The following is a 230686-nucleotide window of genomic DNA, read 5'->3' as shown; positions in this document are numbered from 1 at the left end:
TCGCTCGCCGTCGGCGTCACCGAGCACGCCGACATCTCCCGCATCACGATCGTGGTGAGCGTCGAGGCGCTGCCGCTGGAGCAGGTCACCAAGCAGCTCAACAAGCTCGTCGAGGTGCTCAAGATCGTCGAACTGGAGCCGGGTGCGGCCGTTCAGCGGGAACTCGTTCTGGTGAAGGTGCGCGCCGACAACGAGACGCGCTCCCAGATCGTCGAGATCGTCCAGCTCTTCCGCGCCAAGACCGTCGACGTCTCCCCGGAGGCCGTCACCGTGGAGGCGACCGGCAGCAGCGAGAAGCTGACCGCCATGCTCAAGATGCTGGAGCCGTTCGGCATCAAGGAACTGGTGCAGTCCGGCACCATCGCGATCGGGCGCGGGGCCCGTTCGATCACCGACCGGTCGCTGCGCGCCCTCGACCGATCTGCGTAAGGCTTGAGCAAGGCCCGGCACGGGCGGCCGGCGGTCCCTCCCGGCGCGCCGTCCGCCCGTATGCCGAGACCCCGAGACTTCCCTTCCGCCCGCCGTCATACGGTGGGACGCAACACCTGCACACCAAGGAGAGAACCCAAAGTGGCCGAGCTGTTCTACGACGCCGACGCCGACCTGTCCATCATCCAGGGCCGCAAGGTCGCGGTCATCGGCTACGGCAGCCAGGGTCACGCCCACGCGCTGTCGCTGCGCGACTCGGGCGTCGACGTGCGTGTCGGTCTGCACGAGGGCTCCAAGTCCAAGGCGAAGGCCGAGGAGCAGGGCCTGCGCGTGGTGACCCCGGCCGAGGCCGCCGCCGAGGCCGACGTCATCATGATCCTGGTCCCGGACCCCATCCAGGCCCAGGTCTACGAGGAGTCCATCGCCCCGAACCTGAACGACGGCGACGCCCTGTTCTTCGGCCACGGCCTGAACATCCGCTACGGCTTCATCAAGCCCCCGGCCGGCGTCGACGTGTGCATGGTCGCCCCGAAGGGCCCGGGCCACCTGGTGCGCCGCCAGTACGAGGAGGGCCGCGGCGTGCCGTGCATCGTGGCCGTCGAGCAGGACGCCACCGGGGGCGGCTTCGCGCTCGCGCTGTCGTACGCCAAGGGCATCGGCGGCACCCGCGCCGGCGTCATCAAGACGACCTTCACCGAGGAGACCGAGACCGACCTGTTCGGTGAGCAGGCCGTCCTCTGCGGTGGCACCTCCGCCCTGGTCAAGGCCGGTTTCGAGACCCTGGTCGAGGCCGGTTACCAGCCGGAGATCGCCTACTTCGAGTGCCTGCACGAGCTGAAGCTCATCGTCGACCTGATGTACGAGGGCGGCCTGGAGAAGATGCGCTGGTCGGTCTCCGAGACCGCCGAGTGGGGCGACTACGTCACCGGCCCGCGGATCATCACCGACGCCACCAAGGCCGAGATGAAGCAGATCCTCGCCGAGATCCAGGACGGCACCTTCGCCCGTAACTGGATGGACGAGTACCACGGCGGCCTGAAGAAGTACAACGAGTACAAGAAGCAGGACTCCGAGCACCTGCTGGAGACCACCGGCAAGCAGCTGCGCAAGCTGATGTCCTGGGTGAACGAAGACGCGTGAGCCCCAGGTGACAGGGCCGGGGCGGTGCCCCGGCCCTGTTGTCCGTCCCGTCGAATCCCAGACGGGTGATCCTTCCGCCGAGGCGCAGGACGACCTCCGCCACGCCACTACACTGCGGTACTACATACGCGTCAGGCCCACAGCGTCGTGCGTCTCCACGCGGCTAGCCAACCTCCACCGCCTGCGGCCGTCGGGACGGCCGTCCGCATTGGACATGTGAGGACTCACGTGAGCTCGAAACCTGTCGTACTCATCGCTGAAGAGCTGTCGCCCGCCACCGTCGACGCGCTGGGCCCGGACTTCGAGATCCGGCACGCGAACGGAGCAGACCGAGCCGAGCTGCTCCCCGCCATCGCCGACGTGGACGCGATCCTGATCCGCTCCGCCACCAAGGTCGACGCCGAGGCCATCGCGGCCGCCAGGAAGCTGAAGGTCGTCGCCCGAGCCGGCGTCGGCCTGGACAACGTCGACGTCTCCGCCGCCACCAAGGCCGGCGTGATGGTCGTCAACGCCCCGACCTCCAACATCGTGACCGCCGCCGAACTGGCCTGCGGTCTGCTCATCTCCAGCGCCCGCCACATTCCGCAGGCCAACTCCGCGCTGAAGAACGGCGAGTGGAAGCGCAGCAAGTACACCGGCGTCGAGCTCGCCGAGAAGACCCTCGGTGTCGTCGGCCTCGGCCGCATCGGTGCCCTGGTCGCCCAGCGCATGTCCGCCTTCGGCATGAAGGTCGTGGCGTACGACCCCTACATCCAGCCCGCCCGCGCCGCGCAGATGGGCGTCAAGGTGCTGTCGCTGGACGAGCTGCTCGAAGTCGCCGACTTCATCACCGTGCACCTTCCGAAGACCCCCGAGACGGTCGGTCTGATCGGCGACGAGGCGCTGCGCAAGGTCAAGCCGTCGGTGCGGATCGTCAACGCCGCGCGCGGTGGCATCGTCGACGAGGAGGCGCTGTACGCGGCGCTCAAGGAGGGCCGGGTGGCCGGCGCGGGCCTCGACGTCTACGCCAAGGAGCCGTGCACCGACTCCCCGCTCTTCGAGCTCGACCAGGTCGTCTGCACCCCGCACCTCGGCGCCTCCACCGACGAGGCCCAGGAGAAGGCGGGCATCGCGGTCGCCAGGTCCGTCCGCCTCGCCCTCGCCGGCGAGCTGGTCCCGGACGCGGTGAACGTCCAGGGCGGTGTCATCGCCGAGGACGTCAAGCCGGGCCTGCCCCTCGCCGAGCGCCTGGGCCGTATCTTCACCGCGCTCGCCGGTGAGGTCGCGGTCCGCCTCGACGTCGAGGTCTACGGCGAGATCACCCAGCACGACGTGAAGGTGCTGGAGCTGTCCGCGCTCAAGGGTGTCTTCGAGGACGTCGTCGACGAGACGGTGTCGTACGTCAACGCCCCGCTGTTCGCGCAGGAGCGCGGTGTCGAGGTACGGCTGACGACCAGCTCGGAGTCGGCCGACCACCGCAACGTCGTCACCGTGCGCGGCACCCTCGCGGGCGGCGAGGAGGTCGCGGTCTCGGGCACGCTGGCCGGCCCGAAGAACGTGCAGAAGATCGTCGCGGTCGGCGAGTACGACGTCGATCTCGCGGTCGCCGACCACCTGCTGGTGCTGCGCTACGAGGACCGGCCGGGCGTTGTCGGCACCGTGGGCCGCATCCTCGGGGAGGCCGGCATCAACATCGCCGGCATGCAGGTCGCGCGCGCGGCGGCGGGCGGCGAGGCGTTGGCCGTCCTCACCGTCGACGACACGGTGGCGCCCGGCGTACTGGCCGAGGTGGAGGCGGAGATCGGGGCGACGTCGGCTCGTTCGGTGAACCTGGTCTGACGCAACGCATCAAGAACGCCGGTCGGGTGAGAGCTCCTCAGCCGACCGGCGTTCTGCTGTCCACCTACCTGTCCTTGCGCAGGCTCACGCCCCCCCCGCTGCCGTCCGGAACCGGTTCGGCCCGGCCAAGTCGCCGCCCAGCGTCTCCCAGGCCCCGCCGCAGGCATCTCGTGCCCATCGTGGTGAAGCGCCTGCGACGGACCAACCTCGCCTACGATTCCTCGTCTCCATCCGTGGACCTGCGGGCGACCTCGTACGGTCAGTGGTGGCGGTGAGTCGAAGGCCGTGCGGTCGGGGGGCCTGGACGGCGGGGCGTGGGGGTCACTCTCCCGGGTGATGTTGATCGAAGGCGTGCACGGGTGGGGAACGTGGTGGCTAGTTTCGTGGCATGTCGCGTTTCCGGATGTACCCGACGCCCGTGCAGGTGGAGCAGATGCTGCTGCACTGCGCGCACGCCCGGTACGTGTGGAACTTGGCGGTGGAGCAGCATGCGTATTGGAGGCCGGGCCGCGGGTCCGCGCCCGGTTTTGCGGAGCAGTGCCGCCAGCTGACCGAAGCCCGGTGTGAGAACGAGTGGCTGGCAGCCGGGAACGCGGACGTGCAACAGCAGGCCCTGAAGGACTTCGCAAAGGCCAGGAACGCCCGCTTCACCTCCGGATTTGGCGAGCCGACCTGGCGCAGCAAGCACGTGCACGAGGGCTTCCGCGTCATCGGTACTGACCGCGTGCCCGAGTTCGAGCCGGACGGCAGGGCGAGGCTGAACCCGAAGACTGGTAAGCAGGTGATGGCCCGCTCCGTGGTCGTGCAGAGGCTGAACCGGCGGTGGGCGCAGGTGAAGGTACCCGGCTGCAGCTGGGTGCGTTTCCGTCTCACTCGTGCCGAACTGCCCGCCGCGAAGACGTTCCGGGTCACCTTCCGTAACGGACAGTGGCATATCGCGTTCGCCGTCGTCCCTGAACCCATCGACGTGCTGGCCACGGGTGAGGTCATCGGCATCGACCGGGGCGTGACCATCACCGCCGCTCTGTCCGACGGCCGCAAACTCAACTGCCCCCAGCTCACGGTCAGAGAGCGGGCACAGATCCGCAAACACCAGCGGCGTGCCGCCCACGCCCCCAAGGGCAGTGAGGCCAAGGCCGCCGGGCACGCGAAGGTCGCCCGGTTGAAGGCGCGCGAGGCGAATCGGCGCAAGGACTGGTGCGAGAAGACCAGCACCATGCTTGCCAGGTCGTACGGCCTGGTGCGTTTCGAGAAGTTGAACATCAAGAACATGACCCGCTCGGCGAAGGGAACCGTCGAGCAGCCCGGCAGGAATGTCCGGCAGAAGGCCGGGCTGAACCGGGGCATCCTCGCTCAGGGCTGGGGTCTGCTGCGTCGGCGCACGGAGCAGAAGGCTCCGGGCCGGGTCGAGGATGTTCCCGCGCCTTACACGAGTCTGCGGTGCAGTGCCTGCGGATGGATCGAGAAGAAGTCGCGCAAGAGCCAAGCCGACTTCGTCTGCGTGTCCTGCGGCTTCACCTGCAACGCGGATGAGAACGCAAGCATCAATGTCGCGGCAGGACAGGGCGGGATCCCCCGCCCCCGGCGAACAGCCGGTGCCGGAGGGGTGACAACGGCCACCGGCCGTTCGAGCGCCCGTGAACCTCAACCCGCCTGGGTTGGAATCCCCGTCTTTTAATAAGGGGGAGGATGTCAATGCGGCTCCAAGGACGCGGCGGGCGGCGATTTGTCCCATGCGAAGCGCGAGGGCAGCCGTGGGCTGGTCTCGCTGCTGATGGACGCACCGGAGGAGGCCGTCTCCGACGAGGCCGCCAGCACTCTCGGCCGCTGCTGCATGGCCCTGATGTCGGACCTGATCTCCCAGTGGACCTTCGACCCGACGACCGCACCCGACGGCAAGGCGCTCACTGAGGGCCTGCGCCAGACCGTCGAGGCCGCCACTCGCAAGTGACCCGTCCCGCCCGCAGCAGGGCCTCGGACGGAGGGGGTGGGTTACAGCCGCGCCCTCTTCAGTGCCATGTGCAGCAGCAGCCGGTCCTCGCCGTCGTCCAGGTCGAGGCCGGTGAGCTGTTCGACGCGCGAGAGGCGGTAGTACAGGGTCTGCCGGTGGACGCCGAGCGCGGTGGCCGTGCGGCCCGCCTGGCCCGCGTGGTCGAGGTAGACCTCGGCGGTACGGGCCAGTTCGTGGTGGGCCGGGGTGAGCAGCGGGGCCACGGCCCGGTCGTGGGACGCCTGTGGCGGCAGCGCGGTCAGCAGGCGGTACGGGCCGATGTCCGCCCACCGCGCGACCGGCCCGAACCGCGGCTCCGCCAGCGCGGCCCGGGCGGCCGCCGACGCCTCCTGCCAGACCGCGCCCAGCTCCGCCAGGCCGGTCCGGGCCTCGCCCACGCCCACGGCGCAGTCCTGCACCGCAGGCACCGGTCCCGCGGATCCCGCGGCCCCCGCCGCCGGCCGCCCCCCGGCCCCCCGGGCGGCCGCCGACCGGGCCTCCTCCGCCTCCTTGAGCAGCCGGGCGGCGGCCGTCAGGGCGGGGGTGGCCGTGTCCGTGCTGCGCAGCCGGACCAGCACGGCGAGGCTGTGGCCGGCGGCTCCCCAGGGCAGGACGCACAGCGCGGTGGCGTGCGGGACCGTGCGCGGGGAGGGGGCGTCGTCCGGGGCGGCGGCCGGCCAGGGGGCGGCACAGAGCAGGGTGTGCGGTCCGTCCGCGCGGGCCCCGAGGGCGGTACGGAGTTCGGCCACCGCCATCTCCCGCTGCCAGCCGCCCTCCGCGACCAGCACCGCCCGCAGCTCCCGGCCCAGCCCCGCCCCCGCCTGCGCCTCGTCCGCGAGCAGCGCCCCGATCCGCCCGGCCACCCCCATGGCGGCGGCCAGCTGGGCGTCCGTCGGGCCCGGCTCGGAGTCGAGCAGCCAGACGTAGCCGAGGACGACGCCCCGATGGCGTACCGGCAGACAGATCCGCCCCCGGTACACCCCGGCCTCCGGGGTCGGCGGGATCCGGACCGGTGCGGCCGCCCGGGTGATGCCGAAGCCCTCGAACCAGGTGCGGACCGCCGCCGTGGAGCGCCGGGTCAGGATCGAGCGGGTGCGGACCGGGTCCAGCGCCGACGGATCGAGGTCGCCCTCACTGTCGTACGCGCCGAAGGCGATCAGCTCGAAGTCGCGGTTCTCCAGGGTCGCCGGGACGCCCAGCAGCTCCGAGATCTCGTCGACCAGCTCCTGGTAGTCACCCTTGAATTCCGACGTCACCCGGGCATTCTCCCGCAATTCACGGCCGCCTTCATACATCTGTCTGAGATCCGCGGCACGGATGCGTGACAGCTGTCGATGGCCCACGATCGGGAGGGATCCTTAACTTTCACGGTGGTTCCCCGTGCCGTGTCCACAACCGTCGGATCGCGGCCTGTCTGGCATGTGCTGTGGAGGTGCCCCGTGCTGGGTCCCGTGATTCTCGCCGCTTCGCGCAGCGACCGGATGCGACGTCTGATCTCGGCGGCCCCGGTGACGAAGCAGGTCGTCGACCGCTTCATCCCCGGGGAGTCGGTCGCCGACATCGTCCCGATCATCGAGGAGCTCACGGGCCGCGGCCTGGAGCTGACGATGGACGTCGTGGGTGAGGACATCACGACCCCCGAGCAGGCCGCCGCCGCCCGGGACGCCTATCTCGCGCTGATCGACCGGCTGCGCGAGCTGGACCTCGGCGAGCGGGTCGAGATGTCGGTCAAGCTGTCCATGTTCGGGCAGGCCCTCCCGTCGCCCACCACCGCCCTGTTCGAAGGGCCCTCCGGGCCCGCCCCTACATTCGACGAAGGCCACGAACTGGCCCTCGCCAACGTCCGCCCGGTCGTCGAGGCCGCCGCCGCCATCGGTACGACCGTCACCCTCGACGCCGAGGACCACACCACCCTCGACTCGATGTTCGCCATCCACGAGGAACTGCGGAAGGACTTCCCGCAGACCGGCTGCGTCATCCAGGCCTACCTCTTCCGCACCGAGGCCGACGCCCGGCGTCTCGCCGCCGCGGGCAGCCGGGTCCGGCTGGTCAAGGGCGCCTACAAGGAGCCCGCCGAGGTCGCCTACCAGCAGAAGCACGAGATCGACAAGGCGTACGTGCGGATCCTGAAGACCCTGATGGAGGGCGCGGGGTACCCGATGGTCGGCTCCCACGACCCGCGCCTCATCTCCGTCGCCCAGGAACTCGCCCGGCGCGCCGGCCGCAAGCCCGACGAGTACGAGTTCCAGATGCTGTACGGCATCCGCGGCGACGAGCACCTGCGCCTGGCCGCCGAGGGCCACCGGATGCGCGTCTACACCGCCTACGGCACCGACTGGTACGGCTACTTCATGCGCAGGCTCGCGGAGAAGCCTGCCAACCTGCGCTTCTTCCTGCGGAGCATGATCACTCATGGCTGATGCGACCGACCTGTGCCGTGGCCCCGGCCAGGGGTCCGGGGGTTGCCCCCCGGGAGGGCACAGCATGCGCAGGCTCGCGGAGAAGCCTGCCAACCTGCGCTTCTTCGTCCGCTCGATGATCAGCAAGGGGTGATCGCGCTGGATGAGCCACGGCTGTCGGTCTCCGAGGAGTTTCGGAGGCCAACAGCCGCAGCCCTGCGGCCGGCTGAGCCGGACCCAGATCCGTGGAAAGGAGTTACGGATCCCGTGACTCCGCCCCCGAAGGGGCTTCTCATGGCTCGCCACAGCGAGTCCGTGACGGTCAAGCCCTGACCGCTGCTCACCATACGCAACTGCTTCAGCTCCCTCGGGCTGAAGCCAGGGAATCACTCGGAAGAGGTAACCCATGGACGCTGTGACCCAGGTCCCCACCCCCGTCAACGAGCCGGTGCACGGCTACGCCCCCGGCTCCGCCGAGCGCACCCGCCTGGAGGCGAAGCTCAAGGAGCTCGCCGAGAACCCGATCGAGCTGCCGATGACCATCGGCGGTGAGAAGCGCCTCGGCGGCGGCGAGCCCTTCCAGGTCGTCCAGCCGCACAACCACAAGGCCGTCATCGGCACTGGCCGGCACGCCACCCGGCAGGACGCCCAGGACGCGATCGACGCGGCCCTCGCCGCCGCGCCCGCCTGGCGCGCGATGTCCTTCGACGACCGCGCCGCGATCATCCTGCGCGCCGCCGAACTGCTCGCCGGCCCCTGGCGCGAGACCATCGCGGCCGCCACCATGCTCGGCCAGTCCAAGACCGCCCAGCAGGCCGAGATCGACGCGCCCTGCGAGCTGATCGACTTCTGGCGGTTCAACGTCCACTACGCCCGTCAGATCCTCGCCGAGCAGCCCCCGGCCAACTCCCCGGGCGTCTGGAACCGCCTCGACCACCGCCCGCTGGAGGGCTTCGTCTACGCGATCACGCCGTTCAACTTCACCGCGATCGCAGGCAACCTGCCGACGGCTCCCGCCCTCATGGGCAACGTCGTGGTCTGGAAGCCGTCCCCGACCCAGACCCACGCGGCCGTCCTGCTCATGCGGCTGCTGGAGGAGGCGGGACTGCCCAAGGGCGTCATCAACCTCGTCACCGGCGACGGCATCGAGGTGTCGAAGGTCGCGCTGGTCCACCGGGACCTGGCCGGTATCCACTTCACCGGCTCCACCAAGACCTTCCAGTACCTGTGGAAGACGGTCGGCGAGAACATCGAGAAGTACCGCTCGTACCCGCGTCTGGTCGGCGAGACCGGCGGCAAGGACTTCCTCGTCGCCCACCCGAGCGCCGACCGGGCCGTCCTCAAGACGGCCCTCACCCGCGGTGCCTTCGAGTACCAGGGCCAGAAGTGCTCGGCGACCTCCCGCGCGTACCTCCCCGCGTCCATCTGGAACAACGGCTTCCGCGAGGAGTTCACCGCCGAGGTCGACTACCTGACCATGGGTGACGTCACCGACCTGTCGAACTTCATCGGCGCCGTGATCGACGAGCGTGCCTTCGCCAAGAACAAGGCCGCGATCGACCGCGCGAAGACCGACCCGTCCTGCGAGATCGTCGCGGGCGGCTCCTACGACGACTCGGTGGGCTACTTCGTCCGCCCGACGGTCGTCGTCTGCAGCGACCCGGAGAACGAGGTCTTCCGCACCGAGTACTTCGGCCCGTTCCTCGCCGTACACGTCTACGAGGACGACAAGTACGACGAGATGCTGACGCAGATGGAGTCGGTGTCCGACTATGCGCTGACCGGTTCGGTCATCTCCAACGACCGCGCGGCGGCGGCGTACACGATGGAGAAGCTGCGCTACGCGGCCGGCAACTTCTACATCAACGACAAGTCGACCGGCGCCGTCGTCGGCCAGCAGCCCTTCGGCGGCGGCCGCGCCTCCGGCACCAACGACAAGGCCGGCGCCCCGCAGAACCTGCTGCGCTGGACCCTGACCCGCGCGATCAAGGAGACCCTGGTCCCGCCGACCGACTACGCGTACCCGCACATGGGCTGACCCCCGGCCGGCCCCGCCACGGCCCGGGAAGCCCGGCCCGCGAGCGGGGCCGCACGCCCGTCCGCAGGCCCGGGCGCCGGCCGACGGCACGGCGCGCCGGTTTCCACCAGGGCCCAAAGTCCCTGCCACAGGGGGCCTGTCGGCACTGCCGGTGCGCCGCCTCCCGGTGATGAGATGCGGAGGCGGTCTCCGGCCTCCTCCCGAGGGTGCCGACGACGGGACCGCGGACATGCCGTCGCGCGTGGCCGTTCGGCATCCGTGACGGTCAGGGCGCACGCACCACGAGAGCCGGCAGGAGGGCACCGATGTTCCGCCGAGCCGTCGCCGTCGCGGGCATCCGCCTCCTGGCCGCGGGTGTCGCCGTGCTGTCCTTCGCCCGGGGATCCCGGGCGGGGGCGGCCCGGCTGCTGACGGCCGGTACCGCCTGGTACCGCGCCCGCGGGGCGAAGTCCCGGGAGCACGCGACCGCGGCCGGCGGCTGCGCGAACAGCGGGGCATGCGGCACCCGCGTGAGAAAGGTCCACGCATGACCGACGACTACCACGCGCTGCTCGCCCGCCGGGAAGCCATGCGCCTGCGCGATCGCCTGCTCGCCCCCGCCCCGCGCGCGGGAAGCGCCGCCGCGCCGCTCGCACCCGCGCCCGGCCACGACACCCGCCCGGCCGGCGCCTACGACGGGGCCGCCGACCAGCAGGTCATCACCCTGAACCTGGCTCAGGCCGCGCCGTTCGACCGGCTCATCGCCCACCTCTACGAGGCCATGTTCGGCCGGCATCCGTATCTGCGGAAGCTGTTCCCGCAGTCCATGGAGTTCCAGCAGACCCACCTGGAACGGGCGCTCTGGTACCTGATCGAGAACCTGCACCGCCCCGACGACGTGACCGCCTTCTGCACGCGGCTCGGCCGTGACCACCGCAAACTCGGCGTGCTGCCCGTGCACTACCGGGTGTTCGAGGAGGCCCTTGTCGAGGCGCTGCACCGCAGTGCGGGTGGCCGGCTGGGCGTGGACGTGGAGCGGGCGTGGGTGCGCATGGTGCGGTTCGCCGCCGCCGCCATGGTGGACGGCGCCGCGGGGGCGCTGGCCGAACCGGCGTCCTGGAGCGGCACGGTCGTCGACCACCAGCGGCGCCGCCCGGATCTCGCGGTGCTGCGCGTCCGCCCCGGCGAACCGTACCCGTACCGCCCGGGTCAGTACGCGACCCTGCAGACCCCCCTGCTGCCGCATACCTGGCGCCCGTACTCGCTGGCCGGCGCCCCGGGCCCGGACGGCGAACTGGAATTCCACATCCGGCGTACCGGCCCCGGCGGGGTGAGTGACGCCCTCGTGACACGGACCGGCGTCGGTGAAACGTTGCGCCTGGGACCCGCGCAGGGGACGACCACGCTGGACGCCGACATCACTTCCGACGTCCTCGTCGTGGCCGGCGGCACCGGCTGGGCCACCGCCAGGGCCCTGTTGGAGGACCTGGCCGCCCGGCGCCCGTCGGGCCGCCGCGCTCACCTGTTCCTCGGCGCCCGCACAGCCGACGACCTGTACGACGCGCCGGCCCTGGCCCGGCTGCAGAGCCGCTGCACCTGGCTGCGGGTGGTATCCGTGATCGACGACGGCCCTGGGGGGTCCGCGCACCCGCCGATCGCCGAGGCGCTGGCCGGGCATGGCGACCTCAGGGGGCACACGGCCTACGTCAGCGGCCCGTCCGGGCTGGTCACCACCGCCGTGCGGCTGCTGACCGGTCTGGGGCTCCGCGCGGACCGTATCCGCCACGACCCGGTGGCCGCCGGGACCCCCGCGGCGCCGCCTCGTTCGTGGCCCACGGGCGCCTGACCGCGCGGGACGGCCGTCGTACCAACGCCCCGCGCGCCTCTGGCGAGTGGCTCCCGAAAAGTCCCGGTTCGTGGCCCCGTGGCGCGTCCAGCGTCTCAGATAGTAGGAAGTCCGAGTAATTGTGCAGACAGAACCGGGCCGCTCCCTTATTTTTGTAGGAGCCGAACGTCTCGCTAGATCAAGCGAATGGCGGTCGTGAGCCGGGCCCCGTGCAGGCAACCCCTGCGGCACCGCTCCCCGCCCCTTCCGGCGTCTCGTATCCCCCCTGCCGTACTCCAGGTATGCCGAAGGAGTCGATTTCCATGGCCGAGACGACCGTCCGCCGCCGCGTCCGCCACGTGTCCCGCACGAGCGAGTCCGACCGCAAGAACGCCGCCGCCGCCCTCCAGCGCGCCCTCGACCGCCGGGACAACGGCGGCGAGACCGGCCACTGAGCCGCTGACGAGCCGTTGGCGCACCGTTGGCGACACGTCTGACAACCCCTGACGGGAGCCGCGCCCGCAAGGGGTGCGGCGCGGCCGGGACAGTCGCGCCGTACCCTGCGGAGCACTGCCCGCGCCGACGCCTCCGGGCGGCCGGTGACCAGCCCGCCGCCCCCCTGCGGCCCCCGCCGTCACACGGCTGACGGGACGACGCGCGGTGTCCGTATGCCGGACGCCGCATGTCATCCCATGGGACGAGGGGTAGGGTGCCGACATGTCTCGCAGCATCGATCTCGCAGTGATCCCCGGTGACGGCATCGGGCAGGAAGTCGTGGCCGAAGGCCTCAAGGTCCTCTCCGCCGTCCTCCCGGAGGACGTGAAGCTGGAGACCAAGGAGTACGACTTCGGTGCCAGGCGCTACCACGTCACCGGTGAGACCCTCACCGACGCCGACCTCGACGCGCTGAAGCAGCACGACGCCATCCTGCTGGGCGCCATCGGCGACCCGAGCGTCCCTTCCGGCGTCCTGGAGCGCGGCTTCCTGCTGAAGCTCCGCTTCGCCTTCGACCACCACGTCAACCTGCGCCCGTCGAAGCTGCTCCCCGGTGTCGCCACCCCGCTGGCCGGTGAGCCGCAGATCGACTTCGTCGTGGTCCGCGAGGGCACCGAGGGTCCGTACACCGGCAACGGCGGCACCATCCGCAAGGGCACCGAGCACGAGGTCGCCACCGAGGTCTCCGTCAACACGGCCTTCGGTGTCGAGCGGGTCGTCCGGGACGCGTTCGCCCGCGCCCAGGCCCGCCCGCGCAAGAAGCTCACGCTGGTCCACAAGAACAACGTGCTGACCTTCGCCGGGCACCTGTGGACGAACATCTTCAACCAGGTGGCCGCGGAGTTCCCCGAGGTCACCACGGACTACATCCACGTCGACGCGGCGACGATCTACCTCGTCACCGACCCCGGCCGCTTCGACGTCATCGTCACCGACAACCTCTTCGGCGACATCATCACCGACCTCGCCGCGGCCGTCTCCGGCGGCATCGGCGTCGCGGCGAGCGGGAACATCAACCCCTCCCGCGAGTTCCCCTCGATGTTCGAGCCGGTCCACGGCTCCGCGCCCGACATCGCCGGCCAGGGCAAGGCCGACCCCACCGCCACGGTCCTGTCCGTCGCCCTGCTGCTGCGCCACCTCGGCTACGAGGCCGAGGCCGCCCGGATCGACGAGGCCGTCACCGCCGACCTCACCGACCGTCAGGGCAAGCCCGCCCGCTCCACCTCGGAGATCGGCGACGCGCTGGCGGTACGAGTAGCCGGCTGACCCTCAAAGCCCGAAAGGCCTGGGGGGACCCCCGGGTCTCCCGCAGGACTTCGAAGCCGCCGGGTCGCACACGCGCCCGGCGGCTTCCCCATGCCTCCCGCCGGGTGCCACCATCTACCCTGGTCCGCATTCACCCCGATTCCTTCCACCCCGGGCGCCCGCGCGATAATCGAACGCGGAGCCGCGCCGTGAGGGAATGCTCGGACGTCCTATGACAGGGCATTCGCCCTGCTACGGGGCACCGGCCGTACGGGTGTGAGCGCGGCCCATCACTACAACTGGTGAAGGACACCTACTCATGACGACGCCCACGATCGAGCTCAAGCCGTCCGCGCACCCGCTGCCTGCCGCGGAGCGCGAGGCGATCCTGGCCAACCCCGGATTCGGCCGCCACTTCACCGACCACATGGTGACGATCAAGTGGACCGAGGGCCGCGGCTGGCACGACGGCCAGCTCGTTCCGTACGCGCCGATCCCCCTCGACCCGGCCACCAACGTCCTGCACTACGCCCAGGAGATCTTCGAGGGCCTGAAGGCCTACCGCCGTCCCGACGGCTCGGTGGCCACCTTCCGCCCCGACCAGAACGCCAAGCGCTTCCAGCGTTCCGCCCGCCGCCTCGCCATGCCCGAGCTACCGGTGGAGACCTTCGTCGAGGCCTGTGACCTGCTGGTCCAGCAGGACAAGGAGTGGGTCCCGGCACACGGCGGCGAGGAGTCGCTCTACCTGCGCCCCTTCATGATCGCCACCGAGGTCGGCCTGGGCGTCAAGCCGGCCAACGAGTACCTCTTCCTGGTCATCGCCTCCCCGGCCGGCGCGTACTTCCCCGGCGGGGTCAGGCCCGTCTCCATCTGGGCCTCCGAGGACCGCGTCCGCGCCGTTCCCGGCGGCATGGGCGACGCCAAGACCGGCGGCAACTACGCGGCCTCCCTGCTCGCCCAGGCCGAGGCCGCCGCCGAGGGCTGCGACCAGGTCTGCTACCTCGACGCGGTCGAGCACAAGTGGGTCGAGGAACTCGGCGGCATGAACCTGTACTTCGTGTACGGAAACAAGATCGTCACCCCGACCCTCACCGGCTCCATCCTAGAAGGCGTCACCCGCGACTCGCTCCTCACCGTCGCCCGTGACCTCGGCTACGAGTCCGAGGAGGCCCGGATCTCCATCGACCAGTGGCAGCGCGACTCCGAGAACGGCACCCTCACCGAGGTCTTCGCCTGCGGCACCGCGGCCGTGATCACCCCGGTCGGCACGGTCAAGCGCACCGGCGCCCAGTGGCAGCAGTCGGGCGGCGAACTCGGCGAGGTCACCCTCAGGCTCCGCGAGGCCCTCCTCGACATCCAGCGCGGCACGGCCGAGGACAAGCACGGCTGGATGCACCAGCTCGGCTGACGCCGCCGCTGGACCCGCCGGCCCCTCACACGTCCCCCGGTCCCCGCCTCCCAGCCGGAGCGCGGGGACCGGCGCGCATCGGACGGATCGTCAAAGACACGTCGCTGACGGTAGTTTGGTGCACACGGCCGTATGGGGGGTGAGGGCGTGAGCGCGCCTGGCGGGGAGCGGATCGAGATCGTGCGCGCGACCCAGGAGCATGTCCCGAAGATCCTCGAACTGGCGCGGTCCAGGAGCCTGCAGGGCACTGATCCGGCCGCCGCGAGCCAGGAGGGGTTCCTGGTCTCGGAGTACACAGAGGAGGTGTACCGCGCGCAGGTGGTGCGCGCGGAACACTTCTACGTGGCGGTCAAAGGGGCCGACGTCCTGGCGTTTCTGCTGGCGTACAGCGACGAGCGGATCGAACAGGACGAGTGGCTGAACCGCCGGATCAAGACCACCCTCGGCAGTTTCCTGGTGATCAAGCAGGTGTGTGTGGCCCGCGCCGCGGCACGTCAGGGGGTCGCGTCGCTGCTCTACCACCATGTGCTGGAGCAGTGGACGTCCAGCCCGGTGATCGCGGCGGTGGTGAGCGAGCCGCCGAACCAGGCGTCGACACGGTTTCACGGGAAGCTGGGGTTCGAGGAGCTGACGCGGCTGAGGCCGCCGGACGGCCGGCTGCGGACGGTGTGGGTGTGGCGGAAGCCTCGCGAGTCCATGCTGCAGGCGCAGTACGCGATCGCCGTGGACCTGTACAAGCACGAGGACAACACCAACTGGAACAAGCTCACCAACTTCCTCTACATCACGGCGGGTCTCGCGGCCACGCTGGCGTTCGTCCTCGGCAAGGACGGCGCGCAGTCCGAGGGGGTGGCCCGGGGCATCGGGGTGATCATCACGGTGGTCGGATTCGCGTCGGCGCTGGCGTTCGCCGTCATGTTGCGCTTCGGGCGGCGGTATCTGCAGGCCCGTAAGAGCGCGGTGGTGGACCTGGAGGAGCACATGGCCTGGCACGGCGGGCAGCGGATCGTGGGGCGGCAGGCGGCCGATCCGGCGGCGGCCTGGCTGCATTCGTCTCCCACGGGGCTGGTGATGATGCTGCTTCCGGCCTTCGTCTCACTGTGCTGGGTGGCGATGCTGGCCGTGCTGATCGCCGCCTAGCGGCCCGGTCGTCCAGGGCGGTCCGCGATGTTCGGGCGCATGTTTTGAGTGGCATTCCATGTGAATGATCTCATGGTCGGCGTCAACCGGTCTTCTCCTTGCTTCCGCGTTTAGAGTGATGTTCTAATTCGAGGAGGAAACGAGGAATCGAAGGAGGTGCCGGGCTGTGCGACTGACTCCCACGGAGCGTGACCGGCTGCTGCTCTTCGGGGCCGCCGAGCTGGCCCGGGCCCGGCGCGCGCGGGGCCTCAGGCTCAACGTGCCGGAGGCCACCGCGCTGATCGCGGACACCGTCTGCGAGGCGGCCCGGGACGGCAGGCGGCTCGCCGAGGCGGTCGAGGCGGCCCGCTCCGTCCTCGGCCCGGCCGACGTGCTGCCCGGCGTCGCCGACATCGTCACCGAGGTGCACGTCGAGGCCGTCTTCGACGACGGCTCACGGCTCGCGGTCGTCACCGACCCCATCGGGGGCGGGGGGCTGGGAGAGGAGGGGCCCGGTGCCCTGCTTCCGGCGCCCGCGCACGCCGATCCGGAGGCGGTCGTGGTGCTGACCGTCACCAACACCGCGGCCGTCCCGGTCTCGGTCACCTCGCACTTCCACTTCTTCGAGGCCAATCCGCGCCTCGACTTCGACCGCGCCGCGGCCTACGGTCTGCGGCTCGCCGTGCCCGCCGGGTCGTCCGTGCGGTTCGGGCCGGGGGAGTCGCTGGAGGTCGGTCTCGTACCGATCGGCGGCGACCGGGCCGCCATCGGCTTCGCCGGGCTCGTCGACGGCCCGCTGGACGCGCCCGGCGCCCGCGAGGAGGCGCTGCGCCGCGCCGCCGCCTGCGGGTACCTGGGCGTACGGCAGACAGCGCAGGACGAGCGATGAGCCGCCCCGGAGGGCATCCCGCCGAGGCCCGCCGCCTCACCCCGCACGAGTACGCGGCCACCCACGGCCCCCGCGCCGGCGACCGCGTCCGCCTCGGGGACTCGGGGCTGGTGATCCGGGTCGAGGACGACTCCCAGCGCCCCGGCGACGAGTTCCTGGCCGGTTTCGGCAAGACCGCCCGGGACGGACTGCACCTGAAGGCCGCCGCGGTCCGGGAGACCTGTGACGTCGTCGTCAGCAACGTCGTCGTGATCGACGCCGTGCTGGGGATCCGCAAGGTCTCCATCGGCATCCGCGAGGGGCGGATCTGCGCCATCGGGCGGGCCGGGAACCCCGACACCCTCGACGGGGTGGACGTCGTGGTCGGCACCGGCACCTCGATCGTGTCCGGCGAGGGGCTGATCGCCACCGCCGGGGCCGTCGACACGCACGTCCACCTGCTGTCGCCGCGCGTCCTGGAGGCCTCGCTGGCCTCCGGCGTGACCACCGTCATCGGCCAGGAGTTCGGTCCGGTGTGGGGCGTCGGCGTCAACTCGCCCTGGGCGCTGCGGCACGCGTTCGGCGCCTTCGACGCCTGGCCGGTCAACATCGGTTTCCTGGGGCGGGGTTCGTCCTCGCACCCGGCCCCGCTGATCGAGGCCCTCGCCGAGGGAGGCGCCTCGGGCTTCAAGGTGCACGAGGACATGGGCGCCCATACGCGGGCGCTGGACACGGCGTTGCGGGTCGCCGAGGAGCACGACGTCCAGGTCGCCCTGCACAGCGACGGGCTGAACGAGTGCCTGTCGGTCGAGGACACCCTGCGGGTGCTGGAGGGCCGGACCGTCCACGCCTTCCACATCGAGGGCTGTGGCGGCGGGCACGTGCCCAACGTCCTGAAGATGGCCGGTGTCCCCAACGTCATCGGGTCCTCCACCAACCCCACCCTGCCCTTCGGCCGGGACGCGGTCGCCGAGCACTACGGGATGATCGTCTCCGTCCACGACCTGAAGACCGACCTGCCCGGTGACGCCGCCATGGCCCGCGACCGCATCCGCGCCGGAACCATGGGCGCCGAGGACGTGCTGCACGACCTGGGCGCGATCGGCATCACCTCCTCCGACGCGCAGGGCATGGGCCGGGCCGGGGAGACCGTCCGCCGGACCTTCGCCATGGCCGGGAAGATGAAGGCCGAACTCGGCGCCCCGGGCGACGGCCACGACAACGAGCGCGTGCTGCGCTACCTGGCCAAGCTGACCATCAACCCCGCGATCGCCCACGGCCTCGCCCACGAGATCGGCTCGATCGAGGTCGGCAAGCTCGCCGACATCGTGCTGTGGGCACCGGAGTACTTCGGGGCCAAGCCACAGCTGGTGCTGAAGGCCGGATTCCCGGCGTTCGGCGTCACCGGCGACCCGGGCGCGGCCACCGACACCTGCGAACCCCTGGTACTGGGGCCGCAGTTCGGGGCGCACGGCGCCACCCCCGCCGACATCTCCGTCGCGTTCGTGGCCCAGGCCACCCTCGACCAGGGCCACGACACCATGCCCACCCGGCGCCGCCGGGTGGCCGTCCGCGGCACCCGCGGCATCGGCCCCGCCGACCTGCGGCGCAACTCCCGTACCGGAGCGGTCGACGTCGACCAGCGCACCGGCCTGGTCACCCTCGACGGCGAGCCGATCCAGTCCGAGCCCGCCGACTCCGTCTCTCTCAACCGCCTTTATTTCCTCTGATATCTCCCATGAAATGCCACAGCCTGTGAGGATCACCATGTCCGCTGCCGCCGACGGCTTCCGGATGCCCGCCGAATGGACCCCGCACGAGCGCACCTGGATGGCGTGGCCGGGCCCCAACCCCACCTTCGACGACCCCGGCGACCTCCTCGCCGCACGGACGGCCTGGGCGTCGGTGGCCCGTGCGGTCCGCCGCTTCGAACCGGTGACGGTGGTGTGCGGCCCCGGTCAGTCGGCGGACGCGCGGACGCTGCTCGGTCCGGGCGTCGACACCGTCGAGCGCGAACTGGACGACGCCTGGATGCGGGACATCGGCCCCACGTTCCTCACGAACGGCCGTGAACTGGCCGCCGTGGACTGGACGTTCAACGGCTGGGGCGCCCAGCACTGGGCCCGCTGGGAGCACGACGCGAAGATCGCCGCGGAGGTCGCGGACCTCGCGGGCGCGCGGACGTACGCCTCGCGTCTGGTCAACGAGGGCGGTGCCGTCCACGTCGACGGCGAGGGAACCGTGCTGCTGACCGAGACCGTGCAGCTCGGCCCCGAGCGCAACCCGGGCTGGACGAAGGAGGAGGCCGAGGCCGAGATCCACGGGATGCTCGGCACCCGCAAGGCGATATGGCTGCCGCGCGGCCTCACCGGGGACTACCCTCCCCCGCTGCCCGAAAGGCGTGGGGGGACCTCCAACGGCTTCGGCACCCTCGGGCACGTCGACATCGTCGCCGCCTTCGCCCGCCCGGGAGTCGTGGTCGCGCACTCCCAGCCCGACCCGGCACACCCCGACCACGAGGTGACCAAGGAGGTCATCGGCCTGCTGCGGTCCCAGAGCGACGCGCGCGGCCGCGCGCTGGAGGTCGTCGAGGTCCCGGCGCCGACCGTCCTGGAGGCCGACGGCCACTGGGCGGACTACTCCTACATCAACCACTACCTCTGCAACGGCGCCGTGGTGCTGTGCGGCTTCGACGACCCGCGCGACGAGACGGCCGCCGGGATCTTCCGCCGGCTGTTCCCGGAGCGGACGGTGACCCTGGTGGACGCCCGTACGATCTTCTCCGGCGGTGGCGGCATCCACTGCATCACGCAACAGCAGCCGAGGATCTAGGAGCGGAAGATGGCCGGTGGGCGCAGACAGGCCCCGCCCCGCGAGGACGTGCTCGCCGCCGCCATGTCGATGATCGCCGAACGGGGCCTGGAGAAGCTGACCATGGCCGCGCTCGGCCGCGAGGTCGGCATGAGCAGCGGCCATCTCCTCTACTACTTCCACTCCAAGGACGAACTGCTGCTGGAGACCCTGGAGTGGAGCGAGGGCCGGCTGGGCGCCGAGCGCGGCCGGCTGCTCACCCGGCGCGGCACCGCCCGCGCCCGCCTCGACGCCTACGTCGACCTGTACGTGCCCGACGGGCACCGGGACCCGCACTGGACCCTCTGGCTTGAGGTCTGGAACCGCTCGCAGAACGCCGACGACACGGCCCGCGACCGGCAGGCCGCCATCGAGGGCGCCTGGCACCGTGACCTGGTGGCGCTGCTCGCGGAGGGCGTCTCGCGCGGCGAGTTCCGGCCCGTCGACCCCGACCGGTTCGCCGCCCGCCTGCGCGCCCTGCTCGACGGCTTCTCCATCCATGTGGCGATCGGGCTGCGCGGCACGGACCGCGCGCAGGTCCTCGGCCATGTGCGCGAGTTCCTCCGGGCGGATCTGTTCGCGGACGCCTGACCTTCCGGCCGGGCCGTACGCGATGAGGTTCCCGCCGCCGTAGCGGGGCCGGCTCACCGACGTGCGGTCCGGCGCCGGCGGCCGCGCGGCCGGGTTGCTCTCCGGCGCCCGTGACCTGGTACCGGGCGACGCGACGCCGGCGGCGTGCGCGACGTCTTCGTCCAACACCCCGCGTCCGTGAGCCGTGAGCCGTGAGCCGTGAGCCGCGTCCGTGAGTCGTGAGTCGTGAGTCGTGAGTCGTGAGCCTTCAGCCGCGGCTGGCGTCTCATGCGGTGCCTCGGCGGCGACCGCATCCTGAGACGGTGCGTGAGCCGGGGGCGGGGCTGTGCCAGACTGCCTCCGTGCTCTCGTTCGCCACGATTATTGGCAGCAGGCGCGCCGGTCCGCAGTGACCACCACGTACGACCAGGTACGGGTGGCCATCGTCGTCCTCGACCCGCGCGCAGACCTCTCGCACCCGCGAGGGGTTTTTTCGTTTTCCGGCCCACCTACAGCCGGACGGCGAGCGCGAGGGACCATGGAGGGACGGTGGAGCCGGTCATTCCGGTACGACCGAGACAAGACATCAGGAGCCTTGAGACCATGACCGAGACGGAAACCCACGAGCTGGACGACTCGTTCCACGTCTTCGACACCACGCTGCGCGACGGCGCCCAGCGCGAGGGCATCAACCTCACCGTCGCGGACAAGCTGGCCATCGCACGGCACCTGGACGACTTCGGGGTGGGCTTCATCGAGGGCGGCTGGCCGGGCGCCAACCCCCGGGACACCGAGTTCTTCGCCCGTGCCCAGCAGGAGATCGACTTCAGGAACGCCCAGCTGGTCGCCTTCGGCGCCACCCGCCGGGCGAACGCCAAGGCGGCGGAGGACCCCCAGGTCAGAGCACTGCTGGAGTCCGGCGCCCCGGTGATCACCCTGGTGGCCAAGTCCCACGACCGGCATGTCGAGCTGGCCCTGCGCACCACCCTGGACGAGAACCTGGAGATGGTCCGCGACACGGTCTCCTTCCTGAAGGACCAGGGCCGCCGGGTCTTCGTCGACTGCGAGCACTTCTTCGACGGCTACCGCGCCAACCCCGAGTACGCGAAGGCCGTCGTCCGGGCCGCCGCCGAGGCCGGCGCCGACGTGGTCGTCCTCTGCGACACCAACGGCGGCATGCTTCCCGCCCAGGTCAACGCTGTCGTCTCCACCGTCCTCGCGGACACCGGGGCCCGGCTCGGCATCCACGCCCAGGACGACACCGGCTGCGCGGTCGCCAACACCCTGGCCGCGGTCGACGCCGGCGCCACCCACGTCCAGTGCACGGCGAACGGCTACGGCGAGCGGGTCGGCAACGCCAACCTGTTCCCGGTGGTCGCGGCCCTGGAGCTGAAGTACGGCAAGAAGGTGCTGCCCGAGGGCCGGCTCCGCGAGATGACCCGTATCTCGCACGCCATCGCCGAGGTCGTCAACCTGACGCCCTCGACGCATCAGCCGTACGTGGGAGTCTCGGCCTTCGCGCACAAGGCCGGCCTGCACGCCTCCGCGATCAAGGTCGACCCCGACCTCTACCAGCACACCGATCCGGCCCTGGTCGGCAACACCATGCGCATGCTGGTCTCCGACATGGCCGGCCGTGCCTCGGTGGAGCTCAAGGGCAAGGAGCTCGGCGTCGACCTCGGCGGCGACCGTGAACTGGTCGGCCGGGTGGTGGAGCGAGTCAAGGAACGCGAGCTCCAGGGGTACACCTACGAGGCCGCCGACGCCTCCTTCGAGCTCCTGCTGCGCGCCGAGGTCGAGGGCAGGCCGCGCTCGTACTTCCGGGTCGAGTCCTGGCGGGCCATCGTCGAGGACCGCCCCGACGGCACCCACGCCAACGAGGCCACGGTCAAGCTCTGGGCCAAGAGCGAGCGCATCGTCGCCACGGCCGAGGGCAACGGCCCGGTCAACGCCCTCGACCGCGCCCTGCGGGTGGCCCTCGAAAAGATCTACCCGCAGCTCGCCAAGCTGGACCTGGTCGACTACAAGGTCCGCATCCTGGAGGGCAAGCACGGCACCGAGTCCACCACCCGCGTGCTGATCTCCACCTCCGACGGCAGCGGCGAGTGGTCGACGGTGGGCGTCGCGGAGAACGTCATCGCCGCCTCCTGGCAGGCCCTGGAGGACGCGTACACCTATGGCCTGCTGCGCGCGGGCGTGGAGCCCGCCGAGTAGCCCCGGTTCAGCAGGAGTCCTCGGCGAGCTTCTCGAACTCGCCGAGGCCCATCACCCGGCCGTCGGCCCAGACCTGGCCGGGGCGCAGCGCGGTGATCTGTTCGGTGGTGAAGTCGGCGATGCCGTTGTACGAGTCACCGGTCACGTAGTGCCCGAAGCTCAGCGTGTAGTGGTGCCGGGGGAGCAGCTTCTGTGCCCCACGATGCCGTGCCCGCCACGTGCCGGGCGGCGAGAACAGCGGGAACCGGGCATCCCCGGACCGTTCGCCCTTGGCGTCCCAGCCGGTGGTGACCGGCCTCTCCTGTGTGCCCCTGGCCCAGCCGTCGAGCGCGAGCCCCTGGTAGTGGTCGTCGCCGCACGGCCGGATCAGCGCGTACGGGGACCCGTCCGCCCCAGCCTGCACTCCGGCCAGCGGCAGATCGACGGCCCCGCACCCGCTCAGCAGCAACGCACCGGCGGCCGTGCCCAGCACGGCCGCCGCCCCCGTCGTACGTCTCACGGCGCTCCTACTGCAGATGCCACTTCTGGTTGGCGGCACCCGTGCAGGACCAGATCTGTGCCCTGGCCCCGTTCGCCGACGAGTTGTCGGTGACGTCCAGGCACTTGTTCGCCGCCGTGTTCACGACATCACCGGTGGACGAGTTGTACGACCACTGTTGCGCACCGGTTCCGTTGCAGTCGTACAACTGCACCTTCGCCCCGTCCGCCGTCGAACCGGACGTCACGTCCAGACACTTGCCGAGCGCCTGGACGGTCCCGTCGGTTCCCACCGTCCACTGCTGGGCGGTGGTGCCGTTGCAGTCGTAGAGCTGGACGGCCGTGCCGTTCGCGCTCGAACCGCCCGCCACGTCCAGGCACTTGCTCGCGAGCCCCACGAACGCGCCGGTCCGCGCGGCGCCGCCCGACTGGGTGCCGGACCAGGTGAAGGTCGCCGAGGTCTTCCCGGGGAGCGAGTAAGTGGCGTGCTGCGCACCCCAGTTGATGGTCACCGTCTGCGCGCTGGACGAGTCGTTGTAGGCGATCAGCGCCTTCGAGCCGTCCGGGTTGCGCCAGGCCACGTTCGGCACGGCGCTGGACGCGGTGGAGGCGATCCGCTGGGCGCCGGGCCGCACGAACTTGGTCAGGTGGCCCATGTCGTAGTACTCGACGGTGTAGTCGACGGTCCCGCTCGCGCCGTCCCCGTTGTGCACGGTGATCAGACCGGTGCAGGTGCCGCAGCCGCCGTTGTGCGGGCCCATGTTCTGGTCCACGGCCAGCGACCACTTGGTCACCGACTTTGCCCAGTTGCGGGTGTAGTCGATGATGTTGGACATGTCCTCCTTCTGCTGGTCGGCGACCCAGGTGCCGCCGGAGTGCTCGGTGCCGAAGGCGTCCAGCGTGGGGTACTTGTCGTGCACGGTGGTCTGCTCGGAGACGTCGCCGCCGTAGCCGTGCCAGGCGATCCCGCCGAAGTTCGGGTGGTCGCGGATCGCCGGGTCGTCGACGAGGGCGGCCGCGTAGGAGTCGTACACGTCCCAGTTCCAGTCGTGGGCCAGGACCTTGGTGGACAGGCCGGCCGACTGGAGCTGCGGCAGCAGGTCGTTCTTGAGGAAGTACTGCAGGCCGGAGGCGTTCCAGCTCATCGACGGGTAGCCGGAACAGCAGGTGGGTTCGTTCTGCGGGGTGACGTAGGAGACGTTGACGCCCTGGGCCTGGTAGGCCTGGAGGTACTTCACGAAGTACGCGGCGTAGGCGGCGTAGTCCTCCGACTTGAGCCAGCCCCCGTTGAGCGAGCCGCTGTCCTTCATCCAGGCCGGCGCCGTCCATGGCGAGGCCATGACAGTCAGAGAGGGGTTCAGTTGGAGCGCCTGCCTGGTGAGCGGCACGACGTCCGCCAGGTCGTGCGCGATGGAGAAGCCGTTCAGGCTGGGGTCGGTCTGCCCGGCGGGTACGTCGTCGTAGGTGTACCCGTACCGCGCCAGGTCCGAGGCGCCCATCGGATTGCGCAGGAACGACAGCCCGATCCCGTTCGTCGGCGAGAACAGCTTCTGCATGGTGGCGTCCCGGGTGGCCTGGGACAGCGCCCCGCTGCTGTTCATCAGCCAGGCCGCGGTGTCCGTGAAGGACGCGCCGCCGCCGGTGAAGGTCTGGTAGCGGGTGTTCTCGTCGACCGTGATGTTCGTGCCGCCGCCCCCGGTCCCGGACTGGAAGGCGAACGGCGTCTGCGCCTGCAGCCCGCGGGTGACATGGCGTCCCGCGGAGTCGTCGGTGGTGGTGAGGTACGCGGTGACCTGCTCACCGGCCGCGTGCGCCGGGGGCACGACGGCGCTGAAGCCGGCCGCGGTGAGCAGGCCGGCCAGCAGCAGGCGCAGTGCGTGGGGGGTGCTTCTCATGGACACATCGCCCTTCCTGACGGGACGTCTTGACGGGGGTGCGAGCCGTTAGTTAACTCACGACGTGATCTAAGCCATGAGTGAACTGTGAGAGCCCCGAGTGAACCAGAGAGTCGAGGGAAGGTCCATGGCAAGAACCGCCCTGCTCGTCTCCACCGCCCTGCTCGCAGCCCTGATCCCGCTGTCGGCCGCCGATGCCGCCGCCGGCGCCGCCGACCCGGCCCCCACCCCCGTCGACCGCTTCGAGGGCGAGGTCCCCTTCGCCTCCCAGCCCGCCGAGGGCATCTTCACCTGGGGAAGCGACAGCGACGACCCGCCCGCGCTCCGGTTCGCCGACCGCGCCGACGCCCCCGAGGGAGCCAAGGTCCTCTCCGGGACCTACGACATCAGCGGCTACGGCGGCTTCACCCACGACTTCGCCGCCACCGAACCCGCCCACGACTGGTCCGCCCACCAGGGCATCCGCTTCTGGTGGGACGGCCAGGACAACGGCGGGAAGGTCGCCTTCGAGATCAAGGACGGCGGTGCGAACGGCGAGGCCTCGGAGCTGTGGACGACGTCGTTCACCGACGACTTCTCCGGCTGGAAGCAGATCGAGATCCCGTTCACCGACTTCGTGTACCGGACCGACTACCAGCCCGTCGGCGGCATCGACCACGTCCTCGGCCTCACCCAGATGTGGGGCTACGCGGTCACCCTCCCCGTCGGGGTCCAGGGCCGGTTCGCCATGGACGACGTCGAGCTGTACGGCAAGGCGGACCAGGCGCTGCGGGCCTCCGTCAGCACGGACGCGGCCGTCTACCCGGTCAGGGAGGGCGGCACGGCGACCGTGAAGGTCACCGTCGCGACCACCGGATCCGCCCCGCTCGACGACCCGGTCACCGTCGCGTACGAGACGACGGGCGGGACCGCCGGCGCGGGCAAGGACTACGCCCCCGTCTCCGGCACCCTCACCTTCCCCGCGGGCACGGCCTCCGGGGCCACGCGGACCGTCGAGGTGCCGACGCTGCGGGACCGGTCCGCCGAACCGGCCGAGACCGTCCCGCTGAAGCTCACGGTCACCGGCGCCAAGGCCCCCGCCGAGACCCCGCAGGTCGTCATCGACGCCCACGGACTGCCCTATCTGGACACCAGACTGCCGGTGCGGAAGCGGGTCGCCGACCTCCTCGCCCGGATGTCCCTTCAGGAGAAGGCCGGCCAGATGACCCAGGCCGAACGCGGGGCCGTGGGCAGCGGCGGTGACGTCACCGCGTACGACCTGGGCTCGCTGCTCTCCGGCGGCGGCTCGACGCCCACGCCCAACACGCCCGCGGCCTGGGCGCGGATGATCGACGACTTCCAGCTCCGGGCGCAGGCCACCCGGTTCCAGATCCCGCTGATCTACGGCGCCGACGCCGTGCACGGCCACAACAACCTGGCCGGCGCCACGATCATGCCGCACAACATCGGCATCGGCGCCACCCGCGATCCCCGGCTCGCCGAGCGGACCGGCGCGGTGACCGCGTCCGAGGTCCGCGCGACCGGCGTCTCCTGGGACTTCGCACCCTGCCTCTGCGTCACCCGTGACGAACGCTGGGGCCGCTCCTACGAGTCCTTCGGCGAGGACCCGGCGCTGGTGAAGACCATGGAGACCGTCATCCAGGGCCTCCAGGGGCGCGCGGACGGACGCGACCTGAAGGACGCCGACAAGGTCCTGGCCACCGCCAAGCACTTCGTCGGCGACGGCGGCACCGCGTACGGCTCGTCCACGACCGGGACCTACACCATCGACCAGGGCGTCACCACGGTCACCCGGCAGCAGCTGGAGGCGATCCACCTGGCGCCGTACCGGACCGCCGTCGACCGGGGCATCGGCAGCGTCATGCCCTCGTACTCGTCCCTGGAGATCGTCGGGGACGGCCAGGGCCCGGTGAAGATGCACGCCCGGGCCGACATGATCACCGGGGTGCTCAAGGGCCGGATGGGCTTCAAGGGCTTCGTGATCAGCGACTGGAACGCCATCGACCAGCTCCCCGGCGACTACGCCGCCCACGTCCGCACGGCCGTCGACGCGGGCGTCGACATGATGATGGTCCCCTACGGCTACAAGGACTTCAGCTCGACCCTGATCGACGAGGTGAAGGCCGGCCGCGTCACCGAACAGCGCGTCGACGACGCGGTGTCCCGCATCCTCACCCAGAAGTTCAAGCTGGGCCTCTTCGAGCACCCGTACACCGACACGTCCGGCGCCGCGAGGATCGGCTCCACCGCGCACCGGGCCGTCGCCCGGCAGGCGGCCGCCGAGTCGCAGGTGCTGCTGAAGAACTCCGGTGGCGTCCTGCCCCTGAAGAAGTCCCAGAAGGTGTACGTGGCCGGGTCCGACGCCGACGACCTCGGCAACCAGACCGGCGGCTGGACCATCACCTGGCAGGGCGCCTCCGGCACCCACACCACCGGCACCACCATCCTCCAGGGCATGAGGAACGCCGGGGGAGACGTCACCTACTCCCAGGACGCCTCGGCGCCGACGAGCGGCTACGACGTGGGTGTGGTCGTGGTCGGCGAGACCCCGTACGCCGAGGGCGTCGGAGACGTCGGCAACGGCAACGACCTGGTGCTGTCCGCCGCCGACCGGGCGGCCGTGGACAAGGTGTGCGCGGCCATGAAGTGCGCGGTGCTGGTCGTCTCCGGACGGCCGCAGCTGATCGGCGGCCAACTCGGCGAGATCGACGCCCTGGTGGCGTCCTGGCTGCCGGGCACGGAGGGCGACGGGGTGGCCGACGTGCTCTACGGCAGGAAGGCCTTCACCGGTCAGCTCCCGGTCACCTGGCCGAAGTCCGAGGCGCAGCTGCCGATCAACGTGGGCGACGCGTCGTACGACCCGCAGTACCCGTACGGCTGGGGGCTGACCACCCTGACGAAGGCGCCCAAGGGCGGCGAGGCCACCCTGAAGGCGCTCGGCGCGGCGGCGAGGGCGGCTGAACGGGCGGGTTCCGGCCCGGCCGGCCGGAAGCTGGTCACCGAGGCGCGGCTGCTGGTCCAGGCGAAGGCCGGGCAGTCGCTCACGGCGGCCGTCTCGAAGCCCTTCGCCGACGCGGACCACCTGCTGCTGACCGGCAGGTACGCGGCGGCGGTGGAGAAGCTGACGGAGGCGTACCGGGCAGCGTAGGGGGACATCCCGCTCCGGGAGGCTTCGGGGTACTTTCGAACCATGAAGGCGGTGCGACGGACCACCCGAAGCCTCCCGGCCCTGCTGTTCCTGGCGTGCGCGCTGGCGCTGGTCGCCCTGACCGCGTCCGCCCGGCCGGCCGGCGCGGCGACCGGCGTCTCGGCGATCGCCGACGCCCTGCGCCGCAGCCCGGTGTACGTCGACCCGGCGGCCGCCGGCCAGCTCTCCGCGGCCGACGCCGACAGCCTGGCCCGGCAGATCAAGGACGCGGACAAGCCGCTGTTCATCGCCGTCCTGCCGGCCGGCTACCCCACCGGGAACCTCTTCACGAACCTGCGCACCGCCACCGGCGTCACCGGCCTCTACGCGATCCGCCTCGGCGACCGCTTCGACGCCCGCGCCGACTCCTCCGTCGTCCCGCGGACGGCCGTGCAGAACCTGGTCACCAGCGTCCAGGGCGAGACCGCCAAGACCCAGCTGACCGATTTCACCGACCGCGCCCTGACCAACATGGGCGGCAAGGCGCCCGCGTCCTGGGGCAGCCGCGGCACGGGCGGCTCAGGGGCGTCCGGTACGGCGCTGATCGCGATCGGAGCCGTGGTCGTGGCCGCCGGGGCGGGCACGTACGCGCTGGTCCGCCGGAGCCGCCGGCGTCACGAGGAGGAGCGGCGGGCCGCCCTGGACCGGCTCCGGGTGGTCGTGGACGAGGACATCACCGCGTTCGGCGAGGAACTGGACCGCCTAGAATTCCACCCGGCCGAGCCGGGCGCCGACGACGCGATGCGAGCGGACTACGAGCGGGCACTGAACGCCTACGACCAGGCGAAGTCCGCCATGGCCGCCGCCCGCGGACCGGAGGACGTCAGGTCCGTCACCGAGGCGCTGGGAGGCGGCCGCTTCTCGCTCGCCCAGCTGGCCGCCCGCCGGGAGGGCCGCCCGCTCCCGGAGCGCCGCCCGCCCTGCTTCTTCGACCCCCGGCACGGCCCCTCGGTCACGGACGCCACCTGGACGCCGCCCGGCGGCGCGCCCCGCGAGGTCCCGGTCTGCGCGGCCGACGCCACCCGCCTGGCCGACGGCCGCGACCCGGCGGTCCGCGAGGTCGACACCGAATACGGCCGCCGCCCCTACTGGGACGCGGGCCCGGCCTACGGCCCCTGGGCGGGCGGCTACTTCGGCGGCGGCATCCTCCCCGGCCTCCTGATCGGCACGGCTCTGGGCGGCTGGATGTCCGCGCCCGCCTACGCGGCCGACTACGGCACCGGGTACGGCGACTTCGGCACCGGCGGCTACCAGGGCGGCGACGTCTCGGGCGCGGACTTCGACCCCGGGGACTTCGGCGACTTCGGGGGCGGGGGCGACTTCGGCGGCGGGGGCGGGGACAGCGGGGACTTCGGCGGCGGCTTCTGACCTACCCGGCGTCGCCCAGCCGCTCCATCACGGCGGCCGCGAGCAGCAGGACCCCGCGCTCGGTCTCGCCCAGTGACTCAAGGGCCCCCGCCAGCCAGGCGTCCCGCTGCGCCATGTCGTCCTCCAGCGCCCGCCGCCCCGCCCCGGTCAGGCTCAGCACGGACTGCCGCCGGTCCGACGGGTCCGGCGCCCGCCCGACCAGCCCCTCCGCCTCCAGCTCCGCGAAGACCCGGGTCAGCGACTGCGGCCGCTGCCGCTCGGCGGCCGCGACCTCGCCGGGCGTGGACGGCCCGTGCCGGTACAGATGGCCGAGCACCGACAGCTGATTGGGACTGAGGCTCCCGTCCCCGCGCTCCTGCCGCAGCCGACGGTTGAACCGGAGGACGGCACGACGGATACGGGCGGCTTCGGTGAGGTGCTCCATGGCAGCAGATCGTACGCGCAAACTTACTACTGGCCGCCGCGAAATACCCGTACTCTCGCCTCTGTGACCGTCAAACTCATACGCAATGCGTACGAAGCAGCTCTCACGATGGCGGCCGTGCTGCTCTCCTGGGGAGCCGCGCTGGCACTGGAGAGGACGGCCGGGCTGCACACCGACGTGCTGGTCCTCGCGGTCGCCCTCACCCTGACCCTCGCCTCGACCCAGCGCACCGCAGACACCCGCCGACGGCTGATCTCACTGGTGCTGCTCCCGGCGACGGCCGCCGCCTCGATCCTCGTCGGCCGCCTGCTCGCCTCCCACTACACGGCGGGCGCGGCCGTCTACACGGCCGGGATGGCACTGGCCATCTGGATCCGCCGCTACGGCCCGGCTGCCACCAAGGCCGGCACGCTGATCGCCCTCCCCCTGGTGGCCCTGCTCGTGGTCCCCGGCCCCGCACTCCCGGCGCGGGCCCAGAGCGGGCTGGTGACCTGGGGCTGGTCCGCGCTGATCGGGCTCATGGCGTGCTGCTCGGTGTGGCTGGTCCAGGGCCTGGCCGACCGCTACGGCCCCTGGCGCGCGTCCCCGGCTCCCGACCCGCCCCCGCGCCGCTCCCGTCTCCACCCACGCCCCAGCACCCGCATGGCCCTGCAAATGGCGGCGGCCGTCGCAACCGCCTTCGTGCTGGGCCGTTTCCTCTTCGACAACCACTGGCCGTGGGCCGTCCTGACCGCGTATGTCGCCGCGAGCGGCAACCGCGGCCGGACCGACGTCCTGCGCAAGGGGATCGAGCGCCTGGCCGGGGCGTGCGTGGGGACGCTCCTGGCGACGGCGGTGGCGGAGGCGGGCGTCACGGGCCACACCTCCGTGGCCCTGATGTTCGCCGTCCTGGCCGTCGCCCTGTGGCTGCGCCCCCTCAACTACGCGTACTGGGCAGCCGGCATGACCACGGCCCTGTCCCTGCTCCTCGGCTACTTCGGCCAAGACGCGGCGTCCCTGCTGCCGACCCGCCTGGCGGCCATCGCGGTGGGCGCGGCCCTGTCGGTGGCCTCGGCGTGGTGGCTGCTGCCGGTCCCGAAACGCCGGGCCGCAGCACGCCACCATCAGGACGAAGCCGGACACGCGGTGGCGTAACGCAGCCCGGCGGCATGTCACCAGGCGGGCGGGGAAGGCCCGTTGACGGCGGCGGAGGGCTGGTCCGGGTGCAGCCCGAGCCGCCACGACTGCATCCCGACGCACTCGGAAAACGGCCGGGGGCTGCTGCTGGCCAGCCTGCTCGCGGACAAGTGGGGGGTGATCTCGGGCATGGCCACAGGTACGGGCCGTGACTGATGCGAGCCGAGCCTCGTTAGGGGAAACGTACTTCCGGGAAACGTACTTCCCGTAACTTCGCTCTGGAGGCGTCCATGCCCCGGTCTCGCTCCCACCTTCCGAAACCCCCGGACATGTTCGCCCGCGACTGGGAGTGGAGCGAGCTCACCGCCTTCGCGGGCGACGAAGGGCCGGAGGCCACCATGGCCGTCGTCTCCGGTCGGCGGCGGCAGGGCAAGTCCTTCCTGCTCGACTCGCTCGCCCGAGCGGCCGGGGGCTTCTACTTCTGTGCCTACGAGGCCACGGAGGCCGAGTCGCTGCGCCGCTTCGGTGAGGAACTCGGCCAGTACGGCGGCAGCATCGCGCCGATGCGGTTCGACCGCTGGGAACAGGCGATCGACGCGCTCCTCGTCCTCGGGAAGGAGCGGCCCCTCCCCGTGGTCATCGACGAGTTCCCCTACCTGGCCAGAGCGACCCCCTCACTGCCCTCGATCGTGCAGGTGGCGTACGGCCCCCGGCGGCCGGAGCGGCTGGAGTCCCGAACCCGCCTCCTGCTCTGCGGAAGCTCTCTGTCCTTCATGGGCAAGCTGCTCAGCGGCACGTCGCCGCTCCGCGGCCGCGCCGGTCTCGAACTCGTCGTGCATCCGCTCGACTTCCGCCAGGCCGCGGCCTTCTGGGGCATCGACGACCACCGGCTCGCGCTCCTCGTCCACAGCGTCGTCGGCGGAACTCCCGCCTATCGCAGGGAGTTCGTACGCGACGACACGCCTGCCGGCCCGGCCGACTTCGACGCCTGGGTCTGCCGTACCGCGCTCTCGCCCCGCTCGCCGCTCTACCGTGAGGCCCGCTACCTCCTGGCGGACGAGTCCGACCTGCGGGATCGGGCCCTGTATCACTCGGTACTCGCGGCGCTCGCGTCCGGCAACGCCACGGCGGGCCGGATCGCCGGCAGTCTGGAGCGGCCCACCAGCGACATCACCCATCCCCTCACCGTGCTCCAGGACTGCGGACTGGTGCGCCGGGAGAAGGACGCGTTCCGCAGGAACCGCAGCGTCTACCGTGTCGGCGAGCCGCTCATCGCCTTCGACCATGCCATCTCCCGGCCCAGACTCCCTCTGCTGGACCGGGGCATGGCGGAGCAGGTCTGGGAGAGCTCCCGGGCACGGTTCCTCTCCGCCGTGGTGGGGCCGCACTTCGAACAGATCTGCCGGGAATGGGTCACCCACTTCGCGGCTCCAGAGACCTTCGGGGGCATGCCGATCGATGTCTCGTACGGGACCGTCCCGGATCAGGCGGAGCGCACCGGACATGAGATCGACGTGGTCGTACGGGGAGCTGTGGGCCAGGACAGCGGAGTGCTGCTGTCCCTGGGCGAGGCCAAGTGGGACCAGGTGATGGGGCTGGGGCATCTGGAGCGGCTGCGTCACGTCGCCACGCTGCTGGCCGGCCGCGGAGCCGACATGTCCGCCGTCCGGCTCGCCTGCTACAGCGGAGCCGGGTTCACCGACGACCTCCGGGCGGCGGGCGACCGGGGAGAGGTGGTGCTGGTCGACCTGGCGCGTCTGTACGAAGGTGAGTGAGCCAGGTGACCTCGAAGGGCCCGGCGACCTGGACGCCGGTGGCACCCGGCTCGCGACGTCGCGTCGAGCGGGCCGGTCTCCGGGGGCCGGACACGGCCGAGCGCCCGGCCTCAGGGGAGTGGGAGGCGGGCGCTCGGTGGGCAGTGAGGGGGTCGGCGGGGCGGCGCCGCGGGCTCACGCGTTCTTGATCGCCGAGATGTCGAAGTGCAGCTTGATCTTGTCGGAGACGAGGACGCCGCCGGTCTCCAGCGCCGCGTTCCAGGTGACGCCCCAGTCGGAGCGCTTGATCTCGGCCTTGCCCTCGAAGCCGACGCGCTCGTTGCCGAACGGGTCCTTGGCGGCGCCGTTGAACTCCAGGTCGATGGTGACCGGCCTGGTGACACCGAGGATCTCGAGGTCGCCGGTGATGCGGTAGTCGTCGCCGCCGAGGGACTCCGCCTTGGTGGAACGGAAGGTCATCGTCGGGAACTCGTCGGTCTTGAAGAAGTCGGCCGACTTCAGGTGACCGTCACGGTCGGGGCTGCCGGTGGTGATGCTGTCCATCTTGATGTCCAGCGACGCCGTGGACTTCGACGGGTCCACGCCGTCCAGGTGCAGGGAGCCCTCGAACTCCTGGAAGCTGCCCTTGACGTTGGTGACCATCGCGTGGCGGGCCACGAAACCGAGCGTGGTGTGCGAGGGGTCGATCGTGTAGTCACCGGTCAGCGCGGCGGTGTCCGCGGTCGTGCCGGCGGCGGTCGTCTCGTCGTTCTTGCGGCTGAAGATACCCATGACGTGCTCCTTGGGGGACGGGGGTCGCGACTTCGGTGCGGCCTTGATGTTTAAAGTTCAATGAACTCAACGGGAGACACCGTAGACCTATTCCGTTCAATATTCAACATCATTGGGGTGTGTCGGAGTGTCGGGGTGTCGGAGTCGTCGCTTGTCGTGCTGTCGCGCCGCCTGCCGGGGTGGCAGGGATCTGCTGGGGGGCTAGGCTCTGTGTGGGTGAACCGCCGTCCGGAGTCCTTCGTCACTCCGTGGGTGGTATGGACCGGCCGTGAATGTGAGGCGGGTCTCAGTATCCGCTTTGTGGCACCCCTACAACAGCCAAGCCCCCTGAGCAGTCGGAACGGCTGCATGCGGTCCTGGTTCTGTTCGGTGGTTCCAGGAAAACACGCCGGAGACTGTACGGAGTCGACGTCTCGCATTCCTTGGTGTCCTTCGTAAGGTCACTACATGACCGTTTTGGAAGAGACGACGGGCGACCCCACCGGTGAACCGACGGACGCGCGCGGGCGGGTCGCCGAGCTGCACGACATCCGTGCGGTGGCCGTGGCGGGCCCCAGCGAGAAGGCGACCGAGGCGCAGCACGCCAAGGGCAAGCTGACGGCCCGGGAGCGCATCGAGCTGCTCCTGGACCCGGGTTCCTTCCAGGAGGTCGAGCAGCTGCGCCGGCACCGCGCGGTGGGCTTCGGCCTGGAGGCCAAGAAGCCGTACACCGACGGTGTCGTCACCGGCTGGGGCACGGTCGACGGTCGTACGGTCTTCGTCTACGCGCACGACTTCCGGATCTTCGGCGGCGCCCTGGGCGAGGCCCACGCCACCAAGATCCACAAGATCATGGACATGGCCATCGCGGCCGGCGCCCCGCTGGTCTCGCTGAACGACGGCGCCGGCGCCCGTATCCAGGAGGGCGTCAGCGCCCTCGCCGGCTACGGCGGCATCTTCCAGCGCAACACCAAGGCGTCCGGTGTCATCCCGCAGATCAGCGTGATGCTCGGCCCGTGCGCGGGCGGCGCGGCCTACAGCCCCGCCCTCACCGACTTCGTCTTCATGGTCCGCGAGACCTCGCAGATGTTCATCACCGGCCCGGACGTCGTCAAGGCGGTCACCGGCGAGGAGATCACCCAGAACGGCCTCGGCGGCGCCGACGTGCACGCGGAGACCTCCGGCGTCTGCCACTTCGCGTACGACGACGAGGAGACCTGCATCGCGGAGGTCCGCTACCTCCTCTCCCTCCTCCCGCAGAACAACCGCGAGAACCCGCCCCGGGCGGAGTCGGCGGACCCGATCGAACGCCGCGGCGACGCCCTCCTCGACCTCGTCCCGGTCGACGGCAACCGGCCGTACGACATGACCAAGGTCATCGAGGAGATCGTCGACGACGGCGAGTACCTGGAGGTCCACGAGCGCTGGGCGCGGAACATCATCTGCGCGCTGGCCCGGATCGACGGCCAGGTGGTGGGCATCATCGCCAACCAGCCGCAGGTGCTGGCGGGCGTCCTGGACATCGAGGCGAGTGAAAAAGCTGCGCGCTTTGTTCAGATGTGTGACGCTTTCAATGTTCCGATCGTCACATTCCTGGACGTACCGGGCTTCCTCCCGGGTGTCGACCAGGAGCACGGCGGGATCATCCGCCACGGTGCGAAGCTCCTCTACGCCTACTGCAACGCGACCGTGCCCCGGATCTCCCTGATCCTGCGCAAGGCGTACGGAGGTGCCTACATCGTGATGGACTCCCAGTCGATCGGTGCCGACCTGACGTACGCCTGGCCGACGAACGAGATCGCGGTCATGGGTGCCGAGGGAGCGGCCAACGTGATCTTCCGCCGTCAGATCGGCGCGGCCGAGGACCCCGAGGCCATGCGGCAGAAGATGGTCAAGGAGTACAAGGCCGAGCTCATGCACCCCTACTACGCGGCCGAGCGCGGTCTGGTCGACGACGTCATCGACCCGGCCGAGACGCGCGAGGTGCTTGCCAGGTCCCTGGCGATGCTGCAGACCAAGCACGCCGACCTGCCGTCCCGTAAGCACGGCAACCCCCCGCAGTAATCCTGCGGAAACCTCTCTCACGGAGACTGACACCCATGAACGTGCCTGACATCCGCGTCGAGAAGGGCAATGCCGACCCGGAGGAAGTCGCCGCTATCACGGCGGTCCTCCTGGCCCGCGCGGCCGCCCGGCCGACCGCCGACGACACCGAGCAGACCCACCGAGGCCGCGCCAAGGCCGGCTGGCGCCGCCTGGAGCGCGAGAACGGCTTCCGCGCCCCGCACAGCTGGCACGGCTAGGCTGCGCCGCTCAGCCGACAGCACGTAGGACAAGGGCCCCTCTTGCTTGAGAGGGGCCCTTCTCCGTGTGCGCCAAGGGCTCTCAGGCCGTCCGGCACCGCCGTCGGGACTCAGCGCCGTTGCCGCGGGAAAAAGTTCGGGCCCCTTCACCGGAAGGGGCCCTGCACGCGCCCCTTCAGGGGCGCTGGGGGTGCCCCCAGCCTTCGGCTGGGGGAGGAACTGCGCGACAGGCCACGGACTACCCGCAGTCGGCGAGCGACCAGTCGCGGCAGCCCGGTCGCCGAACTCAGCGCAGCCGAGCCATAAGAGCATGCTCCACCAGCGTGATCAGCGCCGACTTCGCATCGGCCCGGTGCCGCGCGTCGGTCGTGATGATCGGCGTGTCAGGCCCGATCTGCAGCGCCTCGCGGACCTCTTCGGGGTTGTAGGGCTGGTTGCCGTCGAAGCCGTTGAGGGCGATGACGAACGGCAGGCCCGAGTTCTCGAAGTAGTCGACCGCGGGGAAGCAGTCGGCGAGGCGGCGGGTGTCGACCAGGACGATCGCGCCGATGGCGCCGCGTACCAGGTCGTCCCACATGAACCAGAAGCGGTCCTGACCGGGGGTGCCGAACAGGTACAGGATCAGGTCCTGGTCCAGGGTGATGCGGCCGAAGTCCATGGCGACCGTGGTGGTCGTCTTGTCCCCGGTGTGGGTGAGGTCGTCGATGCCGGCAGACGCGGACGTCATCACGGCCTCTGTGCGCAGCGGGTTGATCTCCGAGACAGCGCCGACGAACGTGGTCTTGCCCACGCCGAAGCCGCCCGCCACCACGATCTTCGCGGAGGTGGTGGAGCGGGAAGGACCGCCGCTAGAGCTTGCGAAGTCCACTGAGCACCCTTTCGAGCAGTGTCACGTCTGGCTGGCCGCCGGCGTTCTCGTCGCCGCCGGGCTGATGGATGGCGACCAGGCCCGCCTCCGCCAAGTCGGCGACGAGGATCCTGGCCACGCCGAGAGGGATTGTCAGGAGGGCCGAGATCTCGGCCACCGACTTGATCTCCCGGCAGAGGTTGCAGATCCGCTGATGCTCGGGCAACTGGCCCTGCATCTGGTGCGGCTGCGCGGTGGTGTGCACCAGCGCCTCGATGGCGAGCTGGTACCGCGGGCGGGTCCGGCCGCCGGTCATGGCGTACGGACGCACCAGGGGGTTGTGCGCCCCGGAGGCCGGTGCCGACTCGGGGCGGCGCTGCGGCTGCACCGGCTGGATGCGCGGCGCCGGCGGCTGGTCGTACGGCGACGGGCCAGGGCCCTGTGGCGCGTACGGCTGCCGGTGGCGTGGAGCGGAGGGGAAGTTGTACCGGTTCCCGGAACCGTCGGTCGGGCCCTGCGCAGGCCCGTACGACCAGTCGCCGTGATTAGAACCGCCTGGGGGTGTTGCCACTCTCTCTCCTCCTCCGACCGTGCCGGGCACCCATCCTTGTGGAGCCGCGTCCCGAAACCTTACGGCCCCGGGACGCCAAAACGCACCGTCTGACTATTAGTTGAGAAGGCTTCCCTGGAGTTCCGCACGCAGATCCGGGGTAAGAACTGTGCCCGCACGGTCCACCAAAAGGGCCATCTCGTACCCAACCAGGCCGATGTCGGCCTCCGGGTGGGCCAGGACCGCAAGCGAGGAACCATCGGAAATGGACATGATGAACAGGAACCCCCGCTCCATCTCCACAACCGTCTGATTCACACTGCCGCCCTCGAAAATCCGGGAGGCGCCTGCCGTCAGAGACGTCAGACCGGAGGCGACGGCCGCGAGCTGGTCGGCGCGGTCGCGGGGGAAGCCTTCGGACATCGCCAGAAGGAGTCCGTCGGCGGAGACCACCACCGTGTGGGACACCCCCGGGGTGTTGTCCACGAAGTTGGTGATCAACCAGTTCAGGTTCTGTGCCGCCTGGCTCATCGGGCTCACACTAACGCTCCTGGTTGTAGGTGCTGTCAGGACCGAAGCCCTGGCCGTTCGTTTCACTGCCTGCGTTACGCCCGCGTTGGACGCCTCGGCGCAGGTTGCTCAGCCTGCCCCGGACATCCTCCGGAGCGCGGGAGACCTGTGGGCCTCCCTGGGGGGTGCTCGCGGCGGCTCCCTCGACCAGGTTGGCCTTGGGCACCCGCCTCGGCAGGCCGGAGGAGGTGACCCCGCCCGCCTTGGGCTTGCGCAGCGCCGAGGCCTGCTGCCAGCGCTCGTCGTTCTGCGAACGCCAGGAGCTGTCGCCGCCCGGCTCCGGAGCCGAGGCCGCCGGTGCCGAGGCCGGAGCCTGCTGCTCGGGACCCGCGCCGTTCGGGCTGCCGGCGGCGGAGCCCCGGCGGGGCAGCCCGGCGTCGGTCAGCTGGTGGCCGGCGGCGGGAGCCGCGCCCGGACGGTCGAAGCCTACGCGGTTCCGCTCGTCCACGTCACCGGCCTGCGCGGACTCGGCCTCCGGAGCGTACTGGGCCGGGTAGCCGTTCTGGTAGCCGTCCTGCTGCGGCCAGTCGTCCTGGTAGGGCTGCTCGCCGAAGGCCGGGAACGCCTCGGCGGCGGCCTGCGTGGCCGAGGGCTCCTCCTGGACCGGCTCCTGGTAGGCGGTCTCGGGATAGCCGCCGTTCGCGGAGAACGCCTCGGGCGAGAAAGCCTCGGGTGTGAACGCCTCGGCTGAGAACGCGTCGTTCTGCGGCAGGCCGCCGTTCGGCGCGTAGTACTGCCCGTCGTACGTGCTCTGCGGCTGTTCCTGGTACGCCGGCTGCCCGTCGTAGCCCGTGGGCTGCTCCTGGAAGCCTGTGCCGTTCGTGCCGTAGCCCTGTTGGCCGCTGTCGAACTCGTCGGCGTACGCCGGGATCTCCGCGGTCTCCTGCGGGTTCTGGGCGGTCTGGGGGAGCTCCGCGCCCTGCGGGGGCTGCGCCTGGGACTCCAGGGCCGCGCGGCGCTCCTCGCGCAGCAGGGAGCGGCCCACGGGGTCGAGGTCGCGGATGTCGTCGGGGACCTCGATGTAGCGGCTGTCGTCGAAGCCGAGTTCGGCCGCCGTACGCATCGGCTGGAGCTGCGGCTGCTGGAAGCTCTCACCCTGGAACTGCTGCTCCGGGATGATCTGCGAGACGGTGAACTCGTCGCGGTCCAGCGGCTGTTCGCCGCCACCGCCGTGCGTGATCGCGTCCGGCAGCATGACCAGCGAGGTGGTGCCGGCCTGCTCGCCGGAGGGGCGCAGCTGGACCCGGATGCCGTGCCGGTCGGACAGCCGGCCCACCACGAAGAGGCCCATGCGCTGGGAGATCGCGGCGTCCACGGTCGGCGGGTTGGCCAGCTTGTGGTTGATGTCCGCGAAGTCCTCGACGGTCAGGCCGATGCCCTTGTCGTGGATCTCGATCATGACGCGGCCGTCGGGGAGACGGGTCGCGGTGACGCGGACCTTGGTCTGCGGGGAGGAGAACGTGGTGGCGTTCTCCAGGAGCTCGGCGAGCAGGTGCACGAGGTCGGTGACCGCGCGGCCGTGGATCTCCGCCTCCGGGACGCCGGAGAGCTCGATGCGCTCGTACTGCTCCACCTCGGAGGAGGCGGCGCGCAGCACGTCCACCAGCGGGACCGGCTGGTCCCAGCGGCGGCCGGGCTCCTCGCCGGCGAGGACCAGGAGGTTCTCGCCGTTGCGGCGCATACGGGTCGCGAGGTGGTCCAGCTTGAAGAGGTTCTCCAGCTGGTCCGGGTCGGCCTCGTTGTTCTCCAGGTCGGTGATCAGGGTCAGCTGGCCCTCGATCAGCGACTGGTTGCGGCGCGACAGGTTGGTGAAGATCGCGTTGATGTTGCCCCGCAGCAGGGCCTGCTCGGCGGCGAGCCGGACGGCCTCGCGGTGGACCTGGTCGAACGCGCGGGCGACTTCGCCGATCTCGTCGGTGGTGGTGATCGGGATCGGCGCCACCCGGGTGTCGACCCGGCCGGGGTCGGTGCGGGAGAGCTGGTCGACCAGCATCGGCAGGCGCTGCTCGGCGATGCCGAAGGCGGCGTTGCGCAGCTGGCGCATCGAGCGGGACATCTGCCGGGCCACCATGCCGGCCAGGATGAACGCGGCGAGCAGCGCGACCATGACCGCCGCACCGGTGATGAAGGCGTCCGTCTTGGCGTTGTCGGCGATGGTGGAGGCCTCACTCACCGCCTTGTCGGCCAGGTCCGACTCGATGGTGCGGTAGGCCTGGTACTTGAGGGTGTTGACCGTCCACCAGTTCTCGGCGGTGATGCCCTGGGCGGCCAGCGCCTGGCGGGTGACGGGGTCGGTGTTCTGCAGCGTCGCCAGCGCCGAGACCATCGTGGTGGTCTTGGACGGCGGAGCCACGTACTTCGGGTCCTTGGCCTTGGCCTGCTGGACCAGTGCCGCGCCGTCGGCCTTGATCTTCTTTTCGAGGTCGGTCAGCTTCTGCGCGTCGGCCTCGGTACCACCGCCGAGGTACTCCTCGACGGCGATGCCTTCGAGATAGGCGTACGACGAGAGGGCGACCCGCTGGGTGGCCAGGTTGCCGTCGTCCGGGCCGGGCTTGACCAGCAGGTGCATGCCGATCGACCGCTCCAGCGACAGGGCCGCCTTGGTGAGCGAGATGGCGTAGACGGTACGGCCGTAGGAGGTGATGTTTCCGGTGCCCAGACCGAGCTCGTTGGCGAACTCCATCAGGGGGTGGGCGACCTCGACGTACCCCTCTTCGGTCTTCACACCGGTGAGCTTGTTGGTGTACGCGAGGGTACGCAGGGCCGCGAGTTTGGGCTCGGCCTCGCGGAACAGCTTCAGGCGGCGCTCCAGGCCCGGCTTCTTCGGCATGTTCTTCGCGGCGGCGTCGAACGCGTCGGCGGCCTTGTCGGTCTCGGCACGCGCCTGGGTGACCGTCGCCTTGTCCTTGTTCAGGAGCAGCGGTGCCGCGCTGACGTCACGCTCGTTGTAGAGGGCGTCGCCGTAGGTGAGGGCGGCACGGACCAGGCGCGCGGTGTTCTCCGCGTCCCGGGCGTCCTGCCAGGTGTCGATGGAGCTCTTCACCTGGAAGCCGCCCATGACCAGACCGACGGCCACGGGTATGAGCAGAATCGCGTTCAGCCTGGTCGGCACACGCCAGTTCCGCGGCGAGAAACGGCCGCCGCTCTTCGCGGGCGCGGCCGGTGGTTCCGCGGCTGGCACAGGGGTGGGCGCCGCAGCGCGCGGCGGCGGGGTGAAGTTGCCCCGTGCCGACGGCTCGGGACCGTTCTTGCTTCGCCTCACTCGACCAACAACCTCTCGGCGGCGGGCACCTGTCGTCGTGCCGCAGTCTCTCAGAGCCCGGTGTGTCACAGACCACTACTCAGTACGTCTCGGACCATTGGGCAGTTCAGGCATTCCAGCATGGGGGCCGGTGCACTTCCAAACAGTCCATCGGGGCAGAGTACGGCGATGTAAGCCACAGATAAAACGGTCATAAAGAGCGAGCCCCGCCAAAAGGCGGGGCTGTTGTGAGCACAGCGGCATCGCATGACCGCGACGCGTTGCGACACCACCGGATTCCTCTGCCGAAACGTTATGAACACCGGAGCCGACCGTGTCAAAGGCCACAGTCGGCTCCGGTTTCCGTACGACAACCGCCGTACATGACGACTGATTCGGGTACGGCGCCGCCGCTACCGCAGGCGCGCCATGAGGGCGTGCTCGACCAGCGTGATCAGCGCGCTCTTCGCGTCGGCCCGGTGCCGCGCGTCGGTCGTGATGATCGGCGCGTCCGGTCCGATCTGCAGCGCCTCCCGCACCTCTTCGGGTGTGTAGGGCTGGTGTCCGTCGAAGCCGTTGAGGGCGATGACGAACGGCAGGCCGCTGTTCTCGAAGTAGTCCACCGCCGGGAAGCAGTCGGCCAGGCGCCGGGTGTCCACGAGCACCACCGCGCCGATGGCACCCCTGACCAGGTCGTCCCACATGAACCAGAAACGGTCCTGGCCCGGCGTGCCGAAGAGGTACAGGATCAGGTCCTGGTCGAGCGTGATACGGCCGAAGTCCATGGCCACCGTGGTGGTGGTCTTGTCCCCGGTGTGGGTCAGGTCGTCGATGCCCGCCGAGGCGGACGTCATCACGGCCTCCGTGCGCAGCGGATTGATCTCGGAGACCGCTCCCACGAACGTGGTCTTGCCGACGCCGAAGCCGCCCGCCACCACGATCTTCGCGGAGGTGGTGGCCCGGCCTCCGTCAGAGCTTGCGAAGTCCACTGAGCACCCTTTCGAGCAGCGTCACGTCAGGAGCGCCGCCGTTGTTCTCGTCGCCGCCCGGCTGGTGGATGGCGACCAGGCCGGCCTCGGCGAGGTCGGCCACCAGGATCCGGGCCACACCGAGCGGCATGGCGAGCAGCGCCGAGACCTCGGCCACCGACTTCACCTCGCGGCACAGGTGGCAGATGCGCTGGTGCTCCGGGAGCAGCCCCATGAGCGCTGCCGGGTCGGCCGTCGTGCTGATCAGCGCCTCGATGGCGAGCTGGTAGCGCGGCCGGGTCCGGCCGCCGGTCATCGCGTAAGGACGTACCAGCGGCTGGTCGCCCTCATCCCCGTACGGCTCCGCGTACGGGTCATGAGAGGCGGTGGGCGGGGTCATCGTTCCTCCGGGCGGGACAGCAAGTCGGTCGGGCTAGCCGTCTGACGGGGCCGGTGGGGGGATTGTGGCGGCCGGACGGTGATTTGGTGAGGCGGGTTGGATCCGGGCGGTCAGTGGAGCAGACTGCCTTGCAGTTCGGCGCGCAGGTCGGGCGTGAGGACCGCGCCCGCGCGGTCGACCAGCAGCGCCATCTCGTAGCCGACGAGGCCGATGTCGCACTCGGGGTGGGCCAGTACGGCGAGGGACGAGCCGTCGGAGACGGACATCAGGAAGAGAAAGCCGCGTTCCATCTCGACGACCGTCTGCGCCACGTTGCCGCCCTCGAAGATCCGGGAGGCCCCGGCCGTCAGCGAGGTGAGCCCGGACGCGACGGCCGCCAGCTGGTCGGCGCGGTCGCGTGGGAAGCCTTCGGACATCGCCAGGAGGAGACCGTCGGCGGACACGACGACGGTGTGGGACACCCCCGGGGTGTTGTCCACGAAGTTGGTGATCAACCAGTTGAGGTTCTGTGCCGCCTGGCTCATCTGACTCAACTAACGCTCCTGCTGGTGAGTGGGGCTCGGGAAGTTGCCGGTCTGCGGGGGGGTGCCGGCCTGTCGACCCTGTGCGATACCCCGACGGAGGTTGGTCAGCCGGCCGCGGACGTCATCAGGCGCACGCGAGACCTGCGGACCGGTGTGGTGCTGTTGCTGCTGAGCCGTGCCCGGCACGAGGTTCGCCCGGGGCACCCGGCGCGGCAGGCCGGAGGTGGTGACGCCGCCCGCCGCCGGCTGCCGTACACGCTCCGCCTGCCGGACGAGGTCGTCGTTCGGGGAGGTGCGCCAGGCAGTCTGGGCGGGACGCTGGGGGGCCGCGGCGGACGCCGGCGGCTGGGAGGGCACCGGCGGAATCGAGGCCGCGCCGTTGCCGTTGCTCTGCGGCTGCTGTACCTGCTCCTGCTGGCCGCCGTGGAACCAGTTGGTCTCCAGCGTGTCGTACAGCGGGGTACGACCGTCACCGGGACCGGTGGCCGGCGGCAACGCCTCCGGCTCCTGGCGGACCGGCGGCCGCTGCGGCGCGCCGTAGTCGATGCCGCGGCCGTTGGTCCCCGGACGCTCGAACTGGCCCGTGCCGTGCCGGCCGTTGCCGTTCTGGCCGTTGCCCGGGTAGCCGTTCTGGCGGCCGGGCAGGGAGTGCTGTCCGGTGGAGCCGCCGTCGAAGGACGGCGCGGCGTACTGGCCGGTGGAGCCGTTGTCGTAGGCCTGCGGAGCGGCGAACTGCCCGGTGTTCTGCGAGCCGTTCTGCGGGGCGGGCGGCGTGCCGAAGACATCGGAGCGCACGAACTGGCCGGAGTCCTGCTGGCCGTTGACGTTCGGGCGCGGGAACGAGCCGGTGTCCTGGGGGCCGCTGGTGCCCGGCCGCGGGAACGAGCCCGTGTCGTACTGCCCGTTGCCGTTCGGGCGCGGGAAGGAGCCGGTGTCCTGCTGGCCGTTGCCGTTCGGGCGCGGGAACGAGCCCGTGTCGTACTGGCCGTTGCCGTTCGGGCGCGGGAAGGAGCCGGTGTCCTGGGGGCCGGTGGTGCCCGGCCGCGGGAACGAGCCCGTGTTCTGCGTGCCGTTCGGCGTGTTGAAGTCGGGGCGCGGGAACTCACCGGTCGGCGGGGACTGCGGGATCGCCGGCATCTGGGAGGTGGCGCCGAGGTCCTGCCGGTCGTCGATGCGGGGCATCGGCGCGGTGTGGGTCGGGTCCTGCTCGTCGTGGCCGCGCGGGGTGTCCAGCGAGGCACGGGAGAGCGGCGGCTGGGCGTTGTCGTCGCTCCAGCTGGGCCGGCCCGCCGACGGGTTGCCGCCGGGCAGCTCGGCCCGCGGGCCACCACGCGGCGGCAGCTGGGGCTGACGGCCCTGGTCGGAGGAGTTCGCGGAGCGCTGGGGCGGCACCTGGCCGCGGTTGCCGAAGGCGTCCTGACCGCCGAAGGCGTCCTGACCCCCGAAGGAGTCCTGCGGGTTGCCGAACGCGTCCTGGTTGCCGAAGGCACCGGCACCGGTGTTCGGCCGGCCCTGCGAGCCGCGGCCGCCGCCCGGTCCACCGGGACGGCCGCCGTTCGGGCCCGCGCCGGGCAGCGCGGCCCGGGGGCCGAGACCGGCGCCGACCTGGCCGCGTGAACCCGCACCGCCGCCGAGCGCCGGGGCCGGGGCACCCGCGCCGAGCGGACCGGGAGCGCCCCCCTGGCCGTTGCCGCGACGGGCGGCGGCCGCACCGGCCGCGGCCTGCGCGGCGGCCGGACCACCGGACGGCGCCGGGGCGCCGGGCTTGCCGGGAGCGGGCTTCTTGCCGCCCTGGGCCACGTCGACGGGGAGCATGACCAGCGCGGTCGTACCACCGGAGTCGGACGGGCGCAGCTGGATGCGGATGCCGTGCCGCTGGGACAGCCGGCCGACCACGAACAGACCCATGCGGCGGGAGACGGAGACGTCCACGGTGGGCGGCGAGGCGAGCCGCTCGTTGATCGCCGCGAGGTCCTCGGGGGAGAGGCCGATACCGGTGTCGTGGATCTCGATCAGCACGCGGCCGTCGGGCAGCGCGTGACCGGTCACCTTGACCTTGGTCTGCGGCGAGGAGAACGAGGTGGCGTTCTCGAGGAGCTCGGCGAGCAGGTGCACGAGGTCGTTGACCACGCGGCCGGCCACTTCCGTGGTCGGCACCGCGGCCAGTTCGATCCGCTCGTACTGCTCCACCTCGGAGGCGGCGGCGCGGAGCACGTCGACCAGCGGGACCGGGCGGGTCCAGCGGCGGCCGGGCTCCTCACCGGCGAGGACGAGGAGGTTCTCACCGTTACGGCGCATACGCGTCGCGAGGTGGTCGAGCTTGAAGAGGGAGGACAGCTGGTCCGGGTCGGCCTCGCGGGACTCCAGTTCGGAGATGAGCGAGAGCTGACGCTGGATGAGGCCCTGGGAGCGGCGCGAGAGGTTGGTGAACATCGCGTTGACGTTGCCCCGCAGCAGGGCCTGCTCGGCGGCGAGGCGGACCGCCTCGCGGTGCACGTCGTCGAAGGCCGCGGCCACCTGGCCGATCTCGTCCCGGGAGTGCACACCGACCGACTCCACGGACGTGTCGACGTCCTGCGGGTCGGACTCGGACAGCTGCTTGACCAGCTCGGGCAGGCGGTCCTGGGCGACCTTGGTGGCGGTCTCCTGGAGGCGTCGAAGCGAGCGGATCATGGAGCGGGCCACGATGAAGGCGCCGACCAGCGAGACACCGAGGACGAGCAGGATCAGCGCACCGGAGATGATCGCCGACTGCTCGGAGGAGCTGCGCAGCTCGCGCGCCTTCTGCTCCATGTCCTCGAGCAGGGTGTGCTCGATCTTCTGCATCTGGTCGATCTTGGTCGAGCTGTCGTCGACCCAGTCGAGGTAGGACCGCTTGCTGAGCTCGTTCAGGCCGTTCTGGGCGCCGAGGGCACGCTTGGCGTAGGTGTCCGCGGCCTCGATCGTCGGGTTGTTCCCGTCGATCGGGCTGAGCAGGTCGGCCGCGTTGCCGGCGTAGATCTTCCGGAAGATCGTGAGCTCGGAGGTCTCGCTCTCCTCGGCGGACTGGCCGTACAGGCGGTCGTTCTCGGAGAGGTCACCGGTGCTCGTGCCGTTGGCGGGCAGGGCCGCGGCGATGACGGCGCGCTGCACGGACGCGTACTCCTTGGCGGTGGAGAACGCCGCCAGGGCGCGGGTGCGCTGGATCATCTCCGGGTTGCTGGAGGCCTGCGCCATGTCCTGGGAGAGGTCGATCAGCTGGGTGATCAGCCGGTGGTAGGCCTCGACCGTCTGGGTCGAGTTCTCCTTCTGCTGGTAGGCGTCCTTGCGGATCTTCGCCAGGTCGTCCAGCTGGCCGGCCAGACCGACGAGGCTGTCGCGGACGCCCTGGAGCTGACCGGTCTTGCTCGCGGTGTCGATTTCCTCGGAGGCGTTGAGGAAGTTGTCGCGGGCGCGGTCGGTCTTGTCCTCGAAACCCTTGACCGCGACGTTCGTGGGCGACGCGCCGTGCGCCAGCGGACCGGCCGTCTCGTCGCGCTCGTCCTGGAGCGCGGCGGCCAGTTCGGTCGCCTGCTTGGTCATGTCCGTCAGCAGCTTCATGTTGTCGAGCTGCTGGATGTCGTCGAGCGACTGGTTGATGCGCACCGCGCCCAGCGTCGTCGCCGCCACCACGGGGAGCGCGAGCAGCGACACCAGACGCGTGGAGATACGCCAGTTGCGCAGGGCTATGCGCGAGCCCGGGCCGGACGTGCCCTGCGGGTGCTTGATGGGCGGAGTCGGCGCGGCGGCCGGTTGGGGGCCCGAAGACGCCGATACGGCGGGGCGCCCGGAGCGCTCGCCGCCGTCACCGACACCACCGGCCGGAGCCGGGCCCGGATTCTGGGCGTGCTGGGGCGAGGAACCGCGGTCGGTCCCGCCGTGCGCCTCCGGCTCCGCCGGAGCGCTGCCATCCCTCTTGAAACGTCCCTGCACTAGCGTCGCAACCTCTGGACCAGGCGCCCCTCCGGGAACGGAAGGACACGGTGTCGGCGTGGTACGGGGAGCGCCCTGAATGCGCCCCCTGGTGGTGTGAGTGTGACCGGCGCTGGTTCCCCCTGTCTCACCGCCACTCGGCGCTGTTGCGCCCCCTGCGCGCCGGCTCGATCCTGCGGCGGTCCGTGGAATTCCAGCACAGTGGGGGATCTCCAACAAGGGCCGTGGACCGAGCTGTGACCTCCGTGACAGCGTGTGAGTGACGTGTCACGAGATGTGGAAGCCGATCGCGTACATAACGGACGTATGCCTGTCAGTGGGCTAGGGGTGGGCCGTGTCCCAGTCGCCATGATCGGGAGCGGAATGACAGCTTCAGTTCGTCAATGTCCGTTTCGTTGCCCTGAGTTGCCGGCCGGAAATGACCGCCTTGTCCCTGGCCTCGTGAGCAAACTCACACCTGCTTCCAGGCCTCTTGGCGGCTTCGGCCGGGAATTCGATGTTTAGCCTGACGCTTTACAAGAGGGAAGTCTCTGCCAACCCACACACGACGGGGTCCACTGCAACCGTGAAGACGACGATGATGTTCCGCAACATAGCCAACCCCCGCCGCACCACCCTCGCCCACCTCAAGGACGCCGAGGAACTGCAGACCCCCGAGCTGCCAGAGCACTCCCTCGACCTGCCCGCCCAGACCGCCAACCCCCGGCGCACCATCCTCATGGAGATCCCGGCCGGGACCCCGGCCGCGGAGTAGTACGGGACCCGGCCGCCGTTCACTCACCCACCCGGTGACCGGGTTATTCCGCGGCGGCCACCCCTCACCGCGTTAGCCTGGAGCGTCAGACTCCAGCCGGCTCAGTGAGGGGCGCCAGGATCCCGTGCGCATCGCCAGGTTCTCCATCGACGGGAACGTCGCCTTCGGTGCTGTCGAGGGCGACAAGCAGGACGAACTCGTCCTCGACATCATCAAGGGCATTCCGTTCGCGGACTTCGAGCTCTCCGGTACGAAGGTCCCGGTCAGCAAGGTCCGGCTGCTCCCGCCGGTGCTCCCCAACAAGGTCGTCGCCTACGGCCGCAACTACGCGGAGCACGCGAAGGAGCTGGGCAACGAGGTCCCGGACGTCCCCTTCGCCTTCTTCAAGCCGTCCACCTCGGTGATCGGCCCCGGCGACGACATCCAGTACCCGTCCTTCTCCCAGGACCTCCACCACGAGGCCGAACTGGCCGTGGTCATCGGCCGCATGTGCCGCGAGGTCCCGCGCGAGCGCGTCGCGGACGTGATCCTCGGCTACACCTGCGCGAACGACGTCACCGCCCGCGACGTCCAGCGGCGCGAGAAGCAGTGGGCGCGGGCCAAGGGCTTCGACTCCTCCTGCCCGCTCGGTCCCTGGGTGGAGACGGACCTGGACCTCGCCACCGCGTCCGACCTGACCATCCAGCTCACGGTCAACGGCGAACAGCGCCAGCTCGGCCGTACGAGCGAGATGATCCACTCCATCGCGGACCTGATCGTCAACATCACCGAGGCCATGACGCTGCTCCCCGGCGACGTCATCCTCACCGGCACCCCGGCAGGGGTCGGCCCCCTCCACGTCGGCGACGAGGTCGCCGTCACCATCGAAGGCATCGGCACTCTCACCAACAAGGTTGTCAAGCGTGGCTAGCGCACCCTCCCCCAGGCCCTCGACTTCGCTCGCGCCGGGGGTACCCCCGCGCGTACGTTTCTGCCCCTCACCCACCGGCAACCCCCACGTGGGCCTGGTCCGCACCGCCCTGTTCAACTGGGCGTTCGCCCGGCACCACCAGGGCAGCGGAGCCCAATTCGTATTCCGCATCGAGGACACCGACGCGGCCCGCGACTCCGAGGAGTCGTACCAGCAGCTGCTCGACGCGATGCGCTGGCTGGGCTTCGACTGGGACGAGGGCCCCGAGGTCGGCGGCCCGCACGCGCCGTACCGCCAGTCGCAGCGCATGGACATCTACGCCGACGTCGCCGCCAAGCTCCTGGGCGCCGGCCACGCCTACCACTGCTACTGCTCCCAGGAGGAGCTGGACAGCCGCCGCGAGGCCGCCCGCGCCGCCGGCCGGCCGTCCGGCTACGACGGCCACTGCCGCGACCTCACCGAGGAGCAGGTGGCGCAGTTCAAGGCCCAGGGACGTACGCCGATCGTCCGGTTCCGGATGCCCGACGAGACGATCACCTTCACCGACCTGGTCCGCGGCGAGCTGACCTTCACCCCGGAGAACGTCCCGGACTACGGCATCGTCCGCGCGAACGGCGCCCCGCTGTACACGCTGGTCAACCCGGTCGACGACGCCCTGATGGAGATCACCCACGTCCTGCGCGGCGAGGACCTGCTCTCCTCCACCCCGCGCCAGATCGCCCTCTACCAGGCGCTGATCGAGCTCGGCGTCGCGAAGCAGATCCCGGCCTTCGGCCACCTCCCCTACGTCATGGGCGAGGGCAACAAGAAGCTGTCGAAGCGCGACCCGCAGGCCTCCCTCAACCTCTACCGCGAGCGGGGCTTCCTGCCCGAGGGGCTGCTCAACTACCTCTCCCTGCTGGGCTGGTCGCTCTCCGCCGACCAGGACATCTTCACGATCCAGGAGATGGTCGCGGCCTTCGACGTCTCCGACGTGAACCCCAACCCGGCCCGCTTCGACCTGAAGAAGTGCGAGGCGATCAACGCCGACCACATCCGCATGCTGGAGGTGAAGGACTTCACGGAGCGCTGCGCGCCCTGGCTGAAGGCACCCTTCGCGCCCTGGGCCCCGGAGGACTTCGACGAGGCGAAGTGGCAGGCGATCGCCCCGCACGCGCAGACCCGCCTGAAGGTCCTCTCGGAGATCACCGAGAACGTCGACTTCCTCTTCCTGGCGCAGCCGGTCGAGGACGAGGCGTCCTGGACCAAGGCGATGAAGGAGGGCAGCGACGCCCTTCTGGCCACGGCCCGCGAGCGGCTGGCGTCGGCCGACTGGACCTCTCCCGAGTCCCTGAAGGAGGCCGTCCTGGCCGCCGGCGAGGCCCACGGCCTCAAGCTCGGCAAGGCCCAGGCCCCGGTCCGGGTCGCCGTCACCGGCCGCACGGTCGGCCTGCCGCTCTTCGAGTCCCTGGAGATCCTGGGCAGGGAGAAGACCCTGGCGAGGATCGACGCGGCGCTGGCGAAGCTGGCCGCGTAACCCGCGGACGCAGGTGAGGGGCGGCATCCGGAGTCCCCGGACGCCGCCCCTCACGCGTTCACGTCAGACGGCGTCGGCCTCGTCGACCAGGTACGCGAACTCGTCGGAGATCTCCAGGACTACGACGACCATCACGGCGCCCGCCACCACGTACTCCAGCATCGGGCCAGGGCTCACATAGGTCCTTCGCAGGTGTTCGGCGGGCCCGAGCGGTGCGGTCGCGATCTTCCGGAACGGGTCACGGGCCAGTGTCCGCAGGGCCTTGTCCAGCTGTGCCCGCCGCTCCTCGGGCAGGTCGTCGTACCTCGCACGCGCTTCGGCGGTGAACTGGACGCGGTACTTGATCATCGCCCCAGTGCGCCAGCCCGCGCTACCGTCGGAACCATGAGCATTCGCGCCGTGGTGTGGGACGTCGACGACACCCTTTTCGACTACACGACCGCCGACCGTGAGGGCATGCGGGCGCATCTGGCGACGGAGGGGCTGCTGGCGGGCTGGGGGAGCGCGGAGGCGGCGCTGGTGCGGTGGCGGGAGATCACCGACCAGCAGTGGGCGCGCTTCTCGGCGGGCGAGGTCTCCTTCGAGGACCAGCGCCGCGACCGGGTGCGGGTGTTTCTGGAGGCGAGGCTGACCGACGCCGAGGCCGACGACTGGTTCCGCCGGTACCGGGCGCACTACGAGGCCGTCTGGACCCTCTTCCCGGACGTCCTGCCCGCCCTGGACGCCCTCGCGGCCGGCTACCGGCACGCCGTGCTGTCCAACTCCAGCCTGCACGTCCAGGACCACAAACTGCGCACGCTCGGCGTCCACGACCGCTTCGAGGCCGTCCTGTGCGCCGCCGAACTGGGCGTCTCCAAGCCCGCGGCCGCCGCCTTCCTCGCGGCCTGCGAGGCGCTGGAACTCGCCCCGCACCAGGTGGCGTACGTCGGTGACCACCCGGAGATCGACGGGCGGGGAGCCGCCGACGCCGGGCTGCTGTCGGTGTGGCTCGACCGCCACGGACCCGCGGCCGGACCGGCCGCCAGGACCGACGCACCCGCCGGTGCGCACCGGATCGACTCCCTCGCCGAACTGCCCGCGATCCTCCGCGCCGATACCCGTTTTGGAGCCCCGTCCACCTTCAGGTAATGTTCTTCCTGCGCCGCCGGGGAGCGGGCCGTAAGGCCGGAACCGGAGGCGCGAAGCTAGAACAAAATCCCCTCAGGGGCTTGCGTTCCAGTGGCCTATGGTGTAATTGGCAGCACGACTGATTCTGGTTCAGTTAGTCTTGGTTCGAGTCCAGGTAGGCCAGCTCGCAGAGCTCATCTGCAAAGCCCCCGTTGTGTAGCGGCCTAGCACGCTGCCCTCTCAAGGCAGTAGCGCCGGTTCGAATCCGGTCGGGGGTACGGAGACCATCCACGGATGGTCGCTAGGGCCCCCGTTGTGTAGCGGCCTAGCACGCCGCCCTCTCAAGGCGGTAGCGCCGGTTCGAATCCGGTCGGGGGTACGAACTGGTCTAAACCATCATTGGTCTATGGTGTAATTGGCAGCACGACTGATTCTGGTTCAGTTAGTCTTGGTTCGAGTCCAGGTAGACCAGCTCGGATCTGCGGCGTTGTACATTAAACGCTTGTAAGATCCACGCCCCCGTTGTGTAGCGGCCTAGCACGCCGCCCTCTCAAGGCGGTAGCGCCGGTTCGAATCCGGTCGGGGGTACATCCAGAAGGCCCTCCGCCTCGGCGGGGGGCCTTTGCCGTGGCATGCGGCGCGCTACTCGAAGCCGTAGCGCCGGGCCGACTCCTCCTCCTGGGCCAGCCGGTGCAGTGCCTGGAGCATCGGCTCCACCAGCACCGCGCTGGCCACCGCGGCCTCCGCCTTCTCCGCCTCCGACGGACGCGTGTCCATGAAGTCCAGGTCGGCGACGGCCGCCTGGTACATCAACTTCGCGCGTCGTACGAGGAGTTCGGCGTCCCAGTCGTAGCCGAGCCGGCGGAACGCGGCCAGTGCGACCACCAACTGGCGGTAGGCGGGCGAGATCGTCGTCAGCTGCCTGGCGTTCTCCCAGCCGAGCTCGTCCAGCAGGGTGTCGGCCTCCCGGTGCGCGGCCCGCACGTACTCGTCGTCCTCGTCCGGCTCCGGCACCTGAGGCAGCGCCCACAGGGCGGCCCCCACCCGGATCGTGCGGCCCAGCGAGTCGTCGTCGACGTGCCCGAGCACCTCGCGGACCGTCGCCACGGGGATCCGCCCCACCTGGATCATCGCCCGCACCAGCCGCAGCCGCCGCAGGTGCTCCTCGTCGTACTCCGCGGTCGTGGTGTTGACCTGGCGGCCCGGCGGCAGCAGCCCCTCGCGCAGGTAGTACTTGATCGTCGCCGCGGACACCCCGCTGCGCTCGCTCAACTGGGCAAGCCGCATGCCTTGCGCGCCTCCTTGGTAAGTGCCACTATCCAAACACCGACAGAAGGATAGTGACGCTATCCGACAAGGTTCCGGGGGTGGGGTTCCTCATGTTCGCCAAACCGATTCCGGGCCGTACCACCGCTGCCCGCGAGGGCGACGCGGTGGTCCTGCTCATCGGCATGCGCATCAACCACTTCTGGGCGGTCCATCAGTGGCTCCCGGTCATGCTGTCGATGTTCCGCATGCTGGGGGAGCTCGCACGGGACCCGGACCGGGGGCTGCTGGGGCGCGTCCTGCTGACCGCCTCGCCGCGGACGTACTACGTCGTCCAGTACTGGGAGTCCAAGGAGAAGCTGTACGCGTACGCGAGCGCGGTCGGCCTGCTCCACCACAAGGTCTGGGGCATCGTGAACCGCAAGGAGCGGTCGGGGCGGGTGCGGGGCCATGTGGGCCTGTGGCACGAGGCGTACGTGGCGCCCGAGGGCTCGTACGAGTCGATCTACTTCGACATGCCGGAGTTCGGCCTGGGGCGTGCGGCAGGGGTTGTCCCGGTCGAGCAGCGGGGCCGGTACGCGAAGGACCGGTTCGCACACCGCTCCGCGTGAGCGCGGCGCCCCGTCAGGGGTGCGGGGAACCGCGCGACCGGCCGTGAGGGCGTGGCGGTCGGCTGGCTGTCGGTGGCGGCACATGCTCGGCCGTGGGGTTGTGCTCGCTGGGCGGGTGCGGGCAGGCGGCGCTCTGCCAGGGGTGCGGGGAACTGCGCGATCAGCTACGACGGCGTGGCGGTCGGCTGGCTGTCGGTGGCGGCACATGCTCGGCCGTGGGGTTGTGCTCGCTGGGCGGGTGCGGGCAAGGGGCGCTCTGTCAGGGGCGCGGGGAACTGCGCGGCCAGCCACGACGGCGTGGCAGTCGGCTGATCGCGGACGGGGCAGTCGCCGCGCCGCAGCGGCATGGGCTGCGGGGAAAACGCGGGCCGCACGCGGCTGGTCGCGCCCGCGCGGCGGAGCCGCATATCGCGTACCGCCCCGCGCCCCTGGGTGGGGCCAGTCCCCGCGTAAAAGTCTCACCCCGCTGAGGAAGGGCCTGCCGCGGCGTTGAGGCCGGCCCCTTCCGACGGGAGTGTCAGCCGGAACGGCGCAGCGCCTCCGAGAGCCGGGCGGCGGCGTCGATGACCGCCTGCGCGTGCATACGCCCGGGGTGGCGGGTCAGTCGCTCGATCGGGCCGGAGACGGAGACGGCCGCCACCACCCGGTTGGAAGGCCCCCGCACCGGCGCCGACACCGACGCGACGCCCGGCTCGCGCTCGCCGATGGACTGGGCCCAGCCGCGGCGGCGGACGCCCGAGAGGGCCGTCGCCGTGAAGCGGGCGCCCTGCAGGCCGCGGTGCAGCCGCTCCGGCTCCTCCCAGGCCATCAGGATCTGCGCCGAGGAACCGGCCTTCATCGTGAGCGTCGAACCGACCGGGACCGTGTCCCGGAGACCGGACAGGCGTTCCGCCGCGGCGACGCAGATACGCATGTCGCCCTGGCGGCGATACAGCTGCGCGCTCTCCCCGGTGATGTCACGGAGGTGCGTGAGCACCGGCCCTGCCGTCGCGAGCAGGCGGTCCTCGCCGGCCGCCGCGGCCAGTTCCGCGAGTCGCGGGCCGAGAATGAAACGGCCCTGCATGTCCCGTGCCACCATGCGGTGGTGTTCCAGAGCCACGGCCAGCCGATGGGCCGTGGGCCGTGCCAGTCCGGTGGCCCCGACCAGACCCGCGAGGGTGGCCGGACCGGACTCCAGAGCGCTCAGGACAAGGGCCGCCTTGTCCAGAACGCCGACGCCGCTACTGTTGTCCATGCAACGATACTCACGTCTCACTCTGTGAAACGCAAGTTCAATTTTCCGTGGAACGCGCCACCCTGGAACCACACAGCGGCCCGCAGACCAACGGGCCCGGCGGCGGACGCCCGGAACCACGATTTCAGGGGCCCGGTACCCGGGCAGCCGCTTCCTCAAGATCTCTAGTTGGGCCGGTGCACGTCTGCCGGCCGGAGGGAAAGCGATGGGTAGGACACTCGCGGAGAAGGTCTGGGACGACCACGTCGTCCGGCGCGCCGAGGGCGAGCCCGACCTCCTCTTCATCGATCTGCACCTGCTGCACGAGGTGACCAGCCCGCAGGCCTTCGACGGGCTGCGGGCGAACGGCCGCCGGGTGCGCCGCCTCGACCTCACCATCGCGACCGAGGACCACAACACCCCGACCCTCGACATCGACAAGCCCATCGCGGACCCGGTCTCCCGCGTCCAGCTGGAGACGCTGCGCAAGAACTGCGCCGAGTTCGGGGTGCGCCTGCACCCGCTGGGCGACGTCGAGCAGGGTGTCGTGCACGTCGTCGGCCCGCAGCTGGGCCTGACGCAGCCGGGCACGACGGTGGTCTGCGGTGACTCGCACACCTCCACGCACGGCGCCTTCGGCGCGCTGGCGTTCGGCATCGGCACCTCCCAGGTGGAGCACGTGCTGGCCACCCAGACGCTGCCGCTGGCCCGCCCGAAGACCATGGCCATCACGGTCGACGGCGAGCTGCCCGAAGGCGTCACCGCCAAGGACCTGATCCTGGCGATCATCGCCAGGATCGGTACCGGCGGCGGCCAGGGCTACATCCTGGAGTACCGCGGCTCCGCCATCGAGAAGCTCTCGATGGAGGCCCGCATGACCATCTGCAACATGTCGATCGAGGCCGGCGCCCGCGCGGGCATGATCGCCCCCGACGAGACCACCTTCGCGTACCTGAAGGGCCGCGCCCACGCCCCCGAGGGCGAGGACTGGGACGCGGCGGTGGCGTACTGGAAGACCCTGCGCACCGACGACGACGCGGTCTTCGACGCCGAGGTGCACATCGACGCCGCCGCCCTCTCGCCGTTCGTCACCTGGGGCACCAACCCCGGCCAGGGTGCGCCGCTTTCGGCGGACGTCCCCGACCCGGCTTCGTACGAAGACGCTTCGGAGCGCCTCGCCGCCGAAAAGGCCCTGGAGTACATGGGGTTGGAGGCCGGCCAGCCGCTGCGCTCCATCAAGGTGGACACCGTCTTCGTAGGCTCCTGCACCAACGGCCGGATCGAGGACCTGCGCGCCGCCGCGGACATCCTCAAGGACCGCAAAGTCGCCGACGGCGTACGGATGCTGGTCGTCCCCGGCTCCGCGCGGGTCGGTCTGCAGGCCGTCTCCGAGGGCCTGGACGTGGTCTTCAAGGACGCCGGCGCCGAATGGCGGCACGCGGGCTGCTCGATGTGCCTCGGCATGAACCCCGACCAGCTGGCCCCGGGCGAGCGCTCCGCGTCCACGTCCAACCGCAACTTCGAGGGCCGGCAGGGCAAGGGCGGCCGTACCCACCTGGTATCGCCGCAGGTCGCGGCCGCGACCGCGGTCCTGGGCCACCTGGCCTCCCCGGCCGACCTGTCCGACGCTCGCACGCCCGCTGGAGTCTGATCAGCCATGGAAGCATTCACCACGCACACCGGCCGGGCCGTCCCGCTGCGCCGCTCCAACGTCGACACCGACCAGATCATCCCTGCTCACTGGCTCAAGAAGGTGACCCGGGACGGCTTCGAGGACGGTCTGTTCGAGGCCTGGCGCAAGGACGAGAACTTCGTCCTCAACCGCCCCGAGCGGCAGGGCGCCACCGTCCTGGTCGCCGGCCCGGACTTCGGCACCGGCTCCTCCCGTGAGCACGCCGTCTGGGCGCTGCAGAACTACGGCTTCAAGGCCGTGATCTCCTCCCGCTTCGCCGACATCTTCCGGGGCAACTCGCTGAAGAACGGCCTGCTCACGGTGGTCCTGGACCAGAAGATCGTGGAGGCGCTGCAGGAGCTCGCCGAGAACGACCCGCAGGCCGAGATCACCGTCGACCTGGAGAACCGCGAGGTGCGCGCCGAGGGCATCACCGCCTCCTTCGAGCTGGACGAGAACTCGCGCTGGCGGCTGCTGAACGGCCTGGACGACATCTCCATCACCCTCCGGAACGAGGACGACATCGCCGCGTACGAGGCCAAGCGGCCGTCGTACAAGCCGAGGACGCTCCAGGTCTGAGCCGGGGCGCGCTTCGGCGTGAACCACCACATCTGAATACGGCTGGTTTCAGCCACCGCGACACCCCGCCTGTACCCCCGATCGCCACGATTGGGGGTACAGGCATGTCTGCACCCGAACGGGCGCTCGCGTTGTCGCAGGTCTTGCCAACTTCCCACGTTAGGGCGGATGTTGTCGGGGTACGTGAGTGCTGTGTCCGTGGCTTCCGCAAGTGCTCGGAAGGCCATTTGAGGCGGCAGTTGCACCCTGCGCAGGCGACAACTCGCCCCAGATGGCACAATCTGTGCATGGAACACGACGGCCAACTCCAGCTCTATGCGGCGGTCGCGGGCCAACTCAAGGAAGCGCACACAAAAGTGCGCGCACTGCAAGTCCCGGAGGGCGTACGGATGGCGCTGGCCCGGAAGCTGCTGGTCATTACGGCCGCGGCCAAACACGACGTCGCCGACGCGGCACGGCGGCTCGAACGGTTCAACGCGGACCTCGACGCGGGGCGAATCCCCGAAGAGGACCGCTGACCGGACCGTACGAGCAGTCCGAGTCCGTTGCGGCACGAGGGTGATAAGCCCGTTTCGTGTTTGATTTGCGGTATATATCTGCCTAACGTGCGAAAAAGCTTGAACACATTCGTTCTGGCGATGTCTCCGAAGGGGAAGACGTGAACAAGGCGCAGCTCGTAGAAGCGATTGCTGACAAGATGGGCGGCCGCCAACAGGCCGCCGATGCTGTCGACCATGTCCTGGACGCCATCGTCCGCGCGGTCGTCGCGGGTGAGCGGGTCTCAGTCACCGGCTTCGGGTCCTTCGAGAAGGTGGACCGCCCCGCCCGCTACGCCCGCAACCCCCAGACGGGCGAGCGGGTTCGGGTCAAGAAGACCTCCGTGCCGCGCTTCCGTGCCGGCCAGGGCTTCAAGGACCTGGTGAGCGGTTCCAAGAAGCTTCCGCGGGGCGGCGAGGTGGCGGTCAAGAAGGCGCCCAAGGGCAGCCTGACCGGTGCCGCGTCGGCGACGGTCAAGAAGGCGGCGGCGAAGAAGACGGCGGCGAAGAAAACCACGGCCGCCGCGAAGAAGACCACGGCGGCGAAGAAGACGGCCGTGAAGAAGACCACGGCCGCCGCGAAGAAGACCACGGCCAAGCAGGCGGCCGCGAAGAAGACCACGGCGACGGCGAAGAAGACGGCCGCGAAGAAGGCGCCGGCCAAGAAGGTCACCGCCAAGAAGGCGCCGGCCAAGAAGTCGACGGCACGGAAGGCCACCGCCAAGAAGACCGCGGCTCGCTGAGGGTTCGCTCAGCAGGGCGGTCGGGATACTCACGCGACGGGCCGGATTCCCCCGGGGAGTCCGGCCCGCGGTGTGTGCGGGGGCGGAGCCGCGTGGTGTTTCGCATACCGCCCCGCGCCCCGGCGGGGCGCTCGCCGCTCAGAACGTCTGAAGGGTCACCAGGGTGACGCGGAGGCCGGGTCCGCTTCCCTCGGTCTCGATCCGCACTCTCTGCCCCGGCCTGAGCAGGCGCAAGCCGCCCGCCTCGAAGGCCGCGCCGTCGAACGCCACCGGCGTCCCGTCGTCGAGCAGTACCTGACCGCTGCGGGTCTCGGGGTCGTACGTGTATGCGGTCGCCTGCATGAGCGCAGCCTACTGGTCCGGGATCAGCAGGCGGGCCGCCACCGTGGCGGTGCGGGGGCCCACGCCCAGGGCCAGGGCCGCTCGCAGGTCGGCGCCGGTGTCCACGTCCTGGCGAACCGAGTCCACGCCCACCAGGGCGAGTTCCGTGGCGCCCGAGGCGGCGTGACGGGCGCGGGAATCCAGGCCGAACGCGGGCGCCAATTCATGGCCGGGGGCGGCCGCCAGCAGAGTGGTGCCGATTGTCGCCGCGTCCGGGAGAAAAGCGCGCGGGAATTCCGCGGCCGCATCAAGGACCCGGGCCAATTCCAGCGGGCGAACGGCCGGAAGATCGGCGTTCAAGGCCGCCACCGGGCTTTCCGGACGCGATGCCCGGACGGCCGCCGCCCCGTGCCGCAGTGCCGCGTTCAGGCCACTTCCCGGCGTGTCCGGGACAATGCGCGCGCCGAGCGCCGACAACTCGCGCCCGGCCAGTGCGTCGTCCGTGACCACTGCCACATCCTTCACCGACTGGCAGGCCAGGGCCGCCGCCACCGTGTCCTGGGCGAAGGCGAGGGCCAGTGACGGACGCACCCCGTCCGCCGCGGTGTCCGCCAGCCTGCTCTTCGCCCGAGCCAGCGGCTTGAGCGGGATGACCAAGGTCCACTGCACAGTCGTACCGTCCCTCCCTTGTTGCCTCATTGTCACCCTGGCTCACGGGGCGGCCGCGACACCGAGGCGTACGGTGTTCTCGACAGTCCGGCGGGCCGGGGCCACACTTCTTCCCGATCCCAGGCCGGGAAGAAGTCCTAGAGGAAGGTGTCCGCGTGCCCCGCCGGAGAATCGGCTTCTGGTACCGCTTCGCTGCGGTGCTCTGCAAACCTCCGCTGGTGGTTCTGATCAAGCGGGACTGGCGCGGAATGGAGAACATTCCGGCCGAAGGCGGTTTTATCACCGCGGTGAACCACAATTCCCACATCGATCCTTTCGCCTACGCCCACTATCAGTACAACACCGGCCGTGTTCCGCGTTTCCTCGCGAAGAGCGGCCTTTTCAAGAAGGGATTCGTCGGCGCCGCCATGCGGGGCACCGGCCAGATCCCGGTCTACCGCGAGTCCACCGACGCGCTCAGCGCCTTCCGGGCCGCGATCGACGCCGTGGAGCGCGGCGAGTGCGTCGCCTTCTACCCCGAGGGAACGATCACCCGCGACCCCGACCAGTGGCCCATGATCGCCAAGACCGGTGCCGCCCGCGTCGCACTGCAGACCAGGTGCCCGGTGATCCCGGTGGCCCAGTGGGGCGCCAACGAACTGCTCCCGCCGTACGCGAAGAAGCCCAGTCTGCTGCCCCGCAAGACGCACCACGTGCTCGCGGGCCCGCCGGTGGACCTCACGCGCTTCTACGACAAGGAGATGACCCAGGACCTCCTCAAGGAGGCGACCGCGGTCATCATGGCGGCCATCACCCGCCAGCTTGAGGAGATCCGCGGCGAGAAGGCTCCCGAGACCCCCTACGATCCACGCGAGGTGCGGATCGAACAGCGGCGCCGCACGCGTGCGCAGAGTGGTCTGGAAGAGGAGAGCAGCAAGTGAGCATGCCTGCCAAGGCGGCGGTCTTCAGCGCGGGTTCGTGGGGTACGGCCTTCGGGATGGTGCTCGCCGACGCGGGGTGCGAGGTCACCCTGTGGGCGCGGCGCGCGGAGGTGGCGGAGGCGATCAACTCCGGGCGTACCAACCCCGACTACCTGCCCGGCGTGGAACTCCCCGAGAACCTGCGGGCCACCACCGACCCCGCCGAGGCGGCCGCCGGCGCCGACTTCACCGTCCTGTCGGTGCCCTCCCAGACCATGCGGGCCAACCTCGCCGAGTGGGCGCCACTGCTCGCGCCCCACACCGTCCTGGTGTCCCTGATGAAGGGCATCGAACTCGGCACCACCATGCGGATGAGCGAGGTCATCGCCGACGTCGCCAAGGTCGAGCCGACCCGTATCGCGGTGGTCACCGGACCCAACCTCGCCCGGGAGGTCGCGGCCCGGATGCCGGCCGCCGCGGTGGTCGCCTGCACCGACGAGACGATCGCCCAGCGGCTCCAGGCGGCCTGCCACACCCCGTACTTCCGCCCGTACACCGAGACCGACGTGATCGGGTGCGAGCTGGGCGGCGCGGTGAAGAACGTCATCGGCCTCGCCGTGGGCATCGCCGACGGCATGGGGCTCGGCGACAACGCCAAGGGTTCGCTCATCACGCGCGGTCTCGCGGAGACCGCGCGGCTCGGCCTCGCCCTCGGCGCCGACCCGCTGACCTTCTCGGGACTCGCCGGGCTCGGCGACCTGGTGGCGACCTGCTCCTCGCCGCTCTCCCGCAACCACACCTTCGGCACCAACCTCGGCAAGGGCATGACCCTGGAGGAGACCATCGCGGTCACCAAGCAGACCGCCGAGGGCGTCAAGTCCTGCGAGTCGGTGGCCGATCTGGCCCGCCGGCACGGCGTGGAGATGCCGATCACCGAGACGGTCGTCGACATCGTGCACGAGGGAAAGCCCCCGGTGGTCGCCCTCAAGGAGCTGATGTCGCGCAGTGCGAAGCCCGAGCGACGCTGAGCGAACCCGGCCCGCCGACGCTGTCTCGGACCCCTGCCACCGGGTACTCTCATCGCGATATGAGCACCGAGAACCTCCCCCAGAGCCCTGAGCGGTCCGCTCGCAAGCCGCGCGTGGCCGTCGTGTTCGGCGGCCGCAGCTCCGAGCACGGGATCTCCATGGTCACCGCCGGAGCCGTCCTGAGCGCCATCGACCGGACCAAGTACGAGGTCCTGCCGATCGGCATCACCCGGGAAGGCCGCTGGGTGCTCACCGCCGACGACCCGGACCGCATGGCGATCACCGAACGCCGTACCCCTGAGGTCGCCGACCTCGCCGAGTCCGCCGAGGGCGGCGTGGTGCTCCCCGTCGACCCGGCCAACCGCGAGGTCGTCTACAGCGAGCCCGGCTCGGTGCCCAAGGCGCTCGGCGAGGTCGACGTGGTCTTCCCGATGCTGCACGGCCCGTACGGCGAGGACGGCACCCTGCAGGGCCTCCTGGAGCTGTCCGGCGTCCCGTACGTCGGCTCGGGCGTGCTCGCCTCGGCCGTCGGCCAGGACAAGGAGTACATGAAGCGGGTGTTCGCCTCGTTCGGGCTCGCCGTCGGCCCGTACCTGGTGATCCGTCCCCGTGAGTGGCGGCAGAACGAGTCCGCCGCCCGCAAGCGGATCGTCGACTTCGCCGGCGAGCACGGCTGGCCGCTGTTCGTGAAGCCCGCGCGCGCGGGTTCGTCGATCGGCATCACCAAGGTCGACGGCCTCTCCGGCCTGGACGAGGCGATCGCCGAGGCCCAGTCCCACGACCCGAAGATCCTGATCGAGGCGGCCGTGCGCGGCCGGGAGATCGAGGTCGGCGTCCTGGAGTTCGAGGACGGCCCGCGCGCCTCGGTCCCCGCCGAGATCCCGCCGCCCTCGGAGCACGCGTACTACGACTTCGAGGCCAAGTACATCGACTCCACCCCCGGCATCGTCCCGGCCCCCCTCACCCCGGAGGAGACCGCCGAGGTCCAGAAGCTCGCGGTGGACGCCTTCGAGGCCGCGTCCTGCGAGGGCCTGGTCCGCGCCGACTTCTTCCTCACGGAGACCGGCGAATTCGTCATCAACGAGATCAACACGATGCCCGGATTCACCCCGATCTCGATGTACCCCCAGATGTGGCAGGCCACGGGAATCGCCTACCCTGAACTGATCGACCGCCTGATCCAGGCGGCGCTCAACCGGTCGACGGGGCTTCGCTAGAAAACGCCCCGAGCTGAAGCGCCCCCTAGGGGCGCGGGGCTGTATTCGATATGCGGCTCGGCCGCGTGGGCGCGGTCAGCCCCACGCATCGTGGGCCGGCCGACCACCGATCCCCGCGCGGCGACTAGTCGGCAATCCCCTCCGGAATCGCCTTCTTGATGGCAGGCGCCAAGCTGACCAGCGGCGCCATGCCATTCCCGGTCCGCCCCGCCGGAATCGTCACCTCGACATACGCCTTCCGCAGCGTCGTGGTGAACCGGAACGATTTGTCGGCCCGTTGTTCCAGCAGCCAACCCACCCCGTTCACCTCGACCCCGTCGGCCTCCGGATCGGCCATCCTCGCGGGTCGCGGGACCCCGCACCGCAGTATGATCGCCGGGTCGCCGCCCCAGCCGGCGGTCAGCACGGAGGCCGGTTCCGGATCCCGCCGGCCCAGCTTGTCGACCTTCGTCGGCAGCACCCCGTCGAGGCGACGGCACAGCTTCGTTACCGCCCCGCCCGGACTGGGAACCGCCGCCGACGGGGCGTCGTCTGCTGATGAGCAGCCCGCTGCCGCGATCATCAGCGCGGCGAGCGCGGGCAGACCGAATGGCCGGTGACGGAAGATGTTCACCGGCCAAGGGTAGACGGGGGCTACAGATGGACGACCGGGCAGGTCAGGGTGCGCGTGATGCCGTCCACTTGCTGGACCTTCGCGACCACCATGCGACCCAGTTCATCGACCGTTTCGGCTTGCGCGCGCACGATGACGTCGTACGGTCCTGTCACGTCCTCGGCCTGCATGACGCCGGGGATCTCGCTGATCGTCTCGGCGACGGTCGACGCCTTGCCGACCTCCGTCTGGATCAGGATGTACGCCTGTACCACGGAACCTCCAGGGCGGCCACGAGGATCATGTGGGGAAAAGGAACGCCACGGTATCGCGTCGTCGCTCACCGCGGGGAGACCTGCGCGGACAGGGGCTCGCGCGCCGGGGTGCAGGCACGGCAGATGTTGACGGTCACCCCGACCGTATCCAGGACGACGGTGACGCGCGAGCGGGCACGGCAAGGCAGAGAAGGGGCGTAAGGGCAATGAAGGGCACTGTTGGTGAGCTCGGGGAGTTCGGGCTCATCAGGGAGCTCACCTCCCGTCTCACCACCACTCCGGCGGTCCGGGTCGGCCCCGGCGACGACGCCGCGGTGGTCGCCGCGCCCGACCGCCGGGTGGTGGCGAGCACCGACATCCTGCTGGAGGGCCGGCACTTCCGCCGCGACTGGTCCACGGCCTACGACGTGGGCCGCAAGGCGGCCGCGCAGAACCTCGCGGACATCGCCGCCATGGGCGCCGTGCCGACCGCCCTGCTGCTCGGCCTGGTGGTACCCGCCGAACTGCCGGTGACCTGGGCCAGCGAGCTGATGGACGGCATCCGGGACGAGTGCCAGGTGGCCGGCGCCTCGGTGGTGGGCGGCGACGTGGTCCGCGGCGACACGATCATGGTGTCGATCACCGCGCTCGGCGATCTGCGCAACCAGGAGCCGGTCACCCGGGCCGGCGCCCAGCCCGGCGACCTGATCGCCGTCACGGGCTGGCTGGGCTGGTCCGCGGCCGGTTACGCGGTGCTCTCCCGCGGCTTCCGCTCGCCACGGGCGTTCGTGGAGGCGCACCGCCGCCCCGAGCCGCCGTACCACGCGGGCCCGGCCGCCGCCGCCCTCGGCGCGACCGCGATGTGCGACGTGAGCGACGGGCTGATCGCCGACCTCGGGCACATCGCCGAGGCCAGCAAGGTCCGCATCGACATCCGCTCCGGCGCGATCGACATCCCGACCCAGATGAACGACATCGGCCAGGCCGTCGGCGTCGACCCCCTCCAGTGGGTGCTGACCGGCGGCGAGGACCACGCCATCGTGGCCGCCTTCCCGCCGGACGTGAAGCTGCCCGCCCGCTGGAAGGTCATCGGCGAGGTCCTGAACCCCTCCGCGCTGCCCCAGGTGACGGTCGACGGGGCGTCCTGGACCAGCAAGGGCGGCTGGGACCACTTCGGGGACATCGAGACGTGAGCCCGCCGCGCGTGCTGACGGTCGCGGGCTCCGACTCCGGCGGCGGGGCCGGGATCCAGGCCGACCTGAAGACGATGCTCGCGCTCGGCGTGCACGGCATGAGCGTGCTCACGGCGGTGACCGCGCAGAACTCCCTGGGCGTGCAGGGTGCCTGGGAGCTGCCGGTGGCGGCCGTGCGCGCCCAGTACCGGAGCGTCGTGGACGACATCGGCGTCGACGCGGTGAAGACCGGCATGCTCGCCTCGGCCGAACTCGTGGAGACGGTCGCGGAGTTGCTCGCGGGAACCGACGCACCCGTGGTCGTCGACCCGGTCGGTGTCTCCAAGCACGGCGATCCGCTCCTCGCCGCCTCCGCCCTGGACTCGGTCCGCACCAGGCTCCTCCCGCTGGCCACCGTGGCCACCCCGAACCTCGACGAGGTGGCCCAACTCACCGGCGTGCACGTCGAGTCGGAGGCGGATCTGCGCCGGGCCGCGGCGGCCGTGCTGTCGTACGGGCCGAAGTGGGCGCTCATCAAGGGCGGTCATCTGCCCGGCGAAGCCGTCGACCTGCTCACGGACGGCACCGACGAACTCCTGCTGCGCGCCCCGCGCCACGACAACCGGCACACCCACGGCACGGGCTGCACCCTCGCGTCCGCGATCGCGGCGCAGCTCGCCAAGGGACGGCCGGTGCCGGAGGCGGTGACGGCCGCCAAGGAGTACGTCACCGGGGCGATCGCGGCCGGGTTCGCGCTCGGCTCCGGGATCGGGCCCGTGGACCACGGCTGGGCGCTCAGGCCCGGGACAGGGCCGGGTACTCCCGCGGCCTGACGTCCGTGGCCGCTTCCGGGGGTGCGTCGCCGGTGGGTACGGCAAAAAGCCGGCCCACCCTGAGGTGGACCGGCTCAATGCAGCGAACCAGCGGTGGCCGCGCGCTCAGCGACAGTGCGTCAGCGCGAGACCTTGCCGGCCTTGATGCACGAGGTGCAGGCGTTCACGCGCTTCGGCGTCCCGCCGACCACGGTACGCACACGCTGGATGTTCGGGTTCCAGCGACGGGGCGTACGGCGGTGCGAGTGCGAGATGTTGTTGCCGAAGCCCGGCCCCTTGCCGCAGACGTCGCAGTTGGCAGCCACGGGTCACTCCAAAGACTTCAGATGCACTTACGGTTGGATCCCGGCGTGCCGGGATCGAGATCCTTGAGATCGAAGATCCTGAGTGGCGTTGCCAGGGGAATGGCCCGATCAGATCGGGCAACCGGAGCAGCATACAACGGCTGCGTCCGTTAGACGAAACTAGCATGGCAGCTCAGGGGCCCGCCCCCGGCCCTCTTCCGGCGCACACCCTTGCGGGGTCTACGCTGCGTCCACGTCCAGCCAGCTCAAGGAGGCGCAGGTGGCGCAGGTGCCGCAGACATTCTTCGATGCTCTCGCGGTACGCACCTGGTGCGGACTGTCGCTCGGGGCGCTCGGGCGGTCACGCGAGGAGATCGACGCGATCAATGTCTACCCGGTGGCCGACGGTGACACCGGTACGAACCTGTACATGACGGTGGAATCGGCCGCGGGGGCCGTGGAGGCCGTCTTCGCCGGCTACGAGCTGGGCGAGGAGGTGCCGACCCTGGCCGACACCGTCCGCGCGATGGCGCACGGTGCCCTCATAGGCGCGCGCGGCAACTCCGGCACGATCCTGGCGCAGCTGCTGCGCGGTATGGCCCAGGTCCTCACCGAGGGTGAGGCGACTCACATCGACGCCGACGGGCTGCGGCTGGCCCTGCGGCACGCGGCCGACGCCGCCCGCCAGGCCGTCGCCCACCCCGTGGAGGGCACCGTGCTGTCGGTCGCGGCGGCCGCGGCGGACGCCGCCGCCGCGGCCGACGGAGACTGCGGGGCGGTCGCCCGGGCCGCCTACCAGGGCGCGTGCGAGGCACTCGCGGCGACCCCGGGACAACTGGCGGTGCTGGAGCGGGCCGGGGTGGTGGACGCCGGCGGACGGGGCCTGGTCGCGGTGTTCGGGGCGCTGGTGGAGGCGTTCACGGGGGAGGCGCCGACGGCTGACCCGCACGCGTTCGTGGCGGGCCCGGGTGTGCACGCGCGCGTGGACGCCGTTTCCGACGCCCTGGCCGAGGGCTGCGCCGGGCCCGCCGGGGGGCCCGCCTTCGAGGTCGTCTACCTCCTGGAGGCCGAGGACGCCGCCGTGGACCGGCTGCGCGCCCGGCTCGACGCCCTCGGCGACTCCCTGGTGGTGGTGGGCGGCGACGGCCTGTGGAACGTCCATGTGCACGTCGACGACGCCGGCGCCGCCGTGGAGGCCGGGGTGGAGGCCGGGCGGCCGTACCGGATCCGGATCACGCACTTCGGCGCCGGGGACGTGCACACCGGCGGGCAGCGGCCGGCGCGCGAGCGGGTGCAGCGGGCCGTGGTGGCCGTGGTGCCGGGGGAGGGGCTGGCCGGGCTGTACACCGAGGCCGGCGCGACCGCCGTGCTCGCCCGCCCCGGAGAGCCGCCCGCCAGCGGGGAGCTGGTGGACGCCGTACGACGGGCCCACGCGCGCGAGGTGGTGCTGCTGCCCAACGACGCCGACCTGCGGCACACGGCGGCCGCGGCGGCCGAGCAGGTCCGCGCGGAGGGCATCCGGGTCGCCCTCATCCCGACCCGCTCCGCCGTCCAGGGCATCTCAGCGCTCGCGGTGCACCAGCCGGACCGCCGCTTCGACGAGGACGTCGTCCAGATGACCTCGGCGGCCGGCGCCACCCGCTACGCCGAGGTCGTGGTCGCGGAGCGGCAGTCCTGGACCATGGCCGGCATCTGCCAGGCCGGGGACGTGCTGGGCCTGATAGACGGCGACGTGGCGGTGATCGGCTCGGACGTGACGGCCACCGCCGAGACCGTCCTGGACCGCATGCTCCAGGCCGGCGGCGAGCTGGTCACCCTCGTCCTCGGCGACGAGGCGCCCGAGGGCGTCGCCGACCGGCTGGAGGCCCGGGTGCGCGAGGCGTACCTCGCCGTCGACACGGTGGTCTACCGGGGCGGCCGGCAGGGGGCCCCGCTCCTCATCGGCGTCGAGTGAGCCCCCTTTCCAGGCCTCTTCGCCCCCTCTCTCACTCCTCCGTGGGCTCCAGCAGCTGCCGGGCCTCCGCCCGCCGGGACCGGACCGTCTCGTCGGCCGGGTCGGCGCCCTCGTAGGCGTCCAGCACCGCACGCGCGCGTGCCGTCGCCGCGGCCGGACGGCTCAGGTCGGCCTCCAGCCAGCCGGCCGCCAGTTCCGCCGCGGTACGGCTGTGCAGGCCGTCCTCGCCCAGCCCGGCGAACACCGAGATCGCCGCGGTCATCTCCGCGAGCGCCGCCTCGAACGCCTCGTGGATCGCCGGGTCGTCGGCGTCCTCCGGCACGGAACGCGCCAGCAGGTCGCCGAACTGCCGGTGCGTCTGCCCGAGTTCACCGGCGAGCCGCTCCGCCGCGGCCGGATCGTCCGCGGCCGCCAGCGCCGCCTCGCACTCCTCGACCGCCTCCGCCATCAGCGCCCGCGCGCCCTTCGGCCCCGCCTCGGTCCGCAGCGCCAGCCACGCGCGGGCCCGCAGCGCACGCACCAGGAAGTGCACATTGCCCATCGCCCGCCACAACTCGCCCGCCCGCGTGTACGCCTGGTCCGCCTCGGCGGGCAGTCCCGCGTTGCCCAGCGACTCGCCGGCCAGGTGCGCAAGGGTGGCGTGGTCGTGCTGCTCGGGCCAGTGCCGGGCGATCTCGGCCGCCTGCAGCCGCCGTTCGGCCGCCGCGTGGTGCTCGCCCAGCTCGCTCAGACAGTCCCCGAGCCACCACTGGGTCTGCACGACCGCGCCGTCACCGTGCCTCTCGGCGCTCAGGTCGGGCAGCGCCGACTCCAGCACCTCGGCGGCCTCCGCGAACCGCCCCTGCCGCAGCAGGAAGCCGCCCAGCTGGTGCCGGGCCCACGCGCCCAGCGTGCCGCTCTCCCCGGCCTCGTCGGCCCAGTGCGCGGCCTGAAGGGCGTGCTCGGCGGCCTCCTCGGCCGCGCCCCGCCCGCCGACGACCTCGGCGAGCTGGAGATGCAGCTGGGCCCGCCCCACCGGCTCCACGTACGGCCCGCCGTGCTCCAGCGCCGCGCGCAGCGCCCGTTCCGCCTCGGCCAGATCGCCCTGCTCATGGGCGAGCGCGGCCACCCGCACCTCGTACTCGACCGCGAACCACGGCAGCTCCGCGCCGACGAACTGCGCCGACGCCTGCCGGAACAGCTGCCCCGCCCGCTCCCCGTCCCCGGCGTGCTCGGCCAGTTCCGCGAGCATCGCCCGCCCCTCGGCCGCCCGGGACACCAGCCGTACGTCGGACCCGCCGCGCCCGCCGACCAGCGCCAGGAGCTCCCGTACGGCCTGCTCGGCCGCCCCGGCGCCCAAGGACCGCTCGTGCACCTGACGCATCAGGATCCGCGCCCGGCTCATGAGCACGGACGCCGTCTGCCGGACGCCCGTCGCGTCGTCGGCGTACAGGGCGAGAATCCGGTCGTACGGATCGTCGATCCGGGCCAGCGCCTCGTCCAGGTCCCCGGACAGCGCGCGTACGTACGCGGCACGCGCGCGTGCCGCGATCGCCTCGCCCTCGTCGCCCGCCTCCGCGTACAGCTCCGCCGCCCGCTCGAACAGCTCCACACCCGCGGGACCGCGCCCCATCGCCATGTGGTCGGCGATCTCCGCACGGACGTACGTGTCCACCTCGGTCTCCTCGGCGGCCCGCGCGACCGCTTCCCAGGCCTCCAGGGCGTGCGGCCGGAGGGCGTCCGAGAGCCGGCGCGCCTCGGCCAGGAGCGCGGGCAGCGACGGCTGCTCCGCCGGCTCCGGCGCGGGCGCCGGGACGGGCGGCGCGGGCGGTCCGGCGGGCGCCGTCCGTACCGCGCGCACACCCAGCGGCAGCCGGTCCGCCAGCGGCCGCTGCGCCATCCGCTCGCGTACCTGGTCGCCGACGTAGGAGGTGCCGTTGCGGGCGTCGAACCGCGCGGCCAGCTCCAGGGCCCCGGCGCGCGCGTGCCCGGCGAGTTCCCCGGCGGTCCACGCCCGCCCGGCCGGCCCCGGCACCCGCTGGCCGCCGAGCCCCAGCTCGGTCAGCCGGTCCATCAGCAGCGTCACCACCGTCAGGAACTCCATCCGGCTGCGCGGCTGCCCGGTGTCCGTGAAGTAGGCGGGACGTTCCGCCAGCAGCTCCAGACCGCGCGCCTCGTTGCCGGTCAGCGCGCAGAACTCGACGTGGTCCGCGTAGGCGCCCCGCATGCTCTCCATGGGGCGGACGAGCCGGAAACCACGCAGGTGGTGCGCGCGGGCCTCGTCGAGACGGCCGAGCCGCAGCAGCGGGGCCAGGGAGGAGGCCAGCACCGTGTGCGGCTCGTGGGCGCAGCTGTACTCGCCCTCCAGCACCGGCCCCCACACCTCGAGAGCCTCCGCGTCCCGGCCGTTCCTCAGCTGCCAGCCGCCCTGCCCGTGCAGCTCGCACGCGGGACAGTCGGCCATCCGGTCCCGGTCCGCCGCCAGCCACGCCGCGTACGCCCGCTCCGCGCGCGGGAGGTCACCGATGTGCCCGGCGACACTGAACTCGGCGCTGCGCACCGCCCGCTCGGAGTGCCCGGCCAGCCGGTAGCGGTGCTCCATCTCGCCCAGCCACTTCTCGATCGAGGCGAGCGGGACGTGCGGCTGGTCGAGCATGCCGGCCGTCATCCACTTGAAGACCCAGTGCAGCGAATGCGTCTCGTACTCGTCGAAGTCCCCGGGCCGCTCGTCCCACATCCGCAGCAGCCGCGCGAAGGGGACGAACATCTTGTCCTTCTCGGAGCTGTAGTTGTAGACCTTCAGCTGGTGCCCGAGCGCCTCGATCACGGCGAGCGGGATGTTCAGCTTCTCGGCCGCCACCAGCAACTGCTCCGCGCGCGCGTTGCGGGCGGGCCCCTCCGGCTGCTCGGAGTTCTCCGCCATGGCCCGGCGCAGCGCGTCGAAGTCGGCAATCTCCATCAGCGATCGCCCTCCCCGTGAGTGGCCCATTCCAGGAGGCCGATGAACGAGCGGTTGAGCAGCGCCGAGTCGGCCGGCCTGAGCGGGCGCTGGGCCATCAGCAGCGCCTGACCGTAGAGCGACTCGGTCGCGGTGCCGATCAGCTCCGGGTCCTTGAGGGCACTGATCCGCCGGATCAGCGGATTGAGGTGGTTGAGCACCAGACGGGCGCGGGGCGCGCTGCCGCGCAGCGAGCCCAGGATGCCGGCCCACAGGTCGTCGGCCTCTTCCTCGGCCTGCGCGCGGGCCTGTTCGTGACGGGCGGCGCGGTCGTCGAGGTGGAGGGCTGGGACCGAGAGAGGGTGGAAGGCGCGCAGTACGATGTCACATTGCAGAGGGTCGAGCTTCGCCCGCGCCACCCCCAGGAACCCGGCCACCGCCAGCTCCTCCGCCGGATCCACCGTGTCCAGATGCGCGGTGACGGTGTCCGCGTCGAGCTCCGCGACCACCGTTCCGGGCCGCACCGACGGCAGCGCCTCGACCAGCTCACTGTCGTACGTGTAACCGCCGTTGATCACCCCGACGCCCTGCGCGGAGGCGATCGGCGCGACCTGCCGGTACTCCTCGACCGTCCGCGTGAAGTGCACCACCGGGTGCCGCTGCGCGAACTCCTCCAGCGAGAGCTGCCCGTCCGTGGTCTCGAAGGGGAGCCACGGCAGCATGGTCCGCAGCATCTCCTTGTCGTGCCGCGCCAGCGACTTCACCCCGAGGTGATGCACGGACAGGAAGGCGGAGAGGCGCTCGGGATCACCCGCCGCCAGACCGGTCAGCCAGGACCGGATGCGCTCGCCGAGCGCCTCCCGTACGGCGGCCAGCGTCTCGTCCTCGTACAGCGACTCGCGCGAGGCGGTCGGCCGCAGACTGTCCGTGTCCAGGACACAGCGCACGAAGAACGCCCAGTCCGGCAGCAGCTGTTCGGCCCGCTCGGTGAGCAGCATGCCCTTGAGGTGTACACGATGCGTGGCCCGCTGCGCCGGACTCACCGCCGACGGCAGCACGTACGCCACCCCCCGGATCCCGGCCAGCGGCACGTCCAGGGCGATCGAGTCCAACGGCGTGAACCCGAACAGCTCGTGACAGTGCCGGGCCAGCGCCACCCGCCGGTTGCTGGGGGAGGGGTACGGCCGGTCCCAGGGGGCGGGCAGATCGGTGACCGCCTCGTCGCCCACCCGTACGTCGTACGGCAGCAGCGACCCGAAGTCCCGCGCCAGCGCGAGCACCCGCCGCTCGTCCAGCCACTCCGCCGCACCCGCCCGCGCCACCAGATGCACGGTGGTACCGGGCTCGGGCCGGGCCTCGGGCGCCAGCGTCCGTACGGTGTACGACCCGTCGTCCCGGGCCGTCCACTCCACGGGCGGCGCGTCCGGGGTCCGCGCGCTGCGGCTGACCACCCGGATCCGCTCGGCGACCACGAAGCAGGCCAGCAGCCCGATGCCGAACTGGCCCAGGAAGTCGGAGCGCGCCTCCTGCAGCCCGTCTCCCCGCTTGGAGCTGCGCCCGATCGTGGCAAGCAGGTTGTGCACGTCCGACTCGGTGAGCCCGACGCCGCTGTCCTCCACCCGAAGGGCGCTGCCGTCGGCGTACAGCCGCACCCGCGCCGGGGCGTCGGGCTGGTCGGCCCGTCTCGCGGTGATCGCGTCCACGGCGTTCTGCAGCAGCTCGCGCAGGTAGACCTTGGGGCTCGAATACAGGTGATGGGAGAGCAGGTCCACCAGACCGCGCAGGTCGACCTGGAACGTGTGAGGTGGCTGTGATGCCTGGGATGACTGTGAGGTCTGGGAGTCCATCGTCGCTGCGCCGGAGGGGGGAAGACGTGGTCGGCGCGGGGTCGGGCGGTCCCGAGTGGGGTGGTGACCGCGGAAGGATGGCCGGAGCGCGCCATCCTATGACTCGAAACGGCCGTCTGACCAGGAGTTTCCCGAACCGTATCCGGCATTGTCGGTGGCGTGGTGTGCAATGGATCCTGTGCCCGCACTGGAAGAACCACTGAAGAAAGTGCTCGGCCCAGCCACCGCCAAGGTGATGGCCGAGCATCTCGGCCTGCACACCGTCGGCGACCTCCTGCACCACTACCCCCGCAGATACGAGGAGCGCGGCCAGCTCACCCACCTCGCCGACCTGCCCATGGACGAGCACGTGACGGTGGTCGCCATGGTCGCCGACGCCCGCCTGCTCACGTTCGCCTCCGCCAAGGCGCCCCGCGGCAAGGGCCAGCGCCTGGAGGTCACGATCACCGACGGCAGCGGCCGGCTCCAACTGGTCTTCTTCGGCAACGGCGTGCACAAACCCCACAAGGAACTCCTGCCCGGCACGCGCGCGATGTTCGCCGGCAAGGTCTCGGTCTTCAACCGCCGCCTGCAACTGGCCCACCCGGCCTACGAACTGCTGCGCGGGGACGACCCGGCCGAATCCGTGGAGACCTGGGCAGGAGCCCTGATCCCGCTCTACCCGGCCACCGCCAAGCTGGAGTCCTGGAAGATCGGCAAGGCGGTCCAGACGGTCCTGCCCAGCGCTCAGGAGGCCCTGGACCCCCTTCCCCCGTCCCTCCGCGAGGGCCGCGGCCTGGTCTCCCTCCCCGAAGCGCTCCTCAAGATCCACCGCCCGCACACCAAGGCGGACGTCGCGGCCGCCCGTGACCGCCTCAAGTGGGACGAGGCCTTCGTCCTCCAGGTCGCCCTGGCCCGCCGCCGTCACACGGACGGCCTGCTTCCGGCTGCGGCCCGCAAGCCGGCCCCCGACGGCCTCCTGGCGGCCTTCGACGACCGCCTCCCCTTCACCCTCACCGAAGGCCAGCGCAAGGTCTCGAAGGAGATCTTCGACGACCTGGCGACGGAACACCCGATGCACCGCCTCCTCCAGGGCGAGGTCGGCAGCGGCAAGACGCTCGTCGCCCTCCGCGCCATGCTCGCAGTCGTCGACGCGGGTGGTCAGGCGGCCATGCTCGCCCCCACCGAGGTCCTGGCCCAGCAGCACCACCGCTCGATCACCGAGATGATGGGCGAGCTCGCCGAAGGAGGCATGCTCGGCGGCGCGGAGCACGCCACCAAGGTCGTCCTCCTCACCGGCTCGATGGGCACCGCCGCCCGCCGCCAGGCGATGCTGGACCTGGTCATGGGCGAGGCGGGGATCGTGATCGGCACCCACGCGCTGATCGAGGACAAGGTCCAGTTCCACGACCTGGGTCTGGTGGTCGTGGACGAGCAGCACCGCTTCGGCGTCGAGCAGCGGGACGCCCTGCGCGGCAAGGGGAAGCAGCCGCCCCACCTGCTCGTCATGACCGCGACCCCCATCCCCCGTACGGTCGCGATGACGGTCTTCGGCGACCTGGAGACCTCCGTCCTCGACCAGCTCCCGGCCGGCCGCTCCCCGATCGCCACCCATGTCGTCCCCGCCGCCGACAAGCCCCACTTCCTGGCCCGTGCCTGGGAGCGGGTCAGAGAGGAAGTCGAGGGCGGCCATCAGGCCTACGTCGTCTGCCCCCGCATCGGCGACGACGTCGATGAGGCGGCCGACGCCAAGAAGGCGAAGAAGTCCGCGGAGGACGAGGCGGAGAAGCGCCCCCCGCTCGCCGTCCTGGACATCGCCGACCACCTCGCCAAGGGCCCGCTGGGCGGCCTGCGCGTCGAGGTCCTGCACGGCCGTATGCACCCCGACGACAAGGACGCGGTGATGCGCCGCTTCGCCGCGGGCGACACCGACGTCCTGGTCGCCACCACGGTCATCGAGGTCGGCGTGAACGTCCCGAACGCCACCGCCATGGTCATCATGGACGCCGACCGCTTCGGCGTCTCCCAGCTCCACCAGCTGCGCGGCCGGGTGGGCCGGGGCTCCGCCCCCGGCCTGTGCCTCCTGGTCACGGAGATGCCCGAGGCGAGCGCCGCCCGCCAGCGCCTCACGGCGGTCGCCTCGACCCTGGACGGCTTCGAGCTCTCCCGGATCGACCTGGAACAGCGCCGGGAGGGCGACGTCCTGGGCCAGGCCCAGTCCGGCGCCCGCTCCAGCCTCCGCGTCCTCGCGGTGATCGACGACGAGGAGATCATCGCCCAGGCGAGGGAGGAGGCGACGGCCCTGGTGGCGAGGGACCCGGAGCTGACCGACCTCCCTGGACTGAGAACGGCCCTGGACGCCCTCCTGGACGAGGAGAGGGAGCAGTACCTGGAGAAGGGCTGAGGCGAAACGCCCCGTCCAGGGGCCGCCGGGCCGGCTCAGCCGCGCGGGCGCGCGCGACCACGACGCACCTGCTGCCAGACTGAATCCGCAACCACCCCGGAAAAACCCTGACCGAGGATTCAAAAATGACCCGCGTGATCGCCGGCCAGGCAGGCGGACGGCGCCTCTCGGTGCCTCCCGGCACAGGTACCCGGCCCACTTCGGACCGTGCACGCGAAGCCCTCTTCTCCACCTGGCAGTCCCTGCTCGGCGGCCCCCTGGACGGCGAACGTGTACTCGACCTCTACGCGGGCTCAGGCGCCGTAGGCCTGGAAGCCCTCTCCAGGGGCGCGGCCCACGCCCTCCTCGTCGAAGCGGACCCGAGAGCCGCCCGCGTCGTACGGGAGAACGTCAGGAACCTCGGCCTGCCCGGCGCCGAAGTACGGGCGGGCAAAGCGGAACAGATCATCCAGACCCCGGCGCCCGACCAGGCGTACGACCTCGTCTTCCTGGACCCGCCCTACGCCGTCACAGATCACGATCTTCGGGAGATTCTCCTCACACTCCACTCGGGGGGCTGGCTAGCGCCGGAGGCGATCGTCACCGTGGAGCGCAGCACCAGAGGCGGCGATTTCCACTGGCCGGCCGGCTTCGAGGCCCTCCGGTCCCGTCGCTACGGCGAGGGAACGTTTTGGTACGGTCGCGCCGCCTCTACGTGCGAAGACGCACGATGACCGGACCGGAGAGCGAGGGATCACTAGTGCGCCGCGCCGTCTGTCCCGGGTCGTTCGACCCGATCACCAATGGACACCTAGACATCATTGCCCGCGCGTCCCGTCTGTACGACGAGGTCTACGTCGCGGTGATGATCAACAAGTCCAAGAAGGGCCTGTTCGAGATCGACGAGCGGATCGACCTGATCCGCACGGTCGTCGCCGACTACGGCAACGTCCGGGTCGAGGCCTTCCACGGCCTCCTCGTCGACTTCTGCAAGCAGCGCGACATCCCGGCCATCGTCAAGGGCCTGCGGGCCGTCAGCGACTTCGACTACGAGCTGCAGATGGCCCAGATGAACAACGGCCTGTCGGGTGTCGAGACGCTTTTCGTGCCGACCAACCCGACCTACAGTTTCCTCTCCTCCTCACTGGTCAAGGAGGTGGCCCAGTGGGGCGGCGACGTCGCCCACCTGGTTCCGCCGGCCGTTCTGGAGGCCCTCAACAAGCGTCTCAACAAGGGCTGATGGGACTACAGTCGTCCCGTCCGTCTCCAACCCAGCTGTAGAGAGTGGCGAGCACAGGTGGACGTGCAGAAGAAGCTGGACGAGATCGTGAGCACGGTCTCCGGCGCCCGGTCCATGCCCATGTCGGCGTCGTGCGTGGTCAACCGCGCCGAGCTGCTCGCGATGCTCGAAGAGCTGCGCCAGGCGCTGCCCGGCTCGCTCGCGCAGGCCCAGGAGCTGATCGGCGACCGGGACCAGATGGTCGAGCAGGCCCGTATGGAGGCCGAGCGGATCATCGAGAGCGCGCACGCCGAGCGCGGCTCGCTGATCTCCGGCACCGAGGTGGCCCGCCGCTCCCAGGCCGAGGCCGACCGGATCCTCGCCGAGGCCCGCCAGGAGGCCGAGGAGGTCCGCGCCGAGGCCGACGAATACGTCGACTCCAAGCTCGCCAACTTCGAGGTCGTCCTCACCAAGACCCTCGGCTCGGTCGGCCGCGGCCGCGAGAAGCTGCTCGGCACCGGCCCCGGCCTGGACGAGCAGGGCTACGAGGACGAGGACGCCCCCGAGCGCAGCCACGACCCCGAGACCCTGCGCCGGGACGCCGACGCGTACGTCGACGTCAAGCTGGGTGCCTTCGAGGCGGTCCTCGCCAAGACCCTGGAGGCGGTCGGCAAGGGCCGCGCCAAGCTGCACGGCCGGATCGCCTCCGACGCCCTGGGTGCCCTCGCCGACGACCGCACGACCTTCCAGCACTCCAGCGACGCCGACTACCTCGCCGACCTCGCGGCCCTCGCCGACCAGGACGAACGGGCCGCCCAGGCCGAACAGGCCGCCGCCCAGCCCGCCCAGCCCGCGCAGCAGCCGCAGTACGACCAGCAGCCCATGCAGCAGCCCGCGGCGCAGGATCCGTACGGCTACCCCCAGCAGCAGCCCGTCTACGCCCAGCAGGACGCCTACGGCTACCAGCAGGACCCCTACGGCTACCAGCAGGCCGATCCGTACGCCGCCGCCTACCAGGGTTACGACACCGGCCAGCAGCCCGTCTACGACCCCCGGCAGCAGCCGGCCCAGCAGCAGCACCAGTCGTACGACCTCGACGAGACCAGCCTCTTCGACACCGGCATGATCACGCCGGAGCAGTTGCGGGCCTACGAGCAGGGCCGGGGCCTGTAGGGACCGGGTGGAAGGCGGCGGAAGACCGCCGGATTGGGCCGACAGCGAAAGGTCCAGTATCCTGGCTCTTCGGTCGCGTCTACGTCCGCGATCCACGCTGCCCGGAGACATCTCCGGACGGCGCCCTCTGAACTCGAAGATCGAAAGCAGGAATGGCTCCTCACGCGCGCCTCGACCACCGCAACCCGTTCGTGTTCGACACACACGAGCTGGGGAGGCGTCCCGGTGCGCTGCAGCGCCTGACCCGCACGGTCGACGCTCCCGAGGACTTCGGGATCAAGGGGGTCATCGGAGTGCCGCAGGGCGCCCCGGTGGAGCTGGAACTCCGGATCGAGTCGGTCATGGAAGGTGTGCTCGTCACAGGCACCGCCCGTGCACAGGCCGAGGGGGAGTGCGTAAGGTGTCTGGAGCCGGTCGAGCAGGAGCTCGAAGCGGACTTCCAGGAACTGTTCTCGTACCCTGACGCCGACGACCGGGGCCGCGTGATCGCGGAACCGGGCGACGACGCCGAGGACGACGAGGACAGGTTTTTCATCGAGGACGGCCTGTTCGACCTCGAACCCGTGCTGCGTGATGCGGTGGTGCTCGCACTGCCGATGCAGCCGGTGTGCCAGGACGACTGCCTGGGCCTGTGCTCCGAGTGCGGAGCCCGGCTCACGGACGCCCCGGACCACCACCATGACGCCGTCGACATCCGTTGGGCGGCTTTGCAGGGACTCGCCGGTTCCATGAAGGACGGCGAGAAGGACGAGATGAGCGGCGCTGACGCGGAAGCGGGCGTCGACGAGAAGCAGGAGAAGTAGCCGTGGCTGTTCCGAAGCGGAAGATGTCGCGCAGCAACACGCGCCACCGCCGGTCGCAGTGGAAGGCTGCGGTCCCCACCCTGGTTGCGTGCGAGCGCTGCCACGAGCCCAAGCTGCAGCACATCGCGTGCCCGTCTTGCGGCACCTACAACAAGCGCCAGGTCCTCGAAGTCTGAGCGGCCAGGTGAGAGGCACTGTGTCCAGTCCAAAGAAGGGCGATGAGCCCAAGGCGGACCCAACCGCCAAGAAGAAGGCGGACAGCACGGCCTCGTCCCACACGCTTCTGGAAGGGCGGCTCGGCTACAAGCTTGAGTCCGCCCTTCTGGTGCGTGCGCTGACCCACCGTTCCTACGCGTACGAGAACGGCGGTCTGCCGACGAACGAGCGGCTGGAGTTCCTCGGTGACTCCGTCCTCGGTCTCGTCGTCACGGACACGCTGTACAACACCCACCCCGACCTGCCTGAGGGCCAGCTGGCCAAGCTGCGGGCCGCGGTGGTGAACTCGCGTGCGCTCGCGGAAGTGGGCCGCGGTCTCGACCTGGGTTCCTTCATCCGGCTCGGCCGCGGTGAAGAGGGCACGGGCGGCCGGGACAAGGCGTCCATCCTCGCCGACACCCTGGAAGCGGTGATCGGTGCGGTCTATCTCGATCAGGGCCTCGACTCGGCGTCCGAGCTGGTGCACCGGCTCTTCGACCCGCTGATCGAGAAGTCCTCGAACCTCGGAGCCGGCCTGGACTGGAAGACCAGTCTCCAGGAGCTCACCGCGACGGAGGGCCTCGGCGTACCCGAGTACCTGGTCACGGAGACCGGCCCCGACCACGAGAAGACCTTCACTGCTGCCGCCCGCGTCGGAGGCGTCTCGTACGGCACCGGCACCGGCCGCAGCAAGAAGGAGGCGGAGCAGCAGGCCGCCGAGTCCGCCTGGCGCGGCATCCGCGCCGCGGCGGACGAGCGTGCCAAGGCCGCGGCGGCCCAGCAGGCCGCCGAAGCCGAGGCCGAGGAGGACGACGGCCCGTCGTCGTCCGCCGCCTCCGTCTGACGAACAGCGCAGTCCGAGCGCCCGCACCCGGTAGCCCTGGGGCGGGCGCTCGGAGTCTTATGGTCCTTCCCGGGAGTCCCGATGCCTGAATTGCCCGAGGTGGAGGTCGTACGGCGCGGCCTGGAGCGGTGGGTCGCCCATCGTGTCGTGGCCGCGGCCGAGGTCCTGCACCCACGTGCCGTACGTCGGCACCTGGCCGGCGCCGACGACTTCACGCACCGGCTGAAGGGCCACCGCGTCGGCACCCCGAGCCGGCGCGGCAAGTACCTGTGGCTGCCGCTGGAGGACACCGGCCAGTCGATCCTCGCGCACCTCGGTATGAGCGGCCAGCTGCTGGTCCAGCCGCACGAGGCGCCTCAGGAGAAGCACCTGCGCATCCGCGTCCGGTTCGCCGACGGCCTGGGTACGGAACTCCGCTTCGTCGACCAACGCACCTTCGGCGGGCTGTCGTTGCACGACAACACCCTCGACGGAGTGCCGGACGTCATCGCGCACATCGCGCGTGACCCTCTCGACCCGCTGTTCGACGACGAGGCCTTCCATCAGGCGCTGCGCCGGAAGCGATCCACCATCAAGAGGGCGCTGCTCGACCAGTCGTTGATCAGCGGAGTCGGCAACATCTACGCGGACGAGGCCCTTTGGCGCGCCCGTATCCACTACGAGCGGCCGACCGCCGGCTTCACCCGGCCGCGCACCGCCGAACTCCTCGGCCATGTACGGGACGTGATGAACGCGGCCCTGGCCGTCGGCGGCACCAGCTTCGACAGCCTGTACGTCAACGTCAACGGCGAGTCGGGGTACTTCGACCGCTCGCTGGACGCCTACGGCAGGGAGGGGCTGCCCTGCCGTAGGTGTGGTACGCCGATGCGCCGGCGGCCCTGGATGAACCGGTCCAGTTACTTCTGCCCGACGTGTCAGCGGGCGCCACGCGTCTCGTCGTAACGCTCCCGGGCGGCCAGCACCTCGTCCATCCGGCTCTCCACGAAGTGGACGACGGCCAGCAGGCGTTCGGCGACCGCGTGGCCGAGCGGGGTGAGTTCGTAGTCGACGCGCGGCGGGTTGGTCGGCTGCGCCTCGCGGTGCACCAGGCCGTCGCGCTCCAGGGCCTGGAGGGTCTGGGAGAGCATCTTCTCGCTGACGCCGTCCACGCGCCGGCGCAGCTCGTTGAACCGGAACGACCCCTCGTGCAGCGCGCTGAGCGTGAGCCCGCCCCAGCGGCCCATGACGTGCTCAAGGGTGGTGCGGGAGGGACAGGCCCGGGCGAAGACGTCGTACGGAGGCTGCGGCTCCGCGACGCTGTCCTGGGTGATGGTCATGGGCCAAGCGTACGGGAGCACAGTGCTAACCGACAGTATGCGCTAACTATTGGTTAGCGCGGTCTGCCCGGCAGCCCATGGCCCGATGGCTCGACAGCCGATGACGACGCGGTGGCAAGTGCGGCTAGTACCCGAAGTCCTGCGTCCACCACGGGCCGCCCTCGCCGAAGTGCACCCCGACCCCGAGGGTCTTGAAGTCGCAGTTCAGGATGTTGGCGCGGTGGCCCTCGCTGTTCATCCAGGCGTCCATGACGGCCTGGGCGGTGGCCTGGCCGCGGGCTATGTTCTCGCCGCCGAGGTCGGATATGCCGGCCGCCGTGGCCCGGTCCCACGGGGTCCTGCCGTTCGGGTCGGTGTGGTCGAAGAAGTCCCGCGCGGCCATGTCGTCGCTGAACGACTCGGCCAGCCGGGTCAGCGAGGAGCTCGCCGACAGCGCGCTGCAGCCGACCTTGGCCCGCTCCCCGTTCACCAGCTTCAGCACCTCGGCCTGGACGACGGCCTCCGCGGAGGTGGTGATCGGCGCCGCGGTTCGCGCCGGGGCCTGGGTGGCCGTCCGGCTCGGGGTGACCGCCGGCGTCCTGGACGGCGTGGCGGCGGGCGTCGGCTCCTCGGTCGCCGACCCCGTCGGGGTGGGCGACGAGGCGGCGGCGGACTTCGAGGCGGACGCGGACGCGGACTTCGAGGCGGACGCCGTGGGCGAGGTGGAGCGCTGGGTGTCCCGGCTGGTCGACGAGCCGGTGCCGCGGCTCTCGGCGTTGCCGGAGGTGCCGCCCTGCTCGGCGGCCGTGTTGCTGGGCTCGTCGGCGGCCTGCACCCGCTCGCCGCCGGTCGTGCCGCTGCCGCCGCCGAGCTTGTAGTTCTCCAGGCCCGGCACCATACCGGTGGCCACCGCGACCGTGCCGATGGCGACGGCGGCGGAGACCCCGAGCAGTCCGGTGGCGACGGGCCGCCCGGCCTTCTTCCGGCGCCGGTGCGCACTGCCGGAGGGGCCGCCCCCGGACGGGCTGAACTCCGCGGCCGGGAAGACGGCCGTCCCGGTGTCCCTGGCGTAGCCGTCGTCGGTCGCGTACAGATAGGCCGAACTGCGCGCGTTGGTCTCGGTGTAGCCGTCCTGGTGCAGGTAGGCGGCCGTGCCCTTGCCATAGGGGAGGGCCGCGAACGAGTCCTGCGGGTCGTGGTCGCCCGGGTACCAGTCGTCGCTCTCCGTGACCTCCGGGGGGCGGCCCGTGGCGGCGCGGCCGGCGGCGTGGCGTCGGTGGCGTCCCATGTCCTTGCCCTCTTCCCTCGTCCTCGCGGTCGGGGCCGACCAGGGGCCGGCGTGGCCGATGACTCCTTCTGGTCAACCAGACTCACCCGATCGAGTGAGTTTCATCCGAGATTCGTTTGGGTGGGGACGGTACCCCATACCGCCGCGGGAGGAAGTGCCCCGAGTGAGATTGGCCAGTTAGGTTGCACCCATGAGCGAGGATGTGCGACTGGTCGCCTGGGTCCGTGGACGGGTACAGGGTGTGGGGTTTCGCTGGTTCACGCGGGCCAAGGCGCTGGAGATCGGCGGCCTGAGTGGTTTTGCTCTCAATCTGGGCGACGGCCGCGTCCAGGTGGTCGCGGAGGGCTCCCGGGCGGGTTGCGAAGGGCTGCTCGACTGGCTCCAGGGCGGTGACACGCCCGGCCGGGTGGAGGGTGTCACCGAGATATGGGACACACCCCGCGGCGGCTACGACGGCTTCGTCATTCGCTGAGCCCGTCGTGCGAGACCGCGGGATCGAAGCGGCCCGAATTGCCACTGGCATGTGCCCCGAGCAGAAAGGGCCTGGTGGTTGCCAAGAACGGCGGGTCGTGGCAGGCTCCGCAGTTACAGATGATCGCCACGCCCTGAGGGCCCCGCAGGAGTCGCAGTGCCGCCCGGCCAGGGCCGCCCGACCGCGGGTTCGCCCGCCAATACGGGGTGTGATCGTGTTGACCGTCAAACTTTTTGGTGAGACGCTGAAAGCCCCGCGCACCTTAGCTGTTTGGCATGGCGCAACAGCCGAGTACCACTCGGATGTGTCAAGCACCGCGGGTGCGAATCCCTCACGACCCACACCGCTTCGGTCGGTCACTCAGTGTGGAGGACCATCCATCATGGCAAAGGCGCTTCTCGGTTACGTCGGCGGCTCCGACCCGCGACTCCTCGCCGAGATGCGACGGCTCCAGCAGCGTGTCCAGGACCTCGAATCCGAGCTGGTACGGATTCAGGCCGAGAACGACGCGCTGACGGCTGCCGCTTCTCACGACAGGATCATGGAGAGCATCGACGCAAACCAGGCGGAGCCTGCGCTCACCTGATCGCTGCATCGCTCCACGACAGCACATGCGGCGATGGGGAAGCCCATATCAACCGCTCAAGTTGTCAAGATTTGCAAGGGACGCCTCAGGCGTCCCTTCTTTCTTGTCCTTCTGCTCGTCCTTGCTCGTCTTCCCGGCTTTGCTGCCCCCGAGCCCGAGCCGGATCCTTCCAGCCCCGCGCATCCTTTCACCTTCTTTAACGTCTGGTGTGCCCTGCGTGTTCATGCGTGAAACCGCGCGGTTGCGAGGCTTCGTGGAGTGCGCTAGCGCCGCCGGGTAAAGTCCGACGGCGTGCACCTCAAGGCCCTGACCCTCCGCGGGTTCAAGTCGTTCGCCTCGGCGACCACGCTCCGGTTCGAGCCGGGGATCACGTGCGTCGTCGGTCCGAACGGCTCGGGCAAGTCCAACGTGGTGGACGCGCTCACCTGGGTCATGGGCGAACACAGCGCCAAGTCGCTGCGCGGCGGCAAGATGGAGGACGTCATCTTCGCCGGCACCACCGGGCGCCCGCCGCTGGGCCGCGCCGAGGTGTCCCTGACCATCGACAACTCCGACGGCGCGCTGCCCATCGAGTACGCCGAGGTCACCATCACGCGGATCATGTTCCGCAACGGCGGCAGCGAGTACCAGATCAACGGCGACACCTGCCGTCTCCTGGACATCCAGGAACTCCTCTCCGACTCCGGCATCGGCCGCGAGATGCACGTCATCGTCGGCCAGGGCCAGCTCGACTCCGTCCTGCACGCGGACCCGATGGGCCGGCGCGCCTTCATCGAGGAGGCGGCCGGCGTTCTCAAGCACCGCAAACGCAAGGAGAAGGCCCTCCGCAAGCTGGACGCGATGCAGGCCAACCTCGCCCGCGTGCAGGACCTGACCGACGAACTCCGCCGCCAGCTCAAGCCGCTCGGCCGCCAGGCGGCGGTCGCCCGCAGGGCCGCCGTCATCCAGGCGGACCTCCGGGACGCGCGCCTGCGCCTGCTGGCCGACGACCTCGTCCGCCTGCGCCAGGCCCTCCAGAACGAGGTCGCCGACGAAGCCGCCCTCAAGGAACGCAAGGAAGCCGCCGAGCAGGAGCTGAAGAAGGCCCTCCAGCGGGAGGCCCTCCTGGAGGACGAGGTACGGCAGCTCACCCCGCGCCTGCAGCGGGCCCAGCAGACCTGGTACGAGCTCTCCCAGCTGGCCGAACGCGTCCGCGGCACCATCTCGCTGGCCGACGCCCGGGTGAAGAGCGCCACCTCCGCGCCCCCCGAGGAACGGCGCGGCCGCGACCCCGAGGACATGGAGCGCGAGGCCCACCGCATCCGTGAGCAGGAGGCCGAACTGGAGGCGGCCCTGGAGGCGGCCGAACGCGCCCTGGAGGACACCGTCGCGCACCGCGCCGAGCTGGAGCGCGAGCTGGCCGTCGAGGAACGGCGCCTGAAGGACGTGGCCCGTTCCATCGCCGACCGCCGCGAGAGCCTGGCCCGGCTGAACGGCCAGGTGGGCGCCGCCCGCTCACGCGCCGCGTCCGCCCAGGCCGAGATCGACCGGCTGGCCGCCGCCCGCGACGAGGCCCAGGAGCGGGCGCTCTCGGCGCGGGAGGAGTACGAGGAGCTGAAGGCGGAGGTCGACGGCCTCGACGCCGGCGACGAGGAACTGGCCGCCCAGCACGACCAGGCCAAGCACCGGCTCACCGAGGCGGAGACGGCTCTGACCGCGGCCCGCGAGGCGGTCACGACGGCGGAACGCAGGCGCGCCGCGACCCAGGCCCGCCACGAGGCGCTGGCGCTGGGCCTGCGGCGGAAGGACGGCACGGGCATACTGCTCGGTGCGCGGGACCGGCTCACGGGCGTCCTGGGCCCGGCGGCCGAACTGCTCACGGTGTCCCCGGGCCACGAGGTCGCCCTGGCAGCGGCTTTCGGCGTGGCGGCGGACGCGATCGCGGTGACGACCCCCGCATCGGCGGCCGACGCGATCCGGCTGCTGCGCAAGCAGGACGGCGGGCGGGCCGCGCTGCTGCTCGCGGGTGCCCCCGAGCCGTCCCGGCCCGAAACACCCGGGTCCGAAACGCCCCGCTCCGAAGCGCCCTGGTCCGAAGCACGCTTCGCGGCAGATCTCGTCCGGGGTCCCTCCGACCTCATGCCCGCCGTACGGCGCCTCCTGGGCGACATCGTCGTCGTCGACAGCCTTGAGGCCGCCGAAGACCTCGTCCACCGCCACCCCCACCTCACCGCGGTGACCGCCGAAGGCGACCTCCTCGGTGCCCACTTCGCCCACGGCGGTTCCGCCGGCGCACCCAGCCTGCTGGAAGTACAGGCCTCCGTGGACGAGGCCGCCGCCGAACTGGAGGAGCTCGCCGTCCGCTGCGCGGAGCTGGCCGAGGCCCAGATGTCGGCCCAGGCGCACCGCGAGGAGTGCGCCGCCCTCGTCGAGGAACTGGGGGAGCGGCGCCGCGCCGCCGACCGCGAGAAGTCGGCGGTCGCCCAGCAGCTCGGCCGCCTCGCCGGACAGGCGCGGGGCGCGGCAGGCGAGGCGGAACGGTCCACGGCGGCCGCCGCCCGCGCCCAGGACTCCCTCGACAAGGCCCTCGAAGAGGTCGAGATCCTCGCCGAGCGGCTGGCCGTGGCCGAGGAGATGCCCGTCGAGGAGGAACCCGACACCTCGGCACGCGACCGGCTCGCCGCCGACGGCGCCAACGCCCGCCAGACCGAGATGGAGGCCCGTCTGCAGGTCCGTACCCACGAGGAGCGGGTCAAGGGGCTGGCCGGCCGCGCCGACTCCCTCGACCGCGCCGCCCGCGCGGAACGCGAGGCACGCGCGCGTGCCGAGCAGCGCCGGGCCCGGCTGCGCCACGAGGCGGCGGTCGCGGAGGCCGTCGCCGCCGGTGCGCGGCAACTGCTCGCGCACGTCGAGGTCTCCGTCGGCCGGGCCGAGCAGGAACGTGCCGCCGCCGACGCCGCCAAGACCCGGCGCGAGCAGGAACTGGCCGCCGCCCGCACCGCGGGACGCGACCTCAAGGCCGAACTCGACAAGCTGACGGATTCAGTTCACCGGGGCGAGGTACTCGGCGCGGAGAAGCGGCTGCGGATCGAGCAGCTGGAGGCCAAGGCACTGGAGGAGCTCGGTGTCGAACCGGCGGGACTCGTCGAGGAGTACGGTCCGCACCAGCTCGTGCCGCCCTCGCCCCCCGCCGAGGGCGAGGTGCTGCCGGACGATCCCGAGCACCCGCGCAACCAGCCCAAGCCCTTCCACCGGGCCGAGCAGGAGCGCCGGCTCAAGGCGGCCGAGCGGGCCTATCAGCAGCTCGGCAAGGTGAACCCGCTGGCCCTGGAGGAGTTCGCGGCCCTCGAGGAACGGCACAAGTTCCTCAGTGAGCAGCTGGAGGACCTGAAGAAGACCCGCGCCGACCTGCTCCAGGTCGTGAAGGAGGTCGACGAACGGGTCGAGCAGGTCTTCACGGAGGCGTACCGGGACACGGCGAGGGAGTTCGAGGGCGTCTTCAGCCGCCTCTTCCCGGGCGGTGAGGGACGGCTGATCCTGACCGACCCCGACAACATGCTCACCACGGGTGTGGACGTCGAGGCCCGGCCGCCGGGCAAGAAGGTCAAGCGGCTCTCCCTGCTGTCCGGCGGCGAACGCTCGCTGACCGCGGTCGCGATGCTGGTGTCGATCTTCAAGGCCCGCCCCAGCCCGTTCTACGTCATGGACGAGGTCGAGGCGGCCCTGGACGACACCAACCTGCAGCGGCTGATCCGCATCATGCAGGAGCTCCAGGAGTCGTCCCAGCTCATCGTGATCACGCACCAGAAGCGCACGATGGAGGTCGCCGACGCGCTGTACGGCGTCTCCATGCAGGGCGACGGTGTGTCGAAGGTCATCAGCCAGCGGCTGCGCTGACGGCGGGTCCTGGCCGACGGCTTCGGGTGCGCCGCCGTCGTGGCCGGCCCGCCCCGCGACGAAGCCGCAGATCGAGACGGTCCCGTGCCGCTTCTGGGTGCGTCACCTCCCTCTTTTCTTCAAGTAATGAACGCATCTTCGATGTGTGGTCTCTGCAACTTCACACCACGCCAGCTATTGACTTCGAAACTTGAAGGCATAGTCTCTGCAACGTTGCTTTTACCTTCAGGTGTGAGTGCACCCCCCCACCCCGGCAGCGTTGCCGGCGCCCGAGGAGTTCTTCTTGTGACCAGCACTGCGCAGGCATCCCAGTCAGGAGCCAGGACGGCTCACCCCGATCACCTCGGGCATGTCATCTTCATCGCGGCGGCGGCCGCCATGGGCGGTTTCCTCTTCGGCTACGACAGCTCCGTCATCAACGGTGCCGTCGAGGCGATCCGAAGCCGTTACGACATCGGGTCCGCGGCCCTCGCCCAGGTCATCGCCATCGCCCTGATCGGCTGCGCCATCGGCGCCGCGACCGCCGGCCGGATAGCCGACCGGATCGGCCGTATCCGCTGCATGCAGATCGCGGCCGTGCTGTTCACCGTCAGCGCCGTGGGCTCGGCGCTGCCCTTCGCGCTCTGGGACCTCGCGCTCTGGCGGATCATCGGCGGCTTCGCCATCGGCATGGCCTCCGTCATCGGCCCCGCCTACATCGCCGAGGTCGCCCCGCCCGCCTACCGCGGCCGCCTCGGCTCCTTCCAGCAGGCCGCGATCGTCGTGGGTATCGCGATCTCGCAGCTGGTCAACTGGGGTCTGCTCAACGCCGCCGGCGGCGACCAGCGCGGCAAGCTGATGGGTCTGGAGGCCTGGCAGGTCATGCTCGGCGTCATGGTGATCCCGGCCGTCCTGTACGGCCTGCTCTCCTTCGCGATCCCCGAGTCCCCCCGCTTCCTGCTCTCCGTCGGCAAGCGTGACCGGGCCCGCGCGATCCTCGAAGAGGTCGAGGGCAAGAGCGTGGACCTGGACGCCCGGGTCGCCGAGATCGAGCACGCGATGAAGAGCGAGCACAAGTCCACGTTCAAGGACCTGCTCGGCGGCTCCTTCTTCTTCAAGCCGATCGTCTGGGTCGGCATCGGCCTGTCGGTGTTCCAGCAGTTCGTCGGCATCAACGTGGCGTTCTACTACTCCTCCACCCTCTGGCAGTCGGTGGGCGTCGACCCGACGGACTCGTTCCTCTACTCGTTCACGACGTCGATCATCAACATCATCGGCACCGTGATCGCGATGATCTTCGTGGACCGCGTCGGCCGCAAGCCGCTGGCCCTCATCGGTTCGGTCGGCATGGTCGTCGGCCTCGCCCTGGAGGCCTGGGCCTTCTCCTACTCCCTCGTCGACGGGAAGCTGCCCGCCACACAGGGCTGGATCGCCCTGGTCGCCGCCCACGTCTTCGTCCTCTTCTTCGCCCTGTCGTGGGGTGTGGTCGTCTGGGTCTTCCTCGGCGAGATGTTCCCCAACAGGATCCGCGCCGCCGCCCTGGGCGTGGCCGCCTCCGCGCAGTGGCTGGCCAACTGGGCCATCACCGCGAGCTTCCCGTCGCTGGCCGACTGGAACCTCTCCGGCACCTACGTGATCTACACGGTCTTCGCGGCCCTCTCCATCCCGTTCGTCCTCAGGTACGTCAAGGAGACGAAGGGCAAGTCCCTGGAGGAGATGGGCTGAGCCGGCCCCCTCGACTCGGGGAGAAGGGCCAAGTCCTCGCTGCCCCTCTCCTCGTCTCCCCCCGCCGCCCCGCCCGGTCACTGGCCGGGCGGGGCGGCGGCTCGTGCACCCGGCCCAGCCACTCGGTCTCCTGATCCCGTCGCAGCCGTTTCTTCCGCCGCGACGCCGATCGGCCACGATGACGCTGTCCGGCGGTGCCGAACCGTCGCGCAGCCCCCTGTTGCGCGGGCTTCTTGGTCTCGTGGTGGACTTCGGTCGCGGCCGTTTCTTCCGCCGCGACGTTGATCAGTCACGATGGCGCTGTCCGGCGGTGCCGAACCGTCGCGCAGCCCCTGTCGCGCGGGCTTCTTGGTTTCTTGGTCTCGTGGTGGACTTCGGGCGCGGTCGCTTCTTCCGCCGCGACGTCGGTCAGCCCCGACGGCGTTGCCCGGCGGTGCCGCGTCCTCGCGTGGCCGGTCGTCGGGGTGCCTCGTCCCGCTACGCCGGCAGCGCCGGAAGCACGGCCTCCGCGAACAGCCGCAGGCTTCGCCAGCCCTCCTCCACGGGCATCCCGCCAGCCAGCGGATGCAGGACCAGGTTGTCCAGCCCGGCCGTCACGCACTCCTCCGGGGTGAGGATGCGGTAGACGCCCTCCTCGCGCAGTTCCCCGACCGTGGTCGCGGCCGACCGCACCGCCGAGTGGATGTCGCCGGACTGCCAGGACGCGTAGGTGCGCGCCTCGTGCAGGAAGTGCTCGCCGTACCGGGCCCACGTCCGGTCCGGGTCCTCGGCGATGTGCAGCAGGGGCGTCTCGGCCGTGGGCATCATCGTCCAGCCCTCCGTGCCGTACTCGGTGAGCCTCTCCTTGTAGTAGGCCTCCAGCTCCGGCAGATGCGCGCTCGGGAAGAACGGCAGGCCCAGGCGGGCGGCGCGGCGGGCGGCGGCCCTGGAGGAGCCGCCGACGAGGAGAAGGGGGTGCGGGTCGGTGAAGGGGCGGGGCGTGATCCGTACCGTACGGCCCCGGTACTCGAACTCCTCCCCGGTCCACGCCTTCAGCAGCGTCTCCAGCAACTCGTCCTGGAGCCGCCCCCGCCGCTTCCACTCCACGTCGAAGAGGGCGTACTCCTCGGGCCGGTAGCCGATCCCGGCCACCGTCACCAGCCGGCCTCCGCTGAGCAGGTCGAGGACCGCGATGTCCTCGGCAAGCCGCAGCGGGTCGTGCAGCGGGCCGATCACGGCCGACACGGTCACCGCGATGGTCCGGGTCGCCCCGAACACCGCGCCCGCGAAGGCGAACGGCGAGGGCAGCCAGTTGTTCTCGACGCCGTGGTGCTCCTCGGTCTGCACGGTGGTGACCCCGTGCTCGTCGGCGTACGCGGCCATGTCGAGGGCCGCTCGGTACCGGGCGGCCAGGGTCGCCGGGGAGGCACCGGGTTCGACGAGGTTGAAACGGACGACCGAGACGGGCATGGGGGACCCCCTTCACCGGGCGGCTGGTGCGAGGGACGTTAGCTGACGATGCGTCAGACAGCCATAGGCGAGCGTCGTCCGGCGGCGGCTCCCGGCACCACCGCCGGCTTCGGCAGCACCGCGTACAGCAGACCCGAGACGGCGATCGTCGAGAGCCAGCCGAGACCGTACCGGCCGACGGGGTTGTTGGTGGCGAGCGGGCCGGTGAACCAGTCGCACGTGGTGAAGAGCAGACCGGCGGCCAGGCCGAGCGCCCAGGCCGCGACGGCGGCGGGGGAGAAGCCCGCCCGGTACCAGTAGGCGCTGGTGCGCGTGGTGTCGAGGAGGGCCGTGGCGTCGTACTCCCGGCGGCGGAGCATGTCGGCCCCGAAGACGCCCACCCACGCCGAGAGCGCCACCGCCAGCAGCGACAGGAAGGCGATGAAGGAGGCCAGGAAGGAGGTCGCGACCAGCATGAGGGCGGCACCGAGGACCAGCGAGATCACCGCGTTGACCGATACCGCCCAGTGCCGGTGGACGCGGAAGCCCAGCGTCTGCGCGGTGAAGCCCGCCGAGTACATCGACATCGCGTTGATCGTCAGCATCCCGGCCAGGGCGATGAGGAGGTAGGGGACCGCCAGCCAGCGGGGGAGGGCCTCGCCGAGGAAGGAGACCGGGTCGGCGTCCTTGGCGAGGCCCGGCGAGGCAGCTGCCGTCACCGTGCCCATCAGGACCATCGGGAGTACGACGATCCCGGCGCCGCCGACCGTGGTGCGGACGATCGCCGCCGAGGACGCCGTACCCGGCAGATACCGTGCGAAGTCCGGCGCGGACGGTGCCCAGCTGATCCCGCCCGCCGCGATCAGCCCGGCCCCGGTGACCATCGCGGCCGCGGAGCCGGCGGGCCGGCCGAACACCCCGGCCCAGTCCGTCGCCGCGATCAGATGGCCGAGGACCAGCAGCGAGAAGGCGCCGAACAGCCAGGTCACCCACCGGTTGCAGTACCGCACCGCCCTGATGCCCATGCCCGAGATCGCGAACGTGGCGACCACGAAGAGCAGGAGCGCGACCACGACCAGGGCGGTGTTGCTCCTGATCCCGAAGGCGACGTCCACCACGGTCAGCAGCGCGTAGGCGCCGGTCACCGCGTTGATCGTCTCCCAGCCCCAGCGCGCCACCCAGATCAGTGCGCCGGGGAGCAGATTGCCGCGCTGGCCGAAGACCGCGCGGGAGAGGGCCATGCCCGGTGCGCCGCCGCGTCTGCCCGCGATGCCGACGAATCCCACCAGACCGTACGACACGACCGGCGCCGCGAGGCCGACCACCAGGGACTGCCAGAAGTTCAGTCCGAACGACACCGCCAGGCTCGCGCCCATGGTCACCAGCAGGACGGTGATGTTGGCGGCGATCCAGGTGGGGAGCAGACCGCGGGGCGTGCCGGTGCGCTCGGAGTCCGGGACCGGTTCGAGGCCCCGGGTTTCGAGGCCGCGGTGTTCCAGGGACTCCTCGAGATGTTCGAGCGCACCATCGTGGCGGGCGGTGGAGCTCATGGTCAGTCATCGTACGGGAGTCCGACCAATCCCATCAAAAGGTGCCAACAGGGTGTGACTGGATTCCGGGGATCACCCAGAAACTCCCGCGCGAGGGAACAAAGTCGGCCGTGGGGGAGGGATGGATACTGGACCCGTTATGGAAACCGTCATCCTTGCTGTAATCATCGCCGTGGTCGTGCTCGGCGTGCTCGGCGGGCTCGTCGTCGGCAGCCGGCGCAAGAAGTCGCTGCCCCCGCCGCCCCCCGCCGCGCCCGACATCACCGCGCCCCCGGCCGAGCCGCACGTCGGCGACGAGGCCGAGACGCCGCGCGACGAACCGCGCCGGACGATAGAGGAGGTCGACCTCCCCGGCGGCCCGGCTCCCGTCGTCGTGGAAGAGCTCCCCGTCCCCGAGATCGAGATCCCGGAGCCCACCGCCGGCCGGCTGGTCCGGCTGCGTGCCCGGCTCTCCCGTTCTCAGAACGCCCTCGGCAAGGGGCTGCTCACGCTGCTCTCGCGCGAGCACCTCGACGACGAGACCTGGGAGGAGATCGAGGACATCCTGCTCACCGCCGACGTCGGCGTGCAGCCCACCACCGAGCTGGTCGACCGGCTGCGCGAGCGCGTCCGGGTGCTCGGCACCCGCACCCCCGACGAGCTGCGCGGCCTGCTCCGCGAGGAGCTGCTCAACCTCATCGGCACCGACGTCGACCGGGTGGTGAAGACCGAGCCCGCCGACCGCAAGCCGGGCATCGTGATGGTCGTCGGCGTCAACGGCACCGGCAAGACCACCACCACCGGCAAGCTCGCGCGCGTCCTCGTGGCCGACGGCCGTACGGTCGTGCTCGGCGCCGCCGACACCTTCCGGGCCGCCGCCGCGGACCAGCTCCAGACCTGGGGCGAGCGCGTCGGCGCTTACACCGTGCGCGGCCCCGAGGCCGGCGACCCCGCCTCCGTCGCCTTCGACGCGGTGAAGGAGGGCAAGGAGATGGGCGTCGACGTGGTGCTCATCGACACCGCCGGGCGCCTCCACACCAAGACCGGCCTCATGGACGAGCTGGGCAAGGTCAAGCGGGTCGTCGAGAAGCACGCCCCGCTGGACGAGGTGCTGCTCGTCCTCGACGCCACCACCGGCCAGAACGGCCTGGTCCAGGCCCGGGTCTTCGCCGAGGTCGTCGACATCACCGGCATCGTCCTCACCAAGCTGGACGGCACCGCCAAGGGCGGCATCGTGATCGCGGTCCAGCGCGAACTGGGCGTGCCCGTCAAGCTCGTCGGCCTCGGCGAGGGCGCGGACGACCTGGCGCCGTTCGAGCCCGAGGCGTTCGTGGATGCCCTTATCGGTGACTGACCGGGAGGGGGTGGATTTACCCACCCCGAGATCGCCAAGAAGCGCCCGATCCCCGAAGACCCAGTCGGGGACGGGCGCTTCGGCGTATCCGCCCCGGGCCCTGCGGCTACGCCCGCGACCGGTGCGCCACGTAGGCCAGCGTCCCCAGCAGCAGCCTCGCCGCCGGTGGCCTCGTCGCCGAGTCCAGGGCCGGCGGGCGCAGCCAGCGGACCGGGCCCAGGCCGCCCCGGTCGGACGGCGGGGCGGTGATGTGGCTGCCCGAGCCGAGGCCGCGCAGGTCGAGGGAGGCCGGGTCGTCCCAGCCCGTGCGGTAGAGCAGCTCGGGGAGCTCGGCGGTGGCGCCGGGGGCGACGAAGAAGTGGGCGCGGCCGTCCGGGGTGGCGGTGACCGGGCCGAGCGGGAGGCCCATGCGCTCCAGGCGGACCAGGGCGCGGCGCCCGGCGGGCTCGGCGACCTCGATCACGTCGAACGCGCGGCCGACCGGCAGCATCACCGCCGCGCCCGGGAACTCTCCCCAGGCCTTGATGACCTCGTCGAGCGTGGCGCCCGCGGACACCTGGGGCGCGAAGTCCAGCGGATGCGCTCCCGGCGCGGGGCAGTCGGCGTGCCCGCAGGAGCAGGAGCAGGCGCCGGCCGCGGCCCGGGCGCCCGGGACCACGTCCCAGCCCCACAGTCCGGTGAACTCGGCGACGGCGGTGCAGTCCGATGAGCGACCGCGCCGACGGGTGCCGGAGCGGATCTCGCGAATGCCGCCGATCGTGAAGCCCATGCCCCCTCCAACGGGTCCGGCGCGCCGGTGGTTACGACACGGAACGGGACGGAAACGGAACGTGACGCTACGGCTCCGCCTTCCCTCGCGCCCGCAAGGTCACGGCAGCGCCCTGAAGCGCCCGGGGTGGTGTACCTGGAGGCGCGCGCCCCCGAGTGCATCGCTCCGCCTACTCCCGGCCGTCCTATGTCAAGTGAATCGCGCCAAAGGCATCGTGGGTTCATTCAAAGGGGTGGCGAATGGTGGCGTTTCCGGGATCGCCATGGCTGGAGCAGTGATCGTAGGATTACTTTGAGTGCACGAGGCCTGGGGGCACTTGCACTCGTGGGTATGCCGGAGGCAACTCGGCTTCCCGTTCGAAGGGTGAGAACCACCGGACGGGCGGCCGTATTTACCGGCATTCTGATAGGGCTTGGCGCATCCGGCATCAAGTGGTCTCAGGGATGGGGGCGTTCCAGTGGGCGGCAACAGCGGTAGCGGGACGACCGCGGCCAGCGTGGACAAGCGCCCCAATGAGCTGCTCAACTCGTGGTTCGTGCGCAGCGGCTGGTCGAAGGGCGAACTGGCTCGGCAAGTGAACCGCAGGGCACGCCAATTGGGCGCCAACCACATCTCCACGGACACCTCCAGAGTGCGCCGCTGGCTCGACGGGGAGAACCCGCGCGAGCCGATCCCCCGGATCCTCTCCGAGCTGTTCTCCGAACGGTTCGGCTGCGTCGTCTCGGTCGAGGACCTGGGGCTGCGGGCCGCCCGTCAGTCACCCTCGGCGACCGGCGTCGACCTGCCCTGGACGGGCCCGCAGACGGTGGCCCTGCTCAGCGAGTTCTCGCGCAGCGACCTGATGCTGGCGCGGCGCGGCTTCCTCGGAACGTCGCTGGTGCTGACGGCGGGCCCGTCCCTCATCGAGCCCCTGCAGCGCTGGCTGGTTCCCTCGCCGGGCGGCCCCCAGCCGCCCCCCGAGTCCGCCGCCGACTCCCGCCGCCCCGGCCGCCTCTCCCGGCCCGAGCTGGAGCTGCTGGAGTCCACCACGGTGATGTTCCGTCAGTGGGACGCCCAGTGCGGCGGCGGCCTGCGCCGCAAGGCGGTCGTCGGCCAGCTGCACGAGGTGACCGACCTCCTCCAGGAACCCCAGCCCGAGGCCACCGCCCGCAGGCTCTTCAAGGTCGCCGCCGAACTGGCCGAGCTGGCCGGCTGGATGTCGTACGACGTCGGGCTCCAGCCCACCGCCCAGAAGTACTTCGTGCTCGCCCTGCACGCGGCCAAGGAGGCCGGTGACAAGCCGCTGGGCTCGTACATCCTCTCCAGCATGAGCCGCCAGATGATCCACCTCGGCCGGCCCGACGACGCCCTGGAGCTGATCCACCTCGCCCAGTACGGCAGCCGGGACTGCGCCAGCCCGCGCACCCAGTCGATGCTGTATGCGATGGAGGCCCGCGCCTACGCCAACATGGGGCAGCCCGGCAAGTGCAAGCGGGCGGTCCGGATGGCCGAGGACACCTTCGCCGAGGCCGACGAATGGGACGCCCCGGACCCCGACTGGATCCGGTTCTTCTCCGAGGCCGAGCTCTACGGCGAGAACAGCCACTCCTTCCGTGACCTCGCCTATGTCGCCGGCCGCAGCCCCACCTACGCCTCGCTGGCCGAGCCGCTGATGCGCAAGGCCGTCGAGCTGTTCGCCAAGGACGCCGAGCACCAGCGGTCGTACGCACTCAATCTGATCGGCATGGCCACCGTGCACCTGCTGCGGGGCGAGCCCGAGCAGAGCACGGTACTGGCCTCCGAGGCCATGGGCATCGCCAAGAAGGTGCGCTCCGAGCGCGTCAACACTCGTATTCGAAAGACGGTCGACTCGGCCGTCCGCGAACACGGCGATCTCGCGGCCGTCGTCGACCTCACCGAACAGCTCGCCGTCGACCTCCCGGAGACCGCCGAGGCGGTCTGAGCCCCGGCGAACCCGAGACCCCGGCCGCGGCCGGTCCTCCCGAATGCCCGACTCGGCTCCCCCACGCCAGGTCGTCGGAAGGCCGCCGCGGCCGGTTTCGTTCCTCTGGGTGAAGGTTGCGTCACGATAACGATCCGGTCGGCGAACATCAGGCAGTTCATCGAGGCGTAACACCCACGACTCCTTCGTCACTGCGGCGAAACAACGAGGGGCGGTGTCCGAAACCGCGCTGCGTCAATCTCATGGCGCATAACCGGCCCACCCCCCGCTTGACCGGACCGCATTCAGGCCAACGCCCGCACCCGGGGCCGTATCAATCGACGAGGAGACGCCGATGGCACCAGCCGCCATCACGCTTGCCGCGGAGGCACCCAAACTGTCCTCCGCGAACACAGGCTTCATGCTCATCTGTTCCGCCCTGGTGCTGCTCATGACACCGGGCCTCGCCTTCTTCTACGGAGGCATGGTCCGCGTCAAGAGCACCCTGAACATGCTGATGATGAGTTTCGTCAGCATCGGGATCGTCACCATCCTGTGGGTGCTCTACGGCTTCTCCCTGGCCTTCGGCTCCAGCAACGGCTTCATCGGCTTCAACTCCGACTGGCTGGGCATGAGCAACGTCGGACTGACGGAGCTCTGGGACGGCTACACGATCCCGATCTTCGTGTTCATGGTCTTCCAGATGATGTTCGCGGTCATCACCCCGGCCCTGATAAGCGGCGCCATCGCCGACCGCGTCAAGTTCTCGGCCTGGGCGCTCTTCGTCGCCCTGTGGCTCACGATCGTCTACGTCCCGGTCGCCCACTGGGTCTGGGGCGCCGACGGCTGGGCCTACAAGCTCGGCGTGATCGACTTCGCCGGTGGTACCGCGGTCCACATCAACGCCGGTGCCGGCGCCCTCGGCGTCATCCTGGTCATCGGCAAGCGCGTCGGCTTCAAGAAGGACCCGATGCGCCCGCACAGCCTCCCGCTGGTCATGCTCGGCGCCGGTCTGCTGTGGTTCGGCTGGTTCGGCTTCAACGCCGGCTCGTGGCTCGGCAACGACGACGGCGTCGGCGCGCTGATGTTCGTCAACACGCAGGTCGCCACCGCCGCCGCCATGCTCGCCTGGCTCGCCTACGAGAAGATCCGCCACGGCGCGTTCACCACCCTGGGCGCCGCCTCCGGCGCGGTCGCCGGTCTGGTCGCGATCACCCCGTCCGGTGGCGCGGTCTCCCCGCTCGGCGCGATCGCCGTCGGCGCCATCGCCGGTGTCGCCTGCGCCGCGGCCGTCGGACTGAAGTTCAAGTTCGGCTACGACGACTCCCTCGACGTCGTCGGCGTCCACATGGTCGGCGGCATCATCGGCTCCCTGCTCATCGGCTTCTTCGCCACCGGCAAGGGCCAGTCCACCGCGACCGGCGTCTTCTACGGCGACCACAGCTGGACCCAGCTGTGGAAGCAGTTCGCCGGTGTCGGCGCGGTCCTCGGCTACTCCCTGGTCGCCTCCGCTGTCCTCGCCTTCCTCCTCGACAAGACTCTCGGCATGCGGGTCACCGAGGACGAGGAGATCTCCGGTATCGACCAGGCCGAGCACGCCGAGACTGCATACGACTTCAGTGGTGCGGGCGGCGGTGTCGTCGGCTCCGTCTCCGCCGCGGCCCTGGCCGGTTCGAGCAAGAAGGTGGACGCATGAAGCTCATCACCGCCGTCGTGAAGCCCCACCGGCTCGACGAGATCAAGGAGGCCCTGCAGGCCTTCGGCGTGCACGGCCTCACGGTCACCGAGGCCAGCGGCTACGGTCGGCAGCGCGGCCACACCGAGGTCTACCGTGGTGCCGAGTACACGGTCGACCTGGTGCCCAAGATCCGCATCGAGGTGCTGACCGAGGACGAGGACGCCGAACAGGTGATCGACGTCGTCGTCAAGGCCGCCCGCACCGGCAAGATCGGTGACGGCAAGGTCTGGTCGGTCCCGGTCGAGACCGCCGTACGGGTCCGCACCGGCGAGCGCGGCCCGGACGCGCTGTAGAACAGAACCACCTGAACACAGGCAGGAGTCGCTGGGTGACGGGTACGGAAGTGCGGAACGACGCGGAGAACACGGGACCCAGCGGCTACGCGGCGGCCCGGCTGCGCCTCCTCAGCGAGGGGGCGCGGTCCGGGCCGCCGCGCCGTGCCGCCCTCGCCGAGCTGACCGACGCATGGCTGACCGGGCTGTTCGCCGCCGCCACCGAGGGCGTCAAGGGCGGCGTCTCGCTCGTCGCCGTCGGCGGCTACGGCCGCGGCGAGCTCTCCCCACGCAGCGACCTGGACCTCCTGCTGCTGCACGACGACGGCGACTCCGGCGCGCTGGCCGCCGTCGCCGACCGGCTCTGGTACCCCGTCTGGGACCTGGGCCTGGCCCTCGACCACTCCGTGCGCACCCCCGCCGAGGCCCGCAGGACCGCCGGCGAGGACCTCAAGGTCCAGCTCGGCCTCCTCGACGCCCGACACGTCGCCGGAGACCTCGGCCTGACCTCCTCGCTGCGCACCGCGATCCTCGCCGACTGGCGCAACCAGGCGCCCAAGCGCCTTCCCGAACTCCAGGAGCTCTGCGCCGAGCGCGCCGAACGCCAGGGCGAGCTCCAGTACCTGCTGGAACCCGACCTGAAGGAGGCCCGCGGCGGCCTGCGGGACGCCACCGCGCTGCGCGCCGTCGCCGCCTCCTGGCTGGCCGACGCCCCGCGCGAGGGCCTCGCCGACGCCCGCAGGCGGCTCCTCGACGTCCGCGACGCCCTGCACCTGGCCACAGGGCGCGCCACCGACCGCCTGGCGCTCCAGGAGCAGGACCAGGTCGCCGCCGAACTGGACCTCCTCGACGCCGACACCCTGCTGCGCCAGGTCTACGAGGCCGCCCGCGTCATCTCGTACGCCAGCGACGTCACCTGGCGCGAAGTCGGACGGGTCCTGCGCTCGCGCGCCGTCCGTCCCCGGCTGCGCGCCATGCTGGGCGGCGGCAAGCCGGTCGCCGAGCGCTCCCCGCTCGCCGAAGGGGTGGTGGAGCAGGACGGCGAAGTGGTGCTCGCCCGCGCCGCCCGCCCCGAACGCGACCCCGTGCTCCCGCTGCGCGCGGCGGCGGCCGCCGCCCAGGCCGGCCTCCCGCTCTCCCTGCACGCCGTACGGCGCATGGCCGCCACCGCACGCCCCCTGCCCACGCCCTGGCCCGCCGAGGCCCGCGAGCAACTGGTCACCCTGCTCGGCTCCGGCCGCCCGACCGTCGAGGTCTGGGAGGCGCTGGAGGCGGAGGGCCTGGTCACCCGCCTGCTGCCCGACTGGGAGCGGGTGCGCTGCCGGCCGCAGCGCAACGCCGTGCACATCTGGACCGTCGACCGGCACCTGATCGAGACCGCCGTCCGCGCCTCCGAGTTCGCCCGCCGCGTCCACCGCCCCGACCTGCTGCTGGTCGCCGCCCTGCTGCACGACATCGGCAAGGGCTGGCCCGGCGACCACTCGGTGGCCGGCGAGATCATCGTCAAGGACGTGGCGGCCAGGATCGGCTTCGACCGCGCCGACGTGGCGGTCCTGTCGGCCCTCGTACGGCACCACCTGCTGCTCATCGAGACCGCCACCCGGCGCGACCTCGATGACCCGGCCACGGTCCGCCTGGTCGCCGACGCGGTCGGCACCCAGAGCACCCTGGAGCTGCTGCACGCCCTCACCGAGGCCGACGCGCTGGCCACCGGCCCGGCGGCCTGGTCGACCTGGCGCGGCTCGCTCGTCGCCGACCTGGTGAAGCGGGTCGCGGCGGTCCTCGCCGGGGAAACCGCCGACGAACCCGAACCGGGCGCGCCCACGGCCGAGCAGGAGCGGCTGGCCATCGAGGCCCACCGTACCGGCGCCCCGGTCCTGGCCCTGCGCGCCCAGACCGAGCCGGCGGCCGCCGGCGAGGAGCCCGCGGGCGACCCCGAACCGCTCGGCGTCGAACTGGTCATCGCCGTACCGGACCAGCCGGGCGTCCTCCCCGCCGTCTCCGGCGTGCTGGCCATGCACCGCCTCACGGTCCGCACGGCCGAACTGCGCGCCCTCCAGCTGCCCGCCGACGTCGACGACGGCACCGTCCTGCTCCTCAACTGGCGGGTCGCGGCCGAGTACGGCTCGCTGCCGCAGGCGGCCCGGCTCCGCGCCGACCTGGTCCGCGCCCTGGACGGCTCCCTGGACATCGCCGGCCGCCTCGCGGAACGGGACGCGGCCTATCCGAGGCGCCGGGGCTGGGTGGCCCCGCCGCCGCGCGTGACGGTGGCCTCCGCGGCCTCCCGGCACGCGACGGTCTTCGAGGTCCGCGCCCAGGACGCGCCGGGTCTGCTGTTCCGGATCGGGCGGGCGCTTGAGGACGCCGGGGTACGGGTGCGCAGCGCGCATGTCAGCACGCTCGGCTCCAACGCCGTCGACGCCTTCTACGTGACCGGCACCGACCACGCGCCGCTGCCCGCGGAGGAGGCGGCCGCTGTGGCCAGGAAGCTGGAGGAGACGCTGCGGGCGTGACCCCGGGCTCGCGTCACGCGTTTCACCGGGTGTGCCCCCCGCCGAGGCGGGGGGCCCGGATCTTCGCGGGAAGGGCCGGGCCGGCGATGCCTGCTCCCCGCCGCTGCGGGGATCCCGTCCCCGGTCACCGTCCGCGGATCCGGCAGGCGGGGACGAATAGCTTGCGCGGCCAGATACCCTGGAGGGCAGCCCAGACTGTCGCCTAAGCCGAGGACCGACGCAGCCGTGTTCGATACCCTTTCTGATCGCCTCTCAGCCACTTTCAAGTCCCTCCGGGGCAAAGGTCGGCTCAGCGAGGCGGATATCGACGCCACGGCCCGGGAAATCCGCATCGCCCTTCTTGAGGCGGACGTGGCCCTCCCGGTCGTCCGCACGTTCATCAAGAACGTCAAGGAGCGCTCGCTGGGCGCCGAGGTCTCCAAGGCGCTGAACCCGGCCCAGCAGGTCCTGAAGATCGTCAACGACGAGCTGGTCACGATCCTCGGCGGTGAGACGCGCCGGCTGCGGTTCGCCAAGCAGCCGCCCACCGTGATCATGCTGGCCGGTCTCCAGGGTGCCGGTAAGACCACCCTCGCGGGCAAGCTCGGCCGCTGGCTCAAGGAGCAGGGTCACTCGCCGCTGCTCGTCGCCGCCGACCTCCAGCGCCCCAACGCCGTCAACCAGCTGAGCGTGGTCGCCGAGCGCGCCGGTGTCGCCGTCTACGCGCCCGAGCCCGGCAACGGCGTCGGGGACCCGGTCAAGGTCGCCAAGGACTCGATCGAGTTCGCCAAGCAGAAGGTCCACGACATCGTGATCGTGGACACCGCCGGCCGGCTCGGTATCGACCAGGAGCTGATGCGGCAGGCGGCCGACATCCGGGACGCCGTCTCTCCCGACGAGATCCTCTTCGTCGTCGACGCCATGATCGGCCAGGACGCCGTCACGACCGCCGAGGCCTTCCAGGACGGCGTCGGCTTCGACGGTGTCGTCCTGTCCAAGCTCGACGGTGACGCCCGCGGCGGTGCCGCGCTCTCCATCCGCCAGGTCACCGGCAAGCCGATCATGTTCGCGTCGAACGGCGAGAAGCTGGAGGACTTCGACGCCTTCCACCCGGACCGGATGGCCTCCCGCATCCTCGACATGGGTGACCTGCTCACCCTCATCGAGCAGGCGGAGAAGACGTTCAGCCAGGAAGAGGCCCAGAAGATGGCCTCCAAGCTGGCGTCGAAGAAGGGCCAGGACTTCACCCTGGACGACTTCCTGGCCCAGATGGAACAGGTCAGGAAGATGGGCAGCATCAGCAAGCTGCTCGGGATGCTGCCCGGCATGGGGCAGATCAAGGACCAGATCAACAACCTCGACGAGCGGGACGTCGACCGCACCGCCGCGATCATCAAGTCGATGACCCCGGGCGAGCGCCAGGACCCGACGATCATCAACGGCTCGCGCCGCGCCCGTATCGCCAAGGGTTCCGGTGTCGAGGTCAGCGCCGTGAAGAACCTCGTCGAGCGGTTCTTCGAGGCCCGCAAGATGATGTCCCGCATGGCACAGGGCGGCGGCATGCCGGGCATGCCGGGGATCCCGGGCATGGGCGGCGGCCCCGGCCGGCAGAAGAAGCAGCCGAAGCAGGCCAAGGGCAAGCAGCGCTCCGGCAACCCGATGAAGCGCAGGCAGCAGGAGCTTGAGGAGGCGCAGCGCCGCGAGGCCGCCGCGCAGGGCGGGAACGCCTTCGGGCTGCCGCAGCAGGGCGCCGAGGACTTCGAGCTGCCGGACGAGTTCAAGAAGTTCATGGGCTGAGGTCGCCCACCGCGAGTGCCGGGGGCCGCAGCGGCCTCTGGCGAGCGCGGACGACGGCGGCTCAGCTCGACCGTGTGACGGCCGCTTCAGGGGTCGCTGACCCAGGTGCGCACCGGCGCGACGTGATCGGCGCGCTCCGGGACGCCGGGTGTGGTGCCGGAACGCTCACCACACGCGGGCGATCAGATACCGGAAGACGTTCGGCATCCACACCGTGCCGTCGGGCCGCAGGTGCGTGTGGAGGGCCTCGGTCAGCTCCTTGCCGGTCTGCTCCTGGCCGACCGCCGCGATCCCCGTGTCGAACAGCCCGGTCGACAGCAGCCCCCGCACGGCGCTGTCCATGTCGGCGTACCCGAACGGACAGGAGACCCGCCCGGAACCGTCGATCCGCAGACCGGCCCGCTGGGCCACTTCCTCCAGATCGTCCCGGCAGACGGGCCGCCAGCTTCCGGCGCTCCGCAAAGGATCGGCCAACTTCGCGGCCACCCGGAGCACGGACGAGGTCGCGCAGCGTTCCGGCGGACCCCAGCCGGCCAGCACCACGGCGGCGCCGTGCTCCGCCAGGGGCGTCGCCTCGGCGAGCAGGTCACCGAGTTCCTCGGCGTCGCCGGCCAGGCAGCCGATCGGGTCGAAGGCGGTGATCAGGTCGTACGCCGACGCCTGCCCGACCGCCGCGTCCCGGGGCGTGCCCTCGACGATCCGGGCGGAGCGGCCACGCGCGCGTGCGCTCTGGGCCGGGTCGGGCAGCAGACGCTCACGGGCGAGCGCGAGCCGTTCGCGGCAGGAGTCGACACCGGTGACCGAGGCCCCTCTGGCCGCCGCCATCAGCAGGGCGAGACCGGAACCGCAGCGCAGGCCGAGCAGCCGGGTGGCGGGGCCCACTTCGAGTCGTTCGTGGACGGTTTCGTAGAGCGGCACCAGCATCCGCTCCTGGATCTCGGACCAGTCACGCGCGCGTGCGCCCAAGTTCACACGGGGTGGTGAGTCCGCGTGAGACAGGTGGCGCCGCACGAGCGTAGGTGTCATAGGTAAGCGCCCCAATCCGCCGAGAGTTACGCACTGACCGATTCCGTGGCCCCCGTGTCGTGCGCTCGCACGTCCCACGTATGCCACATAACTCCGGGCTCGCGACGGCGTCCAGAGGCCGCGGGTCCCGGCTTGCGCGTGGGCCCTGACTGTGGCGAGATTTCACATCCCGGCAACTTGGGGCTCTACCATCTGACCCACGGCCCGGCGGTTCCGGCCATGGCCGGGCGGACCGGCGACCGCACGGTCCGGCCGCCGGAGCGGGGCCGGTGCCGGAGGGCGACGGGCCGCGGGTAACGTCGGGGCCGCCGCGCGCGCTGACGGGGTGGGGCTTCGGCCACGAGGCGACCGAAACGCCACTTGCGTATCCGTCGGCCTTCGTCGTCCAGGCGTCCGGGCCATGGGTACGTGGCGGGTCGTACGTCAGGCTACGCACCGGCTTGGTACGGCCTGTGCGGCTTCTCCGCAGATCAGCGCACCCGTACTCGTCTCCACGCATCAGCGGCAACTGACGGGTAAGTGCAAATTATTTGGGATGCCCCGGAATAGGAACACAGAGGCACTCCCGCTCGTTCTCATTACGTGAGCACGACACAGACACCACCTGTTCTCGCCGCAGAGCTGGCACAGGCGTGGGCCGACATTCAGCGGTACCACCCCGAGCTGCCGGACCTTGCCGCGCCAGAGTCCCTGATCGGGGAGTCGTCGTCCGCGTGCGGGCACGAGCTCTCCTTCGAGCGACTGCTCCATGAGGCAGTCCACGGCATCGCCGCCTCCCGGGGGATCCGCGACACCTCCCGGGCCGGCCGCTACCACAACCGCCGATTCCTCGCGATCGCCGAGGAGCTGGGCCTGGACCACCCCGACGAGCCGCATCCCAGCAGCGGCTTCTCGCTGGTCACGCTCAACCCCGAGGCGAAGCGCCGCTACCGCCCCACCATCGACAGACTGCAGCGCGCTCTCAAGGCGCACACGGTGGCCACGTCCGCCGACACCACCCGCGCCTTCCGCGGCCCGGCCGCCCGCCACGGCTCCTCCGGCGGCGGCGTCCGGGTCAAGGCGGTGTGCGACTGCGGCCGCAACGTCCGGGTGGTCCCGTCGGTCCTGGCCCAGGCCCCCATCGTCTGCGGCGGCTGCGGCAAACCGTTCCGCATCCCGGAGGTCGCGGGGGCGGCATAGGCCACGGCTGCTCGTGGCAGCCGCAGCCATTGCTCCGCCGCCGGCTCGCGGACCGGACGCCCGTCTCCCCGCGCGCGGCAACTTCACAGCACCGGTCCCTCGCACCCGACGTGACCTCACCTCCACGCCGGGTGCGACCCGGGCATGCCCAGGCGCCCCCGCCCGACCGTCGGCCGAAGGGCCCCGCAGGGTGTGGCACAATGGCTAGCTGTACTCGACAGCCGCACAGGACCCCTCTCTCCTCCGGCTGACGCGTCCGTCGGGCACTCGGGTACCGCAACCCCACGCGGCAGCCTCGCCGTGCCCAACCACGTCAAATCCAGGAGAACCCACTCCCGTGGCAGTCAAGATCAAGCTGAAGCGTCTGGGCAAGATCCGTTCGCCTCACTACCGCATCGTCGTCGCCGACTCCCGCACCCGCCGTGACGGCCGTGCGATCGAGGAGATCGGCAAGTACCACCCGACCTACAACCCGTCGGTCATCGAGGTGGACGCCGACCGCGTGGCGTACTGGCTCGGCGTCGGCGCCCAGCCGACCGAGCCCGTGCTCGCCATCCTGAAGAAGACCGGCGACTGGCAGAAGTTCAGGGGCGAGCCCGCCCCGGCGCCGCTGCTCGTCGCCGCGCCGAAGGCCGCGCGTCCGTCGTTCGAGGCGCTCGGCGGTGACGACGAGGGCAAGGGTGAGGCGATCACCCAGAAGAAGAAGGCTGAGAAGAAGGACGAGGCCGCGGCTGAGTCCGAGTCGACCGAGGCCTGAGCACCATGCTCGAAGAGGCGCTTGAGCACCTCGTGAAGGGCATCGTCGACAACCCTGACGACGTGCAGGTCGCTTCGCGCGACCTGCGCCGGGGGCGTGTGCTGGAGGTCCGGGTGCACCCCGACGACCTCGGCAAGGTGATCGGTCGCAACGGCCGCACCGCGCGTGCCCTGCGTACCGTCGTGGGCGCCATCGGCGGCCGCGGAGTCCGTGTCGACCTCGTCGACGTGGACCACGTCCGCTGACGCTTATCGCAACCGGCTCGGGCCGGGGAGGGCCACTGGCCGTCCCCGGCCCGCAGTCGTATGAGCAGGCCGAGCAGGAGATGACAGGAGAACAGGCACAGTGCAGCTGGTAGTCGCACGGATCGGCCGCGCCCACGGCATCAAGGGCGAGGTCACCGTCGAGGTACGTACCGACGAGCCGGAGCTCAGGCTCGCGCCCGGCGCCGTACTCGCCACCGATCCCGCGTCGGCGGGACCGCTCACCATCGAGACCGGCCGGGTGCACAGCGGCCGTCTGCTCCTGCGCTTCGAGGGCGTCAAGGACCGCACCGGCGCCGAGGCCCTGCGCAACACCCTCCTGATCGCCGAGATCGATCCGGAGGAACTGCCCGAGGGCGAGGACGAGTACTACGACCACCAGCTGATCGACCTGGACGTGGTCACCGAGGACGGCACCGAGGTCGGCCGGATCACCGAGATCTCGCACCTGCCCTCCCAGGACCTCTTCATCGTGGAGCGGCCGGACGGCAGCGAGGTGATGATCCCGTTCGTGGGGGAGATCGTCACCGAGATCGACCTGGAGGAGCAGAGGGCGGTCGTCGCACCGCCGCCAGGCCTGATCGACGACCAGGCGGAGGTCGCCTCGTCCAGGGACGACAGCGCATGAGGCTCGACGTCGTCACGATCTTCCCCGAGTACCTCGAACCCCTGAACGTCTCGCTCGTCGGCAAGGCACGCGCGCGTGGGCAGCTCGGCGTCCAGGTGCACGATCTGCGCGGCTGGACGTACGACCGGCACAACACGGTCGACGACACCCCGTACGGCGGCGGGCCCGGCATGGTCATGAAGACCGAGCCCTGGGGCGACGCCCTCGACACCGTCCTCGCCGACGGCTACGAGACCGGCGCGCGCGCCCCCGCGCTCATCGTGCCCACCCCGAGCGGCCGCCCCTTCACCCAGGAACTCGCCGTGGAACTCTCCGAGCGGCCCTGGCTGATCTTCGCCCCGGCCCGCTACGAGGGCATCGACCGGCGCGTCATGGACGAGTACGCCACCCGGATGCCGGTCTACGAGGTGTCCATCGGCGACTACGTCCTCGCCGGCGGCGAGGCGGCGGTCCTGGTGATCACCGAGGCCGTGGCGCGGCTGCTGCCCGGTGTCCTCGGCAACGCCGAGTCGCACCGCGACGACTCCTTCGCGCCCGGCGCGATGGCGAACCTCCTGGAAGGCCCCGTCTACACCAAGCCGCCCGTCTGGCGCGGCCGGGACATCCCCGACGTGCTGCTCAGCGGCCACCACGGCAAGATCGCCCGCTGGCGCCGCGACGAGGCCCTGAAGCGGACCACCGCCCACCGGCCCGACCTGATCGAGCGGTGCGACCCCAAGGCGTTCGACAAGAAGGACCGCGAGATGCTCTCCATCCTGGGCTGGGCCCCGGACCCGGAGGGCGAACCCCACGGCCGATTTTGGCGCAGGCCACAGGGCGTGGAAGAATAGGCCGCTGCTGTGCGTCCGTCCGGTGTGCGCCCCTGCCACAGGGGGAGACGACGCCCGCCCCGACCCGCGCGGCAGACCCCATGGAACACCTAGTTTCCGTTGATGACCTGTGGCATCAGCGAGGAAAGCAGACGAAATGTCTCACCTGCTCGACACCGTCGACGCCGCGTCGCTGCGCAGCGACGTCCCGGCCTTCCGCCCGGGTGACACCGTCAACGTCCACGTCCGCGTCATCGAGGGCAACCGCTCCCGTGTGCAGCAGTTCAAGGGCGTTGTGATCCGCCGCCAGGGCAGCGGTGTCCGCGAGACCTTCACGGTCCGCAAGGTCTCCTTCTCCGTCGGCGTCGAGCGCACCTTCCCGGTGCACACCCCGATCGTCGAGAAGATCGAGCTCGTCACCCGCGGTGACGTGCGTCGCGCCAAGCTCTACTACCTGCGCGACCTGCGCGGTAAGGCCGCGAAGATCAAGGAGAAGCGCGAGAGCTGATCTCGCGTGCCGGCCGCACGCCGCAGGCGGACGAGCCGGTAAGAAGGAGTCTCATCAAGGCCGGATAGCATCTGGCCCCGATGGACACCGAAGCACAGCACACGGAGCGCGACCGCTCCTCCCGCCCCGAACCAGAGGCCGCGGAGGACCGGTCGCGTTTCGCGTTGGTGGCGCGGGTCACCCGGCGGGTCACCGACTGGCTGCCCGGCGGCTGGACCACCCTCACCCTCTTCACCTGCCTGGTGTTTTTGCTCGTCCTCAACACATTCGTGGCGCAACCATTCCAGATTCCCAGCGGATCCATGGAACAGGGATTGAGGATCGGGGACCGCGTTCTCGTAAATAAGTTGGCGTACCGTTTCGGTGCCGGGCCGCGCCGGGGAGATGTCGTGGTGTTCGACGGCTCCGGGTACTTCGGGGACGCCGACTACATCAAACGCGTCGTCGGCGTGGGAGGAGACCACGTGGTCTGCTGCGACAAGAAGGGGAGGATCGAAGTGAACGGCCGGCCGGTCGACGAGACCGCGTTCCTCTATCCCGGGGACACCCCCTCGAGCGTGGCCTTCGACATCGTCGTCCCCGGCGGCAGGCTCTTCGTTCTCGGCGACCACCGCAGCGACTCCAGCGACTCCCGCGACCACCTCGGCTCACCCGGCGGCGGCATGATCCCCGTCAAGGAGGTCATCGGCCGGGCCGACTGGATCGTCTGGCCGTACGCCCACTGGACCCGGCTCACCCGTCCCGCCGCCTACGCGCGCGTGCCGTCGGCCGGAGCGTCCCATGGGTAACCGCGGCAGGCCGCGTGGCGTGCCGGTCGACGCCGCCGCCAACCTGCTGCCCACCGGGGCCCGGCGCACCTCCGGCCCGGGCGGCCGTTCCCGCGCGGAGCGGCGCAAACTGCAGCGCAAGGTCAAGCGCAAGCGCCGGCGCGGCGCGGTGCGGGAGATACCGCTGCTGGTCGGGGTGGCCGTCCTGATAGCGCTCGTGCTGAAGACGTTCCTCGTCCAGGCCTTCGTGATCCCGTCGGGTTCGATGGAGCAGACGATCCGGATCGGCGACCGGGTCCTGGTGGACAAGTTCACCCCGTGGTTCGGGTGGAAGCCGCACCGCGGTGACGTCGTCGTCTTCCATGACCCGGGCGGCTGGCTGGCGGACGAGCAGACCACCAAGGCGAACGACCCGGTCGGGGTCAAGCAGGTCAAGGAGGGGCTCACCTTCATCGGCCTGCTGCCGTCCGCCAACGAGAAGGACCTCATCAAGCGGGTCATCGGCGTCGGCGGCGACCACGTCAAGTGCTGTGACGCACAGGGCCGGGTGACCGTCAACGGCGTTCCCCTGACCGAGGGTGACTACCTGTATCCCGGAAACGCACCCTCCATGCAGGAGTTCGATATCACCGTCCCCCAGGGGCGGCTGTGGGTGATGGGCGACCACCGGGGCAACTCGGCCGACTCCCGGGCGCACATGGACACCGACTACGGCGGCACGGTCGCCGTCACCTCGGTGGTGGGACGGGCCATGATGATCGGCTGGCCCGTCGGCCACTGGACCAAGCTCGACGAACCTAAAACCTTCGCAAGCGTTTCTGACTCCGGGTCGGGGTCGACCGCGGCTCCCCAGGTGTCGCATAGGGTTGCCTCCGACGATCCGAACGGATACATCCAACTCCCGAGCCCTGCGGAACTCCCGCTCGTTATGGGAGTGGTGGGCCTGCGCCGGGGACGGCGCGGGCGGCGGCACGGAGTAAGGAGTTGGCGTGGGGGATGTGGCGGTTGGCGCACGGTCGGGACACGACGGCGAGGAGCACAGCGGGCGCCCCGTGGAGAATGTCCCCTCCGCAGACGGCGCCTCGACCTCCGGGAACGGCACCGGGCCGGGTGGAGACGGCACCCCGGCAGAGGGTCCGTACTCCGGAGGTGACGGCGCGGGCACGGACGGGGACCCGGGTGAGCCCGCGGCGCCCGCACCGAAGAAGCAACGCTCCTTCTGGAAGGAGCTGCCGATCCTGGTCATCATCGCCCTGGTGCTGGCGCTGCTGATCAAGACGTTCCTGGTGCAGGCGTTCTCGATCCCCTCGGACTCGATGCAGAACACCCTCCAGCAGGGTGACCGCGTCCTGGTCGACAAGCTCACCCCGTGGTTCGGCTCCAAGCCGGAGCGCGGCGAGGTCGTCGTCTTCCACGACCCGGACGACTGGCTGGCGGGCGAGCCCACCGCGCAGCCGAACGCGATCCAGACCTTCCTCAGCTGGATCGGCCTGATGCCGTCCGCCGAGGAGCGGGACCTGATCAAGCGGGTCATCGGCGTCGGTGGCGACACCGTCTCCTGCAAGAACAGCGGACCCCTCATGGTCAACGGCCATCCGCTGAACGAGCCCTACGTGTACCCGGGCAACACCCCGTGCAGCGTCGACGACCAGGGCGGGCAGTTCACGGTCCACGTGCCCAAGGGCTACATCTGGGTGATGGGCGACCACCGTCAGAACTCCCGGGACTCGCGCTACAACCAGTCCGACAAGCACCACGGCATGGTCCCGGTGAAGGAGGTCGTCGGCCGTGCCATCGTCAAGGCCTGGCCGATCAACCGCTGGGGCACGCTGCCGGTCCCGGACACCTTCGACCAGAGCGGCATCAACACGCAGGCGTCCGCCGCGGCCTCCCTCTCGGTGGCGCCGCAGGGCGTGGCTGTCGCCGCCGTCCTGCCGGTCGTGGCCTGGCGCCGTCGGCGGGGCGACCGCATCGAGCGGAAGTTCGACAGTCGCGTGGCCGCCGGCGAGCGCTGACCGCCTCGTGCCCGCCTGGGCTGACCGCCCCATGTGAAAGCCTTGGGGAGCTTGTGACCAGGGGCGCCGAAGAAGGGCTGCCCCTGCCCGGTACCGCCGGGTAGGGTGCGGCCTCATGGGCGACAGCACGATACGTACGGCCCCGCGCAGCGGCGGAGGCACCAGCACGAGTGCGGCACAGGCCGGAGGAAGGCTCGGACAGCGGTTGTCCGGGATCGCCGTGGCGCTGGGCATCGTGCTGTTCCTCGGCGGATTCGGCTGGGCAGCGGTGGAGTACCGGCCGTACACCGTGCCGACCAGTTCGATGACGCCGACGATCGACGCCGGGGACCGGGTCGTCGGCCAGCGCATCGACGGCGGCCAGGTGCGCCGGGGCGATGTCGTCGTCTTCAAGGACAAGAGCTGGGTCAGCAACGCGGACGTCGTCAAGCGGGTGGTCGCGGTCGGCGGGGACACCGTGTCCTGCTGCACCGACGGCAAGCTGACGGTCAACGGCAAGCAGATCGACGAGCCGTACCTGCCGGCGGGCAGCCAGGCCGAGCTGCAGGGCTTCCCGAGCGTCACCGTCCCGAAGGGCCGGCTCTTCCTCCTCGGTGACGAGCGCCGGGGCTCCCTGGACTCCACCGCCCACCTCACGGACGCGGCGCAGGGCACGGTCGCCCGCAGCGCCGTGACCGCCCGCGTGGACGCGGTGATCTGGCCGATGAAGGGCCTGCTCAAGCGCCCGACCGGCTTCGAGACCCTGGGCACCCTCTCCCAGCCGGGGCCGCTGCGTGTCATCGAGTTCATGATCGTGGCCGGCGGTGTGCTGGTCCTCGGAGGCGGCGCCTACGGTCCGGTCGCGAACCTGCTGGGCCGTTCCCGCGCCCGTGCCCGTACGGAGGCCGCCGGTGCCCGCTGAGGCGCTGACGGAGGGCCGCCTGCGCAAGGTGGCCCGGGTGGTCCTCCTCGACCCCGAGAACCGCATCCTGCTCCTGCACGGCCACGAGCCGGACGACCCGGCCGACGACTGGTGGTTCACCCCCGGCGGCGGTCTGGAGGGCGACGAGACCCGTGAGCAGGCCGCTTTGCGGGAACTCGCGGAGGAAACCGGCATCACGGACGTCGAACTCGGTCCGGTGCTGTGGCGGCGGACATGCTCCTTCCCGTTCGCCGGCCGCCGCTGGGACCAGGACGAGTGGTACTACCTGGCCCGTACGGCGCAGACGGCCACCGAGGCCACCGCCCTGACCGAGCTGGAGCAGCGCAGTGTGGCCGGAGCACGTTGGTGGACGTGCCAGGAACTGACCCGGGCACATGAGACGGTGTATCCGACCAGACTCGCCGAGCTGTTCCGTAGGCTGCTCGACGAAGGTCCCCCCGCCGGGCCCGTCACCCTTGACACGGAAATCGTCTAGGAGCGTGCGGGACTGGCGCACAATGGTGGGATCGCACGGCTGAAGGGGAACATGCCATGAGCGCCGAGGACCTCGAGAAGTACGAGACCGAGATGGAGCTGAAGCTCTACCGGGAGTACCGCGATGTCGTCGGTCTGTTCAAATACGTGATCGAGACCGAGCGGCGCTTCTACCTCACCAACGACTACGAGATGCAGGTGCACTCGGTCCAGGGTGAAGTCTTCTTTGAAGTGTCCATGGCGGACGCCTGGGTCTGGGACATGTACCGGCCGGCCCGTTTCGTGAAGCAGGTCCGCGTTCTCACGTTCAAGGACGTGAACATCGAGGAACTGAACAAGAGTGACCTGGAGCTTCCGGGCGGCTGAGCGGTGGAGTCGCGGTCGCTCGTGTGGGTGAGGAAGTTGTCCACAACCGCTGAGTAACCCACCAAGATCAACTTCTTGGCGGGGGATGCGTGACGGTTGGCGCCGGAGGTGGTGCCGACATGGACACGAATCTGGCACGCAGTGCACTCGGCAAGTACGGCGAGACGCTGGCCGCACGGCGGCTGGCCGAGGCCGGTCTGACGGTCCTGGAGCGCAACTGGCGCTGCGGCAGGACGGGCGAGATCGACATCGTGGCGCGGGACGGGGACGTCCTGGTCGTCTGCGAGGTCAAGACCCGGCGGGCGGGCGTCTTCGAGCACCCCATGGCCGCGGTCTCCCCGGAGAAGGCGCGGCGCCTGCGCGACCTCGCCGAACACTGGATCCACGCGCACGGCGGGGCACCGCCGGGCGGCGTCCGCATCGACGTGGTCGGGGTGCTCCTGCCGCAGCGCGGGGCGCCCCTCGTCGAGCACGTCCGGGGGGTGGCGTGAGATGGGGTTCGCGCGCACCTGCTCAGTGGCCCTGGTCGGCGTCGAGGGCGTGGTGGTCGAGGTCCAGGCCGACCTTGAGCCCGGGGTGGCCGCCTTCACCCTGGTGGGCCTGCCGGACAAGAGCCTGACCGAGAGCCGGGACCGGGTCCGGGCCGCGGTGGTCAACTCGGGAGCTGCCTGGCCCTCGAAGAAGCTCACCGTCGGGCTCAGCCCGGCGTCCGTGCCGAAGAGCGGCAGCGGCTTCGACCTCGCGGTGGCCGCGGCCGTGCTCGGGGCGGCCGAGCGGATCGATCCCCGGGTGCTCGCCGAGATCGTGATGATCGGCGAGCTGGGCCTGGACGGCCGGGTCCGGCCGGTCCGGGGCATCCTGCCCGCCGTGCTGGCCGCCGCCGACGCCGGGTACGAGCAGGTGGTCGTGCCGGACAGCGCGGTGCCGGAGGCCTCGCTGGTGCCGGGGGTGTCCGTGCTGGGCGTCCGCAGCCTGCGCCAGCTGATCGCCGTCCTCACCGACGAACCGGTGCCCGACGAGGAGCCCGTCCCCGGCGAGATCCGCCCGGACCCGTTCCTCGCCGGGCTCGCCCTCCCCGGCATGGGGCTCGGCACCGGCATGGTCACCGGCGAGCACGCCCCCGACCTCGCGCACGTCGCCGGTCAGCAGGTGGCCCGGGCCGCCCTGGAGGTGGCCGCGGCCGGACGCCATCACGTCTTCTTCAAGGGCCCGCCGGGCGCCGGCAAGACCATGCTGGCCGAACGGCTGCCGGGCCTGCTGCCCGAACTGAGCCGGCAGGAGTCCCTGGAGGTCACCGCCGTCCACTCGGTCGCCGGCATGCTGCCACCCGGCCACCCGCTGGTCGACAGGCCGCCCTACTGCTCCCCGCACCACTCGGCCACCATGGCCTCCCTGGTCGGCGGCGGAACCGGCCTGCCGCGCCCCGGAGCGGTCTCCCTGGCCCACCACGGCGTGCTCTTCCTGGACGAGGCCGCCGAGTTCCACAGCAGCGTCCTGGACGCCCTGCGCCAGCCCCTGGAATCGGGCCACGTCGTCATCGCCCGGGCCGCCGGGATACTGCGGATGCCCGCGAGGTTTCTCATGGTCCTGGCAGCCAACCCCTGCCCCTGCGGCCGGCACGGCACCGCCGGCGACGTCTGCGAGTGCCGGCCCTCCTCGATCAAGCGGTACCGCGCCCGGCTCTCCGGCCCCCTGATGGACCGCGTGGACCTCAGGGTGACCGTCGAACCCGTCGCCCGGCAGGAGCTGCTGCGGTTGCACACCGGCGCCGAGCCCTCCGCCGCCGTGGCCGACCGGGTGCGCGCGGCCCGGGAGCGGGCCGCCCGGCGCTTCGACGGGCTGCCCTGGCGCACCAACAGCGAGGTCCCCGGCCATGAGCTGCGCACCCGCTGGCACGTCCGGCCGGGCGCGCTCGTCAAGGCCGAGCTGGACCTCGACCGGGGCCTGCTCACCGCCCGCGGCCTGGACCGGGTACTCCGGGTCGCCTGGACCCTCGCCGACCTGGCGGGCCGCGACCGGCCCTCGGCCAACGACGTCAACCTGGCCCTGGAGCTGCGCACCGGCGTCCGGCGCGGCGCGGTTCTGGAAGGGATCGCCCCATGAACGACGCCGAGCTGCTCGACCGGGTCTTTCTGGCCCGGGTCGTCGAGCCCGGCGACGAGGCCGCCGGGCGGTGGGTGCGGGAACGGGGCGTCCCCGAGGTGGCGAGCCGGCTGCGCGAACGCGGGCAGCCCCTGCCCGGCGTCGGCGGCAGGCGGTGGGCGGGCCTGCTGGCCCGGGCGGCGCAGGCCGATCCCCGGACCGACCTCGCCGTCGCGCGCGAGGCGGGCGCGCGGTTCGTGTGCCCCGGCGACGCCGAGTGGCCCAGCCAGCTCGACGACCTCGGCGACGCCCGCCCCCTCGGCCTGTGGGTGCGCGGCCGGCCCAGTCTGCGGATGTGGGCGCTGCGCGCCGTCGCCGTCGTCGGGGCCCGGGCCTGCACCGAGTACGGCGCCCACATGGCGGCCGTCCTCGCCGCGGGGCTCGCCGAGCGCGGCTGGGTCGTGGTGTCCGGCGGGGCCTACGGCGTCGACGGCGCCGCCCACCGCGGAGCCCTCGGCGCCGGCGGAGCCACCGTCGCCGTGCTGGCCTGCGGGGTCGACCGGCCCTACCCCCGGGGGCACACCGAGTTGATCAACAGGATCGCCGAACAGGGCCTGGTGGTGGGGGAGTTGCCGCCCGGCGAGCATCCGACGCCGAGCAGGTTCGTGCTCCGCAACCGGGTCATCGCGGCGCTCACCAGGGGAACCGTCGTCGTGGAGGCCGCCCACCGCAGCGGCTCACTGGTCACCGCGCGGGCGGCGCTGCGGCTGGGCCGGTTCACCATGGGGGTGCCCGGACCCGCCACCAGCGGACTGTCGGCCGGGGTGCACGAACTGCTCCGCGGCGAGGCCGTGCTGGTCACCGATGCCGCGGAGGTCGTCGAACTGGTGGGTGACATGGGCGAGCTGGCCCCGCCCAGACGCGGCCCCGTCCTCCCGCGCGACCTGCTCGAACCCGCCGCCCGGCAGGTCCTGGCCGCCCTGCCCGGCAACCGGGCGGCCTCACCCGAAGAGGTGGCACGCGGCGCCCAGACGTCCGAGGACGACGCCGTCGCGAGGCTGTACGAACTCCGCGCACTTGGTTACGTCGAACGACACGGCGATGGCTGGAAGTTGACACGCCAGGCGGTGATCTCGGTCCGGGCCGGTCGGAGCCGGTGCTGACCGAGCGTGTTCGGCCGTCCGGGGGAACCCTCGACGCCCTTGGGAATTCCCGGAGTTGACGCTTCCACGCGATCACGCAGAGCGATGTGCCGGGCGCGGCGGAGCGCGCCGCGCAGGGGGTTCGCGCGGGGGTGGAGCCTCGTTGTTCGCGCACCGCGACTCTCCAGTCACGCTACGCTCACGAAAGGCCTGACGCAGAACGCGCCAACCGACAGGAGAACGACACCTCGCCCAACCATCGCTTTCACGCCCCGCTCCCTCACTCCACGGCACTTCACAGCACTTCCTGGCACTTCACGGCAGAACGGCACAAGGCGACGAATGCCCCAGCACACCTCCGGGTCCGACCGGGCGGCGATCCCCCCAGCCGCCCGTGACGGTGGCAGCGTGCGGCCGCCCGCTCCCTCGACGCTCGACGAGCTGTGGCGGTCGTACAAGGCGACGGGGGACGACCGGCTGCGGGAACAGCTGATCCTGCACTACTCGCCGCTGGTCAAGTACGTGGCCGGGCGGGTGAGCGTGGGCCTGCCGCCCAACGTGGAGCAGGCCGACTTCGTCTCCTCCGGGGTGTTCGGGCTCATCGACGCGATCGAGAAGTTCGACGTCGACCGGGAGATCAAGTTCGAGACGTACGCGATCACCCGGATCCGGGGCGCGATGATCGACGAGCTGCGGGCGCTGGACTGGATCCCGCGCTCGGTCCGGCAGAAGGCGCGGAACGTGGAGCGGGCCTACGCCACCCTGGAGGCGCGGCTGCGGCGCACGCCCTCGGAGGGCGAGGTCGCCGCCGAGCTGGGCATCGAGGTGGACGAGCTGCACGCCGTCTTCAGTCAGCTGTCGCTGGCCAACGTGGTGGCGCTGGAGGAGCTGCTGCACGTCGGGGGCGAGGGTGGCGACGGGCTGAGCGTGATGGACACGCTGGAGGACACCGCCGCGGACAACCCCGTGGAGGTGGCCGAGGACCGGGAGCTCAGACGGTTCCTGGCGCGGGCGATCAACACGCTGCCGGAGCGGGAGAAGACCGTGGTGACCCTCTACTACTACGAGGGGCTCACCCTCGCCGAGATCGGGAACGTGCTCGGCGTCACTGAGAGCCGGGTGAGCCAGATCCACACCAAGTCGGTGCTGCAGTTGCGGGCGAAGCTGGCGAGTTTTGGCCGTTGAGCGGGGCCGGCGGGAGATTTTCGGCCAACGGCGGCGACCGGCACCCCGCGTCTGCGCCGTGCTGTCTCCCGTCCTGCCCGGCGCGTCCGTAAAGTGGCTGACGTGCCAAGGATTCGAGCGGCCTCCGTGGCCGAGCACCGGTCGATGCAGCGAGCCGCCCTGCTGGACGCGGCGCGGGCCCTGCTGTCCGAGGGCGGCACGGAGGCGCTGACGTTTCCCGCGCTCGCCGAGCGCACGGGGCTCGCGCGGTCCTCCGTGTACGAGTACTTCCGTTCCCGGGCCGCCGTGGTCGAGGAGCTGTGCGAGGCCGACTTCCCGGTATGGGCGGCGGAGGTCGCGGCGGCGATGGAACGGGCCGGCTCCGCCGAGGGCAAGGTCGAGGCGTATGTGCGGCAGCAGCTGGCCCTGGTCGGGGACCGGCGGCATCGTGCGGTGGTCGCGATCTCGGCGAGCGAGCTGGACGCGGGGGCGCGGGAGAAGATCCGGGCCGCGCACGGCGGGCTGGTCGCGATGATCGTGGAGGCGCTGGGGGAACTGGGGCATGAGCAGCCCCGGCTCGCGGCGATGCTGGTGCAGGGGATCGTGGACGCCGCGGTACGGCGGATCGAGCTGGGGGCGGCGGAGGACCCGGCGGTGATCACCGACGCGGCCGTGGCGATGGCGCTGCGGGGCGTGCGGGGCTGAGGGGGCCGAGGCCGGGGGTGGGGACGCTTGCCGGCGCCGGCCGGGTGCCTCCCCCAGCGTTCGGCCGGGGGCCCCAGCGCCCACCCGGGCCGCCCTGCGGCACGCCTGCCCGCGGCCATGATGGACGCGGCTGGACAGCGCCCCGTAAGGGGCGCGGAGCTGAGCCGATGTGCGGCTCCGCCGCGTGGGCGCGAGCAACCCCCACCGGGCCGCGGTCGCGTGACCGACCCCCACCACCCCTCCGGCGGCGAAACCCCGGCTCACCCCCGTGGCGGCGGAACTCCCAGCACCGGCAGCAGTCTCGACGGCCCCCGGTTCACCAGCCACGGCGGCAACAGCAGCAACGGGTCCACGTACACGTCCCCCCTGAGCAGCCCCCAGTGCAGACACACCCGCGCACCGCAGTGCGCACCTCCCGCCTCCACCGTGCCCACGAGTTCCCCCGCGGCCACCTCCTCCCCCTCCCGCACCGTCGCCGTCACCGGCTCGTAGGTGATGCGAAGATCCGTGCCCGTCAGCCGCACCGACACCACGCCCCTCCCCGCCACCCGCCCCGCGTAGGAGACCCGGCCCGCCGCCACCGCACGTACCGGCTCACCGGCGAACGCCCCCACGTCGACTCCCCGGTGCCCGGCGCCGTAGGCCGTCGCCGGCGGTTCCCAGCCGCGCAGCACCGGCGGCCGTACCCCCACCGGCCAGACGCGGGCGATCGCCGGCACGGGCGCCGCGGCAGGGGGCGGCGGAGCGTCCGCCCCGACCCAGGCGCGGGCCGCGGTCGCCCCCAGGGCCAGCGGCAACGCCGTCACCGCCCACATCTTTCGCATTGCGCCTCGCATGACCATCATGGTCAAACCGTCCCGCAGCTGCGTCGATCATGGCTTGTACCTGTGGATTACTCCCGGGTTGTGGACAGCGGCGTCACCTGGCGCCTCGCCGGTCCCGTACACTTCTTGTGGCGATCCGGGTCACCGGGTCGACTTCGCACGCCCCGACATCCGGCCGTCACCGGCAGATGTCAGCGCTTCTCGGTCCTTTGCGGCACAGCGCACCCGGGCGTCAGGCGCGGGAGCCGTCCGGCCCCTGCGGCACAACCGAGAAACCAAGGAGATACGGCCATGGCCGTCGTCACGATGCGGGAGCTGCTGGAAAGCGGCGTCCACTTCGGTCACCAGACCCGTCGCTGGAACCCGAAGATGAAGCGCTTCATCTTCACCGAGCGCAACGGCATCTACATCATCGACCTGCTCCAGTCGCTGTCGTACATCGACCGCGCCTACGAGTTCGTCAAGGAGACCGTCGCCCACGGCGGCACGGTCATGTTCGTCGGCACGAAGAAGCAGGCGCAGGAGGCCATCGCCGAGCAGGCCACCCGCGTCGGCATGCCCTACGTCAACCAGCGCTGGCTGGGCGGCATGCTCACCAACTTCTCGACCGTCTACAAGCGTCTGCAGCGCCTCAAGGAGCTTGAGCAGATCGACTTCGAGGACGTCGCCGCGTCCGGTCTGACCAAGAAGGAGCTTCTCGTGCTCTCGCGCGAGAAGGCCAAGCTGGAGAAGACCCTCGGTGGTATCCGCGAGATGCAGAAGGTGCCCAGCGCCGTCTGGATCGTGGACACCAAGAAGGAGCACATCGCGGTCGGTGAGGCCCGGAAGCTCAACATCCCGGTCGTCGCGATCCTCGACACCAACTGCGACCCCGACGAGGTCGACTACAAGATCCCGGGCAACGACGACGCGATCCGCTCCGTCACCCTGCTCACCCGCGTGATCGCCGACGCGGTCGCCGAGGGCCTCATCTCCCGCTCTCGTGTCGCCACCGGCGACAAGGGCGAGAAGGCCGCCGGCGAGCCGCTCGCCGAGTGGGAGCGCGACCTGCTCGAGGGCGAGAAGAAGGCGGACGAGGCCGAGGTCCAGACCTCCGCCGAGACCGAGAAGGTCGCCGACGCCGAGCAGGCCGAGGCCCCGGCCGCCGAGGCTCCGGTCGCCGAGGCTCCGGTCGCCGAGGCTCCGGTTGCCGAGGCTCCCGCCGCCGAGGCTCCGGCCGCGGACGCCGAGCAGGCCTGACCCGTCAGCGTCGACGGCGGGGGCGGCGACATCCCGTACGCCCCCGCCGTTCACCCATAGATTCGCGCTCTACATCTACGTGTAGATCGTGGATCGGGCAGATCTCCCGACTTCGAGAAAGACTCACAGACTCATGGCGAACTACACCGCCGCTGACGTCAAGAAGCTCCGCGAGCTCACCGGCGCCGGCATGATGGACTGCAAGAAGGCCCTGGACGAGGCCGAGGGCGACGTCGACAAGGCTGTCGAGGCGCTCCGCATCAAGGGCCAGAAGGGCGTCGCCAAGCGCGAGGGCCGCTCCGCCGAGAACGGCGCCGTGGTCTCGATCATCGCCGACGACAACTCCTCCGGCGTCCTCGTCGAGCTGAAGTGCGAGACGGACTTCGTCGCCAAGGGTGACAAGTTCCAGGCCGTCGCCAACACGATCGCCGAGCACGTCGCCAAGACCGCCCCGGCGGACCTCGAGGCCCTGCTCGCCTCCGAGATCGAGCCCGGCAAGACCGTCCAGGCGTACGTCGACGAGGCCAACGCCAACCTCGGCGAGAAGATCGTCCTGGACCGCTTCGCGCAGTACGCCGACGGTTACGTCTCCGCCTACATGCACCGCACGATGCCCGACCTGCCCCCGCAGATCGGTGTCCTCGTCGAGCTGGACAAGCCGAACGCCGAGGTCGCCAAGGGCATCGCCCAGCACATCGCCGCCTTCGCGCCGAAGTACCTCTCCCGGGAGGACGTGCCGGCCGAGGTCGTCGAGTCCGAGCGCCGCATCGCCGAGGAGACCACCCGCGCCGAGGGCAAGCCCGAGGCCGCCCTCCCGAAGATCGTCGAGGGTCGTCTCAACGGCTTCTTCAAGGACGCCACGCTGCTCGGCCAGCCGTACGCGATCGACAACAAGAAGTCGGTCCAGAAGGTCCTGGAGGAGGCCGGTGTCACCCTGAAGCGCTTCACGCGCATCAAGGTCGGCATCTGAGTCCGTACCGCGATCGACGCACGACCCACGGGGAAATCCCGATAGGGTCGTCGACAGCAGTCGTCCGTGCACACCGCCACACCCAGGGACGTGACGGACGGCGGCAGATCTGACGAGGAGGCCATTGCCGCGCATGGGCAGCGAAAAGCGACCCCACCGGCAATGGCCTTCTTCGTATGCGTATGCGCAACACGTGAAAGAGGCGGGATCTCCATGACCACCAAGGCCCAGAAGAGCGACGACGGCAAAGTACGCGGCCGGTTTCTGCTGAAGCTGTCCGGAGAGGCCTTCTCCGGTGGCGGCGGCCTGGGCGTGGACCCCGACGTGGTGCACAAGATCGCCCGTGAGATCGCGGCCGTGGTCCGCGACGGCGCGCAGGTCGCCGTCGTCATCGGCGGCGGCAACTTCTTCCGCGGCGCCGAGCTCCAGCAGCGCGGCATGGACCGGGCCCGCTCCGACTACATGGGCATGCTCGGCACCGTCATGAACTGCCTCGCCCTTCAGGACTTCCTGGAGAAGGAGGGCATCGACAGCCGGGTGCAGACCGCGATCACCATGGGGCAGGTCGCCGAGCCGTACATCCCGCTGCGCGCCGTGCGCCACCTGGAGAAGGGCCGCGTGGTCATCTTCGGCGCCGGTATGGGCATGCCGTACTTCTCCACCGACACCACCGCCGCCCAGCGCGCCCTGGAGATCGACGCCGAGGCCCTGCTCATGGGCAAGAACGGCGTGGACGGGGTCTACGACTCCGACCCCAAGACCAACCCGGACGCCGTCAAGTTCGACTCCCTCGGCTACGGCGAGGTCATCACCCGCGAGCTCAAGGTCGCCGACGCCACCGCGATCACGCTCTGCCGCGACAACAAGCTGCCGATCCTGGTTTTCGAGCTGCTGGTGGAGGGCAATATCGCGCGTGCCGTCAAGGGTGAGAAGATCGGCACGCTGGTGGGTGAACACGGCAGCCGGGACTGACCGGCACCGCCTGACGCGCCCTGACCGGGGGATGGACAATGACATGCCGGTCGGGAAACGTCGGGGAAAGAAGACGCGACGCAGCCGGCCGCCGCCCCGCAACGGAACCGCAGCCGGGCCTTACTCAAGACACGCAGGAGCAAGTGGTGATCGAAGAGACCCTCCTCGAAGCCGAGGAGAAGATGGAGAAGGCCGTCGTGGTCGCCAAGGAGGACTTCGCCGCGATCCGCACCGGCCGTGCGCACCCGGCGATGTTCAACAAGATCGTGGCCGACTACTACGGCGCGCCGACGCCGATCAACCAGCTGGCCTCGTTCTCCGTGCCGGAACCGCGCATGGCGGTCGTGACCCCGTTCGACAAGACGGCCCTGCGCAACATCGAGCAGGCCATCCGCGACTCGGACCTGGGCGTCAACCCGAGCAACGACGGCAACATCATCCGGGTGGTGTTCCCCGAGCTCACCGAGGAGCGCCGCCGCGACTACATCAAGGTCGCCAAGAGCAAGGCGGAGGACTCCCGGGTGTCCATCCGTTCCGTGCGCCGCAAGGCCAAGGACGCGATCGACAAGCTGATCAAGGACGGCGAGGTCGGCGAGGACGAGGGCCGCCGCGCAGAGAAGGAGCTCGACGACACCACCGCGAAGTACGTCGCGCAGGTGGACGAGCTCCTCAAGCACAAGGAAGCGGAGCTTCTCGAAGTCTGATGAGCGACTCATCCTGGGGAGCCCCGCCGCACGCCGGGCCGCATGCCGGGCAGGCCGGATCACCGGCCGGGTACTGGGGACCGACCGATCAGGGCATGGGCCACGGGTACGACCACGGTCAGGGCCACGGGCCGGACGCCGGGCAGGGGTACGGCCCCGGCCCCGGCCAGGGGTACGTCCCCGGCCCGGCCCAGGGTCCTGGCCAGGGGTACGACCCCGGTCGTGCCCACGGTTATGACCAGGGGCATGTCCAGGGAGCCGTCCCGGCGGGTCCCACGTACGATGCGCACAGCGCGCAGCAGACTCGCCCCATGCCCGTCGTGCCCGACGACGTACCCGCGTACGGCTCGGACCAGGACGACGACCGGGGGGCCGCTCGGCTGAGCGGCCCTCTGTTCCGAGACGAGACGTTCCGCAACGACGCATCGCCGGCGCAGCCTCTGCCGTACGCGGCGGCGCCGCAGAATCAGGAGCCCATGCCCGACGTCCCCCAGCCGGCGCCCGCGCCGCAGAAGAAGAGCGCGGGACGCGATCTGGGCGCGGCCATAGGGGTCGGCGTCGGACTCGGCGTCGTGATCGTGGCGTCCCTGTTCGTCGTCAAGGCCGTCTTCGTCGGTGTCGTGGCGGTCGCGGTCGTGGTCGGCCTGTGGGAGCTGACCAGCAGGCTCCAGGAGCGCAAGGGCATCAAGGCGCCGCTGGTCCCGCTGGCACTCGGCGGCGCGGCGATGGTGGTGGCCGGCTACGCCCGGGGTGCCGAGGGCGCCTGGGTCGCCCTGGCGCTCACCGGGCTCGCGGTTCTGGTCTGGCGGATGACGGAACCGCCGGAGGGCTATCTCAGGGACGTCACCGCCGGCCTCTTCGCGGCGTTCTACGTCCCGTTCCTGGCGACGTTCGTCGCGATGATGCTCACCGCCGAGGACGGCCCCTTCCGGGTGCTGACCTTCCTGCTCCTCACGGTGGTCAGCGACACCGGCGCCTACGCGGTCGGCTGGCGCTTCGGCACCCACAAGCTCGCCCCGCGCATCAGCCCCGGCAAGACCCGCGAAGGCCTGGTCGGCGCGGTGCTGTTCGCGATGGTCGCGGGCGCGCTGTGCATGCAGTTCCTGATCGACGACGGCACCTGGTGGCAGGGCCTGCTGCTGGGCCTCGCGGTCGCGGCCAGCGCCACCCTCGGCGACCTTGGCGAGTCCATGATCAAGCGCGACCTGGGCATCAAGGACATGGGCACGCTGCTGCCGGGCCACGGGGGCATCATGGACCGACTGGACTCGTTGCTGCCGACGGCTCCGGTGGTGTGGTTGCTGATGGTGCTGTTCGTGGGGAGTGGCTGATCCACCCAGACGCACCCAGACGCACGTCGGCAGCGGCCGGCGTACAGCTGTCGTCAGGGAGCCCCCGTCCTTCGCAGGGCGGGGGCTCCCCGACTTTGACCTGCGCGGCCCTCGACACTGACCTGGGCGGCCTCCGAACGCACGGTCGCGGGCCACCTGAATTGATCTGCGACACTGGTACCACCATGCCCAAGCCCGGAGAACTCACTTTCGTCGCGCCGCGCGGAGCCAAGAAGCCGCCGCGGCATCTCGCTGATCTCTCGCCCGCCGAGCGCAAGGACGCGGTGGCCGAGGTCGGGGAGAAGCCGTTTCGTGCCAAGCAGCTCTCGCAGCACTACTTCGCGCGGTACGCGCAGGACCCCGAGCAGTGGACGGACATCCCGGCCGGCTCGCGGGACAAGCTGCGGGAGGCGCTGTTCCCCGAGCTGATGACGGTCGTACGGCATCTGTCGACCGACGAGGGGACGACACGCAAGACGCTGTGGCGGCTGTTCGACGGGACGCTCGTCGAGTCGGTGCTGATGCGCTACCCGGACCGGGTGACCATGTGCATCAGCTCGCAGGCGGGCTGCGGGATGAACTGCCCGTTCTGCGCGACCGGTCAGGCGGGGCTGGACCGTAACCTGTCCACCGCCGAGATCGTCCACCAGATCGTCGACGGGATGCGGGCGCTCAGGGACGGCGAGGTGCCCGGCGGACCCGCGCGGCTGTCGAACATCGTCTTCATGGGGATGGGCGAGCCGCTCGCCAACTACAAGCGGGTCGTCGGAGCCATCCGGGCGCTCACCGACCCCGCCCCGGACGGGCTCGGCCTCTCGCAGCGCGGGATCACCGTCTCGACCGTCGGACTGGTCCCGGCCATCCACCGGTTCGCCGACGAGGGCTTCAAGTGCCGGCTCGCGATCTCCCTGCACGCCCCCGACGACGAACTGCGCGACACCCTCGTCCCCGTGAACACGCGGTGGAAGGTGCGCGAGGTCCTCGACGCCGGGTTCGAGTACGTCGAGAAGAGCGGGCGGCGCCTGTCGATCGAGTACGCGCTCATCCGCGACATCAACGACCAGGCGTGGCGCGGTGACCGGCTGGGCCGCCTGCTCAGGGGCAAGCCCGTGCACGTCAACCTCATCCCGCTGAACCCCACGCCGGGTTCGAAGTGGACCGCGTCGCGGCCGGAGGACGAGAAGGCGTTCGTCGCGGCGATCGAGGCGCACGGTGTGCCGGTGACGATCCGGGACACCCGTGGGCAGGAGATCGACGGCGCCTGTGGTCAGCTCGCGGCCACCGAGAGGTAATCTGAGGGCCGTACGACACATCTTCATATTCCGACAGGGGAGCGCCACAGCGCTGAGAGTGCGGCAATCGGGCCGCAGACCCTCTGAACCTCGCCCAGGTCATTCTGGGTAGGAAGTTCGGTCATCACTCAAGCTGTTGCGCCCTGCCCGGGTTCCCGGGCGGGGCCGCGTCTCTTCCTGGTCCGCCCCAGGAGGAAAACACCAGTGCACACCAAGACCTTCGTGGCCGTGGCCGTAGGGCTCGGTCTCGTCACGCTGTCCGCGTGCTCGTCATCGGGTACCGAGGCCGACTCCAAGACCGTCACCCTGGTCAGCCACGACTCGTGGGCCGTCTCCAAGAACGTGCTCCAGGACTTCGAGAAGCAGTCCGGCTACCAGGTGAAGGTCCTCAAGGACGGCGACGCCGGACAGGCCGTCAACAAGGCGATCCTGACCAAGGACAACCCGCAGGGCGACGTCTTCTTCGGCGTCGACAACACCCTGCTCTCCCGCGCCCTCGACAACGGTCTCTTCCAGCCGTACGAGGCCAAGGGCCTCGACCGGGTCGGCAAGGCGTACCAGCTTGACGCGGCCGAGCACAGGGTCACGCCCGTCGACTACGGCGACATCTGCGTCAACTACGACAAGGCGTACTTCAGCGAACACAAGCTGACCCCGCCGACGTCGTACGCCGATCTCGTCAAGCCGCAGTACAAGAACCTCCTCGTCACCGAGAACGCGGCCACCTCCTCACCGGGGCTCGGCTTCCTGCTCGGGTCCGCCGCCCGGTACGGGGACAGCGGCTGGCCGGACTACTGGAAGAAGCTCCAGGCCAACGGCGTCAAGGTCGTCGACGGCTGGGAGCAGGCCTACAACGAGGAGTTCTCCGGCTCGGCCGGCGGCAAGAAGGCCAAGGGAGACCGGCCGCTCGTGGTGTCGTACGCCTCCTCCCCGCCCGCCGAGGTGATCTACGGCGACCCGAAGCCCAGCACCGCGCCCACCGGCGTCGCGACCGGTACCTGCTTCCGGCAGATCGAGTTCGCCGGGCTGCTGAGCAACGCGAAGAACACCAAGGGCGGCAAGGCGTTCATCGACTTCCTGGTCTCCAGGGAGTTCCAGGAGGACATGCCGTTGAACATGTTCGTGTACCCGGTGGTCGAAGGGGCGAGCGTGCCCGCCGAGTTCACGAAGTACGGTCCCGCCGCGAAGGACCCCGAGACCATGGCGCCCGCGAAGATCGCCGCCAACCGTGACCAGTGGGTCAAGACGTGGACGTCACTCGTACTGAAGTAGCGCCCGGCAAGGGCCGTTCGGGGAGCGCGGCGCGGCTCGGTCTGCTGGCCGTGCCCGTCGCGTTCTTCGGCGTCTTCTTCGCCTGGCCGGTCGCGGCGATCGTCACGCGCGGGCTGAAGGCCGACGGGGCGTGGCGGTTCGGGAGGATCGCCGACGTCGTCGGGCAGTCCGACATCCGGCACGTGCTCTGGTTCACCACCTGGCAGGCGCTCGCCTCCACCGCGCTCACCCTGCTGGCAGCGCTGCCCGCCGCCTATGTCTTCGCCCGCCTCGACTTCCCGGGCAGGCAGGTGCTGCGGGCCGTCGTGACGGTTCCCTTCGTACTGCCGACGGTCGTGGTGGGGACCGCCTTCCTCGCGCTCGTCGGGCGGGGCGGACTGCTGGACGAACTGTGGGGGGTACGGCTCGACACCACCGTCTGGGCCATCCTGCTGGCGCACGTCTTCTTCAACTACGCGGTCGTGGTACGGACCGTGGGCGGTCTGTGGGCCCAGCTGGACCCCCGGCAGGAGGAGGCCGCCCGGATGCTCGGCGCCTCCCCGGCGGCCGCCTGGCGGAAGGTCACCCTGCCCGCGCTCGCGCCCGCCGTGGCCGCCGCCGCGCTGATGGTGTTCCTGTTCACCTTCACCTCCTTCGGCGTGGTGCAGATCCTCGGCGGGCCGACGTTCGCCACCCTCGAAGTGGAGATCTACCGGGAGACCTCCGAGATCTTCGACCTCTCCACGGCCGCCGTCCTCACCCTCGTGCAGTTCGCCGCGGTCGGCGCGATCCTGGCCGTGCACGCCTGGACGGTACGGCGGCGGGAGAGCGCGCTCCGGCTGGTGGACCCGTCGGTGACGGCCCGCCGTCCGCGCGGGGCGGGGCAGTGGGCGCTGCTCGGCGGGGTCCTCGCCACCATCGCCGTACTCCTCGTGCTGCCGCTGGCCGTGCTGGTACGGCGGTCGCTGGACGGGGGGTTCGGGTACTACCGGGCGCTGGGCGACGCCGACGGCGGGACCTTCCTGGTCGCGCCGATCGAGTCGGTGGCCAACTCCCTGGAGTACGCGGTCGCGGCCACCGCCGTCGCGGTGGTGATCGGCGGGCTCGCCGCCGCCGCGCTGGCCCGGCGGGACGCGGGGCGGCTGGTACGGGGGTTCGACGCGCTGCTGATGCTGCCGCTCGGGGTGTCCGCCGTGACCGTCGGATTCGGGTTCCTGATCGCGCTCGACAGGCCGCCGCTGGATCTGCGCCAGTCCTGGATCCTCGTCCCGCTGGCGCAGGCGCTGGTCGGCGTGCCCTTCGTCGTGCGGACCATGCTGCCCGTGCTGCGGGCCGTGGACGAGCGGCTGCGGGAGGCGGCGGCCGTGCTCGGGGCGTCGCCCTGGCGGGTGTGGCGGGAGGTCGATCTGCCCATGGTGCGGCGGGCGTTGCTGATCGCCGCGGGCTTCGCCTTCGCGGTGTCGCTGGGGGAGTTCGGGGCGACCGTGTTCATCGCGCGGCCCGACAACCCGACCCTGCCGGTGGCGGTGGCCCGGCTGCTGTCCCGCCCCGGTGACCTCAACTACGGCCAGGCGATGGCCCTTTCCACGATTCTGATGGTGGTGTGCGCGGTGGCGCTGCTGGTTCTCGAGCGGCTGCGGACCGACCGGACGGGGGAGTTCTGATGCTGCTGACTCTCGACGCGGCCACCGTGCGGTTCGGCGGGCGGGCGGTGCTCGACGCCGTCGGCCTGAAGGTGGCCGAGCACGAGGTGGTGTGCGTGCTCGGGCCCAGCGGAAGCGGCAAGTCGACGCTGTTGCGGGCGGTGGCCGGGCTGCAACCGCTGGCTTCCGGGCGGGTGTTGCTCGACGGGCACGACCAGGCGCGGGTGCCGGCGCACCAGCGGGGGGTCGGGCTGATGTTCCAGGACCATCAGCTCTTCCCGCAGCGGGACGTGGGCGCGAACGTGGCCTTCGGGCTGCGGATGCGTGGCGCCGGGAAGGCGGAACAGGCCGAGCGGGTCGGTGAGTTGCTCGCGCTGGTGGGGCTTCCGGGGGCGGCCCGGCGGGCCGTCGCCGGGCTCTCCGGCGGGGAACAGCAGCGGGTGGCGCTCGCCCGGGCGCTGGCGCCCCGGCCCCGGCTGCTGATGCTCGACGAACCGCTGGGGCAGCTCGACCGCTCGCTGCGGGAGCGGCTGGTGGTCGAACTGCGTGAGCTGTTCGGGCGGCTGGGTACGACCGTGCTCGCCGTGACGCACGACCAGGGCGAGGCTTTCGCGCTGGCCGACCGGGTGGTCGTGATGCGGGACGGACGGATCGCCCAGTCCGGTACGCCCCTGGACGTCTGGCAGCGGCCCGCGGACGAGTTCGTGGCCCGCTTCCTCGGCTTCGACAACGTGGTCCCGGCGACCGTCGAGGGCACGGTCGCGGTGACGCCGTGGGGGAAGGTACCGGTGCCCGAGGGCTCAGGGCAGGGGACGCGGACCGTGCTCGTCCGGCCGGCCGGCGTCCGGCTGGTCGCCGCCGACGCGGGACTGCCCTGCACGGTGGCCGCCCGCACCTTCAAGGGCACGCACGTCACGGTCCACCTCCAGCCCCAGGACGGCCCCCGCCTGGAGGCGGCCTGCGCGCTGCGGTCGGCGCCCGGGGCCGGGGACGCGGTGGGCGTGGAGTTCGACGCGGCGGAGACCGTCGTTCTGGACTGAGGCCTTCACGGGTACGGCCGAGGCCCGCCCCCGGGGGATACGGGGGGCGGGCCTCGGCCGTGTAAGGGTGAGAGGCGCGTCAGTTGCCGCTGTGCGCCCCACGACGGCGCATGCCGAACCACACCGCGCCACCGCCGACCACGACCAGCGTGGCCGCGATACCGGCGATCAGGCCGGTGTTGGAGTTGGCGCCGGTCTCGGCGAGGTTCGACTCACCGACGGCCGGGGAGGGGGCGTTGTCCGACGTGCTCGCCGGGGCGGTGGTGCTGTCCGAGGCCGACGGGGCCGGGGAGTCCGACTCGGCCGGGGTGGACTCGGACGCCGACGGCGACGGGGTGGCCGACTCCGACGGGGAAGGGCTGGAGCTTTCGTCGGTGGAGCAGGCGGTGGAGGGGGTGGTCAGGTTTTCCTTGATGTCCGCGTCGACCTGGTTGCCGGCCTTGACATGAATGCGGTAGACGGCGTTCGGGGCCCAGTTCTCGGCGAAGGTGATGGCGACACCCTTGCTCGAACCCTTGACGTTCTGCTGGCCCACCTTCTTCGCGTCCGCGCCGTTCTCCTCCAAGAAGACGGACACGATCGCGTTCGTACCGGAGGCGTCGACGTCGGTGACGGTGATGACGCCCTTGGCGCCGTCGCACTTGGCTTCGGCCGAGAACTCGGAGATGTTGCACGCGAGGGCGCTGCTGGAGACGCCCAGGACCAGCGCGGCCGACGCGGAGGCAACACCCAGGATGCGCACGGAACGGCGTGCACTGCGGCGGGATATGGACACGTTTGTCCTTACTGAGTGCATAACTGGGGGGTATAGAGGGAATTGACGCGACGGTGCGGTGAGGCATCAGAATCCCCAAGAGGCTCACAGGTCTATAAGCGCTCCGTAAGCAGTGTCAATGCATATGTGGTCCACGGGCGTTGACTTTACCCGCTCATTAATCGCTGAGACGTTTCAGCGCTTGTGAAGCTTGCTCGATCCGGTCAACCAGGGCGATACGGGACGCCATTGCCCGCTCCCCCGCGAGCGAGGTCAGCAACTGCCAGGCCGGCAGCCGTTCGCTCCAGTGCGCCTCGTTCACGAGCACCATCGGGGTCGGCTCGCCCCGCGACTCGTAGTAGTTGGGCGTCGCGTTGTCGAAGATCTCCTGTACGGTCCCGGCGGCGCCCGGCAGGAACACCACACCGGCGTTGGAGCGGGCCAGCAGGCCGTCCTCGCGGGTGGCGTTGGCGAAGTACTTGGCGATGTACGCGGCGAAGGCGTTCGGCGGCTCGTGGCCGTAGAACCAGGTGGGGATGCCGACCGACGGACCACCGTCCGGCCAGCGCTCGCGGACCTCGAAGGCGGCGCCCGCCCAGTCGGTGATCGAGGGCCGGAACGACGGCGCCTTGGCGAGGAGTTCCAGGGCCTCGTCGAGCATCCCGTCGTCAAAGGGTGCCGCGTACGCGCCGAGGTTCGCCGCCTCCATCGCGCCCGGCCCGCCGCCGGTCGCCACCATGAAGCCGTCCCGCGCGAGCTCCCGGCCCAGCCGGGCGGCACCGGCGTACTCCGCGGTGCCGCGCGCCATGGCGTGCCCGCCCATCACGCCCACCACGCGGGCGCCGACGAGGAGTTCGTCCAGCGCGTCGGAGACCGCGTCGTCGTGGATCGAGCGCAGCATCGAGGCGAATATGTCACCGTCCGCCGTGGTCTGCCGGAACCAGGCGTACGAACGCGCGTCCGGGGTCGCCTCGTAGCCCGCGTCGAGCGATTCGAACAGTTCCTCGGGTGAGTGGACGAAGGGGCGGTACGGGTCGAAGGGGAGGTCCGGGACCGGCGGGAACACCAGTGCGCCGGACGCGCCGATCCGGGCGGCGGCCTCCGGGGACATCGGGCAGCCGAGGAACACGGCGCCGGCGGTGTCGGTGGTCAGCAGGACGTCCGTACGGTCCGTCAGATCGACGGCCTGAACCCGGTACTGGCCGAGTGTGCCGTGGGTGGCGACAACCTCGTCGAACTCGGCGAGGGACTCGATCTCACGGTCGCGGGCGGCCCGGTGGTGCGGGTGCTCGGGGCGCGGTTGGGCGGGTGTCGGATGCACCCGCCCATGCTAGGCAGGCGTCAGCCCTGCACCGCCGCCGGGTCCATCCACACGACCTCCCAGCTGTGGCCGTCGAGGTCGTCGAAGGAACGGCCGTACATGAAGCCCTGGTCCTGGACGTCGTCATGCGCCGTGCCGCCGGCCGCGACCGCCTTCTCCACCAGCTCGTCGACCTTCTCACGGCTCTCCGCGCTCAGGCAGATCAGCACCTCACTGGTCTTCGTCGAGTCGGCGATCTCCTTCTTCGTGAAGTCGGCGTAGCGCTGCTTGCTCAGCAGCATCGCGATGATCGTGTCGCTGATCACGACACAGGAGCAGTCGTCGTTGCTGAACTGCGGGTTGATCGAGTAGCCGAGCTCCGTGAAGAACTTCCGCGACGCGGCGACGTCGTCGGTGGCCAGGTTCACGAAGATCATCTGCTGGTACATGGCGGTCTCTCCCTCGGGGTGTCATGTCGTTCGCGGGGGTAGACCGGGGGGCGCGGCGAAAGTCATCGCCGGGTGCGGATTTTTTTCGTACGGATTTTTCAGCGTGCGAGCGGGAGCGCGGCGAGCTCGGCGATCAGCAGGGTGAGGGCGCCGAAGAAGATCAGCAGGGTCCCGGCGCGCAGGGCCGCCGCGGCCCGCAGCATGGCCGCCGGGGCGCCGAGGCGGAGCAGGGCAGCGGTGGTCTCCGCGCGGAACTGGCGGGCCTCCGCGGCGGCGATGAGCAGGGTGGCGACCGTGCAGCCCGCCACCACCAGGACGCCGAGGGCGGTGAGGGGGCCGAAGCCGGCGGTCCCGCCGTAGCCGTAGACCGTGGTGGCCGCGAACCCGGCCGACGCCACCGCGCCGACGACGCCGAGGGGGCGGCCGACGCGGGTGGCCTCCGCCATCAGGACACGGCCGGCGAGGAGGCGGCGGGCGCCGGGGCGGACGGCCTGCAGGAGGTGGCCGCAGAGGTGGGTGAGGCCCGGGGCGGCGAGGATCACGCCGAGAGCGGTGAGGGCCCACCCGGCGAGGACGCCGGCCGGGCCGCCCGCCAGGCCGCCGGGGAGGGTGGTGTGCGGGGCGGTCTCGTCGAGGCCGGCGTAGGACTCCGCGGCGAGGCCCGCGGCGAGGACGGCGATGCCCCAGGGGAGGCCGGGGGGCGGGGCGGTGGGGAGGTAGGGGAAGTCGGGGAGGGGGGCCGGGGTGTCGTCGGCAAGGTCGGCAGGGGCGGGGTGGGATTCGCTCACCGGCGCTTGCTGGGTGCCTGCCCCAGAGGGGGTGTCCCCAGCGCCCACCGGCCCCCACGCTCGGCTTTCCTCGCGCGGGGGGACCCCCGTCGCCCCGGCGGCACGACTGCCCGCGGGATGAAGCGACGGCTGGGCGCCGCGCACGGGGTGGAGGGGTGGCTGGGTGCCGTTCTCCGCCGGGGCGCGGGTCGGCTGGGGTGGGCGGGTGAAGAGGCGGGCGCCGAAGCGGCCGTAGGCGCCGAAGGATTCGGTGGTCCTTTTCCGGGTGAGGGTGCCGAAGCGGCCGGGGGTGTGCGGGCGGGCCGCCGGGGCGGGGACGTCTCGTGGGCGGAGCGCGAGGGCCACCGCGCTGGACGCCAGTACCGGGGGGACCGTGAGGAGAGTCAGGGCCGCCGGGAGGGGCAGCGACCTGTGGACGGCCAGGAAGTCCTTCGCCGCGCCGCCGAAGGGCATGCCCGTGGGGTCGCCACGCAGGTGGAGGAAGAACAGAAGCGCCAGCAGGCAGCCCAGGGCACAGGCGACGGCCGTGTTGAGGGCGGCGACCGCCATCAGGCGGGCCGGACCGAGGCCGAACGCCGAGAGACCGGAGCGCGGCTTGGCGCCGGGGTCGGTGCGGGCCACCGCGACCGCGAGGTGCACCGTGGCGGCGAGCGGGACCGCGCACCAGGACAGGCGCAGGAGCGCCGCCGTCGAGTGGGCCGGGTGGGTCAGCCCGTAGCCGAGGGCGGACAGCAGCAGGAAGCCGGTGCCGGCGGCCGCCGCGGCCACCAGGAGGCGGCGCAGGTGCACGGCCGGCCGGGCGGGGAGGGTCAGGCGGAGAGCGAGCACGCGGCCCGGCCTTCCGCTTCGGCGACCGGCGGCAGGTGGACCGTGTTCACCCGGCGGCCGTCCAGGAGCGCGACCTTGCGGTCGGCAAGGGCCGCCGTCTCCGCGTCGTGCGTGGCGAGGGCGACCGTGATGCCGTGCGAACGGGCCGCCGTGGTGAGGGTGCGCAGGACATGGGCGCGGTCGGCGCGGTGCAGCGGGGCCGTCGGCTCGTCCGCGAAGAGGACCGTGGGGGCGGGGGCCAGGGCACGGGCGATGGAGACGCGCTGGCGTTCGGCCTGCTGGAGCTCGGCCGGGTGCTTGCGGGCCTTGTCGCCGACGTCGAGGCGCTCCAGCCACTCCAGCGCCGCCACCTTGGCCCGGCGCCGGCCGGTCCCGCGCAGCATCAGCGGCAGGGCCGTGTTCTCCCAGACGTTCAGCTCGGGGACGAGCGTCGGGGCCGGGTCGATCCAGCCGAAGCAGTCGCGGCGCAGCCGTTCGCGGGCGAACGGGCCCATCCGGTGCACGGCCTTGCTGTTGAACCAGACCTCGCCGCCCTGCGCCGGGACCAGACCGGCCAGGCACCTCAGCAGCGTCGTCTTGCCACTGCCGCGCGGGCCGCTGACGGCGAGGATCTCGCCCTCCCGCACGCCGAGCGAGACACCGGAGATGCCGGGCGAGCCGTCCTGGTGGCGGAAGTGCAGGGAGCGTGCCCACAGCACGTCGTTGTCCGGCGGGGCCTCCATGGGCGTACACCTCGGTTCTGATCCGTTTGCCGTGCCATCCCACGCGCGGGGGAACGAAAGGCTGGGCCGGTCGGTCACGTGCACGCTAGGCAAGGTCGGGGCTGGAGCCCGGACAGCACACGGCCCCGGGCCGCCGTTCTCACTCGAACGGACGGCGCCGGGGCCGGATCAGACCGCTGCTCCGATGATCAGAGCTTCGTCCACGCCTCCGAGAGGGTGGCGCGCAGGATCTGCTCGATCTCGTCGAAGGTCTCCTGGTTGGAGATCAGCGGCGGGGCGAGCTGGACGACCGGGTCGCCGCGGTCGTCGGCACGGCAGTACAGGCCGTTCTCGAACAGGGCCTTGGAGAGGAAGCCGTACAGGACGCGCTCGGTCTCCTCGTCGTTGAAGGACTCCTTGGTGGCCTTGTCCTTGACGAGCTCGATGCCGTAGAAGAAGCCGTTGCCGCGGACGTCGCCGACGATCGGCAGGTCGTGCAGCTTCTGGAGCGTGGAGAGGAAGGCACCCTCGTTGTCGAGGACGTGCTGGTTGAGGTTCTCGCGCTCGAACAGGTCGAGGTTGGCGAGGCCGACCGCCGCGGAGACCGGGTGGCCGCCGAAGGTGTAGCCGTGCAGGAAGGTGTTGTCGCCCTTGTAGAACGGCTCGGCGACGCGGTCGGAGACGATGCACGCGCCGATCGGGGAGTAGCCCGAGGTCATGCCCTTGGCGCAGGTGATCATGTCCGGGACGTAGCCGAACTTGTCACAGGCGAACATCGTGCCCAGGCGGCCGAAGGCGCAGATGACCTCGTCGGACACGAGCAGCACGTCGTACTGGTCGCAGATCTCGCGCACGCGCTGGAAGTAGCCGGGCGGGGGCGGGAAGCAGCCGCCCGCGTTCTGGACCGGCTCCAGGAAGACCGCGGCGACGGTGTCCGGGCCCTCGAAGAGGATCTGCTGCTCGATCTGGTCGGCGGCCCAGCGGCCGAAGGCCTCCGGGTCGTCACCGTGGATCGGGGCGCGGTAGATGTTGGTGTTCGGGACCTTGAAGGCACCGGGGACGAGGGGCTCGAAGGGAGCCTTCAGGGCCGGCAGGCCGGTGATCGACAGGGCGCCCTGCGGGGTGCCGTGGTAGGCGACCGCGCGGGAGATGACCTTGTACTTGGTCGGCTTGCCCTGGAGCTTGAAGTACTGCTTGGCGAGCTTCCAGGCGGTCTCGACGGCCTCGCCGCCGCCGGTGGTGAAGAAGACCTTGTTCAGGTCGCCGGGCGCGTGGTCGGCCAGCCGCTCCGCCAGCTCGACGGCCTTCGGGTGGGCGTACGACCACACCGGGAAGAACGCCAGCTCCTGGGCCTGCTTGAAGGCGGTCTCGGCGAGTTCCGTGCGGCCGTGACCGGCCTGGACCACGAACAGACCGGCGAGACCGTCGAGGTAGCGCTTGCCCTTGTCGTCGTAGATGTAGGTGCCCTCGCCCCGGACGATGGTCGGGACGGGCGAGTTCTCGTACGAGGACATGCGGGTGAAGTGCATCCACAGGTGGTCGTACGCGGTGCGGCTGAGGTCCTTCTGGGTCACGGTTATCGGGTTCCCCACATATAGGTCTGCTTCTTCAGCTTCAGATAGACGAAGCTTTCGGTGGAGCGCACGCCGGGCAGTGCCCGGATGCGTTTGTTGATGACGTCCAGCAGGTGGTCGTCGTCCTCGCACACGATCTCCGCGAGGATGTCGAACGAGCCCGCGGTCATCACCACGTACTCGACTTCCGACATGCCGGTCAGCGCGTCCGCGATCGACTCGACATCGCCCTCGGCGTTGATGCCGACCATCGCCTGCCGGCGGAAGCCCACGGTGAGCGGGTCCGTGACGGCGACGATCTGCATGACGCCCTGGTCCAGCAGCTTCTGGACGCGCTGGCGCACGGCCGCCTCCGACAGGCCGACGGCCTTGCCGATCGCGGCGTACGGACGGCGGCCGTCCTCCTGGAGCTGCTGGATGATGGCGAGGGAGACGGCGTCCAGCTGGGGGGTGCCGTTCCTGGACTCGCGGGACGAGTCCCTCTGGTCTGCGCTTCGACTGGCCACGAGCACACTGTGCACGACGTCTCGACGGTTCCGCAAGGCCGCATCGATGAAATTCGTTGTTTGGGGTGGCGTGGATTGCGGATTTCGCAGAAGTGGCCGCCGTGGGGGTGTTGAAAACGTGGGATCTCGGATTACTGTGGGTGTCTCAGCGAATGGACACCCGAACTTGGAGGGCCGGCAGTGAGCACCGAGCTGCGTCGTCTGCGCAATTACATCGACGGTGAGTTCCGGGACGCCGCCGACGGGCGGACCACCGAGGTGGTCAACCCCGCGACCGGCGAGGCGTACGCGACGGCCCCGCTGTCCGGGCCGGCGGACGTCGACGCCGCGATGGCGGCCGCCGCCGCGGCCTTCCCGGCGTGGCGGGACAGCACCCCGGCCGAACGGCAGAAGGCCCTGCTGAAGATCGCGGACGCGTTCGAGGAGCGGGCCGAGGACCTCATCGCGGCGGAGGTGGAGAACACCGGCAAGCCGACCGGGCTCACCCGCTCCGAGGAGATCCCGCCGATGGTCGACCAGATCCGGTTCTTCGCCGGCGCGGCCCGGATGCTGGAGGGCCGGTCGGCCGGTGAGTACATGGAGGGGATGACCTCCATCATCCGCCGCGAGCCCGTCGGCGTCTGCGCGCAGGTCGCGCCCTGGAACTACCCGATGATGATGGCCGTGTGGAAGTTCGCCCCGGCGATCGCCGCGGGCAACACCGTCGTGCTGAAGCCGTCGGACACCACCCCGGCGTCGACCGTCCTGATCGCCGAGATCATCGGGGAGATCCTCCCCAAGGGCGTCTTCAACGTCGTCACCGGCGACCGGGACACCGGCCGCCTGATGGTCGAGCACCCGGTCCCGGCCATGGCCTCCATCACCGGTTCGGTACGGGCCGGCATGTCGGTCGCCGAGTCCGCGTCCAAGGACCTCAAGCGCGTCCACCTGGAGCTGGGCGGCAAGGCGCCGGTCGTCGTCTTCGAGGACACCGACATCGCCAAGGCCGTCGAGGACATCTCCGTCGCGGGCTTCTTCAACGCCGGCCAGGACTGTACGGCGGCGACCCGGGTCCTCGTCCAGGAGTCCATCCACGACGAGTTCGTGGCGGCGCTCGCGAAGGCCGCGGCCGAGACGAAGACCGGGCAGCCGGACGACGAGGACGTGCTGTTCGGGCCGCTCAACAACCCGAACCAGCTCAAGCAGGTCTCCGGCTTCATCGAGCGGCTCCCCGCCCACGCCAAGGTCGAGACCGGCGGGCAGCGGGTCGGCGACAAGGGGTACTTCTACGCGCCGACCGTCGTCTCCGGGCTCCGGCAGGACGACGAGATCGTCCAGAACGAGGTCTTCGGCCCGGTCATCACCGTCCAGTCCTTCACGGACGAGGACCAGGCCGTGGAGTGGGCCAACGGCGTCCAGTACGCCCTCGCGTCCTCGGTGTGGACCAAGGACCACGGGCGCGCGATGCGGATGTCCAAGAAGCTGGACTTCGGCTGCGTGTGGATCAACACGCACATCCCGCTGGTCGCGGAGATGCCGCACGGCGGGTTCAAGAAGTCCGGGTACGGCAAGGACCTGTCGGGGTACGGGTTCGAGGACTACACCCGGATCAAGCACGTGATGACGTCGCTGGAGGGCTGAGCCCCCCCACGTCTGTGGCACTGCCCGGGGGCGAGCAGTACCCCGGGCAGTGCTGTGCGGTGCGGGTCGCCGCCGGGACCGGACATGTTTACCCGGTGTTGGCACGGGCCGTCGACAAGGTGTCCGGTCCGCGTCAAGCGGCTCGACGCTGCGTCGATTGCCAGTCGGCAGGCGGGGGCGACATCCTTCAGAAGTGCGCCAGACCTCCTCCCAGACGCCCGGGTCCTCCCGTCGCTCCCTGCTGCGCGCGCTCGGCGGCACCGCCGCGCTCGGCGCCCTGGCCGGCTGCGGGGTGCCGGCCGCGTACGTCAAGGCCGACGACCGCGCCGTGAGCGACCTGTCCGCCAGGGACCCCAGACTGGTCTTCGCGAACTGGCCGCTGTACATCGACGTGGACGACGGCAACCCGGACAGGCGGCCCACCCTCGACGCGTTCGAGAAGCGCACCGGGATCTCCGTCGACTACATCGAGGAGATCAACGACAACGACGAGTTCTTCGGCAAGATCAGCCCGGCGCTGATGAACCACCAGTCCACCGGCCGGGACCTGATCGTCATCAGCGACTGGATGTGCGCGCGGTTCGTCCGCCTCGGCTGGGTCCAGAAGATGGACCGCGCCCGCCAGCCGAACGTCGCGAAGTACCTGGACCCGCTCCTGCGCTCCCCGGCCTTCGACCCGGGCCGGCTCTGCACCGTGCCGTGGCAGTCGGGCATCACCGGCATCGCGTACAACCGCAGGAAGATGGGCCGCGAGATCCGGCACGTCAAGGACCTGTGGGCGAGCGACCTCCGGGGCCGGGTGACCCTGCTCTCCGGCCTCGACGAGGCGTTCGCGCTGCTGATGCAGGGAAACGGCGTGGACATCACCAAGTGGACGGCCGACGACTTCTACGGCGTCTGCGACGAGGTGCAGCAGCAGGTCGACCGGGGCCAGATCCGCCGCTTCACCGGCAACGACTACACCAAGGACCTGGTCAGCGGCGACGTCCTGGCCTGCCAGGCCTACTCCGGCGACGTCATCCAGCTCCAGGCCGACAACCCCGACATCCGTTTCGTCGTCCCCGAGGAGGGCGCGGAGCTCTGGTCGGACTCGCTGATGATCCCGGACCGCGCCGCCCACAAGGCCAACGCGGAACGCCTCGTCGACTACTACTACACGCCCGAGGTCGCCGCCGAACTGGCCGCCTGGGTCAACTACGTCTGCCCCGTCCCGGCCGCCCGGCAGGTCCTCGCCGACTCCAGGGACAAGGACACCGCGGCCCTCGCCGACAACCCCCTGATCTTCCCCGACACGGGCATGCGCGAGCGCCTCGCCGTCGCCCGCGACATCACGTCGAAGGAACGGGTCGAGTTCGCCACGCGGTGGAACAAGATCGTGGGGTTGTAGGCCGGGACGGCACGGAAGCGGCGCCTGCACGTCCGGGGTGCCGAAGACGGGGTGGCCCGCCTGAGTCCGACCGCCTTCGGAGATGTGGCCGCCTCCGCGAGTGATCAATGGCCGATTCGGGGTTCCCCGCGTGACGAACCGGAGGCGTCGTGGGCGGGTCGGCTTTCCGGCTTCAGGTGGCGGAGTGGCAGCAGATCCTCCGGTGAAGCGTGGCACCGTCGACGGCTTCGTAGTTGCCACGGCCCAGGCATGACCCCGGTCCGTCAGCCGTCTGGAAAAGGCGGCGACCTGCTGCGAGAGGCGCTCCGGAGCGGCTATGCGGCGGCGGGCGACGCGCTCAGATTCCGACCTGCTCATTCCCTGAGGGAAGGAAGCCCGTGGACGACCTCAGCCAGGGCGAAGCCTGTGACGCGCGGGGCAGCAACTCACCCGCATCGCACCCGCGTACGGCCGCGACGAGTGACAGCGCGCCGCCAAGGCCGTTGCCCACCGGTGCCGAACTGCTCCAGAGCCTGCTCCATGGTCTCCCGTCGCTGCGGGCGTGCGGTCGGCGGCCGATGACCATGACGTAGATCATCGGGCAGGTCCAGCTCTGTCGGGATGCCGGCTTCGGCGGCGCCTACGACCGGCCCGCGCCGACGGCGATGTCGCGACCGCCGTAGACCACGCGCTTGACCTCGTGCACCACACCTGAGGTGAGAAGCTCGTGGTCGTGGCCATGACCACCACCCTTGTGGCGGCAGATCGCCCCGACGCATCGACAGGCTTCAGGCCGAGCGCGGCCGGGCCGACACCGAGGAGCGGTCGAGAGGAGTGCTCCGGGCCCTGGCGGGGGCTTCAGCCGTTGTGGGCGACCGGCTCGGGATCGGTGTCGAGTGCGTCGAGCACCGCGTCGCCGTTCGCCCGCGCCCACTCGGTCAGCATGTGGATCGGGCCGATCAGGGTCGCCCCGAGCGGGGTGAGCTCGTACTCGACGCGGGGCGGCACCTCGGAGTAGGCGCGGCGGTGGACGAGTCCGTGCGCTTCGAGACGTCGGAGGGTCTGGGTGAGCATCTTGCGGGAGATGCCGCCGATCAGGCCGATCAGCTCGCCATGGCGCACCGGGCCCTTGCTGAGGCCGTAGAGCACGACCACCGTCCACTTGTCGGCGATCAGCTCGACCGCCAGACGCGCCGGACAGTCGGCGAGAAAGAAATCATCGGGACCGAAACCGCTCATGGCGCCAAAGTAACCTGCGCCACAGGTACCTGTTGGTTCCTGTCGGAAACCTAGCGTGGTTCTCTCCCCCTCCCAGAAATGCCAGGAGAGTCATGCGAGTCATCACCCAGGAGACGCTCGGCGGTCCCGAGGTGCTCACCGTCGTGGACGCGCCCGAGCCCCGGCCCCTTCCGGCCGAGGTTCTCGTCCGAGTCAAGGCGATCGGGCTGAACCCGCTGGAGGCGCGGCTGCGCGCCGGCGAGTTCCCGCTGATCGGCCGGCCTCCGTTCGTCCTCGGCTGGGACATCAGCGGCGTGGTCGAACAGGCGCCGGGTACATGGCGGTTCAGGCCCGGTGACGAGGTGTTCGGGATGCCGCTGTTCCCCCGGGCTGCGAACGCGTACGCCGAGGTCGTGTCGGCGCCGGCCTTGCACCTGGTACGCAAGCCGGCGTCGCTCTCGCACGTCGAGGCGTCGGCGCTGCCGGTCGTCGGGCTGACCGCGTGGCAGGGCCTCGTCGATCTCGGCGGCGTGACCGAGGGCGACCGTGTCCTGGTCCACGGCGGTGGTGGCGGGGTCGGCCACGTCGCGATCCAGATCGCGAAGGCACTCGGGGCCCACGTGATCGCGACCGCGAGCGGGGGCAAGCGGACGTTCGTGGAGGGGGTCGGCGCCGACGAGGTGATCGACTACACGGCGGTCGACTTCACCGAGGCGGTCCGCGACATCGACGTCGTGCTCGACACGATCGGCGGCGACACCGTCGAGCGGTCGCTCGAAGTGCTCCGCCCGGGCGGTCACCTGGTGACGGCGGTCGCCGAGGAGGACACGGAGCTCATCGCGAGGTACGAGGCGGCCGGCATGCGCTTCAGCGGTATCGCGGTCGACCCCGATCCGGTCGCCCTGCGAGGTCTCGCCGAACTCGTCGAACAGGGCCGGCTCCGGGTCCACGTGCAGGAGACGTTCCCTTTCGAGCGCGTCGCCGACGCACACCGGCTGCTCGACGGCGGTCACCTCCAGGGCAAGCTCGTCCTCACCGTCTGATGTGAGCTTCGCGCTCTCTTTCTGCGGCTTTGGTGATGTTCCGCGCCGACTGGCAAGAAAAGGGGACGGTGCCGGGCGTCCCCTCCCGGCACCGTCCGGGGCCGTGCGCCGCTCAGGCACGGCCCGTGCTGGGGCGCGAAGGCCGGCACGTGTGCCCGGCCCGCCACCTTGTGGGGCTCAGGCGGCGCCCGCAGGATCTGAAGTCCGTCGCCCGTACGTGAGGGAGGCCTCGCCCGGGAACAGTTGGATCGATTCCGTGCCCTCAGGTGCCAACCATGAGTCCCGGTCACAACGGAAGCGAGCGCCTGCACGTCCGGGGTGCCGAAGACGGGGTGGCTCGGCGGTGGTGAAGTCGGAGCAGCGGGTGCCGCCTGTAAAACACGACATCCTATTGACAGGACGTTTGACTGCGGATGCAGTGTGCTGAGGACCGACTGGACGGCGCCGGACGCCGGCGCGGCTGAACGGGAGACACCCCACTCATGGCACTTCTTCAGGACAAGGTCGTTCTGGTCAACGGCGGCAGCCAGGGCGTCGGCGCCGGCATCGTGCGGGCGGCCGTACGGGAGGGCGCGACCGTCGTTCTCACCGGCCGCCGGGCCGAGACCGGCGAGCGGCTCGCCGATGAGACCGGCGCGCTCTTCGTACGGGCGGACCTCGCCGACCCGGCGCAGGCGCGCGACTGCGTGGCGCGCACCGTGGACGCGCACGGCCGGATCGACTGCCTGGTCAACGCGGCCGGACTGACGTCCCGCGGCTCGCTCCTGGACACCACGCCGGAGCTGTTCGACCAGCACATGGCGGTCAACCTGCGGGCGCCGTTCTTCTCGATGCAGGCGGCGGTGGCCGACATGGTCGCCCGCGAGGCACCCGGCACCATCGTCAACATCATCTCCAACTGCGCCCACGGCGGTCCGCCGTTCCTGGCGCCGTACTCCGCGGCCAAGGCCGGGCTGGCCGGGCTGACCCGCAACGCGGCCCACGCCCACCGCTGGGACCGGATCCGGATCAACGGCCTCAACATCGGCTGGACGGACACCGAGGGCGAGGACGCCGTCCAGCGCGCCTTCCACGGCGCGGGCGACGACTGGCGGGAGCGGGCCGCCGCGGCCCAGCCCATGGGCAAGCTCGGACAGGTCGACGAGATCGCCGACTTCGTCGTCTTCCTGCTGTCCGACCGCAGCGGGGTGGTGACCGGCTCGGTCATCGACTGGGACCAGAACGTCGTCGGCGCCCAGGACTGAGCCGAGAACGCCGCCGGGCGTCGGCCGCGGCGCGGCGCCCCACTCCCGGCGGGCCGAAGGAACCCGCCGCGTGCGGCGGCCGCGTCGCCGGGGGCTACGCGACGCCGCGCAGTACCGAGCGCAGGTGCTCGGCGCTGGCCCACACGTCCTCGACCGGCCCCTTCTCCTTGGGTTCTTCGGTGAGGATGGTGTCCTGTTCCAGGACGTACCAGCCGTCGTACCCGCGGGCGCCGAGGTGCGTGACGATCGCCTCGACGTCGACGTCACCGGCGCCCAGCGGGCGGTACATGCCGGCGCGGACGGCCTCGGTGTAGGTGAGGCGGCCGGACTGGACCTTGGCGGCGAGGGAGGCGTCCACGTCCTTCATGTGGGTGTGCGCGATCCGCTCGGGGGCCTGCCGGGTCAGCTCGGCCGGGTCCGTGCCGCCGATGAGCAGGTGGCCGGTGTCCAGGCAGAGGGAGATCGACGAGTGCTCCAGGACCCGGCGGACCTCGTCGCCGTTCTCGATCATCGTGCCGACGTGCGGGTGCAGGACCGCGCGGATCCCGCGCTCGGCGGCCAGCGCGGTCAGCCGGTCGAGGTTGGACAGGAGCAGCTTCCAGCCGTCCGCGTCGAGTTCGGGCCGGGAGTCGTAGCCGTCCTGGCCGGTGATGGCGGAGAGAACGAGGACCTCGGCGTCCGAGGCGGTGTAGCCCGCCAGGAGCTGCTCGGCCTCGGGCAGCGGGTCGTGGCCGGGCACGTGCAGCAGCAGCGGGGTGAAACCGCCGACGGCGTGCAGGTCGTGGTCGGCGAGGACGCGGGCCATCGCCTCGGGGGCGGCGGGCAGGAAGCCGTCCGGGCCGAACTCGGTGGCGGCCAGGCCGACCTCGCGCATCTCCTTCAGTACCCGCTCCGGCGTCAACTGGTAGCCCCAGCCGGGCACTTCACACACGCCCCAGGAGATGGGCGCGCCCGCGATCCGGTTCAGCTGTGGGGTGGTCATGCCGTGGCCTTTCGATGGGTCCAGTGGGGGCTTCGCCCGGTACGGCCGTCACGTCCTCGGCCCCGGCGAGCGCCACCGTGCCCGCCGCCGAGCCGCCGGTCCGTCTCGCACGACGGGTGGCCAGGCCGTTTGGCGTGCTCGCAACGCTAGGTTCGCGGGAGGGTTTGGTGAAGCCCCCGAATCCATCAATTTCCCGTCATCGGAGCCGTCATTTTTCCTGTTCGGCGTGCGCATGCCGACGCTCCCGAGGCTCCCGATGTTCGGGGGTGAAGGCCGTGCGGGCCAGGGAGGGCGGGCCGTGAGCCCGGACGGCGGAGGCCGGGGCCTTCTATCTCCAACCCGTGTTGTTCCTAGAATGGCCGAGTGGACGACATCGACGCGATCGCGGCGTTGCAGGATCCGGTGCGACGCCGGCTGTACGAGTACGTGGCGGCGCAGGGCCGCGAGGTCGGCCGTAACGAGGCCGCCGAGGCGACCGGGGTGGCGCGCACGCTCGCCGCGCACCATCTGGACCGGCTGGCCGAGGCCGGACTGCTCGACACCGGCAGCCGCCGCCTCACCGGGCGCTCCGGACCGGGGGCGGGCCGGCCCGCCAAGGTGTACACGCGGGCGCGGGGCGAACGGCTCGTGTCGCTGCCCGCCCGCGACTACCGCACCGCCGCCGAACTGCTCGCCGAAGCCGCCGAGCAGGCCGGTCTGGACGCCGGGCTCTGCGCGGCCGCGCGCCGCCGTGGCGAGGTCCTGCGCGGCTCGGCGGCCCCCTGCCGCGGCCTCGACGAGGCCATGGAGCTGCTCGCGGCCCGCGGTTACGAACCGCACCTGGAAGCCGCCGGGGACGCCGGGGACGCCGCGGCGGGCGTAGCGGCGGCCGGGGCGGCGGCGCCGGTCGTCCGTATGCGCAACTGCCCCTTCCATGCCGTGGCCGAACGCTTTCCGCCGCTCGTCTGCGGCATGAACCTCGCGCTGCTGGAGGGGCTGCTCGGCGCCGGCGGTCCCGTCCGGGCCCGTATGGACGCCCGGCCCGGCGAGTGCTGTGTGGTCCTGGAGCTTTCTAAAGACAACGATGATTGACATAGAAATGGGGGCGTGCTGACATGAGGCCATGACCGCATCCGGGTACGCCGCTCACCTCGCCCAGCTGAACGTCGCCACGCTCCGTTTCTCCCTCGACGACCCGCGCATGACGCCGTTCGTCGACATGCTCGACACGGTCAACGCCGCTGCCGACGACGCGCCCGGCTTCGTGTGGCGGCTCGTGGAGCAGGGGGCTGCCGACGCCACCGCCCTGCGCCCGGCGGGTGAGGACGTCATCGTCAACCTGACGGTGTGGGAGACCCGGGAGGCGCTGTGGGACTTCACCTACCGCAGTGAGCACCTGGACGTGATGCGGCGGCGCCGCGAATGGTTCCAGCGGCACGCCCAGGCGCATCTGGTGCTCTGGTGGATCCCCGCCGGTCACCTCCCGACCGCCGGCGAGGCCCTGGCACGGCTGGCGGACCTGCGCGCGCACGGCCCGTCGGCGCGCGCGTTCACCTTCGCCTCCTCCTACTCCGCCGCCGAGGCCGACCTCGGGCCGGGCCCCGCCCTCGAGACCGCGACAGGAGAACCGAGCCCGGCCTGACGGCGCAGGGGCGGGGCTCGGTGACCCGCGCAGGCCGTGACCGGCCCCGAGCACGATGAACTGCTCGCCGGCCACCCCGGCCGGCCGGACGCGCCGGCGCCGGGCGAGGCGGTGGCGGGCCGGCACCGCGAGCCCGCCGCCCCCCGGACAGCGCCCAGGACGCCGGTCAGACCGCGTCGACGGGCAGGTACACCGGCTCCCACATGGCGGACCTGACCCGCTTCTCCACGGAGTCGTCGACGGTCGTGCCGGCCACCCCGTCGGCGGCCGCGGCCCGGGCCACCGCCACGGCGACCGCCACCGAGGTCTCGCGCAGCTGGTCGGTGAGGGGCAGGATCGGCGCGCCGGGGCCGTCGGCGTCCGTCTGCCCGGCGACGGCGTGCGCGGCGGCGACCAGCATGCCGTCGGTGACCCGGGTGGCCCGGGCGACGATCGCGCCGAGGCCGAGGCCCGGGAAGACCAGCGCGTTGTTGGCCTGCCCGATCAGGTACCTGACCCCGTCCCGCTCGACCGGCGGGAACGGGCTGCCGGTGGCGATCAGGGCGCGGCCGTCGGTCCAGGCCAGCAGATCGGCGGGGACCGCCTCGGCCAGGTCCGTCGGGTTGGACATCGGCAGGATGATCGGGCGCTCGGCGTGGGCGGCCATCGCGCGGACGACCTCCTCGGTGAAGGAGCCGCCCTGCCCGGAGGTGCCGATCAGCACCGTCGGCCGGACCCGCGCGACGACCTCGGCCAGCGCGATGCCGCCCACCGTCTCGTCCCGCTGCCAGCCGGCGACCTCGGCGGCCGGACGGGCGTAGCGGACCTGGAAGTCGCGCAGGTCCCGCTGTTCCTCGGTGAGCAGGCCGTGGCGGTCGACGCCGAAGATGCGGGCGGTGGCCTGCTCGGCGGTCAGCCCGTCGGCGACCATGGCGTCCCGCAGCTGGTCGGCGACGCCGATGCCGGCGGTGCCCGCGCCGAAGATCACGACCCGGTGGTCGCGCAGCGGGACCCCGCTGGCCTTCACTCCGGAGAGCACGGCGGCGAGGTTGACGGCGCCGGTGCCCTGGATGTCGTCGTTGAAGGTGAACTCGGTCGGGCGGTAACGCTCCAGGATGCGGCGGGCGTTGGCGGGACCGAAGTCCTCCCAGTGCAGCAGGGCGTTCGGGAAGAGCCGGCGGGCGGTGCTGACGTAGGCGTCGATGAAGGCGTCGTACGTCTCCCGGTCCACACGCGGGTGCCGGTTGCCGAGATAGAGCGGGTTGTCGAGGAGTTCCTGACGGTTGGTGCCCACGTCCAGCATGACCGCCAGGGTGCGGTCCGGGTCGATGCCGGCGGCGGCGGTGTAGACGGCGAGCTTGCCCACCGAGATGTCGATGCCGCCCACGCCCCAGTCGCCGATGCCGAGGATCGCCTCGCCGTCCGTGGCGACGATCAGGTCCACGTCGTCCGGTCCCAGGCCGGCTGCGCCGAGCGCGCCCTCGATCTCCTCCGGGGCGTCCACCGACAGGTAGACGCCGGCCGGGCGCCGGTACTCGTTGCTGTAACGCTGGATCGCCTTGCCGACGGTCGGGGTGTAGACGATGGGCAGCATCTCGTCGAGGCGGTCGCAGAGCAGGCGGTAGAAGAGCACCTGGTTGCGGTCGTGCAGCGCGGTGAGGTTGACGTTCTTGGCCAGGTCGGTCGGCTGCGCCGCGTACTGCTGGTACGCCCGCTCGGCCTGCTGTTCCAGGGTCAGCACGGCCGGCGGCACCAGGCCCACCAGGCCCAGCGTCCGCCGTTCCTCGGGAGTGAAGGCGGTGCCCCGGTTGAGGCGGGGCTGGGAGAGCACGGCACGGCCGCGGGCGGTGGTCTGGATGCGCCCTCCGGCGGCATTCCACGTGGTCGTCATGTTCGGCTCCTTGCCGTTTCCGTATGGCTTCCAGGATCGCGTCCGGGCCGCTCCCAGTCGCTTCGGCCGCTCGGAGGCGCTACGGGGCGCTCCGAGAGGCTGCCGGCCGCTTTGGGGTACTTCCCGGCGAGACGCGTGACGCCTGCGAGCCTCGGCCGCCGGGCGGGCATGCGTCCCATGCCTGTAAAGCTGCAGAGCTGGAAGGGTGGTGATCCATCAGCTTCGCGCATGAGTACCGCGTCACCTGGCGGTTTCACGGATTCCCGGGTGGTGGACCAGGGCCCGGCCCGCCGCAGTCGCCCTGCTGTTGTCGTCGGGGTCACCCGAACCTGGTGGTGCCCGGCGGCGAGGCGTCCAGGCCGCCGCCCGGCGCGCCTCAGGCCGCCGGCCGGATCAGTCCCGACTCGTAGGCGAAGGTCACCGCCTGCACCCGGGCCCGGGCGCCGATCTTCGCGAGGACATTGCTGACATGGGTCTTCACCGTGGTCGGGGCGATGGACAGCCACTGGGCGATCTCGGCGTTGGTCCAGCCGGCGGCCACGGCGATGAGAACGTCGCGCTCGCGGCCGGTGAGGGCACCGGGCCCCGAGGCGCGGGGGAGGGGGCGGACGGTGTGCTGCTGGCGGACGGCGTCGATGAGCGCGCGGGTCAGCCCGGGCGTGATGACGGCGTCGCCGGCGGCGACCACCCGGATGGCCGCGGTCAGTTCGGCCGGGTCGGCGTCGTTGAGCAGGAAGCCGCCGGCACCCGCCCGCAGGGCCGCCCAGGCGTCCGCCTCCCGCTCGGCCGCGGTCAGCATCAGGACCCGGGAGACGGACGCCGCCTCGCCGGTGAAGCCGGGAGCGGGAGCGGGGGCGGGGGCGGAAGCGGAAGCGGGGGTGCGGGTCCGGGCGGCCGGGCGGGCGATGCGCCGGATGGTGTCGAGCACGTCCGCCCGGGACAGCCAGCCGTCCATGAGGACGACGTCGGGGCGGAGCGCGGCGCTCGCACGGATCGCCTCGTCCCCGTCCGCCGCCTCCCCGACGACCGTCAGGCCGGGCTCGGCGCTGAGGAGCATACGCAGGGCGAGGCGCTGGAGGGATTGGTCGTTGACGACGAGTACGGAGACCATGCCTGTCTTCTCCATGCGAGGTCCGTTCCGTGAACGAAACAGTTTCGTTCACATGCTACGCCTGGAGCCGCCGCGCCGGGAGAGGGGGCGGCTGCCCGACGTCCATGAGGACCCCACCGGGCCCCGGTGCGGCGGCGAGCCCCGGGCCCGCGCGCCGTGGTTCAGTCCCGCGTGGCAGTGGCAGTGGCAGTGGTCGAAGCCGCGGTCGTGGTCGAAGCCGTGGTCGAGGTCGAGGTCGAGGTCGTGGTCGGGCGGCGGGGCGGGGCGGGACCGGGACGTCTGGGGGCCGGTCTACTTGAGCGCGGCGCGTGCGATGCGCTCGGCGACCGGGTTCGTGTCCTCGCCCTTCGCGTCGGTGGCGTTGACGGAGTAGACGAGGGTTCGGCTCAGGTCCCGGGTGCCGGCGACGACCGCGCTGTAGCCGTACCGGGAGCCCGACTTGACCCAGTACACCCGGCCCTCGTACGCGAAGCGCTGCAGCCCGGCGCTGTAGGTGGCGCCCTCGATGCCCGCCGGGACCGTGAACATCTCCTCCAGTTGTGGTCCCGGCGGCACGATCCGTCCCCGGAAGAGGGAGGTGAGCAGCCGTTCCAGGTCGGCTGTCGTGGAGATCATGTCGCCGGCCGCGAACCGGTCCGCCTGGTTCCACTCGGTGACGTCCACGAACTCCGTCGTCCCGTCGGCCCTCGTCACCTTCTGGTAGCCGTGGTTGTGCGGGCCGTGGATCCGCGGGTCGGTGCCGGGGAAGCAGGTGTCCCGCATCCCGGCCGGGCGGAGGACCAGTCGCTCGGCCACCGAGGCGTACGACCGTCCGGTCACCTTCTCGATCAACAGCCCGAGCACGGTGTAGTTGATGTTGAGGTAGTCCTGCCGCGTCCCCGGCGCGAACTCGGGTCCCTTGGCCACCGCCGACCGCACGACCTGTTCCGGGGTGAGTGTGTCGAAGCGGTGTGCGTACTGCGCCTCGAAGGAGTCGCCCCAGCCGTCGCCCGCCCGGATGCCGCTGGTGTGGTTCAGCAACTCCCTTACGGAGATGGGCCGGAAGGCCCGGGTGAACAGGCCCGGGAGGTAGTGCTGGACGGGCGTGTCGAGGTCGACGCGGTGCTGTGCCGCCAGTTTCAGTACGACCGCCGCCGTCACCACCTTGGTCGTCGAACCGGCCCGGAAACGGGCGTCCGGGTCCGCCGCCCGGCCGCTCGCCAGGTCGTGCACGCCCGCGCTGCCCCGCCAGGCGCCGTCGGTGCCGCCCACCCGGACCAGCGCGGCGGTGGCGTCCGCGTCCGGCAGCCCGGCGATCGCGGCACGCAGCGCCTCGGCGTCCGGGCCGGCAACGGCCGGTACGGCGGCGCGGGCGGCAACTGAGGCTCGGGCTGCGGCGAAGGCGGGCGCGGCCAGCGGCCCGGCGGCGAGGGCCAGGGCGAGGGAGGCGGCGAGGACGGTGCTCCGGGGGTGGGCACGCATGCGTGAACTCCAGAGGAGACGAGGGCGGAAGGGACCCGGACATCCTCCGGCGACACGGCGGCCGGCCGGATCGTCGGCGAGGAGGGCGTGCGCCCCTGAGGTGTCACCCAGCAACTTCCGCTGAGCACAGGGAATTTGACGGGGATCATCCCTAGGGGCCGACTCCCGGTCCCGCCGCGCGGACGGCCGCGTGACGTTTCGCTGTGCACGAGCGGGGGCCGGCTACGGGGTGAGCGTCTTCCCGTCGCCGTGGGAAGCGGTGGAGAAGGACGTGCCGTACGGGCCGGTGCAGGGGGCGATTCGGCAGGGGCAGGTGCGGGACGACGGGACGGACTCGGCGCCCGTGCCGCGGTACGTGCCGCGGAAGACGCCGAGTGATCCCGCCGACGGTGCCTCAGAAGCCGGTCGCGTGGCCACGCACGGCGTTGAGCGCGTCCACCCTGTTCGTGGTGATCGAGTCGACGCCCAGGTCCAGCAGACGGCGCAACGAGCGCCGGGTGTCCGGGGTCCAGCACGAGACGAGACAGCCACTGCGGTGGACGTGTTCGGCCAGTGCGCGGTCGAGCAGGCTGAAGCGGTAGTTGAGGTAGCGGGGGCGGATCGCTTCCAGGAGCGCGGGGCGGGTCGGCGCCAGGGTCGTGCGGGTCAGCGCGATCTCGGCGGACCGGTCGGCCGCCCGGACCGCCAGCATCGCGACGGCGTCCCCCGTGTAGTAGACGCGGTCCGTCGCGCCGCACTCCCGGGCCACCGCCACGATCCGCGCCACCGCCCGCGCGCTCGGGTCCCCGGGCAGGTCGATCATCACCCGGCTGCCCGCCGTCGCCGCCAGCGCCTCGACGAGGGTCGGCACACCACCCGCGGTGAGGCCGCGCACCTCGTCCGCCGACAGGGCGCTCAGCGGACGGTCGTGCTCCCACAGCCGCTTGAGTGTGCCGTCGTGGAGGAGGACGGGAACGCCGTCGCGGGTGAGCCGGACGTCGATCTCCACCGCGTCCGCGCCCCGGCGGAGCGCGGAACGCAGGGAGTCGAGGGTGTTCTCGCGGAAGCGGTAGGGGTCGCCGCGGTGGGCCACGGCGGTCACGGTCTGCATGAGCCCATGGTCTCAGGGCCCGCGGGGGCCGTCAGGGTGCGAGCCACGCCTTCGTGTACGCGTCGATCTCGGCGGAGATCCTCGTCTTGCCCGACAGGTCCAGGAAGGACGCCTCCACCGCGTTCTTCGCGAGGTCCGCGAGGCCGCGTTCGTCGAGGCCGAGGAGGCGGGCGGCGACGGCGTACTCGTTGTTGAGGTCGGTGCCGAACATCGGCGGGTCGTCGGAGTTGACCGTGACCAGGACACCGGCGTCCACGAAGTCCTTGATCGGGTGCTCTTCGAGGGTGCGGACCGCGCGGGTGGCGATGTTGGAGGTCGGGCACACCTCCAGCGCGATGCGGTGCTCGGCGAGGTGGGCGAGCAGCTCCGGGTCCTGCGCGGAGCTGGTGCCGTGCCCGATCCGCTCGGCGCGCAGGTGGGTCAGCGCGTCCCAGACCGTGCCGGGGCCGGTGGTCTCGCCCGCGTGCGGGGCGGAGCGCAGGCCGGCCGCGATCGCCTGGTCGAAGTACGGCTTGAACTGCGGCCGGGGCACCCCGATCTCGGGGCCGCCGAGACCGAAGGAGACCAGGCCCTCCGGGCGGATCCGGTCGTCGGTCGCCAGCCGTGCCGTCTCCTCGGCGGCTTCCAGACCCGCCTCGCCGGGGATGTCGAAGCACCAGCGCAGCAGGGTGCCGAACTCGGCCTCCGCCGCCTTTCGCGCGTCCTCGATCGCGTCCATGAACGCCCGCGCGTCGATGCCGCGCCGGGTGGACGAGAACGGGGTGATCGTCAGCTCGGCGTAGCGCACCTGCTGGCGGGCCAGTTCGCGGGCCACCTCGTAGGTGAGCAGCCGAACGTCCTCGGGTGTGCGGATCAGGTCGACCACCGACAGGTAGACCTCGATGAAGTGCGCGAAGTCCGTGAACGTGAAGTAGTCGGCCAACGCCTCGGGGTCGGTCGGGACCTTGGAGTCGGGGTGCCGGGCGGCCAGTTCCGACACGATGCGCGGGGAGGCGGAGCCGACGTGGTGGACGTGCAGTTCGGCCTTGGGCAGTCCGGCGATGAAGGCGTGCACGTCGCGCACGGCGGCGGAGTCGGTGTGGCGGTCGGTCAAGGGTTCCTCCCCGGAACGGCGCGGGCCGCCTGCGGCGGGGTACGGCCGCGGGGCCCTGCGCGGTGATCGGCTGATCGGTGATCCGGGGTCATCGTAGGCCGGGCCGGGGCCGGTGTGGGGCCGGGCCGTAACATGACGGCGGCATGCGCGCGGGAGAGGGGACATCGCGAGATGGCTGACGAGGCGCCGAAGGCTCCGAAGGTACGGCTGGACAAGGGGGAGGGTGCCGGGGCGCAGGAACCGGGGCCGGTGACGGTGCCGCCGGGGGTCCACGACGAGCCCACGGCCGCGGCGATACCGGGGCCGGACACCTCCGCCACCACACCGCCGCAGGGCTGGGCCAACCCCTTCGCGGCGCCCTCCCCGCGGCCGGCCCCGCAGGCGAACCCCTTCGCGGCGCCACATCCGGCCGCGCCGTCGTCGCCCAACCCCTACGCCCCTCCCGCGGCGCAGCAGCCGCCCAGCGCGGCGGTGCCGCCACCGCCGATCGCCCCGAACGGGCCGGGGCCCGTGCCGTACGGCCATCCCGGGGCCCCTGGTCCCGGTGGCGCTCCGGTGCCGGGGTACGGCTACCCCGGCCAGCCGCTGCCGTCGTACCCGGGCGGGCCCGGGGGCTACGGCGGCTGGCCCGGGACGCAGCCGGGGCCGGACAACGGGCTGGGGACGGCCGCCATGGTGACGGGGATCATCAGCGCGGTCGGGTTCTGCCTGGCACCGGTCGCGCTGGTGATGGGGGTGCTGGCGATCGTGTTCGGGTCGATCGGGCGGGCCCGGGTCACACGAGGCCGGGCCACGAACGGCGGGCAGGCGCTGGCCGGGATCATCTGCGGGTCGGCGGGGCTGGTGCTCGCCGGTGCGTTCATCACGCTGATCGTGGTGGCGGGAGCGCAGGGGAGCCGATAGAGGTCGCCGGGTGGGTGGGGGCCGGCCGCGCCCACGCGGCGGAGCCGCACATCGATACAGCCCCGCGGCCCTTCAGGCAGGGCCGGTCCCGTCGGCGGAATCCACGCGCCCCTTCAGGCGGAACCGGTCTCCTCCGCCGCCAGGCGCTCCCGCGCCGCCATCAACGCGAACCCCAGCAGGTTCAGCCCCCGCCACCGCTCCGGATCATCCGCCCCCGCGTCCGTCGCCGTCAGGCCGATGCCCCATATCCGGTCCACCGGGCTCGCCTCCACCAGGACCCGGTCGCCGGTGCCCAGCAGGAAGTCCCGTAGCCCGGTGTCGGCGGCGAACTTGTGCACGCTGCCCTCGGTCACGAGCCCGAAGCGCTCCCGCCGCCATGTCTCCTCGTCGAAGCCGCGGACCAGCCGGCCCGCCTTCTTCGCCTCCGCGGGATGCTTCGCCGCCAGGACCGCACGCTCGGCCTCCGCGTCCCCGAAGAGCCGGGCCTTCCCCGCCATCATCCAGTGCTCGGCGGTCGCGTACTCCACCCCGTCGACCACGAACCGTGACGGCCACCACTGGCTCAGACAGCTCGCCGACACCCGCCCGTCCGGCCTCGGCCGGTGTCCCCAGAAGTGCAGGTACCTGATCCTGGCCCCCGCCTGGGCCGCCCTGATCAGGGCCTCCACAGAATCGATCGCCGCCATGCACGCCAGTCTGGCAGGCACCACTGACACTCCGTCCCTCCTTTTCGCTGCCTACTCGACACCTGGTTGACAGATTCCGTTGCTTAACCAAAAGGCAACAACGGAATCACTTGTTGCACTCCTTCTGCTCTGTCAGGATCGGCAGTCAAATCCAGCTGGAGCTACGCCACCCGCCTCTCGGGACGGGGTGACGGCGGAGGAGAAGCGACATGGACAACCCGGGCACAGCCACCCCGGAGACCTTCCCCGCACAGGAGCGGCTCGCCGGCGGCGCGCAGTACATCGCGGGACGGTTCGCCAAGGGCACGTCGGGCCGTACCCACGCCGTCGTCGACCCGGCCACCGGCATGGACGTGTACACGTACGAGCTGGCCGGCACCGAGGACGTCGACCGGGCCGTCGCCGCCGCGCGGGACGCCTTCCCGGGCTGGGCCGCCACCACCCCCGGTGAGCGGTCCGACGCGCTGCACCGGTTCGCCGCCGTGCTCGCCGACCGCGCCGAGGAATTCGCCCGTGCCGAGTCCCTCCAGTGCGGCAAGCCGCTGAAGCTCACGCGCGAGTTCGACGTACCGGGGACCATCGACAACACCGCGTTCTTCGCGGGGGCGGCCCGGCATCTGCAGGGGCAGGCCGCCGCCGAGTACTCCGGCGACCACACGTCGTACGTCCGCCGGGAGCCGATCGGCGTCGTCGGGTCGATCGCGCCCTGGAACTATCCGCTCCAGATGGCCGCCTGGAAGATCCTCCCGGCGATCGCCGCCGGCAACACCGTCGTGCTGAAGCCGGCCGAGCTGACCCCGCTGACCTCGCTGCTCTTCGCCGAGGCCGCCACCCTCGCCGGTATCCCCGACGGGGTCGTCAACATCGTCACCGGGACGGGGAAGGAGGCCGGTGAGCACCTCGTCGGGCACCCCGACGTCGCCATGACGTCCTTCACCGGCTCCACCGGTGTCGGCAAGCGGGTCGCCGAGGTCGCGACCGCGACCGTCAAGCGGCTGCACCTGGAGCTCGGCGGCAAGGCTCCCTTCGTGGTGTTCGACGACGCCGACCTCGAGGCGGCCGTGCACGGTGCCGTGGCCGGGGCGCTCATCAACACCGGGCAGGACTGCACCGCCGCCACCCGCGCCTACGTGCAGCGGCCGCTCTACGAGGCCTTCGTGGAGCGGACGGCGGAGCTGATGGAGACCGTGCGGCTCGGCGATCCGTTCGCTCCCGGTACCGATCTCGGGCCGCTGATCTCGCGCGCCCAGCGGGACCGGGTCGCCGCCTTCGTGGAGCGGGCGCGCGGTTACGCGCGCGTGGTGACCGGCGGTGAGCCGCCGCAGGGGGAGCTCAAGAACGGCGCGTACTATCGGCCCACCCTGATCGCCGACGCGCCGCAGGACAGCGAGATCGTCCAGTCCGAGATCTTCGGTCCGGTGCTGGTCGTCCTGCCGTTCGACAGTGATGATGAGGGCATCCGGCTGGCCAACGACACCCCCTACGGCCTGGCCGCCTCGGCGTGGACCACCGGCGTCTACCGGGCGAACCGGGCGACCCGCGAGATCAAGGCGGGGTGCGTGTGGGTCAACGACCACATTCCGATCATCAGCGAGATGCCGCACGGCGGCTACAAGGCGTCCGGCTTCGGCAAGGACATGTCGGTGTACTCGTTCGAGGAGTACACCCAGGTCAAGCACGTTATGTTCGACAATACGGCGGTGCCGCGGAAGGACTGGCACCGCACGATCTTCGGGGACCGATAGTCACTACTCCGGCCGTTCGTCACGGCCCCCTTCCCGAAAGGGCAGCAAGCGTATGAGGCAGTACGAGCCCGACCGCCCGACCCCGGTCGAAGCGGCCGCCATGCGGCGCAGTCTCCGCTCCGGCCGGGCCGCTCTGGCCCGCCGGTCGTTCCTGGGCGGCGCGCTCGCGGTGGGCGGTGCCGGGGCGCTGAGCGCCTGCGGCATCCCCGCGGCAGGCAAGTCCCAGGGCGGGGTCTCCGCCGACGACCACTCGGCCACGGAGAAGGTCGTCAACTTCTCCAACTGGCCCGAGTACATCGACGTCGACGACAGCGGAAAGGTCCACCCCACCCTGGACGCGTTCCGCAAGCGGACCGGCATCACGGTCAAGTACACCGAGGACATCAACGACAACGACGAGTTCTTCGGCAAGATCCAGCCGCAGCTCGCCGCCGGCCAGGACACCGGCCGGGACCTGATCGTCCTCACCGACTGGCTGGCCGCCCGCATGATCCGGCTCGGCTACGTCCAGAAGCTGGACGCGTCGAACCTGCCGCACGCCTTCGCCAACCTGTCGGACCAGTTCCGCAGCCCCGACTGGGACCCGGGCCGGGCGTACTCCTACCCCTGGCAGGGCATCTCGACGGTCGTCGCCTTCAACAAGAAGGCGCTGAACGGCGTCGAGGTGAAGTCGGTCTCCGACCTGCTCGACAACCCCGCCCTCAAGGGCCGGGTCGGCCTGCTGACCGAGATGCGCGACACCGTCGGCATGACCATGCTCGACATGGGCATCGACCCGGGGAAGTTCACCAGCGACAACTACGACGCGGTGATCGCCCGGCTGCAGAAGGCCGTCGACAAGGGGCAGATCCGCCGGTTCACCGGCAACGACTACACCTCCGACCTCAGCAAGGGCGACCTGGCGGCCTGTGTCGCCTGGGGCGGCGACATCGTGCAGCTGCAGGCCGACAACCCGCACGTCGGGTACGTCATCCCGGACAGCGGCTACATGACGTCGACCGACAACCTGCTGATCCCCAACAAGGCGCGCCACAAGACGAACGCCGAGCGGCTCATCGACTACTACTACGAGCCCGAACCGGCCGCCGAACTCTCCGCGTACGTCAACTACGTCAGTCCGGTCGCGGACGTGAAGCCGTACCTTGCCAAGATCGACAAGTCGGCGGCCAGCAATCCGCTGATCGTTCCCGACAAAGCCATGGGGGCCAAGTCCCGTTCCTTCCGCGCCCTGAGCTCGAAGGAAGAGACGGCCTACCAGCAGAAGTTCGCGAAGCTCACAGGGGCGTGACGACATCATGACGACAGACAGCAGCGGCGACGTCCGCCTCACCGGCATCGGCAAGACCTACGACAACGGCTTCACCGCCGTACAGCCCATGGACCTGACCGTGCCGCAGGGCTCCTTCTTCGCCCTCCTCGGTGCCTCCGGCTGCGGCAAGACCACCACCCTGCGCATGATCGCGGGGCTGGAGGAGCCGACCAGCGGCACCGTGCACCTCGGCGACCAGGACGTGACCCATCTGCCGCCGTACAAGAGGCCGGTGAACACGGTCTTCCAGTCGTACGCCCTCTTCCCGCACCTCGACATCTTCGAGAACGTCGCCTTCGGTCTGCGCCGGCGCGGCATCAAGAGCGTGAAGAAGCAGGTCGAGGAGATGCTGGAGCTGGTCCAGCTCGGCGAGCAGGCGCGCAAGAAACCGCACCAGCTCTCCGGCGGCCAGCAGCAGCGGGTCGCGGTGGCGCGGGCCCTCATCAACCACCCCAAGGTGCTCCTCCTCGACGAGCCGCTCGGTGCCCTCGACCTCAAGCTGCGCCGCCAGATGCAGCTGGAGCTCAAGCGGATACAGACCGAGGTCGGCATCACCTTCATCCACGTCACGCACGACCAGGAGGAGGCCATGACCATGGCCGACACGGTCGCCGTGATGAACGCGGGGCGCGTCGAGCAGCTCGGCTCGCCGGCCGATCTCTACGAGAACCCGAACACCACCTTCGTGGCGAACTTCCTCGGCACCTCGAACCTGATCGAGGCCGAGGTCGACACGAAGAACGGCGACGACATCGTCCTGAGGGCCGGCGGCGGGAAGCTGGTGCTGCCCGGCGCGCGATGTTCGGCGCCGACCACGAACGGCGGCAAGGTGCTGGTCGGGATCCGGCCCGAGAAGATCTCCCTCACCCACGCGGACGACGCGGGATCGGTGCCCGAGGGCCGCAACCGGATCACCGGCAAGGTCGTCGACGCCAGTTTCATCGGTGTCTCCACGCAGTACGTCATCGACAGCCCGGTCTGCGAAGAATTCGCGGTGTACGTGCAGAACGTCGAACGCGACGGCCGGCTCGTGCCGGGCGCCGACGTCGTCCTGCACTGGAGTCCGGCCCACACCTTCGGTCTCGACGCCGCCCAGGACATCGACGCCGGCACCGAGGAGGAGGCCGCCTGATGGCCACGCTCTCCGAGGCGCCCCCGCCCCTGGCGCCCGCCGAACCCGAGAAGGCGAAGTCCCCGCGCAGGCGCGGCAAGTGGACTCCCTACTGGCTGCTGCTGCCCGGCATCCTCTGGCTGGTCGTCTTCTTCGCCCTGCCGATGGTCTACCAGGCGTCCACGTCCATCCAGACGGGCTCCCTGGAAGAGGGCTACAAGGTCACCTGGCACTTCGCGACCTACTGGGACGCGCTGAGCGAGTACTGGCCGCAGTTCCTCAGGTCCGTCTTCTACGCGGCCGCCGCGACCGTGCTGTGTCTGCTGCTCGGCTACCCGCTGGCCTACCTGATCGCCTTCCGCGCCGGACGCTGGCGGAACCTGATCATGATCCTGGTGATCGCGCCGTTCTTCACCAGCTTCCTGATCCGCACCCTGGCCTGGAAGACGATCCTGGCCGACAACGGCCCGGTCGTGCACGTCCTGAACTCGCTGCACATCCTGAGTCTCACGGACTTCCTCGGCTGGACGGCCGGCGACCGGGTGCTGGCCACACCGCTCGCCGTGGTCTGCGGTCTGACGTACAACTTCCTGCCGTTCATGATCCTGCCGCTCTACACCTCGCTGGAGCGGATCGACGGACGGCTGCACGAGGCCGCCGGCGACCTGTACGCCAAGCCGTGGACGACGTTCCGGAAGGTCACCTTCCCGCTGTCGATGCCGGGCGTGGTCTCCGGCACGCTGCTGACCTTCATCCCGGCCGCCGGTGACTACGTCAACGCCGAACTCCTCGGCTCCACCGACACCCGCATGATCGGAAACGTGATCCAGACGCAGTTCCTGCGGATTCTCGACTACCCGACAGCGGCCGCGCTCTCCTTCATCCTCATGGCCGCGATCCTCGCCATGGTCACCTTCTACATTCGCCGGTCCGGGACGGAGGATCTGGTCTAAATGCCCTTCGTCAACTGGCTCAAGAAGAATCTCGTCGTCATCGCGGGACTGCTGACCCTCGGATATCTCCTGCTTCCGAACGTCGTCGTCACGGTGTTCTCCTTCAACAGACCGAAGGGGCGCTTCAACTACGAATGGCAGCAGTTCTCGCTCGACGCCTGGAAGCAGCCGTGCGGCGTCGCCGACATGTGCGGCTCGCTCTCCATCAGCCTCCGGATCGCCGCCCTGGCGACCATCGGCGCCACCGTGCTCGGCACGATGATCGCCTTCGCGCTGGTCCGCTACCGGTTCCGCGCCCGCGGCGCCGTCAACTCGCTGATCTTCCTGCCGATGGCGATGCCCGAGGTCGTCATGGCGGCCTCGCTGCTCACCCTGTTCCTCAACATGGGCGCGCAGCTCGGCTTCTACACCATCCTGATCGCCCACATCATGTTCTGCCTCAGCTTCGTCGTCACCGCGGTCAAGGCGCGCGTGATGTCGATGGACCCGCGCCTGGAGGAGGCCGCCCGGGACCTGTACGCCGGACCGGCGCAGACCTTCCTCCGGGTCACCCTCCCCATCGCGGCCCCCGGAATCGCGGCGGGCGCGCTGCTCTCCTTCGCGCTCTCCTTCGACGATTTCATCATCACCAATTTCAACGCGGGCTCCACCGTCACCTTCCCCATGTTCGTCTGGGGTTCGGCACAGCGCGGCACCCCCGTCCAGATCAATGTCATCGGTACGGCCATGTTCCTGCTCGCCGTACTGCTCGTCCTGACCTCGATGCTCGTCACCAACCGCCGCAACAGGCAAAAGGCATAACCCCAGATGAATCCGTAGGGAGTTGAAATCATGGCCCCGAGCGCCATGAGCCGTCAGGCAAACTGGACCAAGTCCCTCTCCGAAGCACAGCCGGTCCCGTACTGGCTGGAAGACCCCGGCAAGCCCCACCCCGAGCCCGCGCTGACCGGCGCCGACACCTGCGACCTGCTGGTCGTCGGCGGCGGCTACAGCGGACTGTGGACCGCGCTCAACGCCAAGGAGCGCGATCCCGGGCGCGATGTGGTCCTGCTGGAAGGCCACGAGGTGGGCTGGGCCGCCTCGGGCCGCAACGGCGGCTTCTGCGCCGCCTCCCTCACCCACGGGCTGCCCAACGGCCTCGCCCGCTGGCCCGAGGAGATCCACCGTCTGCAGGAGCTGGGCCGGCGCAACCTCGACGAGATCGAGGCCGCCGTCGCCCGGCACGGCATCGACTGCGAGTTCGAACGCACCGGCGAGATCGACGTCGCGACCGAGACCTACCAGGCCTCGGCGCTGCGCGACTGGCACCGGGAACTGGAGCGGCAGGGCCTCGCGGACGGCATCGAGTTCCTCGACGCCGACGCGGTGCGCGAGCAGGTCGCCTCGCCCACCTTCGAGGCGGGCCTGTACGACCGTCACGGCGTGGCCATGCTGCACCCGGCCAAGCTCGCCTGGGGCCTCAAGCAGGCCTGCCTCGCGCTCGGCGTCCGGGTGTACGAGCACACACCCGCCCTCGCCCTGCGGGTGTACGGCGCCGGCATGGCCGTCCGCACCCCGTACGGCTCGGTCCGCGCCCGGCAGGTCGCGCTCGCCACCAACATCTTCCCGAACCTGATCAAGCGGGTCCGCGCCTACACCGTGCCGGTCTACGACTACGCCCTGATGACCGAGCCGCTCACCGCCGAGCAGCTGGGCGCGATCGGCTGGAAGAACCGGCAGGGTCTCGGCGACTCCGCCAACCAGTTCCACTACTTCCGCCTCTCGGCCGACAACCGCATCCTGTGGGGCGGTTACGACGCCGTCCACCACTACGGCGGCCGGGTGCGCCGTGAGTACGACGACCGCCCGGAGACCTACGCCAAGCTCGCCGAGCACTTCTTCACCTGCTTCCCGCAGCTGGAGGGCGTCCGCTTCACACACGCCTGGGGCGGGGCCATCGACACCTGCTCCCGCTTCTCCGCGTTCTTCGGCACCGCGCACCAGGGGAAGGTCGCGTACGCGGCGGGCTACACCGGCCTCGGCGTCGGCGCCACCCGCTTCGGGGCCGACGTGATGCTGGACCTGCTGGCCGGGGAGGAGACCGAGCGCACCCGGCTCGAGATGGTCCGCAAGAAGCCGCTGCCGTTCCCGCCCGAGCCGTTCGCCTGGACCGGCATCGCGCTCACCAAGTGGTCGCTGGCCCGCGCCGACGCCCATGGCGGCCGCCGCAACCTGTGGCTGCGGACGATGGACCGGCTCGGGCTCGGCTTCGACAGCTGAGCCCGGCGAAGTGTGATCCGGTCCGCGCGGCGCGTCCGCGGGCCCGAGGGCGACCTCAGGCGGTGGGCGGTGGGGGTGAACCTCGGCGCGTGCTCCAGGTGAGCAGCACTCCCAGTGCCGTCAGCAGGACGGTGGCCAGGCACCAGCTGGCCACCACGTCCAGCGGCCAGTGCCAGCCGCGGCGGACCAGACCGTAGGAGACGCCGAGGACGAGTGCCGCGCAGCCGGCGGCGGCGGCCCGGCGGGCGGCGGCGGAGACGAGCCAGGGGAGAAGGAGCAGCGTCGCGGAGCCGTACGCGATCGCCGCCGTCGCCGTGTGGCCGGAGGGGAAGTAACCGACCGCCGGGGGCACCACCGGAGTGCCCGGGCGGGCGGTCCAGTCCTTGAGCGGCACGATGATCGCCGGGACCAGGGCCATCAGGACGGCGGCGGCCGTGGGCGGCAGCCACCAGCGGTCTGTACCGGCGGCACGGCCGCGCCAGGCGGCGTAGCCGATGACGAGCACCAGGACCGGGACCGCGATCTGCACGTTCCCGAGGTCGGCGAGAAGTTCGGAGAACCGGTCCGGGTGGACGAGTGCGCTGCTCAGGCGGCTGTCCAGGCGGAGCAGCGGGCCGTGGGCCACGACCTGCCAGGTGATCAGCGCGAACAGGAGGGCCGGCAGGCCCAGCAGTCCCAGAAGTCCCATGAGGGGAAAACGGAGGAAGGAGGTCGGCCGCCCCGGAACAGGGGGGGTGGTTCCGGGGCGGCCGTCCGGATCGGAATGCCGCGCGCCCCGGGGGGTTTGGGGCGGGCGACTGTCCGATCGGTGAGGAGATCCGGGGCCGGAGGCACCGGTTGTGTGCGCGAGGGCACGACCAGGTCGAAGCTGGGGAGGCCCCGTCCTGAAATCGCCCACAGTCCCCTGTGGGCGAGGTGTATCTCTCATCCGGGTAGAACCTACGGCAGGGGCCGGTGCGGCGACAGGCGGAATCGCGTCCCGCCATGCACCTCGCACACCTTCTTCACACGGCCTGCCGAGCGCCGCCCCGGCCCCCCACAGCACGCCAGGTGGGAGGGGTGGGGCGGTGGTGACACACGGGTTCGGGATCCGCTGTGCCGACTGCGGGAAGCCGATGGCTCAGATCCGCGCGAAGACCTGCTCGACGATGTCGAGGCCCTCGTTGAGGAGGTCCTCGCCGATGACGAGCGGAGGCAGGAAGCGGATCACGTTGCCGTAGGTGCCACAGGTCAGGACCAGCAGTCCCTCCTGGTGGCAGGCCTTGGCGAGGGCCGCGGTGGCCTCCGGGTTCGGCTCCTTGGTGGCGCGGTCCTTGACCAGCTCGATGGCGATCATCGCGCCCCGGCCGCGGACGTCGCCGATGATGTCGAACTTCTCGGCCATGGCGGCGAGGCGGGGCTTCATGATCGCCTCGATCTGCCGGGCCTTGGCGTTGAGGTCGAGCTCCTTCATGGTCTCGATGGCCCCGAGCGCACCGGCGCAGGCGACCGGGTTGCCGCCGTAGGTACCGCCGAGGCCGCCGGCGTGCGCGGCGTCCATGATCTCGGCGCGGCCGGTCACGGCGGCGAGCGGGAGACCGCCCGCTATGCCCTTGGCCGTGGTGATCAGGTCCGGGACGATGCCCTCGTCCTCACACGCGAACCACTGACCCGTACGGCAGAAGCCGGACTGGATCTCGTCCGCGACGAAGACGATCCCGTTGTCGGCGGCGAACTGCCGGATCGCCGGCAGGAAGCCCTTGGCCGGCTCGATGAAGCCGCCCTCGCCGAGCACCGGCTCGATGATGACCGCGGCGACGTTCTCGGCGCCGACCTGCTTGCTGATCTGGTCGATGGCCTGCTTGGCGGCCTCGGGACCGGCGTTCTCCGGGCCGGTCGGCCAGCGGTAGGCGTAGGCGACCGGGACGCGGTACACCTCGGGGGCGAACGGACCGAAGCCGTGCTTGTACGGCATGTTCTTGGCGGTCAGCGCCATCGTGAGGTTGGTCCGCCCGTGGTAGCCGTGGTCGAACACGACGACGGCCTGGCGCTTGGTGTAGGCGCGGGCGATCTTCACGGCGTTCTCGACGGCCTCGGCGCCGGAGTTGAACAGCGCGGACTTCTTGGCGTGGTCACCCGGGGTGAGCTCCGCGAGGGCCTCGGCGACCGCCACGTAGCCCTCGTACGGGGTGACCATGAAACAGGTGTGGGTGAAGTCGGCCAGCTGGGCGCTCGCCCGGCGTACGACGGCCTCGGCGGAGGCGCCTACGGAGGTCACGGCGATGCCGGAACCGAAGTCGATGAGGCGGTTGCCGTCGACGTCCTCGATGATGCCGCCGCCCGCGCGCGCGGTGAAGACGGGCAGCACCGAGCCCACCCCCTGCGCCACCGCGGCGAGACGGCGGGACTGCAGCTCCTGCGACTTCGGGCCGGGGATGGCGGTGACGACGCGGCGCTCCTGCGGAAGTGCGGTCATGGGGGCTCCCTGATGAGTGGTGCGAACCGATGCGTGCCGGGCGCGTTCCGTTCGGTTGCTCCGGTGGTGCGTTTTCGGACGCTTTCCTTCTTTCTTCGCAGGCTAGGGCTGGCTGTGAGAGGTGGGCATGCTCCATGTGGGCGTTGTCGGGGAGCGTTGTTGTCCGTGATGGACATAGTGGGGCCGGGTGCCCGGTGTCCGGCCCGCACCGCTCCTCGGCCGCGTAAGCGGTGAACTCCCCTTGTAAGGGCGTTAGATTGGCCGCTGACGGTGGACGGAACGGCTGGTCAGGGAGCGAGAGCGATGGACAGCGACGGGACGCGGGACACGCGGCGTACGCATGCGAATCCTGTGCCGCGACCGGCGGGGCCACGGGACGCGGACGCGACGCCCTCCGAGGCACCCGCGATGCCGGTCGAGGCGCCCGCGATGCCCCCGCGCCCGACGGCACCGCCGACGGTGCCGCCGCTGCCGGACGGCTCGGCCTTCCTGACCTGGCTGCGGGCACCCAGGCCGGAGGCGGCGCCGGGGGTGTGGCGGATCGGGTACCGGCCGCGGGCGGAACGGGAGCCGGAGGAACTGCCCACACGGCAACTGCTGAGTGGCGCCCTGATCGCCTTCCTGGTGGGCTGGCTGGTGTGGTCCCTGCTCACGCACGGCTATCTGGGCGCGTGGTGGGGGCTGCCGCTCCAGCTGCTTCTCCCCGCCTCATGGCAGGGCCAGAACGCCACGATCTCACCGACCGCGAGCCGTTTCATCTACGAGGGATACACCTATCTGGTCGCCCTCACCATCATGCTCGTGGTGGGCAGGCTCGGCCGCTGGGGCGAGGTGTGGCGGCGGTTCGTGGCGCCTCGGTTCAGGCCCGCGCTGTCCCGGCAGGAGGCCCCGGCCCCGGAGGAGGACCCCGCTCAGTGGCCCCACCTCCGTGCCGCCGGAGCGCCCGAGGCCGCCGACCGGCTGGCCGGGGAGGCGCGGAGCGGGCTGATGCGGGACGTGGACCACGCCCGGATCGCCCGCGCCTGGCAGGGCGTACGGAGCGGCCGGCACAGCATGGCCGGCTTCACCGCCGCCGTGGTCAAGGACGGCGCCGCCGCCTGCCCGCACCCCTCCGGCGAACGCGACCTGCCCGCCCGGCACGCCCGCCACGACCTGGTCACCGGCCAGGTCCGGCTCGGCACCACGGCCGACGACCCCCGCAACCCCTACCAGTACCGGGGTGCCGGCCTCGCCCTCGGCCCCGAACTGCTCGGCACCTCCCTGCTCGCCGTCGGCCCGGCCGGCAGCGGCAAGACCGGCAGCCTGGTCCGCCCGCTCGCCGAGTCACTCTGCCTGCACGCCCTGGCAGGCCGCGCCTGTGTGGTCGTCGTCGGCGCGGCCGGCGCAGGCCTCGGACCCGCCGACGCCTACGACGTCGTCGTCCGTGTCGCCCACCCCGAGTCCGTCTACGACCTCGACCTGTACGGCGGCACCACCGACCCCGACGAGGCCGCCGCCATACTCGCCGAGGCCCTCGTCGGCGACCTCGCCGACCCGCACCCCGGCAGCGACAGCCGCCGCTCCACCACCGTCCTCGCGCAGCTGATCGGCCCGTTCAAGGCGGTCCACGGCCGCTTCCCCGCCATCCCCGAACTGCGCCGGCTCCTCGACGGCGACCCCGGCCCGCTCGCCGCGCTCCGCACGCGGCTGACCGAGACCGGTCACGAGTCGCTGCTGCGCGAACTCGACGCGCGCGAACGCCAGATGGGACAGCCGGGAGACGTCGGCGCGGTCCTGGCCGACCGCATCGCCCTCCTGGACCGCCCGGCCTTCGCCGGCTTCTTCGACACCTCCGGCCAGTCCCGCCCCTTCTCCCTCAAGGCCCTCGACCACCCGGTGCGGGTCCGCATCGACCTGCCCGAGCGCGGCCACGCGGACGCCTCCCGCATCCTGGCCCGCCTGGTGCTCGCCCAGTTCACCGCGAGCGTGTCGGTACGGGAGGACCGCTCGCTCTTCTCCTGCCTGCTCCTGGACGACGCGACGGGCGTGGTGACCCCGGAGGCGGTCCGCGCCATCCAGCGCCTGCGCTCCGCCAACGCCGGCATCGCGCTGACCCTGCGCACCCTGGACGACGTACCCCGCCCGCTCCGCGGCCCGCTCCTGGGCGCCACCGGCTGCAGGATGGCCTTCGCCGGACTCACCCCCTGGGACGGGCAGGACTTCGCCGAGGTCTGGGGCAAGGAGTGGATTGAGGCCCGGGACGTCACCGACCGCCAGATCATCGCGGAGACTCCGGCGGGCAAGGCGCTGCACGTCGTGCGCCGGGTGATCACCGGCAAGGCGCCCACGGCGCGGGCGGTCACCGTCCGGCAGGTGGAGCGCGAGCGCTGGTCGGCCTCCGAGCTCGCCCACGGCGTACCACCGGGCCACGCGGTCCTCTCCCTGACGACGGTCAAGGGCGAGCACGCGCCCCCGCTGCTGGTGGACCTCAGGAGCGGCGGCCGCCTCTGAACACCGGGCCACACGTGACCGTACAGTGAGGCAGAATCGACAGAGACCGTTCATACGAGACGGCCAAAGCACGCTGCCCCGGCCATGACGCCCACGGCGCCTGCGACGCTCACGACCGAAGAGAAGATCTGACGGCCTCATGCCACCGACGCTCGCCTCGCTCGTCCACCACTCCGCGCTCAAACTGACCGTGCGCGCGGGCGAGGACCGCCTCGACGTGCCCGTGCGCTGGGCCCATGTCAGCGAACTCGCCGATCCCGTGCCCTACATGGAGGGCGGGGAACTGCTCCTGATCACCGCGCTGAAACTGGACGCGGAGGATCCGCAGGCGATGCGCAAGTACGTGAAGCGCCTGGTGGGAGCCGGTGTGGTGGGCCTCGGCTTCGCCGTGGGGGTCAATTACGACGAGATTCCCAAGGCCCTGGTCGACGCGGCGGAACGCGAAGGACTGCCCCTGCTGGAGGTACCGCGCCGCACCCCCTTCCTCGCCATCAGCAAGGCGGTCTCGGCGGCGATCGCGGCCGACCAGTACCGGGCGGTGACGGCGGGCTTCGCCGCCCAGCGCGAACTGACCAGGCAGGCGCTGAACGCCGGCCCGGAGGGGCTGCTCACCGCGCTCGCGGCACAGGTGGACGGCTGGGCGGCGCTGTACGACGCGTCCGGCGCGGTCGTCGCGACGGCACCGGAGTGGGCGGGCCGCCGGGCGGCCCGCCTGACGGCGGAGGTGGAGCGCCTGCGGGAGCGCCCGGCACCGGCGTCCTCGGTGGTCGGCGGCCCCGACAACGAGGACCGGGTGGAACTCCACTCGCTCGGCACCGGCCGCCGCCCGCGAGCGGCCCTGGCGGTCGGCACCGCGTCGGCGCTCGGCACGGCGGAGCGCTACGCCGTCCACTCCGCCATCGCGCTGCTCACCCTCACGACGGAACGCTCCCGCTCCCTCCACGCGGCCGAGCAGCGGGTCGGGGCGGCGGTGCTGCGCATGCTGCTCGCCGGCCAGCCGGACCACGCGCGCGCGGTCGCCGGTGACCTGTACGGCCGCCTGCTCGACGCCCCGTTCCGGATGATCGTCGCGGACGCGGGAGGCGAACTGCTGGCCGGTCTCGTGGAGGCGGTGGAGTCGGCCGCGGCCCGTGCCGGGGAGGCCGTGCTGGTGGTGCCCGAGGGGGAGCGGCTGGTGGTGCTGGCCGCGGACGGCGGTGCGGCGGTCACGGCGTGCGTCGAGTACGCGGCCGCCCGGGAAGCGGCGCGGGCGGCGCGGGAGCAGGCGGCAGCGGACGCCGACGACCTGGTCGTCGGCCTCTCCGCCCCGTCCGGCCCGATCGCCGCGGCGGCCGCCTACAAACAGGCCGAGCAGGCGCTGTCCGTGGCCCGGCGCAGGGGCCGGATCCTGGTCGAGCACGATCAGCTGGCGTCGGGCTCGGTCCTTCCCCTGCTCGCCGACGACGCGGTGAAGGCGTTCGCCGACGGCCTGCTGAGGCCGTTGTACGAGCACGACGCGACCGGCAGGGGAGACCTGGTCGCCTCCCTGCGGGCATGGCTCTCCCGGCACGGCCAGTGGGACGCGGCGGCGGCCGACCTCGGGGTCCACCGCCACACGCTCCGCTACCGGATGCGGCGGGTCGAGGAGATCCTCGGCCGGTCCCTGGACGACCCCGACGTCCGCATGGAGCTGTGGCTGGCCCTCAAGGCGACATCGGCGGAGTAACACCGATCTGCCGGTCTCTGGGCAATGTTTCCGGCCATGACGGGCATACCGGGGACGCTGGCCGCGGCCGTCCGCCAGGTGCAGTCCTGATCCGCTTCCCGCCGAACTGCGGTCGCCGTTCCCCACCACGCCAAACCGGCGTAGCGCCGCCCCGCACCCGTACGGCTCGGACAAAAGCTCCCCGGCGGCTCCCGCCCTACCGTTGAGCCGAACACCAAGGACAGCACACCCGAAACACGGAAGGGCCGGGACCCACATGACTTCCACCACCGCCTTCTGGCTCGCCGGCCGCCAGGTCACCGGCGAGGCCACCTTCGACGTCACCAGCCCGTGGGACGCCCGTCTCGTCGGCAAGGTCAGCGTGCCCACCGACGCCCAGGTCGAGGAAGCCGTCGCCGCCGCGTACGCCGTACGGGACGAGTTCGCGGCCACCCCGGCCCACGTACGCGCCGCCGCCCTCGACCACGTCAGCCGCCGTCTCGCCGAGCGCACCGAGGAGATAGCCCGGCTGATCTCCGCCGAGAACGGCAAGCCGATCAAGTGGGCCCGCGGGGAAGTCGGGCGCGCCGTGTCCGTGTTCCGGTTCGCGGCCGAGGAAGCCCGCCGCTTCAACGGCGGCGAGGCCCAGCGCCTCGACACCGACCTCGGCGGCCAGGGCCGCCTCGCGCTCACCCGCCGGTTCCCGAAGGGCGTCGTCCTCGGCATCGCGCCCTTCAACTTCCCCCTCAACCTGTGCGCCCACAAGATCGCCCCGGCGATCGCGGCCGGTGTGCCGATCATCCTGAAGCCGGCCCCGGCCACGCCCCTGTCCGGCCTGATCATCGGCGACCTGCTGGCCGAGACCACCGGTCTCCCGGCCGGCTCCTGGTCGATCCTCCCGGTCGCCAACGACAAGATGGCCGCCCTCGTCCAGGACGAGCGCCTCCCGGTCATCTCCTTCACCGGTTCCGAGAAGGTCGGCTACTCGATCATGGACTCGGTGCCCCGCAAGCACTGCACCCTGGAGCTCGGCGGCAACGGCGCGGCCGTCGTCCTCGGCGACTACGCGAGCGACGCCGACCTCGACTGGGCCGCCACCCGCATCGCGACCTTCTCCAACTACCAGGGCGGCCAGTCCTGCATCTCCGTGCAGCGGGTCATCGCCGATGCCGCCGTCTACGACCGGCTGCTGCCGCGCATCGTCGCCGCCGTCGAGGCCCAGGTCACCGGTGACCCCGCCGACGACAGGACCGACGTCGGCCCGCTGGTCAGCGAGGCGGCGGCGGAGCGGGTCGAGGCGTGGGTGAAGGAGGCCGTCGAGGCCGGCGCCACCCTGGTCACCGGCGGCGACCGCGACGGCGCCAGCTACGCGCCGACCGTCCTCACCGACGTCCCCGAGGACACCACCATCTCCTGCGAGGAGATCTTCGGACCCGTCCTGACGGTGCAGAAGGTGCACGGCGAGGCCGAGGCCTTCGCCGCCGTCAACGCTTCCAAGTACGGCCTCCAGGCGGGCGTGTTCACCCACGACCTCCAGCTCGCCTTCCGCGCCCACCGCGCCCTTGAGGTCGGCGGTGTCGTGATCGGCGACGTCCCCTCCTACCGCGCCGACCAGATGCCGTACGGCGGCGTGAAGCAGTCCGGCGTCGGCCGCGAGGGCGTCAGGTTCGCGATGGACGACTACACCTACGAGCGCGTCCTGGTCCTCACCGGCCTCGCCCTGTGACCTGCCACGGACAGGTCTGAGCGCGCCGGGACGGCCGCGGCCCGCTGTGCGGGGGCCGCGGCCGTTCTCCGGTCGAGGGGCGCTGTCTTGACGCAGGGGCCCGGCACCGGATGCCGTCCGGTGCCGGGCCCCTGCCTCGTGCCGGCCGCTCCGGACCCTCAGCCGGAGAAGCCGACGTGCGCGAGCCGCAGCGGGCCGCGCAGTCCGACGCGGACGTTCTGGACGCCCTCGGCGACGATGCCGGCGGTGAGTGAGGTGTACGTGTACCGATCCGGCGTCGGCTCGGCGAGCGTCAGCACCGCCGGCGACGGGCCGCCGTCCAGGGAGAACTCCAGCGTGCCCGAACCCGCCACTGCCACGGTCACCGTCGTGACCCCCGTGCCGAAGTCGCAGCTCCGGTAGACGAGTTCACCCCGGTCGCCGTCCGCAGGGGTGACCGCGTCGCCCTCGGTTCTCGTGCGGTCCACGATCGCGATGCCCGACTGCTCGTCGAAGCTTGCCGCCGCCAGGCCGTGTCCGGCGGCGCGCCGCGGCGCCGCCGGCTCGCCCTGGAGGACCACGGTCGTACGCAGCCGGACGTCCTCGCAGGACGCGCCGACCAGCACGTCGTACGGGCCGGGCTCCAGGCGCCGGCCGTCCCGCGTCACGTCCCAGAACTCGAAGGCGGAGAGGGGAACTTCGAAGGTCAGGCCGGTCCGCTCGCCGGGGCGCAGGGTGAGCCGGCGGTGGGCGAGGAGTTCGCGGCGCGGGCGCGGCGCGGACGGTTCGACGGCCCGGGTGTAGAGCTGGGCCACCTCGTCCGCCGGTACGTCGCCGGTGTTGGCGACCGTGCAGGAGACGCGGAGCGTTCCGTCCGCCACCTCGGTCGCCAGGTCCGCGTAGGAGAAGGACGCGTAGGACAGGCCGTGGCCGAACGGGAAGAGCGGGGTGCCCTCGAAGTGGAGGTACGTCTGGCGGGCGCCCAGCACGTCGTAGTCGAGCAGGCCGGGCAGGTCGGCGTCGGAGGCGTACCAGGTCTGCGGGAGGCGGCCGGCCGGTGAGACGTCGCCGGCCAGCACCCGGGCGAGTGCGGTGCCGGCCGCCTGGCCGCCGTGGGCCGTCCAGAGCACGGCGGGCAGCCGGGCCACGTCCACCGCGTACGGGTACGACGACACCAGCGCCAGCACCGTGTCCGGGTTCGCGGCGCGGGCGGCACGCAGGAGGCGTTCCTGGTGCGGGGGCAGGGCCAGGGTCGTACGGTCCTCGGTCTCGCGGCCGTTGATGTGCGGATCGTTGCCCGCGACCACCACGACCACGTCGGCCGCGGCGGCCACCCTGGTCACGGCGTCCTCGCCCCGCTCGGCGATGACCAGTTCGAAGACCGAGGCGTTTTCCCCGGCTTCCTCGGCAACCCGCACGCCGTCGGCGGCGACCGAGACATGGCGACCCGTGCCGAGGTGCCTGAGGAGGTGACCGTTCTCGTGGGGTTCCAGGCGGAACGTCTCCTGGACGACCCAGCCGCCGGGCTGGTCCGCGGCGGCGCGGACGAAGCCGTCCTCGGCGACGGAGAGATAGCGGCCGTCCGGGGCGCGCAGCGTCAGCACCCCCTCGCCCCAGTCGGCGAGGGCGAGTTCGGTGCCGGTGGGGCCGGTGGTCAGCGGGGGCAGATCGGTGCGGCCCGCGAGCAGCGCCGGATCCAGCGCGCCCGCCGCGCCGCGCACCTCTTCGGCGGCCTCGGGGGCGGCCGGCACCTGGAGGAACGTGCCGTCCGCGAGCCTCAGCCGGATTCGGTCCACGCCCTCCGTGAACTCCACGCGCCCGGCGCCGAACCGCTCGTACAGGCCCTCCAGCGGGGTGGAGCGGTGGATCAGGGTGCCGCTGTACCAGTCGAGCTTGCACTCGTCGGCGAGCAGCCCGACCACGGCGATCCGGGCGTCGGGCGCGAGCGGCAGCAGGCCGCCGTCGTTCTTGAGCAGGACGACCGCCTGCTCGGCCGCCTCCTGGGCGAGCGCCCGGTGCGCCGGGGTGTCGAACTCGGCGGTGTCCGGGTGCGGGTCGTCGTCCGGGTCGAACTCGCCGAGGCGGAAACGGACCGAGAGCTGGCGGTGCACGGCCGTGTCGATGTCGGCCTCGGTCAGCAGGCCCCGTGCCAGCGCGCCCCGGATCCGGGCGACGACGACCGAACTGTCCGTGCCGTGGTCGGTGAAGCTGTCGACCCCGGCGAGGAGAGCGGCCGCCGTGGCCTCCTCGTGCGTGGCGAAGTAGTGCTCGTGATCGACCAGGTTGCTGGGCGCGCCGGCGTCCGAGCAGACCAGCAGCTCCTCGTCGGTCCAGGTGCGCAACTGCTCGCGCAGGTACGGGGAGACGTGGTTGGGGCGGCCGTTGACCAGGTTGTACGCGGGCATCACCCCGGCCACCGCGCCCGCCTCCACGGTCTCCCGGAAGGCACGCAGGTCGTACTCGTGCAGCACCCGCGGGCGCACCGAGGAGGAGGAAACGGCCCGGTCCGTCTCGTTGTTGTGGGCCAGCCAGTGCTTCAGGACGGGGGCCGTGCGCCAGTACACCGGGTGGTCGCCGCGCAGGCCGCGGGTGTAGGCGGTGGCGATGGCGGAGGTGAGCTTCGGGTCCTCGGAGTAGCCCTCCTCGTTGCGGCCCCAGAGCGGGTGGCGCAACAGGTTCACCGTCGGCGCCCAGACGTTGAGGCCGACCCGGTCGTCACGGGCCCGCATGGCCCGGACCTCCTTGGACACGGCCTCGCCGACCCGTCGTACCAGATCGGGGTTCCAGGTCGCGCCGAGCCCCACCGCCTGCGGGAACACCGTCGCGGGCCCCATCCAGGCCACCCCGTGCAGGGCCTCCTGGCCGGTGCGGAACGCGGCGATGCCCAGCCGCTCGACGGGCGGTGCGAACTGGTGCAGGAAGGCGACCTTCTCGTCCAGGGCGAGCCGCGCCAGCAGATCGTCGATGCGCTTCGCGAACGGCAGGTGCGGATCGCGGAAAGGCGGCGCGGGCGGCGTTTTTGCGGTCACGTGCGGTTCCCCTTGCGATGGAGCGGCGAGGCCTTTCGAAGCGCTTCGATGCTCATTGCGTACGGGGGTGGGTGTCAAGAGACGCTCCGTCATATTTCAAGTGGCGCATACGAACAGGTCATGGCTCGCACCTCGGAGGAATCTTGGGAGCGACCCTTGTGCACCCCTGGGTGTTCACTTAACCTCGCAGCAACATCGAAGCGCTTCGACTAGTCGAACAGCCGACCGCCCGGTTCCTCCCGGGGACGCGTGCACGGGTCGGAGCACCGCTTCAGCTCAGCCAGTTCCACTCAAGACACCGCAGCCGACGGCCACCGCCGGGTGTCCTGGTGCGCCATGAAGGGTTGACGCAATGACGCCGAACGCCGCTTCCGCCCCCTCCGGGCCGAGTCGGAGAAGTTTCCTCGCCTCCACGGCAGTCGCCACCGCAGCGGTGGCGGGCGGGATGCCGCTGCTCGCCGCCTGCGGGGCGTCGGACAGCGGATCGGGAGGGGGCTCCTCGTCGGGCAAGGACGCGAAGAAGCTGCTGCCGGCCTACGTCGCCAACAACGTGGTGGCCCCGGACATCCCGTCGAAGAACGGCTCGGCGCTCGGCTTCACCAGCAAGCTCGACCTGGCGACCCTGAAGACCTCGGTCCCGAAGAAGCTCGGCAAGGGCGGCAAGGTCACCATCATGTCGCCGTTCTGGGGCTCCCCGCCCAAGCAGGACAACCCGTACTACAACGCGATGAACGACATGATCGGCGTCGACGTCGAGTGGCAGAACCAGGACGGCAACACCTACGACCAGAAGCTCGGCGCGGTCCTCGCCTCCAGCGACGTCCCGGACGTCGTGGTCATCCCGAACTGGAACATGGGCGGCAAGATCCCCACCGCCATCATCAGCAAGTTCGCCGACCTGGGCCCGTACCTGTCGGGCGACAAGGTCAAGGAGTACCCGAACCTCGCCGCCGTGCCGACCGACGCCTGGCGGCGCTGCATCTTCGGCGGCAAGCTGCGCGGACTGCCGATGCCGGCGTCGTACGTGACCAACATCGTGCCCCTCTACCGCAAGGACATCTTCGACAAGGAGGGCTACGACGTCCCGCGCTCGGCCGCCGAGTTCCTCTCCCTGGCCAAGGAGATCACCGACGCCAAGGCCAAGCGCTGGGCCTGCATGGACATGAAGTGGACGGCCTGGCAGATGTTCAGCGTCCTGTCCGGCAGCGAGAAGCCGCTCGGCTGGAACCTCGTCGACGGCAAGCTGATCAACCGCATCGAGACCGACGAGTACCTCGAAGCGCTGGAGTGGACCCGCAAGCTCTTCGCCGCCGGGGTCGTGCACCCCGACGCCATGCTGGGCAAGAACGCCCCGGACCCGGGACCCAAGTTCGCCGCCGGCGAGTTCCTGATCTACCCCAACGACATCAGCCAGTGGTGGAGCCGCACCGCCGAACAGGCCACCAAGAACCCCGACTTCAGGATCTGGGGGATGGACGTCCACGGCCACGACGGCGGAAACCCGCAGGTCTGGGCCGAACAGCCGGCCGGCATCTTCGCCTTCGTCAACAAGAAGGCGTCGGAGTCCGTGATCCACGACGTGCTGGCCGTCGCCAACGTCACGGCCGCGCCGTACGGCACCAAGGAGTACATGGCCACCAACTACGGCGTCGAGGGCACCCACTACACCGTCAAGGACGGCGTGCCCACCAAGACCACCCGGGGCAACAACGAGGTCATCAACGCCTACGTCATGGTCGCGAGCCCCGCCGCCACCATCGCCCACCCCGACTTCCCCGACGTCGCCAAGGCCCAGGTGGAGTGGCAGCAGCGGATGGGCTCCTTCACCAGGAAGTCCAGCTTCTTCGGCCAGATGATCACCGAGCCGACCCGCTACACCAACCTCATGGACGACTTCGAGACCCTCGAGGACGACATCACCCGCGGCCGCAAGAAGATCAGCGACATGCAGCAGGCCGTCTCGGACTGGAAGAGCAGGGGCGGCGACAAGCTGCGCGACTGGTACCAGAAGCTGCTCGACGACAACGGTTCGGCGAGCTGACCGGGCACTGAGGCAAGGAGAACGGCCGTGTCCCACAGCACGGTGCCTCGCAGCAGGGCCGAGGCAGACGACGACGACAAGCAGGGGACTCCGGTGGCGTCCGGCGGCGCCACCGGAACGGGCAGCGGGGCGCGGACCGGGAAGCTCGGCCTGCGCCTGAGATTCAGACGCGACCGCGCCCTGATCCTGATGACCCTGCCGGCGGTCCTGCTGCTCCTGGTCTTCAACTACCTGCCGATCCTCGGCAACATCGTCGCCCTCCAGGACTACGACCCGTACGTCAGCGACAACGGCATCGTCTCCATGCTGCACAGCGCGTGGGTGGGCGTCGAGAACTTCCAGCAGATCTTCGCCGACTCCGCCTTCTGGAACGCGGTGCAGAACACCCTGGTGCTGTTCTTCCTGCAACTCGTGCTGTTCTTCCCGATCCCGATCGGCCTCGCGCTGCTCATCAACAGCGTGGTCCGGCCCCGGGTACGGGCGATCGCCCAGGCGGTCCTGTACCTGCCGCACTTCTTCTCGTGGGTGCTGGTCATCTCCGTCTTCCAGCAGATCTTCGGCGGCGCGGGCGTGCTGTCACAGGTGCTGCGGCAGCACGGCTACGACGGCCTCGACATCATGACCGACCCGTCGACCTTCAAGTTCCTGGTCACGGCGGAGGGCATCTGGAAGGACGCGGGCTGGGGGATCATCGTCTTCCTGGCGGCGCTGGCGTCCGTGAGCCCGGACCTCTACGAGGCCGCCGCCATGGACGGCGCGGGCCGCTGGCGCCGCATCTGGCACGTCACGCTCCCCGCCCTGCGCCCGGTGATCGCGCTGCTGCTGGTCCTCAGGGTGGGCGACGCGCTGACGGTCGGCTTCGAACAGATCCTTCTCCAGCGCGACGCCGTCGGACCGGGAGCCTCGGAAGTCCTCGACACCTTCGTCTGGTGGAACGGCGTCCGCAACCAGGACTTCGGCTACGCGGCCGCCGCGGGGCTCATCAAGGGCGTGGTCAGCCTCGGACTGGTCCTCGCCGCCAACAAGGTGGCCCATCTCATGGGCGAGCAGGGGGTGTACAAGAAATGACCGCTGTCGTCGACAGACCGCCCGCAGGGAAGCGGCCGTCCTCCCGGTGGGCCGCGCCGCCCCGCCCGGTGTGGGAGGAGGAACCGAGCAGGGCCGGCGCCGCCGGCAAGGGCCTGGTGCTGACCCTGGCCTGCCTCGGTGTCCTCTTCCCGCTCTGGATCGTGGTGGTCACCAGCCTGTCCTCCGCCAGGACCATCGACGAGGCGGGCGGGCTGGTGATGGTCCCCAAGGGCATCACCTTCGTCGCCTACCGGGAACTCCTCAGCGGCGGCCAGGTCACCCGCGCCACGGTCATCTCCATCCTGATCACCCTCGTCGGCACGCTGTTCTCGATGACCGTGTCGGTGCTGTGCGCGTACGGCCTCTCCCGCATCGGGTCGCTAGGCCACCGCTGGTTCCTGCTGCTGCTGATGGCGACGATGTTCTTCAGCGCCGGCCTGATCCCGACCTACCTGCTGGTCCAGTCCCTGGGCCTGACCGACAGCTATCTCGCCCTGATCCTGCCGAGCGCGGTGAGCGTCTTCAACATCCTCGTCCTGCGCGGGTTCTTCATGGGCATCTCGCAGGAACTGACCGACAGCGCCCGCATCGACGGCGCCGGCGACTTCCGCATCCTGTGGCAGATCGTCATGCCGCTGTCGCGGGCGGTGCTGGCCGTGATCACCCTGTTCTACGCGGTCGGGTACTGGAGCGCCTGGTTCAACGCGTCCCTGTACCTCAACGACCAGAACAAGATGCCCCTGCAGAACGTCATGATCCAACTGGTCCAGAAGCAGCAGGCCCCGGTGGGACTGGCGCAGGCGATCAAGACGGGCGAACTGTCGGGGCTCGCGGTGCAGATGGCGGTGATGGTGATGGCCCTGCTGCCGGTGGCGGTCCTGTCCCCGTTCGTCCAGAAGCACTTCAAGAAGGGCATGCTGACCGGGGCGGTGAAGGGGTAGCCGACGTCGCCCGCCGAGGGGGTGCGGGGAGCGTCGCGCGACTGCGGGCCGGTGCGGGCTGGTCCCGCGGTTCCCCGCACCCCCGAACGTAGCCGCGGGCAGTCGTGCTGCCAGGGCGGCACGGGCGGGCGCTGGGGGGAGGCACCCCGCAAGCGCGGGCGAGCGAACCCCCCGACCCCGCCCCCGACCACCTGCCGACCCACGCTCACCGAAGGTTCCCCATGCCCACCCAGAGTCGCAGAACCGTCCTCGCCGGCACTGCCACCGCCGCTGCCCTCACCGCCCACGCGGCCGAGCCCCAGCCGCAGGCGTACCGCCGGCGCCACGCGGTGATCGCCGGCACCGGATCCGTCACCGGCGTCCTCTCACACCCCGGGCCCGGGGACGCGACGGGGCTCGTACAGGCCGCCCAGCCGCTATGGGGTGTGCGCACCGGCTGGGGCGATCACGCGATCGGCGCGTGTTCGCACGACGCCCGGCGGACCGGGGCGCCCTCCGCGGCCCACTCGGTCATCGCCAGGAAGACGCCGGGGGCGACCGCCACCGACGGGCGCGGCATCCGGTACGGGGACCCCGTCCGATGACCGCCGGACGCAGGCCACCGGGGCTCGGTGACGCCACCCGCGGCCGGATCCTCTTCGGCGGCGACTACAACCCCGAGCAGTGGCCCGAGGAGACCTGGCAGGAGGACGTCCGGCTGATGAGGGCCGCCGGCGTCAACTCCGTGACCATGGGCGTCTTCTCCTGGGAGAGAATCGAACCGCGGCCGGGAGAACGGGACTTCGGCTGGCTGGACCGGCTCATGGACCTGATGCACGGCAATGGCATCGGCGTCGTCCTCGCCACCCCCACCTCGTCACCGCCGCCCTGGCTGGGGCGGCTGCACCCGGACACCCTGCCCCGGGACGCCGACGGCCGCACCGAGTGGTGGGGCGGCCGCCAGCACTTCTCGCACTCCAGCGCCACCTACCGCCGTTACGCCGCCGCCGTCACCGAGGACCTCGCCGCCCGCTACGCCGCTCATCCCGCCCTCACCATGTGGCACATCAACAACGAGTACTGCACCTTCGACTACGGCGACGAGGCCGCCGCCGCCTTCCGCCGCTGGCTGCGCGAGCGGTACGGCACCCTCGACGCCCTCAACTCCGCCTGGGGCACGGCGTTCTGGAGTCAGGGCTACGACACCTGGGACGGCATCCTGCCGCCGCGCCACGCCCACTACCTGAAGAACCCCACCCAGGTGCTGGACTTCCGCCGCTTCACCTCCGACATGCTCCTGGAGTGCTACACGGCCGAGCGGGACATCGTCGCCCGGCACACCCCGCACATCCCGGTGACCACCAACTTCATGCCGCTGTGGATCGGGCAGGACGCCTGGCGCTGGGCGGCCGAGGAGGACGTCGTCTCCGTCGACCTCTATCCCGACCCCCGGGATCCTCTCGCCCCCCAGCACGGCGCGCTCGTCCACGACCTGACCCGCTCCCAGGCGCGCGGCCCCTGGATGCTCATGGAGCAGGCCGCCGGGCCGGTCAACTGGCGCGGGGTGAACCACCCCAAGCCCCGCGGCCTCAACCGCCAGTGGTCCCTCCAGGCGGTGGCACGGGGCGCGGACGCCGTCTGCTACTTCCAGTGGCGGCAGTCGAGGCAGGGCGCGGAGAAGTTCCACTCCGGGATGGTCAGCCACGCGGGGGAGGACGGGCGTACGTACCAGGAAGTCAAGCAGCTCGGCTCCGACCTGGCGGCTCTCGGTGCCGAGGTGACGGGCCGTCATGTCGGCGCGGACATCGCGATCCTGCACGACTGGCACTCCTGGTGGGCCGGTGCCCACGAGGGCCGCCTCTCCACCGAGGTGGACCTCCCCGACGTCCTGCACGCCTGGCACCGGGCGCTGTGGGAGTCGAACCTCACCACCGACTTCGCCCACCCCGAACACGACCTGTCCCCCTACAAGCTGGTCGTCGTCCCGCAGCTCTACCTCCTCACCGACGCCGCGATCGACAACCTCCTCGCCCACGTCCACGGCGGCTCCACCCTGGTCAGCGGCTTCCTGACCGGCGTCGCCGACGAGGACGACCGGATCCGTCCCGGCGGCATGGACGCACGGCTGCGGGAGCTGTTCGGCATCCGCACCCTGCACGAGTGGTGGCCGCTGGACGCGGGGGAGACCGTCGCGTGCGGGGGGTTCCGGGGAACCCTGTGGTCGGAGGAGATCGAGGCCGCGTCCGGCGTCTCGGAGACGGTGCCGTACCACGGCGGCGAACTCGACGGGCTGCCGGCCGTGCTGCGCAACGGGCACGCCTGGTACGTCTCCACACTGCCGGAACCGGAGGCGTTGCGGGCGCTGCTCGGCAGGATCGCCGCCGGCGCGGGGGTCAGGCCGGTGCTGGCCGGGCTGCCGGCGGGTGTCGAGGCGGTCCGCAGGGGTGAGCTGCTGTTCCTGTTCAACCACGCGCATGATCAGGTAAAAGTGCCGGTCATGGGAACACACCGAGATCTGCTGACCGGTACGAGCGTCACGGACGAGATCGTCCTCGGCCGCCACGGAGCGGCGGTGCTCAAGCCATGACCGCCACCGGCCCCGTCCACGGCACCTGGGAGCCCGCCCCCGCCGCCCGCTGGGAGGACGCCTTCCTGAGCGGCAACGGCCGGCACGGCGTCCTGGTGTTCGGCGACCCGGACGACGACCGTGTCATCGTCACCCAGCACACGCTCGTCCGCCCGAACGGCGGCGAACACGCCCGCCCGCCCCGCCTGGCGGCGGAACTCGCCGACGTGCAGGACAGGCTGCTCGCCGGGGAGTGGGACGCCGCCGAGCAGCTCACCGACGGCCGCCCGCTCCAGTGGGTCCAGCCCTTCCACCCCGCCTTCCAGGTCCGGCTGCGCAGACCGCCCGGACCGACCGACGGCTACCGCCGCTCCGTCGACTTCACCACCGGCGAGGTCACCGCCACCGCCGCCGGCTGGACCAGCAGGGTCTTCGTCTCCCGCGCGGACGACGTGATCGTGCAGCAGGTCACCGGCACCGCCGGCCTCGACCTCGGCATCGCCCTCGACCACCGGCTCCCCGGCGCCCCGTCCGGCCTGGGCGTCGGCCACGGCACGCTGCGCACCGCCGAGGGCGCCCTGCTCAGCCTCCGCGCCCGCTATCCCGGCAGCGACCGCGCCTACACCGGCGTCACCCTGGTCGTCGTCACCGGCGGCACCACCGGCCTCGTCCCGCCGGGCGTCCGCGTCACCGGCGCCGAGTCCGTCCTCCTCCTCACCCGGGTCCGCCGCCACACCGGCGAACTCGACGTGACCGCCGCGGCACGCGACCTCGGCGACCTGCTCGCCGAACAGCGGTCGTACGACGCGCTGCTCGCCCGCCACCTCGTCCCGCACCGCACCGCCTACACCCGGGTCACCCTCGACCTGGCCGCCGCCCCGGCCGCCCGCGCCCTCCCCGGCTCCGAGCTGCTCGAGCGGCCCACCGAAGCCGCCCTCCTGGAACGGCTCTTCGCCGCCGGCCGCTACCACCTGCTCTCCGCCTCCGGACTCAACCCGCCCCGCCTGACCGGACTGTGGACCGGCGACTGGGACACCGCCTGGTCCGGTGCCTTCACCAACGACGCCAACGTCAACCTCCAGACGGCCTCGGCCGCGGCCGCCGCCCTGCCCGAAGTCACCGCTGCCTGCGCCGCCCTGGTCGAGCGCCAGCTGGGCGACTGGCGGGAGAACGCCCGCGCGGTGTTCGGCGCCCGGGGCGCGGTCGCGCCCGCGCACAGCGACGGCGACTCGGGACTGGCCTACCACTTCAGCCGCGAGTACCCCCTGCACCTGTGGACGGCCGGCGCCGACTGGCTGCTCAAGCCGCTCGTCGACCACGACGAGACCCGCGGCGAGCGCGATCCCCGCACGGCGGCGGCGCTGGCCGAGGCCGCCCGGTTCTACGAGGACTTCCTCACCCGGACCGACGCCGACGGCCACCTCGTGATCGTGCCCTCCTACTCGCCCGAGAACCGGCCCGCGAACGCGAGCTGGGGCGCGATCAACGCGGCGATGGACCTCTCCGCCGCCCGGCACGCCCTGCGCACCGCGGCCGACTACCACCCGGGCCCGGACGCCGACCGCTGGCGCGCCCTCGCCGACCGGCTGCCCCCGCACCGCACCAACGCCGACGGGGCGCTCGCCGAATGGGCCTGGCCCGGCCTCGACGACACCTACGACCACCGCCATCTCAGCCACCTCTACGGCGTCTGGCCGCTCGACGAGATCACCCCGTACGACACCCCGGAGCTCGCGGCCGCCGCCCACCGCGCGCTCGAACTGCGCGGCGCCGAGAACGACTCGGCCCACGGCCACCTCCACCACGCGCTCATCGCGGCCCGACTGCGGGACGGCGAGCGGGTCGCCGCCGCCCTCGCCCAGGTCCTGGACGGCGACTTCTTCCACGCCTCCCTGATGAGCGCCCACTACCCGCGCCGCGACGTCTACAACGCCGACGCCGCGCACACCCTGCCCGCCGTGATCGTCGAAGCGCTCGTCCAGTCGGCCCCGGACCGCCTGGTCCTGCTCCCGGCGCCCCCGGCCGCCCTGGGAACGGGCCGCCTGCACGGCATCCGTACCCGCTTCGGAGCCGAACTCGACCTCGACTGGACCCCCCGAGGGGCGCGAGCCGTCCTCAAGCCGCACCGGACGCTCCGCGTCGACCTGTGGACTTCCTCCGGCACCCGACCGCTCGACCTCGTCGCCGGAGAAGACCACGTCCTCACCCTGGGGACGTGGTAGCCACCGCACCTCCCCCCACCCATGGAAGGGACACCATGGCAACACGCACGCTCGCCAGGGTCGCCAAGGCCCTGGCAGCCCCCGCGCTCGCCCTCGGCGCCATCGTCGGCCTCGCCTCCGCCCCCGCCTCGGCCGCGGTCTGGAGCTCCTGCGACCAGTGGGGCAACACCACGCTGAACGGCTACACCCTGTACAACGACATCTGGGGGTCCGGCGCCGGCAGCCAGTGCATCTGGGCCAACTCCGGTACCAACTGGGGGGTCTGGGCCGACCACCCCAACACCGGCGGCATCAAGTCCTACCCCAACGCCAAGGCCGTGATCAGCAAGCCGATCACCTCGCTCTCCTCGCTCTCCACGAGCTACAACGTCACGGTCCCGGCGTCCGGCGCGTACAACACGTCGTACGACATCTGGGACACGGGCTACAAGTACGAGATCATGCTGTGGATGAACCACACCGGTGCCGTCGGCCCGCTCGGCACCTCGCAGGGCACGCTGACCCTGGGCGGCCACACCTGGACCGTCTACAAGGGCAACAACGGCTCGAACGACGTCTTCTCGTTCGTGCGCACCTCGAACTCGTCCTCCGGCACCGTCAACGTGCTGCCGATCCTGAAGTGGATCAAGGACACCAAGGGCTGGTTCGGGAACGTCACCATCGGTGACTTCCAGTTCGGCTTCGAGATCACGTCCTCGTCCGGCGGGCTGGACTTCACCGTCAACAGCGAGAGCGTGAGCAGCAGCTGAGCAACGGGGCCGGTCCCGCGCGCGGTGCGGGGCCGGCCCCTGCGCGGTCATGCCCGGTCGACCTCGGCGCGCAGCGCGTTGTAGTCCGTGAAGGCCGCCTCGACGTCCGCGCGGGTCAGGCCGTAGCGGGCCAGGTCGTAGCTGTGGGCGCGGGATCCCCTGGGGCGGGCGGTGACGGCCGGCAGGCGGGCCGCGTCGGCCTCGGTCCAGCGGGCGCCGACGGCCGCGTAGAGCTTCGGGGCGCCCGCGGCCGGGTCGGCGCCCAGCCAGGAGTAGGGCACGTCGACGAGTGACTCGCGGGGGATGCCGGCGCGGGCCGCGAGGCCGCGGCGCGCCGAGCGGGCCAGCAGCTCCAGCCAGGTGGCGCCGATCCAGTGCGGGTCCAGGGGGCGGGTGTTCACCGCCATGCCGTGCTCGACCAGGCTGCAGAACGAGGCCACGGCGGTGGCCGGATCACGGTGCGTCCACACGATGGTGGCGTCCGGGAAGACCGTGCGCAGCGCGTCCAGGTTCTCCAGGTGCAGCGGTGACTTCAGCACCCAGCGGCGGCGCGGGCGGCCGTACTGGAGCACCTGGTAGATCTGCTTGAGGTAGCGGTAGTCGGCGAGGAAGTCATGGCTCTCGTGCCAGGGCAGATACTCGGGGATCACCGCCTGGGACAGCGGCATCACCGTGTGCGGCAGCGCGAAGGTGCACTCCTCCGGGCCCTCGGGGCGCAGGTTGTGGATGTGTCTGAATCCCGGCGAGAAGAGGTTGATGCCGCCGACCAGGCGGCGGGCGGTGGTGATCGCCTTCTCCCGTTCCTCGGGCCCGAGGTCGAGGCCGGGGGTGAGCAGCTCCCAGAGCAGCGGGCAGCGGTGGTCCGCGGAGAGGGAGAGGATGCCGTGGGTGAGCGTGGTTGCGGTGCGGGGCAGGCCCACCACGAACACCGGTCGCTCGACGGGCTCGCGTTCGATCTCGGGGTGCTCGGCGAGCAGCCGGCGGATCCGGGCCCGGTTGGCGAGATGCCGGCCGACGTGTCCTCGCGCGGAGAGCCAGCCGACCGGGGTGAGATGCCCGGCCGTCGCCCAACATCGCAGCAGGTGACGGAAGTCGTCGGTGAACCGTTCGTCGCCCGCCGCCGGCCCGGCCGCGTCGAGCAGCCGGTCGAAGGCGCGGTCCGGGGTGCGGCGGGCTCGGAAGCCGGGGCGCAGGAGCAGGTTGGCGAGCGTGAGGGGCAACGGGTCCATGGGCACGGCAGCGGAACCCTTCGTGGGGGGACAGCGGAGGGGATACTGCCTACCCCCTCCAACCGCTTGCCCACACCGCCGAGTTGAGACATTTACCGACCGGTAACGAGAGGTGTCCTGATCCGGCCGGACTACTCCTGCTCCGCCACCGGCAGCTTCGCGCCGTCCCGCAGGAACAGCGGGATACGGTCCAGCGGCGCGTCCACCGTCACCGCCGTACCGCCCTGGTACGACTCACCCGTCCAGGCGTCCGTCCAGCGGGCGCCCGCCGGCAGATACGTCGTCCGGGCCGTCGCGCCCGCGGTCAGCACCGGCGCCACCAGGAGGTCACGGCCGAAGAGGTAGGCGTCGTCGACCGCCCAGGCGGCCTGGTCCTCCGGGAACTCCAGGAACAGCGGCCGCAGCACCGGCAGCCCCTCCTCGTGGGCCTCCCGCATGACCTCGAGGACGTACGGCTTCAGGCGCTCGCGCAGCCGCAGGTACTTCTCCAGGATCGCACCGGCCTCAGGGCCGTACGACCACACCTCGTTCGGGCCGCCGGTCATGTCGGGGCCCAGCGGCATGCCCGGGTCGCGGAAGCCGTGCAGGCGCATCAGCGGGGAGAGCGCGCCGAACTGGAACCAGCGGACCATCACCTCGCGGTAGGCCGGGTCGTCCGGGTCGCCGCCGTGGAAGCCGCCGATGTCGGTGTTCCACCAGGGGATACCGGACAGGGCGGTGTTGAGGCCGGCCGTGATCTGGTGGCGCAGGGTCGCGAAGTCGGTGCCGATGTCACCGGACCACAGCGCGGCGCCGTATCGCTGACTGCCCGCCCACGCCGAGCGGTTGAGGGTGAGGACCTCCTCGCCCTCGGCCCGCAGGCCCTCGTGGAAGGTCCGGGAGTTCTCGGCGGGGTAGCTGTTGCCGACCTCCAGACCGGGGCCCGTCCAGTAGCGCAGGTTCTCCTGGAAGCCCGGCTTCAGCTCGGGCTCGCAGGCGTCCAGCCAGAAGGCCGTGATGCCGTACGGCTCCAGGTAGTTCTCCTTCACCTTCGACCACACGAACTGGCGGGCGTCCGGGTTGGTGGCGTCGTAGAACGCCACCTGGACGGTCGACGCCACCTCCTTGTCCGGCCAGTCGGCGTGCGCCGTCGGGCCGTACTGGGTGCCGATGAAGTAGCCGCGCTGCTCCATCACCGGGTGGTTCTCGCTCAGCGGGGAGACCGACGGCCAGACGCTCACCACCAGCCTGATGCCCAGCTCGTCCAGTTCGCGGACCATCGCGGCCGGGTCCGGCCACTCCTTGGGGTCGAACTTCCAGTCGCCCAGGTGGGTCCAGTGGAAGAAGTCGCACACGATCGCCGAGATGGGCAGGCCGCGGCGCTTGTACTCCCGTGCCACGGAAAGGAGTTCGTCCTGGGTGCGGTAGCGCAGCTTGCACTGCCAGAAGCCCGCCGCCCACTGCGGCAGCATCGGCGTACGGCCGGTCACCGCACTGTAGTTGCGCTGCCCGTCGGCCGGGGTGCCCACCGTGATCCAGTAGTCGAGCTGGCGGGCCGAGTCGGCCACCCAGCGGGTGCCGTTGCCGGCCAGCTCGACGCGGCCGATCGCCGGGTTGTTCCAGAGCAGCGTGTAGCCGCGGCTGGAGACCAGGACCGGGATCGAGACCTCGGCGTTGCGCTGGACCAGGTCAAGGACCAGGCCCTTCTGGTCGAGGCGCCCGTGCTGGTGCTGGCCGAGGCCGAACAGCTTCTCGCCCTCGTAGGCGGCGAACCGCTGCTCCAGGCGGTGGTAGCCGTTGCCGACCGCGGTGTACAGGCGCGGGCCGGGCCACCAGAAGTGGGCGCGCTCCTCGGCCAGCACCTCCGAGTCGTCGTCGGTCCGCAGGAACCGGACCAGGCCCTCGGCGGTCACCTCGACGGTGAGGGCCCCCACCGTCAACCGGCCTTCGCGCTCACCGATCTTGACCGTCGACTCGGTGGCCGGGCGGTCGTCGAGCAGGGCGCCGGGCAGACCGTCGAGGACCGGGCCGCCGAGCCGGGCACGCACCCGGACCGCGTCCGGACCCCACGGCTCGACGCGCAGCGTCTCCTGACGGCCGCTCCACTCCAGGGCGCCGTCCCGCTCGCGGAACGTGCCGACGGTGGGGGAGGACTGCGCGAGGCTGACCTTGGGCCGGCTCTCCGCGGACTGGATTTCGGCAGGCTGGTTCATGTCACGTGCTCCTGGAGGAGTGCAGACAGAGGGGTGCCCCGCGGGGACGGGGCACTGCGAAGGGGTCAGGACCCGGCCGGCGCCGGTCCCGTGCTCGCCCGTACCGTCAACTCGGGTGCGATCAGCAGGACTTCGTCACTGCCCCGGCCGTCCAGCTTGGCGACCAGGTGCTCCACGGCGTACCGGCCCATCTCCTGGGCGGGGATGGCGACCGAGGTCAGCCGCACCGAGGCCTGGACGGCGACCTGGTCCGGGCAGATCGCGACCACGGACACGTCCTCGGGCACGGCCCGGCCCTGCTGGCGCAGCAGCGCGAGCAGCGGCTCCACCGCCGACTCGTTCTGGACGACGAAGCCCGTGGTGCCGGGGCGCTCGTCGAAGATCCGGGCCAGCGTGAGGGCCATCGCGTCGTACCCGCCCTCGCACGGCCGGTGCAGCACCCTGAGACCCAACTCCCGGGCCCGGGACCGGAGTCCGTCCAGAGTGCGCTCGGCGAAGCCGGTGTGCCGCTCGTAGACGGCCGGGGCCTCGCCGATGACAGCGATGTCACGGTGACCGAGTTTCGCGAGGTGCTCCACGCACAGGGCGCCGGTCGCCCCGAAGTCGAGATCGACACAGGTCAGCCCGGAGGTGGAGGCGGGCAGGCCGATGAGCACGCAGGGCTGGTCGGTCTGCCTGAGCAGCGGCAGCCGCTCGTCCTCCAGCTCCACGTCCATCAGGATCATGGCGTCGGCGAGCCCGCTGCCGGTGACCCGGCGTACCGCGTCCGGGCCCTCCTCGCCGGTGAGCAGCAGGACGTCGTAGCCGTGCAGGCGGGCCGTGGTGGCCACGGCGATCGCGATCTCCATCATCACCGGCACGTACATGTCCGTACGCAGCGGGATCATCAGCGCGATGATGTTCGACCGGCTGCTGGCCAGGGCGCGGGCGCCCGCGTTCGGGTGGTAGCCCAGTTCGCGGATGCTCTGCTCGACCCGCTGCCGGGTGGTGGTGGAGATGGACCGCTTGCCGCTGAGGACATAGCTCACCGTGCTCGCCGAGACTCCGGCGTGCTGGGCGACCTCGGCGAGGGTGACCATCCAGCTCTCCAAGCTTTGTGAAGCGCTTCGACAGTGCGCGTTGCTGACAAGGGTGAGTGAGGGTGGTTCGACAGTAGCTTCAGTGGGGGTGGGTGTCCATAGGATGTCGAAGCGCTTCGACAACGAATTGCTGAGGCGTCCTCGGCACTCCGGATGGGCGGCGGCCACCGAGAGGTCGTACGGCCGTCACCGGGGTCGTACCCCGAACCGTCCCCCGGATGGCCCCCTTCACGCAACACCGCAGACCACGCCCGCGAAGGCGGCGAAGACGCTCCCGGCCGACCCGGTCGCACCCGCCGCCGCGGGGGCCGCCGTGGCGCGGGCCCGTGGGCCGGGCGGGCGACGGCAGGCACCGCTCCGGCGTCGAGTCCGGCGCCGAGTTCCTGAGGTCCGCACCCTTCAAGACCCTCGCCGCCGCCGGTGCCGGCATGGCGCAGGCGCCGGTGGGCCGGGCGGGCGGTGGCAGGTGCCTCTCCGGCACCGGTCCGGCAGCGGCCGAGGTCTTCGGGGGTTCGGGCCGGCTGGACACCGCGTCGTACCCCGTCGGGATCGGCCGGCAGACGCGTCGGGATCGTCGGCCTGTCAGCCGATCGGACCGCGAGGGCTGGTAGGGGCGGCCCGTTTCGGGTACCAACGATCCAGTAGCACTGGTCGGTAACGAACGGTCCTCAACAACCCCTTTTGTGGCGAGGTGAGCCTTAATGTCCGCCCCCACCACCAAGAAACCCACCGTCACCGAGCGGGAGGCCCGCCAGGTGGCGGAGGCCGCCCGGGAACAGGACTGGCGCAAGCCCAGCTTCGCCAAGGAACTGTTCCTCGGGCGCTTCCGGCTCGACCTCATCCACCCGCATCCGCTCCCGGCGGACGAGGACGTGCAGCGCGGCGAGGAGTTCCTGGCGCGGCTGCGCGAGTTCTGCGAGACGAAGATCGACTCCGCGCTCATCGAGCGCGAGGCACGCATCCCGGACGAGGTGATCGCCGGCCTCAAGGAACTCGGCGCCCTCGGCATGAAGATCGACACCAAGTACGGCGGCCTCGGTCTCACCCAGGTCTACTACAACCGGGCCCTCTCCCTGGTCGGCTCCGCGAACCCGGCGGTCGGCGCGCTGCTCTCCGCCCACCAGTCGATCGGCGTGCCGCAGCCGCTGAAGATCTTCGGCACCCAGCAGCAGAAGGACGCCTTCCTGCCCCGCTGCGCCCGCACCGACATCTCGGCGTTCCTGCTCACCGAGCCGGACGTCGGCTCGGACCCGGCGCGCCTGGCCACCACCGCCGTACCGGACGGGGACGACTACGTCCTCGACGGGGTGAAGCTGTGGACCACCAACGGCGTGGTCGCCGACCTCCTGGTCGTCATGGCCCGCGTGCCCGCGACGGAGGACCGCAAGGGCGGCATCACGGCCTTCGTCGTCGAGGCGGACTCCCCGGGCGTCACCGTCGAGAACCGCAACGCCTTCATGGGCCTGCGCGGCATCGAGAACGGCGTCACCCGCTTCCACCAGGTCCGGGTCCCGGCGGCCAACCGCATCGGCGCCGAGGGAGCGGGCCTGAAGATCGCCCTCACCACGCTCAACACCGGGCGGCTCTCGCTCCCCGCCATGTGCGTGGGCGCCGGCAAGTGGTGTCTGAAGATCGCCCGCGAGTGGTCGGCGGTCCGCGAGCAGTGGGGCAAGCCGGTCGCGCTGCACGAGGCGGTCGGCTCCAAGATCAGCTTCATCGCGGCGACCACCTTCGCCCTGGAGGCGGTCGTCGACCTGTCCTCCCAGATGGCCGACGAGAACCGCAACGACATCCGCATCGAGGCCGCCCTCGCCAAGCTCTACGGCTCCGAGATGGCCTGCCTGATGGCGGACGAGCTGGTCCAGATCCGCGGCGGCCGCGGCTTCGAGACGGCGGAGTCGCTGAAGGCCCGCGGCGAACGCGCCGTCCCCGCCGAGCAGCTCCTGCGCGACCTGCGCATCAACCGCATCTTCGAGGGCTCCACGGAGATCATGCACCTGCTGATCGCCCGCGAGGCCGTCGACGCCCACCTCTCGGTGGCCGGTGACCTCATCGACCCCGACAAGTCGCTCCAGGACAAGGCGAGGGCGGGCGCGAACGCGGGCGTCTTCTACGCCAAGTGGCTGCCGAAGCTGGTCGCGGGACCGGGCCAGCTCCCCACGTCGTACGGCGACTTCAAGCACGGCGTGGACCTCGCCCCGCACCTGCGCTTCGTGGAGCGCCACGCCCGCAAACTGGCTCGCTCCACCTTCTACGCCATGTCCCGCTGGCAGGGCCGGATGGAGACCAAGCAGGGCTTCCTGGGCAGGGTGGTGGACATCGGCGCCGAACTGTTCGCGATGAGCGCGGCCTGTGTGCGCGCCGAACTGCTGCGCCGCCAGGGCGACCACGGCCGCGAGGCCTACCTGCTCGCCGACGCGTTCTGCCGGCAGGCCCGCATCCGCGTCGACGAGCTGTTCAACCGCCTGTGGTCGAACACCGACGACCTGGACCGCAAGGTCGTCAAGGGCGTGCTCGGCGGTTCCTTCGCATGGCTGGAGCGGGGGATCGTCGACCCGTCGGGCGACGGCCCGTGGATCGCCGACGCGACCCCCGGGCCGTCCCGGCGGGAGAACGTCCGCCGCCCCTTCGGGTGATTCAGCAGTACTTGTCGCTCGGATCCCGCGTCGTCCAGGAGCAGGAGTCGACCTTGGCGCCACTCGCCTTGGTCAGCGTCGCCGTGTCGCTGGTGTTGTTCCACACGTAGGCACGGCGGTTCTGGAACTTGTCCGACGCGGTGTCCGTGCCCCGGCCGGTGTGCACCTTCATCGTCTTGTGGGCGCCGATCTTCACGCTCTTGAAGACGTAGCGGTGGTTCGAGGCGTCCTTCAGGACCCAGCCCCCCAGCGAGACGGCCGAACCGCCGGTGTTCTTGATCTGCACCCACTCGGCGTTGAGGCTGGCGTTGGAGCGGTTGTCGCTGCCCGGGCTGTCGAACCAGACGTGGTAGATGGTCACGCCGCCGGCCGCCTGCGCCGGAGTGCTGAGCACGGTGCCGGTGAGCAGCGCGGCGCCCGCGAGCGCGGGCAGGGCGGCGCGTATGCGCAAATGACGCATGGAGAGATCCCCCCAGGATGTCTTCCGGTCGGGCCGGTCATCCCCGCCGACCCGACAGAAGTGTTATCACGCGATCTTCACGCGGCCCTGACAAAGGGAATTCCGCTCCATACGACGCCAAGGACTGATAAGGCACGCGCGTGCGGGACGCGCTGTCCTCGCGGGCATCGGATGCGGCCACAATGGGGGGATGACCGACAGTCCCGCCAGTCCGGCACCCCTCGCCGACCCGCACCTCGTGTACGACCCGCTCGTGGGCGACGGCCCGAAGGACGTGGTGATCCTCGGCTCCACCGGATCGATCGGCACCCAGGCCATCGACCTCGTCCTGCGCAACCCCGACCGCTTCCGGGTCACCGCCCTGTCCGCCCACGGCGGCCGGATCGCCCTCCTCGCCGAGCAGGCGCACCGGCTGCGGGTGCGCACCGTCGCCGTCGCCCGCGAGGACGTCGTACCGGCGCTGCGCGAGGCGCTCACGGCGCTGTACGGCCCCGGCGAACCGCTCCCCGAGATCCTCGCCGGACCCGACGCGGCCACGCACGTCGCCGCCTCCGGCTGCCACACCGTGCTCAACGGCATCACCGGCTCCATCGGCCTCGCGCCCACCCTCGCCGCCCTGGAGGCGGGCCGCACCCTCGCGCTCGCCAACAAGGAGTCGCTGATCGTCGGCGGCCCGCTGGTCAAGGCGCTGGCCAAGCCCGGCCAGATCATCCCGGTGGACTCGGAGCACGCGGCGCTCTTCCAGTCGCTGGCGGCGGGGACGCGGGCCGACGTCCGCAAGCTGGTCGTCACGGCCTCCGGGGGGCCCTTCCGGGGCCGCACCAAGACCGACCTGGCCCAGGTGACGGTCGAGGAAGCGCTCGCCCACCCCACCTGGGCGATGGGGCCGGTCATCACGATCAACTCCGCGACCCTGGTCAACAAGGGGCTGGAAGTCATCGAGGCGCACCTCCTCTACGACATTCCCTTCGACCGCATTGAGGTGGTCGTGCACCCGCAGTCGTATGTCCACTCGATGGTCGAGTTCACGGACGGATCCACGATCGCGCAGGCGACGCCCCCCGACATGCGGGGGCCGATCGCCATCGGTCTCGGCTGGCCCGAACGGGTCCCGGACGCGGCGCCCGCCTTCGACTGGAGCAAGGCGTCCACGTGGGAGTTCTTCCCGCTGGACAACGAGGCCTTCCCGTCCGTGAACCTGGCCCGGCACGTCGGTGAGCTCGCGGGCACCGCGCCGGCGGTGTTCAATGCGGCCAACGAGGAGTGCGTCGAGGCCTTCCGGGCCGGTCTGCTGCCCTTCAACGGCATCATGGAGACCGTGACCCGGGTGGTCGAGGAGCACGGCACCCCCCGTACGGGAACTTCGCTCACCGTGCCGGACGTACTTGAAGCGGAGACCTGGGCGCGGATCCGGGCCCGGGAACTGACAGCGCAGAAGGCGACCGCGGAGGCGCGTGCATGACAGCCCTGATGATGATCCTCGGCATAGTCGTCTTCGTGGTCGGCCTGCTGGTCTCGATCGCCTGGCACGAACTGGGGCATCTGTCCACCGCCAAGCTCTTCGGCATCCGGGTCCCGCAGTACATGGTCGGCTTCGGCCCGACCATCTGGTCGCGGCACAAGGGCGACACGGAGTACGGCATCAAGGCCGTCCCGCTGGGCGGCTACATCCGCATGATCGGCATGTTCCCGCCGGGTGCCGACGGCCGGATCAGCGCCCGCTCCACCTCGCCCTGGCGCAGCATGATCGAGGACGCCCGCTCGGCGGCCTTCGAGGAGCTCCAGCCCGGCGACGAGACCCGCCTCTTCTACACGCGCGCCCCCTGGAAGCGCGTGATCGTGATGTTCGCGGGCCCGTTCATGAACCTGGTCCTGGCCGTGGCGCTGTTCCTCACGGTCCTGATGGGCTTCGGCATCAGCCAGCAGACCACCACGGTCAGCTCGGTCTCCCAGTGCGTGATCGCGCAGAGCGAGAACCGCGACACCTGCAAGAAGACCGACGCCGCCGCCCCGGCCGCCGCCGCGGGCCTCAAGGCCGGCGACAAGATCCTCTCCTTCGACGGGGTGCGGACCACCAGCTGGAACCAGCTCTCCGACCTGATCCGGTCCACCCCCGGCAAGCAGGTCGCGATCGTCGTCGACCGCAAGGGGCAGGACGTCACCCTGCACGCGAAGATCGCCACCAACCAGGTCGCCAAGAAGGACTCCAGCGGCCAGATCGTCCAGGGCCAGTACGTCACCGCCGGCTTCCTCGGCTTCAGCGCCGCCACCGGCATCGTCCGCCAGGACTTCGGCGACTCGGTGACCTGGATGGGCGACCGCCTCGGCGAGGCCGTCGACTCCATCGCCGGTCTTCCCGGCAAGATCCCGGCCCTGTGGAACGCGGCCTTCGACGGAGCCCCCCGCCAGCCGGACTCCCCGATGGGCGTGGTCGGCGCGGCGCGGGTCGGCGGCGAGATCTTCACCCTGGACATCCCGCCCACCCAGCAGCTGGCCATGGCGCTGATGCTGGTGGCCGGCTTCAACCTCTCCCTGTTCCTCTTCAACATGCTCCCGCTGCTGCCGCTGGACGGCGGGCACATCGCGGGCGCCCTGTGGGAGTCGCTGCGCCGGAACCTGGCGAAGGTGCTGCGCCGCCCGGACCCCGGCCCGTTCGACGTGGCGAAGCTGATGCCGGTGGCCTACGTGGTGGCCGGGGTGTTCGTCTGCTTCACGGTCCTCGTCCTCATCGCCGACGTAGTCAATCCCGTGCGCATCGGCTGACCAGCCGATCATTTCTCATCGGGCTTGCTGCGGTACCGCGCCTTTCACTCGTGCAGCTCACGCGGGTGAAAGGCGCGGTTTTCTGTTGGGCGTGTGCGCGCACTCGGTATGTTTCCGCTGTTCACGGGTGACCTCGGCGCCCCGGCTGCCGACGGGACCACCTCCCCCGACGACTGTCCCCGGTCGGCGCGGTCAAGTACTACGTACGCACGTGGCCCGACGAGGGGCGCAGGCACCCGGCTCATCGCCCCGCTGCGGGCGTGGACGTCCGGCGGTCGGCCGAGAGGACGGGCAGACAGGGGGTCTGCCCTTCGGCGACCATGTTCTCGTTGGTCGCGTCGAAGCGCGCACCGGCGATGGCGCAGCCGAGACCGGTCAGCAGGAGCCCGGAGTACGACTCGTCGACGTGTCCCATGCTCCAGGTCTCCTGGGTGGCGTCGGCCGGGCGCTGGGCCCACACGGTGGTGGAGCCACCGGTGCTGTCTTTGAGATCCGTGTCGATCACGGGGTCGGGGTCGAAGCGGGCCCAGGCTCCTGCGCAGTGAAACGAGTAGCGCAAGGTCACCCTCCCGACCCGCGTTCCCTTGGCGAGCCTGTGGCCGCGCAGGGTGAGAGGGCCTCGGAGCCGCACGGGGGCGACGGCCAGGTCCTCCGCGTCCTTTCCACATCCGGCCAGCTGCGGATCGGTGCCGTCGGCCGGCGCCAGGGCCGTCTGCGGAGACGCACCAGTGTGGTGGAGGAACGAGATGGTCCATGACAGGCCCATGCCGACGGCGACCGCCGCGAGCACCAGTGCGATGGCGGCCACCCGCCGGGGTCGCCCCCGCGGCGGAGCTTGCGCGCCGAGCGTGGAATCCCCACCGCTCCGCGTCGAGTTGAGTTCGGCGAAGCGCATCGGAAGCCGGCTGCTCGGGGCAACCACCAGGCCTGGCTGACGATGGACCAGTTCCCTGCCCGGTGTATCGGTGCTCCGTTCGGTCTCTGCTTTCGCCAGTGCCCATCGCTCTTGCCAGTAGATCCAGTCCCCGCCGCATGCCCGCACGAACTCTCTGGTCACCGCTTCGGAAGGCAGCTTGCGGCCGGCCGCAGCCGCTGCCAGCGCGCTTTTGGCCACAGCGCAGCGGCGTGCCATCTTCCAGAAAGGCAGATCACCTGCGAGGGATCGTAATGCGCGCAATTCGCACGCGAATCTCTCCACCGGCCCGCTCTCGGGCGATAAGGGGCGCATCCCTCGGCCCATGCTCAACCCCCCTGCTACGAAGGATCTTTCGCCAACGCGGAACGCGCTTCAGTCTCTCGGTCCGCATCGAAACCGGGGGTGCAAGCGGCACCCCGACCCCGTCGTGGACAAACCCGCGAGAGCCATTGTCCACGGCACTTCCCGCTGGACAATCCCACCTCTACACCTGGCAGGGCACCCGCAGCGAGCGGGGCATTCCGCGGCGCGGCTCGGCCGCGGTGACGGGGTGCGACGAGCGGCCGGTGTGCGGCCGCTCGTCGCTCAAGTGATCCGGCGCGGCCCGAGCAAGCGAGCGCCTTCGCACGTCGCGGCAAGCCCGCAGGCGCTGCAGCACCCGCTCCACCAGCCAACCGACCTCATCCTCGGACACGGAGACATGCCATGGCCCGCAACCGCCACGCCGCTACCCTCACAGCGGCCAGTCTCGTACTCCTGACCACCGGCTTCGGCCTGTTCACCGGCGCAAGCCAGGCCTCGGCCGCCGCTGCGAGCTGCAACGGCAGCAGTTGTGTGGGCCACGACCCGCGCACCTACGGCTGCCCCGTGACGTCCACGACCACCGCCACGTACACCAGCGGCGCCGCGACCGTCACGCTGTACAACCGGTACTCCGGCACCTGCAACAGCAACTGGGCGGAAGCCGTCGAGAACACGGCAGCGCAGCAGGCCGGCTGGGGCGTCGACCTCTCGGTCCTCGCCATGACCAGCAACCAGTCGAACGCCTCGGCGCTGCAGAAATCCTGCTTCCCCGGTCCGAGCGACACCGGCAGCAGCTGGGAGGAGTGCAACGGGACCGAGTACTACGGCGCAACCGGATGGCCGGCGTGGACGGACATGGTCGACGGCCACTACTACACCTGGGCGCTGCTGAGCGTCTGGGACCGGTCGCACACCTTCCTCAGGCAGATCCAGGCCAACCAGTAGGACTCCGGCCGCCCCGCTCGCGTCAGATCCGCCGCCAGTCTCCCGGTGCGGCTTGATCACTCCGCTGCGGGGCGGCTCGCCGGTGAGCGGCCTCGGCTCCTCCATCTCCCGGTTCCCCCGCCGCGCGGCGGGTACCGGGCGCCGCGGCAAGCCAGTGCCGTACCAGGCAACGTTCGCCCTGTGTGACGCGCCGTCCGGCTGACGATCCGGGCGGCGCGTTGTGCGTCATGCCGGACGTGAAGCTCGCCAAGACCACGTTCACCAGACCGGACCAGGTCCGGGACGTGATCCACGACTTCGACGCCGGCGACTTCACCTCGCCGTCCGCTCGGGACTCGGCCCGGCCGCGCGGCTGACCGCCGAGGGCGGTCAGGGCACGGTTAACCCTGTGAAAATCCCCTGGCCGCACCGCGTTCGAAGCGACTCGGAACACCGTGTTCCGAGTCGCTTCCAATGAGTGGGTCTCCGGATGGGGCATGTGCTCGCTCCAGTGCCGGTGCCGTAATCTCGGAGCCTGGAACCCGCCGGAATCCGCCTCCGACGGGCGGACCTGGACCTAGATCCACGACTTGGGGTTGCACAGCAGATGACTGCGATTTCTCTCGGCATGCCGTCCGTTCCGACCAAGCTCGCCGAGCGCCGGAAGAGCCGGCAGATCCAGGTCGGCTCCGTGCCGGTCGGCGGGGACGCCCCGGTCTCGGTCCAGTCGATGACCACGACCCGTACGTCCGACGTCGGCGCGACCCTCCAGCAGATCGCCGAGCTCACGGCCTCCGGCTGCCAGATCGTCCGGGTCGCCTGTCCCACCCAGGACGACGCCGACGCGCTGGCGACCATCGCCAGGAAGTCCCAGATCCCGGTCATCGCGGACATCCACTTCCAGCCGAAGTACGTCTTCGCCGCGATCGAGGCCGGCTGCGCCGCCGTCCGCGTCAACCCCGGCAACATCAAGCAGTTCGACGACAAGGTCAAGGAGATCGCCGCGGCCGCCAAGGACCACGGCACCCCGATCCGCATCGGCGTCAACGCCGGTTCCCTGGACCGCCGGCTGCTGCAGAAGTACGGCAAGGCGACCCCCGAGGCCCTGGTCGAGTCGGCCCTGTGGGAGGCGTCCCTCTTCGAGGAGCACGACTTCCGCGACATCAAGATCTCGGTCAAGCACAACGACCCGGTCGTGATGATCGAGGCGTACCGGCAGCTGGCCGCCCAGTGCGACTACCCCCTCCACCTCGGTGTCACGGAGGCCGGCCCGGCCTTCCAGGGCACCATCAAGTCGGCCGTCGCCTTCGGCGCGCTTCTCTCCCAGGGCATCGGCGACACGATCCGGGTGTCCCTGAGCGCGCCCCCGGTCGAGGAGGTCAAGGTCGGCAACCAGATCCTGGAGTCCCTCAACCTCAAGCAGCGCGGCCTGGAGATCGTCTCCTGCCCGTCCTGCGGCCGTGCCCAGGTCGACGTCTACAAGCTCGCCGAAGAGGTCACCGCCGGCCTCACGGGCATGGAGGTGCCGCTGCGCGTCGCCGTCATGGGCTGCGTGGTGAACGGCCCCGGCGAGGCGCGCGAGGCCGACCTCGGCGTCGCCTCCGGCAACGGCAAGGGCCAGATCTTCGTCAAGGGCGAGGTCATCAAGACGGTCCCCGAGTCCAAGATCGTCGAGACCCTCATCGAAGAGGCCATGAAGCTGGCCGAGCAGATGGAGGCGGCGGGCACGGAGTCGGGAGAGCCGTCGGTGTCGGTGGCGGGCTGAGACGTCCGAGGGCGGCGGGATTTCCTCGCTCCCGCCGCCCCTGCCCGTCCCGTCCCGTCCTCAAGACGCGCAGCCCCTGAACCCCGCTCCTCAAACGCCGGAGCGGCTGATTGACAGCCCGTCCGGCGTTTGAGGACGAGGCCGGAGGCCGAAGCGGGGGTCTGGGGGCGGCAGCCCCCAGGACGGAACCCCAGCTCACGGTCACATCACGGCACACGGGGCGGCGCGGCCAGGCTTCCGCAGGTACAGTGCGGAGATCAGCAGAACCCATCAGCGTGAGGCCCCGCACGTGTTGACGCAGACCACCTCACGGGTGCTCGAACCGAGCGACCTGGACGCCGCGCTCGCCGTACTCGGCCGCGAGCCGGTCACGAACGCCTTCGTGACCTCACGTGTCCAGGTGGCCGGCCTCGACCCCTGGCGCCTCGGCGGCGAGATGTGGGGCTGGTACGAGGACGGCATGCTCACGTCCCTCTGCTACGCCGGCGCCAACCTGGTCCCGATCTGCGCCACCCCGCGCGCGATCCGCGCCTTCGCCGACCGGGCCCGCCGGGCCGGACGCCGCTGCTCCTCGATCGTCGGCCCCGCCGAGGCCACCGCCCAGCTCTGGCGCCTCCTGGAGCCGCACTGGGGCCCCGCCCGCGAGGTGCGCCGCAACCAGCCCCTGATGGTCACCGACCGGATGCCCGCCGACATCGTTCCGGATCCCTACGTCCGCCGCATCCGCAAGGACGAGATGGAGGCGATCATGCCGGCGTGCGTGGCGATGTTCACGGAGGAGGTGGGCGTCTCCCCGCTGGCCGGCGACGGCGGCCTCCTCTACCAGGCGAGGGTCGCCGAACTCGTCGGCTCCGGCCGCTCGTTCGCCCGGCTCGACGACAACGGCAAGGTCGTCTTCAAGGCGGAGATCGGCGCGGCGACGGCCGAGGCCTGCCAGATCCAGGGCGTGTGGGTCGCCCCCGAGTACCGGGGCATGGGCCTGGCGGCCCCCGGAATGGCGGCGGTGCTGCGCTACGCCCTGGCCGACGTGGCCCCGGTCGTCAGCCTCTACGTCAACGACTTCAACACGGCGGCACGCAGGACGTATCTGAGGGTGGGCTTCCAGGAGGTCGGAGCGTTCATGAGCGTCCTGTTCTGACGGTGCTCCTCTGACCGGCGCCGGGGGAGACGCGCCCCGAGGGACACGCGGGGCCGTACCGACACGCGGCCGCGTGAGCGCAACCGGCCACGACCCACCCGCACCCGGACGGCCACGCTCCGCCCCCTGTACCCTCCCCCCATGGACCTCGTGATCGGCCCCCTGGACCTCCCCACCCACGTGGACGAGGCCCTGGCAGTCCAAGCGATCGCCTTCGGCCTGGGCCCCGACGAGGTGGCGGTCCGCCGCCAGATCGTCCTGCGCCACATGCAGTACCCCGGGGCGAGGGCCCTCGGTGCCACGGCCGACGGCCGGCTCGTGGGGTTCGTCTACGGCATGCCGAACAGCCGCACCCACTGGTGGTCCACCGTCGTGGAGCCCTATCTCCGTGCGCAGGGCAACGCCGACTGGCTCGACGACTCCTTCGTCATCACCGAACTGCACGTGCACCCCCACCACCAGAACCGCGGCATCGGCCGCCGGCTGATCACACTCATCACCGACACCGCCACCGAGCCCCGCTCGATCCTCTCCGCGATCGACACCGACAGCCCGGCCCGCGGCCTCTACCACTCCCTCGGCTACGTCGACCTGGCCCGCAAGGTGTATTTCCCCAGCGCCCCCAAGCCGTACGCCGTGATGGGCGCGCCCCTGCCGCTGCGCCGCAAGTGACCCCGTCGCCGGTAACGGATTTCCACCGGCACAGCGAGCCCGGCTAACCTCCTAGCCATCAACCTTTTCCGGCAGGAGTACGAGAACCATGGCGAACGCACCGGTCCAACGCATGTCCCAGTTGATGGCGAAGACGCTGCGTGACGACCCGGCGGACGCCGAGGTCCTCAGCCACAAGCTCCTCGTCCGCGCCGGGTACGTCCGCCGTACGGCGGCCGGGATCTGGTCCTGGCTGCCGCTGGGCCTGAAGGTGCTGTCCAACATCGAGCGGGTCGTCCGCGAGGAGATGGACGCGGTCGGCGCCCAGGAGGTGCTGCTCCCGGCCCTCCTGCCCCGGGAGCCGTACGAGGCGACCGGCCGCTGGGAGGAGTACGGCGCCGAGCTGTTCCGTCTCCAGGACCGCAAGGGCGGCGACTACCTGCTCGGCCCGACCCACGAGGAGATCTTCACCCTGCTGGTGAAGGACCAGGCGTCCTCCTACAAGGACCTGCCGGTCATCCTCTACCAGATCCAGAACAAGTACCGGGACGAGGCCCGTCCGCGCGCCGGCATCCTGCGCGGCCGTGAGTTCCTGATGAAGGACTCCTACTCCTTCGACCTGGACGAGGAGGGGCTGGCGAAGTCGTACGCCCTGCACCGCGCGGCCTACCAGCGGATCTTCGAGCGCCTCGGTCTCGACTACCGCATCGTCGCCGCCACCGCCGGCGCCATGGGCGGCTCGAAGTCGGAGGAGTTCCTGGCCCCGGCCGAGGCCGGCGAGGACACCTTCGCCGACTGCCCGAACTGCGACTTCGCGGCCAACACCGAGGCGGTCGCGTACGAGCTGAAGCCGGTGGACGCGTCCGGCGTGCCCGCCCTCGAGGAGATCCCGACCCCGGACACGCCGACCATCGAGACCCTCGCCGCGTATCTCGGCGTCCAGGCCTCCGACACGCTGAAGAACCTGCTGGTGAAGGTCGACGGCGAGATCGTGGCCATCGGCGTGCCGGGTGACCGCGAGGTCGACATGGGCAAGGTCGAGGAGCACTTCGCCCCGGCCGGTGTCGAGCTGGTCACCGAGGCGGACTTCGCGGGCCGTCCCGACCTGGTCCGCGGCTACGTCGGCCCGCAGGGTCTCGGCGAGAAGGTGAAGTACGTCGCCGACCCGCGCGTGGCGCCCGGCACCGCCTGGATCACCGGCGCCAACAAGGCGGGCACGCACGCCAAAAACGTGGTGTCCGGCCGCGACTTCGAGGTGGACGAGTTCGTCGACGTCGTCGTCGTGCAGGACGGCGACCCCTGCCCGAAGTGCGGCACCGGCCTGAAGCTGGACCGCGCCATCGAGATCGGCCACATCTTCCAGCTGGGCCAGAAGTACACCAACGCCCTCAAGCTGGACGTCCTCGGCCAGAACGGCAAGCCGGTCCGCGTGACGATGGGCTCCTACGGCATCGGCGTCTCCCGTGCCGTCGCCGCCCTCGCCGAGCAGACCGCCGACGAGCACGGCCTGGTCTGGTCGCGTGAGGTCGCCCCGGCCGATGTGCACGTCGTCGCGGCCGGCAAGGCCCTGCAGATCGAACTCGCCCTGGACGTCTCGGAGAAGCTGCGGGAGGCCGGGCTGCGCGTCCTGGTCGACGACCGGGCCGGGGTCACCCCGGGCGTGAAGTTCACGGACGCCGAGCTCATCGGCGTACCGCAGATCCTGGTCGCGGGCCGCCGCTCCGCCGAGGGCGTCCTGGAGCTCAAGGACCGCAAGACGGGCGAGCGCGAGGAGCTCACGGTGGACGAGGCGATCGCCCGCCTGGCCGCGAACTGACCCGCCTCCCGCCGCGGCGGCCACCGGTGACCCACCGGTGGCCGCCGCGGCATTTCAGGAACGTCTCAGACAGTTCTTCCGCTTCGTATGGGGTCCTCACAGACTTCTCTCAGGCCGGTACCCGAACGTAGTGCGTGACACAGAGTCACGCAGGAGGGGATCGGTCATGACCGAGAGAGTGCAAGGCAGGGAGCCGGGGGACCGCCGGGAGCGGGGCGCGGCCGCGGCGGTCCGCCGGGGGACGCGGCGCACGGCGGCGCTGGCGGCGGCGGTCACGCTCGCCGCGGCGGCCGGGGTGTTCGCCCTGGTCGGCACGTTGCAGTCGGACGCCGAGACGGCGGCGAGCAGCGGCAGCGGTACGACGTCGAGCTCCAGCGGCTCCGGCAACAGCTCCGGCTCCGCGTCGGACACGGGCAGTTCGACGTCCTCCAAGTCGACGGACTCGTCGAGCTCGTCAGGTTCGTCCAGCTCGGACCTCCAGTCCTCGTCCGGCGGGCTCACCTCCGGAAGCGGATCCGCCGACGCCGCCTCGGGGGCGTCATGACCCCCGCCGCCGACCCGCGGCCGACGGCCGCCGCCGACTGGCGTGCCCTCGGAACCACCGTCCGCCTGGTCGTCACCGACCCGGCCCTGCTGGACTCCTGCAACCTGCTCCTCGCCCGGCAGCTCGCCGAGGTGGACGCGGCCTGCAGCCGGTTCCGCGCCGACTCCGAACTGGCCGCCCTCGACACCACCCACGGCCGCCCGGTCCGGGTCAGCCCGCTGCTCGCGGAGGCCCTCGCCGTCGCCCTGCGCGCGGCCGAGGCCACGGACGGAGCGGTGGACCCGACCGTCGGCTCGGCGATGGCCGCGATCGGCTACGACCGCGACTTCACCCTCGTGAGCGAGGACGACCGCCCGGTCTCCCTGCGGGTGCGCCGCGCCCCGGGCTGGCGCAAGGTCACCCTGGACCCGGCCACCGGCACGGTCGTCGTCCCCGAGGGCGTCCGCCTGGACCTGGGTGCCACGGCCAAGGCCTGGGCCGCCGACCGGGCCGCGCGAACACTGGCCGACACGGCCGGCTGCGGGGTGCTGGTGAGCCTCGGCGGCGACACCGCGGTCGCCGGTGAACCCCCGGCGGACGGCTGGCAGATCCGGGTCCAGGACGTCACCGGACCGGTGGACGAGACACCCGTTCAGGGGCCGTACGACGCCCTCGGCCTGCGCTCCGGCGGCCTCGCGACCTCCGGCACCAGCGCCCGCCGCTGGCAGCGCGGCGGCCACGACCTCCACCACATCGTCGACCCGCGCACCGGACTGCCGGTCCGCTCCCCGTGGCGCACCGTCTCGGTGGCCGCGGCCAGCTGCGCCGACGCCAACGCGGCCACCACCGCGGCCCTGGTCAAGGGCGCGGGCGCCGAACGCTGGCTGACCCGCCTCGGCCTGCCGGCCCGCCTGGTGGCGCACCACGGCACCGTCGTCACCACGCCGGGCTGGCCCGGCCACCGCGCGGCGCTCAAGGCGGCGGCGTGACCTCCGAGACCCTCTGGTACGCCAACCGCGCCACCGGCGCCGTCTGCCTGGTCCTCTTCACGGTGGTCGTCCTCCTGGGCATCGCCGTCCGCCTGCGCACCCGCCTGCCCGGCCTGCCGCGCTTCGGCACCATGAGCCTGCACCGCACGCTCTCCCTCTCCGCCACCGCCTTCCTGGCCCTGCACGTCGCCGTGGCCGTCGCCGACGGCTACGTGAACATCACGGCGCTGGACGCCCTGGTCCCCTTCGTCTCCGACTACCAGCCGTTCTGGCTCGGCCTCGGCACGGTCGCCCTCGACCTGATGCTCGCGGTCCTGGTCACCAGCCTGCTGCGGGACCGCCTCGGCCACCGCGCCTGGCGGACCGTGCACTGGCTGGCGTACGGCGCCTGGCCCGTCGCCCTGGTCCACGGCATCGGCATCGGCACGGACGCCGGCACCGACTGGATGACCTGGCTCACCGTCACCTGCGTGGCGACGGTGCTCACCGCCTTCGCCCTGCGCGCCGCCCAGGCCGTCCGCGCCGCCCGCCAGACCCCCGCCGCACTCCTGCACACCGAAGGCGCCCACCGATGACCACGCTCTTCACCGACGTCCACATGCCTCCGCGCCTGCTGGCCCCCGGCGGCACCCCGGCCGACCTCGCCACACACGAACAGCGCTACGGCCCGCTCGCGTACGGCAATCCATCCGCTCTCCTGCGCGCCCTGGCCGCATCCGGGCTCACCGGACGCGGCGGGGCGGGCTTCCCGGCGTACCGGAAGTTCACCGCGGTCACCGACGCGGCCCGCCGCACCGGGCGCGCGCCGATCGTCGTCGCGAACGGCGCGGAGAGCGAGCCGGCCAGCCACAAGGACAAGACCCTGCTCCGGCTCTCGCCCCATCTGGTCCTGGACGGGCTGCAGGCGGCGGCCGAGGCGGTCGGCGCGGCGGAGGCGTACCTCGCCGTCGAGGACGGCGGCTCCTACCTGGAGACGGCGGCGGCCCAGCGCCACGACCCGGTGCGCGTGCGGGTCGTCCGCCTGCCCGCCCGCTTCCTCGCCGGGCAGGCCTCGGCCCTCGTCCAGTACCTCTCCGGCGGCCCCGCCCGCCCCACCCACCCGGACCCGCCGGTCCGTGAACGCGGGGTGCGCCGCGCCCCCACCCTGGTCCAGAACGTCGAGACGCTGGCCCATCTGGCGCTGATCGCCCGCTACGGCGCCGACTGGTTCCGCTCGGCCGGCACCCCCGCCGAGCCCGGCAGCACCCTGTGCACCCTGCACCTGCCGGGCCGTGAAGTCCGGGTCGTGGAAGCCCCGTTCGGCATGCCCGTCGGCCGGCTTCTCCCGCTGGAGGGGGCGTCCGCGGTCCTGGTCGGCGGCTACCACGGCACCTGGATCCCGGCCGCCGAGGCCGCCCAGGTCCCGCTCTCGGCCGCCTACTCGGGCGCGGGCGTCCTGGCCGCTCTCCCCACCAGCCGCTGCGGCCCGGCCGAAACCGCCCGCCTCCTGCGGTACCTGGCCCTGGAGTCGGCCGGCCAGTGCGGCCCCTGCCTCAACGGCCTGCCACGCATGGCCGCCGCCTTCCAGACCCTGGCCGCCCCCGGCCCCCAGGGCACCGCCCGCACGGACCTCTCCCGCTGGGCTGGCCTGGTTGAGGGCCGCGGTGCCTGCCACCACCCGGACGGCACGGTCCGCCTGGTCCGCAGCGCCCTCACCACCTTCGCGACCGAACTGGACGCCCACGCCCACGGCCACTGCACCGCGACCGACCACTCACCTCTGCTGCCCGTCCCTGCCGAACGGATCTGACATGGACCAGCACATCACCGTCGACTGGACCTCCTGCCAGGGCCACGGCCTGTGCGCGGAGCTCCTCCCCGAGCACATCACCCTCGACGAATGGGGCTACCCGCTGGTGAATGACCGCCCGATCCCACCACGCACGAGCAAACGAGCCCGCAGAGCGACCGCTGACTGTCCCGCCCTGGCCTTGAGACTGAGGGAGGGCTGAACGCCCCGAAAGGGACGCGGGCCTGTGTCAAATCTGCGGCTCCGCCCCGCGGGCGCGATCAGTGAAGCGCCCCGAAAGGGGCACGGGGCTGTGTCAAATCTGCGGCTCCGCCCCGCGGGCGCGATCAGTGAAGCGCCCCGAAAGGGATGCGGGCCTGTGTCAAATCTGCGGCTCCGCCGCATGGCCGCGACCAGTGAAGCGCCCCGAAAGGGGCGCGGGGAACTGCGCGATCAGCCCCACCGGGCCCGCACCCGAAAACGTCAAACCCACCCGGCGAATTCAAGCAACAGCTCCGCATCCCTCGGCCGCCCCACCCTGAGCGCACGGACCCCCGACTCCACCGCCCGGAACAACGTCCACCCCCGCAAGCGCTCCTGATCCACCTCCAGCGACTCCGCGAGCCGCCTGATCCGCCGCCGGGTGATCGACGCCCCGGACGACGAGGCGATCAGATCCTCCACCCGGTCCCGCACCAACCGTGCCAGGTCGAACGCGCACTCCCCGACCACCGGATCCGGCCCCACCGCCAGCCACGGCATCCGCTCCCCGGCCAGCACCTTGCTCTGCCGGAACGTGCCGTGCAGCAGCCGCCGCTCGGGCGGCGCGGCCAGCAACTCCCCACGGGCCGCGACCGCCGCCGCCACCAACGGCGCCACCTGGGCGTCACCGGCCGACATGGCCATCGCCGCGGCCTGCCGCCCGGTGCGCTCGGCCACGGTCTCGAACGCGTGCCCCGACGGCGGCTCCACCCAGAGCCGCCGCAGCGTCCCCGCCGCCTCCAGCAGCGCCTTCGACTCGGGCAGCGACCGCACCGACACCTCCGGATGCAGCCGCTCCAGCAGCAGCACCCCCGCGGCCCCGTCGGCCTCCAGCAGCCGCACCGCACCGAGCCCGCCCCAGTGCGCCAGCGCCGCCGCCTCGCTCTCCGGCCGGGCCCGCCGCGGCGCCAGCTTCAGCACGGCAGGCGTGCCGTCCGCCCGCCGCACCAGCAGCACCACACTGCTGCGCCCGCCCGGCACCTGTACCCGTTCCACGGCCAACTCGCGTAGCGTGACGGCCTGTTCCACCGCCTCCGGCAGCTTCTCCAGCCACTCGTCACCGTCCGGCGCCGTCTCACCGAGCGCCCTCACCAGGCGCCGCGGCGGTTCGAAAGCCATACGCGAGTCGTTCCTTTCCAGCTCTAGGGAGTCGCCGAAGCCGAGGGCGAGGCCGACCCACCGGCCGCCGCCCCGGAGCCCGCCCGCTCGGCGAGCCCAGGGAAGGCTACGCTCTCCCCGCTCCAGCGCACCGCCCGCACCGCGGCCTCCCGCAGCGCCCCGGCCGCCGAGCCGCGCCGCTCGCCGGAGGATGCCCGGACCAGGTCGGAGTACACGTCGGCCACCCGTTCCTCCAACTCGGCGGCGAGCCGTACGGCCGTCGCCGAATCCGTGACGGCGAACGGCAGCGCGTACGCCGCGCTCGCGGCGACGGGCGCACCGCCCAGGTCCCGTACCTCGCGGACCAGCGCGTCCCGGCGAGCCCGGTGCGCGTCGTACGCCTGGCGCGCCTCCGCCCGCCGCTGCCCGCCGATCCGGCCGCCGACGACGCCGTAGCCGTAGACCGCCGCGTGTTCGGCCGCCAGCGCCGCCTGGAGCGCCCGGAGCATTCCCGCCTTCGCCTCGTCGCTCACTGGTCCCCCTTCGTCAGCAGGTACGCGTGCCCGGCCCCGGCCGCCGCAACCGCGGCCAGCAGCCGCGCCAGCTCGCCCGGCGCGTCCAGCAGCGCCGTGGCCCGCTGGTCGGCAAGGCTCCGCTCGGCGGTGGCCAGCGCGGCGAGCGCGGACCGCTCGTCGGCGGGCACGGCCGGCGAGGGCGACGCGGACGCCGTGGCCGACGGCGACGCGGTCGCCGTGGGCGAGGCCGCGCCCTCCTCGAACGCCACCGCGTGCGCCGCGACCTCCGCCCGCAGCGGCCGCAACCGCTCCGCGAGCGCAGGATGGGCGGTGAGGACGGCGTCGTACTGCCCCAACAGCCCCCGGCTGTCGCGTGCCGCACGCGCGCGTGCCCGCGCGGACACCGATGTACTCCCACCGCTCCCGGCAGAGTCCGAACCAGTGGAGCAGCCCACCAGCACGGCAGCCGAGGCCACCGAGACGATCAGACTCCTTCTGCGCAACAGCGAGGGGAACGACACGGCAGACGTCCTCAGGGGGCTCGTACGAACACACGGGCGGGCACGCACCCGACCGTGATCACGTTACCCGCGCATCCCCCCAACCGACGTCACCGCCTCGACGCCCTTGGCGACACCCACCTCAAGGGGCGCGGGGCTGTGCCGATCTGCGGCTCCGCCGCGTGGGCGCGACCAGCCACAAACCACCCGCACCCGCCCGGACGCCACCGCTCCCACCCCCGTAGGCGACCGGCCCCCCGCCGGAGGCACCCGCACGCAACACCCCCCGCGACCCGATACCCTTTGACCAGACACGCGACCCATCCCACAACAGCACACGCGGCCGAGGAGTCACCCGGATGAGCACCACCCAGAGCGAGAGGCTGCGAGAGCTACTGGAACCGCTCGTCGTCTCCCAGGGACTGGATCTCGAAGAGATCGCCGTGGACTCCGTCGGACGCAAGCGCGTGCTGCGCGTCGTCGTCGACTCCGACACCGGGGCGGATCTGGACCAGATCGCCGATGTGAGCCGTGAGCTCTCGGCGAAGCTCGACGAGACGGACGCGATGGGCGAGGGGGAGTACACCCTGGAGGTCGGCACCCCCGGCGCGGAGCGCAGGCTCACCGAGCACCGGCACTACCTGCGCGCCGTGGACCGCCTGGTGCGGTTCCAGCTGGCCGAGGGCGGGGAACTGGTCGCCAGAATCCTGGACGTCGACGACACGGGCCTCGACCTGGAGGTGCCCGGCGTCAAGGGCCGCAAGGCCACCGGCCGCAGGCTCGGGTTCGCCGAGATCGACAAGGCGCGTGTGCAGGTCGAGTTCAACCGCAAGGACAAGAAGGACATGACGGAAGAGGAGGAGGCGTAGCCGTGGACATCGACATGAGCGCCCTGCGGGGCTTGGTTCGGGAGAAGGAGATCTCCTTCGACCTGCTGGTCGAGGCGATCGAGTCGGCCCTCCTCATCGCCTACCACCGCACCGAGGGAAGCCGCCGCCACGCGCGCGTGGTGCTCGACCGGAACACCGGGCACGTGACCGTGTGGGCGAAGGAGGACCCCGAGGACCTGGAGGAGGGGCAGGAGGCGCGTGAGTTCGACGACACCCCCTCGGATTTCGGGCGGATCGCCGCCACCACCGCCAAGCAGGTGATCCTGCAGCGGCTGCGCGACGCCGAGGACGACGCCACGCTCGGGGAGTACGCCGGCCGCGAGGGCGACATCGTCACCGGAGTGGTCCAGCAGGGCCGCGACCCGAAGAACGTGCTCGTCGACATCGGCAAGCTGGAGGCCATCCTGCCGGTGCAGGAGCAGGTCCCCGGTGAGACCTACCCGCACGGGATGCGGCTGCGGTCGTACGTCGTACGGGTGGCGAAGGGCGTCCGCGGCCCCTCCGTCACGCTCTCCCGCACCCACCCGAACCTGGTCAAGAAGCTCTTCGCGCTGGAGGTGCCGGAGATCGCCGACGGATCCGTCGAGATCGCCGCCATCGCCCGCGAGGCCGGTCACCGTACGAAGATCGCGGTCCGTTCCACCCGTTCGGGTCTGAACGCCAAGGGCGCCTGTATCGGCCCGATGGGCGGCCGGGTCCGCAACGTGATGGGCGAGCTGAACGGTGAGAAGATCGACATCGTCGACTGGTCGGACGACCCGGCCGAAATGGTGGCGAACGCGCTGTCCCCGGCCCGCGTCTCCAAGGTGGAGGTCGTGGACCTGGCGGCCCGGTCCGCGCGGGTGACCGTGCCGGACTACCAGCTGTCGCTGGCGATCGGCAAAGAGGGACAGAACGCCCGGCTGGCCGCCCGCCTCACCGGCTGGCGCATCGACATCCGCCCGGACACCGAACAGGCGTCCGAGTAGATCACCGGGTGAGTGACCCTCCCCTCGTCCGGGATTCACTCGGACGGAGGGAATAGTTCCAAGCCGCAGGCCGCTTGGATTACGACAACAGCCGTTCGATCTTTACCCCGAAGGGGTGAGGTCGGTACGGGGAGGTAGACTTAACTGTGTCTGGCCGGACGCGAGCCCGTGCATGCCCTGAGCGCACCTGTGTGGGATGCAGGCAGCGAGCGGCCAAGACCGAACTGCTGCGGATCGTGGCGGTCGAGGACGAATGCGTCCCCGATCCACGCGGTACGCTGCCCGGCCGGGGTGCGTATGTACACCCTGTCCAGGTCTGTCTCGACCAGGCGGTACGCCGCCGGGCACTCCCGCGGGCGCTGCGCGCCCCGGGCCCGCTGGACGTAAAGGCGTTGCGCCGGTACGTCGAGCAGTAACACCGTAAGAAGCGTCGTTCGGAACGTCCGTGCGGCTCTGGTACCCCGCGAGTTGGAAGTAGGTCGAGATTGCGATGAGCACTCGATGAGCACGCGATGAGTACGCCCATGAAGTAGCAACGGTCCGGACGCACCCGGACCTAAAAGGAGCGAAGTGGCTAAGGTCCGGGTATACGAACTCGCCAAGGAGTTCGGGGTTGAGAGCAAGGCCGTCATGGCCAAGCTCCAGGAACTCGGTGAATTCGTCCGTTCGGCGTCCTCGACGATCGAGGCGCCCGTAGTACGCAAGCTGACAGACGCCTTCCAGGGCGGTGGCAACGGCAGGTCCGCCGGCAAGCCCGCCCCGCGCAAGGCTGCCCCCAGGCCCGGCGCGCCCTCTCCGGCGCAGGCGGCCCGTCCGGGTGCCCCGAAGCCGGGCGCCCCGCGTCCGGCGGCCCCGCAGCCGCAGGCGCAGGCCCCGGCGGCTCCCGCGGCTCCGCAGGCGCCCTCGGCTCCGGCACCGGCGCCGGTCACCCCCGCGCCGGCCGCCTCCGGCCCGCGTCCCGTCCCGGGTCCCAAGCCCGCGCCGCGTCCGGCTCCGGCCGCGCCCGAGTTCACGGCTCCGCCGGCGCCTCCGGCCGCCGCGGCGCCGAGCCCGGCCGCCGCGCAGGGTCAGCGTCCCGGCAACGCCCCGCGTCCGAGCCAGGGTGCCCCGCGCCCCGGTGGCCGTCCGGCCCCCGGTCAGCGCGATGCCCGTCCGGGTCAGGGCGCGCCGCGTCCCGGTGGTCAGGCCCCGCGTCCCGGCGGTGCCCGTCCGGCCGGCCCGCGTCCCGGTAACAACCCCTTCACGTCCGGTGGCTCCACCGGCATGGCCCGCCCGCAGGCCCCGCGCCCGCAGGGTGGTCCGCGCCCGGGTGGCCCCGGTGCCCCCGGCGCCGGTCCCCGTCCGCAGGCGCCCGGCGCCCAGGGCGGCGGCCCGCGTCCGCAGGCGTCCGGCGGTGCCCGTCCGAGCCCGTCCGGCATGCCCCGCCCGCAGGGCGGTCCGCGTCCCGGCGGCGGCTCCGCGGGTCCGCGTCCGAACCCCGGCATGATGCCGCAGCGTCCCGCTGCCGGCCCGCGTCCCGGCCCCGGTGGCGGCGGTCGCGGTCCCGGCGGTGCGGGTCGTCCCGGCGGCGGCGCCGGTCGTCCCGGTGGCGGCGGCTTCGCCGGTCGTCCCGGTGGCGGCGGCGGTGGCGCCCGTCCGGGCGGTGGCGGCGGCTTCGCCGGCCGTCCCGGCGGCGGTGGCCCCGGCGGCGGTGGCGGCGGCTTCGGCGGCGGTCCCGGCGGTGGCGGCGGTCGTCCCGGCTTCGGTGGACGTCCGGGTGGTCCCGGCGGCCGTGGTGGCACGCAGGGCGCCTTCGGCCGTCCCGGCGGTCCCGCGCGTCGCGGTCGCAAGTCGAAGCGGCAGCGTCGCCAGGAGTACGAGGCCATGCAGGCCCCGAGCGTCGGCGGCGTGATGCTGCCGCGCGGCAACGGCGAGAGCATCCGTCTCTCCCGTGGCGCGTCGCTCACCGACTTCGCGGAGAAGATCAACGCCAACCCGGCGTCCCTCGTCGCGGTCATGATGAACCTCGGCGAGATGGTCACGGCCACGCAGTCGGTCTCGGACGAGACCCTGCACCTCCTCGCCGGCGAGATGAACTACACGGTTCAGATCGTCAGCCCCGAGGAGGAGGACCGCGAGCTGCTGGAGTCCTTCGACATCGAGTTCGGCGAGGACGAGGGCGGCGAGGACGACCTGGTGGTCCGTCCGCCGGTCGTGACCGTCATGGGTCACGTCGACCACGGAAAGACCCGACTGCTCGACGCCATCCGCAAGACGAACGTCATCGCGGGCGAGGCCGGCGGCATCACCCAGCACATCGGTGCCTACCAGGTCTCGACCGAGGTCAACGACGAAGAGCGCAAGATCACCTTCATCGACACCCCGGGTCACGAGGCGTTCACCGCCATGCGTGCCCGTGGTGCGAAGTCGACCGACATCGCGATCCTGGTCGTCGCGGCCAACGACGGCGTCATGCCGCAGACGGTCGAGGCGCTCAACCACGCCAAGGCGGCCGACGTCCCGATCGTCGTCGCGGTCAACAAGATCGACGTCGAGGGTGCCGACCCGACCAAGGTGCGCGGTCAGCTGACCGAGTACGGCCTCGTGGCCGAGGAGTACGGCGGCGACACCATGTTCGTCGACATCTCCGCCAAGCAGGGTCTGCACATTGACTCGCTGCTGGAGGCCGTGATCCTCACGGCCGACGCCTCGCTCGACCTGCGGGCCAACCCGGCCCAGGACGCGCAGGGCATCTCGATCGAGTCCCGCCTCGACCGCGGCCGCGGTGCCGTGGCGACGGTCCTCGTCCAGCGAGGCACGCTGCGGGTCGGCGACACGATGGTCGTGGGCGACGCCTACGGTCGCGTGCGCGCCATGCTCGACGACAACGGCAACAACGTCGCCGAGGCCGGCCCGTCGACGCCGGTCCAGGTCCTGGGCCTGACCAACGTCCCGGGTGCGGGCGACAACTTCCTGGTGGTGGACGAGGACCGTACGGCCCGTCAGATCGCCGAGAAGCGCGCCGCCCGCGAGCGCAACGCCGCGTTCGCCAAGCGCACGCGCCGCGTGTCGCTGGAGGACCTGGACAAGGTGCTCAAGGCCGGCGAGGTCCAGCAGCTGAACCTGATCATCAAGGGTGACGCCTCTGGTTCCGTCGAGGCCCTCGAGTCCTCGCTGCTCCAGCTGGACGTCGGCGAAGAGGTCGACATCCGCGTCCTGCACCGGGGCGTCGGTGCGGTCACGGAGTCCGACATCGACCTGGCGATGGGCTCCGACGCCATCGTGATCGGCTTCAACGTCCGCGCGGCCGGCCGCGCGGCGCAGATGGCCGAGCGCGAGGGTGTGGACGTCCGGTACTACTCGGTCATCTACCAGGCGATCGAGGAGATCGAGGCGGCCCTGAAGGGCATGCTGAAGCCGGAGTACGAGGAGGTCGAGCTCGGTACGGCGGAGATCCGCGAGGTCTTCAAGTCGTCCAAGCTGGGCAACATCGCCGGTGTCCTGGTCCGGTCGGGCGAGGTCAAGCGCAACACCAAGGCGCGCCTCATCCGCGACGGCAAGGTGGTCGCGGAGAACCTCACCATCTCCGGTCTGCGCCGCTTCAAGGACGACGTCACCGAGATCCGCGAAGGCTTCGAGGGTGGTATCAACCTCGGAAACTTCAACGACATCAAGGTCGACGACGTCATCGCGACGTACGAGATGCGGGAGAAGCCGCGGGTGTAAGGCCTACGGTTGCCAGCTGGCCGACGGGACTCCGGTGCCGTCGGCCGGCACTTTTCGCCGTCCGGCCGGACCGGTCGGCTGAGAGGCGCCGCCACGGGGCTCCGCCCCGGACCCCGGCCTCGCCCAGCCACCACCCGACTCGGCGAGCTGGAACGGTGCCCCCTCGGGCGAAGTCCGCTCGGCGGACCGAGGCGGTGCCTTCTTGGCCGGCCGAGCCGGGTGGCGGGTGGGCGAGGCCGGAGCCCTGTGGCGGCCGGCGAAAGTCGGTCGAGCCCCAGGCAGGGACGGGGTACGGTCTTGGCAGGGCCATCGATCCCGTACCGGCGGGTTAACCGGATACATACATGTACGTGGGGACCCTGTCCTTCGACCTCCTCCTCGGCGACATCCACTCGCTCAAGGAGAAACGCTCCGTCGTCCGCCCGATCGTCGCCGAACTCCAGCGGAAGTACGCCGTGAGCGCGGCCGAGGTGGACCATCTGGACCTTCACCGCAGGGCCGGCATCGGCCTTGCCCTGGTCTCCGGCGACGCCGTGCACCTGAGTGACGTGCTCGACCGGTGCGAACGGCTGGTCGCCGGCCGCCCCGAGGTGGAGCTGCTGTCGGTCCGACGGCGCTTTCACGGCGAAGACGACTAGACCTGAGAACGACAAGAAGAAAGAACGGGAGACGGACCAGTGGCCGACAACGCGCGGGCGAAAAGGCTGGCGGACCTCATCCGAGAGGTGGTGGCCCAGAAGCTGCAGCGCGGGATCAAGGACCCGCGGCTCGGCTCGCACGTCACCATCACGGACACCCGGGTCACGGGTGACCTTCGGGAGGCGACCGTCTTCTACACGGTGTACGGCGACGAGGAGGAGCGGAAGGCCGCCGCCGCCGGTCTGGAGAGCGCCAAGGGCATTCTCCGGTCCGAGGTCGGCCGCGCCGCAGGCGTGAAGTTCACGCCGACCCTCGCCTTCGTGGCGGACGCCCTCCCGGACACCGCCCGGAACATCGAGGACCTCCTCGACCGGGCGCGCCAGTCCGACGCGAAGGTCCGCGAGGCCTCCGCGGGCGCCGCCTACGCCGGTGAGGCCGACCCGTACCGGAAGCCGGGCGAGGAAGACGCCGACGAGACGGACGACGCCGCCGAATGACCAGCAAGCCCACCCCGCCCGACGGCCTTGTCATCGTCGACAAGCCGTCGGGTTTCACCTCGCACGACGTCGTCGCCAAGATGCGGGGCATCGCCCGCACCCGGCGCGTCGGGCACGCCGGCACCCTCGACCCCATGGCCACGGGCGTCCTCGTCCTCGGCATCGAGCGGGCGACCAAGCTCCTCGGGCACCTCGCCCTCACCGAGAAGGAGTACCTGGGGACGATCCGCCTCGGCCAGAACACGGTCACGGACGACGCCGAGGGCGAGATCACCTCGTCCGCCGACGCCTCCCAGGTCACCCGCGAGGCCGTCGACGCCGGCGTCGCCAAGCTGACCGGCGCCATCATGCAGGTCCCGTCCAAGGTGAGCGCCATCAAGATCGACGGTGTGCGCTCGTACAAGCGTGCCCGGGACGGCGAGGACTTCGACATCCCGGCCCGCCCGGTGACCGTCTCGTCGTTCGCCGTGTACGACGTCCGGGACGCCGTCGCCGAGGACGGCACCCCCGTCCTCGACCTGGTCGTCTCCGTCGTCTGCTCCTCCGGCACCTACATCCGCGCACTCGCCCGCGACCTCGGCGCCGACCTGGGCGTCGGCGGCCACCTCACCGCGCTGCGCCGCACCCGCGTCGGGCCGTACAAGCTGGACTCCGCGCGCACCCTGGACCAGCTCCAGCAGGAGCTCACCGTCATGCCGATCGCCGAGGCGGCCGGGGCCGCCTTCCGGCGCTGGGACGTGGACGCCAGGCGGGCCCGCCTGCTCACCAACGGCGTGCGCCTGGAGATGCCCGACGAGTACGCGGGCACCGGCCCCGTCGCCGTGTTCGACCCCGAGGGCCGCTTCCTGGCGCTCGTCGAGGAGCAGAAGGGCAAGGCGAAGAGCCTCGCCGTCTTCACCTGAGCCCTGCCCGTGGAGCGGCGACCACGGGGTCTGACGCCGCCGCCGCTCCACGGTCCCCCCTCGGTTCCCCCACCCCTAGGGTGTATCCACCCGCTCCCGGCCATTCACCCGACCGAGCAGGCGCTCGGAGTGAACCGGGGGAGCGGAGGGGGGCGCGTTCACCGCCCGCTCTGTCCCGCTGATCATTTGCGCCTACGGTCGAAGACAGCCGGAGACAAGGGCACCGGTGTACGGGCGGGGAGGTTCGATTCATGGCGGGACGGGGTCCGCGGACCGCGAGCGGTCGCCGGACGGCGGACGGTACGCGGGAAGCGGAGAAGGAGACGGCGCCAGGCCTCGACGAGCGGCTGGTCCAGGTCCGCGACCTCGCCGGTCGCCCGCGCGGCACCGGCTTCCTGGCCGATCATCACGGGACGCTCGTCACCAGCCACGAGGCCGTCGACGGCCTCACCCGGATCGTGCTGCACGCGGCCGGGCGGCGCACCTGCGTGGTCGGCCCGGACGCCGTCGTCCCGCTGCCCGCCTTCGACCTGGCCCTGGTCCGCACCGAGGGCCTCGCCGTGGACCCGCTCCCCGTCACCGTCCGGGAGCGCATTCCGGCCGGCACCTACGTACGCGTCGCCGCCGACCGCTGGCGCGAGGCCAGGGTCCTGGCCGCGACCGGGGTGACGTACACCGCCGCCGACCGCCGCCATTTCCTCGACGACGCCCTGGAGCTGGCGATCGGCACGGCGGGCCGGGACGCGCTGCGCCCCGGCGGTGGCGCGGCCGGCGGGCCGGTCCTCGACGCGGAGACCGGGGCGGTCCTGGCGGTCCTCGGCACCGCCCTCCGGTCCGGCCGGCGGGACGCGGGCTTCGCCGTCCCCCTCCACCACCCCGACAGCGGCCCGCTGGCCGACCTCCTGGCCACCAACGCGGCCACGGTCCCGGCCTACGGCATCGACCTCAACCTGGCAGGCGTACTGGAACTGACGGCCACCTCCGTGGCCCAGGACGGCCCCCCGGGCGCCCTGGCCGGATACGCAGGCCGTACGACCTCCGGCATGTCAGCGCCCCGCACTGGAACGTTCAGCACCGGGGCGCCCCGCCTTGGAGCGCCCCGTGCTGGAGCGCCCCAAAGGGGCGCGGGGAACTGCGCGACCAGCCACAGCGCACCCGCAGCCGCTCCACCACCTTTCCGGGCACTCGGAGGCGACTACACCAACCCCGTCCAACCGGTCGAACGCTCGACCGTCCCAGAGCAGCTGTCGGCCTTCGCCGAAGGCACCGGCACCGTCCTGGCCCTCGTCGGCGCCCCCGGAACGGGCCGCACCACCGAACTCGCCGCCCTGGCCGCCCGCCGCAATCGCGTCGCGGACCCCACCCTCTGGCTGCGCGGCGCCGACCTCAAGGACGCCGACGACTCCATCGCCGACGCCGCCCGCCGCTCCCTGGAACGCGCGCTCCGGATCGTCGCCGCCTCCCGCTCGCAACTCCCCGGAGACCTGGGCGAGTTGACCGTGGAACGGCTGGCCCGCCGCGCCGTCCGGGCCGGCCGCCCGCTCCTCCTCCTGCTGGACGGCCCCGAGGAGATGCCCCTGGCCCTCGCCCACCGGCTAGCCGGCTGGACCAAGGGCACCGCGGACTGGCTGCGCGACACCGGCGCCCGCCTGCTCGTGGCCTGCCGCGAGGAGTACTGGGAGCGCGCCGGCGCCGAATTCCCGCCCGGACTCCTGCACGTCCCGGGCTCCGGACCCGCGTGCGGACCGGTCACGGCCGGCGGCCCCCCGTGCATCCGGCTGACCGACCTCACCCCCGACGAGGCCCGTAGCGCCCGCTCCCGCTACGGCGTCCCCGACGGCGTCCTCATCGACCGCGACGCCCGCCACCCCCTCGCCCTGCGTCTGCTCTCCGAGGTCCGCGCCGCGCTCCCGGACGCCCCGGCCTGCGACGACCCGATCGACCGGCACGACGTCTTCGCCGCCTACCTGGACCTGATGTGCCTGCGCGTCGCGGTCCGGCTGGCCGCCGAGAACGGCCTGCGCGGTACGGCCGTACGGCGCCTCGCCGCCCGGGTCTCCGGACAGGTGCACGAAGCCGCCCGGCGCTGCCTCGGCCCCGGCCAGGGCGAGCTGGACCGGGAGTCGTTCGAAGCGCTGTTCCCCTGGGGGCCCGTCCCCGCCCACCTCGGCGGCGGCTCCGGCTGGGCCTCCGCCGTGCTCACCGAGGGCCTGCTGGTGCCCGCCGGCGGCGGCTACCGCTTCGCCCACGAGGAGTTCGCCGACTGGATCCAGGGCATGCACCTGGACCTGGACGACGCCCTGCACGCGCTGGTCCACCGCCCCCGCACCCCCGTGGGCACCTGCCTCCCGCCCGTACCGCAGCACAGGGTCGGCCCGGTCGTCCAGGCCCTGCTGCTGCTCGACCGCGAGTACGGGCCGAGCCGACTCGCGCCACGGCTGGACGAGTTGGTGCACGCCCTCGACCTGGACCCCGCCTCCTGGTGGGCGGCGCGTCTGCTCGCCCAGACCCTGCTGGGGCTGCCCGACGCGGCCCCGTACACCGGGGTGCTGCGCCTGCTCGCCGACCAGGTGGTGGGCCAAGAGCACACCGCGCCCGCCGAGTTCGGGCCCGGCTTCTGGACGGCGCTCGCCCTCCCGGCCGCCGACCTCTTCGATCTGCTGCGCAGACTGGTGCTCGCCGACGAGCCGCTGCCCGACACGGCGGGCCTCGGCCGCTTCGGAGCCCGGCCGACACGACCGCCGGCACGGCCACCGGCCCGGCCGGTGACGGAGGGGCCCGAGAGTGCCGCCCCGCGCCATCTGGACGCCGTGGCCAGGCTGCTGGCCGTCGACCCCGTCACCGTACAGCCGTACCTCACCCGGTGGTTCGACGACGAGCGGCCGTTGCCCGCGATGCCGCACGCCACCGTGGCGACGGCCGCCCAGGCGCTGCTGCACACCCACCGGCACCGGGCCCCGGACGACCTGACCGAAGTGCTGGTGGACGCGGCACACCGGCGCGGCGACGAGTTGCTCGCCGTACTCGCCGAGGACGAGCCGTCGGCGGTCTGCCGGGCCGTGGACCGCTGGGCGCACGACGAGCGGCCGGCCCGCCGGGTGGCGGCCGTGGCCCACGGGCTGCGCACCGCCCCGCACGTCCGCAGCGACCCCGACCGCGAACTGCTCCGCCACGCCGCGCTCGCCCTGCTCGCCCGTCCCGCCGACCGCGCCCTGCACGGCGGCGCCCTCGCCCTGCTGGTCCGCGACCCGGGAACCCGCGCCCGTCATCTCCCGCAGGCACTGGGGCACTTCGGGGCCGGCGACCCGCAGCTCACGCCCGCCGCCCTGCTCCCGGCCCTGGCCACCCACCCCGACGAGGTCCTGGAGGCCTTCCGCGCCCGGCTGCGCGGACCGGACGCCGCACAGGTGCTGCGCACCCTCGCCCACGTCACCGCACCCGCCCTCGCCCAGCCGATCACCGAGCTGGTCCTGGAGGCCGCCGGGCTGCGGCCGGAGCTCGCCGGGCCGGTGGCTGCCTTCGTCGAGCGCCGCCTCGACCAGGGCACCGAGGCCCGCACCGTCCTCCTGCCGCTGGTCACCGAGCTGCTCGACAACGGCCCCGAGTCGGTCCGGGCGGCCCTCGCGACCGTTCTCGGTGCGGCCGGCACCCCGGCCTCGCGACCGCTGCGCCAGGAACTCCTGGAGTTCCTGCTGCACCGCGAACGCGACCCGGACGTCCTCGAGACGCTGCTGCACGCGGCCGCCGCACAGCGCGAGGACGACGGCGACGGCATGCGCGAGCTGGTCAGGCGCACCGGACTGCTGCTCGTCCGCACCCCGGACGGCGCGGCCCGGTTCGACCGGGGGCTGGTCGACCTCGGCCGGCACGTGCCGGGCTTCGCGGCCCTGATGGCCCGCTGGCTCACCGACACCCCGCAGGAATGGGCCGCGGTGGTCGGCCCGAGCACCCGCCGGATGCTCGGGAACCTGGCGGGTGTGCGGGTCCCCGCGTGATCGCGGACACGTGCGCCCGGTCACAGCGACCGTGCCGGTGTGAGCCGCGTGCGCCAAACATGGCACCCTTAGACCTGCGTAAGTAGGGACAACGGACACACGTTCGAGGAGCGGACACAGTGCAGCGCTGGCGTGGCTTGGAGGACATCCCCGAGGACTGGGGGCGCAGCGTCGTCACCATCGGTTCCTACGACGGGGTGCACCGCGGTCACCAGCTGATCATCCGGCATGCCGTGGACCGCGCCCGTGAGCTGGGCATCCCGGCGGTCGTCGTCACCTTCGACCCGCACCCCAGCGAGGTCGTCCGCCCCGGCAGCCACCCGCCGCTGCTCGCCCCGCACCACACCCGCGCCGAGCTGATGGCGGAGCTGGGCGTGGACGCGGTGCTGATCCTCCCCTTCACCACCGAGTTCTCGAGGCTGTCGGCCGCCGACTTCGTGGTGAAGGTCCTGGTCGACAAGTTGCACGCCAAGGCCGTCGTGGAGGGCCCCAACTTCCGCTTCGGCCACAAGGCCGCGGGCAGCGTCGAGTTCCTCATCGAGCAGGGCAAGGTGTACGACTTCGAGGTGGAGGTCGTCGAACTGTTCGTGCGCGGGGCGGCGGGCGGCGGCGAGCCGTTCTCCTCGACCCTGACCCGGCGCCTGGTCGCCGCGGGCGACATGGCGGGCGCGCGCGAGATCCTGGGCCACCCGCACCGGGTGGAGGGCGTGGTCGTGCGCGGCGCCCAGCGCGGCCGCGAGCTGGGCTTCCCCACCGCCAACGTGGAGACCCTCCCGCACACCGCCATCCCCGCCGACGGCGTCTACGCCGGCTACCTGCACGCCCAGGGCGAGGTGATGCCGGCCGCGATCTCCGTCGGCACCAACCCGCAGTTCGGCGGCACCGAGCGCACGGTGGAGGCGTACGCCATCGACCGCGTGGGCCTCGACCTGTACGGCCTGCACGTCGCCGTCGACTTCCTGGCCTACGTCCGGGGCCAGGCCAAGTTCGACTCGCTCGACGCGCTGCTGGAGCAGATGGCCGAGGACGTCAAGCGCTGCCGGGAGCTGGTGGCGGCCGAGGGCGCCTGAGCGGAGGTTCGTCCAGACGACGAAGGGCGGCCGGTGCGGTGAGGCACCGGCCGCCCTTCGGCGTATCGGCTACTGCTGCGGCGGCTGTCCGTGCGGAGGCTGGGCCGGCTGCTGCGGATAGCCGTATCCGGGTTGCGGCTGCGGCTGCGGCTGCGGCTGGGACTGCGGCTGCGGGGGATACGGCTGCTGTCCCGGCTGCGGCGGGTGGGGCTGGGCGCCGGGCTGCGGCTGGCCGTACAGCTCCTGCTGCGGCGGCTGTCCCTGCGGGGGCTGCGGGGGCTGCGTTTGCTGCGGCGGGTACGGCTGCTGCGGCGCGTACGGCTGCGGCTGCCCAGGCGCGTACGGCTGCGGCTGGCCGGGCGCGTAGTACTGCTGGCCGGGCAGGGGCCGGCCGGGCATCGGCGGGGCGGCGACCGGCGGCGGGTTGCCGTCGCTGGTCCACAGGCCGTGCATCTGCTGGTGCCGGGTGAAGTCCTCGGCGACCATCGCCGCGAGGTTGAAGTACGCTTCCCGCACCTTCGGCCGCATCATGTCGAGGTCGACCTCGGCACCGGCGGACAGGTGCTCGTCGAAGGGGACGACCACGACCCCCCGGCAGCGCGTCTCGAAGTGCGCCACGATGTCCTCGACCTTGATCATCTTGCCGGTCTCGCGGACCCCGGAGATCACGGTGATGGACCGCTGCACCAGGTCGGCGTACCCGTGCGCGGACAGCCAGTCCAGCGTCGTGCTCGCGCTGCTGGCCCCGTCCACCGACGGCGTCGAGATGATGATCAGCTGGTCGGCGAGGTCGAGCACCCCGCGCATCGCGCTGTACAGCAGACCGGTGCCGGAGTCGGTGAGGATGATCGGGTACTGCCTGCCCAGCACGTCGATCGCGCGCCGGTAGTCCTCGTCGTTGAAGGTGGTCGAGACGGCCGGGTCGACGTCGTTGGCGATGATCTCCAGGCCGGACGGGGCCTGTGAGGTGAACCGCCGGATGTCCATGTAGGAGTTGAGGTACGGGATCGCCTGGACCAGGTCACGGATGGTGGCCCCGGTCTCGCGGCGCACGCGGCGGCCGAGGGTGCCGGCGTCCGGGTTGGCGTCGATGGCGAGGATCTTGTCCTGCCGCTCGGTGGCGAGGGTGGAGCCGAGCGCGGTGGTCGTGGTGGTCTTGCCGACACCGCCCTTCAGGCTGATCACCGCTATCCGGTAGCAGGACAGCACGGGCGTGCGGATCAGCTCCAGCTTCCGCTGCCGCTCGGCCTCCTCCTTCTTCCCGCCGATCTTGAACCGCGAGGATCCGGCAGCGGGCCGGCCGCTCTTCGCCTTCTGCTTCTTGTTGTTGAGCAGCCGGTCGGAGGACAGCTCCACGGCGGCGGTGTACCCGAGCGGCGCCGCACCGGGGTTGGTCATCTGCCGCTGGTCGTGCTGGATGGGCTGCGGCCAGGCGGCACCCGCCCGGGGATCGACGGGCGGCTGCGGGTGCGGCTGCGGCTGCGCCGCCTGCTCGGGTGCCTGCGGTGCCTGTGCGGCGCGGGGGTCCTGAGCGGCGGCGGCCTGCTGCGGCTGGGGCTGTGGCGGCTGTCCGGGCTGCGGGAAGCCGTAACCGCCGGGCTGGGCCGGAGGAGTCATGGGCTGCGGGAAGCCGTAGCCGCCCGGTGCCTGCGGCGGCGGTACGGGGGCGCCCGGCGGCGGGAAGCCGTAACCGCCCTGTGCGTCCGGCACGGGGGGCTGTGCGGGCGCGGGCTGGTGCCAGGCGGCGGGCGCGGGATGCGGGGCCTGCGGCGGGAACGGCCGCGGATCCGGCGCGGCGGTGGGCTGGGGCTGGCCGGGCACCGGCTCCGGTGCGGCCGGCTGGACCGGCCACTGGGCGGCGGGGGCGGGGGCCGCGGGCTGGTAGGACGGCGGCAGCGGCGGGACCACCGCCGGAGGTGTCGGCGGGGGAGTCCAGGCGGTGGGCACGGGGTCCTCGGGAGCCGGGGGCGCCTCCTGCGGCGGGGCCGGCGCCGCGGTGACGGCGGGGGGCTCGACGGGGTCCACGACGGCTACGTCCTCGCCGGTCTGGTCGTCCTCGCCGGTCTGGTCGTCCTCGGCGCGAGCCTCGTCGTCGTTCTCGTCAGGAGTGTCCTCGCCGTTTCGGGTGTCCGCGACGACAACATCCTCGGACCGGGACCGGGGCTCGCCGTCGTCCGCGGTGTCCGCCGGGACGGCTTCCTGGACCGGCTCCTCCCTCTCGGCCGTACCGTCGGCCTGGGCCTGGGCCTGGGCCTGGGCCTGGGCCTGGGCCTGGGCCTCGGCGACCCCGGCCTCGTCGGGCGCGTCCGCGTCGGAGTCGTCCCTGTCGGCCGACGGCTCGGACTTGTCGTCGGCGTCCTCCTCGACTCCCTCGGCCGCCCCGGAGGGCACCGGAAGCGCGCGGACCTCGGCGTCCCCTTCGGCTTCCCCCTCTTCGGCGGCGGCGGCGGTCGGCTCGGCGGCCTCGGCCACCTCACGCTTCACCGCGACGGCGGAGAACCGCATCGTCGCACCGCTCTCCAGGTCACCGCTGTCCTGCTCGGGCTCCGGCACCGACTCCTCGGCGGGGGCAGGCAGCGGCTCGAAACCGACCGGCAGTTTCGGAACGGCGGCCGGACCGTCGGCGGGCGGCGCGGCCGGGGTGAACGGCGCCGTGGGCGGAGGGGTGAAGGGAGCCCCCGGAGTTGACGCGGGTGCCGGAGTGAACGGCGCACCCGGCGTCGCGGCGGGCGGTGGCGTGAACGGCGCCCCAGGAGTTGACGCGGGCGGGGGAGCGAAGGGAGCACCCGGAGCTGATGTGGGCGGCGGGGGAGTGAAGGGAGCACCCGGAGCTGATGTGGGCGGCGGCGTGAAGGGCGCGCCCGGAGCAGATGCCGGCGGAGCCGGGGGCGGCGGAGTGAAGGGCAGCCCGGGGCCCGGCTTCCCACCCCCCTGCTGGGCGTGCGGAGGAGGCGTCAGCCCGGGGATCGGCACCCCTGGCGGGAACGGCGAACGAGGCGGTGCGGCAGGTCCCGTACCGGCCCCCGCGGCACCTGTCCCCGGACGGCTCTCCGCGCCGGGCTTGCCTGCCGATCCCGGGTCACCCGAGCCGGAGCCGCCCGGACCGTCCGGACCGCCGGTCGGCGGCGCGGAACCGTCGGCCGCGTTCTGCGTGTACCACGCGGGCGGCGCGTAGTCGATCGTGAACTCGCCCGTCATCTCGTTGAGTGACTCCGCGTCGGGCTGGTCATCGCCGGGTGTGGCCCAGCCCCCGCGGATCCCGTCCCGATCGCTGCTCACAGTTCCTCCTGATGTGGTCGAGCACCCTCATGCCGTGCCGGCGCGACGACCATGTCGTGTCGTTCTCAGCATCCGTATTCGTGCGAGGTAGTCCGATCCACCGGCTCTCCCCCCTCGGGACTCCGACGCCGTGTTCACGGTCCTGACGTCGCGCCCCCCTCCCAGCCTAATCACCATGAGCCGCACCTCGGCAGGCCCGTCCGCCTCTCGTGACAGGTCCACCTGGTCACACCCTGCCCGGAAGTGCCGTACGGGGCCTTCGTATTGCCGAACGGTCGACGAACAAAAGGGGCAAGAGCCGTCAGTTCGGTTACCAGTTGGCGTCTGCCGCCCTGCCCACCCCCGTCATGAGTCCGCTGGGACGCCGGGGTTGTGAACAGTTGCCGATCGGCGGTGCTTGAACATGCCGGTACGTGTGCGTGTTTCCGGGTACCGGCGGGCGAATTCCATGGGTGGGGAACGGGAGTTCGTGCGCCGACGGCAAACTTCTCGGCGGACCACTCCGCTCCGGCCATGACCTCACCGGCACCGCCGGTCACCGTGACACGCAGGTCGGCCGTGCGCTGATCCGGCTGCCGCCCTGGGACTGGACCGGGCGGCACTCCTCGCGATCACCGCGGAGGGCCTCGACTTCGCCGGCGCCGGAACCAGCCCGTCCGCGGCCGGACCGAGAAAAGTCCCGTCCGCGGCCGGACCGCGAAAAGGGCGGCACGCGCGCGTGCCGCCCCGCAGAGGTCGCTGTTCCTACTGGGCGGCCAGGCCCCCGTTGCGCTCGTTCGGCTCCAGGTCGAACTCCCCGTCCCGGGCGCCCAGCACGAACGCCCGCCACTCCGCCTCCGTGTACCGCAGCACGGTGCCGTGGTCGAGCGAGGACCGCATGGCCACCGCGCCCTCCGGCAGATAGGCGATCTCGACCCGCTCCTCGTCCTGCTCGGTACCGGGCGCGCAGTGCCACTCGACGCCCGAGATGTCGAGCGCGTAGAGCTCGTCCCGTTCCCGCTCCTTGCGCGCCTTCATCTCCTCAGCCGTCTCGCTCATCCCGCAGCGACCCCTTCCCGTCGTACCTAGGCTGTGACCGTCACATTACTGGGCGTCGTACCGGGCTCGTATCTTTCTTCCGTATCCCCGGGACGGAGCCCCCCATCGGCACTGGTACCCTTGACGACGGACGTTTGTGTACGCACCCCCGGAGTCCTCGCGGACCCCGGAGGCAGCGCCCAGCGGACCTCGCCACCCGAGTTGTGCAAGCTTCCCCGCGATGAAGACCGGGGGCACTCGGTGGCCATTCACGGACTATGAGGAGTACGCGTGTCGCTCGACGCCGCCACGAAGAAGCAGATCATCACCGAGTTCGGCACCAAGGAAGGTGACACCGGCTCCCCCGAGGTCCAGGTCGCCATGCTCTCGCGCCGGATCTCCGACCTGACGGAGCACCTCAAGGTCCACAAGCACGACCACCACTCCCGCCGTGGCCTGCTGATCCTGGTCGGTCAGCGTCGTCGCCTCCTGCAGTACCTGGCGAAGAAGGACATCCAGCGCTTCCGTGCGCTGGTCGACCGCCTGGGCATCCGCCGCGGTGCGGCGGGCGCCAAGTAAGACGCCGTGAAGGGAGCGGTTCCCGGAAGCCCCGGGACCGCTCCCTTTGCCGTACGTGCGGAAACTCGCGGAGTGTCACTCACGCTTTGTAGTGTGGTAGCACAACGCCATACGCACGACATGCACGACAGCGAAGAAGGAGAAGCGCACCCAAGCCGCCGCCGGTCCTCGGTAGTGGCCCCCGGGGGAAGCGAGCCCCGGGTGCTTCGATCGAAGACCGGCCCGCACAGCACGGCGCGCTTCTCCGTGACGTCCCCCCGCCACACGGGCGGATCGGGACAAAAGACGTAACGCAGACGAAAGTAACGGAGAAAACGCTAGTGGAGAACGAGACCCACTACGCCGAGGCCGTCATCGACAACGGCGCCTTCGGCACCCGCACCATCCGCTTCGAGACGGGCCGCCTGGCCAAGCAGGCCGCCGGCTCCGCCGTGGCATACCTGGACGACGACACCATGGTGCTGTCGGCCACCACCGCCTCCAAGAACCCCAAGGACCAGCTCGACTTCTTCCCCCTCACGGTGGACGTCGAGGAGCGGATGTACGCCGCCGGCAAGATCCCGGGTTCCTTCTTCCGCCGTGAGGGCCGGCCGAGCGAGGACGCGATCCTCACCTGCCGTCTGATCGACCGCCCGCTGCGCCCGTCCTTCAAGAAGGGCCTGCGCAACGAGATCCAGGTCGTCGCCACCATCATGGCGCTCAACCCCGACCACCTGTACGACGTCGTCGCGATCAACGCCGCGTCCGCGTCCACCCAGCTGGCCGGTCTGCCCTTCTCCGGCCCGATCGGCGGCGTCCGCGTCGCGCTGATCAGCGGCCAGTGGGTCGCGTTCCCGACCCACACCGAGCTGGAGGACGCCGTCTTCGACATGGTCGTCGCCGGCCGCGTCCTGGAGGACGGCGACGTCGCGATCATGATGGTCGAGGCCGAGGCCACCGACAAGACCATCCAGCTGGTCAAGGGCGGCGCCGAGGCGCCGACCGAGGACGTCGTGGCCGCCGGCCTGGACGCCGCGAAGCCCTTCATCAAGGTCCTGTGCAAGGCGCAGGCCGACCTCGCCGCCAAGGCCGCCAAGCCGACTGGCGAGTTCCCGATCTTCCTCGACTACCAGGACGACGTCCTGGAGGCGCTGTCCGCCGCCGTCCGCCCGGAGCTCGCCTCCGCGCTGACCATCGCGGGCAAGCAGGAGCGCGAGGCCGAGCTGGACCGCGTCAAGGGCCTGGCCGCCGAGAAGCTGCTCCCCGAGTTCGAGGGCCGCGAGAAGGAGATCTCCGCCGCGTACCGCTCGCTCACCAAGCAGCTGGTCCGCGAGCGCGTGATCAAGGAGAAGAAGCGCATCGACGGCCGCGGTGTCACGGACATCCGGACGCTCGCCGCCGAGGTCGAGGCCATCCCGCGCGTGCACGGCTCGGCGCTGTTCGAGCGCGGCGAGACCCAGATCCTGGGCGTCACCACCCTGAACATGCTCCGGATGGAGCAGCAGCTGGACACCCTCTCCCCGGTGACCCGCAAGCGCTACATGCACAACTACAACTTCCCGCCGTACTCCACCGGCGAGACCGGCCGCGTCGGCTCCCCCAAGCGCCGCGAGATCGGCCACGGTGCCCTCGCCGAGCGCGCCCTGGTCCCGGTCCTGCCGGCCCGCGAGGAGTTCCCCTACGCGATCCGCCAGGTGTCCGAGGCCCTCGGCTCCAACGGCTCGACGTCCATGGGCTCGGTGTGCGCCAGCACCATGTCGCTCCTGAACGCCGGTGTGCCGCTGAAGGCCCCGGTCGCCGGTATCGCGATGGGCCTGATCTCCCAGGAGATCGACGGGGAGACGCACTACGTCACCCTCACCGACATCCTCGGTGCGGAGGACGCCTTCGGTGACATGGACTTCAAGGTCGCCGGCACCAAGGAGTTCGTCACCGCCCTCCAGCTCGACACCAAGCTGGACGGCATCCCGGCCTCCGTCCTGGCCGCCGCCCTCAAGCAGGCCCGGGACGCCCGCCTCCACATCCTCGACGTGATGATGGAAGCGATCGACAAGCCGGACGAGATGTCCCCCAACGCGCCGCGGATCATCACCGTGAAGATCCCGGTCGACAAGATCGGCGAGGTCATCGGCCCCAAGGGCAAGATGATCAACCAGATCCAGGAGGACACCGGCGCCGAGATCACCATCGAGGACGACGGCACCATCTACATCGGTGCCGCCGACGGCCCGTCCGCCGAGGCCGCCCGCGCCACCATCAACGGCATCGCCAACCCGACGATGCCCGAGGTCGGCGAGCGCTACCTCGGTACGGTCGTGAAGACGACGACGTTCGGCGCCTTCGTCTCCCTCCTCCCCGGCAAGGACGGTCTGCTGCACATCTCGCAGATCCGCAAGCTGGCCGGCGGCAAGCGCGTGGAGAACGTCGAGGACGTCCTCGGTGTGGGCCAGAAGGTCCAGGTCGAGATCGCCGAGATCGACTCCCGCGGCAAGCTCTCCCTCATCCCCGTGATCGAGGGCGAGGAAGAGGCTTCCGGGGACGCGAAGGACGCTGCGTCCGACAGCGGCGAGGCTGCGGGCGACAAGTGACGTCGAGCAGCTCCACGGCGACGGCCCGCACCTCTTCGGAGGCGCGGGCCGTCGCCCGTACCCAAACCCTGATCAAGGGCGAGAACGGCATCGGCACGGTCCGCAAGACCACCCTCCCCGGCGGCCTGCGCATCGTCACCGAGACCCTGCCCTCGGTCCGCTCCGCGACCTTCGGCATCTGGGCCCATGTCGGCTCCCGCGACGAGACCCCCGCCCTGAACGGCGCCACGCACTACCTGGAGCACCTGCTCTTCAAGGGCACCACGCGCCGCTCCGCCCTGGACATCTCCTCCGCCATCGACGCGGTCGGCGGCGAGATGAACGCGTTCACGGCGAAGGAGTACACGTGCTACTACGCGCGCGTGCTCGACACCGACCTGCCGCTCGCCATAGACGTCGTCTGTGACATGCTCACGGGCTCCCTGATCCTCGAGGACGACGTCAACGTCGAGCGCGGCGCGATCCTCGAAGAGATCGCGATGACCGAGGACGACCCGGGCGACTGCGTGCACGACCTGTTCGCGCACACCATGTTCGGCGACAACGCCCTCGGCCGCCCGGTCCTCGGCACGGTCGACACCGTCAACGCCCTCAGCGCCGACCGCATCCGCCGCTTCTACAAGAAGCACTACGACCCCACCCACCTGGTGGTCGCGGCCGCCGGCAACATCGACCACAACAAGGTCGTACGACAGGTCCGCGCGGCCTTCGAGAAGGCCGGCGCGTTCAAGAACTCCGACGCCCGGCCCATCGCCCCGCGCGACGGCCGCCGCAGCATCCGCACCGCGGGCCGCGTCGAACTGCTCGGCCGCAAGACCGAACAGGCACACGTCGTCCTCGGCATGCCGGGCCTCGCCCGCACCGACGACCGCCGCTGGGCGCTCGGCGTGCTCAACACCGCCCTCGGCGGCGGCATGTCGTCCCGGCTCTTCCAGGAGGTCCGCGAGAAGCGCGGCCTGGCCTACAGCGTGTACTCCTACACCTCGGGCTTCGCCGACTGCGGCCTCTTCGGCGTCTACGCCGGCTGCCGGCCCTCGCAGGTGCACGACGTGCTCAAGATCTGCCGGGACGAACTCGACCAGGTCGCCGAGTACGGGCTGCCCGACGACGAGATCGGCCGCGCCATCGGCCAGCTCCAGGGCTCCACGGTCCTCGGCCTGGAGGACACCGGTGCGCTGATGAACCGTATCGGCAAGAGCGAACTGTGCTGGGGCGAGCAGATGTCCGTCGACGACATGCTGGCCCGGATAGCCGCCGTGACCCCCGACGAGGTCCGCTCGGTCGCCCGCGACATCCTGGGACAGCGCCCGTCGCTGTCGGTCATCGGCCCCCTCAAGGACAAACAGGCCGCACGCCTGCACGACGCCGTCGCCTGACACACCACAGGTAAGGAACGAAGAACAAGATGAGCAAGCTGCGCGTGGCGGTCCTCGGCGCCAAGGGCCGTATCGGGTCCGCGGCGGTGGCGGCGGTCGAGGCCGCCGAGGACCTGGAGCTGGTCGTCGCCCTCGGCCGGGGCGACAAACTGGAGGTGCTGGAGGCGTCCGGCGCCCAGGTCGCGGTCGAGCTCACCACCCCCGCCTCGGTCATGGGCAACCTCGACTTCTGCGTGCGCCACGGCATCCACGCCGTCGTCGGCACCACGGGCTGGACCGACGAGCGCCTCACGCAGCTCAAGGGGTGGCTCGCCCAGTCCCCGGAGACCGGCGTGCTCATCGCCCCGAACTTCTCCATCGGCGCCGTGCTGACGATGAAGTTCGCCCAGATCGCCGCGCCCTACTTCGAGTCGGTGGAGGTCGTCGAACTCCACCACCCGAACAAGGTGGACGCGCCGAGCGGCACGGCCACGCGCACGGCCCAGCTCATCGCCGAGGCCCGCCGCGCGGCCGGCACCGCCCCGGCCCCGGACGCCACGGTGACGGCCCTGGACGGCGCGCGGGGCGCCAGCGTCGACGGAGTCCCCGTGCACGCCGTCCGCCTCCGCGGCCTCCTCGCCCACCAGGAGGTCCTGCTGGGCGGCGAGGGCGAGACCCTCACCATCCGGCACGACTCCCTCCACCACAGCAGCTTCATGCCGGGCATCCTGCTCGGCGCCCGCCGGGTGGTGACCACTCCGGGCCTGACCTTCGGCCTGGAGAACTTCCTGGACCTGAGCTGAGCCGGTACGACGACATGCGCGCGAAGATCTCCTACGCCGTCACGGCCGCCGTCCTGGTGTTCTACTTCGTCCTGGTCGGCAGCCGGGGCGTGATGCTCATCCAGACCGGCACGGTCCTCACCGTCACCTTCGGGGTGGCGGTGCTGATCCTGCCGGTCATCGGCCTGTGGTTCCTGTGGAAGAACACCCAGTTCGTCCGCCGGGCCAACGCCCTCGCCGCCGAACTCGACGCCGAGGGCGGCCTGCCCGTGGACGAGCTGAAACGCACGCCCGGCGGCCGGATCGACCGGGACTCGGCCGACGAGGTCTTCGCCAAGCGCAAGGCCGAGACCGAGGCCGCCCCCGACGACTGGCGCAGCTGGTTCCGCCTCGCCGTCGCCTACCACGACGCCCGCGACACCCCGCGCGCCCGCAAGGCGATGCAGCGCGCCATCGCCCTGCACGACGGCAGAACACCCTTTTCCGCCTGAACCGGCGCCGCTCTCACGGACGGCACCTCAAGGGTTTCGCCGGTACTCCGCCGCCCACGCCTCCACCGCGTCCGCCGCACGGTCGAAGGCCGACGCCCGGCCCACGAAGTCCATGCCGTGCGTGGTCAGCAGCGGCTCGGCGTCCGTGGGAGAGCGGTCCTTGCGTACGAGGGTCAGCGCCTGCCCCTGCACGGTCCGCGGCAGGCCCAGCCAGCGCACCGGCTGCTGTGCCGTACGCACCGAGACGACCCGCTTCCAGGGCACCGTCCGCGTGTACAGCAGACCGACCTGGCGCACGCCGCGCGCGCTCACCCACACGCCCATGCGCAGTATCCGCAGCGCGGCGGCGACGATCAGCAGCGCGATGCCGAAGGCCGCCCCGGCGGAGGACAGCTCGCCGGTCAGGGCCAGCGCGACCGCCGCGAACAGCACGAACGAGGAGAGCAGCAGCCACAGGGCGGCCCCGCCGACCCGCCACGGGCCGGGCCGGTAGGGGCGCCGCCAGCGGTTCCGGTCGTCGTACGGCAGGGCGTTGTCGAGTGCCGCGTCATAGGCGCGGTCGGCCGTCAGGAAGGGCAGGGGCACGGCTGGTCCTCACTCAATCCATGCGTGGGCTGTGCCGGTGAGGCTATCCGCCCGTGTCCCTGCCCACCACTCACGGGGGTCCGGAAGGGGTCAGTGCCCCTGGGAGGCCTGTGACCGCTGGATCTGCGTGTCCGAGGGCGTGGACAGCGCCGGCATGCCGAGCACCAGCGAGCCCACCAGCCCGGCCACGATGGTGAGCCCGAGCAGCCACCGTCCGGCCGTCTGACTCACGGACGACCGCCGACGGGGCGGCGGAGTGACATTGCTGCGGAACCTGTCGGCTTCGGCGAGGAAGGCGAACGGGACCGGTTCGCGCCGACCGGACATGGGCGGTGCATCCCCTCTCGGGATCGAACGACTGTCTGTCATCTACACAGACGCGGGAGTGGCCCGAGAGGTGCCCGGTTTCACCGAATTCACAGAAATTCGCGGCCGTATGTCGCGCCCCGGCACCGAACGCCCCGTTGTCGGTGCCGGGCCGTAGAGTGGGCGCCGCCCGAGAGAAGTGATGGAAGGACCCTCCGAGCCGTGACCGACACCCCCGCCGACGACCTCAAACCCAGTTTCCGGAGCGACGTCACCGTCGAGCTGGTCAAGCACAGCGCGACCGACTCCGACGTGCTGTGGGCCGCACGCGTCTCCACCGCCGGCGAGCAGTCCCTGGACGAGCTGAAGAAGGACCCCGAGCGCTCCAAGGGCCTCATCAACTACCTGATGCGCGATCGGCACGGCAGCCCCTTCGAGCACAACTCGATGACCTTCTTCATCAGCGCCCCGATCTTCGTCTTCCGCGAGTTCATGCGGCACCGGGTGGGGTGGTCCTACAACGAGGAGTCGGGCCGCTACCGCGAGCTCCAGCCGGTCTTCTACGTCCCCGGAGAGTCCCGCAAGCTCGTCCAGGAGGGCCGCCCCGGCAAGTACGTCTTCGTCGAGGGCACCCAGGCCCAGCAGGAACTGGTCGGCAACGTCATGGAGGACTCCTACCGGCAGGCGTACGAGGCCTACCAGGAGATGCTCGCCGCCGGCGTCGCCCGCGAGGTCGCCCGGGCGGTGCTGCCCGTGGGGCTCTTCTCCTCGATGTACGCCACCTGCAACGCCCGCTCGCTGATGCACTTCCTGGGGCTGCGCACCCAGCACGAGCTGGCCAAGGTGCCGTCCTTCCCGCAACGGGAGATCGAGATGGTGGGCGAGAAGATGGAGGCGGAGTGGGCCAAGCTCATGCCGCTCACCCACGCGGCCTTCAACGCCAACGGCCGAGTGGCGCCGTAGCACCTCTTCGGGCCCCGGTCGGGCGCCCTGGCACGGTCATCCGGGCGTGCCAGGACGGATGCGGGGATCAGCCTCGCGAGGTGTCCGTATTGCGGCATTTAGAGAAGTTCATCTAGCCTGATCAAACGGACCCGGCACTGCTTGAACCCCCGAGCAGGCAGTGCCGGGCTCCGCATTTGTCATGACTTTCCCCGTACCCCGAGGGCAGACCACACAGTGGGCAGCGAGTAGCGTGTAACCCATGGCTCCGACCTCCACTCCGCAGACCCCCTTCGGGCGGGTTCTCACCGCCATGGTCACGCCGTTCACGGCGGACGGCGCACTCGACCTCGACGGCGCACAGCGGCTCGCCACCCACCTGGTGGACGCAGGCAACGACGGCCTGATCGTCAACGGCACCACCGGCGAGTCCCCGACCACCGGCGACGCGGAGAAATCGGACCTGGTACGAGCCGTACTGGAGGCGGTCGGCGACCGCGCCCACGTCCTGGCCGGCGTCGGCACCAACGACACCCACCACAGCATCGAGCTGGCCCGCCAGGCCGAGCGCGACGGCGCCCACGGCCTGCTGATCGTCACGCCGTACTACAACAAGCCCCCGCAGGAGGGGCTGTACCGGCACTTCACGGCCGTCGCCGACGCCACCGGGCTGCCCGTCATGCTCTACGACATCCCCGGCCGCAGCGGCGTCCCGATCAGCACCGAGACGCTCGTCCGCCTCGCCGAGCACCCGAGGATCGTCGCCAACAAGGACGCCAAGGGCGACCTCGGCCGTGCCAGCTGGGCCATCGCGCAGTCCGGGCTCGCCTGGTACTCGGGCGACGACATGCTGAACCTGCCGCTGCTCTCCGTGGGCGCGGTCGGCTTCGTCTCGGTCGTCGGCCACCTGGTCACCCCCGACCTGCGGGCCCTCGTCGACGCGTACACCTCCGGTGACGTCGTCAAGGCCACCGAGATCCACCAGAAGCTGCTCCCCGTCTACACCGGCATGTTCCGCACCCAGGGCGTCATGACCACCAAGGCGGCGCTCGCCCTCCAGGGACTGCCCGCAGGACCCCTGCGCGCACCGATGGTCGAGTGCTCGGCCGAAGAGATCGCCCAGCTCAAGATCGATCTTGCCGCGGGCGGGGTACAACTCTGACAACAGACTTCGCGCGGTCGTCCGCGCAGCAACGCTTCACAACTGAACAAGCGGGACCACCGGTGCCCGCACCCCATTGAAGAAAACGACAACTGCTCATGCACGAACGTCACGCACGCCATGTGCCGGACCGGTACGTGGCGTGCGTGGTGAGGAGAGTCTTTTGAGTCATCCGCATCCTGAACTCGGCCCGCCGCCCCGGCTCCCCGAAGGCGCCCTCCGCGTCACGCCGCTCGGCGGCCTCGGCGAGATCGGCCGAAACATGACCGTCTTCGAGTACGGCGGCCGCCTGCTGATCGTCGACTGCGGAGTGCTCTTCCCCGAGGAGGAGCAGCCCGGAATCGACCTGATCCTGCCGGACTTCTCGTCCATCCGGGACCGCCTCGACGATATCGAGGGCATCGTCCTCACCCATGGCCACGAGGACCACATCGGCGGTGTCCCCTTCCTGCTCCGCGAGAAGCCGGACATCCCGCTGGTCGGCTCCAAGCTGACCCTCGCGCTCATCGAGGCGAAGCTCCAGGAGCACCGCATCCGCCCCTACACCCTGGAAGTGGCCGAGGGGCAGCGCGAGCGCGTCGGTCCCTTCGACTGCGAGTTCATCGCCGTCAACCACTCCATCCCCGACGCGCTGGCCGTGGCCATCCGCACCCCGGCCGGCATGGTGGTCCACACCGGCGACTTCAAGATGGACCAGCTCCCGCTGGACCGGCGCCTCACGGACCTGCACGCGTTCGCACGGCTGAGCGAAGAGGGCATCGACCTCCTCCTGGCCGACTCGACGAACGCAGAAGTCCCGGGCTTCGTCCCGCCCGAGCGCGACATCTCCAACGTCCTGCGCCAGGTCTTCGCCGGCGCCAGCAAGCGGATCATCGTGGCGAGCTTCGCCAGCCACGTCCACCGCATCCAGCAGATTCTGGACGCGGCCCACGAGTACGGCCGCCGGGTCGCCTTCGTCGGCCGCTCCATGGTCCGCAACATGGGCATCGCACGGGACCTCGGCTACCTGAAGGTCCCGCCGGGCCTGGTGGTCGACGTCAAGACGCTCGACGACCTCCCCGACCACGAGGTGGTCCTGGTCTGCACCGGCTCACAGGGCGAACCGATGGCCGCCCTGTCCCGGATGGCCAACCGCGACCACCAGATCCGCATCGTCGACGGCGACACGGTCATCCTGGCCTCGTCCCTCATCCCCGGAAACGAGAACGCGGTCTACCGCGTCATCAACGGCCTGACCCGCTGGGGCGCCCACGTCGTCCACAAGGGCAACGCCAAGGTGCACGTGTCCGGCCACGCCTCCGCCGGCGAACTGCTGTACTTCTACAACATCTGCCGGCCGAAGAACCTGATGCCGGTCCACGGCGAATGGCGCCACCTGCGTGCCAACGCGGAGCTCGGCGCCCTCACCGGCGTCCCGCACGACCGCATCGTCATCGCCGAGGACGGCGTCGTCGTCGACCTCGTCGCGGGCAAGGCCAAGATCTCCGGCAAGGTCCAGGCGGGTTACGTGTACGTCGACGGTCTCTCGGTCGGTGACGTCGGTGAGCCGGCCCTCAAGGACCGCAAGATCCTCGGCGACGAGGGCATCATCTCGGTCTTCGTCGTCGTCGACTCGTCCACCGGCAAGATCACGGGCGGGCCCTATGTCCAGGCCCGCGGTTCCGGCATCGACGACTCGGCGTTCGTGGACGTCATCCCGAAGGTCTCGGAGGTCCTGGAACGCTCGGCCCAGGACGGGGTCGTGGAACCCCACCAGCTGCAGCAACTCATCCGACGCACCCTCGGCAAGTGGGTCTCGGACACCTACCGGCGCAGGCCGATGATCCTCCCGGTGGTCGTGGAGGTCTGACGCGCGCGCGGAGCGGGGTGCCTCGATTTGCATCGGGGCACCCCGCTCCAGTACGTTTACGGCTCCGCCCAGCGGGGAACCCCAGTGCTTCATGGACTGGATCGGTTCGCCCCGGACCGGGTGGAAATTCCGACTCAGAACTTCTGATAAAGTCGGAGCCGCCGGAAAGGGAAACGCGAGAGCGGGAACCTGGAAAGCACCGAGGAAATCGGATCGGGAAAAGGTCTGATAGAGTCGGAAACGCAAGAT

The 230686-nt window shown here is 71.3% G+C and carries 197 protein-coding genes and 5 tRNA genes (1 of these 202 cut by a window edge); 142 read left to right on the top strand and 60 right to left on the bottom strand.

Annotation, left to right across the window (positions count from 1 at the left end; genetic code table 11):
- The 5 genes from ilvN to LQ326_RS14280 form a co-directional block, all read left to right on the top strand.
- Positions 1–429, top strand: partial view of an acetolactate synthase small subunit gene (gene ilvN, locus LQ326_RS14300; RefSeq protein ID WP_181801143.1) — the 3' portion only. Its footprint begins 96 nt before the window's first position; only the last 429 of its 525 coding nucleotides appear in the window; the start codon falls outside the window, past its left edge; the stop codon is at positions 427–429.
- 141 nt (positions 430–570) lie between these two features.
- Complete coding sequence (gene ilvC, locus LQ326_RS14295) at positions 571–1569, top strand: ketol-acid reductoisomerase (RefSeq protein WP_234536335.1); 999 nt, start codon at positions 571–573, stop codon at positions 1567–1569.
- A gap of 228 nt (positions 1570–1797) precedes the next feature.
- On the top strand, positions 1798–3387 hold the full coding sequence (gene serA, locus LQ326_RS14290) for a phosphoglycerate dehydrogenase (protein ID WP_234536333.1): 1590 nt from the start codon (positions 1798–1800) through the stop codon (positions 3385–3387).
- Between the two features lie 388 nt (positions 3388–3775).
- On the top strand, positions 3776–5065 hold the full coding sequence (locus tag LQ326_RS14285) for an RNA-guided endonuclease InsQ/TnpB family protein (protein WP_234536331.1): 1290 nt from the start codon (positions 3776–3778) through the stop codon (positions 5063–5065).
- Between the two features lie 48 nt (positions 5066–5113).
- Entirely contained in the window at positions 5114–5338 is a 225-nt protein-coding gene (locus tag LQ326_RS14280; protein ID WP_308401917.1) for a hypothetical protein, read from the top strand.
- A 41-nt stretch (positions 5339–5379) separates the two neighbouring features.
- On the opposite strand, the gene LQ326_RS14275 is transcribed toward LQ326_RS14280, so the two are convergent.
- The gene (locus LQ326_RS14275) at positions 5380–6672 is read right to left on the bottom strand and encodes a PucR family transcriptional regulator (protein WP_234536329.1); all 1293 of its coding nucleotides are present in this window, start codon (positions 6670–6672) and stop codon (positions 5380–5382) included.
- A 144-nt stretch (positions 6673–6816) separates the two neighbouring features.
- Between LQ326_RS14275 and LQ326_RS14270 the strand changes: the two genes are divergently transcribed.
- The 13 genes from LQ326_RS14270 (at position 6817) to cimA (ending at position 22387) form a co-directional block, all read left to right on the top strand.
- Positions 6817–7797, top strand: a complete 981-nt coding sequence (locus LQ326_RS14270) for a proline dehydrogenase family protein (protein WP_234536327.1) — start codon at positions 6817–6819, stop codon at positions 7795–7797.
- A 385-nt stretch (positions 7798–8182) separates the two neighbouring features.
- Positions 8183–9814 carry an L-glutamate gamma-semialdehyde dehydrogenase gene (gene pruA, locus LQ326_RS14265; RefSeq protein WP_234536325.1) on the top strand — a complete coding sequence of 544 codons (1632 nt, stop codon included), beginning with the start codon at positions 8183–8185 and terminating at the stop codon, positions 9812–9814.
- Positions 9815–10119: 305 nt separating this feature from the next.
- Positions 10120–10344 (top strand): hypothetical protein, encoded by a 225-nt coding sequence (locus LQ326_RS14260; RefSeq protein WP_234536324.1) that lies wholly within the window; start codon positions 10120–10122, stop codon positions 10342–10344.
- The gene (locus tag LQ326_RS14255) at positions 10341–11639 is read left to right on the top strand and encodes a globin domain-containing protein (protein WP_234536322.1); all 1299 of its coding nucleotides are present in this window, start codon (positions 10341–10343) and stop codon (positions 11637–11639) included. The genes LQ326_RS14260 and LQ326_RS14255 overlap by 4 nt, the downstream gene beginning before the upstream one ends.
- A gap of 302 nt (positions 11640–11941) precedes the next feature.
- Positions 11942–12073: a hypothetical protein gene (locus LQ326_RS47855; protein WP_015493350.1), complete on the top strand. Its 132-nt coding sequence runs from the start codon at positions 11942–11944 to the stop codon at positions 12071–12073.
- 262 nt (positions 12074–12335) lie between these two features.
- Positions 12336–13379, top strand: coding sequence for a 3-isopropylmalate dehydrogenase (locus LQ326_RS14250; protein ID WP_234536320.1), 1044 nt, complete (start codon positions 12336–12338; stop codon positions 13377–13379).
- Positions 13380–13677: 298 nt separating this feature from the next.
- Positions 13678–14766, top strand: coding sequence for a branched-chain amino acid aminotransferase (locus LQ326_RS14245; protein ID WP_234536316.1), 1089 nt, complete (start codon positions 13678–13680; stop codon positions 14764–14766).
- 147 nt (positions 14767–14913) lie between these two features.
- Complete coding sequence (locus tag LQ326_RS14240) at positions 14914–15906, top strand: GNAT family N-acetyltransferase (protein ID WP_234536315.1); 993 nt, start codon at positions 14914–14916, stop codon at positions 15904–15906.
- A 166-nt stretch (positions 15907–16072) separates the two neighbouring features.
- Entirely contained in the window at positions 16073–16774 is a 702-nt protein-coding gene (gene ureA / locus LQ326_RS14235; RefSeq protein ID WP_234536313.1) for an urease subunit gamma, read from the top strand.
- Positions 16771–18483, top strand: coding sequence for an urease subunit alpha (locus LQ326_RS14230; protein ID WP_234536310.1), 1713 nt, complete (start codon positions 16771–16773; stop codon positions 18481–18483). Before ureA ends, LQ326_RS14230 begins: the two co-directional genes overlap by 4 nt.
- Positions 18484–18520: 37 nt before the next feature.
- On the top strand, positions 18521–19585 hold the full coding sequence (locus LQ326_RS14225; RefSeq protein ID WP_234536308.1) for an agmatine deiminase family protein: 1065 nt from the start codon (positions 18521–18523) through the stop codon (positions 19583–19585).
- Positions 19586–19594: 9 nt separating this feature from the next.
- The gene (locus tag LQ326_RS14220; protein WP_234536306.1) at positions 19595–20194 is read left to right on the top strand and encodes a TetR/AcrR family transcriptional regulator; all 600 of its coding nucleotides are present in this window, start codon (positions 19595–19597) and stop codon (positions 20192–20194) included.
- Positions 20195–20776: 582 nt separating this feature from the next.
- Positions 20777–22387 carry a citramalate synthase gene (gene cimA, locus LQ326_RS14215; protein ID WP_234536304.1) on the top strand — a complete coding sequence of 537 codons (1611 nt, stop codon included), beginning with the start codon at positions 20777–20779 and terminating at the stop codon, positions 22385–22387.
- 7 nt (positions 22388–22394) lie between these two features.
- On the opposite strand, the gene LQ326_RS14210 is transcribed toward cimA, so the two are convergent.
- Both LQ326_RS14210 and LQ326_RS14205 read right to left on the bottom strand, forming a co-directional pair.
- On the bottom strand, positions 22395–22886 hold the full coding sequence (locus tag LQ326_RS14210; RefSeq protein WP_234536302.1) for a hypothetical protein: 492 nt from the start codon (positions 22884–22886) through the stop codon (positions 22395–22397).
- A gap of 7 nt (positions 22887–22893) precedes the next feature.
- Positions 22894–24759 carry a ricin-type beta-trefoil lectin domain protein gene (locus tag LQ326_RS14205; RefSeq protein WP_234536300.1) on the bottom strand — a complete coding sequence of 622 codons (1866 nt, stop codon included), beginning with the start codon at positions 24757–24759 and terminating at the stop codon, positions 22894–22896.
- A gap of 127 nt (positions 24760–24886) precedes the next feature.
- Between LQ326_RS14205 and LQ326_RS14200 the strand changes: the two genes are divergently transcribed.
- Together LQ326_RS14200 and LQ326_RS14195 are read left to right on the top strand one after the other, a co-directional pair.
- Positions 24887–27907: a glycoside hydrolase family 3 protein gene (locus tag LQ326_RS14200; protein WP_234536297.1), complete on the top strand. Its 3021-nt coding sequence runs from the start codon at positions 24887–24889 to the stop codon at positions 27905–27907.
- A gap of 42 nt (positions 27908–27949) precedes the next feature.
- Positions 27950–29314 carry a hypothetical protein gene (locus LQ326_RS14195; protein WP_234536295.1) on the top strand — a complete coding sequence of 455 codons (1365 nt, stop codon included), beginning with the start codon at positions 27950–27952 and terminating at the stop codon, positions 29312–29314.
- A 1-nt stretch (position 29315) separates the two neighbouring features.
- On the opposite strand, the gene LQ326_RS14190 is transcribed toward LQ326_RS14195, so the two are convergent.
- The gene (locus tag LQ326_RS14190; RefSeq protein ID WP_234536293.1) at positions 29316–29738 is read right to left on the bottom strand and encodes a MarR family winged helix-turn-helix transcriptional regulator; all 423 of its coding nucleotides are present in this window, start codon (positions 29736–29738) and stop codon (positions 29316–29318) included.
- Positions 29739–29801: 63 nt separating this feature from the next.
- On the opposite strand from LQ326_RS14190, the gene LQ326_RS48285 reads away from it, so the two are divergent.
- Entirely contained in the window at positions 29802–30872 is a 1071-nt protein-coding gene (locus LQ326_RS48285; RefSeq protein ID WP_234536291.1) for an FUSC family protein, read from the top strand.
- A 272-nt stretch (positions 30873–31144) separates the two neighbouring features.
- Complete coding sequence (locus tag LQ326_RS14180; RefSeq protein ID WP_234536290.1) at positions 31145–32629, top strand: ATP-binding protein; 1485 nt, start codon at positions 31145–31147, stop codon at positions 32627–32629.
- A 174-nt stretch (positions 32630–32803) separates the two neighbouring features.
- Here the strand turns inward: LQ326_RS14180 and LQ326_RS14175 are convergent, their stop codons facing one another.
- A complete protein-coding gene (locus tag LQ326_RS14175) occupies positions 32804–33400 on the bottom strand; it encodes a YceI family protein (RefSeq protein ID WP_234536289.1) in 597 nt (198 codons plus the stop codon).
- A 447-nt stretch (positions 33401–33847) separates the two neighbouring features.
- Here LQ326_RS14175 and LQ326_RS14170 point away from each other — a divergent pair, with 447 nt between their 5' ends.
- Positions 33848–35443 (top strand): acyl-CoA carboxylase subunit beta, encoded by a 1596-nt coding sequence (locus LQ326_RS14170; RefSeq protein ID WP_234536287.1) that lies wholly within the window; start codon positions 33848–33850, stop codon positions 35441–35443.
- Between the two features lie 35 nt (positions 35444–35478).
- Positions 35479–35682, top strand: coding sequence for an acyl-CoA carboxylase subunit epsilon (locus LQ326_RS14165; RefSeq protein ID WP_189264102.1), 204 nt, complete (start codon positions 35479–35481; stop codon positions 35680–35682).
- Positions 35683–35968: 286 nt separating this feature from the next.
- Here LQ326_RS14165 and LQ326_RS14160 read toward each other — a convergent pair whose 3' ends face one another.
- From LQ326_RS14160 to LQ326_RS14125, 8 genes are all read right to left on the bottom strand, one after another.
- Positions 35969–36550, bottom strand: a complete 582-nt coding sequence (locus tag LQ326_RS14160; protein ID WP_046729246.1) for a GTP-binding protein — start codon at positions 36548–36550, stop codon at positions 35969–35971.
- Entirely contained in the window at positions 36531–37100 is a 570-nt protein-coding gene (locus LQ326_RS14155; RefSeq protein ID WP_234536285.1) for a DUF742 domain-containing protein, read from the bottom strand. The genes LQ326_RS14160 and LQ326_RS14155 overlap by 20 nt, the downstream gene beginning before the upstream one ends.
- A gap of 96 nt (positions 37101–37196) precedes the next feature.
- Positions 37197–37610 (bottom strand): roadblock/LC7 domain-containing protein, encoded by a 414-nt coding sequence (locus LQ326_RS14150; protein ID WP_033321188.1) that lies wholly within the window; start codon positions 37608–37610, stop codon positions 37197–37199.
- 10 nt (positions 37611–37620) lie between these two features.
- Positions 37621–40911, bottom strand: a complete 3291-nt coding sequence (locus LQ326_RS14145; protein WP_234536283.1) for a sensor histidine kinase — start codon at positions 40909–40911, stop codon at positions 37621–37623.
- A gap of 392 nt (positions 40912–41303) precedes the next feature.
- Positions 41304–41879, bottom strand: a complete 576-nt coding sequence (locus LQ326_RS14140; RefSeq protein ID WP_046729249.1) for a GTP-binding protein — start codon at positions 41877–41879, stop codon at positions 41304–41306.
- Entirely contained in the window at positions 41860–42258 is a 399-nt protein-coding gene (locus LQ326_RS14135) for a DUF742 domain-containing protein (protein ID WP_019058642.1), read from the bottom strand. The genes LQ326_RS14140 and LQ326_RS14135 overlap by 20 nt, the downstream gene beginning before the upstream one ends.
- A gap of 110 nt (positions 42259–42368) precedes the next feature.
- Positions 42369–42782, bottom strand: coding sequence for a roadblock/LC7 domain-containing protein (locus LQ326_RS14130; RefSeq protein WP_003973453.1), 414 nt, complete (start codon positions 42780–42782; stop codon positions 42369–42371).
- 9 nt (positions 42783–42791) lie between these two features.
- Positions 42792–46733 (bottom strand): nitrate- and nitrite sensing domain-containing protein, encoded by a 3942-nt coding sequence (locus LQ326_RS14125; RefSeq protein WP_234536280.1) that lies wholly within the window; start codon positions 46731–46733, stop codon positions 42792–42794.
- 565 nt (positions 46734–47298) lie between these two features.
- Between LQ326_RS14125 and LQ326_RS14120 the strand changes: the two genes are divergently transcribed.
- The 3 genes from LQ326_RS14120 to gltX all read left to right on the top strand — a co-directional run bounded on the left by LQ326_RS14120 (position 47299) and on the right by gltX (position 49913).
- The gene (locus LQ326_RS14120; protein WP_234536278.1) at positions 47299–47487 is read left to right on the top strand and encodes a hypothetical protein; all 189 of its coding nucleotides are present in this window, start codon (positions 47299–47301) and stop codon (positions 47485–47487) included.
- 124 nt (positions 47488–47611) lie between these two features.
- Positions 47612–48397 carry a fumarylacetoacetate hydrolase family protein gene (locus tag LQ326_RS14115; RefSeq protein WP_181802296.1) on the top strand — a complete coding sequence of 262 codons (786 nt, stop codon included), beginning with the start codon at positions 47612–47614 and terminating at the stop codon, positions 48395–48397.
- Positions 48390–49913, top strand: coding sequence for a glutamate--tRNA ligase (gltX, locus tag LQ326_RS14110; protein ID WP_234536276.1), 1524 nt, complete (start codon positions 48390–48392; stop codon positions 49911–49913). Before LQ326_RS14115 ends, gltX begins: the two co-directional genes overlap by 8 nt.
- Positions 49914–49976: 63 nt before the next feature.
- Here the strand turns inward: gltX and LQ326_RS14105 are convergent, their stop codons facing one another.
- Positions 49977–50261: a type II toxin-antitoxin system RelE family toxin gene (locus LQ326_RS14105; protein WP_234536273.1), complete on the bottom strand. Its 285-nt coding sequence runs from the start codon at positions 50259–50261 to the stop codon at positions 49977–49979.
- Positions 50262–50297: 36 nt separating this feature from the next.
- Here LQ326_RS14105 and LQ326_RS14100 point away from each other — a divergent pair, with 36 nt between their 5' ends.
- From LQ326_RS14100 to LQ326_RS14075, 6 genes are all read left to right on the top strand, one after another.
- Positions 50298–51041, top strand: a complete 744-nt coding sequence (locus LQ326_RS14100; RefSeq protein WP_234536272.1) for an HAD family hydrolase — start codon at positions 50298–50300, stop codon at positions 51039–51041.
- Between the two features lie 91 nt (positions 51042–51132).
- Positions 51133–51204 (top strand) — tRNA-Gln (locus LQ326_RS14095).
- Positions 51205–51225: 21 nt separating this feature from the next.
- A tRNA-Glu gene (locus LQ326_RS14090) sits at positions 51226–51298 on the top strand.
- A gap of 28 nt (positions 51299–51326) precedes the next feature.
- A tRNA-Glu gene (locus LQ326_RS14085) sits at positions 51327–51399 on the top strand.
- Positions 51400–51420: 21 nt separating this feature from the next.
- Positions 51421–51492, top strand: a tRNA-Gln gene (locus LQ326_RS14080).
- A gap of 43 nt (positions 51493–51535) precedes the next feature.
- Positions 51536–51608 (top strand) — tRNA-Glu (locus LQ326_RS14075).
- Between the two features lie 54 nt (positions 51609–51662).
- Here LQ326_RS14075 and LQ326_RS14070 read toward each other — a convergent pair.
- Entirely contained in the window at positions 51663–52307 is a 645-nt protein-coding gene (locus LQ326_RS14070) for a MerR family transcriptional regulator (protein ID WP_234536269.1), read from the bottom strand.
- Positions 52308–52399: 92 nt separating this feature from the next.
- Here LQ326_RS14070 and LQ326_RS14065 point away from each other — a divergent pair, with 92 nt between their 5' ends.
- Complete coding sequence (locus LQ326_RS14065; RefSeq protein WP_234536267.1) at positions 52400–52897, top strand: DUF4188 domain-containing protein; 498 nt, start codon at positions 52400–52402, stop codon at positions 52895–52897.
- Positions 52898–53414: 517 nt separating this feature from the next.
- Here LQ326_RS14065 and ndgR read toward each other — a convergent pair.
- Positions 53415–54131 (bottom strand): IclR family transcriptional regulator NdgR, encoded by a 717-nt coding sequence (gene ndgR / locus LQ326_RS14060; protein ID WP_123973900.1) that lies wholly within the window; start codon positions 54129–54131, stop codon positions 53415–53417.
- 205 nt (positions 54132–54336) lie between these two features.
- On the opposite strand from ndgR, the gene leuC reads away from it, so the two are divergent.
- The 4 genes from leuC to LQ326_RS14040 all read left to right on the top strand — a co-directional run bounded on the left by leuC (position 54337) and on the right by LQ326_RS14040 (position 57640).
- Positions 54337–55761 (top strand): 3-isopropylmalate dehydratase large subunit, encoded by a 1425-nt coding sequence (gene leuC, locus LQ326_RS14055; protein ID WP_234536265.1) that lies wholly within the window; start codon positions 54337–54339, stop codon positions 55759–55761.
- Positions 55762–55767: 6 nt separating this feature from the next.
- Positions 55768–56361, top strand: coding sequence for a 3-isopropylmalate dehydratase small subunit (leuD, locus tag LQ326_RS14050; RefSeq protein WP_234536263.1), 594 nt, complete (start codon positions 55768–55770; stop codon positions 56359–56361).
- 287 nt (positions 56362–56648) lie between these two features.
- Entirely contained in the window at positions 56649–56879 is a 231-nt protein-coding gene (locus tag LQ326_RS14045) for an SCO5555 family protein (protein WP_234536261.1), read from the top strand.
- Between the two features lie 140 nt (positions 56880–57019).
- On the top strand, positions 57020–57640 hold the full coding sequence (locus LQ326_RS14040) for an HU family DNA-binding protein (protein WP_234536258.1): 621 nt from the start codon (positions 57020–57022) through the stop codon (positions 57638–57640).
- 138 nt (positions 57641–57778) lie between these two features.
- On the opposite strand, the gene LQ326_RS14035 is transcribed toward LQ326_RS14040, so the two are convergent.
- Both LQ326_RS14035 and cofC read right to left on the bottom strand, forming a co-directional pair.
- Positions 57779–57982 carry a hypothetical protein gene (locus LQ326_RS14035; RefSeq protein ID WP_234536255.1) on the bottom strand — a complete coding sequence of 68 codons (204 nt, stop codon included), beginning with the start codon at positions 57980–57982 and terminating at the stop codon, positions 57779–57781.
- Between the two features lie 9 nt (positions 57983–57991).
- A complete protein-coding gene (gene cofC / locus LQ326_RS14030) occupies positions 57992–58630 on the bottom strand; it encodes a 2-phospho-L-lactate guanylyltransferase (RefSeq protein ID WP_234536252.1) in 639 nt (212 codons plus the stop codon).
- Positions 58631–58785: 155 nt separating this feature from the next.
- Between cofC and LQ326_RS14025 the strand changes: the two genes are divergently transcribed.
- Genes LQ326_RS14025 through LQ326_RS14015 form a run of 3 tightly spaced genes read left to right on the top strand, consistent with a single transcriptional unit; the run spans position 58786 to position 61774 of the window.
- A complete protein-coding gene (locus LQ326_RS14025; protein ID WP_234536249.1) occupies positions 58786–59550 on the top strand; it encodes a lysophospholipid acyltransferase family protein in 765 nt (254 codons plus the stop codon).
- Complete coding sequence (locus LQ326_RS14020) at positions 59547–60557, top strand: NAD(P)H-dependent glycerol-3-phosphate dehydrogenase (RefSeq protein WP_234536246.1); 1011 nt, start codon at positions 59547–59549, stop codon at positions 60555–60557. The genes LQ326_RS14025 and LQ326_RS14020 overlap by 4 nt, the downstream gene beginning before the upstream one ends.
- Positions 60558–60616: 59 nt before the next feature.
- Positions 60617–61774, top strand: coding sequence for a D-alanine--D-alanine ligase family protein (locus tag LQ326_RS14015; RefSeq protein WP_234536242.1), 1158 nt, complete (start codon positions 60617–60619; stop codon positions 61772–61774).
- A 124-nt stretch (positions 61775–61898) separates the two neighbouring features.
- Here LQ326_RS14015 and LQ326_RS14010 read toward each other — a convergent pair whose 3' ends face one another.
- Both LQ326_RS14010 and LQ326_RS14005 read right to left on the bottom strand, forming a co-directional pair.
- A complete protein-coding gene (locus LQ326_RS14010; protein WP_234536240.1) occupies positions 61899–62387 on the bottom strand; it encodes a DUF3515 domain-containing protein in 489 nt (162 codons plus the stop codon).
- A 20-nt stretch (positions 62388–62407) separates the two neighbouring features.
- Entirely contained in the window at positions 62408–62641 is a 234-nt protein-coding gene (locus LQ326_RS14005; protein WP_234536237.1) for an Lrp/AsnC family transcriptional regulator, read from the bottom strand.
- Between the two features lie 206 nt (positions 62642–62847).
- On the opposite strand from LQ326_RS14005, the gene LQ326_RS14000 reads away from it, so the two are divergent.
- Entirely contained in the window at positions 62848–63813 is a 966-nt protein-coding gene (locus LQ326_RS14000) for a thiamine-phosphate kinase (RefSeq protein WP_234536233.1), read from the top strand.
- Positions 63810–64625, top strand: a complete 816-nt coding sequence (thiD, locus tag LQ326_RS13995) for a bifunctional hydroxymethylpyrimidine kinase/phosphomethylpyrimidine kinase (RefSeq protein WP_234536230.1) — start codon at positions 63810–63812, stop codon at positions 64623–64625. The genes LQ326_RS14000 and thiD overlap by 4 nt, the downstream gene beginning before the upstream one ends.
- Positions 64626–64744: 119 nt before the next feature.
- On the opposite strand, the gene rpmB is transcribed toward thiD, so the two are convergent.
- A complete protein-coding gene (gene rpmB / locus LQ326_RS13990) occupies positions 64745–64930 on the bottom strand; it encodes a 50S ribosomal protein L28 (RefSeq protein ID WP_004924906.1) in 186 nt (61 codons plus the stop codon).
- Between the two features lie 259 nt (positions 64931–65189).
- Between rpmB and LQ326_RS13985 the strand changes: the two genes are divergently transcribed.
- A complete protein-coding gene (locus LQ326_RS13985; protein ID WP_234536228.1) occupies positions 65190–66863 on the top strand; it encodes a DAK2 domain-containing protein in 1674 nt (557 codons plus the stop codon).
- A gap of 31 nt (positions 66864–66894) precedes the next feature.
- Here the strand turns inward: LQ326_RS13985 and LQ326_RS13980 are convergent, their stop codons facing one another.
- Together LQ326_RS13980 and LQ326_RS13975 are read right to left on the bottom strand one after the other, a co-directional pair.
- Positions 66895–69804, bottom strand: coding sequence for a tetratricopeptide repeat protein (locus tag LQ326_RS13980; protein WP_234536414.1), 2910 nt, complete (start codon positions 69802–69804; stop codon positions 66895–66897).
- On the bottom strand, positions 69801–71627 hold the full coding sequence (locus LQ326_RS13975; RefSeq protein WP_234536226.1) for an HSP90 family protein: 1827 nt from the start codon (positions 71625–71627) through the stop codon (positions 69801–69803). The genes LQ326_RS13980 and LQ326_RS13975 overlap by 4 nt, the downstream gene beginning before the upstream one ends.
- 169 nt (positions 71628–71796) lie before the next feature.
- Here LQ326_RS13975 and recG point away from each other — a divergent pair, with 169 nt between their 5' ends.
- The 8 genes from recG to mutM all read left to right on the top strand — a co-directional run bounded on the left by recG (position 71797) and on the right by mutM (position 79165).
- Positions 71797–74010 carry an ATP-dependent DNA helicase RecG gene (gene recG, locus LQ326_RS13970; protein ID WP_234536224.1) on the top strand — a complete coding sequence of 738 codons (2214 nt, stop codon included), beginning with the start codon at positions 71797–71799 and terminating at the stop codon, positions 74008–74010.
- Between the two features lie 107 nt (positions 74011–74117).
- The gene (gene rsmD, locus LQ326_RS13965) at positions 74118–74723 is read left to right on the top strand and encodes a 16S rRNA (guanine(966)-N(2))-methyltransferase RsmD (protein ID WP_268207054.1); all 606 of its coding nucleotides are present in this window, start codon (positions 74118–74120) and stop codon (positions 74721–74723) included.
- Positions 74724–74749: 26 nt separating this feature from the next.
- Positions 74750–75229, top strand: coding sequence for a pantetheine-phosphate adenylyltransferase (gene coaD / locus LQ326_RS13960; RefSeq protein ID WP_234536412.1), 480 nt, complete (start codon positions 74750–74752; stop codon positions 75227–75229).
- Between the two features lie 57 nt (positions 75230–75286).
- Entirely contained in the window at positions 75287–76381 is a 1095-nt protein-coding gene (locus tag LQ326_RS13955; RefSeq protein WP_234536220.1) for a F0F1 ATP synthase subunit B, read from the top strand.
- A 152-nt stretch (positions 76382–76533) separates the two neighbouring features.
- Entirely contained in the window at positions 76534–77184 is a 651-nt protein-coding gene (locus LQ326_RS13950; protein WP_234536218.1) for a YceD family protein, read from the top strand.
- Between the two features lie 2 nt (positions 77185–77186).
- Positions 77187–77360, top strand: a complete 174-nt coding sequence (gene rpmF, locus LQ326_RS13945) for a 50S ribosomal protein L32 (protein WP_007493396.1) — start codon at positions 77187–77189, stop codon at positions 77358–77360.
- 8 nt (positions 77361–77368) lie between these two features.
- Positions 77369–78223 (top strand): ribonuclease III, encoded by an 855-nt coding sequence (rnc, locus tag LQ326_RS13940; RefSeq protein ID WP_234536216.1) that lies wholly within the window; start codon positions 77369–77371, stop codon positions 78221–78223.
- 81 nt (positions 78224–78304) lie between these two features.
- Positions 78305–79165, top strand: a complete 861-nt coding sequence (gene mutM, locus LQ326_RS13935; RefSeq protein WP_234536213.1) for a bifunctional DNA-formamidopyrimidine glycosylase/DNA-(apurinic or apyrimidinic site) lyase — start codon at positions 78305–78307, stop codon at positions 79163–79165.
- On the opposite strand, the gene LQ326_RS13930 is transcribed toward mutM, so the two are convergent.
- Together LQ326_RS13930 and LQ326_RS13925 are read right to left on the bottom strand one after the other, a co-directional pair.
- Positions 79138–79539, bottom strand: coding sequence for a winged helix-turn-helix transcriptional regulator (locus LQ326_RS13930; RefSeq protein ID WP_234536208.1), 402 nt, complete (start codon positions 79537–79539; stop codon positions 79138–79140). The genes mutM and LQ326_RS13930 overlap by 28 nt on opposite strands.
- A 124-nt stretch (positions 79540–79663) precedes the next feature.
- Positions 79664–80806: a CAP domain-containing protein gene (locus tag LQ326_RS13925; protein WP_234536206.1), complete on the bottom strand. Its 1143-nt coding sequence runs from the start codon at positions 80804–80806 to the stop codon at positions 79664–79666.
- 190 nt (positions 80807–80996) lie between these two features.
- Here LQ326_RS13925 and LQ326_RS13920 point away from each other — a divergent pair, with 190 nt between their 5' ends.
- The 4 genes from LQ326_RS13920 (at position 80997) to LQ326_RS13905 (ending at position 87444) form a co-directional block, all read left to right on the top strand.
- On the top strand, positions 80997–81278 hold the full coding sequence (locus LQ326_RS13920; RefSeq protein WP_234536203.1) for an acylphosphatase: 282 nt from the start codon (positions 80997–80999) through the stop codon (positions 81276–81278).
- 382 nt (positions 81279–81660) lie between these two features.
- Positions 81661–81864 (top strand): hypothetical protein, encoded by a 204-nt coding sequence (locus LQ326_RS13915; protein ID WP_181804178.1) that lies wholly within the window; start codon positions 81661–81663, stop codon positions 81862–81864.
- 291 nt (positions 81865–82155) lie between these two features.
- Entirely contained in the window at positions 82156–85740 is a 3585-nt protein-coding gene (smc, locus tag LQ326_RS13910) for a chromosome segregation protein SMC (RefSeq protein ID WP_234536200.1), read from the top strand.
- 285 nt (positions 85741–86025) lie between these two features.
- Positions 86026–87444 carry a sugar porter family MFS transporter gene (locus LQ326_RS13905; protein WP_234536197.1) on the top strand — a complete coding sequence of 473 codons (1419 nt, stop codon included), beginning with the start codon at positions 86026–86028 and terminating at the stop codon, positions 87442–87444.
- Between the two features lie 477 nt (positions 87445–87921).
- On the opposite strand, the gene LQ326_RS13900 is transcribed toward LQ326_RS13905, so the two are convergent.
- Together LQ326_RS13900 and LQ326_RS13895 are read right to left on the bottom strand one after the other, a co-directional pair.
- Positions 87922–88893, bottom strand: a complete 972-nt coding sequence (locus tag LQ326_RS13900) for an LLM class flavin-dependent oxidoreductase (RefSeq protein WP_234536195.1) — start codon at positions 88891–88893, stop codon at positions 87922–87924.
- A 53-nt stretch (positions 88894–88946) separates the two neighbouring features.
- Positions 88947–90422: a cytosine permease gene (locus LQ326_RS13895; protein WP_234536192.1), complete on the bottom strand. Its 1476-nt coding sequence runs from the start codon at positions 90420–90422 to the stop codon at positions 88947–88949.
- Between the two features lie 139 nt (positions 90423–90561).
- On the opposite strand from LQ326_RS13895, the gene ftsY reads away from it, so the two are divergent.
- The gene (gene ftsY, locus LQ326_RS13890; RefSeq protein ID WP_234536188.1) at positions 90562–91755 is read left to right on the top strand and encodes a signal recognition particle-docking protein FtsY; all 1194 of its coding nucleotides are present in this window, start codon (positions 90562–90564) and stop codon (positions 91753–91755) included.
- A 106-nt stretch (positions 91756–91861) separates the two neighbouring features.
- On the opposite strand, the gene LQ326_RS13885 is transcribed toward ftsY, so the two are convergent.
- Positions 91862–92524: a bifunctional DNA primase/polymerase gene (locus tag LQ326_RS13885; protein ID WP_234536185.1), complete on the bottom strand. Its 663-nt coding sequence runs from the start codon at positions 92522–92524 to the stop codon at positions 91862–91864.
- Between the two features lie 457 nt (positions 92525–92981).
- Between LQ326_RS13885 and nsdA the strand changes: the two genes are divergently transcribed.
- From nsdA to ffh, 5 genes are all read left to right on the top strand, one after another.
- Positions 92982–94466 (top strand): transcriptional repressor NsdA, encoded by a 1485-nt coding sequence (gene nsdA / locus LQ326_RS13880; protein ID WP_234536182.1) that lies wholly within the window; start codon positions 92982–92984, stop codon positions 94464–94466.
- Positions 94467–94800: 334 nt separating this feature from the next.
- Positions 94801–96141, top strand: a complete 1341-nt coding sequence (locus LQ326_RS13875) for an ammonium transporter (RefSeq protein ID WP_234536180.1) — start codon at positions 94801–94803, stop codon at positions 96139–96141.
- Positions 96138–96476, top strand: coding sequence for a P-II family nitrogen regulator (locus tag LQ326_RS13870; RefSeq protein WP_234536177.1), 339 nt, complete (start codon positions 96138–96140; stop codon positions 96474–96476). The genes LQ326_RS13875 and LQ326_RS13870 overlap by 4 nt, the downstream gene beginning before the upstream one ends.
- Before the next feature lie 35 nt (positions 96477–96511).
- Complete coding sequence (locus LQ326_RS13865) at positions 96512–98968, top strand: [protein-PII] uridylyltransferase (protein ID WP_234536173.1); 2457 nt, start codon at positions 96512–96514, stop codon at positions 98966–98968.
- 225 nt (positions 98969–99193) lie between these two features.
- Positions 99194–100744, top strand: coding sequence for a signal recognition particle protein (ffh, locus tag LQ326_RS13860; RefSeq protein WP_234536172.1), 1551 nt, complete (start codon positions 99194–99196; stop codon positions 100742–100744).
- Positions 100745–100909: 165 nt separating this feature from the next.
- Here ffh and LQ326_RS13855 read toward each other — a convergent pair whose 3' ends face one another.
- Positions 100910–101770 carry a class I SAM-dependent methyltransferase gene (locus tag LQ326_RS13855; RefSeq protein ID WP_234536169.1) on the bottom strand — a complete coding sequence of 287 codons (861 nt, stop codon included), beginning with the start codon at positions 101768–101770 and terminating at the stop codon, positions 100910–100912.
- A gap of 582 nt (positions 101771–102352) precedes the next feature.
- Between LQ326_RS13855 and LQ326_RS13850 the strand changes: the two genes are divergently transcribed.
- The 17 genes from LQ326_RS13850 (at position 102353) to LQ326_RS13770 (ending at position 115551) form a co-directional block, all read left to right on the top strand.
- Positions 102353–102949: a hypothetical protein gene (locus LQ326_RS13850; protein ID WP_234536167.1), complete on the top strand. Its 597-nt coding sequence runs from the start codon at positions 102353–102355 to the stop codon at positions 102947–102949.
- 337 nt (positions 102950–103286) lie between these two features.
- Entirely contained in the window at positions 103287–103706 is a 420-nt protein-coding gene (gene rpsP, locus LQ326_RS13845) for a 30S ribosomal protein S16 (RefSeq protein ID WP_234536166.1), read from the top strand.
- A gap of 5 nt (positions 103707–103711) precedes the next feature.
- Positions 103712–103951 carry an RNA-binding protein gene (locus LQ326_RS13840; RefSeq protein ID WP_005479813.1) on the top strand — a complete coding sequence of 80 codons (240 nt, stop codon included), beginning with the start codon at positions 103712–103714 and terminating at the stop codon, positions 103949–103951.
- 100 nt (positions 103952–104051) lie between these two features.
- Entirely contained in the window at positions 104052–104597 is a 546-nt protein-coding gene (rimM, locus tag LQ326_RS13835) for a ribosome maturation factor RimM (RefSeq protein WP_234536164.1), read from the top strand.
- The gene (trmD, locus tag LQ326_RS13830) at positions 104594–105427 is read left to right on the top strand and encodes a tRNA (guanosine(37)-N1)-methyltransferase TrmD (RefSeq protein WP_234536162.1); all 834 of its coding nucleotides are present in this window, start codon (positions 104594–104596) and stop codon (positions 105425–105427) included. The genes rimM and trmD overlap by 4 nt, the downstream gene beginning before the upstream one ends.
- Positions 105428–105563: 136 nt before the next feature.
- Positions 105564–105914: a 50S ribosomal protein L19 gene (gene rplS, locus LQ326_RS13825; RefSeq protein ID WP_181807497.1), complete on the top strand. Its 351-nt coding sequence runs from the start codon at positions 105564–105566 to the stop codon at positions 105912–105914.
- 80 nt (positions 105915–105994) lie between these two features.
- A complete protein-coding gene (gene lepB / locus LQ326_RS13820; RefSeq protein WP_234536160.1) occupies positions 105995–106702 on the top strand; it encodes a signal peptidase I in 708 nt (235 codons plus the stop codon).
- Entirely contained in the window at positions 106695–107834 is a 1140-nt protein-coding gene (gene lepB / locus LQ326_RS13815) for a signal peptidase I (protein WP_234536158.1), read from the top strand. Before lepB (LQ326_RS13820) ends, lepB (LQ326_RS13815) begins: the two co-directional genes overlap by 8 nt.
- Positions 107734–108696, top strand: a complete 963-nt coding sequence (lepB, locus tag LQ326_RS13810) for a signal peptidase I (RefSeq protein ID WP_234536155.1) — start codon at positions 107734–107736, stop codon at positions 108694–108696. Before lepB (LQ326_RS13815) ends, lepB (LQ326_RS13810) begins: the two co-directional genes overlap by 101 nt.
- Positions 108697–108811: 115 nt before the next feature.
- A complete protein-coding gene (gene lepB / locus LQ326_RS13805; RefSeq protein WP_234536152.1) occupies positions 108812–109597 on the top strand; it encodes a signal peptidase I in 786 nt (261 codons plus the stop codon).
- On the top strand, positions 109587–110093 hold the full coding sequence (locus tag LQ326_RS13800; protein ID WP_234536149.1) for an NUDIX hydrolase: 507 nt from the start codon (positions 109587–109589) through the stop codon (positions 110091–110093). Before lepB (LQ326_RS13805) ends, LQ326_RS13800 begins: the two co-directional genes overlap by 11 nt.
- A gap of 56 nt (positions 110094–110149) precedes the next feature.
- Complete coding sequence (locus LQ326_RS13795) at positions 110150–110458, top strand: DUF2469 domain-containing protein (protein ID WP_003965949.1); 309 nt, start codon at positions 110150–110152, stop codon at positions 110456–110458.
- Between the two features lie 119 nt (positions 110459–110577).
- On the top strand, positions 110578–110949 hold the full coding sequence (locus tag LQ326_RS13790) for a YraN family protein (protein ID WP_234536146.1): 372 nt from the start codon (positions 110578–110580) through the stop codon (positions 110947–110949).
- Between the two features lies 1 nt (position 110950).
- Complete coding sequence (locus tag LQ326_RS13785) at positions 110951–112561, top strand: YifB family Mg chelatase-like AAA ATPase (RefSeq protein WP_234536142.1); 1611 nt, start codon at positions 110951–110953, stop codon at positions 112559–112561.
- Positions 112558–113703 (top strand): DNA-processing protein DprA, encoded by a 1146-nt coding sequence (gene dprA, locus LQ326_RS13780; RefSeq protein WP_234536139.1) that lies wholly within the window; start codon positions 112558–112560, stop codon positions 113701–113703. Before LQ326_RS13785 ends, dprA begins: the two co-directional genes overlap by 4 nt.
- Positions 113704–114024: 321 nt before the next feature.
- The gene (gene whiG / locus LQ326_RS13775; RefSeq protein WP_089098491.1) at positions 114025–114867 is read left to right on the top strand and encodes an RNA polymerase sigma factor WhiG; all 843 of its coding nucleotides are present in this window, start codon (positions 114025–114027) and stop codon (positions 114865–114867) included.
- A 126-nt stretch (positions 114868–114993) separates the two neighbouring features.
- Positions 114994–115551, top strand: a complete 558-nt coding sequence (locus LQ326_RS13770) for a TetR/AcrR family transcriptional regulator (RefSeq protein WP_234536409.1) — start codon at positions 114994–114996, stop codon at positions 115549–115551.
- Positions 115552–115811: 260 nt separating this feature from the next.
- On the opposite strand, the gene LQ326_RS13765 is transcribed toward LQ326_RS13770, so the two are convergent.
- Positions 115812–116387: a M23 family metallopeptidase gene (locus tag LQ326_RS13765; protein ID WP_234536137.1), complete on the bottom strand. Its 576-nt coding sequence runs from the start codon at positions 116385–116387 to the stop codon at positions 115812–115814.
- A gap of 279 nt (positions 116388–116666) precedes the next feature.
- Between LQ326_RS13765 and rpsB the strand changes: the two genes are divergently transcribed.
- The 9 genes from rpsB (at position 116667) to LQ326_RS13720 (ending at position 126817) form a co-directional block, all read left to right on the top strand.
- The gene (gene rpsB, locus LQ326_RS13760) at positions 116667–117614 is read left to right on the top strand and encodes a 30S ribosomal protein S2 (RefSeq protein WP_234536133.1); all 948 of its coding nucleotides are present in this window, start codon (positions 116667–116669) and stop codon (positions 117612–117614) included.
- A gap of 133 nt (positions 117615–117747) precedes the next feature.
- Complete coding sequence (gene tsf / locus LQ326_RS13755; RefSeq protein WP_234536130.1) at positions 117748–118584, top strand: translation elongation factor Ts; 837 nt, start codon at positions 117748–117750, stop codon at positions 118582–118584.
- Positions 118585–118797: 213 nt separating this feature from the next.
- Positions 118798–119556 (top strand): UMP kinase, encoded by a 759-nt coding sequence (gene pyrH, locus LQ326_RS13750; RefSeq protein WP_234536127.1) that lies wholly within the window; start codon positions 118798–118800, stop codon positions 119554–119556.
- Between the two features lie 146 nt (positions 119557–119702).
- A complete protein-coding gene (gene frr / locus LQ326_RS13745; RefSeq protein ID WP_234536124.1) occupies positions 119703–120260 on the top strand; it encodes a ribosome recycling factor in 558 nt (185 codons plus the stop codon).
- Positions 120260–121591 carry a phosphatidate cytidylyltransferase gene (locus tag LQ326_RS13740; RefSeq protein ID WP_234536122.1) on the top strand — a complete coding sequence of 444 codons (1332 nt, stop codon included), beginning with the start codon at positions 120260–120262 and terminating at the stop codon, positions 121589–121591. The genes frr and LQ326_RS13740 overlap by 1 nt, the downstream gene beginning before the upstream one ends.
- Before the next feature lie 185 nt (positions 121592–121776).
- Positions 121777–122883, top strand: coding sequence for a dual-specificity RNA methyltransferase RlmN (rlmN, locus tag LQ326_RS13735; RefSeq protein ID WP_181805530.1), 1107 nt, complete (start codon positions 121777–121779; stop codon positions 122881–122883).
- A gap of 204 nt (positions 122884–123087) precedes the next feature.
- Positions 123088–124155 (top strand): thiamine ABC transporter substrate-binding protein, encoded by a 1068-nt coding sequence (locus LQ326_RS13730; RefSeq protein ID WP_234536120.1) that lies wholly within the window; start codon positions 123088–123090, stop codon positions 124153–124155.
- Positions 124156–124199: 44 nt separating this feature from the next.
- Positions 124200–125798, top strand: coding sequence for an ABC transporter permease (locus LQ326_RS13725; RefSeq protein ID WP_234536406.1), 1599 nt, complete (start codon positions 124200–124202; stop codon positions 125796–125798).
- Complete coding sequence (locus tag LQ326_RS13720) at positions 125798–126817, top strand: ABC transporter ATP-binding protein (RefSeq protein ID WP_234536118.1); 1020 nt, start codon at positions 125798–125800, stop codon at positions 126815–126817. Before LQ326_RS13725 ends, LQ326_RS13720 begins: the two co-directional genes overlap by 1 nt.
- A 79-nt stretch (positions 126818–126896) precedes the next feature.
- Here LQ326_RS13720 and LQ326_RS13715 read toward each other — a convergent pair whose 3' ends face one another.
- From LQ326_RS13715 to LQ326_RS13685, 7 genes are all read right to left on the bottom strand, one after another.
- Positions 126897–127613, bottom strand: a complete 717-nt coding sequence (locus LQ326_RS13715; RefSeq protein ID WP_268207018.1) for an LAETG motif-containing sortase-dependent surface protein — start codon at positions 127611–127613, stop codon at positions 126897–126899.
- A 136-nt stretch (positions 127614–127749) separates the two neighbouring features.
- Complete coding sequence (locus tag LQ326_RS13710) at positions 127750–128892, bottom strand: LOG family protein (protein ID WP_234536114.1); 1143 nt, start codon at positions 128890–128892, stop codon at positions 127750–127752.
- A 20-nt stretch (positions 128893–128912) separates the two neighbouring features.
- Complete coding sequence (locus LQ326_RS13705; protein WP_234536112.1) at positions 128913–129320, bottom strand: VOC family protein; 408 nt, start codon at positions 129318–129320, stop codon at positions 128913–128915.
- 98 nt (positions 129321–129418) lie between these two features.
- Positions 129419–130936, bottom strand: a complete 1518-nt coding sequence (locus tag LQ326_RS13700; RefSeq protein ID WP_234536109.1) for a hypothetical protein — start codon at positions 130934–130936, stop codon at positions 129419–129421.
- Complete coding sequence (locus LQ326_RS13695; RefSeq protein ID WP_234536107.1) at positions 130918–131658, bottom strand: ABC transporter ATP-binding protein; 741 nt, start codon at positions 131656–131658, stop codon at positions 130918–130920. Before LQ326_RS13695 ends, LQ326_RS13700 begins: the two co-directional genes overlap by 19 nt.
- Positions 131659–131846: 188 nt before the next feature.
- The gene (locus LQ326_RS13690; protein WP_234536104.1) at positions 131847–133229 is read right to left on the bottom strand and encodes an aspartate aminotransferase family protein; all 1383 of its coding nucleotides are present in this window, start codon (positions 133227–133229) and stop codon (positions 131847–131849) included.
- Positions 133214–133732, bottom strand: coding sequence for an Lrp/AsnC family transcriptional regulator (locus LQ326_RS13685; protein ID WP_234536403.1), 519 nt, complete (start codon positions 133730–133732; stop codon positions 133214–133216). Before LQ326_RS13685 ends, LQ326_RS13690 begins: the two co-directional genes overlap by 16 nt.
- Before the next feature lie 165 nt (positions 133733–133897).
- Between LQ326_RS13685 and LQ326_RS13680 the strand changes: the two genes are divergently transcribed.
- Both LQ326_RS13680 and LQ326_RS13675 read left to right on the top strand, forming a co-directional pair.
- A complete protein-coding gene (locus LQ326_RS13680) occupies positions 133898–135337 on the top strand; it encodes a gamma-aminobutyraldehyde dehydrogenase (protein ID WP_234536101.1) in 1440 nt (479 codons plus the stop codon).
- Between the two features lie 193 nt (positions 135338–135530).
- Complete coding sequence (locus LQ326_RS13675; RefSeq protein WP_234536099.1) at positions 135531–136724, top strand: ABC transporter substrate-binding protein; 1194 nt, start codon at positions 135531–135533, stop codon at positions 136722–136724.
- A gap of 837 nt (positions 136725–137561) precedes the next feature.
- On the opposite strand, the gene LQ326_RS13670 is transcribed toward LQ326_RS13675, so the two are convergent.
- Positions 137562–137942 carry a winged helix-turn-helix transcriptional regulator gene (locus tag LQ326_RS13670; RefSeq protein ID WP_234536097.1) on the bottom strand — a complete coding sequence of 127 codons (381 nt, stop codon included), beginning with the start codon at positions 137940–137942 and terminating at the stop codon, positions 137562–137564.
- A gap of 92 nt (positions 137943–138034) precedes the next feature.
- Between LQ326_RS13670 and LQ326_RS13665 the strand changes: the two genes are divergently transcribed.
- Both LQ326_RS13665 and LQ326_RS13660 read left to right on the top strand, forming a co-directional pair.
- Positions 138035–138964 (top strand): NADP-dependent oxidoreductase, encoded by a 930-nt coding sequence (locus LQ326_RS13665; protein WP_234536096.1) that lies wholly within the window; start codon positions 138035–138037, stop codon positions 138962–138964.
- Between the two features lie 482 nt (positions 138965–139446).
- Positions 139447–140208: an SDR family oxidoreductase gene (locus tag LQ326_RS13660; RefSeq protein ID WP_234536094.1), complete on the top strand. Its 762-nt coding sequence runs from the start codon at positions 139447–139449 to the stop codon at positions 140206–140208.
- A gap of 94 nt (positions 140209–140302) precedes the next feature.
- Here LQ326_RS13660 and LQ326_RS13655 read toward each other — a convergent pair whose 3' ends face one another.
- A complete protein-coding gene (locus LQ326_RS13655) occupies positions 140303–141190 on the bottom strand; it encodes a sugar phosphate isomerase/epimerase family protein (RefSeq protein WP_234536092.1) in 888 nt (295 codons plus the stop codon).
- A gap of 363 nt (positions 141191–141553) precedes the next feature.
- Here LQ326_RS13655 and LQ326_RS13650 point away from each other — a divergent pair, with 363 nt between their 5' ends.
- Both LQ326_RS13650 and LQ326_RS13645 read left to right on the top strand, forming a co-directional pair.
- A complete protein-coding gene (locus LQ326_RS13650) occupies positions 141554–142261 on the top strand; it encodes a helix-turn-helix transcriptional regulator (RefSeq protein ID WP_234536090.1) in 708 nt (235 codons plus the stop codon).
- A gap of 31 nt (positions 142262–142292) precedes the next feature.
- Positions 142293–142811 carry a DUF3291 domain-containing protein gene (locus tag LQ326_RS13645; protein WP_234536088.1) on the top strand — a complete coding sequence of 173 codons (519 nt, stop codon included), beginning with the start codon at positions 142293–142295 and terminating at the stop codon, positions 142809–142811.
- Positions 142812–142977: 166 nt separating this feature from the next.
- Here the strand turns inward: LQ326_RS13645 and LQ326_RS13640 are convergent, their stop codons facing one another.
- From LQ326_RS13640 to LQ326_RS13615, 5 genes are all read right to left on the bottom strand, one after another.
- On the bottom strand, positions 142978–144681 hold the full coding sequence (locus tag LQ326_RS13640; RefSeq protein WP_234536087.1) for an NAD-dependent malic enzyme: 1704 nt from the start codon (positions 144679–144681) through the stop codon (positions 142978–142980).
- 376 nt (positions 144682–145057) lie between these two features.
- On the bottom strand, positions 145058–145792 hold the full coding sequence (locus LQ326_RS13635) for a LuxR C-terminal-related transcriptional regulator (protein ID WP_234536402.1): 735 nt from the start codon (positions 145790–145792) through the stop codon (positions 145058–145060).
- Between the two features lie 291 nt (positions 145793–146083).
- Entirely contained in the window at positions 146084–147253 is a 1170-nt protein-coding gene (locus LQ326_RS13630; RefSeq protein WP_234536085.1) for a serine hydrolase domain-containing protein, read from the bottom strand.
- Between the two features lie 394 nt (positions 147254–147647).
- On the bottom strand, positions 147648–148343 hold the full coding sequence (locus tag LQ326_RS13620; RefSeq protein ID WP_234536081.1) for a glycerophosphodiester phosphodiesterase: 696 nt from the start codon (positions 148341–148343) through the stop codon (positions 147648–147650).
- 31 nt (positions 148344–148374) lie between these two features.
- Entirely contained in the window at positions 148375–149511 is a 1137-nt protein-coding gene (locus LQ326_RS13615; RefSeq protein ID WP_234536400.1) for an adenosine deaminase, read from the bottom strand.
- 96 nt (positions 149512–149607) lie between these two features.
- Between LQ326_RS13615 and LQ326_RS13610 the strand changes: the two genes are divergently transcribed.
- Complete coding sequence (locus LQ326_RS13610) at positions 149608–150339, top strand: DUF4190 domain-containing protein (protein ID WP_234536420.1); 732 nt, start codon at positions 149608–149610, stop codon at positions 150337–150339.
- A 113-nt stretch (positions 150340–150452) separates the two neighbouring features.
- Here the strand turns inward: LQ326_RS13610 and ybiA are convergent, their stop codons facing one another.
- Positions 150453–151025: a riboflavin biosynthesis intermediates N-glycosidase gene (gene ybiA, locus LQ326_RS13605; RefSeq protein ID WP_234536078.1), complete on the bottom strand. Its 573-nt coding sequence runs from the start codon at positions 151023–151025 to the stop codon at positions 150453–150455.
- Positions 151026–151234: 209 nt separating this feature from the next.
- On the opposite strand from ybiA, the gene LQ326_RS13600 reads away from it, so the two are divergent.
- The 6 genes from LQ326_RS13600 to LQ326_RS13575 are packed head-to-tail and all read left to right on the top strand — an operon-like array spanning position 151235 to position 158402.
- Positions 151235–152770 (top strand): gamma-aminobutyraldehyde dehydrogenase, encoded by a 1536-nt coding sequence (locus tag LQ326_RS13600; protein ID WP_234536075.1) that lies wholly within the window; start codon positions 151235–151237, stop codon positions 152768–152770.
- 52 nt (positions 152771–152822) lie between these two features.
- Positions 152823–154058 carry an ABC transporter substrate-binding protein gene (locus tag LQ326_RS13595; protein WP_234536073.1) on the top strand — a complete coding sequence of 412 codons (1236 nt, stop codon included), beginning with the start codon at positions 152823–152825 and terminating at the stop codon, positions 154056–154058.
- A 7-nt stretch (positions 154059–154065) separates the two neighbouring features.
- Entirely contained in the window at positions 154066–155211 is a 1146-nt protein-coding gene (locus tag LQ326_RS13590; RefSeq protein ID WP_234536071.1) for an ABC transporter ATP-binding protein, read from the top strand.
- A complete protein-coding gene (locus LQ326_RS13585; RefSeq protein WP_234536069.1) occupies positions 155211–156143 on the top strand; it encodes an ABC transporter permease in 933 nt (310 codons plus the stop codon). The genes LQ326_RS13590 and LQ326_RS13585 overlap by 1 nt, the downstream gene beginning before the upstream one ends.
- Entirely contained in the window at positions 156144–156944 is an 801-nt protein-coding gene (locus tag LQ326_RS13580) for an ABC transporter permease (RefSeq protein ID WP_234536067.1), read from the top strand.
- 30 nt (positions 156945–156974) lie between these two features.
- Positions 156975–158402 carry an NAD(P)/FAD-dependent oxidoreductase gene (locus LQ326_RS13575; RefSeq protein WP_234536065.1) on the top strand — a complete coding sequence of 476 codons (1428 nt, stop codon included), beginning with the start codon at positions 156975–156977 and terminating at the stop codon, positions 158400–158402.
- 55 nt (positions 158403–158457) lie between these two features.
- Here the strand turns inward: LQ326_RS13575 and LQ326_RS13570 are convergent, their stop codons facing one another.
- Positions 158458–159300: a phosphatase PAP2 family protein gene (locus LQ326_RS13570; protein ID WP_234536063.1), complete on the bottom strand. Its 843-nt coding sequence runs from the start codon at positions 159298–159300 to the stop codon at positions 158458–158460.
- Between the two features lie 222 nt (positions 159301–159522).
- Entirely contained in the window at positions 159523–160857 is a 1335-nt protein-coding gene (gene gabT / locus LQ326_RS13565; protein WP_234536061.1) for a 4-aminobutyrate--2-oxoglutarate transaminase, read from the bottom strand.
- A gap of 303 nt (positions 160858–161160) precedes the next feature.
- Between gabT and LQ326_RS13560 the strand changes: the two genes are divergently transcribed.
- The 3 genes from LQ326_RS13560 (at position 161161) to LQ326_RS13550 (ending at position 166757) form a co-directional block, all read left to right on the top strand.
- Positions 161161–163347, top strand: a complete 2187-nt coding sequence (locus LQ326_RS13560) for an ATP-binding protein (protein ID WP_234536059.1) — start codon at positions 161161–161163, stop codon at positions 163345–163347.
- A 139-nt stretch (positions 163348–163486) separates the two neighbouring features.
- Positions 163487–165052 (top strand): PucR family transcriptional regulator, encoded by a 1566-nt coding sequence (locus LQ326_RS13555; RefSeq protein WP_234536057.1) that lies wholly within the window; start codon positions 163487–163489, stop codon positions 165050–165052.
- A 256-nt stretch (positions 165053–165308) separates the two neighbouring features.
- A complete protein-coding gene (locus LQ326_RS13550; protein WP_234536056.1) occupies positions 165309–166757 on the top strand; it encodes an aldehyde dehydrogenase family protein in 1449 nt (482 codons plus the stop codon).
- Between the two features lie 158 nt (positions 166758–166915).
- Here LQ326_RS13550 and LQ326_RS13545 read toward each other — a convergent pair whose 3' ends face one another.
- Positions 166916–169765, bottom strand: a complete 2850-nt coding sequence (locus LQ326_RS13545; protein ID WP_234536054.1) for a beta-glucosidase family protein — start codon at positions 169763–169765, stop codon at positions 166916–166918.
- A gap of 352 nt (positions 169766–170117) precedes the next feature.
- Here LQ326_RS13545 and LQ326_RS13540 point away from each other — a divergent pair, with 352 nt between their 5' ends.
- The 7 genes from LQ326_RS13540 to LQ326_RS13510 all read left to right on the top strand — a co-directional run bounded on the left by LQ326_RS13540 (position 170118) and on the right by LQ326_RS13510 (position 179331).
- Positions 170118–171806 carry an extracellular solute-binding protein gene (locus LQ326_RS13540; protein ID WP_234536052.1) on the top strand — a complete coding sequence of 563 codons (1689 nt, stop codon included), beginning with the start codon at positions 170118–170120 and terminating at the stop codon, positions 171804–171806.
- Positions 171807–171833: 27 nt separating this feature from the next.
- Complete coding sequence (locus tag LQ326_RS13535) at positions 171834–172874, top strand: ABC transporter permease (RefSeq protein WP_234536050.1); 1041 nt, start codon at positions 171834–171836, stop codon at positions 172872–172874.
- Positions 172871–173815 carry a carbohydrate ABC transporter permease gene (locus tag LQ326_RS13530; protein WP_234536049.1) on the top strand — a complete coding sequence of 315 codons (945 nt, stop codon included), beginning with the start codon at positions 172871–172873 and terminating at the stop codon, positions 173813–173815. Before LQ326_RS13535 ends, LQ326_RS13530 begins: the two co-directional genes overlap by 4 nt.
- Before the next feature lie 221 nt (positions 173816–174036).
- Positions 174037–174399 carry a hypothetical protein gene (locus LQ326_RS13525; RefSeq protein ID WP_234536048.1) on the top strand — a complete coding sequence of 121 codons (363 nt, stop codon included), beginning with the start codon at positions 174037–174039 and terminating at the stop codon, positions 174397–174399.
- Positions 174396–176381, top strand: a complete 1986-nt coding sequence (locus LQ326_RS13520; RefSeq protein WP_234536047.1) for a beta-galactosidase — start codon at positions 174396–174398, stop codon at positions 176379–176381. The genes LQ326_RS13525 and LQ326_RS13520 overlap by 4 nt, the downstream gene beginning before the upstream one ends.
- Positions 176378–178582, top strand: coding sequence for a glycosyl hydrolase family 95 catalytic domain-containing protein (locus tag LQ326_RS13515; protein ID WP_234536046.1), 2205 nt, complete (start codon positions 176378–176380; stop codon positions 178580–178582). The genes LQ326_RS13520 and LQ326_RS13515 overlap by 4 nt, the downstream gene beginning before the upstream one ends.
- A 35-nt stretch (positions 178583–178617) precedes the next feature.
- Entirely contained in the window at positions 178618–179331 is a 714-nt protein-coding gene (locus LQ326_RS13510; RefSeq protein ID WP_234536045.1) for a glycoside hydrolase family 12 protein, read from the top strand.
- Positions 179332–179378: 47 nt separating this feature from the next.
- Here LQ326_RS13510 and LQ326_RS13505 read toward each other — a convergent pair whose 3' ends face one another.
- From LQ326_RS13505 to LQ326_RS13495, 3 genes are all read right to left on the bottom strand, one after another.
- A complete protein-coding gene (locus LQ326_RS13505; protein WP_234536044.1) occupies positions 179379–180566 on the bottom strand; it encodes a sulfotransferase family protein in 1188 nt (395 codons plus the stop codon).
- Between the two features lie 125 nt (positions 180567–180691).
- On the bottom strand, positions 180692–182752 hold the full coding sequence (locus LQ326_RS13500) for a glycoside hydrolase family 31 protein (RefSeq protein WP_234536043.1): 2061 nt from the start codon (positions 182750–182752) through the stop codon (positions 180692–180694).
- Between the two features lie 65 nt (positions 182753–182817).
- Positions 182818–183831 (bottom strand): LacI family DNA-binding transcriptional regulator, encoded by a 1014-nt coding sequence (locus LQ326_RS13495; RefSeq protein WP_234536042.1) that lies wholly within the window; start codon positions 183829–183831, stop codon positions 182818–182820.
- 701 nt (positions 183832–184532) lie between these two features.
- On the opposite strand from LQ326_RS13495, the gene LQ326_RS13490 reads away from it, so the two are divergent.
- Positions 184533–186467, top strand: coding sequence for an acyl-CoA dehydrogenase family protein (locus LQ326_RS13490; protein WP_234536041.1), 1935 nt, complete (start codon positions 184533–184535; stop codon positions 186465–186467).
- 1 nt (position 186468) lies between these two features.
- Here the strand turns inward: LQ326_RS13490 and LQ326_RS13485 are convergent, their stop codons facing one another.
- Positions 186469–186927 (bottom strand): lamin tail domain-containing protein, encoded by a 459-nt coding sequence (locus LQ326_RS13485; RefSeq protein ID WP_234536030.1) that lies wholly within the window; start codon positions 186925–186927, stop codon positions 186469–186471.
- A gap of 190 nt (positions 186928–187117) precedes the next feature.
- Here LQ326_RS13485 and dxr point away from each other — a divergent pair, with 190 nt between their 5' ends.
- Complete coding sequence (gene dxr / locus LQ326_RS13480; protein WP_234536028.1) at positions 187118–188389, top strand: 1-deoxy-D-xylulose-5-phosphate reductoisomerase; 1272 nt, start codon at positions 187118–187120, stop codon at positions 188387–188389.
- 8 nt (positions 188390–188397) lie between these two features.
- A complete protein-coding gene (locus tag LQ326_RS13475) occupies positions 188398–189690 on the top strand; it encodes a M50 family metallopeptidase (RefSeq protein WP_234536398.1) in 1293 nt (430 codons plus the stop codon).
- A 241-nt stretch (positions 189691–189931) separates the two neighbouring features.
- On the opposite strand, the gene LQ326_RS13470 is transcribed toward LQ326_RS13475, so the two are convergent.
- Complete coding sequence (locus LQ326_RS13470) at positions 189932–190498, bottom strand: DUF2690 domain-containing protein (RefSeq protein WP_234536027.1); 567 nt, start codon at positions 190496–190498, stop codon at positions 189932–189934.
- Between the two features lie 813 nt (positions 190499–191311).
- Between LQ326_RS13470 and LQ326_RS13465 the strand changes: the two genes are divergently transcribed.
- The 11 genes from LQ326_RS13465 (at position 191312) to LQ326_RS13420 (ending at position 200706) form a co-directional block, all read left to right on the top strand.
- Positions 191312–191854, top strand: a complete 543-nt coding sequence (locus tag LQ326_RS13465; protein ID WP_234536026.1) for a DUF2690 domain-containing protein — start codon at positions 191312–191314, stop codon at positions 191852–191854.
- Positions 191855–192081: 227 nt separating this feature from the next.
- Complete coding sequence (locus LQ326_RS47845; protein ID WP_268207013.1) at positions 192082–192210, top strand: hypothetical protein; 129 nt, start codon at positions 192082–192084, stop codon at positions 192208–192210.
- Positions 192211–192440: 230 nt separating this feature from the next.
- Positions 192441–193598, top strand: coding sequence for a flavodoxin-dependent (E)-4-hydroxy-3-methylbut-2-enyl-diphosphate synthase (gene ispG / locus LQ326_RS13460; protein WP_234536025.1), 1158 nt, complete (start codon positions 192441–192443; stop codon positions 193596–193598).
- Positions 193599–193887: 289 nt separating this feature from the next.
- Positions 193888–194736 (top strand): GNAT family N-acetyltransferase, encoded by an 849-nt coding sequence (locus LQ326_RS13455; RefSeq protein ID WP_234536024.1) that lies wholly within the window; start codon positions 193888–193890, stop codon positions 194734–194736.
- 141 nt (positions 194737–194877) lie between these two features.
- Positions 194878–195408 carry a GNAT family N-acetyltransferase gene (locus LQ326_RS13450; protein WP_234536023.1) on the top strand — a complete coding sequence of 177 codons (531 nt, stop codon included), beginning with the start codon at positions 194878–194880 and terminating at the stop codon, positions 195406–195408.
- An 88-nt stretch (positions 195409–195496) separates the two neighbouring features.
- Positions 195497–197203 carry a proline--tRNA ligase gene (locus LQ326_RS13445; protein WP_234536022.1) on the top strand — a complete coding sequence of 569 codons (1707 nt, stop codon included), beginning with the start codon at positions 195497–195499 and terminating at the stop codon, positions 197201–197203.
- A 166-nt stretch (positions 197204–197369) separates the two neighbouring features.
- Positions 197370–197747: a hypothetical protein gene (locus LQ326_RS13440; protein WP_234536021.1), complete on the top strand. Its 378-nt coding sequence runs from the start codon at positions 197370–197372 to the stop codon at positions 197745–197747.
- The gene (locus tag LQ326_RS13435) at positions 197744–198715 is read left to right on the top strand and encodes an FAD:protein FMN transferase (RefSeq protein WP_234536020.1); all 972 of its coding nucleotides are present in this window, start codon (positions 197744–197746) and stop codon (positions 198713–198715) included. Before LQ326_RS13440 ends, LQ326_RS13435 begins: the two co-directional genes overlap by 4 nt.
- The gene (locus tag LQ326_RS13430) at positions 198712–199290 is read left to right on the top strand and encodes a ferric reductase-like transmembrane domain-containing protein (protein WP_234536019.1); all 579 of its coding nucleotides are present in this window, start codon (positions 198712–198714) and stop codon (positions 199288–199290) included. The genes LQ326_RS13435 and LQ326_RS13430 overlap by 4 nt, the downstream gene beginning before the upstream one ends.
- Positions 199287–200504: an NADH-ubiquinone oxidoreductase-F iron-sulfur binding region domain-containing protein gene (locus tag LQ326_RS13425; RefSeq protein WP_234536018.1), complete on the top strand. Its 1218-nt coding sequence runs from the start codon at positions 199287–199289 to the stop codon at positions 200502–200504. Before LQ326_RS13430 ends, LQ326_RS13425 begins: the two co-directional genes overlap by 4 nt.
- Position 200505: 1 nt before the next feature.
- Positions 200506–200706, top strand: coding sequence for a ferredoxin (locus LQ326_RS13420; protein WP_234536017.1), 201 nt, complete (start codon positions 200506–200508; stop codon positions 200704–200706).
- Positions 200707–200966: 260 nt separating this feature from the next.
- Here the strand turns inward: LQ326_RS13420 and LQ326_RS13415 are convergent, their stop codons facing one another.
- From LQ326_RS13415 to LQ326_RS13405, 3 genes are read right to left on the bottom strand one after another with little or no spacing between them, the layout of a single operon-like run.
- Positions 200967–201863 (bottom strand): aminoglycoside phosphotransferase family protein, encoded by an 897-nt coding sequence (locus tag LQ326_RS13415; protein WP_234536015.1) that lies wholly within the window; start codon positions 201861–201863, stop codon positions 200967–200969.
- A 23-nt stretch (positions 201864–201886) separates the two neighbouring features.
- A complete protein-coding gene (locus LQ326_RS13410) occupies positions 201887–202351 on the bottom strand; it encodes a ferritin-like domain-containing protein (protein ID WP_234536396.1) in 465 nt (154 codons plus the stop codon).
- Between the two features lie 20 nt (positions 202352–202371).
- On the bottom strand, positions 202372–202761 hold the full coding sequence (locus LQ326_RS13405) for a hypothetical protein (protein ID WP_308401915.1): 390 nt from the start codon (positions 202759–202761) through the stop codon (positions 202372–202374).
- 455 nt (positions 202762–203216) lie between these two features.
- Here LQ326_RS13405 and rimP point away from each other — a divergent pair, with 455 nt between their 5' ends.
- The 9 genes from rimP to LQ326_RS13360 all read left to right on the top strand — a co-directional run bounded on the left by rimP (position 203217) and on the right by LQ326_RS13360 (position 215523).
- Positions 203217–203726 carry a ribosome maturation factor RimP gene (rimP, locus tag LQ326_RS13400; RefSeq protein ID WP_234536013.1) on the top strand — a complete coding sequence of 170 codons (510 nt, stop codon included), beginning with the start codon at positions 203217–203219 and terminating at the stop codon, positions 203724–203726.
- A gap of 2 nt (positions 203727–203728) precedes the next feature.
- Positions 203729–204715 carry a transcription termination factor NusA gene (nusA, locus tag LQ326_RS13395; protein WP_234536010.1) on the top strand — a complete coding sequence of 329 codons (987 nt, stop codon included), beginning with the start codon at positions 203729–203731 and terminating at the stop codon, positions 204713–204715.
- A 146-nt stretch (positions 204716–204861) separates the two neighbouring features.
- Complete coding sequence (locus tag LQ326_RS13390; RefSeq protein ID WP_234536009.1) at positions 204862–205131, top strand: YlxR family protein; 270 nt, start codon at positions 204862–204864, stop codon at positions 205129–205131.
- A gap of 154 nt (positions 205132–205285) precedes the next feature.
- A complete protein-coding gene (infB, locus tag LQ326_RS13385) occupies positions 205286–208420 on the top strand; it encodes a translation initiation factor IF-2 (RefSeq protein ID WP_234536008.1) in 3135 nt (1044 codons plus the stop codon).
- 344 nt (positions 208421–208764) lie between these two features.
- Positions 208765–209058 (top strand): DUF503 domain-containing protein, encoded by a 294-nt coding sequence (locus tag LQ326_RS13380; RefSeq protein WP_181806721.1) that lies wholly within the window; start codon positions 208765–208767, stop codon positions 209056–209058.
- A 39-nt stretch (positions 209059–209097) separates the two neighbouring features.
- Complete coding sequence (rbfA, locus tag LQ326_RS13375) at positions 209098–209556, top strand: 30S ribosome-binding factor RbfA (protein WP_234536007.1); 459 nt, start codon at positions 209098–209100, stop codon at positions 209554–209556.
- Positions 209553–210458, top strand: coding sequence for a tRNA pseudouridine(55) synthase TruB (truB, locus tag LQ326_RS13370; protein ID WP_181806719.1), 906 nt, complete (start codon positions 209553–209555; stop codon positions 210456–210458). The genes rbfA and truB overlap by 4 nt, the downstream gene beginning before the upstream one ends.
- 251 nt (positions 210459–210709) lie before the next feature.
- On the top strand, positions 210710–214453 hold the full coding sequence (locus LQ326_RS13365) for a trypsin-like peptidase domain-containing protein (RefSeq protein WP_234536006.1): 3744 nt from the start codon (positions 210710–210712) through the stop codon (positions 214451–214453).
- Between the two features lie 119 nt (positions 214454–214572).
- Entirely contained in the window at positions 214573–215523 is a 951-nt protein-coding gene (locus LQ326_RS13360) for a bifunctional riboflavin kinase/FAD synthetase (RefSeq protein ID WP_234536005.1), read from the top strand.
- 69 nt (positions 215524–215592) lie between these two features.
- Here LQ326_RS13360 and LQ326_RS13355 read toward each other — a convergent pair whose 3' ends face one another.
- Positions 215593–218802 carry an SCO5717 family growth-regulating ATPase gene (locus LQ326_RS13355; RefSeq protein ID WP_234536004.1) on the bottom strand — a complete coding sequence of 1070 codons (3210 nt, stop codon included), beginning with the start codon at positions 218800–218802 and terminating at the stop codon, positions 215593–215595.
- A gap of 744 nt (positions 218803–219546) precedes the next feature.
- Positions 219547–219840, bottom strand: coding sequence for a DUF397 domain-containing protein (locus LQ326_RS13350; protein ID WP_181804473.1), 294 nt, complete (start codon positions 219838–219840; stop codon positions 219547–219549).
- 270 nt (positions 219841–220110) lie between these two features.
- On the opposite strand from LQ326_RS13350, the gene rpsO reads away from it, so the two are divergent.
- From rpsO to LQ326_RS13325, 5 genes are all read left to right on the top strand, one after another.
- The gene (gene rpsO / locus LQ326_RS13345; protein WP_089098391.1) at positions 220111–220398 is read left to right on the top strand and encodes a 30S ribosomal protein S15; all 288 of its coding nucleotides are present in this window, start codon (positions 220111–220113) and stop codon (positions 220396–220398) included.
- A 320-nt stretch (positions 220399–220718) separates the two neighbouring features.
- A complete protein-coding gene (locus LQ326_RS13340; protein WP_234536003.1) occupies positions 220719–222965 on the top strand; it encodes a polyribonucleotide nucleotidyltransferase in 2247 nt (748 codons plus the stop codon).
- Positions 222962–224341, top strand: a complete 1380-nt coding sequence (locus LQ326_RS13335; protein WP_234536002.1) for a M16 family metallopeptidase — start codon at positions 222962–222964, stop codon at positions 224339–224341. Before LQ326_RS13340 ends, LQ326_RS13335 begins: the two co-directional genes overlap by 4 nt.
- A 29-nt stretch (positions 224342–224370) precedes the next feature.
- Positions 224371–225123 (top strand): 4-hydroxy-tetrahydrodipicolinate reductase, encoded by a 753-nt coding sequence (gene dapB, locus LQ326_RS13330; RefSeq protein WP_234536001.1) that lies wholly within the window; start codon positions 224371–224373, stop codon positions 225121–225123.
- Positions 225124–225137: 14 nt separating this feature from the next.
- Complete coding sequence (locus tag LQ326_RS13325; protein ID WP_234536000.1) at positions 225138–225593, top strand: tetratricopeptide repeat protein; 456 nt, start codon at positions 225138–225140, stop codon at positions 225591–225593.
- Between the two features lie 27 nt (positions 225594–225620).
- Here LQ326_RS13325 and LQ326_RS13320 read toward each other — a convergent pair whose 3' ends face one another.
- Both LQ326_RS13320 and LQ326_RS13315 read right to left on the bottom strand, forming a co-directional pair.
- Positions 225621–226178 carry an SCO5741 family PH domain-containing membrane protein gene (locus LQ326_RS13320; protein WP_234535999.1) on the bottom strand — a complete coding sequence of 186 codons (558 nt, stop codon included), beginning with the start codon at positions 226176–226178 and terminating at the stop codon, positions 225621–225623.
- A 90-nt stretch (positions 226179–226268) separates the two neighbouring features.
- Entirely contained in the window at positions 226269–226505 is a 237-nt protein-coding gene (locus LQ326_RS13315) for a hypothetical protein (RefSeq protein ID WP_234535998.1), read from the bottom strand.
- A 201-nt stretch (positions 226506–226706) separates the two neighbouring features.
- On the opposite strand from LQ326_RS13315, the gene thyX reads away from it, so the two are divergent.
- The 3 genes from thyX (at position 226707) to LQ326_RS13300 (ending at position 230437) form a co-directional block, all read left to right on the top strand.
- Positions 226707–227447, top strand: coding sequence for an FAD-dependent thymidylate synthase (gene thyX, locus LQ326_RS13310; RefSeq protein WP_234535997.1), 741 nt, complete (start codon positions 226707–226709; stop codon positions 227445–227447).
- A 241-nt stretch (positions 227448–227688) separates the two neighbouring features.
- Positions 227689–228588, top strand: a complete 900-nt coding sequence (gene dapA / locus LQ326_RS13305; protein ID WP_234535996.1) for a 4-hydroxy-tetrahydrodipicolinate synthase — start codon at positions 227689–227691, stop codon at positions 228586–228588.
- A 163-nt stretch (positions 228589–228751) separates the two neighbouring features.
- On the top strand, positions 228752–230437 hold the full coding sequence (locus LQ326_RS13300) for a ribonuclease J (RefSeq protein WP_234535995.1): 1686 nt from the start codon (positions 228752–228754) through the stop codon (positions 230435–230437).
- Positions 230438–230686: the final 249 nt, after the last annotated feature.

It is taken from the genome of Streptomyces shenzhenensis (assembly GCF_021462265.1).
Lineage (GTDB): Bacteria > Actinomycetota > Actinomycetes > Streptomycetales > Streptomycetaceae > Streptomyces > Streptomyces shenzhenensis.
This window is presented reverse-complemented; position numbering and strand designations above follow the sequence as displayed.

What these genes read in the sequence shown, in the direction of transcription:
- LQ326_RS14285 (WP_234536331.1), top strand. Translation starts at nt 3,776, where the DNA reads ATGTCGCGTTTCCGGATGTACCCGACGCCCGTGCAGGTGGAGCAGATG.
- LQ326_RS14275 (WP_234536329.1), bottom strand. Translation starts at nt 6,672, where the DNA reads ATGTATGAAGGCGGCCGTGAATTGCGGGAGAATGCCCGGGTGACGTCG.
- pruA (WP_234536325.1), top strand. Translation starts at nt 8,183, where the DNA reads ATGGACGCTGTGACCCAGGTCCCCACCCCCGTCAACGAGCCGGTGCAC.
- LQ326_RS14260 (WP_234536324.1), top strand. Translation starts at nt 10,120, where the DNA reads ATGTTCCGCCGAGCCGTCGCCGTCGCGGGCATCCGCCTCCTGGCCGCG.
- LQ326_RS14255 (WP_234536322.1), top strand. Translation starts at nt 10,341, where the DNA reads ATGACCGACGACTACCACGCGCTGCTCGCCCGCCGGGAAGCCATGCGC.
- LQ326_RS47855 (WP_015493350.1), top strand. Translation starts at nt 11,942, where the DNA reads ATGGCCGAGACGACCGTCCGCCGCCGCGTCCGCCACGTGTCCCGCACG.
- LQ326_RS14250 (WP_234536320.1), top strand. Translation starts at nt 12,336, where the DNA reads ATGTCTCGCAGCATCGATCTCGCAGTGATCCCCGGTGACGGCATCGGG.
- LQ326_RS14245 (WP_234536316.1), top strand. Translation starts at nt 13,678, where the DNA reads ATGACGACGCCCACGATCGAGCTCAAGCCGTCCGCGCACCCGCTGCCT.
- LQ326_RS14230 (WP_234536310.1), top strand. Translation starts at nt 16,771, where the DNA reads ATGAGCCGCCCCGGAGGGCATCCCGCCGAGGCCCGCCGCCTCACCCCG.
- LQ326_RS14225 (WP_234536308.1), top strand. Translation starts at nt 18,521, where the DNA reads ATGTCCGCTGCCGCCGACGGCTTCCGGATGCCCGCCGAATGGACCCCG.
- LQ326_RS14220 (WP_234536306.1), top strand. Translation starts at nt 19,595, where the DNA reads ATGGCCGGTGGGCGCAGACAGGCCCCGCCCCGCGAGGACGTGCTCGCC.
- cimA (WP_234536304.1), top strand. Translation starts at nt 20,777, where the DNA reads ATGACCGAGACGGAAACCCACGAGCTGGACGACTCGTTCCACGTCTTC.
- LQ326_RS14205 (WP_234536300.1), bottom strand. Translation starts at nt 24,759, where the DNA reads ATGAGAAGCACCCCCCACGCACTGCGCCTGCTGCTGGCCGGCCTGCTC.
- LQ326_RS14200 (WP_234536297.1), top strand. Translation starts at nt 24,887, where the DNA reads ATGGCAAGAACCGCCCTGCTCGTCTCCACCGCCCTGCTCGCAGCCCTG.
- LQ326_RS14195 (WP_234536295.1), top strand. Translation starts at nt 27,950, where the DNA reads ATGAAGGCGGTGCGACGGACCACCCGAAGCCTCCCGGCCCTGCTGTTC.
- LQ326_RS14190 (WP_234536293.1), bottom strand. Translation starts at nt 29,738, where the DNA reads ATGGAGCACCTCACCGAAGCCGCCCGTATCCGTCGTGCCGTCCTCCGG.
- LQ326_RS14180 (WP_234536290.1), top strand. Translation starts at nt 31,145, where the DNA reads ATGCCCCGGTCTCGCTCCCACCTTCCGAAACCCCCGGACATGTTCGCC.
- LQ326_RS14175 (WP_234536289.1), bottom strand. Translation starts at nt 33,400, where the DNA reads ATGGGTATCTTCAGCCGCAAGAACGACGAGACGACCGCCGCCGGCACG.
- LQ326_RS14170 (WP_234536287.1), top strand. Translation starts at nt 33,848, where the DNA reads ATGACCGTTTTGGAAGAGACGACGGGCGACCCCACCGGTGAACCGACG.
- LQ326_RS14165 (WP_189264102.1), top strand. Translation starts at nt 35,479, where the DNA reads ATGAACGTGCCTGACATCCGCGTCGAGAAGGGCAATGCCGACCCGGAG.
- LQ326_RS14150 (WP_033321188.1), bottom strand. Translation starts at nt 37,610, where the DNA reads ATGAGCCAGGCGGCACAGAACCTGAACTGGTTGATCACCAACTTCGTG.
- LQ326_RS14135 (WP_019058642.1), bottom strand. Translation starts at nt 42,258, where the DNA reads ATGACCCCGCCCACCGCCTCTCATGACCCGTACGCGGAGCCGTACGGG.
- LQ326_RS14130 (WP_003973453.1), bottom strand. Translation starts at nt 42,782, where the DNA reads ATGAGCCAGGCGGCACAGAACCTCAACTGGTTGATCACCAACTTCGTG.
- LQ326_RS14105 (WP_234536273.1), bottom strand. Translation starts at nt 50,261, where the DNA reads ATGATCAAGTACCGCGTCCAGTTCACCGCCGAAGCGCGTGCGAGGTAC.
- LQ326_RS14100 (WP_234536272.1), top strand. Translation starts at nt 50,298, where the DNA reads ATGAGCATTCGCGCCGTGGTGTGGGACGTCGACGACACCCTTTTCGAC.
- LQ326_RS14070 (WP_234536269.1), bottom strand. Translation starts at nt 52,307, where the DNA reads ATGCGGCTTGCCCAGTTGAGCGAGCGCAGCGGGGTGTCCGCGGCGACG.
- LQ326_RS14065 (WP_234536267.1), top strand. Translation starts at nt 52,400, where the DNA reads ATGTTCGCCAAACCGATTCCGGGCCGTACCACCGCTGCCCGCGAGGGC.
- ndgR (WP_123973900.1), bottom strand. Translation starts at nt 54,131, where the DNA reads ATGGACAACAGTAGCGGCGTCGGCGTTCTGGACAAGGCGGCCCTTGTC.
- leuC (WP_234536265.1), top strand. Translation starts at nt 54,337, where the DNA reads ATGGGTAGGACACTCGCGGAGAAGGTCTGGGACGACCACGTCGTCCGG.
- leuD (WP_234536263.1), top strand. Translation starts at nt 55,768, where the DNA reads ATGGAAGCATTCACCACGCACACCGGCCGGGCCGTCCCGCTGCGCCGC.
- LQ326_RS14045 (WP_234536261.1), top strand. Translation starts at nt 56,649, where the DNA reads ATGGAACACGACGGCCAACTCCAGCTCTATGCGGCGGTCGCGGGCCAA.
- LQ326_RS14035 (WP_234536255.1), bottom strand. Translation starts at nt 57,982, where the DNA reads ATGCAGGCGACCGCATACACGTACGACCCCGAGACCCGCAGCGGTCAG.
- LQ326_RS14015 (WP_234536242.1), top strand. Translation starts at nt 60,617, where the DNA reads ATGAGCACCGAGAACCTCCCCCAGAGCCCTGAGCGGTCCGCTCGCAAG.
- LQ326_RS14000 (WP_234536233.1), top strand. Translation starts at nt 62,848, where the DNA reads ATGAAGGGCACTGTTGGTGAGCTCGGGGAGTTCGGGCTCATCAGGGAG.
- LQ326_RS13975 (WP_234536226.1), bottom strand. Translation starts at nt 71,627, where the DNA reads ATGGACTCCCAGACCTCACAGTCATCCCAGGCATCACAGCCACCTCAC.
- recG (WP_234536224.1), top strand. Translation starts at nt 71,797, where the DNA reads ATGGATCCTGTGCCCGCACTGGAAGAACCACTGAAGAAAGTGCTCGGC.
- LQ326_RS13950 (WP_234536218.1), top strand. Translation starts at nt 76,534, where the DNA reads ATGGCTCCTCACGCGCGCCTCGACCACCGCAACCCGTTCGTGTTCGAC.
- mutM (WP_234536213.1), top strand. Translation starts at nt 78,305, where the DNA reads ATGCCTGAATTGCCCGAGGTGGAGGTCGTACGGCGCGGCCTGGAGCGG.
- LQ326_RS13930 (WP_234536208.1), bottom strand. Translation starts at nt 79,539, where the DNA reads ATGACCATCACCCAGGACAGCGTCGCGGAGCCGCAGCCTCCGTACGAC.
- LQ326_RS13925 (WP_234536206.1), bottom strand. Translation starts at nt 80,806, where the DNA reads ATGGGACGCCACCGACGCCACGCCGCCGGCCGCGCCGCCACGGGCCGC.
- LQ326_RS13920 (WP_234536203.1), top strand. Translation starts at nt 80,997, where the DNA reads ATGAGCGAGGATGTGCGACTGGTCGCCTGGGTCCGTGGACGGGTACAG.
- LQ326_RS13915 (WP_181804178.1), top strand. Translation starts at nt 81,661, where the DNA reads ATGGCAAAGGCGCTTCTCGGTTACGTCGGCGGCTCCGACCCGCGACTC.
- LQ326_RS13900 (WP_234536195.1), bottom strand. Translation starts at nt 88,893, where the DNA reads ATGCCCGTCTCGGTCGTCCGTTTCAACCTCGTCGAACCCGGTGCCTCC.
- LQ326_RS13895 (WP_234536192.1), bottom strand. Translation starts at nt 90,422, where the DNA reads ATGAGCTCCACCGCCCGCCACGATGGTGCGCTCGAACATCTCGAGGAG.
- ftsY (WP_234536188.1), top strand. Translation starts at nt 90,562, where the DNA reads ATGGAAACCGTCATCCTTGCTGTAATCATCGCCGTGGTCGTGCTCGGC.
- LQ326_RS13885 (WP_234536185.1), bottom strand. Translation starts at nt 92,524, where the DNA reads ATGGGCTTCACGATCGGCGGCATTCGCGAGATCCGCTCCGGCACCCGT.
- LQ326_RS13875 (WP_234536180.1), top strand. Translation starts at nt 94,801, where the DNA reads ATGGCACCAGCCGCCATCACGCTTGCCGCGGAGGCACCCAAACTGTCC.
- LQ326_RS13870 (WP_234536177.1), top strand. Translation starts at nt 96,138, where the DNA reads ATGAAGCTCATCACCGCCGTCGTGAAGCCCCACCGGCTCGACGAGATC.
- LQ326_RS13855 (WP_234536169.1), bottom strand. Translation starts at nt 101,770, where the DNA reads ATGACACCTACGCTCGTGCGGCGCCACCTGTCTCACGCGGACTCACCA.
- LQ326_RS13840 (WP_005479813.1), top strand. Translation starts at nt 103,712, where the DNA reads ATGCTCGAAGAGGCGCTTGAGCACCTCGTGAAGGGCATCGTCGACAAC.
- trmD (WP_234536162.1), top strand. Translation starts at nt 104,594, where the DNA reads ATGAGGCTCGACGTCGTCACGATCTTCCCCGAGTACCTCGAACCCCTG.
- rplS (WP_181807497.1), top strand. Translation starts at nt 105,564, where the DNA reads ATGTCTCACCTGCTCGACACCGTCGACGCCGCGTCGCTGCGCAGCGAC.
- lepB (WP_234536160.1), top strand. Translation starts at nt 105,995, where the DNA reads ATGGACACCGAAGCACAGCACACGGAGCGCGACCGCTCCTCCCGCCCC.
- lepB (WP_234536158.1), top strand. Translation starts at nt 106,695, where the DNA reads ATGGGTAACCGCGGCAGGCCGCGTGGCGTGCCGGTCGACGCCGCCGCC.
- lepB (WP_234536152.1), top strand. Translation starts at nt 108,812, where the DNA reads ATGGGCGACAGCACGATACGTACGGCCCCGCGCAGCGGCGGAGGCACC.
- LQ326_RS13795 (WP_003965949.1), top strand. Translation starts at nt 110,150, where the DNA reads ATGAGCGCCGAGGACCTCGAGAAGTACGAGACCGAGATGGAGCTGAAG.
- LQ326_RS13790 (WP_234536146.1), top strand. Translation starts at nt 110,578, where the DNA reads ATGGACACGAATCTGGCACGCAGTGCACTCGGCAAGTACGGCGAGACG.
- LQ326_RS13785 (WP_234536142.1), top strand. Translation starts at nt 110,951, where the DNA reads ATGGGGTTCGCGCGCACCTGCTCAGTGGCCCTGGTCGGCGTCGAGGGC.
- dprA (WP_234536139.1), top strand. Translation starts at nt 112,558, where the DNA reads ATGAACGACGCCGAGCTGCTCGACCGGGTCTTTCTGGCCCGGGTCGTC.
- whiG (WP_089098491.1), top strand. Translation starts at nt 114,025, where the DNA reads ATGCCCCAGCACACCTCCGGGTCCGACCGGGCGGCGATCCCCCCAGCC.
- LQ326_RS13765 (WP_234536137.1), bottom strand. Translation starts at nt 116,387, where the DNA reads ATGCGAGGCGCAATGCGAAAGATGTGGGCGGTGACGGCGTTGCCGCTG.
- rpsB (WP_234536133.1), top strand. Translation starts at nt 116,667, where the DNA reads ATGGCCGTCGTCACGATGCGGGAGCTGCTGGAAAGCGGCGTCCACTTC.
- tsf (WP_234536130.1), top strand. Translation starts at nt 117,748, where the DNA reads ATGGCGAACTACACCGCCGCTGACGTCAAGAAGCTCCGCGAGCTCACC.
- pyrH (WP_234536127.1), top strand. Translation starts at nt 118,798, where the DNA reads ATGACCACCAAGGCCCAGAAGAGCGACGACGGCAAAGTACGCGGCCGG.
- LQ326_RS13740 (WP_234536122.1), top strand. Translation starts at nt 120,260, where the DNA reads ATGAGCGACTCATCCTGGGGAGCCCCGCCGCACGCCGGGCCGCATGCC.
- rlmN (WP_181805530.1), top strand. Translation starts at nt 121,777, where the DNA reads ATGCCCAAGCCCGGAGAACTCACTTTCGTCGCGCCGCGCGGAGCCAAG.
- LQ326_RS13720 (WP_234536118.1), top strand. Translation starts at nt 125,798, where the DNA reads ATGCTGCTGACTCTCGACGCGGCCACCGTGCGGTTCGGCGGGCGGGCG.
- LQ326_RS13715 (WP_268207018.1), bottom strand. Translation starts at nt 127,613, where the DNA reads ATGCACTCAGTAAGGACAAACGTGTCCATATCCCGCCGCAGTGCACGC.
- LQ326_RS13705 (WP_234536112.1), bottom strand. Translation starts at nt 129,320, where the DNA reads ATGTACCAGCAGATGATCTTCGTGAACCTGGCCACCGACGACGTCGCC.
- LQ326_RS13695 (WP_234536107.1), bottom strand. Translation starts at nt 131,658, where the DNA reads ATGGAGGCCCCGCCGGACAACGACGTGCTGTGGGCACGCTCCCTGCAC.
- LQ326_RS13670 (WP_234536097.1), bottom strand. Translation starts at nt 137,942, where the DNA reads ATGAGCGGTTTCGGTCCCGATGATTTCTTTCTCGCCGACTGTCCGGCG.
- LQ326_RS13665 (WP_234536096.1), top strand. Translation starts at nt 138,035, where the DNA reads ATGCGAGTCATCACCCAGGAGACGCTCGGCGGTCCCGAGGTGCTCACC.
- LQ326_RS13660 (WP_234536094.1), top strand. Translation starts at nt 139,447, where the DNA reads ATGGCACTTCTTCAGGACAAGGTCGTTCTGGTCAACGGCGGCAGCCAG.
- LQ326_RS13655 (WP_234536092.1), bottom strand. Translation starts at nt 141,190, where the DNA reads ATGACCACCCCACAGCTGAACCGGATCGCGGGCGCGCCCATCTCCTGG.
- LQ326_RS13645 (WP_234536088.1), top strand. Translation starts at nt 142,293, where the DNA reads ATGACCGCATCCGGGTACGCCGCTCACCTCGCCCAGCTGAACGTCGCC.
- LQ326_RS13640 (WP_234536087.1), bottom strand. Translation starts at nt 144,681, where the DNA reads ATGACGACCACGTGGAATGCCGCCGGAGGGCGCATCCAGACCACCGCC.
- LQ326_RS13635 (WP_234536402.1), bottom strand. Translation starts at nt 145,792, where the DNA reads ATGGTCTCCGTACTCGTCGTCAACGACCAATCCCTCCAGCGCCTCGCC.
- LQ326_RS13630 (WP_234536085.1), bottom strand. Translation starts at nt 147,253, where the DNA reads ATGCGTGCCCACCCCCGGAGCACCGTCCTCGCCGCCTCCCTCGCCCTG.
- LQ326_RS13620 (WP_234536081.1), bottom strand. Translation starts at nt 148,343, where the DNA reads ATGCAGACCGTGACCGCCGTGGCCCACCGCGGCGACCCCTACCGCTTC.
- LQ326_RS13610 (WP_234536420.1), top strand. Translation starts at nt 149,608, where the DNA reads ATGGCTGACGAGGCGCCGAAGGCTCCGAAGGTACGGCTGGACAAGGGG.
- ybiA (WP_234536078.1), bottom strand. Translation starts at nt 151,025, where the DNA reads ATGGCGGCGATCGATTCTGTGGAGGCCCTGATCAGGGCGGCCCAGGCG.
- LQ326_RS13600 (WP_234536075.1), top strand. Translation starts at nt 151,235, where the DNA reads ATGGACAACCCGGGCACAGCCACCCCGGAGACCTTCCCCGCACAGGAG.
- LQ326_RS13595 (WP_234536073.1), top strand. Translation starts at nt 152,823, where the DNA reads ATGAGGCAGTACGAGCCCGACCGCCCGACCCCGGTCGAAGCGGCCGCC.
- LQ326_RS13590 (WP_234536071.1), top strand. Translation starts at nt 154,066, where the DNA reads ATGACGACAGACAGCAGCGGCGACGTCCGCCTCACCGGCATCGGCAAG.
- LQ326_RS13585 (WP_234536069.1), top strand. Translation starts at nt 155,211, where the DNA reads ATGGCCACGCTCTCCGAGGCGCCCCCGCCCCTGGCGCCCGCCGAACCC.
- LQ326_RS13580 (WP_234536067.1), top strand. Translation starts at nt 156,144, where the DNA reads ATGCCCTTCGTCAACTGGCTCAAGAAGAATCTCGTCGTCATCGCGGGA.
- LQ326_RS13575 (WP_234536065.1), top strand. Translation starts at nt 156,975, where the DNA reads ATGGCCCCGAGCGCCATGAGCCGTCAGGCAAACTGGACCAAGTCCCTC.
- gabT (WP_234536061.1), bottom strand. Translation starts at nt 160,857, where the DNA reads ATGACCGCACTTCCGCAGGAGCGCCGCGTCGTCACCGCCATCCCCGGC.
- LQ326_RS13560 (WP_234536059.1), top strand. Translation starts at nt 161,161, where the DNA reads ATGGACAGCGACGGGACGCGGGACACGCGGCGTACGCATGCGAATCCT.
- LQ326_RS13555 (WP_234536057.1), top strand. Translation starts at nt 163,487, where the DNA reads ATGCCACCGACGCTCGCCTCGCTCGTCCACCACTCCGCGCTCAAACTG.
- LQ326_RS13550 (WP_234536056.1), top strand. Translation starts at nt 165,309, where the DNA reads ATGACTTCCACCACCGCCTTCTGGCTCGCCGGCCGCCAGGTCACCGGC.
- LQ326_RS13540 (WP_234536052.1), top strand. Translation starts at nt 170,118, where the DNA reads ATGACGCCGAACGCCGCTTCCGCCCCCTCCGGGCCGAGTCGGAGAAGT.
- LQ326_RS13530 (WP_234536049.1), top strand. Translation starts at nt 172,871, where the DNA reads ATGACCGCTGTCGTCGACAGACCGCCCGCAGGGAAGCGGCCGTCCTCC.
- LQ326_RS13525 (WP_234536048.1), top strand. Translation starts at nt 174,037, where the DNA reads ATGCCCACCCAGAGTCGCAGAACCGTCCTCGCCGGCACTGCCACCGCC.
- LQ326_RS13520 (WP_234536047.1), top strand. Translation starts at nt 174,396, where the DNA reads ATGACCGCCGGACGCAGGCCACCGGGGCTCGGTGACGCCACCCGCGGC.
- LQ326_RS13515 (WP_234536046.1), top strand. Translation starts at nt 176,378, where the DNA reads ATGACCGCCACCGGCCCCGTCCACGGCACCTGGGAGCCCGCCCCCGCC.
- LQ326_RS13510 (WP_234536045.1), top strand. Translation starts at nt 178,618, where the DNA reads ATGGCAACACGCACGCTCGCCAGGGTCGCCAAGGCCCTGGCAGCCCCC.
- LQ326_RS13500 (WP_234536043.1), bottom strand. Translation starts at nt 182,752, where the DNA reads ATGAACCAGCCTGCCGAAATCCAGTCCGCGGAGAGCCGGCCCAAGGTC.
- LQ326_RS13495 (WP_234536042.1), bottom strand. Translation starts at nt 183,831, where the DNA reads ATGGTCACCCTCGCCGAGGTCGCCCAGCACGCCGGAGTCTCGGCGAGC.
- LQ326_RS13490 (WP_234536041.1), top strand. Translation starts at nt 184,533, where the DNA reads ATGTCCGCCCCCACCACCAAGAAACCCACCGTCACCGAGCGGGAGGCC.
- LQ326_RS13485 (WP_234536030.1), bottom strand. Translation starts at nt 186,927, where the DNA reads ATGCGTCATTTGCGCATACGCGCCGCCCTGCCCGCGCTCGCGGGCGCC.
- dxr (WP_234536028.1), top strand. Translation starts at nt 187,118, where the DNA reads ATGACCGACAGTCCCGCCAGTCCGGCACCCCTCGCCGACCCGCACCTC.
- LQ326_RS13475 (WP_234536398.1), top strand. Translation starts at nt 188,398, where the DNA reads ATGATGATCCTCGGCATAGTCGTCTTCGTGGTCGGCCTGCTGGTCTCG.
- LQ326_RS13465 (WP_234536026.1), top strand. Translation starts at nt 191,312, where the DNA reads ATGGCCCGCAACCGCCACGCCGCTACCCTCACAGCGGCCAGTCTCGTA.
- LQ326_RS47845 (WP_268207013.1), top strand. Translation starts at nt 192,082, where the DNA reads ATGCCGGACGTGAAGCTCGCCAAGACCACGTTCACCAGACCGGACCAG.
- ispG (WP_234536025.1), top strand. Translation starts at nt 192,441, where the DNA reads ATGACTGCGATTTCTCTCGGCATGCCGTCCGTTCCGACCAAGCTCGCC.
- LQ326_RS13450 (WP_234536023.1), top strand. Translation starts at nt 194,878, where the DNA reads ATGGACCTCGTGATCGGCCCCCTGGACCTCCCCACCCACGTGGACGAG.
- LQ326_RS13445 (WP_234536022.1), top strand. Translation starts at nt 195,497, where the DNA reads ATGGCGAACGCACCGGTCCAACGCATGTCCCAGTTGATGGCGAAGACG.
- LQ326_RS13440 (WP_234536021.1), top strand. Translation starts at nt 197,370, where the DNA reads ATGACCGAGAGAGTGCAAGGCAGGGAGCCGGGGGACCGCCGGGAGCGG.
- LQ326_RS13435 (WP_234536020.1), top strand. Translation starts at nt 197,744, where the DNA reads ATGACCCCCGCCGCCGACCCGCGGCCGACGGCCGCCGCCGACTGGCGT.
- LQ326_RS13425 (WP_234536018.1), top strand. Translation starts at nt 199,287, where the DNA reads ATGACCACGCTCTTCACCGACGTCCACATGCCTCCGCGCCTGCTGGCC.
- LQ326_RS13420 (WP_234536017.1), top strand. Translation starts at nt 200,506, where the DNA reads ATGGACCAGCACATCACCGTCGACTGGACCTCCTGCCAGGGCCACGGC.
- LQ326_RS13415 (WP_234536015.1), bottom strand. Translation starts at nt 201,863, where the DNA reads ATGGCTTTCGAACCGCCGCGGCGCCTGGTGAGGGCGCTCGGTGAGACG.
- LQ326_RS13410 (WP_234536396.1), bottom strand. Translation starts at nt 202,351, where the DNA reads ATGCTCCGGGCGCTCCAGGCGGCGCTGGCGGCCGAACACGCGGCGGTC.
- rimP (WP_234536013.1), top strand. Translation starts at nt 203,217, where the DNA reads ATGAGCACCACCCAGAGCGAGAGGCTGCGAGAGCTACTGGAACCGCTC.
- LQ326_RS13380 (WP_181806721.1), top strand. Translation starts at nt 208,765, where the DNA reads ATGTACGTGGGGACCCTGTCCTTCGACCTCCTCCTCGGCGACATCCAC.
- truB (WP_181806719.1), top strand. Translation starts at nt 209,553, where the DNA reads ATGACCAGCAAGCCCACCCCGCCCGACGGCCTTGTCATCGTCGACAAG.
- LQ326_RS13365 (WP_234536006.1), top strand. Translation starts at nt 210,710, where the DNA reads ATGGCGGGACGGGGTCCGCGGACCGCGAGCGGTCGCCGGACGGCGGAC.
- LQ326_RS13350 (WP_181804473.1), bottom strand. Translation starts at nt 219,840, where the DNA reads ATGAGCGAGACGGCTGAGGAGATGAAGGCGCGCAAGGAGCGGGAACGG.
- dapB (WP_234536001.1), top strand. Translation starts at nt 224,371, where the DNA reads ATGAGCAAGCTGCGCGTGGCGGTCCTCGGCGCCAAGGGCCGTATCGGG.
- LQ326_RS13325 (WP_234536000.1), top strand. Translation starts at nt 225,138, where the DNA reads ATGCGCGCGAAGATCTCCTACGCCGTCACGGCCGCCGTCCTGGTGTTC.
- LQ326_RS13315 (WP_234535998.1), bottom strand. Translation starts at nt 226,505, where the DNA reads ATGTCCGGTCGGCGCGAACCGGTCCCGTTCGCCTTCCTCGCCGAAGCC.
- dapA (WP_234535996.1), top strand. Translation starts at nt 227,689, where the DNA reads ATGGCTCCGACCTCCACTCCGCAGACCCCCTTCGGGCGGGTTCTCACC.